We start from the raw sequence: 175,573 nt of genomic DNA on the forward strand, positions 1-175,573 counted from the left end.
GCACCCGCTGCTCGATATTGGCGATGACTGTCTTCAGCCCCTGACTGTGAAACTCGTTCAATGCCTGCTCGTCGAGGTAACTCTGCAACACCGATTCGGCAAACAGCCCCATGGGCTCCACCGCGTGCACCACATACAGGTCGGCGTTGAACGTTCGTGCCAGCGCCAGGGCATGCTGCATCACTAACGGTGCGTACAGACCGAGGTCAGTGGCATACAGCATCGAACGAATCATATGACCTCCTCGCAAGCCAACATGGCGGAGATTTGATTCAGCTTAGCAGTGCCTTGGCGAGTACGACGTGCGACGCAACGTCTTGAACCCAGAGGGCTTTAGATCTTGGGTTCGTTGCTGATGCCGTGGGGGACGTGGCCGGTGGCGACCACCTCGCGGGCCAGCTCGCAGTGACCGGCCTGGTCATCGAAGAACACGTCGGCGGCAAACGCTTCGAGAAACGCCGACTTGGTCAGGCCGCCGAGAAACAGCGACTCGTCGAGACGGATGTCCCATTCGCGCAAGGTGCGGATCACCCGCTCGTGAGCCGGTGCCGAACGCGCGGTGACCAGCGCGGTGCGGATCGGGCAGTCCGTGTCCGGGAACTCGCGCTGCAGCAGGTTGAGCGCCGCGAGGAAGCCCTTGAACGGACCGCCGCGCAAGGGCTCGCGCGCCGATTCGCGCTCCTTGGCCTGGAATGCCTCCAGGCCACCGGACTGGTAGACCCGTTCCGATTCGTCGGAAAACAGCACCGCATCACCGTCGAAGGCAATGCGCAACTCATCGCTGGCGGCGCGGCTGGCGCCACCGGACAGAATGGTCGCCGCAGCGAAACCGGCATCCAGCGCGGCGCGCACATCTTCAGCGTGGGTGGACAGAAACAGGTCGCAGCCAAACGCCTTCAGATACGGATACGGACTGCGTCCGCCGACAAACGCCGCGCGGGAAATCGCCAGGCCGTAATGGCCGATCGAGTTGAACACGCGCAGGCCGGTGTCGGCGCTGTTGCGCGATACCAGGATCACTTCGACCCGGGCGCGGCCGAGGCGACTGTTGAGGTTGAGCAGTTTTTCCACCAGCGGAAAGGCATCGCCCGGGGCGAGGATTTCGTCCTCGTGCTCGATCTGGTACTGCCGATAGGCTTCGACACCTTGCGCCAGATAGACCTTGTGGCTCTCGCTCAGGTCGAACAGCGCGCGCGACGAAATCGCCAGCACCAGTTTGTCATCGATGTTCTTCGCCATTCTTTCCCCCACCTGGCAGAAACCGCTTCAAGTGTTGCGTCGATCAATGAACGCCAGGCTGCGGTGCAGCGCTTCGATTCGCGGCAACTCGCAGCCCGCGGCCCTGGCTGCCGCCAGCGGTCGAGCATAGATCGCTTCCAGTTCCAGCGGTCGCTTGTGCAGGAAGTCGTGGTACATGCTCGGCCAGTAGTCGGGCATTTTCTCGGTCATCATGAACAGGTATTCGGCGTACCCGGGCGGGATGTCGTGACCGCAGGCCTTGGCGCCCTGCACCACCTCGGCCATCAGCGCCTGGATCAGCGCGCGGCTGTCGGCATCGGCCATCAGCGGTGTCGTGCTGGCACCCAGCAGTACCGAAAGACCGTTATAGGGAATGTTCCACACCAGTTTCTGCCAGCGCGCCTGATGCAGATTGGGCATCGCCTGGGAGTCGATGCCCGCGGCGCGGAACAGTCCGGCGCCCTCCTCGACGATCGCCATGCGCGCCGCTTCGGCGCTGGCCGGGCCGCTGTGGTAGCCGATATTCACCGCGCCGAGGGCCTGGTGAGTGATCTGCCCGGGCGCGTCGCGATGAACGCAGATCAGGCACAACCCGCCCAACAGATGCAGCGATTCGGGCAACAGCGCACGCAGACCGTCCTCGACATCCAGCCCATTCTGCAGCACCAGCACCTTCGCTCCGGGCTTCGCTGCCTGGATGATCGACGGTGCCAGCCCGGCATTGCTGGTGGTCTTGGCGCCGACCAGCAGCCAGTCGCAGGGCGGCATGTCCTGCGCCGACGAGTAGGCCTGCACCGGGTTCAGCGTCAGCTGGCCGTGCACCGCGCTGTCGACGTGCAAGCCGTGCTCGGCGACGGCGCTGAACTCACTGCGCAAGAGAAAATGCACATCACACCCGGCCCGCGCCAACATCAGGCCGTAGAAACCTCCGATCGCCCCGGTGCCGATAATCCCCACCACCGGTTGCTTGACTGCCGCCATCATGGCAACTCCTCTGCAATTCGTTGCAGCGCCCGGGCCACGCCGGCATTCAGCTCGTCGCAGCTCAGGCGCGCGTGCACCGCACCAAAGAACTCACCGTCGCGTACGACAAACAGCGCCGGTAAATGAAAGACCTGATAACGCTCCACCAGCCCACCGTTGTCGCCGGCGTCGATCCAGCACAGGCGATCGATCGCCAGCTGCATTGCCGGCAGCGCCTCGCGGGCGAACCGGCAGCTGGCGCAGCCGACACTGGTGAAAATCACCAGCGACACGCCGCGCATCGCCAGCAGCCGCTGGTCGGCGTCGAAATCGGTCAGTTGCGATTCGACCACTATACTGGGGGAAACAATGTCAAATGGCCGACACAGGGAGTCTGTGCTCATGGGACGGTTTATTCCTCATCCGGACGATGTGCCCGTCGAATTAACGTTGCTCAAACCTGAGTGTATTTCGCGACATCAGCTGCACACTATCAGCCTCGGCGGGATCGCTTGCAATTACCACCGCGCGTGGCGCCACGGTACGGCGTTGCAAGTGCGGATGCCGACGCTCAACGCCGACATCTGTTATCCGGGCTATGTGGCGTGGTGCCTGCGCCGCAAGAAAGGCTATCTGGTGGGCATCGCCTTCACCGACGAGCAGACGCTGTTCAGCGCGCGAATGGGTGAGCAAGTGTGTCAGATCGAGCGCTATTGCCGCCTCAACGATGCCCACGACGATCTTCAGGATATCCAGGCCCTCGCCCTGCAATGGGTCGAGCAGCACGCCGACGAGTTTTCCCACGACAGCGTGCGCAAGGCTTTCGCCCAGCCCGTGCTGGAATAGCGCGGATTTCGCCCTGGGTTCGCCCGCGACGTGCAAACCAGGGCAAACACCCGGCAAACCGTTACTTGCCCATTGTCGAGCAGGCGCCTAACGCGCTAAGGTTCCGCTCCCCGACGCGCTTAAATCTGCTGTGCTCCGCCGCGCGGGGATCGCTGGCGGCCGGCACCCGTGACCTGACGAGTAAACGATGGCTGATTTACCGATCAACGACTTGAACGTCGCCTCCAACGAGACCCTGATCACTCCCGATCAGCTCAAGCGTGATATTCCGCTGAGCGACGCTGCCCTGCGCACCGTCACCAAAGGTCGCGAAGTAATCCGCAATATTCTCGATGGCACCGACCATCGTCTGTTCGTGGTGATCGGGCCCTGCTCGATCCACGACATCAAGGCGGCCCACGAGTACGCCGATCGCCTCAAGGTGCTGGCGGCGGAAGTCTCCGACACGCTGTACCTGGTCATGCGCGTGTATTTCGAAAAACCGCGCACCACCGTCGGCTGGAAAGGCCTGATCAACGACCCGTACCTGGACGACTCGTTCAAGATCCAGGACGGTCTGCACATCGGTCGCCAACTGCTGCTGGACCTGGCGGAAAAAGGCCTGCCGACCGCGACCGAAGCCCTCGACCCGATCTCCCCGCAGTACCTGCAGGACCTGATCAGCTGGTCGGCCATCGGCGCACGCACCACCGAATCCCAGACTCACCGCGAGATGGCCTCCGGCCTGTCTTCGGCAGTCGGTTTCAAGAACGGCACCGACGGCGGCCTGACCGTCGCCATCAACGCCCTGCAGTCGGTTTCCAGCCCGCACCGCTTCCTCGGGATCAACCAGGAAGGTGGCGTGTCCATCGTCACCACCAAGGGCAACGCCTACGGTCACGTGGTGCTGCGTGGCGGTAACGGCAAGCCGAACTACGACTCGGTCAGCGTCGCCCTGTGCGAACAGGCGCTGAACAAGGCGAAGATCAAGCCGAACATCATGGTCGATTGCAGCCACGCCAACTCCAACAAGGACCCGGCCCTGCAACCGCTGGTGATGGAGAACGTGGCCAACCAGATCCTCGAAGGCAACCAGTCGATCATCGGCCTGATGGTCGAGAGCCACCTCAACTGGGGCTGCCAGGCGATCCCGAAAGACCTCGCCGACCTGCAATACGGCGTGTCGATCACCGATGCCTGCATCGACTGGTCCGCCACCGAGAACACCTTGCGCAGCATGCACGCCAAGCTCAAGGATGTCCTGCCGAAACGTCAGCGCAGCTGACCGCGGTTTCGCAGGCATAAAAAAACGCCGGGCTCAGCCCGGCGTTTTTGTGTGCGATGGTTTTTTCAGATCTTGGCGGTGCGCCGCTGGTGGCGCTCCATGTAGCGCTCCACGTAGGAGCACGACGGAATCACGGTGTAGCCCATTTCATCGGCATATTGCAGCGCCCGCTCGGTCAGGGCCGCCGCGATGCCACGGCCACGCAGGGCGTTGGGCACGAAGGTGCGGTAGATATCCAGGGTCTGTTTTCCCAGATCCATATAGGTCAGATAGGCACGATGACCGTCCACATTGGTCTCGAACTGATGACCAGCCTGGTCATGGTGGATGGACAACGCCTCGCTCATCACTACTCCTCGCGGGTCTTTAATGCGACCCCTACCTTACCGATGTTTTCCCGGCGAAGGAACATCTACGCCACCCCGTGCCTGATGGACACCGAAAACAGCTGCACCGATCTTGCGCAACAGAGCACGTAACAAATATTAGGCACCATTGGCGCAAATGCTCAAGGTGCCCTCGTCATCATGCTCACGGCTGCAGCGACTGCGGTGGACGCAGGGTCGATCCGGGCGTGAATCCGCCCCAAAAGCCTGAACATTGCCGGATGTTGAGACTTAAGACGTGCGGCCTTTTTTAAAGTCACCTCAAGATGGACAAAGATAGGTGAGGCATCTCACAGAATCGCAATGAAAGTGTGGACGAATTGATATAGACAGACTTTAGCCAGATCGCGCAAAACAGCACCCGACAACGGGAACTTTTTCTCATTAACTCGCTCAGCGCGGGGCTTGCAGCTGGATATTTTTTATACAGCGCAGTTAAAAGTTGCTCGAAAAAGAATCAACGCCTACAATTTTTTTTGCTTCTTGCGCTACGTCAGTTTACTTACTACAAGTAATGGGTAGTATGTACGCCGGCTATTTCCTCAATCGGAGGAGACAGCCACTTAATTGAAAGTCCTTGAAGGGGAACACGATGAACAACGTTCTGAAATTCTCTGCTCTGGCTCTGGCCGCAGTTCTGGCTACCGGTTGCAGCAGCGCATCGAAAGAAACCGAAGCACGTCTGACCGCTACTGAAGACGCAGCTGCTCGCGCCCAAGCTCGTGCAGACGAAGCTTACCGTAAAGCTGATGAAGCTCTGGCTGCTGCTCAAAAAGCACAACAGACTGCTGACGAAGCTAACGAGCGCGCTCTGCGCATGCTGGACAAAGCTAGCCGCAAGTAATAATCCCTCGGGATTGTTATCAAGCCGACCCATTTCCTGGGTCGGCTTTTTTGTGCCCGCACCTTTCTGCACGGCACAAAAAAACCCGCCGATGCAGGCATCGGCGGGTTGGTCTTGCACAGCTTATTGCAGGTCGATCGGCGCGCTCGAGACGATCGGCGCCGACGTGTTCGGCGTGCCGATCTCGGTTGGCAGGCCATCTTCGGCCGCCACCACATCCCGCACCACATCCCAGTTCATGCGCAGGTTGTTGGTGATGTCTTCACGCTTGAGCATCGCGTTGATCACGGCGGTGTGCTTGTCGACCACCGACGGGTTGCCCTTGTCGTCGATCGGTGTGTGCGCTTCCAGGTAAACCTTGCCGCCACTGCGACCGAACTTGTAGGCATCGTTGATGATGCGCACCGAAGTACCGACCGGCACCATGCTGGCCATCTCCAGCACGTTGTTGTTGAACATGCGGAAGCAACCGTGGCTGGTGCGCATGCCGATGCCGAACTTCTTGTTCGAACCGTGGATCAGGTAACCCGGCGTACCGAGGCTGAACTTGAACGGACCCAGCGGGTTGTCGGGACCGGCCGGCACCACGTTGGGCAGCGGGTCACCGTCGGCGGCGTGCTCAGCCTTGATCGAGGCTGGCGGCGTCCAGGTCGGGTTCGGCGTCTTGGCGGTGATCGTGGTGTGCGCAATCGGCGAACCCCAGCCCTCGCGGCCGATGCCCAACGGGAAGGTGTACACCACGTTGCGGCCTTTCGGGAAATAGTAGAGGCGGTATTCGGCGAGGTTGATCACGATGCCTTCACGCGGCCCGGGCGGGAGGATGAAACGGGTCGGCAGGACGATCTCGGTGCCAGCGCCCGGCAACCAGGCATCGACGCCCGGGTTGGCCGCGACCATCTCCGAATAGCCCAGGTCATAGGCGGTGCCCAGGTCGGCGAAGGTGTCTTCGTACTTGGCCTTGATCACCTGCACCTGGCCGATGATGTCCTCACCGGGCGGTGGCAGGGGAAACTCCAATGCAGCAACGGGACCGGCCATACACAGGGCGGCAAGTGACAGGCAGCGGGTGACGGCAGGAAAGCGCGGCAACATCCGGAACATCCTTCGCATGATCAACAGGGTATAAGAACGCGATTGTACACCGCGCCTCGGGAATTCGGGGAGATGCGCCGATGGGCAGGCCGAACTCTTCATGGAGAGGCACGCGCCGGTCAGGCCGCGCGTGGATGCCCTTCGATCCTAGAGTTCGAAACGCAGCTCAGGCCAGATCGGCGAAGTGCCGCGCTTCTGGGATTCGAGGATCGCCCGGCACAGTGAACACAGGCGCTGATCCTGGAACACCCGCCGGTCCACGCTCGACCAGCGCGGTTGCGCCGGCAGCAGACTGCCGCACAGGGTGCGATCCGCCGAGCCACCGAGTTCGAGTTGACGGGTCACCAGATGCACCCGCACTTCCTGGCAGGCGAACAGATCCAGCTGCTCGTCAGGCTCGATCAGTTGGTAGGCGAACAGGGACCAGGCGGAACGCGGCATCGGGGGCTCCAAATAAGGGGGCGCCACATTAGCCGAAAGCCTGCCGCTAGAAAAGCCTCATAGCAGCGGTTTTAGCGTCGGCCAGACATTTTCCAGCAACTTGCCCTGGGCCCCGGCTGCCGGGTGCAGACCGTCAGCCTGCATCAGGTCCGGATGACCGCCCACCCCATCGAGGAAAAACGGCACCAGCGGGATGTTTTTCTCGGTGGCGAGTTTGCCGTAGACCTCGGCGAAGGCATCGGTGTAGCGCTTGCCGTAATTGGGCGGCAACTGCATGCCGAGTAATAGCACCTTGGCGCCACTGGTTCGCGAGCTGTCGATCATCGCCGCAAGGTTTTGTTGCAATTGCGTTGGCGGCATTCCGCGCAAGCCGTCATTGCCACCCAGTTCGAGGATCACCAGTTGCGGCTTATGCTCTGCAAGCAGCGCCGGCAGCCGCGCCTGGCCTCCGGCACTGGTGTCGCCACTGATGGAGGCATTGACCACTTTGTCGTCAAAACCTTCGGCCTTGAGCCGTTGTTCGAGCAACGACACCCACCCCAGGCGGGTATCCAGCCCGAAACCGGCGCTGATACTATCGCCAACGATCAGGACTGTACCCGCCGCTGCGTTCTGGGCCATGCACATCAAGGCCAGGCCAGCACTCAAAAACCACACACGCATCGGATTCTCCATGGGCGCAAGCATTCTCACCGCGAAGAACCTTAGCAAAGTGGTTCCCAGCGCGGAAGGTGAACTGACCATCCTGCACGAACTCAGCCTGGAACTGAACAAGGGCGACAGCCTGGCCATCGTCGGCGCGTCCGGTTCCGGCAAATCCACCCTGCTCGGCCTGCTCGCCGGGCTCGACCTGCCGAGCGGTGGCGAAGTGGTTCTGGCCGGCCAGGCCCTGAGCAACCTCGATGAAGACCAGCGCGCGCGCATCCGCGCCGAGCACGTCGGTTTCGTCTTCCAGTCGTTCCAGCTGCTCGACAGCCTCAACGCCCTGGAAAACGTCATGCTGCCGCTGGAGCTCGATGGCCGCAAAGACGCCCGCAGCCGCGCCACCGAACTGCTGCAACGGGTCGGCCTCGGCCAGCGCCTGACCCACTCGCCGCGCCAGCTCTCCGGCGGCGAACAGCAGCGGGTGGCGATTGCCCGCGCCTTCGCCGCCGAACCGGACGTGCTGTTCGCCGACGAGCCCACCGGCAACCTCGACAGTCACACCGGCGAGCGCATCAGCGACTTGCTGTTCGAATTGAACAAGGAACGCGGCACCACCCTGGTGCTGGTGACCCACGACGAACGCCTGGCCCATCGCTGCCGGCGCCTGATCCGACTTGAAGCCGGCCTGTTGGTCGCCCCTCTGGAGCCTTGATGGCACGTCTGCCGCTGTTGCGTCTGTTCAGTCTCGCCCTGCGCCAACTCCTGCGCGATGCCCGCGCCGGCGAATTGCGTGTGTTGTTCTTTGCCCTGATCGTGGCAGTGGCGGCGAGCACGGCCATCGGTTACTTCGGCGCGCGCCTGAACGGCGCGATGATGTTGCGTGCCACCGAGTTTCTCGGCGCCGACCTGGTGCTCGAAGGCAGCTCGCCGGCACGCGAGGAACAGATCCGCAGCGGCACTGAGTTGCGCCTCAATCATGCGCAAGTGGTGGAGTTCTCCAGCGTCATCGCCACCGACAACGGCATTCAGTTGTCGAGCATCAAGGCGGTCGATCGCGCCTACCCGTTGCGAGGCGAACTGAAGAGTGCCGCGGCCCCCTTCGCCACCGAGGAACCCGGCGGTGAACCGCAGCCCGGCGAAGCCTGGGTCGAAGCACGTCTGCTGACCGCCCTGGATCTGAAGATCGGCGACAGTATCGACGTCGGCATGAAGACCCTCAAGCTGACCCGTGTGCTGACCTACGAGCCGGATCGCGCCGGCAATTTCTACAGCCTCACGCCGCGGGTGCTGATCAACCTCGACGACCTCGCCGCCACCGGCGTGGTGCAGCCCGGCAGCCGGGTGAGCTACCGCGAACTCTGGCGCGGCGAACCGCAGGCGCTGGAAACCTATCGGCAACTGATCAAACCCGGCCTGGCGGCCAACCAGCGCATCCAGGACGCGCGCGACGGCAACCGGCAGATCGGCGGCGCACTGGGCAAGGCCGAGCGCTATCTGAACATGGCCAGCCTGGTCGCGGTGTTGCTGGCGGGCGTCGCCGTGGCACTGTCGGCCAACCGTTTCGCCAGTCGCCGCTTCGATGCCAGCGCCTTGCTCAGGTGCCTCGGTCTGTCGCGCCGGGAAACCATGTTGCTGTTCAGCCTGCAGTTGAGCGTGCTCGGGCTGCTTGCCAGCGTGAGCGGCGCCCTGCTCGGCTGGCTCGCGCAACTGGGACTGTTTGCGCTGTTGCATGATTTGTTGCCGAGTGACGTACCACCTGGCGGCCTGTTTCCAGCCATGGCCGGGATCGGCACTGGCCTGGTGGCGCTGGCCGGTTTCGCCCTGCCGCCGCTCGCCGCATTGGGGCGCGTGCCGCCATTGCGGGTGTTGCGCCGCGACATGCTGCCGATTCCTTCAAGCACCTGGATGGTCTACGGCGCGGCACTGGGTGCGCTCGGCCTGATCATGTGGCGCCTGAGCCTCGACCTGCTGCTGACCTTTGCCTTGCTCGGCGGTGGCGTGGTCGCCGCGCTGGTGCTGGGCGGCTTGCTGCTGTTGCTGCTCAACAGCCTGCGCCGCCTGCTCGCCCGCGCCTCGCTGCCGTGGCGCCTGGGGCTCAGGCAACTGCTGCGCCATCCGCTGGCGGCGGCCGGCCAGTCGCTGGCCTTCGGCCTGATCCTGTTGTCCATGGCGCTGATCGCCTTGCTGCGGGGCGAACTGCTCGATACCTGGCAGAACCAGTTGCCGAAAAACGCGCCGAACTACTTCGCCCTGAACATCCTGCCGGCCGACAAACAAGCGTTCAGCGAGCACCTGGTCAACGTCTCGGCGCAAGCCGCGCCGCTGTACCCGGTGGTGCCGGGGCGCCTGATCAGCATCAACGGCGAACCGGTGCAGCAGATCGTCAGCAAGGATTCGGCCGGCGACCGCGCAATCCAGCGCGACCTCAGCCTGACCTGGGCTGCCGACCTGCCGGCGGGCAACACACTCACCGCCGGTGCGTGGTGGGCCGAGCAGCCCGCGGACGACGTGCCCGGCGTATCGGTGGAAGGCAAAGTCGCCGAAAGCCTCAAGCTGAAACTCGGCGACCACCTGGTGTTCAGCGTCGGCGGGGTCAATCGCGAAGCGAAGGTCAGCAGCCTGCGCGAGATCAACTGGGACAACTTCCAGCCTAATTTCTTCATGATCTTCCAGCCCGGCACTCTCAAGGATCTACCGGCGACCTACCTGACCAGTTTCTATCTGGCCCCCGGCCACGACCAGCAGATTGTCGAGTTGTCGCGAGCGTTCCCGGCGGTGACGATTCTCCAGGTCGAAGCCTTGCTCGAGCAGCTGCGCAGTATCCTCGCCCAGGTCACCCTGGCCGTTGAATACGTGTTGCTGTTTGTCCTGGCGGCGGGCATGGCGGTGCTGTTCTCCGGGTTGCAGGCGACCCTCGATGAACGCATCCGTCAGGGCGCGTTGTTGCGGGCACTGGGGGCCGAGCGGCAGTTGCTGGTCAAGGCGCGGCGGATCGAGTTCGGCCTGCTGGGCGCGGTCAGCGGCTTGCTCGCCGCGATCGGTTCGGAAGTGGTGAGTCTGGTGCTGTATCGCTACGCGTTCGACCTGCCGTGGCATCCGCATCCGTGGCTGCTGGTGCTGCCGTTGCTGGGTGCGGCGCTGATCGGTGGCGCCGGGGTGTTCGGCACGCGCCGGGCGCTCAACGCGAGCCCGCTGACAGTGTTGCGCGAGGGTTGATAGACTCCAGCCGTCTCCCTCACAAGAAGTTGCCATGAGCCGTTATCGCCCTCCCCGCACCGCCGGCACCGCGCTGATCACCCCTGAAGGTGAAGCGCGGATGCGCGCTGAATTCCATGAGCTGTGGCATGTGCGCCGCCCGCAGGTGACGCAGGCGGTCAGCGAGGCAGCGGCGCAGGGTGATCGTTCGGAAAATGCCGAGTACACCTACGGCAAAAAGATGCTGCGCGAGATCGACAGTCGCGTGCGCTTTCTGACCAAGCGCCTCGAAGCGCTGAAAGTGGTCAGCGAGAAACCCAGCGACCCGAACAAGGTTTATTTCGGCGCCTGGGTGACCATCGAGGATGAGGACGGCAAGCAATCACGCTATCGCATCGTCGGACCGGACGAACTGGATTTGAAGCTGGGCCTGATCAGCATCGATTCGCCCCTGGCCCGCGCCCTGATCGGCAAGGCGCTGGACGCCGAAGTGCGGGTCCAGACGCCAACCGGCGAGCAATTCGTCTACATCGTGGCGATCGATTACCCCTGAGCGCTTCAGCGGCGGGTGATCAGGCCCTGCCGCGCAACGCGTGTCAGTTGTTTGATCATGTCCGGGGCGTCTTCGCGGCTTGGTGCCTGAATCACCGCCAGGTCGAAACTGTCATCGGCAAAACGCGCCAGCGACTCGCCGTCTTCGACAAACTGGATGAGGAACGCGGCCGGTCCGCCGCTGCGACGTGGCCAGCCATCCAGATAACGCAACAGCGTCGGCTGGTGTTTGCCGCCAAGGAGAATTTTTGGGTTGCGCTGAGTGGCGTGTGCCGTGATCGGCGCGGGACGTGCTGGAGGGCGTAGTGCATTCATCGTGTCGTGTCTCTGCCTCAAAAGTCTGCATGGCAGGTGAGAGGCAACACCGAACCAGCGCTTTAGCGGTATTTCGAAGCCCTGTTCCGGCTTCTGACGGCGACTGGATGAGTCACCTGGCGCCCCGCAAGTAGCTGTTTAAATCGGCGCATGAGCGGCATCCTAGAGAACGTGACTGGCCAGTGTCAAGAATCAGCCGCAACAAAAAAAGGCCCGCACAATGCGGGCCTTTTGCCTGAGCCAGAGCGGTCAGCCGGCGATGGCGCGATCCACCGAGAGCTTGCCCGCACCTTCGATCAGTACCGCGAGGCTGCCACCGAGCAGCGCCAGGGCGAACTCGTAGCCGTTGTTGGCCATGAACAGCCCGTTGCTGATGTGCACGGTGAAGATGGCCACCAGCGACAGGAAGGTCAGGCCCAATGCTGCCGGACGCACCAGCAAGCCAATGATCAGGGCCAGGCCGGCGAAGAACTCGGTACCGCCGGCGAGCGTCGCCATCAGGTAACCCGGGGTCAGGCCGATGCTTTCCATGTATTGCGCAGTGCCGGCCAGACCGTAGCCGCCGAACAGACCAAAAAGCTTCTGCGAGCCGTGCGCGGCGAAGATCACGCCGACGGCGATGCGCAGAATGGTCAGGCCATAGCCGGCGCGGGTGAACAGGACCTTGTTGATCAGAGAGCTCATGTGTGTCGTTCCTTGTTGGGGGAAGTGTGTGTTGGTTGGCCGCTATATTAATCAGTAAATTTCATGTTAAAAGCGCAAATATTCCGCCTTAACAATCAGTTTATTAGATCATTTGCGTGAGGCAACTTTCTGGCCCCGGGGCTCCAACGACTCGCGCTCCCGGTCGAACGCCAAGTAATACTTGTTCACGCTATTAACATAGCTGACGGCCCCCATTCCGACCTGCTCCATGGCGATGCGCTCGACCTGGAAGAACCACTGGTTGGGGTTCAAGCCACGCCGCCGCGCTTCGGCGCGCATGCCCTGCACCCGCTCCGGGCCGATGTTGTAGGCCGCCAGCGTGAATGCCATGCGCTCACGCTCGTTGAGCTTGGGACTGTTGAAGAACTTGCGGCGGATCATCGCCAGGTATTTGGCCCCGGCCTGCACGTTCGCATCGAGCGTCTGGATATTGTTCACCCCGACCCGCTGGGCGGCGGACGGGGTGATCTGCATCAGCCCGGTCGGGCCGCCCCCGCTGCGCGCGCTGGGCTGCAGCGCCGACTCCTTGAAGGCCAGCGCCGCCAGGTTGAGCCAGTCCATGTTCTGTGCGTCGGCGTGCTTCTGCAGGGTCGGGCGGAGTTTTTCCAGGCGCTGGCGATCAGCCTTGGCCAACGGATAGTGCACCTGGTAGAGACGGCGGTAGATGCGCAAGAACGCGGCATCTTCATCCGCAGGCTTTTTGTAGCCGGAAAGGAAGCGATCGATACTCGCCCGCAGCATCGAGGCATCGCGGCGCACGAACCAGTATTCCTCGCCCGGTTCGCTGATCATCAACTGCCGGTCGAAACGCAACTTGGGCAGGATTTTGCCCCAACGCTCGGCAATCGGTTGCTCGACGATGGTCAGGTGGAAGATCCCGCCCTGGACCATTTCCAGCACGTCCTCGACCGCCAGCGTCGGATCGACCCACTCGACCTTGATCGGCGCCAGTTTGTGCAGCGCCAGTTTCTGGTTGAGCTGGCTGACCGCCTCCCCGGCCGCACTGCCGGTGGGTAAGGCCAGGGTCTTGCCGGCCAGTTGCTCGACCTTGGTGTAGCGCCGCTCACCCTTGATGCCGACCAGCACCAGCGGCACGTTGCTGGCGATCGGCTCGCTACTGGCGACCGCATGCCCGGGTTGCAACTCCAGCAGCTCACCCGGCGCCACCAGATCACCCTCGCCACGCTGCAACGCGCCAAGCAACTGATCCTTGGCTTTGGGAATGATCTTGAGGGAGATTTCCTGACCGTCGCGGGCGTGGCCGTTGAGGTATTGCTCGAAGGCGCGCAGGCGATGGTATTCGACACCGATGGCCTGGCCCTGGACTTCGCCGGAGCTGTTGCGGCTCTGGTTGACCAGCACGCGCAGCACGCGGCTGCTGCGGATCTCGCTGAGGTCGCGGACCTTGGCGGCCGGCACGGCCTGCAATGGCCCGGGCAAGCGCGCAACCGCCGTCATCGGCAGCAGCAGTGACCCGCACAACAGAAGCAGAACCGAGGGACGAACCATCCACTCTCCGGAAAGGATACGGGGTGTTTTCGCCGCTGAACGGTCAAAGACACCGACGAAAACAGAGCGCCAGGAGCGCCGGTAAAGTGCGAGAGACTGGCACAGTGATGGCATTTTCGCCAACCCAGGTTGTCCCGCGGCCTCAACAGACAGTCATAAGCCGTTGTAGTTCTTGGCTTTTCTTATAAATCTACAGCTCTGATATGCTTTCCGGCCTTCGGCCCGAGGTAGCACCATGCAACTCATCGATATCGGCGTCAACCTGACCAACCCCAGTTTCGCCGACAAACACCAGGCCGTGCTCGAGCGCGCGTACGCTGCCGGGGTCTGCCAACTGGTGCTCACTGGCACCAGCGTCGAGGGCAGCGAAGAGGCCCTGCAACTGTGCCGGCAACTGGACGACAGTGGCCAGCGCCTGTTCGCCACCGCGGGCATTCACCCGCATTCGGCCAGCGACTGGAACGCCGACAGCGCGCGACGCCTGCGCAATCTGCTGAAAGAAACGGGGATGGTCGCGGTGGGCGAATGCGGACTGGATTTCAACCGCGATTTCTCGCCGCGCGCGCAGCAGGAAAAAGTCCTCGAGGAACACCTGGCCCTGGCCGTGGAGCTGCAATTGCCGGTGTTCCTTCACGAGCGTGATGCCAGCGCGCGCCTGCTGGACATTCTCAAAGACTTTCGCGATCAGTTGCCCGCCGCCGTGGTGCACTGCTTCACCGGCGAACAGAAAGCGCTGTTCAGCTACCTCGATCTCGACCTGCACATCGGCATGACCGGGTGGATCTGCGACGAGCGCCGTGGCACCCACCTGCACCCGCTGGTCAAGAACATCCCGCGGGGCCGGCTGATGCTGGAAAGCGATGCCCCGTACCTGCTGCCACGCAGTCTGCGGCCGAAGCCGAAAAACGGCCGCAACGAGCCGGCCTACCTGAGCGAAGTGCTGCGCGAAGTGGCGCTGCATCGGGGGGAAACCGAGGCCGACCTGGCGGCACACACCACCGCCTGCGCCCGGGCGTTTTTCCGTTTGCCGGCAGTGGTCTGAGCCGCAAGAGATCGCAGCCTGCCGAGTGTTCGTCATCTCGGCGCAAGCGTTGGCGAAGGCGGTGATCTCTGCATCTGTTGACCCACATCAAGCCCGACTTCCGCCGTAGCGGCACAATAATGGCACCTTGCCAAAACTGTTTCCGCTATCAGAGAAGACCTCCATGGGTGCCTGGCTTAGCAATATCTCGCTGAAATACAAATTCTGGGCGGTCAACGCGGTCGCCTTCGTCACCACCCTGCTGTTGGTGCTGTACGCCGTGCAACTCGAGCAGCAGGCGCGCAGCCACGCCGCGCAGGCCTCGGCTCAGGCGCAGGCGCAATTGCTCAAGGCCTGGCCGGCCGGACAGGCGTTGCCCAAGGCCGATCAGATGCTGACATTCAAACGCGGTGAAGCGCCGCGACTCAACGAGCAACCGTTGCTGGAAATCAGCGACAACCTCGGCTGGGTGGAAATCAGCCACCTGCCGCTGTTCGGCGATAACCCGTTGCTCGGCGCCGAAGTGTTCAGCCGCGCCGACGGCCAGCAAGTCGCGGTGATTGCCTACGGCCCGAGTCTGAGCCAGGTGTTCGGCGAGCGCTTCGCCAATTACGCGGTGGCGGTGTTCATTCTGATGCTGGCGATGCTCGGCGCTTCGCAATTGCTCATCCGCTTTCTCCTCAGCCAGCTCAACACGTTGAAAGACGTGATGCTGCATGTGGAGAAAAGCGGCGATCTGTCGGCGCGGGTGCCGCTGGCCTGCAAGGACGAAGTCGGGCAGATGGCCAATGCGTTCAACGCGATGCAGGCCGGATATCAGCGCGTGGTCACCACCGTGGCCAACACCGCGCGCCAGCTCGACGTAGGCGCCGCGCGGCTGGCCTCGAGCATGAACGAGGTGCGTCACGGCATGCTCGGCCAGCAGAGCGAAACCGATCAGGCCGCCACGGCGATCAACGAAATGACCGCCACCGTTTACCACATCGCCCAACACGCCGGCGCCACCCGCGATCTGTCGCAGACCGCCGACGGCCTGGCCGGCAGCGGCCAGCAAGTGGTGAGCCGGGTCCAGCACTCGATCGCCGGGCTGTCCAGCGGCGTGCAGCAGACTGCGCAGATGATCCAGCGCCTGGCCGAAGACAGCCAGAAGATCAACGGCGTGGTCAGCGTCATCCACAGTATTGCCGAACAGACCAACCTGCTGGCCCTCAACGCCGCCATCGAAGCGGCTCGCGCCGGGGAGATGGGCCGCGGTTTTGCCGTCGTCGCCGATGAGGTGCGCAACCTGGCCAAACGGGTGCAGACCTCGACCGATGAAATCACCACCATGGTCTCGGCATTGCAGGCCGGCACCCGTGACGCAGTGGACTTCATGCAGGAGAGCTCCTACAAGGCTGACGACTGTGTGCAGCAGGCACAGGAGGCCGGTGAAGCGCTGGCGGAAATCACCGGCGCGGTGGCGCAGATGCGCGAAAGCAACACGCAGATTGCCGTGGCTGCCGAGCAGCAGAGCCAGGTCGCCGAGGAGATGAACCGGGCGGTGGTGAGTATTCGTGATGTGACCGAAAACACCGTGCAGCAGACCGTGGATTCGGCGACCACCAGTAATGAGCTGGCGACGTTGGCGGGGGAGTTGAGCAGGGCCATAGGTCAGCTCAAGCTCTGACCCACCCAGGATCGCCGTCTGCAGCGGCGGCCGCAAGCGGCGATCCTTTCCCTCCATCACGCCTATCGTGCCCATAGCCAAGCTTGATTCGCCGCCCTTCCCGCCCGGGCCTATTCTTCAGGCATGTGTCCAACATGGAATGAGGAGTCGCAACATGGGCAAACGTCACCCCAACCTTCCCGCGTGGCAATGGCGCGCGTACCCGCACAACCACCAGCACCCGACAAACCTGGTCTTGCACCTGATTGCCGTGCCGCTGTTCATCGTGGCGTTTCTGCTGATCGTCTCCGGGGTGTTCAGCCTGAGCCTGGCAAGCGTGGCAATTGGCGTGATCGGGATCGTCGCGGCGCTGGGTCTGCAGCGCCACGGCCACAGCCTGGAGGCGCAAGCCTCCGAGCCGTTCAGTGATCGCAAGGACGCCGTTTCGCGGCTGCTGGTCGAACAGTTCCTGACCTTTCCGCGGTTCTTTCTCAGCGGCGGCTGGTACCGCGCCTGGCGTGAGCGCCACCGCCGGCATTGACTCAGGCGAAAATCGTCACGGTCTGCCGGCTCATGGCAATCAGCTCGCCCTCGGCGCTCCACAAATGCGCGGCGACGTGACCGTAACCGTCGGCGGCATACTCGATGTCCGCCAGGTATTGGCACCAGTCCAGGGTGCTCAACTCGCGTAACGGCTGCACAAATTCGATGGTCCAGGTCAAGGTACTGCCCGGTGCCGGTTTCTTCAGGTACGGCAACAGCGCGGGCGGCCAGGCATCGACCAGCGCCAGCAGATGCGCCTCGCTGACCGGTTCCTCCTTCACATCCCCACGCAAGCGCACCCAGCCGCCCATCTGCCGCGACGGGTTGCCGGTGAACGGCATGCCGCCGACGCTCCAGCGCATCGCCAGATGCCGCATGAATTCCGGCGTCACGCCTTTGATGTAAGGCAGCTCCTGACACTCGTCCCAATGCTTCGTCGCTGGCGCCGGATACGCCGCCACCGCCACTTCCGACGGTCGCGACGCCCCGAAGCTGCCCTGCACCAGGGTCACGACCTGGCCGTTCTGCATCGCGCGTCCGAGTAGCTGGCTGACGGCCTTGCCTTCACGCAGCACCTCGACCTCGAAACTCACCGGCACCTCAGGTTCGACCGGGCCGACGAAGGTGATCGCCAGCGACCGCACCGGGCGCTCAGTCGGCACCCGGGCCCGCATGGCCTCGTATTGCAACGCCGCCACCAGCCCGCCAAAACTGGCCCGCCCCTGCCCCCATTCGGCCGGAATGGTGACCTGCGGTTGACGGCGGACAGCATCGAGCAGATCGCAAAAGCGCATGGAAACCTCGGACACGAAAAAGAGAATGAGCGGATCTTAACCAGCGAGGCAGAGCGGCGCAGCACTCATTCCGGCCAAAAGCACTGACAGAAAAGCCGCCGGCCAACGCGGCAGTAGCAGCTATGCGCAGATCGCATTCGCCACAGCATGTGCGCACCGTCACCTTCGCGTGCCAACACGCTCACCCGGTTTTCGCAGAGATTTCAGGATTTCTTGAAGCAACTGGCGCTGAGTTTTTCCAGCACCCGGTCGGCCTTGGTTTCCGCCGCGAGCATGGTTGCCTGCCAGGTCGCGACACACGGTTGCAGATCGGCTTCGTGCTCGGCCTTGGCCAGCCATTGCCAGCAATCGTGCCAGCCGCCCAGGGCACCTTGCGCGGATTTCAGGCGCGCCAGCGCGGCGGCGGGCAGGCGATCGAGTTCCGGATAGGCTTCGATGCCGTAGCGCACACGCTTGATCAGCAGGCGCAGACGATGGCGGTCGTGGGCCGGGTCGTGCAGCGCCTTGTCGAGATTCTTCCACTGTTTGCCCAGGCGCTTTTCGATGCGCTTGTCCAGGCCCTTGAGCAGCCCCTGACGCTGGGCGGCGCGCAGGAATCGCGGAAAGGCGTCGAGCATCATCAGCAGCGACGCCAGCTCGGCACTCGCCGCCAGCGCCGGGTAGGCCTCGGCCATCTGCGCCATGCGCCGCTGCGCGGCCTCGGGCTGGTGATGCTCGAGCAGGTAGGCCGCCAGCACCTCGCGATCGCGCCACGGGGTGGTCAGTTGCCCGACCGCGGCCGCCGCGCCTTCCAGTTGCTCGACCCCGGGCAGGCCGCGCAACGGTCGCAACAGGCTGCGCAAGCGGCGCACGGTGGTGCGCAGATCATGCAGCGCCTCGGGATCGGTTCGCGCCGTCAAGCGCGCCTGACAGGCCAGCAGCCGTACTTCCAGGCTCAGGACATGAGCCACCAACCGGTCAACCAACGCAGACATCGCTTGCTCCTGATTCCAATGGCGTTACGCGAGTGTGGGCGAACAAGGCTCCCTGCCCTTGCGCCACCTCAGCAGCTTAGCGGCCGGCGCGGGATTCGCGAATGTAGAAGCGCGCTTTTTCGGCCTTGGCGCTGCAGCCTTCGAAGCCTTCGAACTGCTGCTGGGTCTTGGCCGCCGTCAGCAGCGACAGGGCCTTGGAGTAACTGACGGTACCGGCGAAGCCTTCCGCCTTGGCCAGGTCCAGCTCACGCCACGCGGCGTCGAGCTGGCTGCCGCAGCTGTCGCGATACGCGGTCTTGCCGGCGCAACCGGCCAGTGCCAGGGCCATCAACGGTACACAGATCCAGGCTTTCATCACTCACACCTCAAAGTAGGTCAACAGTCGTGCAGGTAAGACGGTTCGCCGGCGAAAAAGTGCCTTGTGCCAGGCGCAATCCGCCGCCACCGAAAAGATAGCGCCGCGGCGTGACAAAGTATCGAGAAAACGACGCCAGCGGCGTTGCCGGCGACCCGGCGATTGTCGCCCGCCCCCCGATGGGTGCATTGTGGCGTCTTGTCGGGAGGAAGTTTGATGAAAAAACGTGTCGCACTGGTGCTGGGCTCCGGTGGCGCCCGGGGTTATGCCCATATCGGCGTCATTGAAGAGATCGAACGACGCGGTTATGACATCGCCTGTATTGCCGGGTGTTCGATGGGCGCAGTGGTCGGCGGCATCTATGCCGCCGGCAAGCTCGACGAGTACCGCAACTGGATCGAAAGCCTGGATTACCTCGATGTGCTGCGTCTGGTCGATGTCAGTTTCCGCCTCGGCGCGATCCGCGGCGAAAAGGTCTTCGGCCAGATCCGCAAGATCGTCGGCGAAATCAATATCGAAGACTTGCGCATCCCCTACACGGCGGTCGCCGCCGACCTCACCAACCAACAGGAAATCTGGTTCCAGGAAGGTTGCCTGCATCAGGCGATGCGCGCATCGGCGGCGATCCCCAGCCTGTTCACCCCGGTGATGCAAGGCAACCGCATGCTGGTCGATGGCGGCATTCTCAACCCGCTGCCGATCGTGCCGGTGGTGTCCAGCCATTGCGACCTGATCATCGCGGTCAACCTCAACTCGACCAACCAGCGCCATTACAAGCTGCCTGTGATTCAGCGCCCGCCCGCCTTCCGCAGCCGCTTCGACAGCCTGATCAGTTCGCTCGGATCGAAGATGCCGTTCCGCCGCACCCAGGCCGAGCAATTGCTGCGCCTGGAGCAGGAGGCGCTGCGCGCCGAAGCGGCCGAGATCAATCCGTGGGTCGAGGGCGCCGAGCCGGAAACCCAGCAACCGGCTGCCGCCCCGGAGCGCGACGGCGCGCCGAAATCCGCCACCGGTTCATTCATCATCGACAACGTCGGGCCGGCGTCGCTGCTGGATCTGATCAACCAGAGTTTCGAGGTCATGCAGACCTCGCTGGCGCAATACAAGATTGCCGGCTATCCGCCGGACATCCTGATCAACGTGCCCAAGCGTGTCTGCCGTTTTTTCGAGTTCTACAAGGCGCCGGAGCTGATCGCCTTGGGGCGCGAGATTGCCCGGGACACGCTGGATCGGTATGAGAACGAGCAGAGTAGAGAGTCCTGAAGTTCTCGGCTGGCTGTCAGCGTCTCTTCGCGAGCAAGCCCGCTCCCACAGGGATCCAGGGCGTTACTGAGATTTGTGTATCACACCGACCATTGTGGGAGCGGGCTTGCTCGCGAAGGCGTCAGCTCAGCCAACCCAAAGCCTACAGACTGTTGTCACTCAACAGCCGATACCCGACGCCCGCCTCGGTCACGATAAACCGTGGCCGCGTCGGATCGTCGGCCAGTTTCTGCCGCAGATGGCCGACGACGATGCGCAGGTAATGGCTGTCCTCGGTGTGGGTGGGGCCCCAGATATCCTTGAGCAACTGCTGCTGGGTGATCACCCGCCCCGGATGCCGCGCCAGTTGCGCCAGCACCGCGTACTCCTTGCGGGTCAGGGCCACTTCGGCGCCGTCGAGCAGCACCCGCCGATAGGCCAGGTCCACGGTCAGCGGGCCGAAACTCAACGCGGCCTGCTGCGCTTCACCGACAGGGGCCTGGCGCAGCAATGCCCGCACCCGGGCGAGAAATTCCTGTATGCCGAACGGCTTGGTCACATAGTCATTGGCGCCGCCATCCAGGGCCTGGACTTTCTGCCCTTCGCTGGCACGCACCGACAGCACCAGCACCGGTGCGGTGGCCCATTCGCGAAACTCGCGCAGCACCTGCTGGCCGTCCATGTCCGGCAGGCCGAGGTCGAGTACCAGCAGATCCGGTTTGTTCAGCGCCGCCTGCGCCAGGCCCTCGGCGCCGGTGCCGGCCTCGAGCACTTTGTAGCCCTGCGAAGCGAGGCTGATGCGCAGGAATTTACGGATCTGCGGTTCATCGTCGATGACCAAAATGGTCGCGGTCTGGCTCATGAATTCATATCAACGCAAAAGATTGGCAAGAGAGTAGCGCAGCCGGGCTCAGGCTTCATTGTCCATCCCCGGTTGCGATTGCAGCGGCAGGTGCAGGGTGATGCAGGTACCGCGACCGTCGATGCCGTCGCCGACGCTGATCCGCCCACCGTGGGCACCGACCATGCCCTGACAGATCGCCAGGCCCAGGCCGGTGCCCTGCCCGCCACGATCGCCGCGGGCGGCGGTGTAGAACATGTCGAAAATCTTCGCTCGCTCATCGAGCGGAATCCCGGGCCCTTCATCGCTGACCGCGAAAAACACCTCGTTGTCATCCGCTCCGGCGCGCAGTTGCAGGCGGCCATGGCTCGGCGAGAACCGCGCGGCGTTTTCCAGCACGTTGACCAGCGCCTGTTCGATCAGCGCCGCGTGCACGTACAGCAGCGGCAGCTCGTTCGGCACTTCGGTGCTGACCTGCAACGAGGACAGCACCGCACGCAGGCGATTGAGCGCACTGCCGACGATGTCCGCCGGCGCCACCCAGTCCCGCGCCAGCTTCAAGGCACCGTGGCCGAGGCGGGTCATGTCCAGCAGGTTCTGGATGTAGCGGTCGAGACGCTCGGCCTCATCGCGGGTGCCTTCGAGCAGTTCACGGCGGTCCTCCAGCGGGATCGCCTCGCCGAGGGCCAGCAGGCTGTCGATGCTGCCACGCATGGCGGTCAGCGGCGTGCGCAGATCGTGCGACACCGACGCCAGCAAGGCGCTGCGCAGCTGTTCGGTTTCACCGTGCAGGCGCGCCGCTTCGAGGTCATCGGCCAGTTGCGCCCGGGCCAGGGCCTGGGCCAGCGGCTGACTGAGAGCAGTGAGCAACCGTCGGCGCTGACCGCTGAGGGTCTGGCCTTCCCGGGCGCAGACGCCGAGCAGGGCCAGCGGCCCGTCCTCCACCGACAGCGGCCACCACCACCAGCGCCCGAACGGCAACGTGCCGGTGCCCATGCCGGCCGGCTGGTCGTGCTGCCAGGCCCAGTCGGCGGCGGCGCGTTCCGACTCGCTGAATTGCAGCGGCCCGCCGGTCTCGACCTTCCAGCCGCCCTGGCCGTCGCGGTTGAGCAGGCACAGTTGCAGGTCGCTCCAGCCGTTGAGGTGCTGCGCGGCGGCGCTGATCACAGCCTGACGGTCCGTGGCGGCGGTGAGTTTGCGTGACAGGTCGAGCAGCTCGGTGGTCTCTTCCTGGGTGTCGCGCAGGGCCTGCAACTGACGGCGTTGGCGCGCCGCCAGGTTGCCGGTGAGCGCGGCCATCAGCAGGAAGAACAGCAAGGTCAGGACGTCTTCTTCGCGCTGGATGCTGAAGGAAAAATTCGGTGGGATGAACAGAAAATCGTAGGTCAGGAACGACAGCGCGGCACAGGCCAGCGCCGGGCCGAGACTGCTGCGCACCGCCACCAGCAGCACCGCCGCGAGGAACACCAGCGAGATGTTCGGCAGCGGCAGCACACTCGACACCGCCCATGCCAGCGCACTGGCCAGAATCGTCGCCACCAGCGCCAGCACATAGTCGAACCAGACCAGGGTCGGTGCGCTGCGCGGACGCGGCTGCGGATGCTCGTGATCGTTGTCGAGGACGTTGATTTCCAGGCCGTGGGCCTGGCGCAACAGGCGCGCCGCCAGGCCTCCGCCGAACAGGCGGCGGCGCAGGCTCGGCCGCGACTGGCCGACCAGCACCAGGCTTGCGCGGCGTTCAGCCGCATGCTGGATCAGGGTTTTCGCCACTTCGCCGGCGCGCAGCAACACCACTTCGCCGCCGAGGCGCTCGGCCAGTTGCTGGGCGCTTTGCAGGCGCAGGCGCGATTGCTCGTCACGCACGCTGCCGTTGTCGACGTGCACCAGACTCCACGGCAGATGCCGGCGCTGGGCAACCCGACTGGCGTGACGCACCAGCCGCTCGGCCTGGGCATCGCCGTCGACGCCGACCAGCAGACGCCCGCGCACCGCCGGGGCAGCCTGGCCGAGCTGGCGATAACCCTGGGCCAGATCGTTATCGACCTGGGCGGCCGCGGTCTGCATCGCCAGCTCACGCAATGCGGTGAGGTTGGTCTGGGTGAAAAACGCATCGATGGCCGCCCGCGCCTGCTCGGGCACGTAGACCTTGCCTTCACGCAGGCGCTCGAGCAATTCCCGGGGCGGCAGGTCGATCAGCAGCAGTTCGTAGGCCTCTTGCAGGACCCAGTCCGGCAGGGTTTCGCGCACCTGTACGCCGGTGATGCCGCGCACCTGATCGTTGAGGCTTTCCAGGTGCTGGACGTTGACCGTGGTGAACACGTCGATGCCGGCGGCGAGCAGTTCCTGAATGTCCTGCCAGCGTTTCGCGTGGCGGCTGCCGGGGGCGTTGCTGTGCGCCAGTTCGTCGACCAGCACCAGTTTCGGTCTGGCCGCGAGCAGGCCGTCGAGGTCCATTTCTTCCAGCGTCACGCCACGGTATTCCGAGCGCACCAGCGGCAGTTGCGGCAAGCCGCTGAGCAGCGCTTCGGTTTCCGCGCGACCGTGGGTTTCGACCACCCCGGCGATGACTTTCACGCCCTGGCGCAACTGGCTGTGAGCCGCCTGCAGCATGGCGTACGTTTTGCCAACGCCCGGCGCGGCGCCGAGAAAGACCTTGAGCCGGCCACGGCCGTCGCGGGGCAGGTCGGCTAACAGCGCGTCGGCGCGGCCGGAATCACTCATGCTTGAAGCTCTCTTCCTGATGTTTGTGTATTGCCGGGACTGCCGTCATCGCTGGCAAGCCAGCTCCCACAGGGGGAATGCGTGCTCCTGTGGGAGCTGGTTTGCCAGCGATTGGCCGCGCCACCGATTCAGAGCTTTTCCAGCGCCAGGTTCAGCTCCAGCACATTCACCACCGGCGGGCCCACCAGCGGCTGTTCGATGTGCGCGTCGAGCAGTTGCTGCACGGTCGCAACCGGCAGGTTGCGCGCGGCGGCGACACGCGCCAGTTGATAGGCAATCGCTGCCGGTGGCAAGTGCGGATCGAGGCCGCTGCCGGAGGTGGTCAGCAAGGCCAGCGGCACCGGGCCCTGGCCGGGCACCTGCAACTTGCCGGCGTCGTCGATGACTCGGGTCGCCAGTGCGGGATTGCTCGGCGACAGGTTGCTCGCGCTGCTCGACACCGTGGCAAAGGCACCGGCCGAAGGACGCGGATGGAACCAGGCATCGCCGGCGAAATCCTGGGCGATCAGCGCCGAACCGCGCACCTTGCCCTCGGCATCGCGCACCAGGCTGCCGTTGGCCTGCGCCGGGAACGCGACTTGCGCGACACCGGTGACCACCAGTGGATAGGCAACGCCGGTGACCAGGGTCATCAGCACCAGCAGGCTCAGGGCCGGACGTAACATTGTGGACATTTCGCAATCCTCGAATTCATTGGGCAAACGTTGGCGGGGGGCCAGCAATATCCATCCCCCTCACCCCAACCCTCTCCCCCAAGCTGGGCGAGGGGGAAAGGGCGCCGATCTCTGTACTGTTCAAGTCCCGAGTTCGGCTCGATATCTCAGGTCGGTGTCACTCGCCAGAACACCACGGCCAGTCCCCTCACCCGCCGCAGAGGGTCAAGGTGAGGGGCTCTTCTCGGCCTCAGACCAGATGCAGCGCCGTGAGCAGCATGTCGATCGCCTTGATCCCCACGAACGGCACCAGGATCCCGCCCAGGCCATAGATCAGCAGGTTGCGGCGCAGCAACGCCGCCGCACTCGCTGCCTGCACACGCACGCCACGCAGCGCCAGCGGAATCAGCACGACGATGATCAGCGCGTTGAAGACGATGGCCGAGAGGATCGCGCTCTGCGGACTGGCCAGGTGCATGATGTTCAGCACGCCCAGTTGCGGGTAGATCGCGGCGAACAGCGCCGGCAGGATCGCGAAATACTTGGCCACGTCGTTGGCGATGGAAAAGGTCGTCAGCGCGCCTCGGGTCACCAGCAATTCCTTGCCGATCTGTACGACGTCCAGCAGCTTGGTCGGGTCGCTGTCGAGGTCGACCATGTTGGCCGCTTCGCGCGCCGCTTGCGTACCGTCATTCATCGCCATGCCGACGTCGGCCTGGGCCAGTGCCGGCGCATCGTTGGCACCGTCGCCGCACATGGCGACCAGACGACCGTCGTTCTGCTCGTGACGAATGCGGGCGAGTTTTTTCTCCGGCGTCGCCTCGGCAAGCACGTCATCGACCCCGGCTTCGGCCGCGATGGCCGCAGCGGTCAGCGGGTTGTCGCCGGTGACCATCACGGTGCGGATCCCCAGTTTGCGCAGCTCGGCGAAACGCTCGCGAATGCCTGGCTTGACCACGTCCTTGAGATGGATCGCGCCGAGCAGCTTGCCGTCGGCGCAGACCAGCAACGGCGTGCCGCCGCTCTGGGCAATCTTGTCGATTTCCCGCGACAGCGCCGGGGCCAGGTCGGCGCGTTGCTGACCGAGGAAGGCCAGCAGCGAATCCACCGCGCCCTTGCGGAACACGCGCCCCTGATAATCAACCCCGGACAAACGGGTTTCCGCACTGAACGGCACCGCCGTCAGGGTTTCTGCCGCCGGCTCGGGCTGCGGATGCAGACCGCGCAGGTATTCGACGATGGATTTGCCTTCGGCGGTTTCATCCGCCAGCGAAGCGAACAGCGCGCCCTCGGCCAGCTCGCGAGCACTCACGCCCGGTGCGGCATATACCGCGCTGCAACGACGGTTACCGAAAGTGATGGTGCCGGTCTTGTCCAGCAACAGCACGTGCACGTCGCCTGCGGCTTCCACCGCGCGGCCGGACTTGGCGATCACGTTCAGGCGCACCAGGCGATCCATGCCGGCAATGCCGATGGCCGACAGCAGGCCACCGATGGTGGTCGGAATCAGCGTCACCAGCAGCGCCACCAGAAACACCAGCGGCAGGCTGCCATTGGCAAAGTGAGCGAACGGCTGCAGCGTCACCACCACCAGCAGGAAGATCAGGGTCAGGCCGATCAGCAGGATGTCCAGCGCCACTTCGTTCGGGGTCTTCTGGCGCTTGGCGCCTTCGACCAGCGCGATCATCCGGTCGAGGGTCGACTCGCCAGGGTTGGCGGTGATCTTCACCAGCAGCCAGTCGGACACCAGGCGGGTGTTGCCGGTGACCGCGGAACGGTCGCCGCCGGACTCGCGGATCACCGGCGCCGATTCACCGGTGATCGCCGCTTCGTTGACCGCCGCGATGCCTTCGATGACCTCACCGTCGCCAGGGATCATCTCGCCGGCTTCGACACGCACCACATCGCCTTTGCGCAGACTAACGGCGGGCACCACCTGGAAGCTGCCGTTGGCCAGTTTGCGCCGGGCGCTGAGGCCTTCGCTGCCAGCCTTGAGGCTGTCGGCGCGAGCCTTGCCGCGACCTTCGGCAAGCGCCTCGGCGAAGTTGGCAAACAGCACGGTGAACCACAGCCACAACGCGATCTGCGCAGCGACGAACGTCGGCACACTGCTGTCGGGAATGAAGCACAGCACGGTGGTCAGGATCGCAGTCAGTTCGACCACCAGCATCACCGGCGAGCGCTGCAATTGCCGCGGGTCGAGCTTGACGAAGGCTTGCACCAGCGCCGGCCGCCACAGGGCCGAGATCGCGGTTTTCGCTTGTTCCGGCGCCTTGGCGGCGACGGGCTTGATTGCAGGCATATTCATGATGGATTCCTTAGAAGCCCATACTCAAATGTTCGGCGATTGGGCCGAGCGCCAGGGTCGGCAAGAAGGTCAGGCCGCCCACCAGCAGAATGGTCACGGTCAACAGGGTCACGAACAGCGGGCCGTGGGTCGGGAAGCTGTTCTGGCCGATCGGCGCGGTTTTCTTCATCGCCAGGCTGCCGGCCAGGGCCAGTACCGGGAGGATGTAACCGAAGCGGCCGATCAACATGCCGAGGCCGAGCATCAGGTTGTGGAACGCGGTGTTCGCCGTCAGCCCGCCGAATGCCGAGCCGTTGTTGGCACTGGCCGAGGTGTAGGCGTACAGCAACTGGCTGAAACCGTGCGGGCCGGGGTTGCTGATGGTCGCCGCCGGGCCTGGCAAGCTCGCGGCAATCGCGCCCAGCACCAGCACGCCGACCGGCATCACCAGCAGGGTCACCACCAGCAACTGCACTTCTCTGGCCTGCAGCTTTTTACCCAGGTATTCCGGCGTGCGCCCGATCATCAGGCCGGCGAGGAATACTGCGATCAGCACGTTCAGCAGCATGCCGTAGAGCCCGGCACCGACGCCGCCGAAGATCACTTCGCCGACCATCATGTTGACCAGCGCGACCATGCCGCTGAGCGGGTTGAGGCTGTCGTGCATGCCATTGACCGAGCCGTTCGACGCGGCGGTCGTGGTCACCGACCAGAGCACGGTGGCGGTGGTGCCGAAGCGCGCTTCCTTGCCTTCCAGCGGCGCGGTCTGCTCGACGGCGGCGTTGTTCAGCGCCGGGTTCGGCTGGTACTCGGCCCACAGCGAAGTGGCGCCGCCGATGATGAACAGCGCGAGCATGCAGCCGATGATCGCGCGGCTCTGGCGCAGATCCTTGACGTAGTGGCCAAAAGTGAACACCAGCGCCACCGGGATCAGGATGATCGAAGCGACTTCGAACAGGTTGCTCCACGCGGTCGGGTTCTCGAACGGATGCGCCGAGTTGACCCCGAAGAAACCACCGCCGTTGGTGCCCAGTTGCTTGATCGCAATCTGGCTGGCCGCCGGGCCGAGCGGAATCACCTGATCGACGCCCTGCAGGGTGACCGCATTGACGTATTGCGCGAAGGTCTGTGGCACGCCCTGCCATACCAGGTACAACGCCAGCAGCAGGCACAGCGGCAGCAGGCCGTAGAGCGTAGCGCGGGTCATGTCGACCCAGAAGTTGCCGAGGGTCTTGGTCGATTTGCGGCCGATGCCACGGCACAGCGCGACGAGAACGGCCAGGCCGGTCGCGGCGCTGACGAAGTTCTGCACGGTGAGACCGACCATCTGGCTCAGGTAGCTCAGCGAGGCTTCACCGCTGTAGGCCTGCCAGTTGGTGTTGGTCATGAAACTGACGGCGGTGTTGAACGCCAGCGTCCACTCCTGGCCCGGCAGGTTCTGCGGGTTGAGTGGCAGGTGATCCTGGAACAGCAGGATCGCGAACAGCAGCAGGAAACCGGCGAGGTTGAACGCCAGCAGCGCCAGCGTGTACTTCTGCCAGCTCTGTTCGGCCTGCGGATCGACGCCGGCGATGCGGTAGCAACCGCGCTCGACCGGGCCGAGGATCGGCGTCAGCCAGGTGCGCTGGCCTTCCATCACTTTGTAGTAGAAGCGCCCGAGGAACGGCGCCGGCAGCAAGACCACCGCGAAGAACGCGAGGATCAGCCAATAGTCATAACTGTGCATAGCCGCTCCTAGTTCCGATCCGCGCGCAACAGCGCAACCAACAGATAAATGAACAGCCCCACTGCCAACAGCAGTGACACCCCGTCCAGAACGCTCATGGAAGATCTCCGTGTTACGGCGTATTGCCGCTTGTGCAGGCATTGTCGGAAAGGAGCGTGTAAAGGAACGAGAGCGAGGGGTGCGCCAGCGCATAAAGAAAGCGTAAAGAGTGGGTTTATGCTGGCGTTACAGCGCGGCTTTGCGGCGTGCGGGCGGGCTTCTTCGCGGGCAAGCCCGCTCCCACTGGGGTAAGCGTTGTCTGGACGAGCGCATTTCAAAATGTGCGAGCGGGCTTGCCCGCGAAGACGGCAGCACAGACAACATCGCACCCAACTGGCGCACAACAATGCAGCCATCGAGCCGCGAACATCCCCGATACGACAGCTTTAAGCTCATTACGACCCGCCAATACAAAATGGCACGCGCACTGCACACGCCCTCCCCTGAGCTTTCCAATCCGTTCAGGGAGCAAACGCATGAACACACAACTCAAACCGACGCTGGGCACGCTGCACCTGTGGGGCATCGCGGTCGGCCTGGTGATTTCCGGGGAGTATTTCGGCTGGAGCTACGGCTGGGGGGTGGCCGGGACGCTGGGGTTCCTGGTGACCTCGTTCATGGTCGCGACCATGTACACCTGCTTCATCTTCAGTTTCACCGAGCTGACCACGGCGATTCCCCATGCCGGCGGACCCTTTGCCTACAGCCGCCGCGCCTTCGGCGAGAAAGGCGGATTGATCGCAGGGCTGGCGACGCTGATCGAATTCGTCTTCGCCCCACCGGCGATTGCCCTGGCCATCGGCGCCTACCTCAACGTGCAGTTCCCGGCACTCGATCCGAAGCACGCGGCAGTCGGCGCCTACATCGTCTTCATGACCCTGAACATCCTCGGCGTTAAGCTGGCCGCGACCTTCGAACTGGTGGTGTGCGTGCTGGCCGTCGCCGAACTGCTGGTGTTCATGGGCGTGGTGGCGCCGGCGTTCAGCTTCAGCCACTTCGCCCTCAATGGCTGGGCCGGCGCGGATGTTTTCGGCGCACCGGCGATTGCCGGGATGTTCGCCGCGATCCCCTTCGCGATCTGGTTCTTCCTCGCCATCGAAGGCGCGGCGATGGCGGCCGAAGAAGCCAAGGATCCCAAGCGGACGATTCCCAAGGCCTACATCAGCGGGATCCTGACCCTGGTGCTGCTGGCAATGGGTGTGATGTTCTTTGCCGGCGGCGTCGGCGACTGGCGCACCCTGGCCAACATCAACGACCCGTTGCCACAGGCGATGAAAGCGGTGGTCGGCGATAACTCGGGCTGGCTGCACATGCTGGTGTGGATCGGCCTGTTCGGCCTGGTGGCGAGTTTCCACGGGATCATCCTCGGCTATTCGCGGCAGTTCTTCGCCCTCGCCCGCGCGGGTTACCTGCCGGCGTCGCTGGCGAAACTGTCGCGCTTCCAGACCCCGCACCGGGCGATCATCGCCGGTGGCATCATCGGCATCGCCGCCATCTACAGCGACGGCCTGATCAACCTCGGCGGCATGACCCTCACGGCCGCGATGATCACCATGGCGGTGTTCGGCGCGATCGTCATGTACATCATGAGCATGCTCAGCCTGTTCAAGCTGCGTAAGAGCGAGCCGAACCTGGAACGCACCTTCCGTGCGCCGTGCTACCCGCTGGTGCCGTTGATTGCCTTGCTGCTGGCCGTGGTGTGCCTGGTGGCGATGGCCTGGTTCAATGCGCTGATCGGGGTGATTTTCCTCGGCTTCATGGCGGTCGGCTTCGCCTACTTCCTGCTCACCGGGCAACTGCGCGCCAACGCGCCGGCCGATGCCATGCTCACCGGCCTCTGAGCCACGGCGCCGGCACGGGTCGGTTGCGATCTTTTGCCCCTGGTTGTGTTGACCAGGCGCAAAAACATCGCAGCCTTCGTGACGCTTGCGGCGTGCATACGGCATAAGCGGCCTAGAATGGAACCACTGCGAATGCACTTTGCTCAAAGTGGTATGCAGCGTCGCACGGCGAAATCCTCGCCCGCCGAACTGCCATTAAGGAGAGCCGTTATGCCCTGGTATGCCTGGTTGATTCTGGTCGTTGCAATCGGCTCGATCGTTGGCGGATTGATGATGCTGCGCGACACCGCCAACAAGGTCGAACTGACCGATGAACAGCGGCGCCGCGTCGCTGAACGCAATGCCGAAGCGGATGCCCAGGACGGGCAGGACCGCTGAACGACAAACCCCGCCTGCCCGGCGGGGTTTTGTTTTGCACAGCTACTGTTCCCAATCGGCCTTGGCCACGTGCAGGCCGTGCAGACCCTTGTAGGCGGCACGCTCCGGCTGGCTCCAGCCATCGAGCAGAGCGTCCTCCAGGCGATAGATCTCCACACCCAGCGGCCGGCACACGCTCAGCGGATCCTGCGCGTCCGGCCCCCACATCGGCAGCGACAGGTCGCCGCCGGGGCAGGTCGACAAGGCGCACAGCAAGTCGATTTCGGCGAAAAACTCCAGGTAGTCGCCCTTCTGCGCCGGACAGGCCTTCATGAAGTACAGGTCGTCGTGATTGAGGCCGGTGCACTGGAAGATATTCAACACGTCATGCACATCGAACTCGGTCAGGCCATGGGGCAGCACGGCGCGGGTCAGGTTGGAATGGCAGTGGTGGTGGAAGTCTTCGCCGGTGAGCATTTTGTTCACATACGGGTCACAACGGGTGCCGAGCAAGTCGTGCAGACGCCCGCCGTGCTCGTCGATGCCGTAGGCGGCGAGGCTGTCATCGGTGATGGTCACCAGCGGCCGCAGGAACGGCAAGTTCGACCACAAGCGATCGTGGGTGCTGACGTGCGCGCCCTGTAACTGGCGGGTACGCGCCGCCCACAGGCGCTCGCGCGGATCGTGGGCATTCCACACATTGAAGTCGCCCACCTGCGGCCCCACCGGTGTGGTGACACGAAACACATGCCCGGCCGGCACGTGCCAGGCGCGGCCGGTGCGGATCGGCACCTCGAACTGCTCGATCAGCGTGCGCGCGCTCTTCTCATCGCGAATCCGCTCGTAGAACGCGCTGTCGACCTGCAATGCCGAGCCTTTGCTGACTTGATAGGCCGCCGGATAGTCTTTGTACATGGGGCGCTTCCTCGCTGGTGGGTGGGAAACGAGCAACCACTATCCATGCCAACTTTTCTCGGCGTTACGACCCAGTTGGACGCATCTGCATGCTTTTTAGAAGTAGAAGTACAGTCACCATCTCATTTGCATTGGGTAAGATGGCAGCCTTGTTGCGGAGAGTTTCCAATGCGTTATTCGCAGGATCATAAAGCCCAGACCCATCAGCGCATCATCAAGGAAGCCTCCGAGCGATTCCGCAAGGACGGCATCGGTGCGACCGGCCTGCAGCCGCTGATGAAAGCGCTCGGCCTGACCCATGGCGGTTTCTATTCGCACTTCAAGTCCAAGGACGAACTGGTGGAAAAGGCCCTGCAGGCCGCCGGCGAGCAAGTGGATGGGCTGTGCACGGAAATCTTCGCCCAGGAAAAACCGCTCGAGGCATTCGTCGATACCTACCTGTCCGAATGGCACCAGGCCTCTCCGCACGAAGGCTGCCCGCTGCCAACCCTCTCGGCGGAGCTGGGCTTGCGTGGCCAGCCGAGCCCGACCAGCGATGCCGTGCTCAACGCGCGCCTGGCGCAGATCGCCGGCACCCTCGAAGGCGAAAACAGCGCCGAACGCAGCATCGTCATCATGTCGACCCTGGTCGGCGCCCTCCTGTTGTCACGCAGCGTGGCGGACCGCGAATTGGCTCAGCGCATCCTCGACGTTACCCGCGATCACGTGAAGCGCTCGCAGGACTAAGCCTGCCAGCGCTTGAACAACACGCTGGCATTGACCCCACCAAAACCGAAGCCGTTGGACAACGCGTACTCGATAGGCAGCGCACGCGCCTGGCCGTGCACGATGTCGACGCCTGCGCTCGCCGGGTCCGGATTGTCCAGATTGAGCGTCGGCGGCACGAACTGATCGCGAATCGCCAACAAGGTGAAGATCGCTTCGAGCCCGCCGGCTGCGCCGAGCAGATGTCCGGTGGCGGATTTGGTCGAGGTCACGGCGATTGCGTTCTGCGTGCCGAACAGCGACTTGATCGCCGCCAGCTCGCCAAGATCGCCGACCGGGGTCGAGGTGGCGTGGGCATTGAGGTGCTGCACCTGGTCTGCCGTGATGCCGGCCTGCGCCAATGCCAGTGCCATCGCCCGCCGCGCACCGCTGCCGTCTTCCGGCCCGGCAGTGAGGTGATAGGCATCGGCGCTGGTGCCATAGCCGACCAGCTCGGCCAGCGGTTGCGCACCCCGCGCCAGTGCGTGCTCGAGGGATTCGATAACCAGCAGGCCGGCGCCCTCGCCCATGACAAATCCGTCGCGGGCACTGTCGAAGGGCCGCGAGGCACGCTCGGGCGTATCGTTGAAGCCGCTGGACAGCGCCCGGGCTGCGGCGAATCCGGCAAGGCTGACGCGATCGATGCACGCCTCCGCCCCGCCACAGATGGCGATATCCGCTTCACCGGCGCGGATCAGGCGTGCCGCATCACCGATAGCCTGCACCCCGGCGGCACAGGCGGTCACCGGAGCACCCAACGGGCCTTTGAGGCCGTGCTGAATCGACACATGACCGGCGGCCAGATTGACCAGAAACGAAGGAATGGTGAACGGCGACAGGCGGCGCGGGCCGCGGCTGTCGGTGGTGCGCACGGCCTCGGCAATCGCGCCGAAGCCACCGACGCCGGAGCCGATGATGGTCGCCGTGCGCTCCTGATCACCCGCTGCGGACGGCCGCCAGGCAGCCTGTTCCAGCGCCTGCCGGGCCGCCTCCAGGGCGAACAGAATGAAGCGATCCATCTTCTTCTGCTCCTTCGGCGGCGTGGCGCGATCCGGATCGAAACCGCCTTCGGCGTCCTCCTCCAGCGTCGGCACCACACCACCGACCCGCGTCGGCAGATCGGCAATCACCGCGTCCGGCAAATTGCGCAGCCCGGAACGTCCGGCCAGCAAGCGCTGCCAGACCACTTCGACGCCACTTCCCAATGGAGACACCAGGCCCATGCCGGTGACGACTATTCGACGCTGATCCATACCGCAGTTACCCCTGATCAATTCTTGTAACGTTGTGCCGCCGAACTGCGCGACAGGTTCGGTGCCATCACCTGCCGCGCGGCAACGAATGAATGCCACTCCCCGGCATCGGGCAGCGAGGGAATCGTGATCAACTCACCCTGATCCAGCCCCGCCAGTGCCGCATCGACCATCTCCCCCGCTTCCATGACCATTTCCGCCGGAATGCCACTGGCGTCGATGCCGGAGCGCTCCCAGATCTCCGTACGCGTCACCCCCGGCAACACCGCTTGCACCTTGACCCCGGTGCCGTCGAGTTCGGCATTCAGCGACTGCGTCAGGCTCAACACGTAGGCCTTGCTGGCGCTGTAGACGGCATTGAAACGCTCAGGGAACAGCGCCACCACCGAGGCGATATTGATGATCGTGCCACGCCCGGCCTTGGCGAAACCCGCGGCGGCGGCCGACGCCAGGCGGGTGACCGCCGTGATGTTGAGCTGGATCAGACGCTCCAGCTGCTCCATGTCGGCATTGGCCAACAGCCCCTCAGTGGCGACCCCGGCGTTGTTCACCAGCAGGCTGATGGCCGAATCGCTGCGCAGGCGCTGCTCGACCTTGAGTACGTCGTCTTTATGGGTGAGATCCGCCTTGAGCACTTCGACCTGTACGCCATGCTCCGCGCGCAGTTTGCTGGCGGCAGCTTCCAGCCGCTGTTCATCACGCGCGACCAACAGCAAATCGTAGCCGCGCGAGGCCAGACGCTCGGCGTAAATCGCACCGATGCCGGAGGAAGCTCCGGTGATAAGGGCCGAGCCCTGAGACTGGACAGCGTTCATAAGTGTGCTCCCGGGAGACATTGGTAATGACGTGAGCCTTTGAGTATAGCGATGCTTCTGGAAAATATTACACACGTAATCTTACAGAATGCAAACGATGAGAAGAGTGTCATTGCGTGACTCACCGGTCGCTCAGTTTGGCTTCACGAGGAGCCATCGTTGACCTCGAAAGCCCGAGAACAGAGCCTTCAGACGAATATGACAGTTTTACCGTCAATAGCTTGTGGACAGATTTTAGATACGCGAGAATGCAAAATATTGCTAAATATTTTTTCAGCAGCGTTCAGCGCGGCTTCCGACAGTACCTAATTTTTCAACGCGAGCGTTTAATGAATCTCCCCGCAAAAATACGTTCTGAGAATGAGCATCACGAGATCGATATTCCCGCACTCCTTCGGGAGATTTGGAAGCAAAGAGGCATAATTCTGCTGTTTACCGGGCTGTCCACAGCTATTGCAGTTACTTATGCATTAACAGCAAAACCGCAATACAAAGTCCAGAACTACATTACGCCTGTAGCTTCCGCAGAGTTGGATACGCTGAACGAGTCCGGGCTCTACAACATTAAGCCGGAAGAAGCGCTAAGACGCGTTGGTTCGTCGCTTGAGTCCTATTATGTACGCCTGCAATTTTTCCAGGCGAATCCCGAATTACTGTCCCCGGTACAACCCGAAGGGATGTCCACAAAAGATGCGCTCGACCGTTTCAACGCGAATGCATTTAGCGTTGAACAAATTGACTCTAAAAAAGCCGCCAGTCTTTCCGACGCGATCCAATTTGGCGCGGAGTATCCGTCGGGGATGGATGGCGTCTCTATCGTCAACAACTTCACCGACTTTGTAATCAAGCGCGAAAAAGAAAAAGTCGAAACAGACCTGAATAAAATCATTGCCAACCGCATCGCTCAGACCGAGAGAAAGCTCGTTTCAAAAAAAGCTGCATATGAAGCTGAAACCGACTCAAAAATTGCAGAACTTCTGGAGAAGGACCAACTCAAGAAGGAAAACCTCCAGGACGAGCTGAAGGCTCTGCGTCAGCAGCTGCAAACTCGCCGGCAGAATCGGATCAAGCAATTGGACGAAGCAATATCCATTGCCAAGAAACTGGGAATTGTTTCACCGACTACACCTTCTGCTCTCGGAGACGCGTCGCAGGTGAGACAGGGCAACATGATTCGGACCGAGGTCAGCAACCAGACGATACCTCTTTACTTCATGGGCCAATCAGCACTGGAAGCAGAACGAGCGACGCTGGTTTCGCGAAACTCTGATGACTTTACCGAACCTCGTGTTGACGAAATCCAAAAAGAGCTGAGTCTGCTGGCTACCAACCGCCAGGTAGCATTACTTAAACAACGCAGAAACGAAGAGCTATTCTTGAAAGGCTTGAGCGAAATTCGCGAGGAACTGGCGCATCTGAAAAACCTGCACATCGATTTCAACCAAGTCAATCTGGTTAATATCGACAGATCGGCGTCACCTCCACAATCGCCCATAAAACCTAAGAAAACGCTGATCGTAGGCTTAGGCTTTGTATTCGGATGCATGCTCGGCATTGCCGTAGCGCTAGCACGGATAGTTATGTTTCCGAGAAAAAAGATTGAGCTCTGACTTGTACTTAGCTCACAACTATCTAACAACTCATTAATAAAAAAGGGCCGATCAATGATCGGCCCTTTTTTATATCTTCATTAATTCACTTCCAACTTATCACGATTCCTTTCTAGGATTGCCTTGCCAATCCCTTTGACTTCAAGCAGCTCATCCACCGATGCAAATGGGCCGTTATTGTCACGGTACGCAACAATCGCCTTGGCCTTTGCCTCACCAATACCACTCAGTTCGCGCTGGAGTGTGGACGCGTCAGCAGCATTGAGGTCAACCTTATCGATAGTCGCTTTAGCGACTGAGTCCATCACTACGGAAGACTCGACGGGCGCGGTTTTAGCCTCCGGAGCCGCGATGGCAGCAATCGATGCACCGCTCAGAAGGGCAAACACCAGCGAGTAGAAGTAGCTTGTACGCATAAGATGACGCTCCATGACATTGATTGGGAAGCAGCTTTTCCTAAGCTGCTTCCCAAATCTAGGCGATATGCTGGAGCTGTCAAAAACGCCTACGTTACCGAATGTGAAACAATCAAGGCTCCAATCGGCGCTGCTGGTAGATCCAATCGACAATGTCGCCATCGGGCGCGTAACCGCTGACGGTTTCACGAAGAAGCTGACGAACACGAACGTAGTCATCCTGCTCGACCGAGTTGAGCAATTCAGTCAGCTTGATTTTAAGCGCGTCCCAGGGCAAATGATCCTCGTTGGCAGTCATGATCATCGGATGCTGGGTGGCCGCCACGTTATCGCCGATCAGCAGCTCTTCGTAGAGCTTTTCGCCAGGCCGCAAACCGGTGAACTCTATGGAAATATCGCCATGCAGATTCTTTTCCGAGCGAACGCTCAAGCCCGAAAGATGGATCATTTTTTCAGCCAGCTCGACAATTCTTACCGGCTCCCCCATATCCAATACAAACACATCGCCGCCCTGCCCCATCGAACCGGCCTGGATAACGAGCTGAGCGGCTTCAGGAATGGTCATGAAGTAGCGTGTGATCTTTGGATGAGTGACCGTCAAAGGCCCACCAGACTTGATCTGCTTATAGAACAACGGTATGACTGAACCCGATGAGCCCAACACATTACCGAATCGCACCATAGTAAAGCGTGTCTTGTTAACCCTGGAAACATTGGTCACGTCGCCGAAGAGAACCGGTGCGAGCTCCCTACTGAGAGCTTGCAATGTCATCTCGGCTAGACGTTTTGTACTACCCATTACATTTGTCGGCCGCACAGCTTTATCTGTGGAGATCAAAACAAAATTGGCAACACCCGCCATCAAAGCGGCCTGCGCAGTATTGAGCGTGCCGATTACGTTATTAAGCACACCTTCAGCTATATTGTGCTCAACCATTGGAACATGCTTGTAAGCCGCCGCGTGATATACCGTATCCACGCGCCAAGTTTTCATGACATCCAGTAACTTATCCTGATTTCGTACTGATCCTAAAATCGGTAGAAGACGGACGGAAAGGGATTCTCTAGCGACTCGCTGTTCGAGCTCGGAGAGGATGCTGTAGAGATTGAACTCGCTATGCTCAAAGAGCAGAAGTACCTTCGGACGTAAAGCCAGAATCTGCCGGCAAAGCTCCGAGCCGATCGATCCTCCGGCGCCCGTGACCAATACCGATAGACCCGTAACGCAGTGTTCCAACAGATCGCCCTGCGCCGGAACGGCATCACGTCCTAACAGGTCGGCAATGTCGACCTCTTGAATATCATCAACTTTGACTCTGCCACTGGCCAGGTCCATAAATCCTGGAATACTTCGAACATGCAGGGGAAAGCCTTCGAGGAAGCCAAGGATTTCACGACGCCGGCCCCGACTCGCAGAAGGAATCGCTAAAAGAATTTCCTGAGCGCCTGTGTCATCGATCATTTGTTGGATGTGTTTCGGCTTGTATACCTGAAGCCCGGATATAACTCGGTCAGCAATGCTCTTGTCGTCGTCTATGAACGCGACCGGACGCATGATACGTCCCATGCGAAGCGCAGCAACTAACTGGTTACCCGCGGCGCCAGCCCCGAAAATAGCGACTCTTGGCAAGCCGTCGTCCCTGCTCGTAAAAGGCACGTGCTGCGCGGCAGCGAACCAATCACCCAGGAAGTATTGACGCATGGCCAATCTCAAACCACCGATCATGATCAGGCTCAACCACCAATAGTTGAAAATGATCGAGCGCGGCACCAGGGTCTGATGATTGCTGTACCAGAACACAATTACGCCGAGTATCAATGACGACAAACTGACAGCCTTGATAATCGCTATAAGTGCGTCGTTGCCAAAATATCTCATGACGGCACGATACATGCCGAAACGAATAAATAACGGTATACCCACTACCGGGGCGATCAAAAACAGCCAGGTGTGGGCTATCAACGGGTTAACCATATCGTCGATACCGAGCCGCACCAGAAAAGCCAACCACAGCGCAGCCCACACCAGGACGACATCCGCCGAGACCTGGATGAGGCGCTTTTGCCGGCGTGGCAACCCTAGCAACAGTGTGCGTAACTTATCCATAACTCCGTCGTACACCTCGTACCGCCCCCTGTTGAACGCTTGCGACGAGCCAGACGCACTCGACACTTAAAAAACTCGGAATCTCTTACTGAGGGCCCGATTTTATCTCGAGCTCACCTGCACGGTACTTCACAGCCAGAATAACCAAAGGAACATAGGCAATTATCAGACCTAATGCGCCATCCAGATTGAGGTAGGAAACACACAGAGCGATAGGTAGCAACCACCCTAGGTTGATCGCTGCGACCGCTATTGTCACAGGCAGGTGCTTGCGATATTGGCGTGACGCAAATTGGTAGGCATGACTACGATGGGCTTCGTAAACCTTGTCTCCACGCAGAAGGCGTCGTATCAAGGTGAAAGTGGCATCAACGATGAATACGCCTAGCAAAATCAACCAGGTCCAAAGCAAATGCGGCGCTATCCAGGCAGCCTGTATAGAGATGACGCCAAGAACTATGCCCAGAAATCCGCTACCAGCATCTCCCATGAAGATACGCGCTGGGGGAAAATTCCAAAATAAAAATCCTGTCACCGCCAGAGCCAACATACTCGGGATCCAGATATGGGCTTCGAATCCATTCAACCAGTAAATCAGGCAAGCTCCTAGACAGGCCGAGATGGCCTCGACACTGGCGATCCCATCAATGCCGTCCATGAAGTTATAGAGATTGAGCATCCACACTAGATAGACAGCTGCCAAAAAATGACCGAGCCAACTCAAATTCACGCTCAATCCGAACAAACTAACAGCAGGAAGGCCTCCCAGCCAGAATAAAGCCCAAGCAGCTGCAAAAAAATGTCCAAGCAAGCGCCAACGGGCAGCAATATGGCCGTGATCGTCCATGAAGCCGATTATTGCGACCATTGCCCCCGCCCCACCAATCCCAACCAGCATTGGTAGCGCAACCAAATGCGCCCACGCGAGAACTGGCAATACCAGTAAAAAAGCTATAACTATCGCCACCCCACCACCGCGCGGGGTGGGCATCGAGTGAGAACTTCGGGAGTTTGGAACATCGAGAATGCTGCGAGCCAGAGCATAACGTCGCAAAACCGCTGTCAGAATCAACGACACTAAGACCACTGTCGGAATCAACCACCAATAGATCATTTTATTCTACTTTCTCGAAAATGTTGTGCAGTGACTTTTAGTGCTTCGCTCACAGAAACTGGAGGGGACCAACCCAGTAGTGCACGTGTCTTCGTGATATCTACCCGCAATGATCCACACAAACGATTGGATATATCCTTTCTACCCAGTACTGCTGCGCCGAACTTGAATATCCACGCCGGTACCGGTAAGAGACGGGGCGGGCGGTCGAGAGCGAGCGCCATTTTTTTCAGCAACTGCGTGGTTGACAGGTCTTCGCCATCACTCACTAAAAAAATTTGATTAGCGGCAGCCGGATGACGGATACAGACAAAGATCAAGTCCACTAGATTATCAACAGCGACGAGACTACGACTGTTGTGAATTGCTCCAAAAGGCAGAGGCACACCTTTATCAAGCCATTGCATCATATTTCGGAAATTAGCTTTCACGCCGGGGCCATAAACCAATACCGGCCGAATGATGACAACATCCATGCCAGTTTCGACTGCCAGCGCTTGAAGACCTTCTTCAGCTTCCTTTTTCGAGATCCCATAAGGATCCACTGGAGCTGATACGGCATCCGGTGAATAAGCAGTATCCCTTGAAGTTCCTTCGCCGTTGACTTTGATTGAGCTGATGAAGATAAACCGGCGGACACCTGCTGCTGCAGCCTGCCTAGCGAGATTCAACGTGCCTTCTACATTTATTTGGCGAAATGCAGCTAAAGGATCAACCGCTGTGTCGTTCATTACATGAACACGGGCCGCCGAATGTATTACTACATCTACATCGGCAAAACTTCCTTGCCAATCAGTGGAACCATCGATAGCATCAATATTGATTTTTTTAATACAGTCGGCGGGTATATCCGATCCTTTACGCAAAGGAGTAATAACCGCGTAATTTTCACGGACTAGACGACTAAGAATTGCCTTACCAACAAATCCAGTAGCGCCGGTTAAAAAAATAGACCTCGACATTATTTGACATCCTTTCGTAACGTCCCCGAGTAGAACAAATCCTCCAGACGTTTTAATAGCGTTTTTTTAGAAAAATGACTTAAGTAATAAGAGCGGCCCAGCCGCCCCATTTCTTCGCGTTGCGCCGTATCAGTCATTGCCATTTTCAACGTAATGTCGGCAAGTCCTTGTGCATCCCCTGACGCACAAGCGTATCCACATCCGGACTCTTCGATAATCTTGGCGGCCTCACCATTAATCATGCCTAAGACAGGTTTGCTAGACGCTAAATATGCCTGAACTTTCCCAGGTACTGTTTTTTCAAAAACGTCGTTTGTCTTCAACGACACAAGTAACGCATCGGCACAGGCAAAAATCTCCGGCATAGCGCTCACAGGGTGGCGCCCTAACAACACCACATTTCGCAGGTCTCTTGCTTCAACTTGCTCAGCAAGCCAACTACTCATGCGCCCGTCGCCAACAATAACCCAACGGATGGCTGCCCTACCCTTTAATGACTCAACAGCTTCCAACACCGCAGGCAGATCTTGTGCATCACCCAAGTTACCGGCAAAAACAACAGTAAAGTTAAAGTCATCTCGCTTTAACAATACCGATGTTTTTGCAGAGGCGCCTGAAAATTCATCTTCAGCCCAACTGGGGAAGTAGACCAGTCGTTCTGCATCAATATTTTTAGTACAGTATTTTATTACATTACTTGAGAAGCCGTTCGACTGTAACAGCAGGTAATCGGCGCGATTATAAATCCATGAAACAACTTTACCCACTAAAGCCAAAAGTGTTGGACTGCGCAATACGCCCACAGCTCGAAGGGTCTCCGGCCAAAGGTCAAGCACCCATATATATACCGGAGCCCTTTTTAATCGGCCGATCAAAATAGCAGGAATTGCCGCCATGATTGGCGAGACAGCATACACAAAAACTGAATCAAACTTTTCATCGCGTAATTTAACTGAACCAAATGCAGAAGCGCTGAGAAAAAAAGAAAGGTAATTTAGCACCAGGCGAATACTGCTTTTGCCACGAGCGATAAGTGGAACGCGAACTACACGCGCACCGAAATAACTCTTGAACCCCTCGGGGTCGCTTTTGTACTCAGGGAACACCGCACCCTCAGGATAGTTGGGCCACCCGGTCAATACGGTTACCTCGTGACCTCTATCAGAAAAGTCGCGCACCAAATCATTGATGCGCATATTTTCAGGCCAGAAATACTGAGTAACTACTAAAATCCTTAATTTATTATCAGACATTCCTGCGGCTCAGTTTAGTATTTTTTCCAAACGACACGATTTACATAGTCAACGTAGCTGTGAACTATTCGAACTACTTTATCGGCTACGTTTGGCATACTATAGTCCGCTACAAGTCTCAGGCTGCGCACTTCCCCTCGGCTTTGACCATCAAGCACTTGTAAGGCCTGCAATACCCGGTCCGATTCAAGACCAACCATCATCACTGCGCCCTCTTCCATACCTTCTGGACGCTCGTGTGCTTCACGGATATTCAACGCAGGGAAATTAAGAATCGAAGATTCTTCATTAATAGTACCGCTGTCAGAAAGTACCGCCTTGGACTCGAGTTGCAACTTGTTGTAATCTTTGAACCCAAGTGGCTTCAATAGACGAATATTTTTGTGGAATTTCGCACCCATTGCGTCAACACGCTTTTGCGTCCGAGGATGAGTTGACACAATAATTGGATAATCATATTGAGCGGCAACAGTGTTGAGAACGTCTACCAGCTTCCCAAAATTAGTATCGGAATCAATATTCTCTTCGCGGTGCGCGCTTACAACAAAGTATTTCCCTGATTCAAGACCAAGTCGCTCGATGACATCCGACGACTCAATACCTTCTCGATAATGATTGAGCACTTCAAACATTGGGCTGCCAGTTTTAATCACTCTATCTGGAGGTAGACCCTCACTTAGCAGATAGTCGCGCGCAATAGTGCTATAGGTCAGATTGATATCTGCCGTGTGATCGACTATGCGCCGGTTAATTTCCTCGGGTACACGCATATCGAAGCACCGATTGCCTGCTTCCATGTGAAACGTTGGAATTTTCCGTCGCTTAGCGGGAATTACTGCCATGCAGCTATTCGTGTCGCCCAATACGAGAAGAGCCTCGGGTTTAACCTCTGCTAGTACACGATCAACAGCAATAATCACGTTGCCAATCGTTTCTGCGCCCGTAGCACCTGCTGCATTCAGAAAATGGTCAGGCTTTCGAATTCCGAGATCCTGAAAAAAAATCTCGTTCAATTCATAATCATAGTTTTGCCCGGTGTGCACCAAGATATGATCGCAGTCTCTGTCCAGAGCAGACATCACCCGCGACAAACGAATAATTTCTGGGCGAGTACCCACAACGGTAACGATTCTCAATTTTTTCATTTTTAAACGTCACATTTTAATAAGTGATAAAAACGATCGACAATTCTAATCTCCAACCGTCATGAACGCCATCCATTGGCAAGCAAGAAGTCCAACTGGGACCATTACTTGACGAGTGGACACCATTCTTAGCAGCTAATTGGTCGGATTGAGGCTCGAGAGCCACGCTCAGACCTATATTGATTCAACTCAATGAATCTGGAAAAAGCACGTCATATCGCAATCAATCGAAAAAAACGATATCAACAAAATATTCAATAGCGAAACACTATCAGATCGTAATACGCTAATTAGAAGAATAAAATGTCAAAAATAAGTAACCAGACTACACCCCTTAACGGGTATGGAGCGGCGTGAATGCGACGCCGTCCTGCCTGATTAAGAAACAGAACGGCGCTTAAACAGATCTAAGCCTGAGTACCAACTGGATAGGTATAGGTATCAGGAGCTTCGCGATCGAAAATTTCATTCGCCCAAAGCATCACGATCATCTCCTCAGTTCCCATATTGGTAATGTCATGACTCCAACCAGGAACTGTTTCCACGATCTCAGGCTTGTCTCCTGTGGTCACCAACTCGTAGAACTCACCTGACACAATATGGCGGAAACGGAAGCATGCCGTGCCCTTAATGACGAGAAACTTCTCGGTCTTAGAGTGATGATAATGCCCTCCACGCGTGATCCCAGGGTGCGCAGTAAAGTACGAAAACTGTCCGGCGTCTTTGGTTTTTAGCATCTCTACAAAGACGCCACGCGGATCACCGTGCTTGGGAACTTCGTAAGTAAAATCTTCTGGCGGCAAATAACTCAGGTAAGTTGAATACAACGCCCTGACAAACCCAGTACCTACCGACTCGGTAATCAGCGATTTTCGACTTTCACGAAAGGACGTCAATTGCTCAGCGATTTCGCCGACCGAAACATTATATTGCGGTTCCACTGCAACAAACGGCGCACCTGATTTCTTACCTTCCATTACATCAACAAAACATGAAATCACGTCATCGATGTAAACTAAATTAACGCGCGCAGCCGGATCATTAATCGTAATTGGCAGATCACGAGCAATATTATTACAAAACGTCGCAACTGCCGAGTTATAATTCGGACGGGCCCACTTTCCAAACACGTTAGGCAAGCGGAATACGTGAACATCCGAACCATACTCTGAGCTAAGATCAAGTAAAACCTGCTCTGCACCCAGCTTGCTTTGCCCGTATGCATTATCCAGTTCAGCTTGGGTGGATGACGTATACAAAACAGGGATTTTTCGGCCACTGAGTCGAATAGACTTACAAAGCTCCCGGGTCAGATCGGTGTTGCCGGCATAGAACTCTTGCGGGTTCTGTGGACGATTGACACCAGCCAAATGGAAAACAAAATCAACTTGAGCCACTAGCTCTGGCAAACTTTGAAGCGCGTCTTCACGGGTAAAACGAAGCACTTCAACATCTGACTTCTCGCTCAGATGCGAAATAAGATTCTGGCCGACAAAACCATTGGCACCTGTAATCAGAACCTTCATCTCTTATTCCTCGGGTGTCGCGTGCTCGCCACGCTGAATAGCGCGCATAAAATTCAACTTGAGAAGCAACTTTTGCATTCCTTCCACATCGAGCCGCTCAGTGTTGTGCGAGTTATAATCTTCTGTGCGGGAAATTTTAGTTTCCCCTTGTTCGACAAACTTGGCATAGTTTAGATCGCGCAAATCTGGTGGAACGCGGAAATAGTCGCCTCGGTCCTCAGCACAAGCCATTTCTTCACGGCTGAGCAACGCCTCAAAAAGCTTCTCACCATGACGAGTACCAATCACTTGAATAGGATGATCCGGTACGTTAAGCATATTGACCAATGCTTTTGCCAATACGTCCACGGTAGCCGCAGGAGCTTTTTGGACAAACATATCGCCATTTGTGCCATGTTCGAAAGCGTACAACACCAGGTCGACCGCATCCGCCAGAGTCATCATAAACCGCGTCATGTTTGGATCAGTCAAGCTTAGGGGAGTACCCGAACGAATCTGATCTACAAACAATGGAATCACAGAACCACGAGATGCCATTACGTTACCGTAACGTGTACCGCAAATAACCGTATTATTATCGTTGCGCGATTTTGCAACCATCACCTTTTCCATCATTGCTTTGGAGATACCCATTGCATTGATTGGATAAACAGCTTTATCAGTACTCAAGCAAACAACGCGCTTGACGTTATTCTGAATCGCCGCCTCTAGCACATTATCAGTACCCAGGACGTTGGTTTTGACAGCTTCCATTGGGTGAAATTCGCATGAAGGAACCTGTTTCAACGCAGCAGCGTGAAAAATATAGTCAACCCCGCGAGTAGCATTGAGAACACTTTGAAAATCTCTTACATCACCAATATAGAATTTCAATTTAGTGTTTGCGTATTTTTTACGCATATCATCTTGCTTTTTCTCATCGCGACTGAATACGCGAATTTCTTTGATATCTGTATCAAGAAAACGCTTTAGTACAGCATTGCCAAAGGAGCCAGTACCGCCAGTGATTAGAAGCGTCGAATTATTGAAAGAAATAGCCATGAGAAGACCCTACTTATAGTGATGAAATGATAATACTTCTTGCGTTCTCAACGCTCAAGTATTTTTCGTAATACTGCCGACCATTGGCTCCTAGCGCCTTGCACAGTTCAGCATCATTAATCAACAAATCCAATTTGTCCTTTAGTTTGGTAAGATCTCCTGCAACGACTGCAAAACCGGCGCATATTTTATTTTCAAGAATATCTCCAAAATCCGTGACCGGGTCCAAGGACGCAAGCACAGGGAGAGAAACCTTGAAATAATCCAATGATTTAGAAGGAAAGCTTGGCACAGTCAATTTTTTCGAAAGCGAAATCAAGCCGACATCACAGGCCTGTACCACATGCTGATACTCATCGCGGGGAACGTAATCGATAAATCTTATATTCTGCAAACCGCGATTTACTGCTGATGCCCCTAGCCTTTCTTTCTCAGTCCCTCTTCCAATGAAGAGAAACGTTACGTCACTGCCAGAATAAAGCTCGGCCAAGTCGAGAATATTATCCAACTCCTGAACAATAGACATTGCCCCACCATAAACAGCAATAAAGCCTGTGGAAGGCAGATCGTACTTCGCTCGAATCGCAGACCTGTCCACAGGATCAACCTGTTTAATTTTGGCCCAGAGTGGCAATATTTCCACACGCTTGGGATCGACCGCAGGGAAGTTGTCAAACAGAAACTGCGCATTACCATCCGTCATACAACCAATACGATCGAAACTTTTATACATCAACTGTTCGAGATAACGAAAAAAACCGAAGAATAGCTTATTTCGTATAGCACCAAGATCTTTGAGATAATACGGAAAAAAGTCCCAAAGTACCAAATAGGTTTTGGAACTATATTTCTTCCGAAAATAACGCGACATTCCCAAAATAGTTACACAGGGCGTATTGGCGATTAATAAATCACATTCCCGTACATGCTTCTTAACTTCATGACGAGCGAAGAAAGGAAACAGAAAAACCTTAAGCGCAGTGCCGACAACCCCAGTATTATAAAAAAATGCTGGAAGCTTGACTCTAATAACATTTACACCATCAATCATCTTGGCGAATGATAAAGGTTCATTTTTCAACCAAGAGAAGACGACAACCGAAACCTTATTTCCCTCTTCAAGCAAAGAATAGGCCAGCTCATTTGTCAGCCATGCGTCCTTCTTGTCATCTGCATACTTGGTTGTAAGCAAAACGATATCTTTACTCTTCTTCATTATTTGGACCACAGTACGTCTAATTGGTTAAGCAAATCGTTAGTCCGATCCTGCCCAGTTGAATTTGTATGATCGTAAAACATCTGGCTTTGATAGGGTATATAGACTATCGAAAGCGGACTTGAGAGAAATCTATAGAACGGCAGATATGCAATTATTGCGATGAGGAACACCATAACAAAGCGACTTGCATATGTTAATTTTTGCAAAGCCTCCAACGCGCCCCCAACGAGAAAAATTGCAAAAAAGAATTGATAGCGAGTAGATAACGTAGGAAATCCAAATATAATCAGAGGCACCAGGAGCCCTAAAAACGCCAACTTATAAGTGAGCACGCTTGTTCTTTCATATCGTTGTTCACCAGCAAAAGAATCACGCTTCAGCCAAGCCGTGTAAATACAGACAAAAAACACTAAAGAAACAAGTGCAAATGCCCCGCGATAAGCAAGGGAAGCATTAAACACATCTCGATCAAGATAAATCATATATTTCGGATTTACGTAAACAATTAAAACTTCAACAATGCCGCGTATAATATCAAATGAAGAAATATATAGCATTACCGAGATCAAGAAAACCAGCAAGAATGTCACCCGACTCAAAGGGACGGTGCTGACCAAGATAAGCAGCAATACTCCACCTGCGACTGAATAATGGAACGAGCAGGCTATCGCAAAGAGAACAAAACCAATGATCTTATTACCCGAAAAAAACTTATAAACCCCTATCAAAAAAATGCTTACTGCAAGACCTTGTCGAAGCAAAGAAAACGTCGGTATTAAATAAAAATCTGGAACAGAATACATTACCGCCATAACCACCAAGCAGTACCCAGGAAAAAAACGTCTGACAGCAAAAGCAATAAATAAAACCTCTACTATGCTAATGAATGCGGAAAATTGCTCGAACGTCAATCCCATACTCGTTGCAATTTGAACAAGCCATCCGTAACCGAATTCAAACTCAAGGTAAAACGCTTCACCATTGGCAACTGCTGCGTAATGAGCTTCATAAATAGGCCAGTCGTAGCCGGTCTGAAACTTAAAGCCTACAAAAAATGCGAGCAGCATTACCTGCAAAAGATAAAGATAGACTGAAGGCTGGCTATTTTTTCTTAGCGAAAGAATAGCTAACAACCAAACCAAACCATATACAATATTATACTGGGTCATACTTGTCTTTCTTATCTGATTGCGAAGTTTTGTATTTACCAGCCAAAAACCATATCAGCACTGCAAGGAGCGAAATACTTCCCTGCACTACATACCCAAAAGCCATATTCTCGAAACCATAAAGGCGAAAAAATATCACACAAAAAGCCAGATACAACAACGCACTGAATACCTCATAAGCGAGATAGAACTTTACATGCTGTTTGGCTAGCATTATATAAAGAAACACCCAACTCAGACACTTAAGAGCATCACCAATTACATATATTTTTATAACTCCGGCCGCCATAGTAAAAGCGTCACCGTAAACAAGAAATACAGCAAAATCCGCAAACAAGGCAACTGAGCCAATCATCAACAAGACGAATCCAAAAGCCGCGCCACCAACCTTCAGTACCAGTCGAGCCAGGTCGCTATTTTCTTGTGAACTGTACTTGGGCAGCAAAAGTGTAGAAAATAGAACGCTACATATACCCATGTAGATGTCAGACAGTCGGGTAGCCGCATACCATACCCCCGCCTCCGCCATTGAACCGCTAATCGATATATAGTCCCGCAGAGCGATTTGCACTCCATAGACAATAATTACCGACCCTAAGGCCATAAATGAATATGACAGCAATACTTTTATAGTTTTTATATCTAAGTTTATTAGATTTAGCTTTGGAAGCCGAAATCTTGCTGGCAAAATCAGAACACAAAGCCCAGCAACGACTGGCGCTAACGCAATAGAATAAATCGCCCCAGACTTTCCAAATGAAAATGCCAGAGCACACGTCGCCAGTGTCGTAAGTAGCGCAGTTATAACGGAAAACCAAAAATATTCATTGTATTTTTGACAACCATTAAAGTAAGAGACAAATAAATTATTCAAACCTAAAAAAAACGCACCCAATGGCAAAAGCAGTAAAGCTCGACTCCACTCGCCTTGCAAGAAAAAGTCCGATATAACATTATTAGTAAACAGTAGAACAAGAAAAAAAGAAAAGCTAAAGGCTGTCAGTAATACCAACGAAGATTGCAGAGCTCGCTCTTTGGGGATTTTATTTTCAGCTATCAGCTTAACTACACCGGTGGTAGTCACCGATGAGGCACCAGCGCTAAGAATTTGAAGGAAAGCTTGTATCTGACCGACCACTGCCATTCCGCTAGGTCCGACATAAAAAGCAACCACCTTCAGAGACGCGATAGCAAACATTAACTTGAAGATTGCCTGACAACCAATATTGATGATTGGCTTAATCATTCCTCTCTGCATCCCTGTCCGACAACCATATCTTTCCGCCTATCACATCTTACAAAAAAAAACAACATAATACAGCCCATTTACTGCATTAATTTAATTTGGGACACTCCCCCAAAACATCTCAGTAGAACGGCGCTACGCCAGCCATTATCTCTCAGATGTAACAATAGCGTTACCAGATTTTTTATATGCATCAGCCCACTCTAAGCGCAGAGCAGCATATATCATCACTCGAAGGGAACGAACCCAAAACCTCGAAAAGCGCCAACCAACACTGGGCGCCTTGAGAAAATCCGCGTTTTTACTCAAGAAAATTTAGCCACGCCCAGCTCCAACGGTATGGGAGCGAATCGCGCTAAAGCAGCTGAGGTACTCGACGTGACGACTCGAATACCCCATCAGAGGAGGAAAATATCAATTTCTGGAGCGCAGCAAGAGTGAAAAATGCCTACAGAAAACCACCAACACAGCCAAGAAAATCCCAAGCGCCGCCCCTAGCATCAAAATCGACAACTTATTCGGCTTGATAGGACTATCAGGGTCGTCAACCAATCCATCCTGGCGAAACACAGCCACACTGGAAGGATCGATCTTCAGATTTTTCAGAAAAGAATACTTAACTTGAAGAATCCGAAGATTCTGAATAAATGGATCATCGGATTCACGGCTTTCCAATCCTTCGATTTCAGCCTGGAGAGCATCACTTCCGCGCATATACAAGGTTGGACTGTCCACACCTAAAGATAATTCCGCCGGATTTTTTCCACTTATAATCACCGGTTTAGTTAGTCCTATCGATTTCGCAATAGTGAGAGCCTCTCCCAAAACTTTTATTCTATCCTGTCGCTCACGACGCGCACTTTCACGAAGACCATCAATCTGCTGTTCCAAGTTTCTCGCTCTAACCTCAGCTTCTCGGACAACGTTTTTGATCATTTCATTTTTTGCAGCATCACCGGCCTTATTAACATAAGATCTCGCCCACTGGCCTGCCTCAGCGGGATCATAACTTTGTACAACGACTGAATAATGGTCGGGATTCTCTTTACTTCCGGCAGCAACAACCAATTGCTTAGAGAAACTTTGGTAAAGGCGATCACGAGATCCCTTACGAGCAGCTTCACTTAATGAGGGTAAATAAACTTCTTCAAAGAAAGACTGGCGCAAAGACTCGCTAAAAATGTTACGTGTAAAAACGTCGAAAATATCTTTTACAGAGAATGGGGGTAAATCAGAATTCAACGTCCTACCGTAGTTGAAATCAGCAATGTCATTCTGGGTAGGAGGTGACACATAAACTCTAGCTTCGTACAGAGGTTTCGCGGTAAAGGCATAAGCTGCCGCGCCCATTAACACCAGCATTGTGATGCCGACGACCAGGAATTTTTGAGCCCAAAGCACCTTGATTAACAAAAAAATATCGATTTCATCACTGTTTTTTGAGACGGCTGAGATCTGTGACATGGAAAACAGTATCCTTATTTGTTAATTAAAAGCCAGCCACTCAAACAAAGCCTTCAGCATTGAAAAGCTACCTTTACTCATCCCTAAGAAATTTTCAGCTGACAACGTCGCAGGCGCTAGCCTCGGGGCTTTTTGGAACGAAAGCACCAGCTTAACAACGGCCCAACAGCCAATCCAAACAATAATGGCAACAATATATAAAGTGAAACGGGGAGCCTAGGCATTAGCCACCCGAGAAATTGCACCTCAACTGTCTCCTGGTTTTCGAGTACGAATGCAATTACCGAAACCGCCAATAAGACTAGAAACAGAAATGATAGAAAACGAAAAGCTGCATTGCTCCGCCGCTCGCGAATCACAACATCTCCCCCTCATCTTCATTCACACGATCCCTGAGCTCTTTGCCCGGCTTGAAATGCGGGACAAACTTGCCATCAAGACTCACAGACTGGCCGGTCTTGGGATTGCGCCCCACGCGCGGTGCGCGGTAGTGCAGGGAAAAGCTGCCGAAACCACGGATCTCGATACGGTCGCCGGTGGCCAGGCATTGGGACATTTGCTCAAGCATAGTCTTGATGGCCAACTCCACATCCTTTGATGAGAGTAGCCCTTGATGGGTGACAATTCGTTCGATCAACTCCGACTTCGTCATATTTTTCCCTTCTTTTTCAAGCAGCTAGATCAGCGCTTGAAAGGTTTTAGCACGCCCGGAAGAATTTGAACAGCCCAGGGGTTGACATATCTTTTGCCTCGTCACAACGCCCATTTTCAGGGCACCCACTCACCAAACCGAGCAGCCTGTGCTCAGCGACAGATCACCAGCATGGTTCGGGTCACGAAGCCGGCCGGATTGAAGCCGAACGGAAATTCATCCTCCTCCTTGACGTCATCGGAACGCGTGACAACTCTGTAACCAGCGCCCTTGCACTCCTTCGCCGCGCGCTTCTGGCACCTTTCCCAGCCTGACCCCAAGCCCGAGCAATCAACTTCAATACCGCTGACCCCACGCACCGCATGAGTCTTGGCACTTGTAGTGCAGCCAGCCAAGGCGAGCGCACCCAGTACGACAATCAGCTTGTTCATTCACGTCCTTATGTCAGGCACATGGCCCGACTACTGCGATCTTCAACCTAAGCCTAGCTGCGAATAGGCAATTGGTCCTGTTAAAGAAACAGACCGCTCGGCAAGACCATTGGTTTCACGGGCCGACCGCGGCAGACGTGGATCTCACCAAATCGCAGACACAAAAAAGGGCGACTGAAGTCGCCCTTTTTCATGATCAGACAGAACTCAGTTCTGTTTGGCCATTGCTTGACGCAGCAGTGCCGCCATAGTGGTGTCAGCTGCTTCGCCTTCCGGAGCTGCTTTCAGGCTCTGGATAGCTTCTTTCTCTTCAGCATCGTCTTTCGATTTGATCGACAGCTGGATTACACGGCTCTTACGATCAACGCTGATGATCTTGGCTTCTACTTCCTGGCCTTCTTTCAGAACGTTGCGCGCGTCTTCAACGCGGTCACGGCTGATTTCGGAGGCTTTCAGAGTCGCTTCGATATCGTCGGCCAGAACGATGATGGCGCCTTTGGCGTCAACTTCTTTCACAGTGCCTTTAACGATTGCGCCTTTGTCGTTCTCTTGAACGTACTCGGAGAACGGATCGCTTTCCAGTTGCTTGATGCCCAGGGAGATGCGCTCGCGCTCTGGGTCAACCGACAGGATAACGGTGTCCAGCTCGTCGCCCTTCTTGAAACGACGTACGGCTTCTTCGCCCACTTCGTTCCAGGAGATGTCGGACAGGTGAACCAGACCGTCGATGCCGCCGTCCAGACCAATGAAGATACCGAAATCGGTGATCGACTTGATGGTGCCGGAGATCTTGTCGCCCTTGTTGAACTGGCCAGAGAAGTCTTCCCATGGGTTCGACTTGCACTGCTTGATGCCCAGGGAGATACGACGACGCTCTTCGTCGATGTCCAGAACCATGACTTCCACTTCGTCGCCGACTTGTACGACTTTCGAAGGGTGGATGTTCTTGTTGGTCCAGTCCATTTCCGAAACGTGTACCAGACCTTCAACGCCTTCTTCCAGCTCAGCGAAGCAGCCGTAGTCGGTCAGGTTGGTTACGCGAGCGGTAACGCGAGTGCCTTCTGGGTAACGGGCTTTGATAGCAACCCATGGATCTTCGCCCAGTTGCTTCAGGCCCAGGGAAACACGGTTGCGTTCGCGATCGTATTTCAGAACCTTGACGTCGATCTCGTCGCCAACATTGACGATCTCGGAAGGATGCTTGATGCGCTTCCAGGCCATGTCGGTGATGTGCAGCAGGCCGTCCACGCCACCCAGGTCGACGAATGCGCCGTAGTCGGTGAGGTTTTTGACGATACCTTTGACTTGCTGGCCTTCCTGCAGGGATTCCAGCAGAGCTTCACGCTCGGCGGAGTTCTCGGCTTCCAGGACGCTGCGACGGGAAACGACAACGTTGTTGCGCTTCTGGTCCAGCTTGATGACCTTGAATTCCAGCTCTTTGCCTTCCAGGTGCGTGGTGTCGCGCACTGGACGGACGTCAACCAGGGAACCTGGCAGGAACGCACGGATGCCGTTAACGTCGACAGTGAAGCCGCCTTTAACCTTACCGTTGATAACGCCCTTGACCACTTCCTCAGCTGCGAAGGCTGCTTCCAGAACGATCCAGCATTCAGCGCGCTTGGCTTTTTCACGGGACAGCTTGGTTTCACCGAAACCGTCTTCAACCGAATCCAGAGCAACGTGAACTTCGTCACCGACATTGATAGTCAGGTCACCAGCGTCGTTGTAGAACTGTTCCAGCGGGATGAGTGCTTCAGACTTCAGGCCAGCGTGAACGGTTACCCAGCGAGCTTGGTAATCGATATCAACGATAACACCGGTGATGATGGAGCCTGCCTGAAGGTTCAGGGTCTTTAGGCTTTCTTCAAAGAGTTCCGCAAAGCTTTCGCTCATTTTAATTCCTGTAGATGAGGGCGAAGGATACGCCCATCTCCACACCCCAGACGGTGTGGGTTAGTTTCAAATAAAAGAAGCGCCGCAGGACTATGACTGGTCCCCTGCGACCTTCTTGGTCACCCGGCGATATCGCGAATGGCGATCTCGCTCATGATGCGTTCAAGCACCTGATCGATGGACAACTCCGTGGAATCCAGCTGTATGGCGTCAGCCGCCGGCTTGAGCGGGGCTACCGCTCGCTGGGTGTCACGCTCGTCGCGTGCACGGATCTCATCTAGCAGACTCGACAGACTAACACCCTCGACTTTGCCCTTCAACTGCAAATATCGGCGGCGCGCCCGCTCCTCGGCACTGGCGGTCAGGAAAATCTTCAATGGCGCGCTCGGAAAAACCACCGTGCCCATGTCGCGACCATCGGCGACCAGACCCGGCGCTTCCTGAAACGCACGCTGGCGCTGCAGCAGCGCCTCGCGCACGGCCGGCAATGCCGCCACCTGCGAAGCGCCGGAACCGACGCTTTCAGTGCGAATGACATCGCTGACTTCATCACCTTCCAGAATGATGCGCTGCAACTGACCGTCGGTCGCTGCGATGAACTGCACATCCAGATGAGCGGCGAGCTTCTTCAGCAGCTCTTCATTGGTCAGGTCGACACCATGGTTGTGCGCGGCGAATGCCAGCAGGCGATACAGCGCACCGGAGTCCAGCAGGTTCCAGCCCAGGCGCTTGGCCAGGATCCCGGCAACGGTACCCTTGCCCGAACCGCTTGGCCCATCAATGGTGATGACCGGTGCAATGTTGTTCACGACTGAGCCTCTTGTGCCACACGAATGCCGACCTGGGCGCACAGCGCCAGGAAATTCGGGAACGACGTCGCGACGTTGGCGCAATCATGGATGCGGATCGGTGCAGTCGCGCGCAGCGAGGCCACGCTGAAGGCCATGGCGATCCGGTGATCGCCGTGACCGTGCACTTCACCGCCGCCGATCTGGCCGCCGTCGATGATGATGCCGTCCGGGGTCGGCTCGCACTTGACGCCCAGCGCCAGCAAGCCGTCCGCCATGACCTGGATACGGTCCGATTCCTTGACTCGCAGCTCTTCGGCGCCGGTCAGCACGGTGCGCCCTTCGGCACAGGCGGCGGCCACGAACAGCACCGGGAATTCGTCGATGGCCAGTGGCACCAGCGCTTGCGGAATCTCGATACCCTTGAGTTTAGCTGCTCGTACACGCAGGTCGGCAACCGGCTCGCCGCCGACTTCACGCTGGTTTTCCAGGGTGATGTCAGCGCCCATCAGACGCAGGATGTCGATCACGCCGGTACGGGTCGGGTTGATGCCGACGTGCTCGAGCACCAGCTCCGAACCTTCGGCGATCGACGCCGCGACCAGGAAGAACGCCGACGAGGAGATGTCGCCCGGCACTTCGATGTGGGTCGCGGTCAGCTTGCCGCCGGACTCGACCGACGCCGTCGCGCCGTCGACGCTCACCGGATAGCCGAAGCCGCGCAGCATGCGCTCGGTGTGGTCGCGGGTCGGTGCCGGCTCGGTCACGGTGGTCTTGCCTTCGGCATACAGACCGGCCAGCAGCAGGCAGGATTTCACCTGGGCACTGGCCATCGGCATGGTGTAGGTCAGGCCCTTGAGCTTGTGCCCGCCACGGATGACCATCGGCGGACGGCCGTCGGCAGCGGTTTCGATGACTGCGCCCATTTCCCGCAACGGGTTGGCCACGCGATTCATCGGACGCTTGGACAGCGAGGCATCACCGGTCAGGGTGCTGTCGAAGTCCTGCGCGGCCAGCAGACCGGACAGCAGGCGCATCGACGTACCGGAGTTGCCCAGGTAGATCGGCCCCGGCGCAGGTTTCAGGCCGTGCAGGCCGACACCGTGGATGGTCACGCGGCCGTGATGCGGGCCTTCGATGACCACGCCCATGTCGCGGAACGCCTGCAAGGTCGCCAGGGCGTCTTCGCCCTCGAGGAAGCCTTCGACTTCGGTAACGCCTTCAGCCAGGGAGCCGAGCATGATCGAACGGTGGGAAATCGATTTGTCACCCGGTACGCGAATCCGACCGGACAGGCGGCCACCAGGTTGAGCCAGGAAGATCAGATCGTTGGAATTCATAGCGTCCACATAGGCCCTGCGGGCCAGGATTTTACTGAAATGCTCGCGGGCAACCCGGGCGCGCGTGAAGACGCCCAACAATTGGTGCCCATCCCCTGCATCGACCGCGTCGCGCAAGGCGTCGAGGTCGCTGCGAAATGTATCGAGTGTGCGCAGGACAGCCTCGCGATTGGCGAGAAAGATGTCGTGCCACATCACCGGGTCGCTTCCGGCGATTCTTGTGAAATCGCGGAAACCGCCCGCAGCGTAACGGAAGATCTCCAGATTTTCATTGCGCTTGGCCAACGAATCGACCAGGCCGAACGCCAACAGGTGCGGCAGGTGACTGGTCGCCGCCAGCACTTCATCGTGACGCTCGACCTGCATGTGCTCGACATCGGCGCCCAGTTCGCGCCACAGCCGATCGACGACGGCCAGGGCTTGCGGGTCGGTTTGCGCGAGCGGCGTGAGAATGACCTTGTGACGGCGGAACAGCTCGGCGTTGGAGGCTTCCACCCCGCTCTGCTCAGAACCGGCGATCGGATGCCCCGGCACGAAACGCGCCGGCATGCCGCCGAACGCTTCGGTCGCCGCGCGCACCACATTGCCCTTGGCGCTGCCGACATCGGTCAGGATCGCCTGCCCCAGGTCCATGCCGGCCAGGCGGGCCAGCACTTTTTCCATGGCCAGGATCGGCACTGCCAGCTGAATCACATCGGCGCCCTGACAGGCCGCCAGCAGATCCTCTTCACAGCGATCCACCACCCCCAACTCCACCGCCAGCCTGCGCGATTGCGCATCGAGATCGACCCCGACCACTTCGCGGCAGATACCGCTTTCACGCAAGCCCTTGGCAAACGAACCACCGATCAACCCCAGACCGACCACCACCAGGCGCCCGATCATAGGTGCAGCAGATTGCAGCGCAGTGACATCACCCACGAGCCAGAACCTTGCGCAGCGCTTCGAGGAAGCGGCTGTTTTCCGCCGGCAGACCGATGGTCACCCGCAGATGGTTCGGCATGCCGTAGTTGGCCACCGGACGCACGATCACGCCTTCGCGCAGCAGGCCCTGGAACACCGGGGCCGCGACCTGGCCGAGATCGACACAGATGAAGTTGCCGCGCGATTCGATCCAGCTCAGGCCCAGCTCACGGAAACCGGCCTGCAACTGCTGCATGCCCGACTCGTTGAGCCGACGGCTTTGCGCCAGATAGTCTTCGTCCTTCAACGCCGCACAGGCCGCGGCCAGGGCCAGGCTGTTGACGTTGAACGGCTGGCGTACCCGGTTCAGCACGTCCGCCACGACCGCGGTGGACAGGCCATAACCCACGCGCAGCGCCGCCAGGCCATAGGCCTTGGAGAAGGTGCGCGATACCAGCAGGTTCGGGTAGGCGGCGAGGAAGTCGAGGCCGTCCGGCATGTCGCTGCCTTCGGCGTACTCGATGTAGGCCTCGTCCAGCACCACCAGCACATGTTCCGGTACGTCCTGGAGGAACTCGTCGAGCGCCTCGGCGCCGAACCAGGTGCCGGTCGGGTTATTCGGGTTGGCGATGAACACCACGCGGGTGTTGGCATCGATGGCCGCCAGCATGGCCGGCAGATCGTGCCCCCAATCCTTGGCCGGCACCACTTTGGCCTCGGCGCCGACCGCCTGGGTGGCGATCGGGTAGACCGCAAACGCGTGCTCGCTGAACACCGCGTTCAGGCCCGGCGCCAGGTAGGCGCGCGCTACCAGTTCGAGAATGTCGTTGGAGCCGTTGCCCAGGGTCACCTGGTTCAGCTCGACGCGGCACTGCTCGGCCAGCAGCGACTTCAGGGCGAAGCCGTTGCCGTCCGGATAGCGGGTCAGCTCGGCCAATTCGTCGCGGATCGCCGCCAGCGCTTTCGGACTCGCGCCCAGCGGGTTTTCATTGCTTGCCAGTTTGACGATGCTCGCCGGATCCAGGTCCAGCTCGCGCGCCAGTTCATCCACCGGTTTGCCCGGCACGTACGGCGAAAGTTGTTGCACGCCCGGCTGTGCCAGAGCGAGGAAATTGCCACTCATTGCTACCGCCCCTTACAAAACTGCTTTCGGGTAGGAACCCAGCACTTTGAGTGCCACTGCTTCCTGACTGATCTTCTCCAGCACACCCTTGACCAGCGGGTCGCGGTGATGGCCGACGAAGTCGATGAAGAACACGTAAGTCCACTTGCCGCTGCGCGACGGCCGGGTTTCGATGCGGGTCAGGTCGATGCCGTTGTCATGGAACGGCACCAGCAACTCATGCAGCGCGCCCGGCTTGTTGCTCATGGAGACGATGATCGACGTCTTGTCGTCGCCGGTCGGCGGCACTTCCTGGTTGCCGATCATCAGGAAGCGCGTGGAGTTGTCCGGGCGATCCTCGATTTTCTCGGCCAGGCGGGTCAGGCCGTACAGCCCGGCCGCCATGTCGCCGGCGATCGCCGCCGAGTTCCACTCGCCCTTGACCCGCTTGGCCGCTTCGGCGTTGCTGGACACCGCCACGCGCTCGACATTCGGGTAATGGGCGTCCAGCCACTTGCGGCACTGGGCCAGCGACTGGGCGTGGGAATAGATGCGGCTGATGCTGTCGGTCTTGGTGTTTTCCCCGACCAGCAAGTGGTGGTGGATGCGCAGCTCGACTTCGCCGCAGATCACCATGTCGTGCTCGAGGAAACTGTCGAGGGTGTGGTTGACCGCCCCTTCGGTGGAGTTTTCCACCGGCACCACGCCGAAGTTCACCGCACCGGCGGCCACTTCGCGGAACACTTCGTCGATGGCCGCCATCGGCTTGCTGATGACGGCGTGGCCGAAGTGCTTCATGGCCGCCGCCTGGGTGAACGTGCCTTCCGGGCCGAGGTAGGCCACTTTCAAAGGCTGCTCCAGCGCCAGGCACGAGGACATGATTTCGCGGAACAGCCGCGCCATCTCTTCGTTGCCGAGCGGGCCCTGGTTGCGTTCCATGACACGCTTGAGCACCTGAGCTTCACGCTCCGGGCGATAGAACACCGGCACTTCGCCTTCGGCCAGCGAGGCCATTTTGACTCGCGCGACTTCCTGGGCGCAGCGCGCACGCTCACTGATCAGCTCGAGGACTTTCTCGTCCAGGGCATCGATGCGCAGGCGCAGCGCCTTGAGTTCTTGCTCGGACATCAGCCGTGTTCCTTCTCGAATTCAGCCATGTACGCCACCAGCGCATTGACGGCGTTGATGTCGACGGCGTTGTAGATGGAAGCGCGCATGCCGCCCACGGAACGGTGCCCCTTGAGGTTCAGCAGGCCACGCGCGTCGGCGCCGGCCAGGAACGGCTTGTCGAGGCGGTCGTCGGCCAGGCGGAACGGCACGTTCATCCACGAGCGGTCCGACTTGTTGATCGGGTTGCTGTAGAGGCCGCTGGCGTCGATGAAGTCGTACAGCGTGCGCTGCTTGACTTCATTGAGTTTGGCGATCGCTTCGACGCCGCCCTGCTCCTTCAGCCACTGGAAGACCAGGCCGGACAGGTACCAGGCCAGGGTCGGCGGGGTGTTGTACATCGAGCCGTTGTCGGCCGCGACCTTGTAGTCGAGCATGGTCGGGCACAGCGCGCGCGCCTTGCCCAGCAGGTCTTCACGGATGATGTTGACGACGATGCCGCTCGGGCCGATGTTCTTCTGCGCGCCGGCGTAGATCATGCCGAAACGCGAGATGTCCACCGGACGCGAAAGAATGTCCGAAGACATGTCGGCCACCAGCGGTACATCACCGGTTTGCGGGATCCACTGGAATTCCAGGCCGCCGATGGTTTCGTTCGGCGCGTAGTGCACGTAGGAGGCGTCTTTCGACAGGCTCCACTCGTTCTGGCCCGGAATGGCGAAATAGTCGTAAGGCTTGGCGGTGGCGGCGACGTTGACATGGCCGTAGCGCGAGGCTTCTTCAATGGCTTTCTGCGACCAGATACCGGTGTCGATATAGTCGGCGCTGCCGCCCTCGGGCAACAGGTTCAGCGGGATCTGGGCGAACTGCTGGCTGGCGCCACCTTGCAGGAACAGCACCTTGTAGTTCGACGGGATATTCAGCAGGTCACGCAGATCCTGTTCGGCCTGAGTGGCAATGGACACGAACTCGTCGCTGCGATGGCTCATTTCCATGACCGACAAGCCCTTGCCGTGCCAATCCAGGAGTTCACCCTGGGCGCGCTGCAGGACAGCTTCGGGAAGCGCCGCGGGACCGGCACAGAAGTTATAGGCTCGCTTGCTCACATCCAATCTCGCTCTGATCTGGTGGTATCACAATTTCTGTACAGCGGCGGATCCAGGGACCCGTCAAACAATTCATGGCGGACAAATAACAAGGGGGCGAATTTTCATCCGCCCCCTGCTTGTCCGCTTATTCCTGCGGTTCTTCGTCGGCTGCGGCATCGAGCTGCTGGTCATCGGCAACGTCGTCGTTGATGACCTCGCCATCGAACACGGCACCCTCTTCGCCTTCTTCACCTTCGAGCTCTTCGCCCTCGATTTCCGACGGCTCCTGCACCCGCTCCAGACCGACCAGGGTTTCGTCCTTGGCCAGTTTGATCAGGGTCACGCCCTGGGTGTTGCGGCCCAGGCTCGACACTTCGTCGACACGGGTGCGCACCAGGGTGCCCTGGTCGGAAATCAGCATGATCTCCTCGCCGTCGAGTACCTGCACCGCACCGACCAGACGGCCGTTACGCTCGTTGCTGACCATGGCGATCACGCCCTGGCCGCCACGCTTGTACTCAGGGAACTCGGTGATCGCGGTGCGCTTGCCATAACCACGCTCGGAAGCGGTGAGGATCTGGCTGCCTTCTTCCGGGATCAGCATGGAAATCAGCTTCTGCCCTTCCGGCAGACGCATGCCGCGCACACCGCGGGCGGTACGGCCCATGGCACGCACGTCGGATTCCTTGAAGCGGGTGACCTTGCCGCCGTCGGAGAACAGCATCACTTCACGCTCGCCATCGGTGATGGCCGCGGAGATCAGCACGTCGCCTTCGTCCAGCTCCAGCGCGATCAGACCGACGCTGCGCTGACGGCTGAAGGATTCCAGCGGGGTCTTCTTCACGGTGCCGTTGGCGGTAGCCATGAAGATGTAGTGACCCTCGGTGTATTCCTCGACCGGCAGCATGGTGGTGATGTATTCACCGTCATCCAGCGGCAGCAGGTTGACCAGCGGACGACCACGGGCGGCGCGGGACGCCTCCGGAATCTCGTAGGTCTTGAGCCAGTAGACCTTGCCCTTGCTGGAGAACAGCAGCAGCGTGGTGTGGCTGTTGGCGACCAGCAGGTGCGCGATGTAGTCCTCATCCTTGACGCCGGTGGCCGACTTGCCTTTGCCGCCGCGGCGCTGAGCCTGGTAGGCAGCCAGCGGCTGGGTCTTGGCATAGCCGCCGTGGGAGATGGTCACGACGCGCTCTTCTTCCGGGATCATGTCGCCCAGGGTCAGGTCGAGACGCGCATCGAGGATCTCGGTGCGGCGCACGTCGCCGTACTCGGCACGGATCACTTCCAGCTCTTCGCGGATCACTTCCATCAGGCGCGTGGCGCTGTTGAGGATGCGGATCAGCTCGCCGATCTGGTTGAGGATCTCCTGGTACTCGGCCAGCAGCTTTTCGTGCTCCAGGCCGGTCAGGCGGTGCAGACGCAGTTCCAGGATGGCTTGCGCCTGTTCTGGCGACAGGAAGTACTTGCCGTCGCGCAGACCGTATTGCGGATCGAGGTTCTCCGGCCGGCACGAATCGGCCCCGGCGCGCTCGACCATGGCCACCACGGCAGTGGATTCCCACGGCGTGCTGACCAGGGCTTCCTTGGCTTCCGACGGCGTCGGCGACGCCTTGATCAGGGCGATCACCGGGTCGATGTTCGACAGGGCAACGGCCTGGCCTTCGAGGATGTGCCCACGCTCGCGCGCCTTGCGCAGCTCGAACACGGTACGGCGGGTCACCACTTCGCGGCGGTGACGCACGAAGGCTTCCAGCAGATCCTTGAGATTGAGGATCCGCGGACGGCCGTCGATCAGCGCGACGATGTTGATGCCGAACACGCTCTGCAGCTGGGTCTGTGCGTAGAGGTTGTTGAGGATCACCTCCGGCACTTCGCCACGACGCAATTCGATCACGACGCGCATGCCGTCCTTGTCGGACTCGTCACGCAGCTCGGTGATGCCTTCGAGTTTCTTCTCTTTCACCAGCTCGGCGATCTTCTCGATCAGACGCGCCTTGTTCAGCTGGTACGGGAGTTCAGTGATGACGATCTGCTGGCGACCACCGACCTTGTCGATGTCTTCGATGATCGAGCGGGCACGCATGTAGATGCGTCCGCGACCGGTGCGGTAGGCCTCGATGATGCCGGCGCGACCGTTGATGATCGCGGCCGTCGGGAAGTCCGGACCGGGGATGTATTGCATCAGCTCGTCGACAGTCAGCTCGGGATTGTCGATGAGCGCCAGGCAACCGTCGATGACTTCACCGAGGTTGTGCGGCGGAATGTTGGTCGCCATGCCCACGGCGATACCGCTGGAACCGTTGACCAGCAGGTTCGGTACGCGGGTCGGCATGACCGCCGGGATCAGTTCGGTGCCGTCGTAGTTCGGCACCCAGTCCACGGTTTCCTTGTGCAGGTCGGCCAGCAGCTCGTGCGCCAGCTTGGTCATGCGCACTTCGGTGTATCGCATGGCCGCGGCGTTGTCGCCGTCCACCGAACCGAAGTTGCCCTGACCGTCGACCAGCAGGTAGCGCAGGGAGAAAGGCTGCGCCATACGGACGATGGTGTCGTACACGGCAGTGTCACCGTGCGGGTGATACTTACCGATCACGTCACCGACGACACGGGCAGATTTCTTGTACGGCTTGTTGAAGTCGTTGCCCAGCTCGCTCATCGCGAACAGCACGCGACGGTGCACAGGCTTGAGGCCATCGCGCGCATCCGGCAGTGCACGGCCGACGATTACGCTCATCGCGTAGTCGAGATAGGACTGTTTCAGCTCGTCTTCGATATTGACCGGGAGGATTTCTTTGGCCAGTTCGCCCATGAGAAGCCTGATTCCTTTTTCTGGTGAAACTTCGCCCTGTCCATTCGGGATTGACGAAGCTCGTCGATGCAGACTGAGTGCCGTGCCTCGACTTACGACAAATCAACAAGTTGAACCCTGGATTTGCGCAGTGAAGACAACCCCGTGGGGCGGCTTCGGAAAACGCCGGATGTTATCACAAGAGCCGCCACGCACCTATCCCCCAGATGCGCATGGAGCATAGTTAGTTGACCGGTGACAGGCTGAAAGGGGACGAGAGAAGCTCAGAGGCGCTTTGAATGCAGAATTCGGGGTGAAATCCGACAGATTTGCTAGCGTTGACACGCTCAACGCCAGCAAAGCGACCGAGGCAGTTTGCGCAACAGCGCCAAAACCGCCGCGAGCCGCCTGGCCGACGATGGCGCCCGAGGAGGCGCCAGAGCCCGTCAATGCAGGCGTTTGCGGCACATCAGCTGGGCCATTTTCGCGGTATCCGGGCGCTCGACGATGCCCTTCTCGGTAACGATCGCATCGATCAGGTCCGCCGGGGTCACGTCGAACACCGGGTTGAACGCCTCGACATCGGCGCCGACGCGCTTGCCGCCGACTTCCAGCAACTCGGCACCGTCACGCTCCTCGATCGGAATGTCATCGCCGCTGGCCAGGTTCATGTCGATGGTCGAACTCGGCGCCACGACCATGAAGCGCACGCCGTGGTGCATGGCGTTGACCGCCAGCTGATAGGTGCCGATCTTGTTCGCCACGTCGCCGTTGGCGGTAATGCGGTCGGCGCCGACGATGACCCAGGTCACGCCTTTGGTCTTCATGATGTGCGCGGCAGCGGAGTCGGCATTGAGCGTCACCGGAATGCCCTCGTTGGCCAGTTCCCAGGCAGTCAGGCGCGAGCCCTGCAGCCACGGCCGGGTTTCGTCGGCGTAGACGCGCTCGACCATGCCCTCGATGAACGCGCCGCGGATCACCCCCAGCGCCGTACCGAAGCCGCCGGTGGCCAATGCGCCCGTATTGCAGTGGGTGAGAATCGCCTGGGCATTGCCCTGGTGCTTGCGGATCAGATCGACACCCAGTTGCGCCATGGTCAGGTTGGCTTCGCGATCGCTTTCGTGAATGGCGATGGCTTCCGCCTCGAGCACCGCCAGCGGATCAGCGTGCTCCTTGAGCCGCTCCAGACGTTCACGCATGCGCCCCAGTGCCCAGAACAGGTTCACAGCCGTCGGACGCGATTCGGCGAGCCGGGTGAAATCCTCTTCCAGCGCAGCCTGCCAGTCACCGCCCGCGGCAAACCGCGCACGCGCCGCCAGCACCACACCGTAGGCGGCACTGATGCCGATGGCCGGCGCCCCGCGCACCACCATCGAACGAATCGCCTCGGCCACGCCCGCGGCGCTGGTGTAGGCGATCCAGGTTTCCTCGAATGGCAAAACGCGCTGATCCAGCAGGTAGAGCGCGCCGTCACGCCAATCGATGGCCTTCACTTTCTCCGCAGCCAACAGTCGATCGCGCATCCCTCACCCCGCACTCATGAACAAAAGCCGCCGATTATAGCGATCCCCCCGCGAAGACGCTCGGGTATACTTCGCCATCCTTTACAAAAGCACTGGAACCGACCCTCGATGCCGAAACCTGCCATTGCGCTCGACCTTTTATTGCTGCCGACCTGGCTGGTACCCGTCGAACCCGCAGGCGTGGTGCTCAAGGAGCATGGCCTGGGCATCCGCGACGGCCGCATCGTGTTCATCGGCCCGCGCGCCGAAGCGTTGAAATGCAATGCCGCGCAAGTGCGCGAATTGCCCGACGTGCTGCTCGCGCCCGGTCTGATCAACGCGCACGGCCATGCGGCGATGACCCTGTTCCGTGGCCTGGCCGACGATCTGCCGCTGATGACCTGGCTGGAAAACCACATCTGGCCGGCCGAGGCCAAGTGGGTCGATGAAGATTTCGTCCGTGACGGCACCGACCTGGCGATTGCCGAGCAGATCAAAGGTGGCATCACCTGTTTCTCGGACATGTATTTCTTCCCCAAGGTCGCCAGCGAGCGCGTGCACAACAGCGGCATTCGTGCGCAGATCGCGATTCCGATCCTCGACTTCCCGATTCCGGGCGCCAGCAGCGCTGATGAAGCCATTCGTCAGGGTGTCGAGCTGTTCGGCGACCTCAAGCATCACGAGCGCATCAGGATCACCTTCGGCCCTCATGCACCCTACACCGTCGGCGACGAAAACCTGGAAAAAATCCGCGTGATCGCCGAGGAACTGGACGCCGCGATCCATATGCACGTGCATGAAACCGCCTTCGAAGTGCAGCAGGCCGTCGAACAGCGCGGCGAGCGCCCCCTGGCCCGCCTCGCGCGGCTGGGCCTGCTCGGCCCGCGTTTCCAGGCCGTGCACATGACCCAGATCAGCGAAGATGACCTGGCGTTGCTGGTAGAAAGCAACACCAGCGTGATTCACTGCCCCGAGTCGAACCTGAAACTGGCCAGCGGCTTCTGCCCGGTCGAGCGCCTGTGGCAGGCCGGGGTCAATGTCGCGGTCGGCACCGATGGCGCCGCGAGCAACAACGACCTCGACCTGCTCGGCGAAACCCGTACTGCCGCGTTGCTGGCCAAGGCTGTCGCCGGCTCGGCCACCGCGCTGGACGCCCATCGCGCGCTGCGCATGGCCACCCTCAACGGCGCACGGGCCCTGGGCATCGATGCCGAAGTCGGTTCGCTGGAGATCGGCAAGGCCGCAGACATCGTCGCCTTCGACCTCGGCGGCCTGGCCCAGCAGCCAGTGTACGACCCGGTTTCGCAACTTATTTATGCCACCGGTCGCGATTGCGTCAAACACCTGTGGGTCGCCGGCAAGCAGTTGCTCGACGACCGGCGCCTGACCCGCCTGGACGAACAACAGCTCGGCGCCACGGCCCGGGCCTGGGGCCAGCGCATCAGCGGCCACACCGAATCGTAAACGCCCCGCCACACGGCGGGGCTGCAACCCCTTTCAAGTTTTTCGAGGACCACAACATGAGCAACGTCGACCACGCCGAAATCGCCAAATTCGAAGCACTGGCCCATCGCTGGTGGGACCGTGAAAGCGAGTTCAAGCCGCTGCACGACATCAATCCGCTGCGGGTCAACTGGATTGACGAACGGGTCAACCTGGCCGGCAAGAAAGTCCTCGACGTCGGGTGCGGCGGCGGCATTCTCAGCGAGGCCATGGCCCAGCGCGGCGCCACCGTGACCGGGATCGACATGGGCGAAGCGCCACTGGCGGTCGCGCAACTGCATCAGCTGGAGTCCGGCGTCAGCGTCGAATACCGGCAGATCACCGCCGAAGCCCTGGCCGAAGAAATGCCCGAGCAGTTCGACGTGGTCACCTGCCTGGAGATGCTCGAGCACGTACCGGATCCGTCTTCGGTGATCCGCGCCTGCTTCCGCATGGTCAAGCCCGGCGGCCAGGTGTTCTTCTCGACGATCAACCGCAACCCGAAGGCGTACCTGTTCGCCATCATCGGCGCCGAATACATCATGAAACTGCTGCCGCGCGGCACCCACGACTTCAAGAAATTCATCCGCCCGTCCGAGCTGGGCGCCTGGAGCCGCATCGCCGGCCTGACCGTCAAGGACATCATCGGCCTGACCTACAACCCGCTGACCAAGCACTACAAGCTGTCGGCCGACGTTGACGTCAACTACATGATCCAGACCCTGCGCGAGGAGTAAGCCGATGGCCATCAGAGCAGTCCTTTTCGACATGGACGGCACCCTGCTCGACACCGCGCCGGACTTCATCGCCATCTGCCAGGCGATGCGCGCGGATCGCGGTTTGCCGCCGATCAATGACAAGCACATCCGCGACGAAATTTCCGGCGGCGCCCGCGCCATGGTCGCGGTGACCTTTTCCATGGATCCGGAATCGCCGGGGTTCGAAGAACTGCGCCTGGAATTCCTCGAGCGCTATCTGGCCGGTTGCGCGGTGCACAGCCGCCTCTTTGACGGCATGGGCGAGCTGCTGGCCGACATCGAGAAGGCCAACCTGGTCTGGGGCGTCGTCACCAACAAGCCGCTGCGCTTCGCCGAGCCGATCATGCAGCAACTGGGGCTGGCCGAGCGCTCGGCGCTGCTGATCTGCCCGGATCACGTGAAGAACAGCAAGCCGGACCCGGAGCCGCTGATCCTTGCCTGCAAGATGCTTGATCTGGATCCGGCGACGGTGCTGTTTGTCGGCGATGATCTGCGCGATATCGAGTCGGGCCGCGATGCCGGAACCAAGACCTGCGCCGTGACCTATGGCTACATCCATCCGGACGACAACCCGCGGCACTGGGGCGCGGACGTGGTGGTGGATCATCCGCTGGAATTGCGCAAGGTGCTCGACAACGCCCTGTGCAGTTGCTGAGCAAAGTCAGAGGATCGCAGCCCGCGACCGCGCCTGCAGGATTGCGATGATCTGCAGGAGCCGGCGAAGGCTGCGATCCTTCAGCGTTTAAATGGATTGTGAGGTTGTTATGTTTGATTACTCCGCTCGTCCCGAATTGCTCAAGGATCGGGTCATTCTGGTTACCGGTGCCGGTCGCGGCATCGGCGCGGCGGCCGCGAAAACCTATGCCGCCCATGGTGCCACCGTGCTGTTGCTGGGCAAGACCGAAGCCAACCTGAGCCAGGTCTACGACGAGATCGAGGCGGCCGGCCACCCGCAGCCGGCGGTGATTCCGTTCAATCTCGAGACCGCCCTGCCCCATCAGTACGATGAGCTGGCGGCGATGATCGAAAGCGAGTTCGGCCACCTCGACGGCCTGCTGCACAACGCCTCGATCATTGGTCCGCGCACGCCGATCGAGCAATTGTCCGGCGACAACTTCATGCGCGTCATGCAGGTCAACGTCAACGCCATGTTCATGCTGACCAGCACCCTGCTGCCGCTGCTCAAGCTGTCCCAGGATGCATCGGTGGTGTTCACCTCCAGCAGTGTCGGGCGCAAGGGCCGCGCGTACTGGGGCGCCTACGGGGTGTCGAAGTTCGCCACCGAAGGCCTGATGCAGACGCTGGCCGACGAAGTCGACGGCGTGGCACCGGTGCGCGCCAACAGCATCAACCCCGGCGGTACCCGCACCAGCATGCGTGCCCAGGCGTATCCGGGGGAAAACCCGCTGAACAATCCGACGCCGGAAGAGATCATGCCGGTCTATCTGTACCTGATGGGCCCGGACAGCACCGGCATCAACGGCCAGGCATTCAACGCCCAGTAATGCCATACGTCGCATTTGTTGCCGTGGCGGATTACCGTCGCGGCATACATTTGCCGCTTTCGGCGCCGGTAAATCAGTCAAATATCCAGCACCCTATATTCCCTCGAAGTCACAAGCCATTGATTTGTAACGTCTTTAATCAATATGAACCGAATGGCATGACTTTCGCTCTAAATTTCCTCAAAGCACGCCGTGTGAAGGCAGTGGGGCAAGGCCTGATTCGATAGCTGACTAATCGTCATCAGGCAGACTAAACTTACGCCAAATGTCCTACGGGACTGATGGATCAGTATGACGCGCAGCCCATAGCCGCTCTCACCCAGCCTGTAAGACAGACTTACTGCTTAGGGGCTCACGCCATATGAAATCACCCTCCCAGACCAATGCAATTGACTTCGACAGTGCCAAATTGCAACGCCTGGGCTTCGGTCAGCAGCCTCCGCTTCTGGAACGGCCGGTCAGCCTTGCGCAATTGCGCCAGCAGCTGAACCTGCAACTGCAGACCAGTCTCGAGCCGCAACGCATCCTCGGTCTCTTCTTCCGCGAAGTGCAGCGCCTGGTACCGCTTGACGCCCTGAGCTACGCGCATCCGGGCAGCGACCTGCGCCTGGAGTTCGGTGCCCGCGGCCATCATTCGGTCAGCTACAGCCTCAGCCATGAAGGCGAGCACATGGGCGAACTGACGTTTCGCCGCAATCAGCGCTTCACTGACCAGGAACAGGGCAACCTCGAGTCCCTGCTGTCGTCGCTGCTCTTTCCGATGCGCAACGCCCTGCTGTATCGCGCAGCCACGCAGAGCGCCCTGCGTGACCCGTTGACCGGCGCCGGCAACCGCATCGCCATGGAACAGACCCTGCAACGGGAAATCGAAATGTCGCGGCGGCACCTGCAACCGCTGTCACTGCTGATGCTCGATATCGACCACTTCAAACGGGTCAACGACAGCCATGGCCACAGCGCCGGCGACGATGTGCTCAGGGCGGTCGCCGCGTCGATCAAGGATCAGTTGCGCAACGTCGACATGGTGTTCCGCTACGGTGGCGAGGAGTTTCTGATCCTGCTGTCCAACACCAGTCGCGAAGCGGCGGCAATGGTCGGCGAGCGCCTGCGTTACGCCACACAGGCCCAGGACTATTACGCCGATGGCCAATTGATCGAGCTGACGGTCAGCCTCGGCTGCTCGACCCTGCTGCCCGGCGAATCGGCCGAAAGCCTGCTGCGTCGCGCCGACAGCGCGCTGTACGTGGCCAAGCGCGAGGGACGCAACCGCCTGGCCATGGCCGGCTGAGTTTTTGCCCCGCCGGACACAATGGGAGCGAGCCGGCCCGCGATGATCGACTGCCACTCAACATCCTGTTGAAGGCCAGATCGATATCGCGGGCCGGCTCGCTCCCACTTTTTTGCGTATAGGCGGCTAAATCAGCTTTCGACCAGCGCCCGGCGCTCGCGGCCGAGGGTCACCCGCTCCGCCAGTTCCAGTTGCATGCACCGCTCGAGGAACAGGTACATGTAGTCGTAGCTCTTGCAGATGGCCTGGCGCAGTTCCGCCTGCAAGGCCTTGCTCGGGTTCAGGCCGGCCAGGGTGCAGATGATTTCCAGCGCTTCCCACGGATGGGCATCGTCATACTGGGCGTGCATCTTCAACCACTTCATCGCCCGCTTGCGCTCCTCTTCAGGGAATGCCGCAGCGTACAAGCCCGTGGAGCAGACCAGCGCCGACCACTCCCCGGTCGCGCCTTCGATGGCATAGTTGGTCGCGGCGATGGCGACGATCAGAGAATCCGCCGAACTGGTGTGCCAGCACCAATGACTCAGCGCATGCAGTTCCGGCGGCACTTGCTGCGCCTGGAGATCTTCCAGACTCACGCCGTGCGCGCGGCTCCAGTGCAACCAGTAGTCGGCGTGGTTCAGCTCGACGCGAATGTTGCGCATCAGCCAACGACGCGCCATGTCTTCGCCAGGGTGGCGGGCAAACTTGGTCTTGGTAAGGTTTTGCGCCATGTATAACGCGAACTGCTCAACCACCGGCCAGCCCCCGATCAGGTACTGGCGCATGGTTCGGGCGCTGAGCTTGTTATCGCGCATGCGCAGGTAAAGTTCATGTTCGACAACCCGGCGCTTGCTCTCGCTGCAATCCTTGAGCAACTGCTGTGCCCAGGCAGGATAACTTGCAGCTTCCATGAGTGGTCCGGTTCGGTTGAATGTGTCGATCACTGTTCGGCTCCTTTTGATTTGTGATTGTAAGGATCGGCGAGAGACTTCAACGGAACGTGCCAGGCGCCTTGAACAACAATGGCTGCGGCCTGGCGGGCCGACTTTGCAAACTGTCACAGGTAAACAATTGCGGGCGTTCGATGACATAACCCTGAGCGTAATCGACACCAATTTCAAGCAATGCCTGCTCGATCTGCGTGGTTTCGACAAACTCGGCAATTGTCTGCTTACCCATGACATGGCCGATGTGGTTGATCACTTCGACCATTGCACGGTTAATCGGGTCGTCCAGCATATCCTTTACGAAACTCCCGTCGATCTTCAGGAAGTCTACAGGCAAATGTTTCAAATAAGCGAATGAGGACATTCCGGCGCAAAAGTCATCTAGTGAGAAGTAACAACCTAAGCCCTTGAGTTCATTAATAAAACGTATTGCACTGCCAAGATTTGCAATTGCACTGGTTTCTGTAATTTCAAAACAAATCATTTCAGGCGGTACTGCGTAGTTATCAAACTGTTCACGCAGAAAGTGCAAGAAGGCGTCATCTCCGATAGTAATGCCTGAAAGATTAATCGCACACATTGCCAACGGAGTTTCATGTTCTTCGGCAATACATTGAGCAATGACCTTGAATACGTTCTGCACCACCCAACGATCCAGCGAAGTCATCAGGCCATAGCGCTCGGCCGCCGGAATGAAACTGTCGGGCAGAATCATGCGGCCGGCTTCATCGTGCAGGCGTAGGAGAATTTCGATGTGCCCGCGGCCGCCAGCATGCCCCAGCGGAGCGATTTCCTGGGCGTACAGACAGAAGCGGTTCTCCTCCAGGGCCATGTGCAGACGCTGTACCCAGGCCATCTCGCCGAAACGCAGGGACAGTTCGGAATCATCGGCATGGTAGACCTGCACGCGGTTGCGGCCCTTCTCCTTGGCCATGTAGCAGGCCATGTCGGCAGCGCGCAGAGAAGCCTCGAGTGTCGCGGGCGTCTGGGTGACATGCACCAGGCCAATACTGACGGTGGTCAGGAACGGTCGGCCCTTCCAGACAAAGTGCAGGTTCTGCACGGTCTGGCGCAGACTTTCGGCGATCTTTTCCGCCGCGTCCGGCGCGCAATTCTCCAGGAGAATGCCGAATTCGTCGCCACCCAGCCGCGCCAGCGTGTCGCCCTCGCGCAGACCGGACTGCAACAGTGCGCAGATGTGCCGCAGCAGTTCATCGCCGGCGGCATGGCCACAGGTGTCATTGACCAGTTTGAACTGATCGAGGTCGAGGAACATCAGCGCATGCCGGCCCGACTGGCGCGTGAGGTTGTGCAGCGCCTGCTCCAGGCGATATTCGAACTCGCGGCGGTTGGCCAGTCCGGTCAGCGCATCGTGGGTCGCCTGCCAAGACAGGTTGGCGATGTACTGCCGCTCCTGAGTCATGTCGTGCAGCACCAGCACGGTACCGCTGACCTTGCCGGCATTGCGGATCGGCGCCCCGACCAGCGTCACCGACACCGTACTGCCGTCCAGGCGCTGGATCAGCTTCGAATGCTCGCTGCCGCCGCCGAGCTTGCCGCTGAGAATATGCTCGATCAGGGTCAGGCCTTCGGTCTGGGCGTTGTCGTCCAGCAGATTGAACAGGGCTGACAGCGGCAGCCCGGCGGCCTGCTCGGCCTTCCAGTGGGTCATGGCCTCGGCGGCGGGGTTCATGTAATCGATCGCCCCGCTGACGTCGGTGGTGATCACCCCGTCGCCAATCGATTGCAGGGTGATGTGCGCCCGGTCCTTTTCCAGCTGCAGTGCCTCGGCAAAGGCGTGCCGCTGCTTGAGCAGTTTGTGCGTACGCAGCAAGGCCAGCACGATCAAGCCGAGCGCAGTGGCCAGGTTGGTGAACAGCAGCAGGCGCAGGATCATTCGCGAGCCTTCGCCGAGGGCATCGCTGAATGCCTTGGCCGCCGGCGTGACGCCATCGTTGATGGCAAAAATCCGCTCTTTCCAGCGGCGGATATCGGCATCGCTGGCAGCGTTGGCGCTGATGGCCTGGTGCATCTCCCTGGCGACTTCATCGAGTTCGACCAGATAGGCATCGCCCACGGTCCAGCGTTCGATGGCGGTTTCCAGATAACTGAAATGACGGAAGTTGAGATACAGCCAGATCAGGCTGGAGACGTCGTCCGGGTGATTGCCGCCCTTGAGAATACCCGCGCGCGCCGCTTGCAGATCCGGCGGCTGGTGGTCGAGCGCCAGGCGCAGTTCATGTCCGCCCTGGGGGACGGCAATCGCTCGCTGGTATTTGACAAAGATCGTTTCGTCGCGGCTGTCGGCATAAAGATTGAGGTAGTAGATGGCGTCCTTCTGGCCTTTCGACCACAGGCTTTCACCCGCCACGTAGCCACGCACCGCCGACAGCACATACAGACTGACGCCACCCAGCAACGCCTGAAACAGCACGACGGCGATGAATGGCCAGACAATGCCCAACAACCGGGGCGTTCCGAGAGTCCGCTTTTGCTTCATGAGGTCCCTTGCGCAAGCACTGCCAGATGAACACCGGAAAATACCGCTCCTGACAGCTCAGCCTAGGCTAATTTTCGACAAGGCAAAGCGACAGCTCTGCCGTCTTCTGCGTCGATCATGCAACCAGGTCGCGCGCTGAGCCCTCGGGGGCGACTTTACTCAAAGCAATTCAAGTACTAAGCGCAGAAATGCGCACAAATCTCAAGGGCGCTGGATTTGTTGCAGGTGTCCATACAGCTTGGCGTAGAGGCCACCATCGGCGATCAACTGCTGGTGATCGCCGTCCTCGGCCACCTGCCCGCCGTCGAACACCAGGACCCGATCGGCCTGCTTAACCGCTGACAGGCGGTGGGCGATGATCAGCGTCGTGCGACCGTTGAGGAAGCGCGCCATGGCCTGATGCAGGTTGTATTCGGTGGCGGCGTCGAGCGCCGAGGTGGCCTCGTCGAGGATCACCACTTTCGGTTCGGCGAGAATCATCCGCGCGATGGCCAGGCGCTGGCGCTGGCCACCCGACAGGCGCACGCCGGAACGCCCGACAATGCTGTCCAGGCCTTGCGGCAAGGCACGGATGGTCGGTTCGAGCTGAGCGATTTCCAGCGCCTGCCAGCAGGCCTCGTCAGTGCGGGTGCGGCCCATGGTCAGGTTGGCGCGCACGCTGTCGTTGAACAGCGCCGGGTGCTGCAGCACCACCGCGACGTTTTCGCGCACGGTTTCCAGACCGATCTCTTCCTGGGTCGAACCGCCGAAACGAATCGTCCCGGCGAGCGGCGTGTACAGCCCCAGCAGCAATTGCACCAGGGTACTTTTACCGCCGCCGCTGGCGCCGACAATCGCCACTTTCTCGCCGGGGGCGATGGACAGGTCCATCTGGTCGAGCACCAGCTCATCGCCGTAGCCGAAGCTCAGGCCCTGGACCTGGATGCCGACGGTCTCGCGCCCCTTGAACGGATCGACGCCACCGGGGTACTGCGGCTCGTCGGCGCGGGCCAGCAACTCGTTGATGCGGGTCAGGGCCCCGCCGGCGGCGTAGTAGGCGTATTGCAGATTCAGCAACTGCTCGACCGGGCCGATCATGAACCACAGGTAACTGAACACCGCGAGCATCTGCCCGATCGACAGGTCGGAAAACAGCACCGTAAGCATCGCCGCCGCGCGAAAGATGTCGATGCCGAACTGGAACAGCAGACCGCTGGCACGGTTCGAGGCGTCGGTCTTCCACTGCGAATTGACCGCGTAATTGCGCACTTCCTGCGCACGCAGGCCGAGACGTCCGAGGAAATAGCCCTGACGGTTGCCGGCGCGTACTTCCTGGATCGCATCAAGGGTTTCGCTCAGCGCCTGGGTGAAACGCGAGGTGCTGTCGTTCTCCAGCTTCTTCAGGTGCTTGACCCGCTTGCCCAACTGCACCGTGGCGTAGATCACCAGCGGGTTGAACAGCAGAATCAGCAGCGCCAGTTTCCAGTGCATCCACATGAGAATGCTGGCGGTGCCGACCAGGGTCAGCATCGCCACCAGGAAGCGGCTGAGGGTTTCGCCGACAAACTTGTCGAGGGTATCGAGGTCGGTGACCAGGTGCGTGGTCACCGTGCCGCTGCCGAGGCTCTCGTATTCGCCGAGGGAGATTCTTTTCAGGCGCTCGATCAGGCGCACGCGGATGCGGTAGACGATGTCCTTGGCCAGTCGCGCAAACAGCCGCGCCTGCAACACGCCAAAGCACAGGGCGCTGCAACGCAGGGTCAGGGTCACCACCAGCATCAGGCCGATATAGCCCGCCGCCTGCTGCCACATGGACGGCAGCACATGGTTCATGACTTTCAGCGCGGCGTCGCCGTGGCCGAGCAGGACTTCGTCCACCAGCAGTGGCAGCAGCAACGGAATCGGCACGCTGCACAGCGTCGCCAGTACGGCCACGCCATTGGCGATCCACAGGGATTTCTTGTGCTGCAGTGCCAGGCGCCGGACTTCTGCCCAGCTCAGCCGGTCGACACGCTTTACGGCTGGCGTGTCATCGGCCAGGTCAGGCACAGGCTGCGCGCTCCAGCCAGCGACCGAGCAACGGTGCCAGCTCGCTCAGCGGCTGGTAGCCGTTGGTCAGCAGCGCCAGTTGGCCATTGCGCTCGGCGAGCAGGGTCGGGAATCCGGCAATGCCCAGATCCTGCACCCAGCTGAAATCGGCCTGCGTCGCTCGGTGCTGATCGGCATGATCGAACAACGCGGCAAATTCGATACGCGGCACGCCGGCCTGCTCGGCCAGTTCGACCAACACGCTGGCCTGGGTGACATCGCGGCCTTGGGCGTAGAACGCCTGCTGGATCAGGCCGACCAGTTTCCACGCGCAATCCGGTGCCAGGCTGCGCGCCGTGACGATGGCGCGGCAGGCCGGTTCGGTGTCGTAGACGAAACCGTCGGGCAGCGCCCCGTCGAACTTGAACGGCTGGCCGGTGGCCTCGGTGACCGCCTGCCAGTGTTCGAGAATGTAGCGCCGGGTGGTCGGCTCCAGTGCCGCGCCACTGCCGGTGCGCAACCCGCCGACCACCAGGTGCAGCTCGACCCCGGCTGCCTGCGCCTGCTCCACCAGTGCCTTGGCCACCGGAGCGAATCCCCAGCACCAGGAGCACATCGGATCCATCACATAGAGCAGGCGCGCAGACATGGTCAGACCTCGGTGGATGCTTGTTTATAGTTGTAGCCGATCGGGTGCGGCATGTTGCGGGCCTTGGCCAGTTCGATCTGCTTCTGACGGTCGATCGCACTGCGCCGGGTCTTCTCGCTCAGGGTGTTCCAGCAGTGCGGGCAGCTGATACCGGCCACGTAATGCTCGGAAGCACGATCCTCGACGCTGACCGGTGTGCGGCAGGCATGACATTGATCGTAGTCGCCTTCGCTGAGGTCGTGACGCACGGTCACGCGGTTGTCGAACACGAAGCAGTCGCCCTGCCATTTGGTCTCTTCCTGCGGCACCTCTTCGAGGTACTTCAGGATGCCGCCCTTGAGGTGGTAAACCTCTTCGAAGCCCTCGCCGAGCATGTAGCTCGAGGCCTTCTCGCAGCGGATGCCACCGGTGCAGAACATCGCGACCTTCTTGTGCACGGCCGGGTCGAAGTGGGCTTTGATGTAGTCGGGAAACTCGCGAAAACTGGTGGTTTTCGGATCGATGGCACCCTCGAAGGTGCCGATCGACACTTCGTAATCGTTGCGCGTGTCGATCAGCAGCACTTCCGGGTCGCTGATCAGCGCGTTCCAGTCCTGCGGCTCGACGTAGGTGCCGACCTTCTTGTTGGGGTCGACGCCTTCGACACCGAGGGTCACGATCTCTTTCTTGAGCTTGACCTTGGTGCGATAGAACGGCTGCTCGTCGCAGTACGATTCCTTGTGGTCGATGTCGACCATGCGTGGATCGTTGCGCAGCCAGGCGAGCAGGCCGTCGATGCCTTCGCGGCTGCCGGACACGGTGCCGTTGATGCCTTCTTCGGCGATCAGCAGCGTGCCTTTGATGCCGTTGTCGACCATCGCTTGCAGCAGCGGCTCGCGCAGGTTGACGTAATCTTCGAGGGTGACGAACTTATACAGTGCCGCCACGACAATGGGTTGTGTCATGGGTATTTCTCCAGGTGGCTACCCTCGCAAAGGGTGAACCGGATGCGAAAAAAAACGCGCCGGGTCAGCGGCGCGTTGCGGATTCTAGCAAAAAAGCAGCTTCAAGCGGCGCGCTTCTAGCGGCGAGCCAGGAACACTCGCCTTCAACGTGCAGCCTGCCGCTCGAAGCTTATCGCTGCTCTCCGCCGGCGCAGGTCGGCGACGCCGGCGCGGCGCCGACTTCTGCCCATTCCTGCGGGGTGTAGGTGTGCAGCGCCAACGCATGGAACTCGCCCATCAGCTCGCCGAGCGTGCCGTAGACCTTCTGGTGGCGCTTGACCCGGTTCAGGCCTTCGAACTGCGCGCTGACCACCACTGCCTTGAAGTGGGTCTGCAACCCGCGACTGTGCATGTGGCTTTCGTCCAGCACCTGCAGGTGCTCAGGCTGAAGCAGGGCCAGCGTCGATTCGATGCGTTGTTGCATGGTCATCACGAACTCCGCTTACGGCTTTTTCTTGGCAGGAGCGGCGCCTTTAGGCTCCAGCTCGGCTGTCATGTCAGCCAGCAGTTTGTTGACCACCGGTACCGCGCTTTCCAGTTTGGCCTGGGTCATCTGCGCCGATTGCTGGGTCAGCTGTGGCATTTTCTCCAGGACTTTCTTGCCCAGTGGCGACTGGTAGAACGCGACCAGGTCCTTGAGCTCGGATTCGCTGAAGTTGCTGGTGTAGAGCTTGACCATGTCCGGCTTGAGCTTGTTCCAGCCGATGGCTTGGTCGAGCGCGGCATTGGCCTTGGCCTGATAGGTTTCCAGGACGGCTTTCTTGGACTCCGGGGCTTTGGTCTGTTCAAAGCGCTGGGCGAACATTTGCTGCACTTGCATGTACACCGGAGTGCCCAGTTTGTCAGCGTGCGCCAGGGTCAGGAAAGCTTCGGCACTGGCGTTGTGGCTGGCGGTATCGGCGAAGACCTGGCCGCTGGCGCAAACCAGGGCTACCGCGGTACAGATGGCACGAAGACGAGTCATCGAGTTTCCTTTTCTAGCAGGCGAGGTAAAACCCCAAGGGCGACCATTCTGCGCCTGAATAACGCCGCGGCTCAACCCCCGGGCCTTGCCGCGCTTGATTGGCCAGCCTCAGCGGTCAACAATCGACTCGATGGAACCACCTGGGCCGAACCCGGCCTAAACAGCGCAAACAGACCAACAGGAGTGTGCACGATGAGCCGTATCGAAACCGACAGCCTGGGCCAGATCGAAGTCCCGGACGACGCTTACTGGGGCGCTCAGACGCAACGCTCGCTGATCAATTTCGCCATCGGCCAGGAACGCATGCCGCTGCCGGTGCTGCATGCCCTGGCGCTGATCAAGAAAGCCGCGGCCCGGGTCAACGACCGCAACGGCGACCTGCCCGCCGACATCGCCCGCCTGATCGAACAGGCGGCCGATGAAGTGCTCGACGGCCAGCACGACGACCAGTTCCCGCTGGTGGTGTGGCAGACCGGCAGCGGCACCCAAAGCAACATGAACGTCAACGAAGTGATTGCCGGGCGCGCCAACGAACTGGCCGGCAACCCGCGCGGCGGCAAGTCGCCGGTGCACCCGAACGATCATGTCAACCGCTCGCAGAGTTCCAACGACTGCTTCCCCACCGCGATGAGCATCGCCACGGCGCGCGCCGTGCAGGAGCAACTGCTGCCGGCCATCGCCGAACTGTCCGGCGGCCTCGCCGAACTCTCGGCGCGGCACATGAAACTGGTGAAGACCGGCCGCACGCACATGATGGACGCCACGCCGATCACCTTCGGCCAGGAGCTGTCGGGGTTCATCGCGCAACTGGACTACGCCGAGCGGGCGATCCGCGCGGCATTGCCGGCAGTGTGCGAACTGGCCCAGGGCGGCACCGCCGTCGGCACCGGTCTGAATTCGCCCCACGGCTTCGGCGAGGCGATTGCCGCCGAATTGGCCGCGCTGTCCGGATTGCCGTTCGTCACCGCGCCGAACAAGTTCGCCGCGCTGGCCGGGCATGAACCGCTGACCAGCCTCTCCGGCGCACTGAAAACCCTCGCCGTGGCGCTGATGAAAATCGCCAACGACCTGCGCCTGCTCGGCTCGGGCCCGCGTGCAGGTTTTGCCGAAGTGAAGCTGCCGGCCAACGAACCGGGCAGCTCGATCATGCCGGGCAAGGTCAACCCGACCCAGTGCGAAGCGCTGTCGATGCTCGCCTGTCAGGTGCTGGGCAACGATGTGACCATCGGCATCGCCGCCAGTCAGGGCCACCTGCAGCTGAACGTGTTCAAACCGGTGATCATCCACAACCTGCTGCAATCGATCCGCCTGCTGGCCGATGGCTGCAGCAACTTCCAGCAGCACTGCATCGCCGGCCTGGAGCCGGACGCGCAAGTCATGGCCCAGCACCTGGAGCGTGGCTTGATGCTGGTGACGGCGTTGAACCCGCACATCGGCTACGACAAGTCGGCGGAAATCGCCAAGAAAGCCTACGGCGAAGGCACGACCTTGCGTGAGGCGGCGCTGCAGCTGGGCTATCTGACCGACGAAGAGTTCGATGCCTGGGTGCGGCCGGAGAACATGATCGAGGCTGGCGCCAAGGGCTGAGAGATTTTTAGCGGCTGAAAGTCCGTCTTCGCGAGCAGGCTCGCTCCCACAGTGGACCGCATTGTCATGCTGGCAAAGCGTTCAAATGTGGCAGCGAGCCTGCGCGCGAATGGAAGCAGCGCCGGCTAACCGGCTGCAATGCGCATGCGCCGCGCCTTCAGCCCGGCAATCAACGACGGCCCCAGCGCGACCAGTGCCGACCCCAGCACCACCAGCACCGCGCCGCCATAACCCAGCGCATTGATCTGCTCGGCTTGCACATACTCGGGCCAGATCCCGGCCGCCACGGCCACCGCACCGAACGTCACCAGCGGCGTGATCGCCAGCGTGGCACTGACCCGCGACGCTTCCCAATGCGCCAGCGCCTCGGCGAACGCACCGTAGGCAATCAGGGTGTTCATGCAGCAGGCCAGCAGCAACCAGCCCTGCAGCGGACTCAGCTCGAGCGCTTCGAGCGGATGCACCCACGGCGTCAGCAGCAAGGCGCAGAACAGGTAGATCACCATCATCACCTGCAACGAATTCCACACGGTCAGCAATTGCTTCTGCCCCAGCGCGTAGAACGTCCATACCGTCGAGGCCAGCAGCACCAGCAGCACGCCGGCGGTGTAGTCCGACAGCGAGGTCAGCAGCTCTGCCAGTCGCTGGTTGAAAAACAGCGTGAAGCCGATCAACAGCACGGCCAGGCCAATGCCCTGACCGATACTGAAGCGCTCCTTGAACACAAACAGGCTGGCGATCAGCAACATGATCGGCCCCATCTGCACTACCAGTTGCGCGGTGCCGGGGCTGAGCAGGTTGAGGCCCATCAGGTACAGCACATAGTTGCCAACCAGGCCGAGCACCGCCATCAGCACCAGCCAGCCCCCCCGGGGGCCGAGCTGTCTGCGGCTAGGCAGCCGCCGGGTTGCCGCCAAGTAAAGGAACAGGCAGCCACCGGACACCAACAGACGAAACCAGGTCACCGTGACCGGATCCATCACCAGCAACACCTGTTTGAGCTTGATCGGCAGGATGCCCCACAGAAACGCGGTCAGCAGCGCGAGGAACATGCCGTACACCCAACGACCCGATGAAATGTGCATGCGAACCCCGATGCCTGCTGACGAGTGCGCTCATTCTAGGCGCCGAACCCGGCCCGAACACAGGGACAGTTGCGCTCAGGCCGCTAATGAAACTGTGCAGGTCGCAGCAGAAAATTGACGAACCGCCGTTGATCGCCTGGCAGAGCGCGCCAAGTGCTTCAGGCATAAGCTCATTGCATCCGGCCCGACCTATCACTCAACAGGGAGACCCACCATGTACGGCATGCGCGCCCAGGACACCGCCCCCGCCACGCACTTTCGCAGCGACCGGGTATGCCGGGTCAATGGCGAACTGTTTTTCAGCACGCGCGAGAACACCCTCGAAGGGCCGTTCGACAGCAATGAAAACGCGGAGAAAGCAATCCGCGCCTATATCGCGCGGATGCAGCTCGTGGATTCCAGCCGGTTATCAGGATGATCCCATCGCTGGCAAGCCAGCTCCCACCGTGTTCCAGGGTGTTCACAAATACAGGCAACACCTTCAGAACCTGTGGGAGCTGGCTTGCCAGCGATGACGGCTTGAATGCCGCCAATTATCTCCAGGCTTACCGAACAGCCTCGAACAACCCCGTCGCCCCCATCCCGCCGCCGACGCACATGGTGACGATGCCGTAGCGCAGGTTGCGCCGCTGCAACTCGCGCACCAGATGCCCGACCTGACGCGATCCGGTCATGCCGAACGGGTGACCGATGGAGATCGAGCCACCGTTGACGTTGTACTTGTCGTTATCGATTTCCAGGCGATCGCGGCTGTACAGGCACTGCGAGGCAAACGCTTCGTTGAGCTCCCACAGGTCGATGTCCGCCACCTGCAACCCCTTGGCCTTGAGCAGTTTCGGCACCGAGAACACCGGGCCGATGCCCATCTCGTCGGGTTCACAACCGGCCACGGTAAAACCACGGAAAAACGCTTTCGGCCTGAGCCCCAGTTGCAGGGCTTTTTCCAGGCTCATCACCAGGGTCATCGAGGCACCGTCAGACAGTTGCGACGAGTTGCCCGCAGTCACCGAACCGTCCTCGGCGAACACCGGTTTCAAGCCGGCAAGGCTTTCATAAGTGGTGTCCGGGCGGTTGCAATCGTCACGATCGACGATGCCGTCGAGGATCTGCACCGCGCCGCTGTTCTTGTCTTCGACCTGGTATTTCACCGCCATCGGCACGATTTCATCGTTGAACAGCCCCGCCGCCTGGGCCTGCGCCGTGCGCAGCTGACTTTGCAGGGCATAGCGATCCTGGGCTTCACGGCTGACGCCGTAACGACGCGCCACCACTTCGGCGGTCTGCCCCATCGTGTAATAGATGCCCGGGGTCTGCTGCTTGAGCAACGGGTTGATCAGGTGATCGGTGTTGACGCTTTTCAGGGTCAGGCTGATCGACTCGACACCGCCGGCAACGATGATGTCGCTGCAGCCCGAGGCGATCTGGTTGGCGGCAATCGCAATCGCCTGCAGGCCCGACGAACAGAAACGGTTGAGGGTCATGCCGGCCGTGCCGGTGCCCAGCCGCGACAGCACCGCCACATTGCGGCCGATGTTGTAGCCCTGGGCGCCTTCGTTGGAGCCGGCGCCGACGATGCAGTCCTCGACGCTGGCCGGGTCGACGTCATTGCGCGACAGCAGCGCGTTGACGCAATGGGCCGCCATGTCATCAGGGCGGGTCTGGTTGAACTTGCCGCGAAAGGATTTGGCCAGGCCAGTCCGTACGCTGTCGACGATCACCACTTCACGCATGGCATACCTCATTGTTGTTATCGGTTGGAGTGGACCGAGGATAAGTCCACCCGATTACCGACCGCGACAATCATTCACCCCGCGTATGCGCGCCCATCGACTCAGTCCTTGTGTTTCCTGTTCTTCTTGTCGGACTTGTCGAACGCCTCTTCCAGCGCGCGGTTGATCGTGCGCAACACCTTGACCCGCGCCCAGCGCTTGTCATTGGCTTCGACCAGGGTCCACGGCGAGATTTCGGTACTGGTGCGATCGACCATGTCGCCCACCGCCGCACGGTAATCATCCCACTTGTCGCGGTTGCGCCAATCGTCCTCGGTGATCTTGAAGCGCTTGAACGGGATCTCCTCGCGCGCCTGGAAACGCTCCATCTGCGTGTCCTTGTCGATGGCCAGCCAGAACTTCACCACAATGACCCCGGCATCGGCGATCTGTTCTTCGAAGTCGTTGATTTCGCCGTACGCGCGCATCCAGTCGGCGGTGCTGCAAAAGCCTTCGACCCGTTCCACCAGCACCCGCCCGTACCACGAGCGGTCGAACACGGTGAATTTGCCCCGCGCCGGAATATGCCGCCAGAACCGCCACAGATAAGGCTGCGCCCGCTCCTCTTCGGTCGGCGCGGCAATCGGCACAATGTTGTACTGGCGCGGATCGAGCGCTGCCGCGACCCGGCGGATCGCCCCGCCCTTGCCCGCAGCATCGTTGCCTTCGAACACCGCGACCAGCGCATGGCGGCGCATGCGCTTGTCGCGCATCAGCCCGGACAGCCGCGCCTGCTCGGTGATCAGTTGTTCTTCGTAGTCCTTCTTCTCCAGGCGCTGTTCGAGGTTGAGGCTGTCGAGCAGGTTCATCTGATCCACCGGTGTGCCCAGCGGTGCGGCGCTGACATCGTGCGGATGGACATCCGGCCGCTTCAACGCGTTCTGCAGGCCTTCGAGAAGAATCTTGCCCACCGCCAGGCTGCGGTAGTGCGCGTCCATGCCTTCGATGACATGCCACGGCGCATAGTCGCGGCTGGTGCGGCGCAGCACGCGCTCACCGTACTTGACGAACTTGTCGTAGGTCTGCGACTGCTGCCAGTCCAGCGGACTGATGCGCCAGCTGTGCAGCGGATCGTCGGCGAGCGCCTTGAGCCGTGCCTTCATCTGTTTCTTGGACAGGTGGAACCAGAACTTGAAGATCAGCGCACCTTCATCGCAGAGCATTTTTTCCAGGCGCTCGGCGGCGTTGATCGCCTGGTCCAGGCGCGGGTCCTTGAACAGCCCGTGCACCCGTCCCTGCAGCATCTGGCTGTACCAGTTGCCGAAGAAAATGCCCATGCGCCCCTTGGCCGGCAGCATTCGCCAGTAACGCCAGGCCGGTGGTCGCGCCAGCTCTTCGTCGGTCTGCTGGTCGAAGGTGCGCACTTCGATCAGGCGCGGGTCCATCCATTCGTTGAGCAACTTCACCGTCTCGCCCTTGCCGGCGCCCTCGATGCCGTTGATCAGGACGATCACCGGAAAACGTTTCTGCTGTTGCAACTCGAACTGCGCCTCCAGCAGCGCTTCGCGCAGCGCAGGTACGGCGGCTTCGTAGGTGTCTTTGTCGATGGCGTGACCGATTTCAGCGGATTCGAACATGGGCGGCTCCCTTCCAGAATTCAGCAAGACTAGCGGATGGATCTCTGCCATGGGGAAGAAATCCTGATCGATCCTTTTGCCGCGCGGCATTTTCCGCCAGCGCTCGCGCGCAGGACTTGCCATGGATCAAGCGCCCCTCGCGTGATCGGCTAGAATGGCCGCCTTGTCGTTGCCGAGCCTGCCATGAATCCTGTACTGCCCCACGCCCAACTCGACTGGGATGACCAGGGACGCCCGCGTTCGCGAGTGTTCGACGATGTGTATTTTTCCGATCAGTCGGGCCTGGATGAAACCCGCTACGTGTTCCTCGAGCAGAACCGTCTGGCCGAACGCTTCGCCGCGCTGCCGGCAAGCGGGCGACTGGTGATCGGGGAAACCGGCTTCGGCACCGGGCTGAATTTTCTCTGCGCCTGGCAGCTGTTTGAACACCACGCGGTGGCCGGTGCGCGGCTGCATTTCGTCAGCGTCGAAAAATACCCGCTGAGCCCTGCCGACCTGCATCGCGCGCTGGCGCTGTGGCCCGAACTGCAGCCACTGGCCGCGCAACTGCTCAAGCACTACGTGGCGATCCATCAGGGCTTCCAGCGCATCGTCCTGGACAATGGCCGGGTGACGCTGACGCTGCTGATCGGGGATGCGCTGGAACAACTGCCGCAACTGGATGCGCAGATCGACGCGTGGTTTCTCGACGGTTTCGCCCCGGCGAAAAATCCCGAGATGTGGACCGCCGAACTGTTCGCCGAACTGGCACGACTGGCAGCGCCGGGCTCGACCATCAGCACCTTCACCAGCACCGGTTGGGTACGCCGCCTGCTCAACGCCGCCGGGTTCAAGATGAAGCGTACTCCGGGCATCGGCCACAAGTGGGAAATCCTGCGCGGCGAATTTCTCGGCTGGCCTGCCGATGTGCCGGCGCCAGCGCCGGAAAAGCCCTGGTTCGCCCGCCCCGCCCCGCTGACCGGCGAGCGCCATGCGCTGGTGATCGGCGCCGGGCTCGCCGGTTGCGCCAGCGCTGCCAGCCTGGCCGCACGCGGCTGGCAGGTCAGCCTGCTGGAGCGCCACGCCGCGGTGGCACAGGAGGCCTCGGGCAATCCGCAGGGCGTGCTGTACCTGAAGCTCTCGGCCCACGGCACAGCGTTGTCGCAGTTGATCGTCAGCGGCTTCGGCTACACCCGCCGGCTGCTCGAGACACTGCAGCGCGGCAAGGACTGGGATGACTGCGGCGTCCTGCAACTGGCGTTCAATGCCAAGGAAGCCGAGCGCCACGCGCAACTGGCGGCCGCGTTCCCCGAAGATCTGCTGCACTGGCTCGATCAGCCGCACGCCCAGGCCCGCGCCGGGATCGGGCTGGCCCACGGCGGGCTGTTCTATCCCGAGGGCGGCTGGGTGCATCCGCCCGCGTTGTGCCAGGCCCAGGCGCGGCAGCCGAACATTCGCCTGTTCAGCCACCAGCAGGCGCTGGAACTGCGCAAGGTCGGCAGCCTCTGGCAAGCCTTCGACGGCGAGCGCTTGCTCGCCAGCGCCCCGCTTGTCGTGCTGGCCGGTGCCGCCGACATCCAGCGCTTCGCGCAAAGCGCCGAACTGCCGCTCAAGCGCATCCGCGGGCAGATCACCCGGCTGGCGCAAACCGCGCAGAGCCAGGCACTGGCGACGGTGGTCTGCGCCGAAGGCTACGTCGCCCCGGCCCGCCTCGGCGAGCACACCCTGGGCGCCAGTTTCGCCTTCAACAGCGACGACCTGACCCCGACCACCGCCGAGCACCTGGGCAACCTGGCGATGCTCGAAGAAATCTCCACTGACCTGATGGCGCGCTTGCGCATCGATGAACAGGACCCCGAGCAGCTGCAGGGCCGCGCCGCATTTCGCTGCACCAGCCCCGACTACCTGCCGATCGTCGGCCCCCTCGCCGACCACGCAGCATTCACCCAGGCCTACGCCGCGCTGAGCAAGGATGCCCGCCAGGTACCGGACATTCCCTGCCCGTGGCTCGACGGCCTGTACGTCAACAGCGGCCACGGCTCGCGCGGCCTGATCACCGCGCCGCTGTCCGGCGAACTGCTCGCCGCCTGGCTGGACAACGAACCGTTGCCGCTGCCCAGGAGCGTCGCCGAGGCTTGCCATCCCAATCGCTTTGCCCTGCGCCGACTGATCCGCGGCAAATAACCCGCCGCTAGCCATGATCGGGCAGCACGCACAAACCGAGATCCACCAGGCGCTGCACCTGCCCGGTCATCTTCTCGACCACGCCGTGCTCGGCTTGCGCCTGTTCGGCGGCGTAGGCGTTCATGCGGCGCAGGTATTCGGCGGAGCTGTAGTCATCGGCCTGCTCGAACAACGTCTGGATCAGTGCCTGGTAGCGTCCGCGGGCGACAGCGAATTCCTGCGGGAACTGCCGGCGCAAGTGCTCTTTCCAGAATGGCTGGTCGACCAGGAACCTGTGCCACGCCGACGACAATTCGGCGGCCTTGACCCGATGGGTCGCGACTTCCAGATCCGCCGGCGTGACCCCGCCCAGGGCGGCATAACGCATGTGCCGAGGCTGCCCCGGCAGCTCAAGGGGCTCGGCCAGACCGGTGCGATAGGCCAGGCTCACCTCCAGCGGATCCAGTGTCGGATGTCTGGCTGCGTGCTCGGCGGCGATCCGGTCCAGTTGTTCGAGGCGGAACAAGCCGCGCCCCAGGTCGAGCAGCGTTTGCGTCGAAGCGGATTGCGCCTCGGTCACCTGGTGGATCAACACCGCCAGCTCGACATGACTGAAATTCAGTGCCGCCGAATCCGTGCAGTTCATCGGGTTGGCCGCCAGATCGAACACCTGCTCGCGCAAGGGCGTGTCGACCTCGGTGTGCTCCAGCACCGCCCAGACACGCCGGGTCAGCTCTTCGCGCACGCGCTCGGAATCGGCGGTATTGCCCAGCTCCGCCAGTAGATGAAACAGGCCCTCCGAACGCGGGTCATCCTTGAGCGCCGTCCAGATGCCCAGCCGTCGCTCGCCGACTTGCCCGCCGGTTTCGGTCAGCCACAGCGAGCGCGCCACGCCCTCGTCCAGGCGAGCGCTGTCGTTTTCGACGAAGCCCATGCCGACCCCGACCCGGTCGCGGTAATCCTCCAGCCGGGTGCTGCTGGCAGTGGACAACGGGTTGCCACGCAGGTTGAGGGTCTCGCTGAAACGGCGCTCCATGCGGAACAGCCACTGCGGCAGTTCCTGTATATCGTTGCCGCGCATGTCCACCAGATCCAGGTCGGGCAAGCGCTCGATGCCCTTGGGCAGTTCGGTGGCGCGGGTATTGCGCAAGGCGAGATGAACCAGCTCGCCCATCTTGCTGACATCCGGCGTCGCGCCCAAATGGTTGTCGCTCAGATTCAGGACGTGCAACGTTCGCAGGTTCGCCAGTTTGACCAGCGTCTGCTCGGTCAGCTTGAGGCGATTGCCGGCCAGGCTCAGCTGCCTGAGGCCGGGCATGTGCGAGATCACTTCGGGCAACAGGGTCAGTTGATTGCGATCCAGTTCCAGGGTCTCGATCTGCCTGAAGGCCTTGAGGAAATAGGCGACGTCGTTGCCCTGCTGCATGTTCTTCAGCGACAGTCGCTGGATATGATCGAAGCTGACACCGACCGGCAGCGTTGGCAGTTTGCCGACCCGCATGCCGTCCAGATTCAGCGCGTACACCGGCCGACGCCATTGATCGGGCACGACCAGCATCCGGCGAAAGCTGTCCTCGATCAGAAAGGCCGTCGTCTGCCGGCTCTCGCGTACGTCACTCAACACCCCGCCGACAGCCTTGATGCCCGCCTCGTCAGCGGCCCAGTCCTGCAGCGCCGCCCTCAGACGTTGCAGATCGAACTGCAACTGTTTGATCCGGGTCGCCCGGCTCAGCGCGTCAGTGCCCAGGCCATCGAGAAACCCGGCGGCGTCCGCTGCGGAGAAGCCCGGATAGAGTTTGCGCACCTTGGCCAGCAAACCGCGCGAATGCTTCGCCTGCGCGTCGGGCGGATCAGCCTGCAGGCACGGCACATCTCGTACGGGTGCATCCAGCGCGCCGCCGGCCAGCACCCTGGCGCAGCCCTCGCGCTCGTCCAGCGCGCAATTGAGCAACCTCTGACGCAGGCGCCAGCTTTCATCCGCCTGCGCGTCGAAACCGAGCGCCTCACGCTGTGGCGCCGGCAGGACTTTGAGCAGGGCTTTGTAGAGGCTGTCGGGCCCCGCCTCGACCCGCCCCACTGACTGGCCGTCGCTGCCGTACGCCGCGTGCCCGCTCTTGAGCCTGACGATCGTGCAGGGCTTCGCCGAAGGCACACCAATGGACTCAAGCAGCGTGCCCTTGAGCGACTGCTCGCGCATCTGCAGATGCCATTTCGAGTCCCAGCCAGGCAGGCGCGGCAGCAAGCGGATCGCCAGTCTTTCGCTATCGGCATTGGCGATAGCGCCCAGGTACAGGCCACTCAGCGCCCGATCCAGGCGCACGGCGGCGCCGGCTTCGCGGGCCCGTTGCGCCAGGGCCAGGGGCACGCGAGCGGTGGCGCGCAGTTGCAGGCGTTCGACGCTCGGCGCCTGCCGCAGCAGTTCATGGGCATAGCGTGCCGGCAGTTGTGGATCAACCGCGCGGACCTTGCGCACCTCCTCGAGGGCGCTCTGGTCGTACCGCTGATACAAGTGCTCGAACAATGCACGTCGATCGACCTTGAGCGTCGCGGCGATGGTCTTGGCCAACAATGCCGCTTCGTCCTTGGGGGCCGCATCCACGCCGAGCAGCGTATTGACCTCGCGCGGATGGAGGCCGTCGATGACCGCCTGCAACAACTCGCCGCGGTCCAGTTGCGCCTGCCGGATGATGACGCTGAGGGTGTCATCGTCGATGGTCGTCGGCGGGTAGGTGGCACTCATGCGGCCCTGCGCATCGAGTACCTTGATGTAGCGGTCCTGCGGCCAGCGCGGCAGGTTCGGCAACGTATGCAGCAGTTCCTCGACAGACCCGCGGCTGTCGAATTCGTCCTGGGCCAGGCCACTGACCAGGTCGCGCAATCGCCGCTCGATACGCAAGCGCCCGAGTGCATCGAGCAGGCGCGGGGTCAGCGGCCGGTTGTCATCGCTCAAGCGGTGCAGCTGGTCAAAACGCGTGTCGGTCAGGCGGCGGACCATCTCCAGGCGGCTCTCGTCGAGATCGGCCAGGCGCGGATCGATCCGCTTCAGGGTGTAGGCTCCCGTCCATTGCTCGCTGGGCTCGGCGTGATGCCGCCAGCCGCCCTGGCCGTTGTGTTCCAGCGGCGGCGCGTAGGCTTGCGCGCGCGATGGATGCTGGATGTGCCAGCGCCTGGTCACCGGATCCAGCGTCACCGCATACAGGCGATCGTCGATACGCACCCAGGTCTTGCCCTCCAGGTGATACAAGCCGGCAGCATCCGGCGTCACCGCCACTCCCGGTGGAAACTGCTGCGCATAGGCCTCGAGTTCCGGCTTCCACAGGCGCTCCTGCCCCTGGCGATTGAGCACGGCGGTGAACGGCCGGAAAAACTCCGGGTGTTGGCGTACGGTCTTCAGCGCCAGCGATTTCAGGACGTTTTGCCCGACCCCCGTGGCGGCCATCAAGGCGATGTTTTCCGCCACGCTGAGCAAGTGCGTCAGCGCCTCCTGCCGATCGCCGCGCTGCCAGTCCTCGACGCCCTCATAGACTTCACCAAGCAGTTGGCCGACGGCCACGCCCATCATCAATTCACCGAGCACCGGGACAAAAAGCCCGGCGACATTGGCCACGGTCATGCCGATCTGCAGATAGTTCAGCAGACGTTGCTTGCGCACCTCTTCATCGACATCGGCGGTGGGCACCGCGAGCGCACGGGCATCGAGCTGGCATTTGCCGACATGGCTCTTGAGCATGAAGTCGAACAACGGTGCACTGATCGACAACGGTTTGACCTGCCCCAGGTTCGGCTGGCGAGCAAGGGCCTCGAGGAAATCCGCCTTGTCGCTCTCGTCGATGCAATGAATGAAGTAGCGGCGATAGCTGACCAGCCCCAGCTTGAAGCTCAGGTACTTCACGAAGGCGCTGAACCCCGGGTACTCATAGAGCGGCTGGTCGGGCTCGCCGGCCATGTACACCAGGCACGGTTCGTCGGGGTACTGCTCGACCGAGCGTGCGCAGAACACCACCGCACCCCACACGCAACTGTCGAGCACTTCGATCCCCTGCATGATCCATGGCTGTCCCTGGTAATGCAGGGTCGTGCGACTGACAATGCCCCTGGCATCGATCAGTCGTTGCACGGTCTGGAACCCTGCCGGGGTGACGTGCCCCTTGACCAGGGCCAGGTGCAGATCCAGTTGCAGCAGTTGCCGCTTCATCGTCGCGATGTCCGCAGTCATGGCGCTGCTGGTCACGACCGTGCCAGCGGCATCGCGCAAGCCGAACACCTGGAGAAAATGCGTCTGGTAACGCTGCCCCAGATCCAGCTCCCGGCACAACCGGGCGAACGCGGGCGGCGTCAGCCCAGGCACCCCGGACGGCGTGCTGGCGACTCGGATCACGCTGCCTGCGGGGAATCCGTCGAGCGTGGTTTCGTCGGCGCTGAAATTCTGCATCGCCGCCTCGAGCAAGGTAAGTGTGGCCGGCGCGACGCTCGGTGCGGCGCCTTTCGCCGGGGTGCCGGGCGTACAGCCACAGTCGGCCCCCGGCAATTCCAGGTGATCGTGCTCGACATCGAATTGCGCAGGCCACCGGGCGCGCAGCGCACGGCTCAATTCGTCGATGCAGAAGGTCTTCAGCGGCCTCAGGCGCTGCAGGTCACTGGCCACTTTGGCCTGGCTGGCATGCAGCTCCCGAGCGCTAGTGTCGAGCGCCGCCAGTGTGCTCGAGGACGCTTTCAGCAGCCCTGCCGGCAGGCGCTGTTGCAGGATCCGCGCGGCATCCAGGTCGCCGGTGATTTCCAGCAGCGCGCGCAGCGTCTGCTCCGGAGTCAATGCGGCGGGTGCGGCGACCGCCTTCGGAATCGACATGGGCAATATTCCTTTATTGCAGGTTGAAGCCCTCTACCCTAGCGAGCTTCGTCGGCGAAGAAAAACAGGAAAAGCTGCGGCGTTCGCCGGGGAAACCAGCAGGAATTTGCTTGAATGAAGTAAATATCTACCACCGGCAGCAGCGCTTTCCGCGCTATGCCTCCGCCGGTCAGACAACCGCACTTATAACTTATCGTTCTAAAACTCCGACATCCGGGTCAGGTCAGTTTCTGAGTACCGGGCATTTCGCCGCGGTACGGCAACACCCTCCCCAACGGAAAAACCGGTAAGGACTTTATGTGCGGATTAGCTGGCGAGTTACGTTTTGATCAACAACCTGCAGACCTTGCAGCCATCGAGCGAATCACCCATCACCTGGCGCCTCGCGGCCCCGATGCGTGGGGTTTTCATGCCCAAGGGCCGATTGCCCTGGGCCATCGTCGCCTGAAAATCATGGACCTGTCGGACGGCTCGGCGCAGCCGATGATCGACAGCCAGCTGGGCCTGTCCCTGGCCTTCAACGGCGCGATCTATAACTTCCCGGAGTTGCGCGCCGAACTTGAAGCGCTGGGCTACGCGTTCTACTCCGGCGGCGATACCGAAGTGCTGCTCAAGGGCTACCACGCCTGGGGTGAAGCGCTGCTGCCGAAACTCAACGGCATGTTCGCCTTCGCCATCTGGGAGCGCGATGCCCAGCGCCTGTTCATCGCCCGTGACCGTCTCGGCGTCAAGCCGCTGTACCTGTCGCGCACCGGTCAGCGCCTGCGCTTTGCCTCGGCCCTGCCGGCACTGCTCAAGGGTGGCGATATCAACCCGATCCTCGATCCGGTGGCGCTCAATCACTACCTGAATTTCCACGCCGTGGTCCCCGCGCCGCGCACCCTGCTGGCCGGCATCGAGAAACTGCCGCCGGCGACCTGGATGCGCGTCGCGGCAGACGGCAGCACCGAGCAGCAAACCTGGTGGACGTTGCCCTACGGCCCGCATGACGACGAGAAAAACCTCACCCTCGAAGACTGGCGCGACCGCGTGCTCGACAGCACCCGCGAAGCGGTGGCGATTCGTCAGCGCGCTGCCGTGGACGTCGGTGTGCTGCTGTCCGGCGGTGTCGATTCGAGCATGCTGGTGGGCCTGTTGCGCGAAGTCGGCGTGGACAACCTCTCGACGTTTTCCATCGGCTTCCAGGATGCCGGCGGCGAGCGTGGCGACGAGTTCCAGTATTCGGACCTGATCGCCAGGCATTACGGCACGCAGCACCATCAGTTGCGTATCGACGAAAAAGAAATCATCGAACAGTTGCCCGCCGCGTTTCGCGCGATGAGCGAGCCGATGGTCAGCCACGATTGCATCGCCTTCTATCTGCTGTCGCGCGAAGTCGCCAAGCATTGCAAAGTGGTGCAGAGCGGCCAGGGCGCCGACGAACTGTTTGCCGGTTATCACTGGTATCCGCAGGTGGACGGCGCGGCCGATCCGTACGCGGCGTATCGCCAGGCATTCTTCGACCGCAGCTACGACGATTACGCCGCCACCGTGCAGCCGAAATGGCTGACCGGCAACGACGCCGCCGGCGACTTCGTCAAGGAACATTTCGCACAGCCCGGGGCTGACGCGGCGGTGGACAAGGCGTTGCGCCTCGACAGCACGGTGATGCTGGTGGACGACCCGGTCAAACGCGTCGACAACATGACCATGGCCTGGGGCCTGGAAGCACGCACGCCGTTTCTCGACTATCGCCTGGTCGAACTGTCGGCGCGGATCCCCGGCCAGTTCAAGCTGCCCGACGGTGGCAAGCAAGTGCTCAAGGAAGCCGCGCGGCAGGTGATTCCCAGCGAAGTCATCGACCGCAAGAAAGGCTATTTCCCGGTGCCCGGCCTCAAGCACCTGCAGGGCGACACCCTCAACTGGGTGCGTGAACTGCTGCTCGATCCCAGCCAGGATCGCGGCCTGTTCAAACCGGCGATGCTCGACAAATTGCTGACCGACCCGCAAGGCCAGCTGACCCCGCTGCGCGGCTCCAAGCTGTGGCAACTGGCGGCCCTGAACCTGTGGCTCAGCGAACAAGGAATCTGATTGATGAAACCCCACGCCACGGCTTACAGCCAACGCCTGCTGCGCGGCCAGACGCCGTCCTACGAGCGCTTGCAGGCGCGCCTGGCCGAAGATGGCAGCGAACCGGCCAGCGCCCCGATTGCCGTGCACTGCGGCTGGGGCCGCTTGCTGATCGGCCATACCTTCCCGGATCCGGCGAGCCTCGCCGAAGAACTGCTCAACGAACAACCGGGCGAGCGCGACATTGCGTTGTACGTCGCCGCGCCGCAGCAGATCCTCGGCCTCGAACCGACGCAGCTGTTTCTCGACCCGTCCGACACCCTGCGCCTGTGGTTCAGCGACTATCGCCAGGCCACCCGGGTGTTTCGTGGCTTTCGCATTCGCCGCGCGCAGAGCGAAGCGGACTGGCAGGCGATCAACCATTTGTACCAGGCGCGCGGCATGCTGCCGATCGATGCCAGCCTGCTCACCCCGCATCATCAGGGCGGCCCGGTGTACTGGCTGGCCGAGGACGAAGACAGCGGCGCGGTGATCGGCAGCGTCATGGGCCTCAACCATCAGAAAGCCTTCAACGATCCCGAGCACGGCAGCAGCCTCTGGTGCCTGGCGGTCGATCCGCAATGTTCGCGTCCCGGCGTCGGCGAGGTATTGGTGCGCCATCTGGTCGAGCACTTCATGAGTCGCGGCCTGAGCTACCTCGACCTGTCGGTGCTGCACAACAATCGCCAGGCCAAGAACCTCTACGCCAAACTGGGTTTTCGCAATCTCTCGACCTTCGCCATCAAGCGCAAGAACGGCATCAACCAGACGCTGTTCCTCGGCCCGGGGCCGGAAGCCCAGTTCAATCCCTATGCGCGGATCATCGTCGAGGAAGCCCATCGGCGCGGCATCGATGTGCAAGTGGACGATGCCGAGGCCGGCCTGTTCACCCTCAGCCACGGCGGCCGCCGGGTCCGTTGCCGCGAATCACTGAGCGACCTCACCAGCGCCATCAGCATGAGCCTGTGCCAGGACAAAAGCCTGACCCACAAGGTGCTCAAAGCCGCCGGGTTGCAACTGCCCTCGCAACAACTGGCCGGCAATGCCGACGACAACCTGGCGTTTCTCGACGAGCACCAGCGCATCGTGGTCAAGCCGCTGGACGGCGAACAAGGCCAGGGCGTGGCCGTGGATCTGCAGAGCATCGAAGAGGTGCAACAGGCCATCGAAGCGGCAAAAGCCTTCGACAGCCGGGTACTGCTGGAAAGCTTCCACGAAGGTCTCGACCTGCGGATTCTGGTGATCGGCTTCGAGGTCGTGGCAGCGGCCATCCGCCGTCCGGCAGAAGTGGTCGGTGACGGCCAGCACTCGATCGGCGCGCTGATCGAAGCCCAGAGCCGTCGCCGGCAAGCGGCGACCGGCGGCGAAAGCAAGATTCCCCTGGATCACGAGACCCAGCGCACCCTGCATGCGGCCGGTTACGACTACAGCAGCATTCTGCCGGCCGGCGAGCACCTGTTCGTGCGCCGCACCGCCAACCTGCACACCGGCGGCACGCTGGAAGATGTCACGGCGATCCTCCATCCGACGTTGGTCGATGCCGCCGTGCGGGCGGCGCGGGCACTGGACATTCCGATGGTCGGACTCGACCTGATGGTGCCGGCGGCGGATCAGCCCGAGTACGTCTTCATCGAGGCCAACGAACGCGCAGGGCTGGCCAACCATGAACCGCAACCGACAGCGGAACGCTTTGTCGATCTGCTGTTTCCACACAGTCAACCGGCCGTCTGAGCCTTTCCTGATCGTTCCCGCGTGCTGCGCGGGAACGCCTCACCGGACGCTTGCGTCCCCGGCTGCCGGACCGCGCCGCGCGTGGAGTCGACCAGCCGCTCAACCCGTCAGGAGCTTCCATGACCAACCGAATTCCCGAACCGGATTTGAATTACCTGCAGAAAGTCCTGCTGGAAATGCTCGCCATTCCCAGCCCCACCGGGTTCACCGACACCATCGTGCGCTACGTCGCCGAGCGGCTGGAAGAACTCGGCATTCCGTTTGAAATGACCCGCCGCGGCACGATCCGCGCCACGCTCAAGGGCAAGAAGAACAGCCCGGACCGCGCCGTGTCGGCGCACCTCGACACCATCGGCGCCGCCGTACGCGCGGTGAAGGACAACGGGCGCCTGACCCTCGCGCCGGTCGGTTGCTGGTCAAGCCGCTTTGCCGAAGGCAGCCGGGTCAGCCTGTTCACCGACAACGGCGTGATCCGTGGCAGCGTGCTGCCCTTGATGGCGTCCGGACACGCGTTCAACACCGCCGTGGACGAGATGCCGATCAGTTGGGATCACGTCGAACTGCGTCTGGACGCCTACTGCGCGACCAAGGCCGATTGCGACTCGCTGGGCATCAGCGTCGGCGACGTGGTGGCGTTCGATCCGCTGCCGGAGTTCACCGACAGCGGCCATATCAGCGCCCGTCACCTCGACGACAAGGCCGGCGTCGCGGCGTTGCTGGCCTCGCTCAAGGCCATCGTCGACAGCGGCGAAGAACTGATGATCGACTGCCATCCGCTGTTCACCATCACCGAGGAAACCGGCAGCGGCGCGGCAGCCGCCTTGCCGTGGGACGTCAGCGAGTTCGTCGGCATCGACATCGCGCCGGTCGCACCCGGCCAGCACTCCAGCGAACACGCGGTCAGCGTGGCCATGCAGGATTCCGGCGGGCCGTACGACTATCACCTGTCGCGGCATCTGCTGCGCCTGGCCGCCGAGAACGAATTGCCGGTGCGCCGCGACCTGTTCCGCTACTACTTCAGCGATGCGCATTCGGCGGTGACCGCCGGCCACGACATCCGCACCGCCCTGCTCGCCTTCGGTTGCGACGCCACCCATGGTTACGAACGTACGCACATCGACAGCCTGGCAGCGTTGAGCCGCCTGCTCGGCGCCTACATTCTGAGTCCGCCGGTGTTCGCCAGCGACGCACAGCCGGCGAATGCCTCGCTGGATCGCTTCAGTCACCAGATCGAGCATGAGACGCAGATGGAAAGCGATACCCGCGTACCGTCCGTGGACAGCCTGGTGGGGCAACGATCGGACAGTTGAGGCGGAGTCCGGCTCGCCGTCGACGCCGGCAACCCGGTTCGTGCAGATGAATGGATTTGCAGGAACCGGGTGGCCGGCGCTGGCGGTCCGGCCAGCGCCAGACAAATCCCGGACTGGCCGCGATCCCGCATTCGCCGTAGCATCGCGCCATTGATTTAGCCGAGGTGCCCCATGCTCATTCCCCACGACCAACTTGAAGTCGATACCCTGACCCGCCTGATCGAGGATTTCGTCACCCGCGACGGCACTGACAACGGTGACGACACGCCGCTGGAAACCCGCGTACTGCGCGTGCGTCAAGCGCTGACCAAGGGCCAGGCGCTGATCGTTTTCGACCCGGAGAGCGAGCAGTGCCAGTTGATGCTCAAGCACGACGTGCCCAAGCACCTGTTCGACTGAAACCCGTCAGCGGGTCTTGGCGCTGGCCTGTTTGCGCTGGATCCGCTCGTAGACTTCGGCGCGATGCACATGGACCTGCTCGGGCGCCTCGATGCCGAACCGCACACTGGAGCCATTGACCGCCAGGACGCGCAGGGAAATATTGTCGCCGATGGAAATCAGTTCACCGACGACACGGCTCAGTACAAGCATGGGGGGTTGTCCTTCAAGGTTTGCGAGCCTCGAAGATGCGCGGCTTGCGCACGCGGCACAATGCGCTGCAGGCAAATCAGTCTTGCCCTACAGCGAGCGCAGTGCAGGCCTTCAGACTTTTCCTGCAAATGCAGGAAAGCTCCGATGATTCAGGCCGCGGAGAACTTCGGCCCGAACAGAATCACACTGGCACCGATCACGCACAACGCTACGCCGATCCAGTCCGAACCCAGCGGGCGAATGCGCTCAACCACCGCCAGCCAGCCGATCGACGCGACGATGTAGATGCCGCCATACGCCGCGTAGGCGCGCCCGGCGTAAGTCGCTTCGACGCGCGTCAGAAGCAATGCGAACAGGGTCAAGCTGAGCAATGCCGGGATCACCCACAAGGCGCTCTTGCCCTGGCGCAACCACATCCAGAAAGCGAAGCAGCCGGCGATTTCGAACAGCGCGGCGAGGAAAAACCACAGGTAATTGAGCATGCACAGATCTCGTCAGGGTAACCGTTGCGGCCACCCTAACGACGCATCCCCGACGCGGCAAGCTCAGGCGTTGCCTTGCCTGGCCTTGGCGCGCATTTTCTCCGCCATCGAAGTCATTTCGTTGTACAGCAGTTGCGGGTTCTTCTGCTTGATCGCCCAGGCCATGCGCCCTTGTTCGTGCGGCAGGATCATGAACTCGCCAGCCGCCACTTGCTGGAAGATGTAGTCGGCGATGTCCGCGGCGGTGATCGGCGAACTTTCCAGCAACTTGCCGACCTGGGCTTTCATCGCCGGTGTCGGGCCACGGAACGAATCCAGCAGGTTGGTCTGGAAGAACGACGGGCAAACCACATGCACGCCGACTTCCTGCTGCGCCAGTTCGATCAGCAGGCTTTCGGACAGCGCCACCACTCCGGCCTTGGCCACGTTGTAGTTGCTCATCGCCGGGCCCTGCATCAGCGCGGCCATGGAAGCGATGTTGATGATCTTGCCCTTGCTCTGTTCCAGCAACGGCAGGAACGCCTTGCAGCCCTTGACCACCCCCATCAGGTTGATCGCAATCTGCCAGTCCCAGTCTTCCAGCGACAGTTCGCTGAAGAACCCGCCGGAAGCGACCCCGGCGTTGTTGACGATGATGTCGATACCGGCAAATTTCTCTTCACAGGCCTGGGCGAACGCGGTGAGCTGGCTGTAATCGCGCACGTCGCAGCGCTGGATGAAACCGTCGCCGCCCGCCTCACGGACCTGTTTGAGGGTTTCCTGCAAACCGGGCTCGCTGACATCGGACAAGGCCAACCGCCAGCCTTCACGCGCCCAGCGCAGCGCGATTTCGCGACCCAGGCCGGAGCCCGCGCCAGTGATCATCATGCGATTCTGCATAGCAAACAGCCTTGTCGTTCCGGGGAAGATGCGCGGAGTGTAGCGAAGGATCCGTGGCGACCCACGCTCCATCAGATTGCTGAATGGTGGACGCAAACCGTGGCATCAAGCACGAACGTTGGCCGCCATCACTGACGTCCGTCGCGCACTTTCGTCAACGCTGGCGAGTCAAATGAAGCGGCAGGCTTCTGCCGGTAAAAGGAAATAAACCTGCGATCCAAATACATTAAAAAAACATTGAATTTTCTTTCACGGACAGCAGTCGGAACTTGTAAGCCGTCTGGAATTAGTTCAGTACCAGCCGCCCGGAACATCAGACTTTTCAGAACACTTTCAACAAGGAAATAGACATGGGCACAATTCTTATCATCATCCTGATCCTGTTGCTGATCGGTGGTCTGCCGGTCTTCCCGCACTCCAGAAGTTGGGGTTATGGCCCGTCCGGCATTATCGGTGTGGTACTGGTGGTACTGTTGGTGTTGTTGTTACTCGGTCGGATATAACGTTTTTCCGAACAAAAAAAGAGGCCCTCGCAGGGCCTCTTTTTTATTCTGCCGGAATCAATCCGGCTTGCCGTTGACCACACCCGCGGTGTTGTCCATCAGGCTCTTGGTCGCCGTTTGCAGGAACGCTTCAAGCTTGAGTTTCAATTCGGCGGTACGCGGTGCGTCCGCAATGATCTCGGCAGAAGGGTTCGCGCCCAGTTGGTACTGGTAGATCTTCGGCGCCATTTCCTTCTCTTTCGGCAGCACGAGGATCTGGTCGGCGGTGACGATGGCTGTGGTCTGCTCGCTGCCCGACGGCTTGATCACACCGAAACCGGTGTCGCCTGCCGGCAGGTTGAGCAAGTCGCGGCCCCAGCATTGATGACGCACTTCGCCACCCAGGCGGCCCATGATGGTCGGCACGATGTCGATCTGGGTGCCAACGGTATGGTCGCGGGTACCGAACTTCTCCTGGATGCCCGGTGCGATCATCAGCATCGGCACGTTGAAACGTCCCAGGTCCATTTCGGTGATCTGCCGCTCGTTGCCGAAGCCGTGGTCGCCGACGATGACGAACAGGGTTTCCTTGAAGTACGGCTCCTTGCGCGCCTTCTCGAAGAACTGGCCCAGTGCCCAGTCGGCGTAACGCATGGCTGTCAGGTGTTCATTGAGCGTCCCGCGATCGGTCACGCGCTCGACCGGCAAAGGCGTCGGCAGCGCATACGGCGTGTGGTTGGACAGGGTCTGCAGCAACGCATAGAACGGCTTGCCGTTTTCGCGCGCCTTGAGCTCCACCAGGCCACGGTCGAACATGTCCTGGTCGGACACGCCCCAGGTCGGATCGGAGAACACCGGGTTGACGAAGTCGTTACGGCCGACGAAGTTGGTCATGCCCTGGTTGCTGAAGAAACCCGACTGGTTGTCCCAGGCGAAATCGCCGTTGTAGACATACACATCGTCGTAGTTGCGGGCACTGAGCAGTTGCGGCAGGCCGGACAGCTTGTGGCTGCCTTCCGGGGTCTGCATCAGGTATTCGAAGCCTGGCAGGTTCGGGAAGCAGGCCATCGTGGCGAACATGCCCTGGTGGGTATGGGTGCCGTTGGAGAAGAAGCGGTCGAACAACAGGCCTTCCTTCGACAGTTTGTCGAGGTACGGCGTGATGTTGCCCGGTGCGCCCAGAGCGCCCACCGAGTGACCGGCCATGCTTTCCATCAGGATCACGACGACGTTCTTGATCGGCAGGGTCTTGTCGGCCGGCGGCGTGTAGTCACGACGCACGGCAGCGATGTCGGTATCGACCAGTTTGTCGTCCGGCATCACCAGCATGTCGCGCACGACCTTCTGCGCCTGCTCCTGCGGCAAGGTGGCTTTCCAGATGTTGTCGCGATCTTCGCCCATGCGGTCCTTGGCGGCGGCGATCAGCGACAGCGTGCCGTTGAGGCCGAGCTGGTTGGCGAAGTTCGATTCGGTGGTGTAGACGTCACCCCAGCGCAGCGGCGGGCCCTGGCGCAGGGTGCCACGGGCGGCAACCACGCAGACCACCAGGCACAGCACGAACACGGCCAGGCGCGCATACCACGGCGCCACTTGCCGGGTGCCGACATTGCCGCCACTGAACGGACCGCGCGGGCGGGTGGCCCGGTCGGCGCCCTTGAATGCCAGGGTCAGGATCAGCGTGCCCACGGCCCAGGCCAGCAGGTAGCGCACCACCGGGAAACCGTACCAGAGCATGCTCATCACGGTTTTCGGATCTTCCTTCACGTACTGGAACACCAGGCCGTTGAGGCGCTGGTGGAACTCGCGGTAGAAGTCCATCTCCATCAGGCCGAGGAACAGCGCGATGCTCGAAGCGACGGTCAGCCACAGACGGAAGAAGCCCCGCGCCGCCATCGCACGGGCGCTGAACAACGCCAGCACCAGAGGCACGCAGAGGTACACCACCAGGCGCAGGTCGAAACGCAGGCCATTGGCGAAGGCTTCGAGGAAGGTCGAGGCCGGGGTATCGAGGATCATCTCGCGGTTGTAGACCAGCAGCGCGAGGCGCAGCACGGAAAACATCACCATCATGACCAGCGCGCACAGCAGCGTGTAGGCCAGATGCGATTTGACGGTCGGTTGCAGCAGGCGACTGGAAGATCGCTGCTGATTCAGGGCGTCCGGGTTTGCCATGTCGTTTTAGGACCCATTGGAAGTTGAAATTGCAGAAAATACAGCGGCGCCCTGCCCTCTGTTGGCCATTCCAGGCCCCGGGGCTTGCGCGGTGCGCAAATGTTGCACGATCACCGGCGGCATTGCCATTGATTACTGTTCTGCTGCCCGAGACTTTCATCCAGCGCCGGGCACCCGGACAGCTTGCAGACAGCGCGGGCGAATTGTCGGGAAGCGTTTGTGAAAATTTCGTCCAACGCATATCCGGAAACACAATAAAGCCGCAAGCAAAAACGCCCCGAATCAATCGGGGCGTTCTGGCTTGAGCCTGCAGGTTACTTTTCAGCGCGCTCTTTAAGGGCCTTGAGCGTATTGAACGGTGCATCGACGACGAACTTGTTGGCCACCATCGCCGGGACGCTGCCACCTGGCTCGGTGTGCACCTGATAGGTCACTTCGACCTGATCGCCCTTGGGCACGAACTTCCAGAAGCCCTTGACCTGGGCCACGCGGACGAAACCTTTCTCTTCGGGAATGTACTTCGGCACGCCGTCGAGATTGCGGGTCAGGCTGCCATCGGCGCCTTCGACGGTGGTGATATGCAGCACCGAGTCACGCGGCGTGACTGGCCATGGCGTATTGAACTGGGTGTAGGTCCAGCTCTGGTCACCCTCGTGCTTGAGCAGTTTCTGGCTCTTGCACTCATGGATCCAGGCGCAGGCACCGGAGACGTCTTCCTGCAGGGCGCGCAATTTGGCGATGGTGGTCTTCATCAGGGTCACGCCCTGGTACGACTTGTAGTCCGAACCTGGCACTTCGCTGAGGGACACCTTGATGCCGTCCTCGTTCTTGGCGACTTTCCAGTCTTCTGCCTGGGCGGCCGTGGTGGCCAGCACAGCGGTCAAACCACACAACACAGCGATACGATGCAGCGAACCCATAGTCTTATTCCTTATTGTTGAAGTTCCGTTCGTTTGACACATCACGCCGCCGTCATCTGCTCCCACCAGCCGATCAGCCTGATCGCTTCTTCCTGGCTGGAGCCGCAGACCTCGACGTCGGCCTTGAACCCTGAACAGACAGCAGGCCGTTCCGCTCGACCGAAAATGCTGCACAGGTTTTCGACCGAGAGTTGCACGCAACGTTCGCCGGCGGGTTTGCCATCAGGCATGCCGGGAATCGGCGAACTGATGGAAGGGGCAATACAACAGGCGCCACAGCCTTCACGGCATTTCATGACGACGAGTTCCTCGCAACGGGCAATGTGTTAAAGGGACGCGGAACAGAGTAACCGCTAAAACGCTTGTTTCAAATTCCCTGAACCGGGGTTTTTCCGCAGAAAGCAAAGTGACTGACCAGTCGGCGACAAAGCGTCTGGTCCGCGGGTCACGGCAGGCGCGGATTTATTGCTTGAATTCGAAATCGAGGGCCGCGCCTTCGACGTCGCGGCGTTCTTCGTTTCGCAACTGCAGCTGCATTTCGTTGCTCAGCAGACGGCCGTTGAGCTGGAACCCGCTGTTTTTCTCACCGAAAAACTGCGGCAGGATCGGCTCATGCTTGGGCAGCGGCACGGTGCCGACCGGCTTCAACTCCTGCACCATGTCCTTGGGCAGGCTGAGGTCGAGTTTGGCCGGCGGGAGTTTGGTTTTCACCACTTCGCTGGCCGGTTTCGACTTGGCGGCGATCGGCGCGCGCTTCTTCACCGGAGCGGCTTTCTTCTGCGCGGATTTATTCGCCGTGGCCGCTTTCTTCGCGCCCTGCGGTGGGTTGCCAGAGGCGGTGGCAGGCGGCTTTTCCTGAACGGCGGCTGCCATGACACCGGGCACAGGACCCATCATCAGTAAGCCAAACACAATCCATGCAGTAGGAAAAATCGCTTTCATGACCCCAACGACACTAACGGCAGAGGGCCATATGCTCGCCTGTTGAGCGCGGCATGACAAGCTCGGCGCTGCACCTGTTCAGAAACCGCCTGCCGTTTCCTGACACAGTTGGGTCGCCAGCAGCCCCAATGTCATCAACGCCCGCTCGGCTTCGCGATTCCACGGAATGCCGCAATTGAGGCGGATACAGTGGTTGAATTGCTCGGTATTACTGAAGATCAGCCCCGGGGCAATGCTGATGCCCTGCTGCAATGCCCGCACGTGCAATTCCTGGGTATTGACCCGTCCGGGCAGGCTGACCCAGAGGATGAAACCGCCGGTGGGACGAGTCATCTGGGTACCTTCCGGGAAGTACTGCTGCACCGCCAGTTGGAAGGCACTGAGATTTTTCCGATATTCCTGGCGGATGTAACGCAAATGCCGGTCGTAGCCGCCGTTTTCCAGGTACGCGGCGATTGCCATTTGCGTGACGCTGCAGGCCGAATGGGTGGTGAAGGTCTGCAGGCGCTGGATCTCTTGCTGATACTTGCCGGCAATCATCCAGCCGATGCGTACACCCGGCGAGAGGGTTTTGGAAAAGCTCGAGCAATAGATCACCCGGTCCAGTCGATCGTAGGCTTTCAGGGCCTTGGTCCGGCCCTGCTCGAACATCAGCTCGCCATAGATGTCGTCCTCGACGATCTGGATATCGAAATCCGACGCCAGGCGCAGCAGTTGTTTCTGCCGCTCTTCGGGCATGGTGCCGCCGAGCGGATTGCTCAGGCGGGTGGTCAATACCAGAGCCTTGATCGACCATTGGTTGGCCGCCAGTTGCAGCGCCTCCAGGCTCATGCCAGTGGCCGGGTCGCTGGGGATCTCGATGACTTTCAGGCCGAGCAGATCGGCCAGTTGCAGCAGACCGTAATAGGTTGGCGATTCGGCGGCGATCAGATCACCGGGGCGGGTCAGCACGCGCAGGGACATCTGCAGGGCGTCGACGCACCCATGGCTGATCACCACTTCCGAGGGATCGACCACCACTCCGGCATCGCGCATGCGGATCGCCACCTGGCGGCGCAACGGTTCGAAACCGGGGCTGAACATGTAACTGAAAGCGCGCGGACTGTGAAAGCGGGTGACCTTTGCCAGCTGCTGATGCAGCGCGCGCACCGGCAGGTAATCGACACTGGGTACGGCCGCGCCCAGCGGGAACACCCCTTCACGACGCGATTCGACCAGCACCTGCTGGATGATGCTGCTGCGGGTGACCAGCCCCGGACGCTCGACGCGGGCGATGTCCGGCGTTGGCGCGGTCAGGGCCGGCGTCTGGTGCACATAGTAGCCGGATTGCGGCCGCGCCCGGATCAGCCCCTGATCCTCGAGGTTGGCGTACGCCTGCAACACCGTCGCATGGCTGACGTTGAGCTGCGAACTCATCTTGCGCACCGAAGGCACGCGCTCCCCCGGTTGGTAGACACCACGGCGAATGTCTTCGGCCAGTTGCTGAGCAATACGTTGGTAGAGCAAGAGATTGGTCATGACGCAGCACTCGATTTCACGGGCGTTTTATTCTTGTGTGAAACAATACCGGAACAGTTTAGAAGTGTACTGGGACAGTTGCCAGATTACTCGACCATACAGTGCAGTGTCAGCCACCACTGTAGGGTTTTGCGCACCAATCGACAGACGTAAAAAAGCCCGGTGCTGCAGGGCAGCCCGGGCTATTGCAGGCGCAGGCGATCTTAGCGGGCAGCGCCGAGCTGGCCCTTTTCGTCGGAGAAGACGATTTCCACTCGACGGTTCTGCGCCCGCCCACGCTCGGAAGCGTTGGCGTCCACCGGGTATTCGTCGCCGTAACCTTCCACCTGGATACGTTTGTCGTCGATACCGAGGTCCATCAGCACGTCGGCCACCGCCTGGGCGCGATCGCGGGACAGCTTGAGGTTTTCCTGCTTGCCGCCGGTGCTGTCGGTGTAGCCCTCGATGCGCACGACACGCTTGGGGTTCAGTTGCAGGAACTGGACGATCTTCAGCACGACGCGGTTGGCCGAATTCTTCAGCTCCGCCTCGCCGGTGTCGAACAGCACGTCGCCGAGGGTCATCACCAGGCCGCGATCGGTCTGGGTAGTGGCCAGGGCGACAATCTGTTCCTCGAGCCATTTGCCCTGCTGCTGCACGCTCAGCAGTTTCGATTCGCGCAGCGCCAGTTGCAGGCGCTGACGTTCCAGTTCGAGTTTCGCCGCGCGCTCTTCGTTGAGCACCTGGTTGGTGTGCTCGCGGGCGATTTCGCTGTAGCGCTGGCTGAGGTAGGCGTAATGCACCACGTCCGAGCCGCTGCCCCAGTAGGTGGACAGGCGATCGGCGCGGGCCAGGGATTCGCCGGCACGGATCACGTCCTTGGGCGCGATGCGCAAGACGTTGGAGTCTTCCTTGACCTTCTGGAAGTCGCTGCCGGCCTGTTGCAGCGCGGCTTCGCTGTGCTGGCCGGCGCAACCGTAGAGGCCGGCGCAAGCGGCGATCAGCAAAGCACCGAGGGCGTTGGACTTGAGGCTCATTGGGCATCTCCCAGTTGCTTGCGCAGACGGACGATGCGGGTGTTGAGGACGTTGAGCTGCTCCTCGCTCTTTTGCGTCAGCACCTTGGCCTCCGCCAGGCGCGCGTCGAGTTCGGCCTGCTCGGCACGCATGCGCGCATTCTTGAAGGACTGGTCAGCCATGTTGCCTTTGGCGCGGTTGAACTTGTCTTCGGCCAGTTTCATTTCCGGCACGTCATCGGCGCTGGCGCCCACGGCCTTGGCTTGCTCGAGGGCCTGCTCGGTCAGGCGCATTTGTTCAGTCGGTGCCGGATCGCTGGCGCAACCGGCCAGGGCCAGAACGGCCATGGCCGCGAAAAGAGGTCGAATACTCACTAAGAATCCCTACTGTTTTGGGGCACTGACAGGTTGTTGCGGCTGTTGCTGCTGCGCCTTCCAGCGCTCGATGTTGCGTTGCAGCACGGCTTCCGTCAGTCCGGACGCGGGCAATTCTGTCATCTTTTTAGCAAGCTGTCCGCGCAACCACGGATCGTTGCAGGCCGAGTTGTGCGAAACCGCGAGGAACAGGCCGGGCCGGTCGATCGGTTGCTCGAAGGCCAGCAAGTCGTTGGCCATGCCCAGCGCCTGCGCGGCGGCCATGCCCGAGTAGCGCCCGGCGAGGACATATTCCACTTCGCCCAGGAGAAGTTTCTGAAAGGCCTGGGTCAGGTTTGCCGTACGGACCAGGGTCAATTGCTGCTCGGCGAAAGTGCCGAATGCCTGGGTCATTCGAGACTTTTCCGGCAAGCCGCCGGTATGGCCGTGCAGGTCCCGAGCCTCGCTGTAGACCAGGGCCGAGCCCTTGCGCGTCCACACCAGATAATCGTTTTCCAGCAGCGGCGGATGGATGTAATCGAGATTTTCCAGCTCATTGAGGGTCAGCGGCGCGTCGGCCAGCATGTCCATGCGCCCGCTGCGCACTTCGTCGAGGGCCTGGGCGCGCTTGCCGGCATACAACAACTCGACCTTGATCCCCAGGTCCTTGGCCACTTGCTGCAACAGCTCGGCACTGGCGCCAATCAGTTGCTTGGGATTCTGCGGGTCCTGCCACAGGTACGGCGGCGCGTCCGGGCTGCCGGTGACGACGAGGCGCTCGCATTTACCGGCGGCCACGGACAGTCCCGGCAACAGGGCCAGACCCAACAGCATCGAGCAGCGCAACCGGCGCAGATCCATGGCGAAACGCTCCCACTCAAATCCGAGACAAAAAAAAGCCCGACCAACAGGCCGGGCTCTTTATAAGTGAAGCTGCCGGATTAGACCAGCTTCTCCAGCTCAGGGACTGCTTCGAACAGATCCGCCACCAGGCCGTAATCGGCCACCTGGAAGATCGGCGCTTCTTCGTCCTTGTTGATCGCAACGATCACTTTGGAGTCTTTCATGCCGGCCAGGTGCTGGATCGCGCCGGAGATACCGACGGCGATGTACAGCTGTGGCGCAACGATCTTGCCGGTCTGACCGACCTGCATGTCGTTCGGCACGAAACCTGCGTCGACCGCGGCGCGCGAGGCACCGACGGCAGCGCCGAGCTTGTCGGCCAGGGCGTACAGGTGTTTGAAGTTGTCGCCGTTCTGCATGCCGCGGCCGCCGGATACGACGATCTTGGCAGCGGTCAGCTCAGGACGATCGGACTTGGCCAGTTCTTCGCTGACGAAGCTGGAAGTGCCGGCGTCGTGCGCAGCAGCAACCGCTTCAACGGCAGCCGAACCACCTTCAGCAGCAACCGGGTCGAAACCGGTGGCACGCACGGTGATCACCTTGATCGCGGCGGTCGACTGCACGGTAGCGATGGCGTTACCGGCGTAGATCGGACGCTTGAAGGTGTCGGCGCTTTCGACCGAGATGATCTCGGAGATCTGGTCGACGTCCAGCGCAGCGGCTACGCGCGGCAGGATGTTTTTGCCGTTGGACGTGGCGGCAGCCAGGATGTGGCTGTAGCCCTTGCCCAGCTCGGCAACCAGCGGCGCAACGTTTTCCGGCAGCTGATGCGCGTAAGCGGCATTGTCAGCGTTGAGGACTTTGCTCACGCCTGCGATTTTCGCTGCGGCTTCAGCCACGGCGCCAGCGCCCTGACCTGCAACCAGAACGTGGATGTCGCCGCCGATTTTGGCCGCAGCAGCCACGGTGTTCAGCGTGGCCGGGGCCAGCACTTTGTTGTCGTGTTCAGCAATAACCAAGATAGTCATTTAGATTACCTTCGCTTCGTTTTTCAGTTTCTCGACCAGTTCAGCCACCGACTTGACCTTGATGCCCGCGCTGCGTGCAGCCGGCGCTTCGACTTTCAGGGTCTTGTTGGTGGAGGCGGTGGAAACGCCCAAAGCGTCCGGAGTCAGCACTTCGAGAGGCTTCTTCTTGGCTTTCATGATGTTTGGCAGGGACGCGTAGCGCGGCTCGTTCAAACGCAGGTCGGTGGTGACGATGGCCGGCAGTTTCAGCGAAACGGTCTGCGCGCCGCCGTCGATTTCGCGAGTCACGGCAACGCTGTCGCCGGAGACTTCGACTTTCGAGGCGAAAGTGCCCTGACCGTAGCCGCTCAGTGCCGCGAGCATCTGGCCGGTCTGGTTGTTGTCGCTGTCGATGGCCTGTTTGCCCAGGATCACCAGTTGTGGCTGTTCCTTGTCGACCACGGCCTTGAGCAGCTTGGCCACGGCCAGGGAGGTCAGGTCTTCGGCGGATTCGACGAGGATGGCGCGGTCGGCACCCAGAGCCAGTGCGGTACGCAGCTGTTCCTGAGCGGTGGACGGGCCGATGGAGACGACGACGATTTCAGTCGCAACACCTTTCTCTTTCAGGCGTACGGCTTCTTCCACTGCGATTTCGCAGAACGGGTTCATCGACATCTTGACGTTGGCGAGGTCTACGCCGGAATTGTCCGCCTTGACGCGAACCTTGACGTTGTAATCCACAACGCGTTTGACAGCTACAAGAACCTTCATGGATTCCTCGTTACTCTCCGGTGAAAAGAAAGTCGCCTAGGCGAACCTGGCGGTTGATGCTCATCGGGCACAAGGGCACCTCTAAAAACGCCGGCCTGTGTACGGGTAACTCCACGTTGCGAAGGGGCTGACCGTTCGTCAGTGGTGACCGACGGGTCATTCAACTTCGCGGTGTGTAAACTGCGCGCCGAACCTGCGCTGCGCATCACCGTGTACCGCCTACGCCCTGTCTTTAGAGGTGCTCTTGAAACCACCATTCAGCCTACGGCGAGCGCAAAACCGCCCGTATCTTGACCGGAACGCCCATTCTGGTCAATACGCCAAAATGCCCCGTCATAAGCCGCGCTTCTTTGATTTCTCTGGGCTTGAGGCGATTCAAACAAACGTTTGTATTGGACGCTAGGAGTGGTGTAGATATAATGCGCCGCCTAGAGAGAAAGGTGGTTTGCCCATTATTACCCTTGACGTTAACGTAAAGGCAATAACGGATGCGACACCGAACCTCCAAATTAGAAAAAAAACTGTTGAGCCTTGAGTAGGAGATAGCCTGTGGAACGCGAATACATGGAATTCGACGTGGTCATCGTCGGTGCCGGCCCCGCTGGCCTGTCCGCCGCCTGCCGTCTGAAGCAGAAGGCCGCCGAAGCCGGTAAGGAAATCAGCGTCTGCGTGGTCGAAAAAGGCTCCGAAGTCGGCGCACACATCCTCTCCGGCGCGGTATTCGAACCACGCGCTCTGAACGAACTGTTCCCGGACTGGAAGGAACTCGGCGCCCCGCTGAACACCCCGGTCACCCGCGATGACATTTTCGTGCTGAAAAACGCCGACAGCGCGCAGAAAATCCCCGACTTCTTTGTGCCCAAGACCATGCACAACGAAGGCAACTACATTATTTCCCTGGGCAACCTGTGCCGCTGGCTGGCCCAGCAGGCCGAGAACCTGGGCGTGGAAATCTACCCGGGCTTCGCCGCCCAGGAAGCGCTGTTCGACGAGAACGGCATCGTTCGCGGGATCATCACCGGTGATCTGGGCGTCGACCGCGAAGGCAATCCGAAGGAAGGCCTGTACACCCCGGGCATGGAACTGCGTGGCAAATACACGCTGTTCGCCGAAGGTTGCCGCGGCCACATCGGCAAGCAGCTGATCAAGCGCTTCAACCTCGACAGCGACGCCGATGCCCAGCACTACGGCATCGGCCTCAAGGAAATCTGGGAAATCGACCCGGCCAAGCACCAGCCGGGCCTGGTGGTCCACACCGCCGGCTGGCCGCTGGACATCATGGGCACCGAGAACACCGGCGGCTCGTTCCTCTATCACCTGGAAAACAACCAGGTGGTCGTCGGCCTGATCGTCGACCTGTCCTACAGCAACACCTACCTGTCGCCGTTCGACGAATTCCAGCGCCTCAAGCATCACCCGGTGCTCAAGCAGTACCTGGAAGGCGGCAAGCGCATCAGCTACGGCGCGCGTGCAATCTGCAAGGGTGGCCTCAACTCGCTGCCGAAAATGGTCTTCAAGGGCGGCGCGCTGATCGGTTGCGACCTCGGCACCCTGAACTTCGCCAAGATCAAAGGCAGCCACACGGCGATGAAGTCGGGCATGCTCGCCGCTGAATCCGTGGCCGATGCGCTGTTCGCTGAAAAGGACGGCACCGAAGAGCTGACCAGCTACGTCGACGCCTTCAAGAACAGCTGGCTGCACGAAGAACTGTTCGCCAGCCGCAACTTCGGCCCGGCCATCCACAAGTTCGGCGCCATCGTCGGCGGCGGTTTCAACTGGCTGGACCAGAACATCTTCGGCGGCAAACTGCCGTTCACCCTGCACGACACCAAGCCGGACTACGCCTGCCTCAAGCTCGCGGCCGACTGCAAGAAGATCGACTACCCGAAACCGGACGGCAAACTCAGCTTCGACAAACTCAGCTCGGTGTTCATCTCCGGTACCAACCACGAAGAAGAACAGCCGTGCCACCTGAAGCTGACCGACCCGAGCATCCCGCTGGCCAAGAACCTGCCGCTGTACGATGAACCGGCGCAACGCTACTGCCCGGCCGGCGTGTATGAAGTGATCACCAAGGAAGACGGCGAGAAGCGCTTCCAGATCAACGCCCAGAACTGCGTGCACTGCAAGACCTGCGACATCAAGGACCCTTCGCAGAACATCACCTGGGTCACCCCGGAAGGCGCCGGCGGCCCGACGTACCCGAACATGTAAGTCGAACAGCTGAACATCAAGGCTCCCGAAACGGGGGCCTTTTTGTTGCCCACAAATTAGTGCATCACATCACCCCCTGTGGGAGCTGGCTTGCCAGCGATGGGGTCGTGCCAGTCAAGATGGGGCGCGGCCTGGACCACCGCCTTCGCTGGCAAGCCAGCTCCCACAGGGTGACGCAAACCCTCAGGCCGCGCGCTCATCCCCCGGACTGCGCTCGAAGTAGCGCTTGTACTCGCGACTGAACTGCGACGTGCTCTGATACCCGACGCGATGCGCCACCTGCGCCACACCCAGCCCTTCGGCGACCAGCAAGGTCTGCGCCTTGAGCAGGCGCAGACGCTTGAGGTACTGCACCGGCGACAACAGCGTGCTGCGCTTGAAATGCTCGTGGAACGTGGAAACGCTCATGTTTGCGCAGCCGGCCAGCGTTTCGACATTCAGCGGCTCGGTGTAATGCGCATGCAGATGGCTGATCGACGCCGCCACGCGGGCAAACTGGCCCTGCTGTTCGACCAGCGCGCGCAGCACATCGGCCTGCGGACCGCGCAACGCGGTAAACAACAGTTCGCGCACCCGTGCCGGTCCGAGAATCTGGCATTCCAGCGGATCGTGCAGGCAACGCAACAGCCGTTCGACACAGCCACGCATGTCATCGTCAAGCACCACCGAGGTCATCGACTCCGGCGTCTGCGCCGGAATGTGCCGCCCCGGCGCCAGCCCCATGGCCAGCACCAGTTCACCGAGCAGCACCCGGTCGATGGCCACCGACACGCCCAGCAATGGCGCATCCGGCAAGGCGAAGGTCTCGCACTCGAACGGCACCGGCAGCGCCTGAATCAGGTAGTGCCCGGCGCCGTATTCCAGGGTGCGCGGGCCGAGGAACGCCAGTTTGCTGCCCTGGGCGATGATCATCAGGCTCGGCTCATAAATGTGCGGGCCACGCGCCACGTCGCAACTGGCGCGCAGGACCTGCACGCCGGGCACCCCGGTCTGGCTGTAGCCGTCGCGGAGCGCCAGCGGCTCGATCAACGAAACCAGCGTGGCATTGGCATCAAGGTGACGGGTCAACTGCATCGGAGGGGTCTTCAGAAAATTCACGGAAAAAGGCAGGCAAGCATCATCGCAGATCCTTTTGCCAATGCGCTTGCCCAGACCTGCATGCCGGAGGATTAGGCATGACACCCGGAGAAATCGCCATGGCCGGACAAGCGGCCGGCGCCCAGAATGCGCCGCCTCACTTGTCACTGCTTTTGCGAGGTTTCCTCATGTACACCGCCATCGGCTACGCCGCCCAATCGGCCACCACGCCCCTCGCCCCGATGAAATTCGAACGCCGCAGCCCGCGCCCCGACGACGTGGCGATCGACATCCTGTATTGCGGCGTCTGTCACTCCGACATCCACCAGGCACGCAACGAATGGGGCATCGCCGTTTACCCGCTGATGCCGGGCCACGAGATTGTCGGAAAAGTCACCGCTGTCGGTGCGAATGTCACTAAGCACAAAGTAGGCGACCTGGTCGGCGTCGGCTGCATGGTCGACTCGTGCCGCAGTTGCGAAGCCTGCCAGGCCAACCTCGAGCAATACTGCCTCGAAGGCCCGACCATGACCTACGCCACCCCGGATCGGGTCGACGGCAGCAACACCATGGGCGGTTATTCCGACAGCATCGTGGTCAGCGAACACTTCGTCGTACGCATTCCGGAAAAACTCGCCCTGGCCAGCGCCGCGCCGATCCTCTGCGCCGGCATCACCACCTACTCGCCGCTCAAGCACTACGGCGTCAAGGCCGGGGACAAGGTCGGCATTCTCGGCATGGGCGGCCTCGGTCACATGGGCATCAAGTTCGCCAAGGCCATGGGCGCCGAAGTGACGCTGTTCACCCGTTCGGCGAGCAAGGCCGAGGAAGGTCGTCGTCAGGGCGCCGACCATGTGATCGTCTCCACCGACGCCGAGCAGATGCAGGCGGCGGCGGGTTACTTCGATTTCCTGCTCGACACCATTCCGGTGCAGCACGACCTCAACCCGTACCTCGACACCCTGCGCTTCGACGGCGTGCACATTCTGGTCGGCCTGATCGAACCGGTGAATCCACCGGTCCACGCCGGCAAACTGGTGATGAGCCGCCGGGTGCTGGCCGGCTCCCTGATCGGTGGCGTCGCCGAAACCCAGGAAGTGCTGGATTTCTGCGCCGAGCACAACATCACCTGTGACATCGAAATGCTCGACATCCGCCAGATCAACGAGGCCTACGCGCGGATGATCGCCGGTGACGTCAAGTACCGTTTCGTGATCGACATGGCGACGCTGAAAGTCTGATCCCTCAGACCTTCAGTCCCAGTTCCGCCGAGAGCCGGGCTGTGACCCCTTTGATCAGGGGAATCAGCTCGGCCATTTTTTCCAGCGGCATGTACGGCACGGTGCTGGCGATGCTGATCGCCGCGACGATGCGTTTGCTCGCATCGCGGATCGGCGCCGCCACGCAGCGGATCGACGGTTCGTTGTCTTCCAGATCGAACGCGTAGCCACCGGCCACGTACTCGGTCATGCGCTGCTCGAGCTGTGGCCACGACTGTTGCGGGTGCTGCGGCCAGAACTGACTTTTCCCACCCGCCGGCAGGCTGATGTCGTACAGCCGTTGCCAGTCTTGCGGCGAGTCGTCGAGCATCAGCGCCTTGCCGATCCCGGTGCGCGCCAGCGGCATGCGATGGCCAACCCGCGAACGCATTTCCGGGCCGTTGCGCCCAGGATTCTTCAACAGGTACAGCACCTCGTCGCCCTCGCGGATGCCCAGGTGCACGGTGTCGCCGGTCAGCGCCGACAACTCGTCCAGATACGGCCCGGCCAGGCTCACCAGCGGCAATTCCTCGCGCGCCTGAAACCCCAGTTCGATCAGCTTCGGCCCCAGCAGATAACCGATTTGCGGCACCACACGCAGATAGCGCTCATCCACCAGGCAACTGGCCAGGCGATGGGTGGTGCTGCGCGTGGTGCCGATCAGCCGGGCGATTTCCTTTAGATCGCGGGCGCCGCTGGCCACAGCCTGCACCACACCGAGGCCACGCAGCAGGGTCTGGGTGCCAGTGGGCGCGGCGTCCTTGGCGGTTTTTGGGGCATCTTCCTGCATATCCAGCCTTTACCGTTGAGCGAGGGAACGGGCGGCATTATGGTCGCCCGACACGGACGACTACAACTCGATGCGCTCGACCTTGCCGACCAGCAGCACGTAGGACAATGCACCGATCAGCGCCAGCACGGCGATGTAGGTGATCGCCGGAGCGAACGAATCACCGCTGGCGAGGAAACCGATGACAATCGGCGTGGCAATCGCCGACAGATTGCCGATGAAGTTGAACACCCCACCGGTCAGCCCCAGCAGACGCGCCGGCGCCAGTGTCGAGACCAGCGACCAGGTGATCGATGCCAGCCCGTTGCCGAAAAACGCCAGGGCCAGGAAGGCAATCACCAGCGGCGTCGACTCGACTAAGTTGGCGCCAATGATCGAGGTGGAAATCAGCAGGCCGGCGATGATCGGCAACTTGCGCGCAAACCCCACCGTGCAACCGCGCCGGATCAGCCAGTCGGAGAAGAACCCGGAACACAGCACGCCAATGAACGCGGCGAGAAACGGCAGCGACGCCAGCAGCCCGGACTTGATGAAGTCCATGCCGCGGTATTTCACCAGGTAGGTCGGGAACCAGGTGAGGAAAAACCACAGCGTCGAATTCAGACAGAACTGACCGAGGTAGATCCCCCACAACTTGCGCCTGGTCAGGACGATGCCCAGATCGGTCCAGCTGAACCTGGCTTTGACCTGGGTCGTTTCGGCCTGGATGTCGACCAGCCCGCCGCCCTCGCGGATCAGCTCGATCTCGGCGTCGTTGGCACCACGGAAATCCCGTGGCTCGCGATACACCGCATACCAGATCGCGGCCCACAGGATGCCCACCGCACCGGTGACGACAAACACCATGTGCCAGCCGAACTCGTGTTGCAGCCAGGCGAGAACCGGCGTGAGAAACGCCAGGCCAACGAATTGCCCGGAGGTGTAGAAACCGATGGCCGTGGCGCGCTCTCGCTCCGGGAACCAGGTTGTGACCACCCGGCTGTTGATCGGATAGGCCGGCGCCTCCAGTGCGCCAACGGCCATGCGCAACACGAACAGCGCGATGAAGCTGGCGGCGAAACCGAGCATCACCGTGGCCAGCGACCACAGCAACAGCGCCACGCTGTAGAGAATGCGCGGCGGCACCCGATCCACCAGCCAGCCGCCGGGGATCTGCATGGCGGCGTAGGTCCAGCCGAACGCGGAGAAAATCAGCCCGACATGCACCGGATCGATACCCAGTTCGCTGGTCAGCGCCGGGGCGGCAATCGACAGGTTGCTGCGGTCGAGGTAGTTGATGACCACGGTGATGAACAACAGCACCATGATGAAGAATCGCTTGCGGCTGGGCGTGACTAAAGACGCCTGCCCGGTGAGGGTTTGCGGTTGCATGGGGAGCGCCTCTTCTTATGTTTATTGAGGTCGGGGGTATGCAGATCTCCGCTCCATGGAGATCAACCTGTGGGAGCGAGCTATCGGGCGACACCGGTTTCGAATGTGCCGCCCTCTTCGCGAGCAAGCTCGCTCCCACAGTGTCAGGGGTGGGTCAGGAAAGACTCACCACTCGGCGAAGCTGCCGTCGGCATGCCGCCAGATCGGGTTGCGCCAGCGGTGGCCGACGGCCGCGCGTTCGATCACGTACTCCTCGTTGATCTCGATACCCAGGCCCGGGCCATTGGGGATCCTGACGAAGCCCTGGTCGTAGTCGAACACCCGCGGATCCTTTACGTAGTCGAGCAAATCGTTGCTCTCGTTGTAATGGATGCCCAGGCTCTGCTCCTGGATGAACGCGTTGTAGCAGGCCGCGTCGAGTTGCAGGCACGCCGCCAGCGCAATCGGCCCCAGCGGACAATGCAGCGCCAGCGCCACGTCGTAGGCTTCGGCCATGTTGGCGATCTTGCGGGTTTCGGTAATGCCGCCGGCGTGGGAGGCGTCCGGCTGGATGATGTCGACGTAACCTTCGCTGAGCACGCGCTTGAAATCCCAGCGCGAGAACAGCCGTTCACCCAGAGCAATCGGCGTGCTGGTCAGCGGCGCCAATTCCTTCAGCGCTTCGTAGTTTTCGCTGAGCACCGGCTCTTCGATGAACATCAACTTGTACGGATCGAGTTCCTTCATCAGCACCTTGGCCATCGGCTTGTGCACGCGGCCGTGGAAGTCGACGCCGATGCCGACGTTCGGCCCGACCGCATCGCGCACCGCGGCGACGTTGGCCAGTGCCAGGTCGACTTTCTCGAAGGAGTCGAGGAATTGCAGTTCCTCGGTGCCATTCATCTTCACCGCGGTGAACCCCCGGCTCACCGCCTCTTTCGCGGCACGCGCGGTGTCGGCCGGACGGTCGCCACCGATCCACGAATAGACGCGGATCTTGTCGCGCACCTGGCCGCCAAGCAGATCGCTGACCGACACCCCGAGCGCCTTGCCCTTGATGTCCCACAGCGCCTGGTCGATGCCGGCCAGGGCGCTCATGTGGATCGCGCCGCCCCGGTAGAAGCCGCCGCGATAGAGCACGGTCCAGATGTCTTCGATGTTGCGCGGGTCTTTGCCGATCAGGTAGTCGGACAATTCCTCGACCGCAGCGGCCACGGTGTGCGCGCGACCTTCGACCACAGGCTCGCCCCAGCCGGTGACACCCTCGTCGGTCTCGACCTTGAGGAAGCACCAGCGCGGCGGCACGATGAACGTGGTGAGTTTGGTGATTTTCATCTTCTTGTCTCTCTTGTAGATGCAGCGCTCGCAGCGCCGGAAAGTCTTAGCGCAGGGCCTTCCACGCGGCCACGTAGGCCTTGGCGTTGGCCGCCACTTGCTCGGTGGTCATGCCCGGCTTGAACAGCCCGGAACCGAGGCCGAAACCTTTCACCCCCGCATCGAGGAACGCCTGCATGTTGTCCGGGGTGATGCCACCGACCGGCGCCAGCACGGTTCCCGACGGCAGGACCGCGAGCCACGCCTTGACGACCGCCGGGCCCATCTGCTCGGCCGGGAACAGCTTGAGAATGTCCGCGCCCTCCTCCAGCGCCGCGAAGGCTTCGGTCGGCGTCGCGACGCCCGGCGACAGGTACAGCCCCGCCGCTTTCGCCGCGCGCAATACCTTGGCATCGCTGTGCGGCATGACGATCACCTGGCCGCCGGCCGCCTTGACCTGCTCCACCTGCTCCGGGGTCAGCACGGTGCCGGCACCGATCAGGCAATCGGCGGGCAAGGCATTGCGCAGGATGCGAATACTTTCGTACGGCGCAGGGGAATTGAGGGGTACTTCGATGACGCGAAATCCGGCCGCGTACAGGACTTCTCCGACAGCGGCGGCTTCCTGCGGGTGCAGGCCGCGCAGAATCGCGATCAGACCGTTTTGCGCCAGTGCTTGCTTGAGCATGTCAGGCCTCCAGTCAGGGGTTAACGGGATGAGGAATCGAGCAGGCCGGCGGCCAGCGCCAGTTGCCACAGGCCGCGCTCGGTCGCCTGTTCGGCCAGGGTCACGCGGGTGAAGCCGCAGGCGTCGAGGGCCCGGCTGTAGCGGGCGCACAGCTGGCTGTTGCCGATGAGGATGACCGACGGCAGCCGCCCGCTGTTGCGTCGACGACGCTGCACGGCGGCCAGCGCTGACAGCTCATGGCCGATCAGCAGGCCGGACAGGTAGTCCGCTTGCGCCGTGGGGCTCAGTGCACCGGTCAGGCCCAAGGTTCGGGCGCTGAACAAGGTCGACAGCACGCCAATCTCGCCGTCCGCCGACAACGCCACGCGGACGCCGCGATCGAATGCCGGACCGTCGAATTGCGCACCCTGTTGCTGGGTGCGGCCGAGGATGCTGTGTTCGCTGAGCACGGCGAACACTTCGCCGGTCATGAAGGTGTCGAAATGAGTGATGCAGCCGGCGGCCACTTCCACCCACTTCGAATGGCTGCCGGGCAGGCCGATCAGCAACTCGTTGCTGACATCGACCGCCAGGTTCTGCAGGGCGCCGAGGACCTGGGTTTCCTCGCCACGCATCACGTTCGGCAGCGCCGAGCGCTGGATCACGCCCGGCACGATGTGCACCAGGGTGCCACGCAGGCTGCGTACGGTTTGCAGGGAATTACCCAGATTGGCGACGTCCGCCGGGGTGTCGCAGTAGGCCGCTTCGCGCCAGCCCTGGGCGCTGCCGACCATGCCGCAAGCGATGACCGGAAGATCCGGCTGGGCATCGAGCCAGTCGCCACAGGCCTGGTCAAAGGCCAGCTCGAAGCCGTCGGCACATTCGCGACCGTTGATGACTCGCGGCGTCTTCGGCAACTGCATGATGCCGCACGATAGCGACCGCAGCTCCAGCACCTGGCCACCCGCCGCGAGTTTGTAAGCACGTAATGAGGTCGTCCCCCAATCGAGCGCGATCAATTGCGCCTGCATCGCTTCACCTGTTTTGTTTTTGGCAGTGAGTGCGAGGGACTATAAACCTTGGCGCAGGAAAATCTCAATATATAAATATCATTCCCATATTGTGGGATTTATAGGCTGATCCATTTCTGCCAAATCTTTAAACCATTGGTGCGTCCAGGCGATGACTGTTCTCGAAGCTATGCGCATGACGGCACCGCAGTGCATCTGCGCGTTGATAGCATTCGGATTATTCATCCGCTTACAGGATGGCGAGTTCAACGCAATTGCGTACCCGCCCTGTCACGCCTCGACGCTGCAGCGCAGTCCGACTCGGCGTGTGGGCGAAACCTCAAGATTTGCGGATTTCAGTCAGGGGGGACAGGTACTGGAAAGCGGCCTTCGATGTGCACCAATTTGCCTGCGAAAAGCGCTGGATGGATGGCTCGGTGGCAATTGGAGGGCCGCTGCAGAATGGGGATGGGTTTAGGCAATCATCAGGGATGCTCAATGATCCGAGCGTTTTATGGTGTATCAATCGCCTGCACGAGGTCAGCGGTCGGGACAAGCATCGGGTTAGACAAATACGTTCTGTTGCCGGTCGTGTTGACTCTGAAAGCGCACGTCATGGACGCTCTCTTGATCAACACATCGCGCAACGCCTTGCCACTCAAAAGCGTTTCCTCCCCTGGAGATTGTCCTGCCTCGCGGAAGATCAGCTTTGATTGGTAATGCCCGCCTGTCGTGTCATCGACAAATCGAACGCTACCGCGCCCAGACCGCTTCAGATAATGCCCGACCGAAAAATCATGATCATCTTCCAGCGCGCAGACCATGCCCTCTCCGATCGCAGGACCGAATAAGCTCAGAATATCGGTATCGCTGGTAAAACTGATGAGAAACCCGATACCGCTCGGGGTCATTTCAACGCGGTCATACACCAGCGTGGCAATGGGTCGTCCATGATCCGTCGAACATGAGGCCGTAAACACCAGCGTGAATACGATGAGAAAAAGACGCTTCATTCATTGTTCTCTGAAAAAACTGAGTATCGAATCTGCCATTAACTGGCGCGCTGACTTTCCGCCATTGTCAAAGGGGTCGAACAGTGCGTGGCAGTGCTCACGGCTGTCGGGGGATGTGGCAGTCTGCAGATGTCGCCAGGCTTCGTCGGTTTGCCAGGCCAGTTCGGCCGGCGAGGCGTCGTCGAGCTCGTTGAGCCAGGCGTTGTAATTGCGCAGGTGATTACGCTCGTAGGTCGTTTGCAGCAGATCGGCCATCTGCACGCCGAGGTCCGGCAGTCCACTGGCCGATCTCGCAATAGACGTACCAGCCCATCGTTATCAACGCGCCGTCCTTGAGCAACGAATGGCTCGCGGGGGCGACGAAACCGCAACAGATGTGCAGCGTCAGCCAGCCCTGCTGCGCTTCGATAAACGCGTTCGGTTCAAATTGGCGTAACGCGATCACACGGTATTCATCCAGGCCGGCGTTGCGTGCCATGAGTTCGGCGTCTAGCCGCGACACAAACGCGCGAATGGCTTTGCCGCCCGTGCGATTGAAGATACACAGGATGTCTACCGATTGACGCTGAGGGTTGTCAGAGCAGCCTGCGTTTTTCACCAGGCCATACAGACGCATTGACGCCCGCAGTCCGCTCATCGCCAGTCACTCATTGACCTAGCGAAGGCTCCACGGGCGTGGAGAAGTTTTGCCAGAAGCATTGCCGGTGTCGTCCATGAGCGCGCAAAAATGGCGCGTAGAATGCCGGACTAGAGCGGTGACGGCAATCAATTCAATATTGGATTGCCATCACACCCTCAGCCCTCGGCAAATTCGCGCAACACCTTGCCGTCCATGCGATAGCGCACCCACTCTTCCTGCGGCTGCGCGCCGAGGGATTTGTAGAAGTCGATGGCCGGGGTGTTCCAGTCCAGCACACTCCACTCGAAGCGTCCGCAGTCGTTGGCGCAGGCGATTTTCGCCAGGTGGCGCAACAGGGTCTTGCCGGCACCGCCGCCGCGTTGCTCGGGGGTGATGTAGAGGTCTTCGAGGTACAGGCAGTTGCTGCCCAGCCAGGTCGAATAGCTGAAGAAAAACACGGCGAAGCCAATTGGCAGGCCATCGCGCAGGCAGATCAGGCCGTGGGCGGTGGCACCTTCGCTGAACAGGCTGCGTTCGATATCGGCGACGCTGGCGATGACTTCGTGACGGGCCTTTTCGAAGTCCGCCAGTTCAGTGATGAAGGCGAGGATTTGCGGTGCATCGCTGGGGGTCGCCGGGCGGATCTCGATCGTCATGGACGGGCCTTGTCGGAAAAAGGAAAACGCCATACTAAGGCGGCGCGCGCCGCGCGTCACATGGCAAAACACACACGTGCCCCGTCGACCGTGGGGATTATTGCGGCGTGCGACGCGCCTCGGCGAGCCAGTCAGCCCCGCCCGCCCACCCGCGACGGACCGGACGAGCCAGACCGTTCGTCGCTCATCAGGCACCAATGCAGCGCGAGGGCAGACCAACAAAAGGTAAGGATTCCCATCACTGGAGACACCCTATGATCTCGTCAAGGTTGACTGCCCTCGTATTCGCTACCCTGCTCAGCCCGGCGGTTTTCGCCGCCTCCACCACCGCTGCCGGCACCGGCCCGACCGACCCGGTCACCCCGCCGCGAGCCCCCGTCATCAACAGCGCCCCCGGGATGAACACCGACGGCTCCGGCGTGCCGCTGATCAATCAGCCACCGGCCACCGGCACCGACCCGCGCACTCAGGGCGCCGATCCCGGACGCCAGGGCGGCATGAACACACCTGATGCCCCTGCTACACCGGACAACGCCGGACCCGGCGTCGGCTCGAAAACCACCACTGGTGGTTCCGGCTCGGAAGGTTCCGGCCAGTAATCAGTGATTCGCCCACGCGAATGCCTTATCCACATCCATGAAGAGGTCAGCATGAACGTAGATAAAAACCTGGAAAAAGAAGTCCTCACCCGCCTGCTGCACGCCCATCCGAGCGGACTCGGCAAAGAGGTGCTGGATAACTATCGCGGCGAGAAAGTCGTGGCCAGCGCCCTCGCCGCCCTGCAGGATCGCGGGCTGATTCACCATGGTCATGTGACCTGCAACGAGGCCGGCGAACACTCGTTGAACCTGCCGATCAAGCTCAGTGCGGCCGGCGTCGAAGCGGCGCGCAAGCTTGATGTCTAGAAGCCGTGATCGTGTGAACGCATGATCGTGCAGGAACTGCCGCAGGCTGCGGCAGTTCCTGCCGGTGTAATCCATCTACCGATGCAAGGAGAAATCCCATGCCTCGTGGAAGCAAAGACAAATACACCGCCGAGCAGAAGCGCAAGGCCGAACACATCGAAGACAGCTATGAGCAAAAAGGCCTGTCCAAGGCCGAAGCCGAAGCGCGGGCCTGGGCCACGGTCAACAAGCAGTCTGGCGGCGGTGAGAAACCGGGCGGTTCCGGGCGCAGGAAGCCCGCGAGCGACAAGTCCGCCGATCGCCAGGAATCATCGCGGCGCGCGGTGGCCAGTCGTGACGGGCATGCGCGTGACAGCAAGGCGTCGCGAGAGGCGCAGACCGTGGACAGCCTGAGGAAAGAGGCCCGGGCGAAGCACATTCCGGGGCGTTCCTCGATGCGCAAGGATGAGTTGATCGCGGCGTTGCGCAAGGCCGGTTGATTTTGTTGTGAGGCTGATGGCCTCATCGCTGGCAAGCCAGCTCCCACAGTGATTCCTGGATACACACAGTTTGCGTTTCACTGCGAAACCCGTGGGAGCTGGCTTGCCAGCGAAAGCGTCAGATCAGTCGCCGCAAGACTGGCGGATAAACGCATCCACTTCAGCAGCCCCCGGCGAAGTCGCCGGCCCCCACCGCGTCACCGCCAACGCCGCTGCTGCGTTGGCCCTTTGCGCCGCCTCAGGCGCGTTCAAACCCTGCGCCAACCCAGCGACAAATACCCCGGCATGCGCATCGCCGGCGCCGTTGCTGTCCACGGCTTTCACGGCAAATCCCGGCACATGCCGACGCTCGCCACGCTGATGAATCCAGCACCCCTGCGGCCCGTCGCGCACCACCATCAGCACATCCCTGGGCAAGTGCTCCGCCAACCGGTCCAGCGCTTGAGCAATGTCACTCGCCCCAGTAAAACGCAACGCCTCGACACTGTTGCTGGTCCACACATCGATGCGCGGCAGCAGGGACTGCATCAATGACGAGTCGGGCGACTCGACCAGCGGGCCCGGATCGAACACCACGCTGACCGCCTGCGGCAACGCCAGCGTCCAGTCCAGCAGCGCCTGCGCCTTGCCTTCGTGAAGCAGGCTGTAACCGCTCACATAAACGTAATCGCCCGCCTCGGCAGCCACGCTGTTCAAGTCTGCCTCGGTTACCTCACCTTCCGCGCCGATGTAGGAAATGAAGCTGCGCTCGGCCGACGCATCGGTCAGCGCCACGCAAATCCCGGTGTCGCGCGGCGCCGGCGTCTTGATGCCGATGTGAATGCCTTCAGCGTGCATCGCCTGGCGCGCCAGATCGCCGAAGCGCCCGCTGCCGTGGCGACCGAGATAAACCACGGGCAAACCATTGCGCACGGCAGCAGCCATCACGTTGAAACCGCCGCCGGCTTCGAAACCGGCGGACTGCGCCAACACATCACCGCCAATCTGCGGCAAGCGGTCCACGGCCATGACCAGGTCGATGATGACCTGGCCGGTGTGCAACATCTTAGGCATGAGCATTCTCGATTTGCGCGGCGCGACGATCCTTCGCCCCGCCGAGTACCCAGTAAAGGCCACCCGCGACCACGAAGGTCACGATCCAGCCGAGGCCGTTGTGGCCCAGCCACGAGTCCGCCAGGAAGCCCTTGAACCAGACGTTTTCCGCAGTGGTGCCGATGGTGGTGAAGCTGAAGCCGAGCACGATGGCGATTGCCCACGCGCCGAATGCGCGCCACTCGATGCCGCCGTGGTACCAGTAGGCGCTGCTCGGGCTGACGTCGAGCAAGTCTTGCGGGCTGTAGTAGTGGCGGTGAATCAGGTCAACCACGAAGATCCCCACCCACGCAGTGATCGGCACCGCCAGCAGGGAAATGAAGGTGATGAACGGGCCGTAGAAGCTGTCGGCGATCAGCATGAAGTAGATCGAACCGGCGAAGATCGCCACGATGTCGACCACCACCGCATACACCCGCTTGACCTTGAGGCCGAGGGTCAGCGTGGTCAGCCCGGCGGAATACACCGAGAGGTTGTTCGACAGCAGCAGGCCGCCGAACGCGGTGATCAGGTACGGCACGGCCATCCAGGTCGGCAGCATGTCGCGGATCGCCACAATCGGGTCTGTCGCCGACGCCAGGTCATTGTTGCCCACCGACAGCAGGCCGCCGAGGGTAATCAGCAGCACCAGCGGAATCCCCGCGCCGAATGCCGCCGAGGCCACCAGGCGCACAGCCTTGACGCTGCGGTGTTGATAGCGCGACATGTCGGCGCCGGCGTTGGCCCAGCCGATCCCGGTGCCGGCGGCCATAGTGCCGATGCCGATGATCATCGCGCTCAGCGGCGCCGGGGTGGCGTTGAACACCGCGCTCCAGTCGATGGTGGCGCAGAGGAAGCCACCCACCAGAATGTTCAGCGCGCCGAACACATACGTCGCCCACTTCTGGATCACCAGCAGCGTGGCGTGGCCGAGGCCGGAGACAGACAGCGTCAGCAGGACGAAGATCGCGATGAAGATCAGCGTCAGCAGCGGTGCACTCTTCGCTTCCACCGGCGAGCCGAACAGAATCGAACACAGCGACAGCAGCACGAAGGCGGCGGTGGTGGTGTTGACGGTTTCCCAGCCCAGACGCGACATCAGCGAGACCAGGGTCGGGCCGATGTTGCCGCGCACGCCGAAGATCGCGCGCGACAGGGTCAGGCTCGGCGCGCGGCCACGACGACCGGCAATCGAGATGATCCCCACCACCGCGAACGAACCGGCCGCGCCGAGGATGGCGACGATGACGGCCTGCCAGATCGCCAGGCCGCGAAACGCGACCAGCGTGGCGCCCAGCGGCAGACCGAGAATGGAGATGTTGGCGGCGAACCAGACCCAGAAAAGCTGCAGCGGATGACCGTTGCACTCGCTCTCGGGCACCGGCTCGATACCCCGGGTTTCCAGTTGCCCGACGCTTTGCCCGGCGTTTGTTGAACTCATGAACAGTGCTCCTGTTTGCCTTTATTGTGGTTGTGGCAATGACGCAAAACGACAAGACATCCCGGCCTTCCTGGGCCTGTCCGTGCGATCCATTGCGGGTGAGTATTGAAGATTTACAGTGCGGCCTTCGCGAGCAGGCTCGCTCCCACAGGGGATATGTGAACGCCATGAATCCAATGTGGGAGCGAGCCTGCTCGCGAAGGCGTCCGCCTGATCAACGCAAGGCCAACAGCCCCTGCACCAACGGTTCAAGCTCCAGATGATTGACCGCTTTGACCGTGGCAATCATCGGCGCCGGCCAGCTCTGCAGGCCCAGGCAGGCCCCGAGCATGGCACCGAGAATCGCCGCGATGGTGTCGGTATCGCCGCCCAGGCTGGCGGCCATGCACAACGCATCGAACGCGCTCATCTCGCCGACGGCCACCTGCTGCGCCAGCGCGAACGCCACCACCACCGATTCCTGCGACGCCACCGAGGTGCCGATCACGTCGTACAGCAGGTCGGCGAGCAGCGCCTTGTCGCTGTCGACACTGATGCTGCGCGCCCAACTGATGCGCGAAGCGATGCGGCCACCGGCCACCCAGTGCCCGTGTTCCTGTGCCTGTTGCGCGATCTGCTGACCGAGGTTCAACGCCTCGCCCAGGTCCATGCCGTTGATCCCGGCCGAGACCACTGCCGCGACCGCCGCAGCGCTGGAAATCCCCAGCGTGGTGTTGTGGGTGACCTGACACGCCTGCACCACGGCCGCGATGAACCGCTCGGAATCGGCGACATCGGCGGCAATGCCCACCGGGGTAATGCGCATGGCCGCACCGTTGGTGGTGCCGTAGCGCCCGGCCTCCTCCGGCGAGTGGCCGGCCAGGATCATTTCAATGGCGCGTTTGGTCGACGGCCCGAGCAGGTCCTGCGAACCCTTGGCCTGCATGCGCGCTTCCCATTCGATCAGCCGTTGCGCGAGGACTGCCGGCTCGATCCGGCCCTGGCCTTCGACCAGCAACTCGCCGACCAGAATCGCCTGTTCGGTGTCATCGGTAATCGAGCCCTTGGGCATGTTGGCGGCGATCGGTTGCAGCGGGCCGGCGTCCTGCAGATCGATAATGCGGCCGAAGCGGGCCTTGATCGTTTCGCGGTCCAGCGATTGCGTCGGCATGCCCAGCGCATCACCGAGGGCCAGGCCATAAAACGCGCCCAGGGCACGGTCGAGCGCGGTCATTGCGAGTCTCCAAATTGCAGGTGCAGACGGAAATGCACCGGGTCGAGCAGGCTTTCGACCTGCTCCATGAAACGGTTCTGTCGGTCGTAGGTGGTGCGCAGGGCCTTGAGGAACACCGTGCCCGGCGCTCGGCCGAGCAGCTCGGCGTCCACGGCATTCAGCGGTTCGGCGCCGATCCACTGATCGCCGCGCTCGCCGATGTAGCCGTAGGCGGCCAGGGTGATGGTCAGGGAGTTGTCGATCAGACCGACCCGCGGCAGGCTTTCCAGGCCGCCACTGGCCGGCATCAGGGAACGTTCGAGGGACACCAGCGTGCCGTCGTTGGAGCGCCGACGACGCTCCAGGGTAATGAATTGCTCGGTGCCCAAGCGCGCCAGCAGATCGGGCCGGGTCACGGCCTCGAGGCGCAGCACCTCGGTGTTGATCAACGCCCCGCTGTCGGCCAGGGCCTGGGCCCAGCCGCTGCGCTGGTCGAGGACCATACCGTCGAAGGTGACGATGGAGCCGACCCCGCTTTGCGTGGCGATGTACTTGCGCCGTTTCAGTTCGGCCAGCGCTTCGCGCAACGTGCCACGGCTGACGTTGAATTCCTGAGCCAACTGATGCTCGCCGGGCAACAGAAAGCCGTCCTCCATGAGGCCGCTTTCGATGCGCCGGACGAGTTCGTCGACCACCCGTTGTTTCTTGTCAAATCGTACCTGTCTAATCATGTACAAAGTGATACCCGAAATGGGCGCAGACGGGCAAGGAGAATTTAGGAGATCAGACAGAAGGCGGGGACAGTCGCGGTCCATTGTGGGAGCGAGCCTGCTCGCGAAGGCGTCGGGTCAGTCAATATTTTCGGCGACTGATTCGGCGCTTTCGCGAGCAGGCTCGCTCCCACAGGGATGAGGGGGGTTACCGTTGTTTGAGGCGGTCGATGACGACGGCCAGCAACAGAATCGAACCGCGAATCACGTACTGGTAGAACGTGTCGATATTCTTCAGGTTCATCGCATTCTCGATAATCGCCAGAATCAAAACCCCGGCAATCACGTGGCGGATCATGCCGATCCCGCCACTCAGCGACACCCCGCCCAGCACGCAAGCCGAGATCACCGTCAGCTCGAAACCCTGGCCAATCATCGGCTGCCCGGAGGTCATGCGCGACGCCAGGATCACCCCGGCCAGCGCACCGATCACACCGTGCACGGCAAAGATGATGATCTTGGTCCGGTCAACGTTCACGCCGGCGAGCAGCGCTGCTTCCTGGTTGCCACCGATGGCCATGGTGTTGCGCCCATAGGTGGTGTAGTTGAGCAGCCAGCCGAAAAACAGGAAGCAGACGATGGTGATCAGAATCGGCACCGGCACGCCGAACAGCTGGCCATTGCCGAAGACGAAGAACGATTCCTGCGACACGCCCACCGCTTTGCCATTGGCAAAGATGTAGGCCAGGCCACGGACGATCTGCATGGTTGCCAGCGTGGTGATCAAGGCGTTGACGCGCAACTTGGCGATCACGATGCCGTTGATCAGGCCGACGATCAGGCCCATCACCAGCGCCGCGCTGACCCCGAGAAAGACGCTGTTGGTGTCACGCATCACCACCGCCGCGACGACACCGGCACAGGCGATCACCGAGCCCACCGACAGGTCGAAGTGCCCCGACGCCAGGCAATACAGCATGGTGCAGGCGGCAATCCCGGTGGTGGAAATCGCCAGGCCCAGACCGCGCATGTTCAGCGGCGAAAGGAAGTTGTCGATCAGCAGCGTGCAGGCGACGAAGATGCCGATCGCCGCCAGCAGCATGACCCAGTCATCGAGGAAACGCCGCAGGTCGAGGGGTTTGCGTGCGGTCGGCAGGGTTTCGTTTTGGGTTGTCATCATAGTCACCTCTCAGTTCGCCACGCCGTCAGCGCGTTGGCGCGGCAAAGCCAGTTGCAGCAAGTTGGATTCATTGGCCTGGTCACGGCTGACTTCGCCGCGCAGGGCGCCTTCGCACAGCACCAGGATGCGATCGGAAATGCCCATGACTTCCATCAGGTCGCTGGACACCACGATCACCGAGATTCCGTCGGCGGCCAGGTTATGGATGATCTGGTAGATCTCGGCCTTGGCGCCGATGTCGATGCCACGGGTCGGTTCGTCGAGCAGCAGGACCTTCATCGGCATCGACAGCCAGCGGCCAAGAATGGCCTTCTGCTGGTTGCCGCCGGAAAGGAACTTGATCTGCTGCCCGGCATGCGGGGTTTTCACCTTCAACGCCTTGATCTGTTTGTCGGCGTTGCCCTTCTCCCACATACCGCGCAGCAGGCAACCGAGGCCGGAGTGCGCACCGCGGGCGCTGATGTTGATGTTCTCGGCGACGCTGGCCAGCGGGATGATGCCCTCCTTCTTGCGGTCCTCCGGGCACAGCAGGATCCCGGCGGCGATCGCATCGCGTGGCGAGCGCAGCTTCAGTTCATGGCCGCGCAATTCCAGGCGCCCGGCCGTGTGCCGCTCCAGACCGCTGAGCAGGCGGAACAACTCGGTGCGCCCGGCCCCGACCAGACCGAACAGGCCAAGGATCTCGCCCTTGTGCGCCTCGAAACTGATTGGCGAACGCAGCCCAGGGCCAAGCAATCCGTCGACCTTGAGCGCCACCGCGCCGCGCGGGCGGCTGCGGTAGTCGTAGATGTCCTGGATGTCACGACCGACCATGCAGGTCACCAGTTGATCGTGGCTCAACTGGCTCATGTCGTCGAAGGTGCGCACGTAACGCCCATCCTTGAACACCGTCACCGCGTCGCAGATGCGGAACACTTCTTCCATACGATGGGACACGTAGAGCACCACTTTGCCCTCATCGCGCAGGCGACCGATGATCGCCATCAAGCGGTCGATTTCCCGCGCCGAGAGGCTGCTGGTCGGCTCATCGAAGGCGATCACATGCGCGCCCCGCGACAGCGCCTTGGCGATTTCCACCAGTTGCCGCTGGCCGAGGGACAGGCGCCCGACCTTGGTCTGCGGGTCGATTTCATCGGCCAGGCCCTTGAGGCAGGCCAACGCGTTCTGGCGTAGCGCGCCTCGGTTGATCAGACCGAAGCTGGCCGGCAGGTGACCGAGAAACAGGTTCTCGGCGACGCTCATTTCCGGCACCAGGTGCAGCTCCTGGTGAATCACCGCCACGCCGCTGGCAATGCTGTCCGCGGTGGATTTGAACGCCATCGTCTGCTCGCCGATCTGCAGCTCGCCGCTGCTCGGGATATAGGCGCCGCCGAGGATTTTCAGCAGGGTCGACTTGCCGGCACCGTTCTCGCCCATCAGCGCGTGAACCTGGCCGGGATGGGCGACGAAGCTGATGCCGTCGAGGGCCTTCACCCCGGGAAAAGTCTTGCCGATCCCGCTGAAACGCAGACTGCCGCGGGCGTTGTGTTCTTGTGTCTGTACTTGCGCGTGCATTTAAGCCACCTCTTCACACCGATCAAACGGCCCGGGGTGCCCGGGCCGTCGCTGCCGTCAGTTCCACAAGCCGATCTTTTCCAGTTCCTGCTTGAAGTTGTCGCGGGTGATCAGGGTGACGTCGTCCATGGCGGTGTATTTCGGCGGCTCTTTGCCGGTGGTGACCCACTCGTACATCATCTCGGCAGTCTTGTAGCCTTCGATGTGCGGGCTTGGCAGCATCGAACCGAAGAAGCCGCTGTTGGGCTTTTTCAGCTCGCCGATGGCATCGGTACCGTTGATGCCGATACCGATCACGTTGGCGGCGGCAAACCCGGCCGCTTCGGTGGCGCGCACGCCGCCGAGCACGGTGTTGTCGTTCATGCCGCCGATGATCAGGTTCTTCGCGGCGCCCGGGAGTTTCACCAGCGCCGAGTTGGTGGCGTCCATGCTGCCCGGCACATCGAGGGTCTTCAGCGCGGCAAAGAGGATGTGATCCTTCGGCATGCCGGCATCCTCGAGGGACTTGACCGAACCGTCGGTGCGCTTCTTGCCCGTGTCGAGTTCGTTGTAGGTGTTGACCACCGCGTAGGTGTCCTTCCAGTCCCAGTTACGCTTTTTCGCTTCGGCGACCATCGCGGCGCCCTGCTTCTGGCCGACTTCGAAGGCCGCCATGCCGAGGTACGGCACGTCTTCCATGAACTTGCCGCTGGCATCGACGAAACGGTCATCGACGGCAATCACTTTCAGGTCATTGAGCTTGGCCTTGGCCATGATCGCCGGGCCGAGAGACACGTCCGGCGGGCAGATGACGAAGCCCTTGGCGCCGTTGGCCGCCAGGCTGTCGATCGCCGACAGGGTTTTCTCGCCGTCCGGCACGGCAATCTTGATCAGTTCGAAGCCCTTGTCCTTGGCGGCTTTTTCCGCGAAGGCCCACTCGGTCTGGAACCACGGTTCTTCCGCCTGCTTGACCAGGAAACCGATCTTCACCGGATCGGCGGCCAGCAGCGCACTGCTCAGGCTGAACGCAGTGACCGCCAGCGCGGCACTGCACAGGGTACGAATCCCGAAACGACGTTTCATAAGCAGACTCCTTGTTATTTTTTTTGAGCATTTGTTGGTAAGCGGTAGAGCGGTTGCAACGTGTGCTTGCTGATCATCGTGACAATAGTCATATCGTATGATGATTGGATTTCAGACGGACTTCGCCGCCTGCCATCCACTGTGTTCAGTCGTGGTACATCACCGAGCGACCACCATCGATGGTGATGCACGAGGCATTGATAAACGGTGCTTCATCACTGGCCAGGAACACGGCGGTCATCGCCACCTCGAGCGGCTGGCCGATGCGTTTTGGCGGATGCAGATCGAACGCGCGCTGCCGTTCGGCCTGCGGGTCGGCAAAACCGTTCCAGTAATCGATGTTGAGCTGGGTTTCGATGTAGCCAGGGGCAATCGCGTTGACCCGGATGCCCTTCGCCGCGTATTCGATGCCCAGCGCGCGGGTCAACCCGAGCAGGCCATGCTTGGCCACCGGGTACGGGAAGCAACCGGGAATGATGTGCGAGGAATGCGTCGAGGCAATGTTGATGATGCTGCCGCCGCCCTGTTCGATCATCTGCGGCAACACGGCCTTGCAGCCGCACCAGGCGCCGTCGAGGTCGATGGCGAAACAGCGGCGCCAGTCTTCTTCGCTCATTTGCAGCGGATCGCGGAACACATTGACCCCGGCGCAGTTGACCAGCACATCGATGCGCCCATGCAGCTCGACGGCGTGTCTGGCCAGGGCGTGCAGATCCTCCTGGCGCGACACATCGGCCCTGAGCGCCTGCACGTCGGCGCCCTGCTCGCGCCAGTGGGCGGCGACGGCCTCGACTTTCTCCGCCTGAATGTCGCTGATCACCAGCCTTGCCTGCTGCGCAGCGCACGCCGCGACAATCGCTTCGCCGATGCCTTGGGCGGCACCGGTCAGCAGCACGACCTTGTTGTCCAGGCGCTTGCCCTGCGGCGGCGCGGGCACCGGTGGCAAGGACAGAGGTTCAGCCATGGCTCAGGACTCCCGTTCGCAGCACGAAAAAGACCAGGCATCTGCCGATGTCCGGTCTGGAAGGCTTGGGGAACAGGACAGGCAGGCGCCGCTGACGGCATCGGGCCGTTGCGAGACGCTGACTCCGCTGGGGAGTGCGATAGACATTCGCTGCATCACTTCACCTGTTTTGTTCTTTTTAAGTGTGAGTGCGTGTTACTGCTGGAGCCGACTATAAACCCGACCGCCGAATAATCTCAATATATAATTTTGCATCCCATATTTTGGGATTTAGCCAGCAAATCGCGTACAGAGCTTTCCGGCGACATCCACTCGCATGGCCAGCACGGCACCGTCCAGCGGATGGTTGAGCGGACTTTTAGCGCTGGTGATGTACAGGGTTTTCAGATCGGGGCCGCCGAATACGCAACTGGTCGGGCGGCTGATCGGCAGATCGATTCTGCGCTCGATCACGCCCTCAGGGCTCAGGCGCAGCAGGCAGCTGCCGTCCCAGCGGGCGTTCCACACGTAACCCTCGGCGTCCAGCGCCGAACCATCCGGGCCGCCAGGCTGATCGGAGGCGAACCAGCTATGGCCAGCGTCGAGATTGCCGTCGGTATGAATGAAGTATTGGTACAGCGTGTTGTCGAGGCTGTCGCCGAACAGCACGGTGGTGCCGTCGTCGCTCCACAGCAGCGTGTTGGGAATTCCCAGGCCGCGCAGCAATGGCGTGACGCGCTGATCCGGATCAATACGGAACAGCCCGCCGGAGCGACGCACGATCGGCAGGTCCTCGCCCTGCTCGCCGATGTTGTTCTGCATGGTGCCGAGCCACAATCGCCCCTGGCCATCGCAACGTGCCTCGTTGGCGCGGTTGCCTGGCTGCGGATCGGCGACGCAGAACAGGCTCAGGCGCGGCTCGAGCCCCGGCGAATCGAGGTCGAGCCGATAGACACCGCTGCTCAACGTCACCAGTGCATCGCCACTGGCGCAGGGAATGAACGCCGACACATGTTCCGGCATCTGCCAGATCTGCACGTTCTGGCCAATCAGGCGCAGGGCCTGTTTGTCGGCGATGTCCACCCAGTACAGCGCCTGGGTCGGCGCGTCCCAGAACGGGCCTTCGCCGAGTTGCGCGCGGTGTTGGGTTACGGCGGTCGACGTCATGGCAGCTCCTTGGTCGTTGTTGTTCTTGGTCAGGAAAACGGCGGTTTCAACTGGCCTTTCTATCGGCGATCACCTGCGGGTAAAAACGCTTGATCGCCAGGTCGGCGTTGTCGATCAGGGTCATGCAGGCCCACACCCCGCGCGCGGCATCCCGGGCGGCGATGGCGTCGGCCATGTCCTTGTGGATCGGCAACGTGCGGCGCAGTTCATCCGGGTCGGCGGCGGAGACTTCGAAAGACACTGCCAGCAGCGCGCCGAGGGCCGGGACCATTTGTTCGATGAACTGGTTGTGGCTGGCGGCGAGAATGCATTCATGAAAGAACTGGTCGGCGCGGTTGTAATCGATGCCGCTGTCCACTGCCCGCTCCAGCGCGTGATAGGCCAGTTGCACAGCCTGCACCTGGTCGACGGTGGCGCGCTCGCAGGCCCAGCGCACGGCCATCGGTTCGATGGTGCGACGCAGGTCGAGCAGATCGTCGACGAAGTTTTCCGGCAAACCGTTGCGCGACAGCCAGCCGACCACTTGTGGATCGAACAGGTTCCAGCGCCGCACCGGCAACACCCGGGTGCCGACTTTCGGCCCGACTTCAAGCATGCCCTTGGCGACAAGCGTCTTGATCGCTTCACGGATGACCGTGCGGCTGACGCCAAGCTGTTCGCCCAGATCCGCCTCGACCTTGATCGTCTGCCCCGGCTTCACCTGGCCGGCAGCGATCCAGCTGCCCAGCCAGTCAACCGTGGATGCGTGGAAACTGCTGGACATGCACACCTCGAAACGGATGATTCCGGGGGCTCACGCTAATCATCATACGATTGGCTGTCAAATAATAAAAAAGACCGCCGTCTGTGCCAGTGCCTGCAGGGAATTCTCCCAGGGACTGGCGCAGACAGCGATCTTTCTAGGGCTCCAGGCCGATGCGGAAGAACTCGCCGCCGCTCCACACGCCGAGCCAGCGCTGGCCGTCGATTTGCCGACTCACCGCCAGCTCGACCAATTGGTAGAACACGTTGCGGTGGATCAGCGCTTCGAGGTTGCTGCGCACATGCACGTACGGCGCTGGCTCCTCGGTCGCCGGATCGATTTCGACGCGGATCGGATGCTCGGTACCGGCCTCGGTGGTTTCATCGACGTTGGTGGTAAAGCGCAGCACCTGCGCTTCCCCCTCGCCCACGACCTCCACGGCAATGGCCACGAACGGCGCGTCGTCGACCTTGATCCCGACCTTCTCGACCGGGGTGATGAGGAAATAGTCATCGCCGTCGCGGCGGATGATGGTCGAGAACAGTTTGACCATCGGCTTGCGCCCGATCGGCGTGCCCAGGTAATACCAGGTGCCGTCGCGGGCGATGCGCATGTCGATGTCACCGCAGAAGTCCGGGTTCCACAAATGCACCGGCGGCAGGCCTTTGGTCTTGGGGATCTGTCCCAACAGGTCATTGGCTTTTTGCGGGCCACTCATGGCGTTCTCCTTGGCTTATTGGTCGCCGACTCCCAGCAGGCTGCGCGCGTATTGTTCCAGCGGCGGGCCGATGAGGTCTTCCGGCTTGTTGTCGTGGAACGTCAGTAAACCGCCACGACTCTTGATCCGTGCAGTATCAATCAAATACTGCGTGCTGGTCTCGATCAACATGATCTGGATCACACCGCCATCGATGCCGAGGCGGTCGACCGCTTCCTGGTCGAGCCACTCGTCGGAGTTGCCGATACGGTCGTCAGCCTTGGCGAAACGGGTATACAGCAGGTAATGCGCGCCGGCATCGCGCGCCTCGCCCATCGCCTGGTCGAGGCCTTCCGGGGCTCGCGCGCGGCGGACCATCGGGAAGTATTCGACAAAGCCCTTGAAGGCTTCTTCGGCGACCACGTTGGGCCGTGGATAGGCGCCACCCGGCGGCGCAAACGAACCCTGGGCGATGTAGATGAACGAGTCCGGCTGGATGCGGAAGTTGTTCACGCGGCGGCTGTCACTGTGATCCAGCAAACCGGCGTCGCTCATGTGATAGCGAGTGCCTTCGGCCATATCGCTGACATTCATGCAGCCGCCAAGTGCCAAAACGGCCAGCAGCAAAACCAGGCTACGCATCCTCATCCTCCAGAAGCCGGTGACGGAAAACCGGCGAATGGCCGTTGGATGCAGCTTTTGCGCCAGCTCAGGATCTTTGCCGGATGATCAATTGCTTTCGCCAGCAGGCTCGCTCCCACAGGATTGTGAAAAAGCCTGTAAGAGCGAGCCTGCTGGCGAAAAAGAGCGGTCAGCCGCCGATGATCTTCATGACGGTCGCGCCACCGGAGAACGCCACTTCCTGCTTGTCGCCGAGCGCCTTGACCAGCAGCCGCTGCAACGCCGGCAGCGCCTGGTGACGCGGTTTATCGAGCAGGTCGCCGACGTAGTGCCGGTTGCTCGACGACAGGCAGCCATGCAGCCACCCAGTGGACGACAGCCGCAGGCGCGAGCAGGTCCGGCAGAACGGCACGCTTTCATTGGCGATCACGCCGAAGGTACCCAGCCCGGGAATCGCATAGCGCACGGCCGTGGCATCCACCGGCGCATCGGTCTGCGCGTATTCGTAGCGCTCGCCGATCAGCGCCAGCAGTTGTTGCAGGCTGACGAACTGTTGCAGGAAGGCGTTGGAGTCCTTGGCCAGGTGCCCCATGCGCATCAGCTCGATGAAGCGCAGCTCGTAGCCGCGTTCAAGGCAGTAATCGAGCAGCGGCATGACCTGGTCGAGGTTCTGCCCGCGCAACGGCACCATGTTGACCTTGATCTTCAGCCCCGCCGCTTTGGCTTGATCCATGCCGTCGAGCACGGTTGCCAGGTCACCGCCACGGGCGATGCTGCGAAATGCCCCGGCATCGAGGGTATCGAGGGACACGTTGATTCGCCGCAAGCCGGCGTCGACCAGCAATGGCAGCTTTTTCGCCAGCAACTGGCCGTTGGTGGTCAGGCTGATGTCGTCCAGGCCCATCTGGCCAACGGCAGTCATGAACGATTCGAGCTTGGGGCTGACCAGCGGCTCGCCGCCGGTGATGCGCAAGCGTTCGATGCCGGCCGCCTCGATCAGGTAGGCCACGCCGCGAGCCATGGCTTCGGCCGACAGTTCATCCTGCGCAGCCACCAGCCGCTTGCCGTTGGGCACGCAGTAGGTACAGGCGTAATTGCAGGCTGAAGTCAGGCTGATGCGCAAATTGCGAAAACGCCTGCCTTGACGGTCAACGATCATGATCACTCCGGCGATGGGAAATCGGGCGGCTAAAACTTGACTTACAAATCAAGTTTTAGCAAGCCCTATGCCTGAGTATATTCCTGCGGTACTGCGCCATGTAGCGAAAACATGGCGCATAAGGCAACTGAATGGTTCAGGTGCTTGGCGTTTCAGGGTCACGCTTGCGCTTGTTGCCCATACGCACGCCGATGTCCATCAGGAACTGGAAGAAACCTTCCTGATCTTCCAGCACGTTGCTCCAGAACGGCGAGTGGTACAGCGCCACCGCGCCGTGCACCAGCGCCCAGGACGCGCAGTAGTGGAAGTACGGCGGCACGTCTTCCAGCTTGCCTTCGCTGATGCGGCCCTTGATCAGCAGGGTCAGGCGTTCGAAGTTCGAGGCACGGATCTTGTGCAGCTCCTCGACCATTTCCGGTACCTGATTGCCCTTGACCACCTTTTCTTCGAGGCGATCGAACAGGCGGTAGCGCTGCGGGTCACGCATGCGGAATTCGAAGTAGGCACGGGACAGCGCTTCCTTGTCCTTGTCGACGTCGGCCGAATGCAGCAGCTCGTTCAAATCGCGCTCGTAATCGAGCATCAGCCGCAGATAGATCTCGGCCTTGGACTTGAAGTGCTTGTAGATCGTGCCTTTGCCGATACCCACGGCATCAGCAATCATCTCGACGGTGACACTGTCTTCACCTTGTTCGAGGAACAGCTTGAGCGCGGTATCGAGAATTTCTTGCTCGCGGCGACGAAACTCACGGACCTTACGGGGTTCTTTGTGCATAAGAAAAGGTCTGTAGGGGTCAAAATTCGAAGCCGCGTATTATGCCTAACTTGCGCAAAAATGCACGGATCATCCGACCATATCTGTGTTTCTTGTTCATTTTGCGAACGCTGGGGGGCGAATGAGAACTCAACTGAAGCGCACGTATTCCAAATTTGTTTAAAAACCCTGACCGGCTAACTGGACTGGACGCCAGACTGATCAATACTTGAACTGTCGGGCGGCATCTCCCCCAAGTGCCGCGCCGGTAAAGGTACCAAGGGACCGCGTGCCTTTGTTTTACTCCTAATGGTCTTAACCCGGATTCACCCCCCAGAACCCGGGTTTTTTTTGCCTGCGATTTACTGATCGCTCATCTGCAGGAGCTGCCGCTGGCGGCGACCGCATGATCTGGCTTTTTTAACAGCACAAATCGCAAGCCTTCGGCAGCGCCTACAGGGCAGATTTAACACTCGCCAGCGGAAACAGTCGCTTGAAGTTCTCGGTGGTCTGCTCGGCGAAACGCTCGTAGTTTTCCCCACGCAGCATCGCCAGGAACTCTGCCACTTCGCGTACGTATTGCGGCAGGTTGGGCTTGCCGCGATAGGGAATCGGCGCCAGGTAGGGCGAGTCGGTTTCCACCAGCAGGCGATCGGCCGGGACCTTGCTCGCCACATCGCGCAAGGCATCGGCGTTGCGGAACGTGACGATCCCCGACAGGGAAATGTAATAGCCCATGTCCAGCGCAGCCTTGGCCATGTCCCAATCTTCGGTGAAGCAGTGCAGCACACCGGCCTGGGGCAGCGCGGCGTCGCGCAACAGTTCGAGGGTATCGGCACGGGCGCCGCGGGTGTGGATGATCACCGGTTTGCCAGTCTGCTGCGCCGCTTGCAGGTGCAGGCGGAACGACGCCTGCTGCAATTCGGCGGCTTCCGGCTCGTAGTGATAATCCAGGCCGGTTTCACCGATCGCCACGACCTTCGGATGATCGAGTTCATGCAGCAGCCAGTCGAGCGCCGGCGCCGCACCGGGCTGCACGTCCAGCGGGTGCACGCCGACCGAACAATCGACATCGTCGTAACGTTCGGCCAGGGCTTTGACGTCGGCGGCGTTGTCGGCACTCACGCCGATGCACAGGAAGTGCCCGACGCCGCGCCCGCGCGCCGCGTCGAGCGCGGCATCCAGGGAGCCGTCATGGGCGGCAAGGTCGAGGCGATCAAGGTGACAATGGGAATCTACGAGCATAAAAGACTGCAACTTACATCGTATGAGTGGGACGGTCGGACTTCAGCGCTCCGGCCAGATGAGTTTCAATGCGACTGCGCGCGGTGTTGTCGCCATCGTTGAATTGCACCCCGACACCGGCCGCGCGGTTGCCCTGGGCGCCCTTGGGCGTGATCCAGGCCACTTTGCCGGCCACCGGGATCTTCTCGACCTCCTCCATCAGGTTCAGCAGCATGAACACCTCATCGCCCAACTTGTAGCTCTTGTTGGTCGGGATGAACAGACCGCCATTCTTGATGAACGGCATGTAGGCGGCGTAAAGCACCGACTTGTCCTTGATGGTCAGGGATAGGATGCCGTTGCGCGGCCCCGGGCTGACAGGTTCATTCATGTTGACCTCCACTGCTGATCTTCAGAGTCTAGGCGCACACAATCGTTCTTGCGGCGATCACCGCTGTCCAGGCAACCCCGCCCACTGCACCAGCAACGCTTCGAGCAACAGCGCCGGATTGAGATTGGCCTTGCTCAGGACTTTCTGTCGCTGGGCGAGAATCCAGTCCTGGATATCCAGGACTTTACCCTGCGCGCTCTTTTGCGCCAGGTATTGCACGACCTTGCGCATGTCGGCGAGGCCCAGGCCTGCTTCATCCTGAGTCAACTGGTAGCGCAGGATCAGACTCGACCAATCGCAGAACCAGTCGAACAAGCGCAGCATCGGAATGTTTTTCCATTCCTCGGCCAGTTGCGTCGGCGATTGCTGCTGCTTGAGCAACTTCTTCACGCCTTCAACCACCTGCGCGCGCTGTTCACGTACGCCCTGCGCTTGCAGGTTGACCGCTGCCAGCGGCGAACCGGCGGCCAGGGTCAACAGTTCGACACGCTCGTCGGCGGAACATTCCGGCAACGCCCGCGCCAGCCATTCCAGGCTCATGGCCTCGCCCGGCAGCGGACAGGCCTGCTGCACACAACGGCTCTTGATGGTCGGCAGCAAGCGGCTCGGCTGATGACTGACCAGCAGCAGCACGGTATCGCCGGACGGCTCTTCGAGGCTTTTCAGCAAGGCGTTGGCGGCATTGATGTTCATCGACTCCACCGGTTCGATCAGCACCACCTTGCGCCCGCCCAGTTGCGCGGTCTGCACCACAAAACTGACCAGATCGCGCACCTGGTCGACCTTGATCGCCTTGTCCGCTTCCTCCGGCTCGAGGATGTAATTGTCCGGATGGCTGCCAGCCTTGAGCAGCAGGCAGGATTTGCACTCGCCGCACGCCTCTGGCGTCGGCCGCTGGCACAGCAGGCTGGCCATCAGACGCTCGGCGAGCGCGCGTTTGCCAATGCCGGCCGGGCCATGCAGCAGATACGCGTGGGCGTGCTGGCTACGGCCGGCCAGTTGCTGCCAGAGGCTGTCCTGCCATGGATAGGCCTCAGCCACGAATCAGCTCCAGCAAGTTCGGAATCAAGGTGTCCAGCGATTGCTGCACCTTGACCAATGGCTGACCGGCATCGATGCGCACATAGCGCGCCGGATCGGCTTCGGCGCGCTGCAGAAACGCATTGCGTACCGCTTCGAAAAACGCGCGACCTTCCAGTTCGAAACGATCCAGACGACCACGGGCACTGGCGCGGGCCAGGCCGATTTCCACCGGCAGATCGAAAATCAGCGTCAGGTCCGGACGCAGCTCGCCCTGGACGAACGTTTCCAGCGCAGCAATGCGTTCCAGCGACAGACCGCGACCGCCGCCCTGATAGGCGTACGTCGAGTCAGTAAAACGATCGCACAGTACAACCGCGCCGCGCGCCAGCGCCGGGCGGATCACTTCGGCCAGATGCTGGGCGCGTGCGGCAAACACCAGCAACAGCTCGGTGTCGGGATTCATGACTTCATCGACCGGCGCCAAGAGCACTTCGCGAATCCGCTCGGCCAGCGGCGTACCGCCAGGTTCGCGGGTCAGCACCACTTCGATACCGGCGGTGCGCAGGCGCTCGGCGAGGTACTCGCGGTTGGTGCTCTTGCCCGCGCCTTCCGGGCCTTCCAGAGTAATAAACAAGCCAGTCACAGGCAGTCCTTCATCAAAGTCATTGCGCGTTTTGCGGTGCGCCAGCGTCGGGCGCCGGCGACGATTGCTCAACCGGAACCGGCGGCAATGCCTGCGGCGCGGTATCCGGCGACGCGGCGGGAATGGTCGGCTCGGCTGCCGGCGCAGCGTCGGGCGTGGTCGCCGGCGCGGGGCTGGAGCGGTAGTCCGCACGGCGCTTGAGCTGGAACTCGCGCACGGCGTTGTTGTGCGCGTCCAGGTCGTCGGAGAACACATGGCTGCCATCGCCACGGGCAACGAAGTACAGGCTGTTGCCCTCCACCGGATTGAGTGCCGCGTGAATCGCTTCGCGGCCGACCATGGCAATCGGCGTCGGCGGCAGCCCGGGAATGACGTAGGTGTTATACGGCGTCGGTTCCTTGAGATGCGCACGGGTCAACTTGCCGGTGTAGCGGTCGCCGAGACCGTAGATCACGGTCGGATCGGTCTGCAACTGCATGCCCAGCGCCATGCGCCGTACGAACACGCCGGCAATCTGCCCGCGCTCCTGGGGAACGCCGGTTTCCTTCTCTACCAGCGAAGCCATGATCAACGCCTGATACGGTTCGGTATACGGCGCATCGGCGGAGCGTTTCTCCCACTCCTTGGCCAACACTTCGTCGAGACGATCAAATGCCTTTTTCAGCAGTTCGGTATCAGACATACCGCGCACGAAACGGTACGTATCGGGGAAGAAACGGCCTTCGGGGAACAGCCCCTTGTGACCAATCCTGGCCATCACATCGCTGTCACTCAAGCCATTCAGGGTCTGTTCGAGCTTGTCATCCTTGGCCAGTGCGGCGCGCACCTGATGGAAGGTCCAGCCTTCGACCAGGGTCAGGCTGTATTGCACCACCTCGCCACGCTTCCACAGGTCGATCAGACCGTTGACGGTCATGCCCGGCTGCATGCGGTATTCGCCACTGTGGATCGGCGTGCCGGCGAGGTTGAAGCGCCAGTAGATCCGCAGCCAGAAAGCGTCCTTGATCACGCCATCGGCTTCGAGTCCGAGAAAAGTGCGGGTCGGGGTCGACCCCTTTGGCACATCCAGCAGCTCTTCCTGCGTGATGTTCAGCGGCTGTTCCAGCGCCGAATGGATCTTCCAGGCGCTGGCGCCCAACAGCAGCCCTGCCAGAACCAGTACGGTTTCCAGCAGCAGCAAAAGTTTACGTCTCACGAATCAAGCATCCAGTAGCGTGCGGGCAATGGTTTGCAGTTTACGGGTGAGCGGGCCAACCGGCCAGCTCAGAGCAGCGCAGGCGCGTACCGGCCAGATGCCGTAGACGCTGTTGCAGACAAAGACCTCATCGGCCCATTGCAGCTGTTCGAGGCTGATGTCGGTGATTTGGCTGGGGATGCCCGATGACTCGGCCTGAAACAATATTTCGCCACGCATTACCCCGGCGACACCGCAGCGCTTCAGATCCGCCGTGACCAGTACCCCATCGCGTACCAGAAACAGGTTGCTGAACACCCCTTCGATGACCCGGCCGGCCTGATCGAGCATCAGGCCTTCGGCATGCTCGCTGTCCTGCCATTCGGCACGGGCGAGGACTTGTTCAAGACGATTCAAGTGCTTGAGACCGGCCAGCAACGGCTGCACCGACAACCGCGTGACACAGGGAAACAGGCGGATGCCCTGCTCGCCATGGGCGGCGGGATAAGCCGCGGGAGGATTGCCTTGCAGAATGCGCCGGCCGGGTGCCGCAGGATCCGGCGCATAACCGCGCAGACCGTCGCCACGGGTGAGGATGAGCTTGAGCACGCCCTCGCCCAGCGCGGCGGCGTAGGCCAGCAGCTCGCTTCGAATCAGTTCGATGTCGGCGGCAATCGCCAGACGCTTGCAGCCGTCTGCCAGGCGCGCCAGATGCCGCTCCAGCAGCACCGGGCGGCCGCCATGCACGGCAATGGTCTCGAACAGACCATCGCCGTAGGCCAGGCCGCGATCTTTCAGCGACAGCGCGTCAGCCGGTTGACCGTCGACCCAGCAGTCCATCAGCCGGCGAACCGACGGAACGCCAGCGTGCCGTTGGTGCCACCAAACCCGAAGGAGTTGGAGAGCACGACATCGATGTCCATGTTGCGCGCGGTGTGCGGCACGAAATCGAGGTCGCAGCCTTCATCCGGCTCGTCGAGGTTGATGGTCGGCGGTGCAACCTGGCTGTTGATCGCCAGTACGCTGAAGATGGCCTCGACCGCGCCCGCTGCACCCAGCAGGTGACCGGTCATGGACTTGGTCGAACTGACCGCCAGCTTGTAGGCGTGATCGCCGAACACGGTCTTGATCGCCTGGGCTTCGGCCAAATCGCCGGCCGGCGTCGAGGTGCCGTGCGCGTTGATGTACTGCACTTGATCGATGTTGATCTTGGCATCGCGCAGGGCATTGGTGATGCAGCGTGCCGCACCGGCGCCGTCGGCAGGCGGCGAGGTCATGTGGAACGCATCGCCACTGGTGCCGAACCCGATCAGCTCGGCGTAGATGGTCGCGCCGCGAGCCTTGGCGTGCTCGAGTTCTTCGAGCACCAGCGCACCAGCGCCGTCGGAAAGGACGAAGCCATCACGGCCCTTGTCCCATGGACGGCTGGCACGGGTCGGCTCGTCGTTGCGGGTCGACAGCGCACGGGACGCGCCGAAGCCGCCCATGCCGAGACCGCAGGCCGCCATTTCGGCACCGCCGGCAATCATCACGTCGGCTTCGTCGTACATGATGTTGCGCGCCGCCATGCCGATGCAGTGCGTACCGGTGGTACACGCCGTGGCGATGGCGTAGTTGGGTCCCTGTGCGCCCAGATGGATCGACAGGAAGCCGGAAATCATATTGATGATCGAGCCAGGCACGAAGAACGGTGAAATCCGTCGCGGGCCGGTTTCATGCAGGGTACGGCTGGTTTCTTCGATGTTGGTCAGACCGCCGATACCCGAACCCATGGCGACGCCGATGCGTTCACGGTTGGCGTCGGTGACTTCGAGACCTGCGTTGCGAACGGCCTGAAAACCCGCAGCCAGACCGTACTGAATGAACAGGTCGAGCTTGCGTGCTTCCTTGACCGACAGGTATTCCTCGACATTGAAGCCCTTTACCGAGCCGCCAAAGCGGGTGGAATGGGCAGAAAGGTCGGTGTGTTCGATCAGACCAATGCCACTGCGGCCAGCCAGAATGCCCTGCCAACTGCTCGGCACATCCGTGCCCAGTGGCGACAACATACCCATACCGGTGACTACGACGCGTCTACGCGACACAGCACTCTCCTTTTTCAAATGACGACTTTGCATCAGGCCTAAAGAAAAAACCGCACGCCATGATGGCAGTGCGGTTTTTCCATGACAGCGAGCAACGATTACAAACTATTACGCCTGGTGGCTAGTAACGTAGTCGATTGCAGCTTGTACAGTAGTGATCTTCTCAGCTTCTTCGTCAGGGATTTCGGTCTCGAATTCCTCTTCCAGAGCCATCACCAGCTCAACGGTGTCAAGGGAGTCGGCACCCAGGTCTTCAACGAAGGAAGCGGTGTTGACCACTTCTTCTTCTTTAACACCCAGTTGCTCGGCAACGATTTTCTTGACGCGCTCTTCGATGGTGCTCATACCTTGTTTTCACTCCTAATGGACAAATTCAGGCAGCTGGCCAGTGGGTAAGTGTATAGAAAGGCTTTTCAGCTTTTCAACTGAAAGCTTCACTCCTCAAACCCTGCGGCCCTCTGCCTATAAATAGATTGCAGCTTTATAACGGATTTTAGACAGCTCGTATGACATTTTTTTGAAGCAATCCGTCACATTTAACTTACATGTACATCCCGCCGTTTACCGGGATTGTAGCCCCGGTCACGTATGCCGCACCGTCGGATGCAAGAAAAGCGACCACGGACGCGATCTCTTGAGCTTGTCCCAGACGGCCCAGCGGAATCTGCGTCTGCAAGGCTTCACGCTGTGCTTCCGGCAGTTCGCGGGTCATATCGGTGTCGATGAACCCTGGGGTCACCGAGTTGACCGTAATCGAACGCGAACCGACTTCACGCGCCATCGCCCGGCTGAAACCTTCCAGACCGGCCTTGGCGGCTGCATAGTTTACTTGGCCTGCGTTGCCCATGGCACCCACCACCGAGCCAATACTGATAATTCGGCCCCAGCGCGCCTTGGTCATGCCGCGCAGAACGCCCTTGGACAGGCGATACAGACTGTTCAGGTTGGTATCGATGACGTCATACCATTCGTCATCTTTCATGCGCATCATCAGGTTATCGCGGGTGATACCGGCGTTATTGACCAGGATCGCCGGCGCACCGAACTGCTCCTGAATCGTTGCCAGCACCGCGCTGACGGATTCGTCGCTGGTGACGTTGAGTTCCAGACCGGTGCCCTGGATGCCATGCTCCTTGAGCGTGGCGGCAATCGCCTCGGCACCCTTGGCGGAGGTCGCGGTACCCACGACGGTGGCGCCCTGACGGCCCAGCTCCAGCGCGATAGCCTGGCCGATACCGCGGCTCGCACCGGTGACCAGTGCAACTTTACCTTGCAGACTCATGCAAGCTTCTCCTGATTCAGGCGATCGCTGCACGGGCGGCAGCGAAAGCGTCTGGGGTATTGAGGTTGGAAGTCGCCACGCCTTCGGCGCAGCGTTTGTTCAGACCGGCCAGCACTTTGCCAGGACCGCACTCGACCAGACTGGTGGCGCCTTTGGCGGCCAGGGTCTGTACGGACTCGACCCAGCGCACTGGCTTGTACAGCTGTTCGAGCAGATCACGCTTGAGGGTGTCCAGATCGGCCGGCACTTGCGCGCTGACGTTCTGTACCACCGGAATCTGCGGCGCCTGCCAGTCGATGGCGGCGATGGATTCGGCAAAACGCTCGGCCGCCGGACGCATCAGCTCGCAGTGCGACGGCACGCTGACCGGCAGCGGCATCGCACGCTTGGCGCCACGCGCCTTGCAGCCTTCGATGGCGCGATCAACGGCAGCCTTGGCACCGGCAATCACCACCTGGCCTGGGGAGTTGAAGTTGACCGCGCTGACGACTTCGCCCTGCGCCGCTTCGGCACAGGCAGCCAGCACGTCAGCGTCTTCCAGGCCGAGGATCGCGGCCATGCCGCCCTGCCCCGCCGGAACCGCTTCCTGCATCAACTGGCCACGACGCTCGACGAGCTTCACCGCGTCAGCCAGGCTCAGGCTGCCCGCTGCGACCAGCGCGCTGTACTCACCCAGGCTGTGACCGGCAACGAATGCCGGACGCGCGCCACCTTCAGCCAGCCACAGGCGCCACAGGGCGATCGAGGCGGTCAGAATGGCCGGTTGGGTTTTGTCGGTTTGATTGAGCAGCTCTTCCGGACCCTGCTGGGTCAACGCCCACAGGTCATAGCCCAGCGCGGCGGAGGCTTCTTTGAAGGTTTCGAGGATCAACGGATGTTCCGCGCCCAGCTCGGCCAGCATGCCGAGGGACTGCGAACCCTGTCCTGGAAAGACGAATGCGAGGGAAGCAGACATGTAACAAGCCCCTAATGATCTTGTCGTCGGAGAATTGGCGCCCCGCCTTTGGGGACGCAAGAAACTGACAGTTAGATGGCCCTTTGAACCGGGCGGTCACATTTAAGCATTGTCCGACGAAAACGCCTAAGACAACAAATCCTCCAGACGGCCGTGAAGGCGCTCGGGCAGATTCTCCTGGATCTCGATCAGCGCCCGCTGAATCGCACTCTGAAAGCCCTGGACGCCGGCAGAACCGTGACTTTTCACGACAATTCCCTGCAAACCGAGGAAGCTTGCGCCGTTGTGTCGCGCCGGTGCCAGGTCGGCCTGCAGACGCTTCATCAGCGGCAGTGCCAGGGCACCGATGGCGCGGGAGGCAAGATTGCGCTTGAACAGCGCCTCGATGCGCGCGGCGATCATGGTCGCCAGGCCTTCGCTGGACTTGAGTAGGATATTGCCGACAAAACCGTCGCAAACCACCACATCCGCCTCGCCGCGATACAGCCCGTCACCCTCGACGAAACCGATGTAGTTGATGCCGCGGGCGCCCTGCAACAGGGTCGCAGCGAGCTTGACCTGCTGATTGCCCTTGATGTCTTCGGTGCCGATGTTCAGCAGCGCCACGCGTGGCCGGGCGATCCCGAGCGTCTGCGCCGCCACCGAGCCCATCACCGCAAACTGCAACAGATGCTCGGCGCTGCAATCGACGTTGGCGCCGAGGTCGAGCAACTGGCAGTAACCTGTCTGTGTCGGGATCGCCGCCACCATCGCCGGCCGATCGATGCCCGGCAATGTCTTCAGCACGAATCGCGACAGCGCCATCAACGCACCGGTATTACCGGCACTGACACAGGCCTGAGCCTTGCCGTCGCGCACCAGCTCAAGGGCAATGCGCATCGACGAATCCGGCTTGCCACGCAGGGCCTGGGTCGGCTTCTCGTCCATGGTGATGACTTCGGAGGCCGGGACAATCGTCAGGCGCGCGCGATCGGCAGCCGACTGGCCGTTGATCAGTTCTTCAAGAAGGGAGGGTTGACCGACGAGGGTCAGGTGCAGCGAGGGCGTAGCAGAAAGGCAAGCAAGGCTGGCCTGAACAATGCTGCGGGGACCGAAGTCCCCGCCCATTGCGTCAATCGCGATGACTTGAGCGGACAAGTGATTACTCGTCAGCGCCCTTGTCGATCACTTTACGGCCACGGTATACGCCTTCTGGCGATACGTGGTGACGCAGGTGAACTTCACCGGTGGTTTTTTCTACAGACAGGGTGCTAGCCTCGAGAGCGTCGTGCGAACGGCGCATGTCACGGGCAGAGCGGGATTTTTTGTTCTGCTGAACAGCCATAATTGATTAACTCCTAAACGTTTGGGTCACGCTTTAACTGCGCCAATACACTGAACGGGTTGGACCGCGTTACCTCGTCCTCGCTCGATACGGGTTCATCTGCTCCCGCCGGCTGCTGGCATTCTTCCGGATGATGAGCAGGCACAATGGGCAAGGCGAGCAGAAGCTCCTCCTCGATCAGTGACTGCAGATCCAATGGATCTTCGCCCAGTTCCAGCACGTCATAACCTTTCGGTAACGACTGGGTATTCGCACCCTCCTTCACCACGGCGTAACTGCATTCGCTGTGGATCGGCAGGGTGACCAGCTCAAGACAACGCTGGCAAACCATTTTGACTTCGGTGTCGATAACGCTGTGGATCACCACAGATTTACGTTCATCTCGTTCAAAAACGAATTTGGCCTGCACCGTACCGACATCGTCGGAAAGCGGGTCGCAGAGTCTCTTCAAATCGGCCAGCAGCAGTTCACCTTGAAGGGTGGTGCCACGGTCAGCCAATTTGCGCGGGTCAACGTGAGGTGGAATCGGGTCATTCAACATAGGCGCAGCATTATAGGGATGCACCCACCCATGTCAAAGGAAATTGTGCCCTGTCCGTCACTTGCACGCCTCCGCTAGAATTCACACCTGCCTCTGGAGACGCGAATGCTGCCTTTATTACTCGCTTCAAGCTCGACCTATCGTCGGGAATTGCTCAGCCGCCTGCGCCTGCCGTTCGTCTGCAGCTCGCCGGACATCGACGAAAGCCATCGTCCGGGCGAGTCCGCCATCGAACTGGTCAAACGTCTCGCCGAACAGAAAGCCCGGGCACTGGCCACCAGCCATCCCGACCACCTGATCATCGGCTCGGACCAGGTCGCTGCCCTCGGCGAGCGGATCATCGGCAAGCCGCACACCTTCGACAAGGCCCGCGAGCAGCTGATGGCCGCCAGCGGCGCCAGCGTCAGCTTTCTCACCGGCCTGGCCCTGCTCAACAGCCGGACCGGCCGGATCCAGGTCGACTGCGTGCCCTTCACCGTGCACATGCGCCACCTCGACGCAACGCGCATCGAACGCTACCTGCACGCCGAACAGCCGTACGACTGCGCTGGCAGCTTCAAGGCCGAAGGCCTCGGCGTGAGCCTGTTCCAGGCCACCGAAGGGCCGGACGCCACCAGCCTGATCGGCCTGCCGCTGATTCGCCTGATCGACATGCTGCTCGCCGAAGGCGTGCAAATCCCCTAAAGCAAAAGATCGCAGCCTTCGCCAGCCCCCTGCATCAATCCCTGCAGGAGCCGCCGAAGACTGCGACCTTCTGATCCTTGCAACGAATCAGCGCAACGAAGGCCCGTGGAAACCCATCCACATCGCCAACTGCTCAGCGACACTGGCACCGAGCTTTTTCGAAAAGCGATCGAACGGCGACTCCTGGACGGTGAAGTCCACCAATTCCTTTTCGCCAATCACATCACGTGCTACCGAACTGGCATTGCCCAGGCCATCGATCAGCCCCAGCGGCAGCGCCTGCTCGCCGGACCAGACCAGGCCGGAGAACAACTCCGGATGCTCCTTGTCCTTCAAGCGATCGCCACGACCCTGCTTGACGCTGTTGATGAACTGCTTGTGCGTGGTATCCAGCACCGTTTGCCAGAACGCCGTCTCGTCCGGCTTCTGCGGCTGGAACGGATCAAGGAACGCCTTGTGCTCGCCCGAGGTGTAGGTGCGCCGCTCGACTCCCAGCTTGTCCATGGTGCCGACGAAGCCGTAACCCGCCGCGGTGACACCGATGGAACCGACCAGGCTCGCCTTGTCGGCGTAGATCTGATCCGCCGCACTGGCGATGTAATAGGCACCAGACGCGCCAAGATCGGAAATGACCGCATACAGCTTGGTATCCGGGTGCAGGCCGCGCAGCCGCTTGATCTCGTCATACACGTAGCCGGACTGCACCGGACTGCCGCCCGGGCTGTTGATGCGCAGGATCACGCCCTTGACCTTTTTGTCCTCGAAGGCCGCCCGCAGGCTGCCGACGATGTTATCGGCACTGGCCGGCTCCTTGTCGGCAATCATGCCGGTGACGTCGATCAGCGCGGTGTAGTTCGGGCCACGCGTGGCGCTTTTTTCCATGTCCATCAACGGCGTGAACAGGATCAGCGCGACAAACAGGTAGACGAACGTCAGCAGCTTGAAGAAGATCCCCCACCGCCGCGAACGACGCTGCTCCTGCACACCCGCCAGAAGGGTCTTTTCCAGCAGCTTCCAGCTTTTCTCGTCACCGTCGTCGGCACTCGCCTTGGCCGGTGCTTTCCATTCGTCGGTCATGCCATCTACCCCAGCAAAATCGTATTAGGCCTGCTCTGCCAGCCAGGCGTGCAATTCGGAAAAACGGTCGATCGACAGACGCGGCTCGTAGGCCTGCAACGCCTCGATCGATTGCGCGCCATAACTGACCGCCACCGAAGCCATCCCGGCGTTGCGCGCCATTTGCAGGTCGAAGGACGAGTCGCCGACCATCAGCGCCTGCTCCGCGCTTACGCCGCAATGGGCGAGGATCTGTTCCAGCATCAGAGGGTGCGGCTTGCTGGCAGTTTCATCGGCGGCACGCGTGATATCGAAATAATCTTCCCAGCCGTGGGCCTTGAGCACCCGATCCAGCCCGCGACGATTCTTGCCGGTCGCGACCGCCAGGTGATAGCCCTGCTCGCGAAACGACGCCATCGACTCGACAACACCTTCGAACAACGGCGAAGGTACGGCTTCTGCGGCGATGTAGTGATCGGCGTAATACTCGCGAAACGCGAGCATTTCGGCGTCGCTGATTTCCGGGTACAAGGTACGGATCGCCTCAGGCAAGCCGAGACCGATGATGCCCTTGACGGCAAAATCGTCGCGCAACTCGAAGCCGGAACGCCCGGACGCGGAATGCATGGCCTCCACAATCCGGCCAATGGAATCGGCGAGGGTGCCGTCCCAATCGAAAATCAGCAGTTTGTAGTCAGATGGGCGCACTCAATCGCTCCACGGTCTTGGCCCACATTTCATCGACCGGTGCCTGCAACTTGAGCTCACCGCCATCGGGCAGCGGCACGGTCAGCATGTAGGCGTGCAGGAACAGGCGCTTGCCGCCCAGGTCACGGATTTCCTTGCTGAACGCGTCATCGCCATACTTGGTGTCACCCGCAATGCAGTGCCCGGCGTGCAACGTGTGGACGCGGATCTGATGCGTGCGACCGGTGATCGGCTTGGCTTCGATCAGCGTGGCAAAGTCGCCGAAGCGGCGCAGGACCTTGAACACGGTCACCGACTCCTTGCCCTCCTCCTCGTCGACTTCGACCATGCGCTCGCCGGAGCGCAGATTGCTCTTGCCGAGCGCCGCGCGCACCTGCTTGATCGAGGTCGCCCAGTTGCCGCGAACCAGCGCCATATAGCGCTTGTCGACACCATCACCGCGCAATGCGGCGTGCAGGTGGCGCAACATGCTGCGTTTCTTGGCGATCATCAGCAGGCCGGAGGTATCACGGTCGAGACGGTGAACCAGCTCCAGCTCCTTGGCATCGGGGCGCAACTGACGAAAGGCTTCGATCACGCCGTAATTCAGGCCGCTGCCGCCGTGAACCGCAATGCCGGCGGGCTTGTTGATCACGATCAGGGCTTTGTCTTCGTAGATGATCGAGGCTTCCAGGCGCTGCAACAGGCCTTGGGCCAGAGGCACCGGTTCGTCGCGCTCAGGCACGCGAACCGGCGGCACGCGCACGATATCGCCGGCCTGCAGCTTGTATTCGGGCTTGATCCGACCCTTGTTCACTCGCACTTCGCCTTTGCGCAAAATGCGGTAAATCAAAGTCTTGGGCACGCCTTTGAGCCGGGCGAGAAGAAAATTGTCGATGCGTTGGCCGGCATATTCCGGCGAGACCTCAAGCAATTGAACGCCTGGAGTCGAAGGGGCAGTAGTCGTCATGGCGGCGATGATAACAATTTTTTATGGAATTGAAGCACTTAATCATTGCTGCTATAGTCGCGAACGCCGCCAAAAGCGGCCTGGACAGCGGAACCACGGTCAAAAACCGGCCCTGACCAACGCAATTCACCAGGACGCGAGGCCGTCCTACGGGGCTTTCGCTACGTAACGGTGGAGTTTGCAGCTGTAACAAGCGCAGGTGACATGAGGCCTGAATCACGCCGCAAAGCAGAGTTTTCACTCGCTGCGCGCGCTCATATTCACGGCCAGTTCACAAAGTGCAGTCAGCGGCGAATGACCCCGAGCGAAGGCTTCGGAAACACCGCCTAAATTAGCCATGATGCGTGACCTCCCCTTTCGGAGCTCACGGTAAATGCCAACCCGCTGCGGATTCTGCGCGCGGCAGCACCCGAATTATCAGGGATACGTGTAGGGTGGAGATGCACAACCGCTGGACTGTGTAGCAATAGGCTTTATCAAGACGCTTCATCTCGTCCACAGCCGCCGGTTGATTCCTCCTCCTGACTGAGTGCTTAAGTAGCCACAGCAAGCAGGACGCGTACGTCGCGATATCGGCCCAATTGGCCTGGCATCGCTGGACACGGGAATGGCCAACCACTCCCGACGCACCTGACACCGACCATGAGAAGTCGTGTGTGCCGAACGCCGTTTCCGGCAGCCCGGAAACCGACGGTACTACATGAAAAGAATGCTGATTAACGCAACTCAACCCGAAGAGTTGCGTGTTGCACTGGTAGATGGCCAGCGCCTCTACGACCTGGACATCGAATCCGGTGCACGCGAGCAGAAAAAGGCCAACATCTATAAAGGCCGTATCACTCGCATCGAACCAAGCCTTGAGGCTGCCTTTGTCGATTTCGGCTCCGAGCGCCACGGCTTCCTGCCCCTCAAAGAAATCTCCCGCGAATACTTCAAGAAAGCCCCTGAAGGCCGCGTCAACATCAAGGACGTCCTGAGCGAAGGCCAGGAAGTCATCGTCCAGGTCGAAAAAGAAGAACGCGGCAACAAGGGCGCAGCCCTGACCACGTTCATCAGCCTCGCCGGCCGTTACCTGGTACTGATGCCGAACAACCCGCGTGCCGGTGGCATCTCCCGCCGCATCGAAGGCGAAGAGCGCAACGAACTGCGCGAAGCACTGAACGGCCTGGTGGCACCTGCCGACATGGGCCTGATCGTGCGCACTGCCGGCCTGGGCCGCAGCAGCGAAGAAATGCAGTGGGACCTCGACTACCTGCTGCAACTGTGGACTTCCATCAAGGAAGCCTCGCTGGATCGTTCCGCGCCATTCCTGATCTACCAGGAAAGCAACGTCATCATCCGCGCCGTGCGTGACTACCTGCGCCAGGACATCGGCGAAGTGCTGATCGACAGCGTCGAAGCCCAGGACGAAGCCCTGACCTTCATCCGCCAGGTGATGCCGCAGTACGCCAGCAAGATCAAGCTGTACGAAGACAGCGTTCCGCTGTTCAACCGTTTCCAGATCGAAAGCCAGATCGAGACCGCCTTCCAGCGCGTCGTCGAACTGCCGTCCGGCGGCTCCATCGTTATCGATCCGACCGAAGCCCTGGTGTCCATCGACATCAACTCGGCGCGCGCCACCAAAGGCAGCGACATCGAAGAAACCGCCCTGCAGACCAACCTTGAAGCTGCCGAAGAAATCGCCCGTCAGTTACGCCTGCGCGACATCGGCGGCCTGATCGTCATCGACTTCATCGACATGACCCCGGCCAAGAACCAGCGCGCCGTGGAAGAAAAAGTCCGCGAATGCCTGGAAGCCGACCGCGCCCGCGTGCAGATCGGCCGCATCTCGCGCTTCGGCCTGCTGGAAATGTCCCGTCAGCGCCTGCGTCCGTCCCTGGGCGAAAGCAGCGGCATCGTCTGCCCACGCTGCAGCGGCACCGGCATCATCCGTGACGTCGAATCGCTGTCGCTGGCGATCCTGCGCCTGATCGAAGAAGAAGCCCTGAAAGATCGCACTGCCGAAGTGCGTGCCCAGGTGCCGATCCCGGTCGCCGCGTTCCTGCTCAACGAAAAACGCAACTCGATCACCAAGATCGAACTGCGCACCCGCGCCCGCATCGTCATCCTGCCGAACGACCACCTCGAAACCCCGCATTTCGAAGTTCAGCGCCTGCGTGACGACAGCCCGGAAGCCGCGACCAACCAGTCCAGCTACGAAATCGCTGCTGCCGCTGCCGAAGTCGAAGAAGTCCAGCCAGCCGCCGCGACCCGCACCCTGGTTCGCCAGGAAGCCGCAGTCAAGACTGCACCGGCCCGTGCCAACGCGCCGGTTCCGACCGAAGTCGCCGCGCCTGCGCCAGTGGCCGCCCCGGCCACCGCGCCGGAACCAAGCCTGTTCAAGGGCCTGGTGAAGTCGTTGGTCAGCCTGTTCGCCAGCAAGGAAGAGCCAGTTGCACCGGTCGTGGTCGAGAAACCTGCCACCGAGCGCCCGGCACGCAACGAAGAACGTCGCAACGGTCGCCAGCAGAGCCGCAACCGTAACGGTCGCCGCGATGAAGAGCGCAAGCCGCGCGAAGAACGTGCCCCGCGTGAAGAGCGCGCCCCACGCGAGCCGCGTGAAGAGCGTCAGCCACGTGAAGCCCGTGAAGCGCGCGAGCCACGTGAGGCCCGTGACGAAGCACCGGTAGCCCGCGAGGAACGCGCACCACGCGCGCCACGTGAAGAACGTGCACCGCGCGCCCCGCGTGAAGAGCGCAAGCCACGTGGCGAGCGTGAAGAACGCGTACGTGAACTGCGCGAGCCACTGGATGCCGCTCCGGCAGCCGCTGCCGTTGCCGCCACTGCCGAAGAGCGTCCGGCTCGTCAGCCACGCGAAGAGCGTGCGCCACGTCCACCGCGCGAAGAGCGTCAACCGCGTGCCGAACAGGCCGCTGCTGCCGTCGCCGAAGAAGAAGTCACCAGCAACGAAGAGCAACTGCCGGAAGACGGTCAGGACAACGCCGAAGGCGATCGTCCACGTCGTCGCTCCCGTGGTCAGCGTCGTCGCAGCAACCGTCGCGAGCGTCAGCGTGATGCCAACGGCAACGTGATCGAAGGTTCGGAAGAGTCCGAGTCCGGCGAAAACGCTGCTGCAGCCAGCTCTGCCGACCTGGCTGCCGGCCTGGCGGTCACCGCCGCTGTTGCCAGCAGCGTGATCAGCGCCCCGGCCGAAGCACAGGCTCACGAGCAAGCCGAACGCGCCACCGCCGCCACCCTGGAAAGCGCTCCAGTGGAAGCACCGGTCGTCGAAGCGACCTCGCCAGTGGAAGTGACTGCTGCACCGGAAGTCGAAGTGGCACCGGCTCGCGAAGAACAGCCTCAGGCTGAAGTCGCGGCCGAACCAGCCGTGGTTGCCGAAACGCCGGTGGTGGTGGAAGAAGCCGCTGTCGAAACCGTGGCTGAAACCGTGACCGAGACGGTGCGTGAAGTTCGTGAAGAACAGACCGCCTTCAACTGGGTGGCCGAGCCTGCCGTCGCTGAGACCCCGGCGCCAGTGGTCGAAGCCCCGGTGGTTGAAGAAGCCAAGGCTGCCGAACCCGTGGTTGAAGCCGCGGCACCTGCACCAGCGCCGGTCGTTGAAGCACCAGTGGTTGAAGCACCGGTAGTGGCCGAAGCACCTGCTGAAACCGCTCCGGTCAGCGCGTTGACCCCTAACGGTCGTGCGCCGAACGATCCGCGTGAAGTGCGTCGTCGCAAGCGTGAAGCCGAGCGCCTGCAGAAGGAAGCCGAACTGGCTGCCGCTGCCGCTCCGGCTGTTGCCGAACCCGCCGCCGCTGAAGTGATCGAGGCAGCTCCTGCCCCGCTCACTGAAGAAGCTGCTGTCGAGTCGGTGATCGCTGAAGCACCACGTTCCGTTCAGGACGCGGTCGAGCACCACGCCCAGGCCGAGGAAAAAGAACACGAGCCTAAACCACTCGTCTGATTCCAAGCGCCATTAAAAAGCCCCCGCCTGAGCAATCAGGCGGGGGCTTTTTTATGCGTTCAAGACCGATCGAAGCTTCATCGGCTGCGATCTTTCAACCCGTGGTGAACACCAGCGCCGACGGTACATCGATATCCCACAGCACGCCGGGATCATCCACCACCACTTCAATAACCCGCCCCTGCTTGAACAACGGTCGGGCCCCGCGATCGCCGGACAATGCCTGCAACTGAGGGCCGAACGAACGCCCGAAGCCAACCGGATGGCCATATTCCCCCGCCTGAACCGGCACACTGACTGCATCGTCAGCCATTGCCGCCGCCACCCGCTCGATACTCGACGGCAGAATAAACGGCATATCTCCCAGCACAATCAGCCAGCCATCGAGGTCGGCACACGCCGCCACACCGGCGGCGATGCTGTCGCCCATGCCGCTGGACTCGATCGAGACAATGTCACAGCCATAGGCCTGCGCCATGCGCATCGCCTGCGGCCGCGCCTGCGTGGTGACCAGCACACGCTTGTCGAGACTCGCCGGCAGACTCAGCAACACCTGCTCGATCACCGACCGCACCGCGCCGTCGCGCCCGGTGCAATCAGCCAGCAACTTGTCCTTGTCGGCACCTGCCACGTCGCGAAAGCGCCTGCCCTCGCCCGCCGCCAGCACGATGACACCGATGGATCGACTCATACGCTCTCCACTGCCTTCTTCTGTTTCAGCTCGACGCCGTTCTTGATCGCAACGATCTCCGCCAGCAGCGACAGGGCTATTTCTGCCGGCGTGTGGCTGCCGATGTGCAGACCGATCGGCCCGTGCAAACGGGCAATGGCCTCTTCTGACAAGCCTAGCTCAGCCAGATTGGCACGGCGTTTCTGGCTGTTGACCCGCGAACCCAACGCTCCGACGTAGAAGGCCCTGGAGTCGAGCGCCGTGAGCAGCGCCATGTCATCCAGGCGCGGATCATGGGTCAACGCGACAATCGCCGTGCGCTCGTCGGTCTGAATGTTCAGCACGGCTTCGTCCGGCATGCCGGCAACGAACCGCCCATGCTGGTCTTCCCAGCCATAGACGAACTCGCTGCGCGGATCGCAGATCAGCACCTCGAAATCCAGCAACCGCGCCATCTCGGCCACATAGCGCGACAACTGCCCGGCGCCGATCAGCAGCAAGCGCCAGCGCGGGCCGTAGATAGCCCGCAGCGTCTTGCCATCGAACGTCAGCGCATCCTGTTTGCTCGCCGCCGACAGCTGCACTTCGCCGCTGTCGAGGTTCAATTCGCGGGCAACGATTTCGTGGGCCTCGCAGCGCGCCAGCAATTCGGCGACCCAGGCCGGATCGCCGACGCGCTCCTCGGTCAGGCGCAAGGTGCCGCCACAGGGCAGCCCGAACCGCGCCGCCTCTTCGCGGGTCACGCCATAGGTGATCAATTGCACCGGTGGCCCGTCGGCGGCAATCCGCCCGTCGTGCAGCCGCGCGATCAGGTCATCCTCGACGCAACCTCCGGACACCGAGCCAATCACCACGCCATCCTCGCGCAGCGCCAACATCGCACCAGGTGCCCGAGGCGCAGTGCCCCAGGTCTGCACCACGCTGAACAGCACCACGCGCTGCCCGGCGCGGCGCCACTCCAGCACGCTGCGCAGAACGTTGAGATCGACGCTGTCCATCACGCCTGCGCCTTTTGCCAGCCTTGCAACTGATAACGCACCGGCAGGCTGCGAATGCGCTGGCCAGTGGCGGCGAAGATGGCATTGCACAGCGCCGGCGCAATCGGTGGCACGCCCGGTTCGCCGACGCCGCCCAATGGCACCTCGCCCGGCGGCGTCACCAGATGCACCGCGACCTCCTTCGGCGCCAGCGACATGCGCGCCACTTCATACATGTGGAAGTTGTCCTGCTGCACCTTGCCATCCTTGAAGCTGATCTCGCCCCACACGGCGTTGCCCAGCCCCATCACACACGCCCCCTCGAACTGCGAACGGATGCGCTCGGGGTTGATCTGCGGCCCGCAATCCACGGCGATATCGGCCTTGTGCACGATCAGCGTGCCGTCGTCCTTGACCTCGACTTCGATCACCGCCGCCACATAGGTGACGAAGCTGTAGTGCACCGCCAGCCCGAGGCCGCGCCCCTTGGGCAGTTGCCGGCCCCAACCGGCAGCCTTGGCCGCCGTTTCCAGCACGGTGCGCATGCGCGCCGTATCGATCGGATAGCGCTCGGGGGACTCGCCGTAGTTCCACTCTTCGCTGAGCGTGCGCGGATCGATCTGCCGATCCGGGCCGAGCAGCTTGATCTGGTATTTGAGCGGGTCTTCGCCGGCCTTGTGCGCCAGCTCATCGACAAAACTCTGGATCGCAAAACCGTGGGGAATGTTCGACACCGAGCGATACCAGCCGACCCGCGTGTGCACCGTGGCCTCGGGGTTCTCCAGGCGCACATTGGGGATCGCGTAAGCCATGTTGGTGAAGCCCATGCCCAGCTCGAATGCCGCTTCGTGATTCATGCCAGGGGCGAACAGCGCAGTGATGCTCGGCGCCACCGTGCGGTGCAGCCACGCGGCCGGCAGGCCATCCTTGCCGACGCCAGCCTTGAGGTATTCGGCGGACACGGTATGGAAATACGAATTGTGGATGTCATCTTCCCGGGTCCATTGCACCCGCACCGCCTTGCCGGGGAATTCCTTGGCGAGGATGGCCGCTTCGATGACGAAATCCGGTTTCGACTTGCGGCCGAAACCGCCGCCGAGCAGCGTGACGTGGAACGTCACGTTATCGAACGGCAGGCCAAGGCGTTCGCTGATTCGCTCGCGGGTGACCTGCGGCGCCTGACTCGGCGCCCACGCTTCGCAGAGACCGTCCTTGTAGCGGGCGATGGCGACCATAGGCTCCATCGGTGCCTGCGCCAGGTGCGGCAGGTAATAGGACGCCTCCAGGGTGCTGGCAGCGCTGCTGATCGCCTTGTCGATATCGCCGGTGTTACGCACCACCTTGCCCGGTTTCAGCGACGCGGCTTCCAGCTCCTTGCGATAGGCAATCGAGTCGTAACTGGCGTTGGGGCCGTCGTCCCATTCGATGTTCAGCGCCTCGCGGCCCTTGAGCGCGGCCCAGGTGTTGCTGGCGATCACGGCGACGCCGCCCAATGGCTGAAACTCGGAGGGCAGCGGACGCCCTTCGATCTGCAGCACCTTGAGCACGCCCGGGACTTTCAATGCAGCGCTGTCATCCAGGCGCTTGACCTTGCCACCGTACACCGCCGGACGGGCGATGACGGCGTAGAGCATGCCGTCGAAATGCACGTCGGCACCGTAGACCGCGCGACCCTTGACGATGTCCTCACCGTCGATGGCACGGGTGCCTTCCTTGCCGATATAGCGAAACTCCGACGCCGGTTTGAGGCGCAGACTGTCACGGGCCGGTACCGGCAACGCACTGGCTGCGGCGGCAAGTTCGCCGTAACCCAGTTCACGCCCGGAGGGTTTATGCAGCACTTTGTGCAGCTGCGCCTGGCATTCGCCGAGCGGTACCTGCCATTGTGCGGCGGCGGCCTGCTCGAGCATGGTCCGGGCCGCGGCGCCACAACGGCGCATCGGTTCGTACCAGTGGCGCATGCTGCGCGAGCCGTCGGTGTCCTGGTTGCCGTAGCGCACTTCATCGCCCGGCGCCTGCTGCACTTTGACCCTGGCCCAATCGGCTTCCAGTTCGTCTGCCACCACCATGCTCAGGCTGGTGCGTACGCCCTGGCCCATTTCCGAGCGGTTGCAGACCACGGTCACCGTGCCGTCGGCGGCAATGCTGACGTAAACCTTGGGATCGTCGATCCAGCCGTTGGGCATGCCGTCGGCACCGAACTTTTTCGGCTTGTCTTCGGCCAGCGCATTCTGCCAGCCCCAACTGGCGGCCAGCACCAGCGCACCGGTGGCCCCGACTCCCTTGAGGAAGCCGCGCCGGCTGAGGTTGCTGAGGGCGAAATCGTTCGGCAACTGGCTCATGCCTGGGCCTCCTTCAGGTGCGTGGAGGCCTGGCGGATCGCCGTCTTGATCCGGTTGTAGGTGCCGCAACGGCAGATGTTGCCGACCATCGCTTCTTCGATCTGCGCGTCACTCGGATCGGGGTTGGTCTTGAGCAGCGCAGTCGCGGACATGATCTGCCCGCCCTGACAGAAACCGCATTGCGCCACCGCGGTATCGAGCCAGGCCTGCTGGACGATCTGGCCGATCGGATCGGCGTGCAGGTTATCGATGGTCGAGACGTTCTGCCCGGCTACCGAGCCGATCGGCGTGATGCAACTGCGCGCCGGCGAGCCATCGATATGAATGGTGCACGCGCCGCACAGGCCCATGCCGCAACCGAACTTGGTGCCGTTGTAACCGGCGACATCGCGAATGGCCCAGAGCAGCGGCATGTCTTCGCTGACATCGAGTTGATGGTCCTGGCCATTGAGTTTCAGGGTAATCATGGGCACGCCCGCATATTCTTGGTGGTTATGGGGTCGAGCAATCTGCCGCCGGAATCAGCGGGTGGTTCGCGCAGATCGACTCAGGCTAATCGGCTCTCTTGCGCGGACGGGAAGGTCTGCACCGGGCCTTTGGTGAAGCAAATGACTTGCATCGTTAGGTGGCTAAGTTAACCCAGCATTAACTAAAAAGCCCTGCTCGGACAGGGCTTTTCAGTTGCAGGTTGCCAGCTACCAGCCGCCAGTCAGGCTCACAATGAAGAAATTGTAGCTTGGCGCTCGAAGCGTGCGGCGCGCAGCGGCTTCAATAGCGGTTGGGCTCCATTTCCAGCTCGACATGGAAACGTTCGGCAATGTCCTTCTGGATACGTTGAGCCAGCTCCAGCAGTTGCAGGCCGGTCGCCGCACCGTAGTTGACCAGCACCAGCGCCTGCAACGCATGCACGCCGGCATCGGCCTCGCGGAAGCCCTTCCACCCGGCGCGCTCGATCAGCCAGCCAGCGGCCAGCTTCATCTGCCCGTCCGGTTGCGCGTACGCCACCAGATCCGGGTGTTGTTGCTTGATCTGCGCCACCAGCGCGGCTGGCACCAGGGGGTTCTTGAAGAAGCTGCCGGCATTGCCGAGCACGGCCGGGTCCGGTAGTTTCTCGCTGCGAATGCTGCAAATCGCGCGACTGACGTCGGCAGGCGTCGGTTGCTCGATGCCCTGCTCAGTCAGGCGCTGGCGCACCGGGCCGTATTCCAGGTGCAGGTGGGCAACGCGGTGCAGCGTAAAGCGCACCCGCAGGATCAGCCAGCGCCCCGGTTGCTGTTTGAACAGGCTGTCGCGGTAGGCGAAGTTGCACTCTTCCAGGCTGAAATCGCGCAGTTCGCCGGTCTGGCGATCCAGCGCGGTCAGGCCGGCGAACACATCCTTGATCTCGACGCCATAGGCACCGATGTTCTGCATCGGCGCGGCACCGACGGTGCCGGGGATCAGGCTGAGGTTTTCCAGGCCCGCCAGACCTTCGGCGAGGGTGTGCTGGACGAACGGATGCCACGGTTCCCCCGCCTCCGCTTCGAGCACCACGCGGTCGCCGTCATCGCTGATCACGCGGATGCCGCGACTGGCCATGCGCAGCACCAGCGCCTGGATATCGGCGGTGAGCAGCAGATTGCTGCCGCCGCCAATCACCAGCAACGGCACATCATGGGCCGCCGCGTACGCCACGGCTTCGCGCACATCGGCGTCGCTGTGGGCTTCGGCAAACAGTTGCGCGCGGACATCGACGCCAAAGCTGTTGAACGGTTTCAGGGAAACCTGCGCTTGTACCTGCAGACTCATAAGCGCCCCTTCACTTCGATCAGCAATTGATCGCAGGCCTGCTCGATCAGGTCCAGCACCTGTTCGAAGCCCTGGTCGCCGTCGTAATACGGGTCCGGCACTTCATCGACCGCGCCGGCATAACGACGCAGGAACAGATCCAGCTCGGCCTTGGCGGTGGACGGTTGCAGCGCCTTGAGATTGCGCAGGTTGCTGTGGTCCATTGCCAGGATCAGGTCGTAACTGGCGAAATCGGCACGGCTGACCTGCTGCGCGCGTTGCGCTGACAGGTCATAACCACGCAGCCTGGCCGCTGCCTGACTGCGTTTGTCGGGTGGATTGCCGACGTGCCAGTCGCCGGTACCGGCGGAGGCCACTTCGACCTGATCGGTCAGCCCCGCTTCGCGCAACTTGTGGCGCAACACGCCTTCGGCGGTGGGCGACCGGCAGATGTTGCCCAGGCACACGAACAGAACGCGCATCAGGCCTCCAGCAGGCGACGAACGCGCTCGAGGTCTTCGGCCGTGTCGACGCCGGTCGGCGGGGCGATCAACGCATCGGCGACGTGGATGCGCACGCCGTGCCACAGGGCACGCAGCTGCTCCAGCGACTCAGTGTTTTCCAGCCAGCACGGGCCCCAGCTGACGAAATCCTGGAGGAAACCGGCGCGGTAGGCGTAGATGCCGATATGGCGGCGATATGGCACGCCTTGCGGCAACTGCTCGCGGCTCTTGGCGAAGGCATCGCGGGCCCAGGGCAGGGTCGCGCGGCTGAACGTCAGCGCCAGACCGTTGAGATCGCTGACGACCTTGACCACGTTCGGATTGAACAGCGTTTCCACGTCCTCGATCGGCTCGGCCAGGGTGGCCATGCGCGCTTCGGTGTGGGCCGCGAGGTTGGCGGCGACCTGATCGATCACGCTCGGCGGAATCAGCGGTTCATCGCCCTGCACGTTGACCACGATGGCGTCGGGTTCCAGGCCCAGCTTGGCCGCGACCTCCGCCAGCCGATCGGTGCCGGAATTGTGGTCTTCACGGGTCAACACCACTTCGGCGCCGAACGCCTGGCAGGCCTCGACGATACGCGCATCGTCAGTCGCAACGACCACGCGGCTCGCGCTGCTTTTGCTCGCCTGTTCCCAGACGTGCTGGATCATCGGCTTGCCGGCGATCGCCAGCAACGGTTTGCCCGGCAAGCGGGTGGAGGCGTAGCGCGACGGGATGACAACGGTGAAGGCGGTGGTCATTTATCCAGACGCTCGTCGGTGGTCAGGGTGCGGGCCTCGCTTTCGAGCATCACCGGAATGCCGTCGCGGATCGGGTAGGCCAGGCCGGCGCCCTTGCTGATCAGTTCGGTCTTGTCGGCGCTGAGCTTGAGCGGGCCTTTGCAGACCGGGCAGGCGAGGATGTCGAGCAATTTGGTGTCCATGAACATTCCCTGGATAAAAACGAATTAAGGCAAAAGCCGATCGGGCAGCAGGCGCATCAACTGCGTGTCGAACCAGGCCACGAAGGCCGGCGACGGCAGCGCATCGACCGCCAGGTACCACCAGTCGGCGGCAGCGAAGGCGCGGCACTTCACCGCGTCCTTTTCAGTCATCACCAGCGGCAATGACGGCGTGAAACTCAAGGCCTGCACGCTGTATTCGGCGTGGTCGGCAAACGCGTGGGGCACTGGCCGCCAGTCTAGCGCTTCGAGGGTCTTGAAGAAACGTTGCGGATTGCCGATCCCGGCCACTGCGTGCAGGGCCTGGCCGGGCGGAAAATGCGTCACCGGGCGACGTTCGCCGCTGCGCAGATTGACCAGCGCGGCAGGTTGCAGGTGGAAGGCGAAACCGCCGTCGCGATCCGCCGTGGCGCCGTTGAACAGCACGCCGTCGACGCTTTGCAGACGCTCGACCGGTTCGCGCAACGGGCCGGCCGGCAGGCAGCGCTGGTTGCCCAGGCCTCGCGCGGCATCGATCAGCACCAGCTCCAGATCCCGCGCCAGGCGGTAATGCTGCATGCCGTCGTCGGAAAGGATCAGGTCCAGCGGTTCGCTGGCCAGCAAGGCTCTGACCGCGGCGCTGCGATCCGGATCGATCATCAGCGGCACGCCGGTGCGCTGGACGATCAGCAGCGGTTCATCGCCGGCGATATCCGCCGTCTGATCGGCTTCGACACGCCACGGCAGCTGCGCCGGTTTGGCGCCATAGCCACGACTGACCACACCGACGCGCAGGCCACGGCGCCGGCAGTGTTCGATCAGCCAGAGAATCATCGGCGTCTTGCCGGTGCCACCGACGGTGATGTTACCGACCACGATCACGGGCACCGGCGACTGGTAGATCGTCCCTTCGCCATTGAGAAAGCGCTGGCGCTTGCCATCGACCACGCGGCGATACAACCACTCCAGCGGCCGCAGCAACGTCAGGGCCGGATGCCCCTGGTACCACGCGGCGAGCAGACGATCAGACATGGCCATCAGGATTTGGGCGCCGCCTCGACCGTGGTCATGCGCAAATGGCTGAAACCGAGCTTGCCGGCCGCGTCCATGGCAGTGATCACCGATTGGTGCTGGGTCTTGCCGTCGGCACTGATCGACAACGGCATGTTGGTGTCGCCATTGGCTTCTTTCTGCATGGCGTCCATCAGGGTTGCCAGGTCATTCTTCGGCAGAATCTTGTTGTTCACCGAGAAAACGCCCTCTGCACTGATGGCCACGTCCAATTGCTTGACCTGCTGATCCTCGGCCGGCGAACCGCTGACCGCTTCCGGCAGATCGACGCGCAACTGGGTCTCGCGGGTGAAGGTGGTGGTCACGACGAAGAACAACAGCAGGATGAACACCACGTCGATCAGCGATGCGAGGTTGATATCCACCGTTTCCCGCGGTTTGCGACGGAATTTCACACTTTGCCCCCGGCCAGATCGACGTCACGGTCGCCCTGCACCACCTCGACCAGTTTGATCGCTTCCTGCTCCATGCCGACCACCAGTTCATCGATGCGTCGTTGCAGGAAACGGTGGAAGAACACCGACGGAATACCGACCATCAAGCCGGCTGCCGTGGTGATCAGGGCCTTGGAGATACCCCCGGCCAGCACCGAGGCATTGGTGGTCATGCCCGAACCGGTGAACGCACTGAAAATATCGATCATGCCCAGCACCGTGCCCAGCAGACCGAGCAACGGCGCCATGGCAGCGATGGTCCCCAGCGCATTGACGTAGCGCTCGAGCTCATGGATGACCCGGGCCGCGGCCTCTTCGATGCATTCCTTCATGATCTCGCGACCATGCTTGGAGTTGGCCAGGCCCGCGGCGAGGATTTCCCCCAGCGGCGAGTTGGCGCGCAATTCCTTGAGTTTTTCCTTGTTGAGCTGCTTGTCCTTGATCCACACCCAGACCTGGCCGAGCAGGTGCTCCGGGGTCACGCGGCTGGCGCGCAGGGTCCACAGGCGCTCGGCGACGATCGCCATGGCGGCGATGGAACTCAGAATGATCGGCAACATCATCCAGCCGCCGGATTTGACCAATTCCCACACAGTGACAGCCCCCTCGAAAAAGTGCGCCACTTTACCATACCGGTTACCGATAAAGACCCGCCGCCCCGACGACCGTGATGTCACCCGCGCAGCGCCCGTGTTCAACCGTCTTCAAGGCCCCGCCGGCGGTGGTTCGCGCCAGAACCGACGCTGTTGGCGCAGCGTTCGCGCCGGTTGAAAACGCCCCAGTTGCAGATGAATGGCGCCCTGCTCGGCGCTGTCGAGAATGTGCACGCCGTGCTTGCGGTAGCGGGCGATGACCAGCGGGTGCGGATGGCCGAACGCGTTGCCCTGGCCGCGCGAGATCAGCACGGCGCGCGGGCGCAGGGCCTTGAGCAGCGCCATCGACGAGGAGCTGCGACTGCCGTGGTGCGGCGCCTGCAGCCATTGCGTCGGCACTGCCAGCGAACTCTTCAGCAACGCCTCTTCGGCGGCGCTGTCGATGTCGCCGGTCAGCAGCAGACGCTCGCCGTTGGCCTCGATCTGCAGCACGCAGGAGCGCTGATTGCTGTCGCCGGCCTGCGCCCATTGCCAGAGCGCGAAACTGACCCCGTCCCATTGCCAGCGTCGCCCGCTGGCGCAAATGTCGGCCTGCAGTTCGGCGGGAAGTGCGGGAGGATCACCGCTGATCACCCGCTCGACCACCACACTGCGTGCCACCGCCTGGGCGCCGCCGGCGTGATCGGCATCGGCGTGGCTGAGCAACATCAGGTCGAGGTGCGCGATGCCGAGTTTGTGCAAGGCCGGCGCCACCACCCGCTCGCCGACATCGGCATCGCCCAAGCGCGGCCCGGCGTCGTACAGCAACGCATGCTCGCGGGTGCGGACCACAATCGCCAGACCCTGGCCGACGTCCAGTTGCCAGATCTCGGCCATGCCCGGCGCCGGACGCTCGCGGGGTGGCAACGCCAGGATCAGCAGCAGTGGCCAGCCCAGCGGGCGCAGGGGCACGCCGCGCGGCAACAATAGAAGAAACGTACCGAGGCCACCCAGCATCCACACCCACCACGGGACCGTCATCGCTATCCAGGCCGGCCAGCGCCCGGCAATCTGCCCCAGCACGATGAACAGCCAGTCAATCAGCCCGCCGGCCAGCCACAGCAACCCTTCACCGATGTACGGCAGCGGCAGCAACAGACAACCGAGCAACGCCGTCGGCAAGACCAGCAGACTGACCCACGGCACGGCGAACAGGTTGGCGAACGGCCCGCTGAGGCTGATCGGCAGACTCAACGCCAGCAGCACCGGGCACAGGCCGAGCGCGATCAGCCACTGCGCGCGTGTCCATGTCTGCCACCAGCGCCACGGGCCGAGCCGTCCGCCGAAGGTAAAAATCAGGATTGCCACCGCGGCGAAGGACAACCACAGCCCCGGACGCAGACTGGCCAGCGGCTCCAGCAGCAACACGCCGTTGAACGCCAGCAATAACGGCCACCAGGCGCCGAGGTGGCGAAAACGCAGACGCCACAACAGCACCAGCGCGACCATCACGCAGGCCCGCTGCACGGGTACATCGAACCCGGCCAGCAAGCCGTAGCCGAGGGCGGCGGCGAATGCCAGGCCGCAGGCCCAGGGCAGCCACGGCCAGCGCGGCGGCCAGCAACCGAAGCGCGCCAGCCCCGCCACCAGCCCGTACAGCACCGCTGCCAGCAGCGCGATGTGCTGACCGGAAATCACCAGCAGGTGCACGGTGCCGGTGTCCTGCAGGATCTGCCAATCCGCGCGACTGAGCCCAGAGCCATCGCCGAGCACCAGTGCCGCCAGCGCCGCACCGCGCCCCTGCGCATCAACGGCGAGCAAGCGCTGGCGCAGGCTGTCACGCCAGGCCCCGCGCGCGGCGGCTAGGCGCTGGCCGTCCTTGACCGTGCCGCTGGCCCCGATGCGCTGCGCCAGCATCCAGGCTTCGTGGTCGAACGCATCGGGGTTGAGCAGGCCGCCGGGGCGCCTGAGTTTTACCGCCAGGCGCCAGCGCTCGCCGCTGTTGAGCGGCGGTCCCGCGTACCAGGCCAGGCGCAGCAACTTCGGCAGCCGGGTGCGCCGCGCCTGGGCGTCGGCCAGTTCGAAGCGCACCACGCCATCGCCATGCTGCGGCAAACCGACCACCCGCCCCTCGACCCAGCGCGTCTCGCCGTCCAGCGCCAGCGGCAGGCGATCAATCAACGCCCACTGCGCGCTGATGCTCGTCCAGCTGAAGCCGAACAGCAGAAACGCCAGCGGATAGCTGCGAAACGGCAGCAGCATCACCGCCACCAGCGGCAGTACCAACATCAGCCCGACCGGCGGCAGGGCCGGCAAAAAAACCGGGGCCAGCAGACCGACTGCCAGCGCCATCATCCCTGTGCGCATACGCCCGTCCTTGAGAGTCCCGTCTCTAGGCATAGCGGTTGCGGCGCACGGCTGTCGTCAACAATTGTCACAAAGTCTGAATGGGCACTCTCTAGAATCCAGACATACTTGCCGCCTTGACCGACCGAGAAGCCTTATGCCCCGGCGCTTATTCAAACGATACATGCCCGACCCGACGAGCATCAGGGAACACAAATCCTTACGCTTTCTCGGCAAGTTGCTGCATGACCCGAACCTCTGGCACCTCAATCGCCATTCGGTGGCCCGGGCCATGGCGGTCGGCCTGTTCGCCGCGTTCCTGCCGATTCCCGCACAAATGCTGGTGGCCGCCGTACTGGCGATCATGGTGCGCGGCAACATGCCGATTGCCGTCAGCCTGGTCTGGCTGACCAATCCGATCACCATGCCCGCGGTCTTCTTCTGCACCTACCAGGCCGGCGCCTGGCTGATGAATGTCCCGGCGCGTACCTTGCCGGATTCGCTGACCTGGGAATGGATCAGCGGCGAACTCGCAACGTTGTGGCAACCGTTCCTGCTGGGCTCGGTGGTGGTCGGGCTGGTGCTCGGCGCCCTCGCCTACTGCGTGGTGATGATGTACTGGCGCTGGTGGGTAGCCCGGCAATGGGCGCGGCGCAAGAAAAACCGCCTGTCCTGAACGCAAAACGGCCTCCACTGTGGAGGCCGTTTTCATTGGCAGCTTGCGTCGGATCAGGTGCGCATCCCGCGGCCGCTGACCAGCAGCCGCGCGCACCCGACATACAGCACCACGGTGGCCACCAGCATGAAGGTGATCGCGATACCGATGCGGATGTCCGACACGCCGAGGATGCCGTAGCGGAAGGCGTTGACCATGTGCAGCACCGGGTTGGCCAACGACACGGTCTGCCAGAACGGCGGCAGCAGGGTGATCGAGTAGAACACGCCACCGAGGTAGGTCAGTGGGGTCAGCACGAACGTCGGAATGATCGAAATGTCATCGAAGTTGCGCGCAAACACCGCATTGATGAAGCCCAGCAGCGAGAAAATCGTCGCCGTCAGCACCACCACCAGGATGGTCACGCCCAGATGATGCACCTGCAAATGGGTGAAGAACAGCGACAGCAGGGTGACGATGATGCCGACCATCAGCCCGCGCAGCACGCCGCCGAGGGTGTAGCCGATCAGGATGGTGTGCGGCGAGACCGGCGAGACCATCAGCTCCTCGATCGAGCGCTGGAACTTGCTGCCGAAGAAACTCGAGACCACGTTGCCGTAGGAGTTGGTGATCACCGACATCATGATCAACCCCGGCACGATGTACTCCATGTAGGTGAAGCCACCCATGTCGCCGATCTGCCGGCCGATCAGGTTGCCGAAGATCACGAAGTACAGAACCATGGTGATCGCCGGCGGCAGCAGGGTCTGCGGCCAGATCCGGGTGAAGCGCCGCACCTCGCGGTAAACGATGGTGTTCAGGGCGACGAGGTTGGGGCGGAACTCGGAACTCATACCGCCACCTTCGACAGATTTTTCTCCACCAGGGACACGAACAGCTCCTCGAGGCGATTGGTTTTGTTACGCAGGCTCAGCACTTCGATGTTCTGCTGCGCAAGTTGGGTGAACAGCGCGGTGATGCCCATGGATTTGTCGACCTGGACTTCCAGGGTATGGCTGTCGAGCAACCGCGCCGGATAGCCGAGCAGCTGCGGCGCGACGTTCAGGTCGTTTTTCAGGTCGAGCAGGAAGGTTTCGACGTGCAGCTGGCCCAGCAGTTGTTTCATGCTGGTGTTCTCGACGATGGTGCCGTGGTCGATGATGCCGATGTTGCGGCACAGCTGCTCGGCCTCTTCCAGGTAATGCGTGGTGAGGATGATGGTGATGCCTTTCTGGTTCAGTTCGGTGAGGAATGTCCACATCGACCGACGCAGCTCGATGTCGACCCCGGCGGTCGGTTCGTCGAGGATCAGCAGGCGCGGTTCATGCACCAGAGCGCGGGCAATCATCAGCCGTCGCTTCATGCCGCCGGACAGCGAGCGCGACGGCACATCGCGCTTGTCCCACAGGCCGAGCTGGGTCAGGTACTGCTCGGCGCGTTCCTTGGCGACTTTCGCCGGAATGCCGTAGTAACCGGCCTGGGTCACGACGATGTCGAAGGTCTTTTCGAACTGGTTGAAGTTGAATTCCTGGGGCACCACGCCGATCGAGCGCTTGAGCGCCGCGGGGTTCCTGTCCAGGTCATGGCCAAAGATATTCACCGTACCGCTGGTCTTGTTGACCAGGGTCGAGAGAATGCCGATGGTCGTGGATTTGCCGGCACCGTTGGGGCCGAGCAAGGCGAAAAAGTCACCTTCGGCGACGTCCAGATCGATACCACTCAAGGCCTGGAACCCGTTGCCGTAGGTTTTGGTTAGCTGCCGGATGGACAGAGCGGAACTCATATCTGATTTACGCACCAAGAAGGGAAGAAAAGGAAAGATTGGGCCGGGCGGCGAACAAAACAACCACGGCGCATGAACGCAATGGTGCTTGCCGCCGCCACACAAGTACAGTCAAGTGTGTCGATAGTTATTATCAAGTCAACGCGGTCATGACCGCTTTGCGATAGGCCGGACGCTGCTGCAGACGTGCGTACCAGGCCTCCAGATGCGGCTGCGCGGCTCGCTCGATCGGCATCTCGAACCAGGCATAAATGAAACTGCCGAGGGGAATGTCGCCCATGCCGATTTCGTTTCCGGACAGATATGGCTGGCTGGCAAGGGCCTGGTCGGCCATGGCCAGCAGCGCCGTGCATTCCTCGATCGCCGCGTTGATTGCAGGCCAGTCCTGCTTGTCCGCCGGCGTGCGCACGACGCCCCAGAACACGGTGCGAAAGGGTCCGGCAAAACTCGAGGTGGTCCAGTCCATCCACTTGTCGGCGATGGCCCGGGACTGCAGGTCGGGCGAGTACCACGAGGTCCCGCTCGCGTGTTTGGCCAGCAGGTAACGCACGATGGCATTGGATTCCCACAGCACGAACCCGTCGTCTTCAATGACCGGTACGCGGCCGTTCGGGTTCATCGCCCGGTACTCGGGTGTGTCGACTACGCCGAACGCGCCACCGGCATCAATCGCTTCGTACGCCAGCCCGAGTTCTTCGGCAGCCCACAACGGTTTCCTGACATTCGACGAATTCTTGCGACCCCAGATCTTCAGCATGACCGCCTCTTTTCCAATGAAGTGGGCCAGCAGCATACGCCGGATCAGGCGCGGCTGACATCACGCGGCAGCTCACTGTGCATGTCACCCAGCAACACGGGCTGTTGATCGCCGAACAGGTGCGGATAGCATTTTTCCAGGTGCTCGAAAAAGAACGCCTGCGGGACATCGGCGAACTGACCGTGATCGATCAGGTACTCCATCAGTTGCGCGCCGTCGCGATTGAACGGGTGGAAAACGCTGTCATCGATGCCGTCGAACTCCAGTGGCGCGACGTTGAACAGCTCGCACAACTGCTGGTTGAACGCCGGCGTTGCCTTGACCCATCTGCCGTCGAGAAACAGCTCGGTGTAGCCGTGCATGGCGAACACGTCGCTTCTGAGCAACGCCAGCAGGCGCGGGGTCGACAGGTGATTGCGCACGTCCGCCAGACCGATGCGCGCGGCAATCCCGCAATGCCGCGCACACCCCGCGAGCAGCGTGGCCTTGGGCACGCAGTAGCTTTCCCCGGTCGCCAGGGCATAACTGCCGCACAAGGTATTCGGGTCCCGGCTGAAGGTGTACGGGTTGTAGCGCACCGCCTCGCGCACCGCGTAATAGAGGCTGATCGCCTGCGCGCGCGGATCGCGACTGGCGCCGCGGTGCTGCTCGGCGAACTCCACCACGGCCGGGTGGTCACTATCGATGAAGCGGCCGGGACTCAAATACTCGCGCATGACGGCTTTCTCCTGGATGAATATCGAGTCTAGCGAGCGCCTGAGCACAGAGATAACGACGTTTCGGCCAAACATGGACGCAAAGCCGCGTAATGAACGAACGATTTCCCACGCGTGTTGCCCACCGAAACTACAAAAGCCGTCCAAGGTTTCCCACGTTTTCAATCACCTTGCTCTGACCACCCTGTTTTGCAGATGCCGTCTAAGCTCTGGAGGGTCGTTCGCCCTGGTTCACGGAGGATTAAATATGCTGTTGTTGTGGATACTGGTTCTGGTCGTCGGCGTGGCCTATCTGGCCCACCGGCGCATTGCCCCGCTGCCTGCGCTGGGCATCGTCGCCGCCTACCTGCTGGCCATGGGCATTTTCAGCCGGGCGCCGGGTTGGCTGCTGCTGGTGTTCTGGGTGCTGCTGGCGGTGGTCGCCGTGCCACTGCTGTTGCCTGACCTGCGGCGCAAACACTTCAGCGCGCCGCTGTTCAACTGGTTCCAGAAAACCCTGCCGCCGATGTCACAGACCGAGCGCGATGCGATCGATGCCGGCACTGTCTGGTGGGATGGCGAACTGTTCAGCGGTCGTCCGGACTGGGACAAACTGCTGGCCTACCCCAAGGTGCAATTGAGCGAAGAGGAACAGGCCTTCATCGATGGTCCGACCGAAGAACTCTGCGCGATGGTCAGCGACTGGCAAATCGGCCAGGAAATGGACCTGCCCGCCGCAGCCTGGACACACATCAAGGAACACGGCTTCTTCGCCTTGATCATCCCCAAGGAATTTGGCGGCAAGGGCTTCTCCGCCTATGCCCACTCGCAGGTGGCGATGAAACTGGCGACCCGCAGCGGCGACCTCGCCTCCACCGTGATGGTGCCCAACTCCCTCGGCCCGGCCGAGCTGCTGCTGCATTACGGCACTGACGAACAACGCAACCATTACCTGCCACGCCTGGCCCGTGGCGACGACATTCCATGCTTCGCCCTCACCGGCCCGCTGGCCGGCTCGGACGCCGGGGCGATGCCTGACACCGGGATCATCTGCAAAGGCCAATGGCAAGGTCAGAAAACCCTCGGCCTGCGCCTGAACTGGGAAAAGCGCTACATCACCCTCGGCCCGGTCGCGACCCTGCTCGGCCTGGCCTTCAAGGCCTATGACCCGGATCACCTGCTCGGCGACAAGGAAGACCTGGGCATCAGCCTGGCTTTGATCCCGACCGATACCCCCGGTGTCGAAATCGGCCGTCGGCACCTGCCGCTGGGCGCTGCGTTCATGAACGGGCCGAACTCGGGCAAGGACGTGTTCATCCCGCTGGACTACCTCATCGGCGGTCAGGACATGCTCGGCAAAGGCTGGATGATGCTGATGAACTGCCTGTCGGTCGGGCGGTCGATTTCGCTGCCGGCGGTGGGCACCGGGGCGGCCAAGTTCACCAGCCTGGTAACCGGTCAATACGCGCAGATCCGCGAACAGTTCAACGTGCCGCTGTCGGCGTTCGAGGGCATTCAGGAAGCCATGGCGCGCATCGGCGGCAACGCTTGGATGATGGACGCCGCGCGCATGCTCACGGCCAACGCCGTGGACCTCGGCGAGAAACCCTCGGTACTGTCGGCGATCCTCAAGTATCACCTCACCGAACGCGGTCGCGAATGCATCAGCCACGCCATGGACGTGCACGGCGGCAAGGCGATCATCATGGGCCCGAACAACTATCTGGGCCGCAGCTGGAACGGCGCACCGATCTTCATCACCGTGGAAGGCGCGAACATCCTCTCGCGCAACCTGATGATCTTCGGCCAGGGCGCGATCCGCTGCCATCCATTCGTGCTCAAGGAAATGGCCCTCGCCGGCCGCGAGGACAAGGAACAGGCGCTCAAGGAGTTCGACGGCCTGCTGCTCAAGCACATCGGTTTCGCGGTGAGCAACGCCGCCAGCACCCTGGTGCTGAACCTCGGCTTCGGCCATTTCGAACGCGCTCCCGGCGACAAGCTCAGCCAGGGCTACTTCCGCGCCCTCAATCGGCAGGCTGCGGCCTTCGCCATGCTCGCCGACCTGAGCATGATGCTGCTCGGCGGTGAACTGAAACGCCGCGAGCGTCTGTCGGCCCGTCTGGGTGACGTACTGAGCAACCTGTATCTGGCGTCGGCAGCGCTCAAGCGTTACCACGACCTCGACTCCCCGGCGTACATGGAACCGCTGTTCACTTGGGCCATGGAAGAAAGCCTCGGCCAGTCGGAAAAGGCTCTGGACGAATTGCTGAGCAACTTCCCCAACCGCCTCTTCGGCTGCCTGTTGCGGGTGATCGTGTTTCCATTCGGTCGCCGGCACAAAGGCCCATCGGACCGCCTCGACGCCGAGGTGGCCGCGGTGATCGGTCGAGCCAAGGGCGATCCGGCCCTGGAGCAATTGCTTGCCGGTTGCTACCGCCCGCAATCGGCGGACGACGCGGTCGGCGCCCTGCAACACGCCAGCGACCAGCTGACGGCCGCCCAACCGCTGCACAAGAAGCTGCACAGCGCGCTGAAAAGCGGCCAGGTCAAACCGGCCGCCGGCGAGCACGCCATCGATGCGGCGCTGGAAGCCGGGGTGCTGCAGGCCGGGGAAGCGCAGACCCTGCGCGACGCCGAAGCAGCGCGGCGCAAAGTGATCGACGTCGATGATTTCGACAAGGAAGAACTGATGCAGGCGGCGGGCAAGGTCCGCTGATCCCCGGCATCGTATAAAAACGGGCGCAGGGGCTTTATACTTCTGCGCCCGTTTTGCTCTTGAGGACTTATCTCGTGTCCAACGTCGTTGCCGATCATCTGGTTTTGCTCGACCATCTGCGCAGTATCCTGGTCGCCGTAGGTGAGGCCGATCAGGTTCCCGAAGAAAGCCATGCTTTGTTCCTGGAGCGCTTTGATGAATTGCTGGCCTCCCTGCCGATCGAGCCGATCGAAAGCCAGTATCTGGGCCAGGACATCCTGACCCAAGTGATCTCCCGCTACCCGCAAATTGCCCACCTGATCCCGCGTGATCTGCTGTGGTTTTTCGCCGGCGACTGCCTGCATTACCTGTCCGACGAAGAAATCGACATGTATCAGGCCCTGGAAGAACGTCGCTACGAAGCCGAACAGAACGACGAGCCGTTCGACTGGAACCAGGAAAAGCAATTGCTGGCGATGTCGGATCAGGACAGCAGACACTGATCCTGCACCGCCCATGAAAAAAGGCCCGCCTGGTGATCCAGGCGGGCCTTTTTTTCTATTGAAGGTCAGAGCAGGCCGTCGCTTTCCGGCAATTCATACTCCATCGACACCCGCGCCGCACCGGTGGCTTTTCCCGGTTTGCTCAGGGTCGGCTCCTTCTCCAGGCACTCGACCAGATAATCGATGAACACGCGCAGTTTCGGCGGCAGATAGCGCGTCGGCGAGTGCAGCAGCCACAGACCGCCATGGTAGGAGGCGAGGAACGTCCAGTCCGGCAGAACCTGCTCGATCAACCCTTGCTCCAGGGCATAGCGAGCAGTGAAGTACGGCAGGCTGCCGATGCCGATATGTTGCAGCACCGCCCCCAGACGCACGCCGGTGTGATTGGCGGCGTAGCGGCCGCGCACGCCGACGGTCACCGCTTTGCTGCCTTTCTTGAATTTCCAGCGCGCATCGCTCGGGGTTTCGCCAAGGTAGATGCAGCTGTGGTTGAGCAGATCGTGCGGGTGTGTCGGCGTGCCATGTTCGGCCAGGTACTGCGGCGTCGCACAGAGCAGATGGTCGATGGTCAGCAACTGGCGACCGACCAGCCCGGCGGGCGGGCGATCGGTGATGCGAATCGCCAGGTCGACATGATCGTCGATCAGATCGACCTGGCGGTCTTCCAGCAACAACTCGACGTCGACCTTGGGATAGCGCCGGAGAAACTCCGGCATGTGCGGATGAATCACGAACCGCCCCACTGCTTTCGGCACGCTGACCCGCACCAGACCTTCCGCTTCATGGGTGAACTGGCCACTGATCTCCATCACCGACCTGGCTGCGCTGACCATCTCCTGACAACGCTTGAACACCTCTTCGCCGCCGTCGCTCAGGCGCAGTTTGCGCGTGGTGCGTTGCAACAGCCGTGTGGCCAGCGCCTTCTCCAGACGGGAAATGCTGCGACTGACCGCCGACGGCGACGAGCCCAGTTGCCGGGCTGCCTCGGAGAAGCTGCCGGTCTCCACGACCTTGACGAAAATCGCCATTTCACCGAGCAGCGGCAGCGGGAGATTTATGCTCACAGCGCAACAGTCCTTTGATGTTTGAACGGATTATCACGTTATTACACGATTCATATAATAAAAATAGAAACTTTAATAAGGGCATGGAATATGACGCTTCGCCTCTTTTTCCATAGTGATGACCTCAAGGCCAATGTGGAAGTCCTCGACTGTTCGCCCCACGAAAACGAATTCGCCGTGGTGCTGCGCGCCACGCTGTTTCATCCGCAAGGTGGCGGCCAACCGTGCGATACCGGCTGGATTGGCGAGAGCCAGGTGCTGCGAGTGGTGCAGGACGGTGACCGGATCATTCATTACGTCGACCGTGCGCTGCCGCTCGGCATGACGCCGATCCGCGTCGACCAAGAGCGCCGTTGCTTCAATACCCGCATGCATTCGGCCGGTCACCTGATCGGCCATTTCGTGCAGGCCCTGGGCTGGATGCCGATCAAGGCCCACCATTGGCCGGACGAAGGCCGGGTGCAGTTCAAGCCGGGCGAAACCGCGCAGGACGTCGATCCGCAAACCGTTCAGTACGGCATCGGCCAATGGATCGAGCACGACCTGCCGCGCCTCACCTCGCTGCGCGAGGGCGCACGGGAAATCGGATTCGGCGAACTGCCGGCCTATGGCTGCGGTGGCACCCATGTACGAAGCCTGAAGGATCTGGGCACAGTCACGATCGCGTCACTTTCGCAGAAGAAAGGCACGCTATCGATCCACTACAGCGTGGATTGAAGATTTCGGACGATGCCCTGCGCATCGTCCGGCGCCGGGGGAGCCGCACTCGCCGGCTCCGTTGACTATTCGATAGATGGACCTACCCACATGATGCTTGACGTCGAGCGTCTCGATGAGACGTGCATAAAAAAACTGGCCAACGAAGAAGTCCTCGCTGTGCGCGTCAAAGGCTTCCTGCCCGAAGCGCTGGCGATCCAGATTGGCGACAAGATTCTCGCTCCCGGTTTCGAGGGTTATATCAATGCGCCGAGTATCGGTCGCATCGGCATGGCGTTCTACGAGGCGGAAAACCAGCCGTTGCTGATCGAGGATTACTTCGCTCGCGCCACCCGCAACATCGCCGAACTGCGCACTCGCTGCGCGCCGTACTCCTCGCCGGTCGACACCCTGCGCTGCATGCTCGACGAGTCGTGGCCGGCCGGCGCGCACCTGGAAAACCTCTACGGACGCAAGATGTACGTCGGCCTGTCTCGGGTGGTCAAACCCGGGGTGTGCTTCCTTGCCCACCACGACATTTTCGCCAAGGACGCCCCGGACAGTTTCCAGGCCCGCAGCCTGGAGGCGCAGTTCGCCTGCAACGTGTACCTGAACATGCCGACCGAGGGTGGCGCGCTGCAGATGTGGAATGACGATGTCACTCCGGATCAGTTCGACGAAATGCGCGGCGACAGCTACGGCATCGACCCGGCACTGCTCGGCCCGCCGGCGCTGGAGGTGCGTCCCGAGCCCGGCGACTTCATCATGTTCAACTCGCGACGCATGCACTCGGTGACCCCGGGCGTGGCGGATCCGCGCCTGAGCCTGTCTTTCTTTGTCGGCTACCGCGGCAATGCTTCCCCCCTGACTTTCTGGAGCTGAGATGTTATCGAACTACCTGGGCGAGTTTCTGGCGCTGGCTACCATCCACTTTCTGGCCGTGGTCGCGCCCGGCCCGGACTTCGCCGTGACCATTCGCCAGAGTGTGCGTTTCGGCCGCCTGGTCGGTATCTGCACGGCGCTGGGCATCGGCGCGGGGATTTCCGTGCATGTGCTGTACACCCTGCTCGGTGTCGGCGCGCTGATGCACACCACCCCCTGGTTACTGACCGTGGCCAAAGTGATCGGCGGCGCCTACATCCTGTACCTCGGCGTCAGCCTCTTGCGCAGCAAACCGAAGTCGGCGCTCGAAGGCGAAAAGACCGGCGATGAGCCATTGGTCGAACAAACCCTGTTCAAGGCCTTCAGCACCGGTTTTCTGACCAATGCGACCAATCCCAAGGCGACATTGTTTTTCCTGGCGATCTTCACCACGATCATCAGCGCCAGCACGCCACTGCAAATTCAGGCGCTGTATGGCTTGTGGATGTGCTTCGTGAACGCGGCGTGGTTTGTGATCGTTGCGCTGTTTTTTTCCAGCAGCCGGGTGCGCTTGCTGTTTCTGCGCATGGGGCATTGGTTCGAGCGCACCATGGGCGTCGTGCTGATTCTGTTTGCCGGGCGGTTGATGCTGTCCTGGTAAATCCGCCTGAAATGCAAAGAGGCCCGCCGAATCGCTTCGGCGGGCCTCTTTTTTTGCCTGGCTGATGATCCAGCGCCGGCTATTACAAAAAATGCGCATACAAAAACGCCGCTCGATTGAGCGGCGTTTTTGTGAAATTGGAGCGGGAAACGAGACTCGAACTCGCGACCCCGACCTTGGCAAGGTCGT

At 61.2% G+C, this 175,573-nt stretch carries 167 protein-coding genes (1 of these 167 running past the window's edge); 40 read left to right on the forward strand and 127 right to left on the reverse strand.

What is annotated here, in order from left to right; all coding sequences use genetic code 11:
• The 4 genes from QRN70_RS25395 to QRN70_RS25410 all read right to left on the reverse strand — a co-directional run.
• On the reverse strand, positions 1 to 235 hold the start of the coding sequence (locus QRN70_RS25395; RefSeq protein ID WP_285420613.1) for a universal stress protein. 269 nt of this gene lie to the left of the window's left edge; 235 of the gene's 504 nt are visible here — the first part of the coding sequence; its start codon is at positions 233 to 235; its stop codon lies beyond the left edge, outside the window.
• A gap of 98 nt (positions 236 to 333) precedes the next feature.
• Positions 334 to 1,239, reverse strand: a complete 906-nt coding sequence (locus tag QRN70_RS25400) for a 5'-nucleotidase (RefSeq protein WP_285420614.1) — start codon at positions 1,237 to 1,239, stop codon at positions 334 to 336.
• A gap of 27 nt (positions 1,240 to 1,266) precedes the next feature.
• The gene (locus QRN70_RS25405; protein ID WP_285420615.1) at positions 1,267 to 2,223 is read right to left on the reverse strand and encodes a putative 2-dehydropantoate 2-reductase; all 957 of its coding nucleotides are present in this window, start codon (positions 2,221 to 2,223) and stop codon (positions 1,267 to 1,269) included.
• Positions 2,220 to 2,606 (reverse strand): YbbN family protein, encoded by a 387-nt coding sequence (locus tag QRN70_RS25410; protein ID WP_285420616.1) that lies wholly within the window; start codon positions 2,604 to 2,606, stop codon positions 2,220 to 2,222. Before QRN70_RS25410 ends, QRN70_RS25405 begins: the two co-directional genes overlap by 4 nt.
• Here QRN70_RS25410 and QRN70_RS25415 point away from each other — a divergent pair.
• Positions 2,605 to 3,048, forward strand: coding sequence for a PilZ domain-containing protein (locus QRN70_RS25415; protein ID WP_285420617.1), 444 nt, complete (start codon positions 2,605 to 2,607; stop codon positions 3,046 to 3,048). The genes QRN70_RS25410 and QRN70_RS25415 overlap by 2 nt on opposite strands.
• 187 nt (positions 3,049 to 3,235) lie before the next feature.
• Positions 3,236 to 4,312 carry a 3-deoxy-7-phosphoheptulonate synthase gene (locus QRN70_RS25420; RefSeq protein WP_007908583.1) on the forward strand — a complete coding sequence of 359 codons (1,077 nt, stop codon included), beginning with the start codon at positions 3,236 to 3,238 and terminating at the stop codon, positions 4,310 to 4,312.
• 65 nt (positions 4,313 to 4,377) lie between these two features.
• On the opposite strand, the gene QRN70_RS25425 is transcribed toward QRN70_RS25420, so the two are convergent.
• Complete coding sequence (locus QRN70_RS25425; protein ID WP_007955658.1) at positions 4,378 to 4,659, reverse strand: GNAT family N-acetyltransferase; 282 nt, start codon at positions 4,657 to 4,659, stop codon at positions 4,378 to 4,380.
• A gap of 631 nt (positions 4,660 to 5,290) precedes the next feature.
• Here QRN70_RS25425 and oprI point away from each other — a divergent pair.
• Positions 5,291 to 5,542, forward strand: a complete 252-nt coding sequence (gene oprI / locus QRN70_RS25430) for an outer membrane lipoprotei OprI (protein WP_025113130.1) — start codon at positions 5,291 to 5,293, stop codon at positions 5,540 to 5,542.
• 123 nt (positions 5,543 to 5,665) lie between these two features.
• Here oprI and QRN70_RS25435 read toward each other — a convergent pair whose 3' ends face one another.
• From QRN70_RS25435 to QRN70_RS25445, 3 genes are all read right to left on the reverse strand, one after another.
• Positions 5,666 to 6,634, reverse strand: coding sequence for a L,D-transpeptidase family protein (locus tag QRN70_RS25435; protein WP_285420618.1), 969 nt, complete (start codon positions 6,632 to 6,634; stop codon positions 5,666 to 5,668).
• Positions 6,635 to 6,781: 147 nt separating this feature from the next.
• On the reverse strand, positions 6,782 to 7,075 hold the full coding sequence (locus QRN70_RS25440; protein ID WP_007955656.1) for a hypothetical protein: 294 nt from the start codon (positions 7,073 to 7,075) through the stop codon (positions 6,782 to 6,784).
• A 57-nt stretch (positions 7,076 to 7,132) separates the two neighbouring features.
• Positions 7,133 to 7,738, reverse strand: coding sequence for an arylesterase (locus QRN70_RS25445; protein WP_285420619.1), 606 nt, complete (start codon positions 7,736 to 7,738; stop codon positions 7,133 to 7,135).
• Between the two features lie 10 nt (positions 7,739 to 7,748).
• Here QRN70_RS25445 and QRN70_RS25450 point away from each other — a divergent pair, with 10 nt between their 5' ends.
• The 3 genes from QRN70_RS25450 to greB are packed head-to-tail and all read left to right on the forward strand — an operon-like array spanning position 7,749 to position 11,468.
• A complete protein-coding gene (locus QRN70_RS25450; RefSeq protein ID WP_285420620.1) occupies positions 7,749 to 8,432 on the forward strand; it encodes an ABC transporter ATP-binding protein in 684 nt (227 codons plus the stop codon).
• The gene (locus tag QRN70_RS25455; protein ID WP_285420621.1) at positions 8,432 to 10,936 is read left to right on the forward strand and encodes an ABC transporter permease; all 2,505 of its coding nucleotides are present in this window, start codon (positions 8,432 to 8,434) and stop codon (positions 10,934 to 10,936) included. The genes QRN70_RS25450 and QRN70_RS25455 overlap by 1 nt, the downstream gene beginning before the upstream one ends.
• Positions 10,937 to 10,970: 34 nt before the next feature.
• Entirely contained in the window at positions 10,971 to 11,468 is a 498-nt protein-coding gene (gene greB, locus QRN70_RS25460; RefSeq protein WP_007964774.1) for a transcription elongation factor GreB, read from the forward strand.
• Positions 11,469 to 11,473: 5 nt separating this feature from the next.
• Here the strand turns inward: greB and QRN70_RS25465 are convergent, their stop codons facing one another.
• The 3 genes from QRN70_RS25465 to QRN70_RS25475 form a co-directional block, all read right to left on the reverse strand.
• Positions 11,474 to 11,782, reverse strand: coding sequence for a class I SAM-dependent methyltransferase (locus QRN70_RS25465; RefSeq protein ID WP_285420622.1), 309 nt, complete (start codon positions 11,780 to 11,782; stop codon positions 11,474 to 11,476).
• Between the two features lie 249 nt (positions 11,783 to 12,031).
• Positions 12,032 to 12,466: a DoxX family protein gene (locus tag QRN70_RS25470; protein ID WP_007950955.1), complete on the reverse strand. Its 435-nt coding sequence runs from the start codon at positions 12,464 to 12,466 to the stop codon at positions 12,032 to 12,034.
• A gap of 108 nt (positions 12,467 to 12,574) precedes the next feature.
• Entirely contained in the window at positions 12,575 to 13,996 is a 1,422-nt protein-coding gene (locus tag QRN70_RS25475; RefSeq protein ID WP_285420623.1) for an MltF family protein, read from the reverse strand.
• Between the two features lie 235 nt (positions 13,997 to 14,231).
• Here QRN70_RS25475 and QRN70_RS25480 point away from each other — a divergent pair, with 235 nt between their 5' ends.
• The 3 genes from QRN70_RS25480 (at position 14,232) to QRN70_RS25490 (ending at position 17,203) form a co-directional block, all read left to right on the forward strand.
• Positions 14,232 to 15,038 (forward strand): TatD family hydrolase, encoded by an 807-nt coding sequence (locus tag QRN70_RS25480; RefSeq protein WP_285420624.1) that lies wholly within the window; start codon positions 14,232 to 14,234, stop codon positions 15,036 to 15,038.
• Positions 15,039 to 15,201: 163 nt separating this feature from the next.
• Positions 15,202 to 16,683 carry a methyl-accepting chemotaxis protein gene (locus QRN70_RS25485; RefSeq protein ID WP_285420625.1) on the forward strand — a complete coding sequence of 494 codons (1,482 nt, stop codon included), beginning with the start codon at positions 15,202 to 15,204 and terminating at the stop codon, positions 16,681 to 16,683.
• 154 nt (positions 16,684 to 16,837) lie between these two features.
• Positions 16,838 to 17,203 (forward strand): DUF962 domain-containing protein, encoded by a 366-nt coding sequence (locus tag QRN70_RS25490; RefSeq protein WP_285420626.1) that lies wholly within the window; start codon positions 16,838 to 16,840, stop codon positions 17,201 to 17,203.
• Position 17,204: 1 nt separating this feature from the next.
• On the opposite strand, the gene QRN70_RS25495 is transcribed toward QRN70_RS25490, so the two are convergent.
• From QRN70_RS25495 to QRN70_RS25505, 3 genes are all read right to left on the reverse strand, one after another.
• Positions 17,205 to 17,999, reverse strand: coding sequence for an acyl-CoA thioesterase (locus QRN70_RS25495; RefSeq protein WP_285420627.1), 795 nt, complete (start codon positions 17,997 to 17,999; stop codon positions 17,205 to 17,207).
• 203 nt (positions 18,000 to 18,202) lie between these two features.
• Complete coding sequence (locus tag QRN70_RS25500) at positions 18,203 to 18,973, reverse strand: CHAD domain-containing protein (RefSeq protein WP_285420628.1); 771 nt, start codon at positions 18,971 to 18,973, stop codon at positions 18,203 to 18,205.
• 76 nt (positions 18,974 to 19,049) lie between these two features.
• A complete protein-coding gene (locus tag QRN70_RS25505) occupies positions 19,050 to 19,328 on the reverse strand; it encodes a hypothetical protein (RefSeq protein WP_285420629.1) in 279 nt (92 codons plus the stop codon).
• 216 nt (positions 19,329 to 19,544) lie between these two features.
• Here QRN70_RS25505 and QRN70_RS25510 point away from each other — a divergent pair, with 216 nt between their 5' ends.
• A complete protein-coding gene (locus QRN70_RS25510; protein WP_285420630.1) occupies positions 19,545 to 20,591 on the forward strand; it encodes a patatin-like phospholipase family protein in 1,047 nt (348 codons plus the stop codon).
• A gap of 142 nt (positions 20,592 to 20,733) precedes the next feature.
• Here QRN70_RS25510 and QRN70_RS25515 read toward each other — a convergent pair whose 3' ends face one another.
• The 6 genes from QRN70_RS25515 to kdpF form a co-directional block, all read right to left on the reverse strand.
• On the reverse strand, positions 20,734 to 21,432 hold the full coding sequence (locus QRN70_RS25515; RefSeq protein ID WP_285420631.1) for a response regulator: 699 nt from the start codon (positions 21,430 to 21,432) through the stop codon (positions 20,734 to 20,736).
• 48 nt (positions 21,433 to 21,480) lie between these two features.
• Positions 21,481 to 24,132, reverse strand: coding sequence for a DUF4118 domain-containing protein (locus QRN70_RS25520; RefSeq protein WP_285420632.1), 2,652 nt, complete (start codon positions 24,130 to 24,132; stop codon positions 21,481 to 21,483).
• Between the two features lie 128 nt (positions 24,133 to 24,260).
• A complete protein-coding gene (gene kdpC / locus QRN70_RS25525) occupies positions 24,261 to 24,806 on the reverse strand; it encodes a potassium-transporting ATPase subunit KdpC (protein WP_285420633.1) in 546 nt (181 codons plus the stop codon).
• Positions 24,807 to 25,035: 229 nt separating this feature from the next.
• Positions 25,036 to 27,093 carry a potassium-transporting ATPase subunit KdpB gene (gene kdpB, locus QRN70_RS25530; RefSeq protein WP_285420634.1) on the reverse strand — a complete coding sequence of 686 codons (2,058 nt, stop codon included), beginning with the start codon at positions 27,091 to 27,093 and terminating at the stop codon, positions 25,036 to 25,038.
• A gap of 10 nt (positions 27,094 to 27,103) precedes the next feature.
• On the reverse strand, positions 27,104 to 28,798 hold the full coding sequence (gene kdpA / locus QRN70_RS25535) for a potassium-transporting ATPase subunit KdpA (protein WP_285420635.1): 1,695 nt from the start codon (positions 28,796 to 28,798) through the stop codon (positions 27,104 to 27,106).
• An 8-nt stretch (positions 28,799 to 28,806) separates the two neighbouring features.
• Positions 28,807 to 28,896 (reverse strand): K(+)-transporting ATPase subunit F, encoded by a 90-nt coding sequence (gene kdpF / locus QRN70_RS25540; RefSeq protein WP_007899818.1) that lies wholly within the window; start codon positions 28,894 to 28,896, stop codon positions 28,807 to 28,809.
• A 417-nt stretch (positions 28,897 to 29,313) separates the two neighbouring features.
• Here kdpF and eat point away from each other — a divergent pair, with 417 nt between their 5' ends.
• Positions 29,314 to 30,678 carry an ethanolamine permease gene (eat, locus tag QRN70_RS25545; RefSeq protein WP_285420636.1) on the forward strand — a complete coding sequence of 455 codons (1,365 nt, stop codon included), beginning with the start codon at positions 29,314 to 29,316 and terminating at the stop codon, positions 30,676 to 30,678.
• Between the two features lie 210 nt (positions 30,679 to 30,888).
• Complete coding sequence (locus QRN70_RS25550; protein ID WP_285420637.1) at positions 30,889 to 31,056, forward strand: DUF2897 family protein; 168 nt, start codon at positions 30,889 to 30,891, stop codon at positions 31,054 to 31,056.
• Between the two features lie 42 nt (positions 31,057 to 31,098).
• Here QRN70_RS25550 and QRN70_RS25555 read toward each other — a convergent pair whose 3' ends face one another.
• Positions 31,099 to 31,950, reverse strand: coding sequence for an urea carboxylase-associated family protein (locus QRN70_RS25555; protein ID WP_285420638.1), 852 nt, complete (start codon positions 31,948 to 31,950; stop codon positions 31,099 to 31,101).
• Positions 31,951 to 32,118: 168 nt separating this feature from the next.
• On the opposite strand from QRN70_RS25555, the gene QRN70_RS25560 reads away from it, so the two are divergent.
• Positions 32,119 to 32,676: a TetR/AcrR family transcriptional regulator gene (locus QRN70_RS25560; RefSeq protein ID WP_285420639.1), complete on the forward strand. Its 558-nt coding sequence runs from the start codon at positions 32,119 to 32,121 to the stop codon at positions 32,674 to 32,676.
• On the opposite strand, the gene fabF (QRN70_RS25565) is transcribed toward QRN70_RS25560, so the two are convergent.
• Both fabF (QRN70_RS25565) and QRN70_RS25570 read right to left on the reverse strand, forming a co-directional pair.
• On the reverse strand, positions 32,673 to 33,947 hold the full coding sequence (gene fabF, locus QRN70_RS25565; protein ID WP_285420640.1) for a beta-ketoacyl-ACP synthase II: 1,275 nt from the start codon (positions 33,945 to 33,947) through the stop codon (positions 32,673 to 32,675). The two genes, QRN70_RS25560 and fabF (QRN70_RS25565), sit on opposite strands and share 4 nt — an antisense overlap.
• A gap of 17 nt (positions 33,948 to 33,964) precedes the next feature.
• Entirely contained in the window at positions 33,965 to 34,762 is a 798-nt protein-coding gene (locus QRN70_RS25570) for an SDR family NAD(P)-dependent oxidoreductase (RefSeq protein WP_285420641.1), read from the reverse strand.
• A 248-nt stretch (positions 34,763 to 35,010) separates the two neighbouring features.
• Here QRN70_RS25570 and QRN70_RS25575 point away from each other — a divergent pair, with 248 nt between their 5' ends.
• Entirely contained in the window at positions 35,011 to 36,372 is a 1,362-nt protein-coding gene (locus QRN70_RS25575) for a Wzz/FepE/Etk N-terminal domain-containing protein (protein WP_285420642.1), read from the forward strand.
• Between the two features lie 80 nt (positions 36,373 to 36,452).
• Here the strand turns inward: QRN70_RS25575 and QRN70_RS25580 are convergent, their stop codons facing one another.
• The 23 genes from QRN70_RS25580 to mtnA form a co-directional block, all read right to left on the reverse strand.
• Positions 36,453 to 36,788 carry a ComEA family DNA-binding protein gene (locus QRN70_RS25580; protein WP_285420643.1) on the reverse strand — a complete coding sequence of 112 codons (336 nt, stop codon included), beginning with the start codon at positions 36,786 to 36,788 and terminating at the stop codon, positions 36,453 to 36,455.
• Positions 36,789 to 36,900: 112 nt separating this feature from the next.
• Complete coding sequence (locus QRN70_RS25585) at positions 36,901 to 38,895, reverse strand: polysaccharide biosynthesis protein (protein WP_285420644.1); 1,995 nt, start codon at positions 38,893 to 38,895, stop codon at positions 36,901 to 36,903.
• Positions 38,896 to 38,980: 85 nt separating this feature from the next.
• Positions 38,981 to 40,009 carry an MraY family glycosyltransferase gene (locus QRN70_RS25590; protein ID WP_285420645.1) on the reverse strand — a complete coding sequence of 343 codons (1,029 nt, stop codon included), beginning with the start codon at positions 40,007 to 40,009 and terminating at the stop codon, positions 38,981 to 38,983.
• Complete coding sequence (locus QRN70_RS25595) at positions 40,006 to 40,971, reverse strand: UDP-glucose 4-epimerase family protein (RefSeq protein ID WP_285420646.1); 966 nt, start codon at positions 40,969 to 40,971, stop codon at positions 40,006 to 40,008. Before QRN70_RS25595 ends, QRN70_RS25590 begins: the two co-directional genes overlap by 4 nt.
• Positions 40,971 to 42,224: a glycosyltransferase family 4 protein gene (locus QRN70_RS25600; protein WP_285420647.1), complete on the reverse strand. Its 1,254-nt coding sequence runs from the start codon at positions 42,222 to 42,224 to the stop codon at positions 40,971 to 40,973. Before QRN70_RS25600 ends, QRN70_RS25595 begins: the two co-directional genes overlap by 1 nt.
• Before the next feature lie 14 nt (positions 42,225 to 42,238).
• Entirely contained in the window at positions 42,239 to 43,369 is a 1,131-nt protein-coding gene (wecB, locus tag QRN70_RS25605; RefSeq protein WP_285420648.1) for a non-hydrolyzing UDP-N-acetylglucosamine 2-epimerase, read from the reverse strand.
• A gap of 407 nt (positions 43,370 to 43,776) precedes the next feature.
• Positions 43,777 to 44,895 (reverse strand): UDP-2-acetamido-2,6-beta-L-arabino-hexul-4-ose reductase, encoded by a 1,119-nt coding sequence (wbjC, locus tag QRN70_RS25610; RefSeq protein WP_285420649.1) that lies wholly within the window; start codon positions 44,893 to 44,895, stop codon positions 43,777 to 43,779.
• 3 nt (positions 44,896 to 44,898) lie between these two features.
• A complete protein-coding gene (locus tag QRN70_RS25615) occupies positions 44,899 to 45,936 on the reverse strand; it encodes a polysaccharide biosynthesis protein (RefSeq protein ID WP_285420650.1) in 1,038 nt (345 codons plus the stop codon).
• A gap of 13 nt (positions 45,937 to 45,949) precedes the next feature.
• Positions 45,950 to 47,152 (reverse strand): glycosyltransferase family 4 protein, encoded by a 1,203-nt coding sequence (locus tag QRN70_RS25620; protein ID WP_285420651.1) that lies wholly within the window; start codon positions 47,150 to 47,152, stop codon positions 45,950 to 45,952.
• A complete protein-coding gene (locus QRN70_RS25625) occupies positions 47,152 to 48,324 on the reverse strand; it encodes an EpsG family protein (protein WP_285420652.1) in 1,173 nt (390 codons plus the stop codon). The genes QRN70_RS25620 and QRN70_RS25625 overlap by 1 nt, the downstream gene beginning before the upstream one ends.
• On the reverse strand, positions 48,311 to 49,570 hold the full coding sequence (locus QRN70_RS25630; RefSeq protein ID WP_285420653.1) for an oligosaccharide flippase family protein: 1,260 nt from the start codon (positions 49,568 to 49,570) through the stop codon (positions 48,311 to 48,313). The genes QRN70_RS25625 and QRN70_RS25630 overlap by 14 nt, the downstream gene beginning before the upstream one ends.
• A 414-nt stretch (positions 49,571 to 49,984) precedes the next feature.
• Entirely contained in the window at positions 49,985 to 51,034 is a 1,050-nt protein-coding gene (locus QRN70_RS25635) for an LPS O-antigen chain length determinant protein WzzB (RefSeq protein WP_285420654.1), read from the reverse strand.
• 116 nt (positions 51,035 to 51,150) lie between these two features.
• A complete protein-coding gene (locus QRN70_RS25640) occupies positions 51,151 to 51,393 on the reverse strand; it encodes a lipopolysaccharide assembly protein LapA domain-containing protein (RefSeq protein ID WP_285420655.1) in 243 nt (80 codons plus the stop codon).
• Positions 51,390 to 51,686 carry an integration host factor subunit beta gene (gene ihfB / locus QRN70_RS25645; protein ID WP_285420656.1) on the reverse strand — a complete coding sequence of 99 codons (297 nt, stop codon included), beginning with the start codon at positions 51,684 to 51,686 and terminating at the stop codon, positions 51,390 to 51,392. Before ihfB ends, QRN70_RS25640 begins: the two co-directional genes overlap by 4 nt.
• A 152-nt stretch (positions 51,687 to 51,838) precedes the next feature.
• Positions 51,839 to 52,117, reverse strand: coding sequence for a hypothetical protein (locus QRN70_RS25650; RefSeq protein ID WP_285420657.1), 279 nt, complete (start codon positions 52,115 to 52,117; stop codon positions 51,839 to 51,841).
• Positions 52,118 to 52,324: 207 nt separating this feature from the next.
• Positions 52,325 to 54,010: a 30S ribosomal protein S1 gene (rpsA, locus tag QRN70_RS25655; RefSeq protein WP_285420658.1), complete on the reverse strand. Its 1,686-nt coding sequence runs from the start codon at positions 54,008 to 54,010 to the stop codon at positions 52,325 to 52,327.
• A 119-nt stretch (positions 54,011 to 54,129) separates the two neighbouring features.
• Positions 54,130 to 54,819, reverse strand: a complete 690-nt coding sequence (gene cmk / locus QRN70_RS25660) for a (d)CMP kinase (protein ID WP_159811537.1) — start codon at positions 54,817 to 54,819, stop codon at positions 54,130 to 54,132.
• Positions 54,816 to 57,023 (reverse strand): bifunctional prephenate dehydrogenase/3-phosphoshikimate 1-carboxyvinyltransferase, encoded by a 2,208-nt coding sequence (locus tag QRN70_RS25665; RefSeq protein WP_285420764.1) that lies wholly within the window; start codon positions 57,021 to 57,023, stop codon positions 54,816 to 54,818. Before QRN70_RS25665 ends, cmk begins: the two co-directional genes overlap by 4 nt.
• A 28-nt stretch (positions 57,024 to 57,051) precedes the next feature.
• Positions 57,052 to 58,164: a histidinol-phosphate transaminase gene (hisC, locus tag QRN70_RS25670; RefSeq protein WP_285420659.1), complete on the reverse strand. Its 1,113-nt coding sequence runs from the start codon at positions 58,162 to 58,164 to the stop codon at positions 57,052 to 57,054.
• Positions 58,165 to 58,176: 12 nt separating this feature from the next.
• On the reverse strand, positions 58,177 to 59,271 hold the full coding sequence (pheA, locus tag QRN70_RS25675; protein WP_007939916.1) for a prephenate dehydratase: 1,095 nt from the start codon (positions 59,269 to 59,271) through the stop codon (positions 58,177 to 58,179).
• Positions 59,271 to 60,356, reverse strand: coding sequence for a 3-phosphoserine/phosphohydroxythreonine transaminase (gene serC / locus QRN70_RS25680; protein WP_285420660.1), 1,086 nt, complete (start codon positions 60,354 to 60,356; stop codon positions 59,271 to 59,273). The genes pheA and serC overlap by 1 nt, the downstream gene beginning before the upstream one ends.
• Before the next feature lie 127 nt (positions 60,357 to 60,483).
• The gene (gene gyrA, locus QRN70_RS25685; protein ID WP_285420661.1) at positions 60,484 to 63,147 is read right to left on the reverse strand and encodes a DNA gyrase subunit A; all 2,664 of its coding nucleotides are present in this window, start codon (positions 63,145 to 63,147) and stop codon (positions 60,484 to 60,486) included.
• A 425-nt stretch (positions 63,148 to 63,572) separates the two neighbouring features.
• A complete protein-coding gene (mtnA, locus tag QRN70_RS25690; RefSeq protein ID WP_285420662.1) occupies positions 63,573 to 64,649 on the reverse strand; it encodes an S-methyl-5-thioribose-1-phosphate isomerase in 1,077 nt (358 codons plus the stop codon).
• Between the two features lie 108 nt (positions 64,650 to 64,757).
• Here mtnA and QRN70_RS25695 point away from each other — a divergent pair, with 108 nt between their 5' ends.
• The 5 genes from QRN70_RS25695 to QRN70_RS25715 all read left to right on the forward strand — a co-directional run bounded on the left by QRN70_RS25695 (position 64,758) and on the right by QRN70_RS25715 (position 69,661).
• A complete protein-coding gene (locus tag QRN70_RS25695) occupies positions 64,758 to 66,092 on the forward strand; it encodes a TRZ/ATZ family hydrolase (RefSeq protein ID WP_285420663.1) in 1,335 nt (444 codons plus the stop codon).
• Between the two features lie 56 nt (positions 66,093 to 66,148).
• Positions 66,149 to 66,847, forward strand: coding sequence for a bifunctional 2-polyprenyl-6-hydroxyphenol methylase/3-demethylubiquinol 3-O-methyltransferase UbiG (ubiG, locus tag QRN70_RS25700; protein WP_285420664.1), 699 nt, complete (start codon positions 66,149 to 66,151; stop codon positions 66,845 to 66,847).
• Between the two features lie 4 nt (positions 66,848 to 66,851).
• Positions 66,852 to 67,523 (forward strand): N-acetylmuramic acid 6-phosphate phosphatase MupP, encoded by a 672-nt coding sequence (gene mupP / locus QRN70_RS25705; protein ID WP_285420665.1) that lies wholly within the window; start codon positions 66,852 to 66,854, stop codon positions 67,521 to 67,523.
• 109 nt (positions 67,524 to 67,632) lie between these two features.
• On the forward strand, positions 67,633 to 68,373 hold the full coding sequence (locus QRN70_RS25710) for a YciK family oxidoreductase (RefSeq protein ID WP_285420666.1): 741 nt from the start codon (positions 67,633 to 67,635) through the stop codon (positions 68,371 to 68,373).
• Positions 68,374 to 68,734: 361 nt separating this feature from the next.
• Positions 68,735 to 69,661 (forward strand): GGDEF domain-containing protein, encoded by a 927-nt coding sequence (locus QRN70_RS25715; protein ID WP_285420667.1) that lies wholly within the window; start codon positions 68,735 to 68,737, stop codon positions 69,659 to 69,661.
• A 131-nt stretch (positions 69,662 to 69,792) separates the two neighbouring features.
• Here QRN70_RS25715 and QRN70_RS25720 read toward each other — a convergent pair whose 3' ends face one another.
• From QRN70_RS25720 to QRN70_RS25750, 7 genes are all read right to left on the reverse strand, one after another.
• A complete protein-coding gene (locus tag QRN70_RS25720; RefSeq protein WP_502941678.1) occupies positions 69,793 to 70,554 on the reverse strand; it encodes an iron-containing redox enzyme family protein in 762 nt (253 codons plus the stop codon).
• A gap of 79 nt (positions 70,555 to 70,633) precedes the next feature.
• Positions 70,634 to 73,090 carry an EAL domain-containing protein gene (locus QRN70_RS25725; protein WP_285420669.1) on the reverse strand — a complete coding sequence of 819 codons (2,457 nt, stop codon included), beginning with the start codon at positions 73,088 to 73,090 and terminating at the stop codon, positions 70,634 to 70,636.
• 201 nt (positions 73,091 to 73,291) lie between these two features.
• A complete protein-coding gene (locus QRN70_RS25730) occupies positions 73,292 to 75,118 on the reverse strand; it encodes an ABC transporter ATP-binding protein (protein WP_285420670.1) in 1,827 nt (608 codons plus the stop codon).
• Positions 75,111 to 75,713 (reverse strand): DsbA family protein, encoded by a 603-nt coding sequence (locus QRN70_RS25735; RefSeq protein WP_285420765.1) that lies wholly within the window; start codon positions 75,711 to 75,713, stop codon positions 75,111 to 75,113. The genes QRN70_RS25730 and QRN70_RS25735 overlap by 8 nt, the downstream gene beginning before the upstream one ends.
• A gap of 35 nt (positions 75,714 to 75,748) precedes the next feature.
• On the reverse strand, positions 75,749 to 76,690 hold the full coding sequence (gene trhO / locus QRN70_RS25740; RefSeq protein ID WP_285420671.1) for an oxygen-dependent tRNA uridine(34) hydroxylase TrhO: 942 nt from the start codon (positions 76,688 to 76,690) through the stop codon (positions 75,749 to 75,751).
• A gap of 169 nt (positions 76,691 to 76,859) precedes the next feature.
• Positions 76,860 to 77,159: a BolA family protein gene (locus tag QRN70_RS25745; RefSeq protein WP_285420672.1), complete on the reverse strand. Its 300-nt coding sequence runs from the start codon at positions 77,157 to 77,159 to the stop codon at positions 76,860 to 76,862.
• A 12-nt stretch (positions 77,160 to 77,171) separates the two neighbouring features.
• Entirely contained in the window at positions 77,172 to 77,693 is a 522-nt protein-coding gene (locus QRN70_RS25750) for a DUF2059 domain-containing protein (protein WP_285420673.1), read from the reverse strand.
• Positions 77,694 to 77,885: 192 nt separating this feature from the next.
• Between QRN70_RS25750 and QRN70_RS25755 the strand changes: the two genes are divergently transcribed.
• A complete protein-coding gene (locus QRN70_RS25755; RefSeq protein WP_285420674.1) occupies positions 77,886 to 79,280 on the forward strand; it encodes a class II fumarate hydratase in 1,395 nt (464 codons plus the stop codon).
• A 125-nt stretch (positions 79,281 to 79,405) separates the two neighbouring features.
• Here QRN70_RS25755 and QRN70_RS25760 read toward each other — a convergent pair whose 3' ends face one another.
• The gene (locus QRN70_RS25760) at positions 79,406 to 80,365 is read right to left on the reverse strand and encodes a DMT family transporter (RefSeq protein WP_285420675.1); all 960 of its coding nucleotides are present in this window, start codon (positions 80,363 to 80,365) and stop codon (positions 79,406 to 79,408) included.
• Between the two features lie 214 nt (positions 80,366 to 80,579).
• On the opposite strand from QRN70_RS25760, the gene QRN70_RS25765 reads away from it, so the two are divergent.
• Positions 80,580 to 80,783 carry a DUF6316 family protein gene (locus tag QRN70_RS25765; RefSeq protein ID WP_285420676.1) on the forward strand — a complete coding sequence of 68 codons (204 nt, stop codon included), beginning with the start codon at positions 80,580 to 80,582 and terminating at the stop codon, positions 80,781 to 80,783.
• 127 nt (positions 80,784 to 80,910) lie between these two features.
• Here the strand turns inward: QRN70_RS25765 and QRN70_RS25770 are convergent, their stop codons facing one another.
• Together QRN70_RS25770 and pap are read right to left on the reverse strand one after the other, a co-directional pair.
• A complete protein-coding gene (locus QRN70_RS25770; RefSeq protein WP_285420677.1) occupies positions 80,911 to 82,095 on the reverse strand; it encodes a thiolase family protein in 1,185 nt (394 codons plus the stop codon).
• Between the two features lie 101 nt (positions 82,096 to 82,196).
• Positions 82,197 to 83,711 (reverse strand): polyphosphate:AMP phosphotransferase, encoded by a 1,515-nt coding sequence (gene pap / locus QRN70_RS25775; RefSeq protein WP_285420678.1) that lies wholly within the window; start codon positions 83,709 to 83,711, stop codon positions 82,197 to 82,199.
• A 183-nt stretch (positions 83,712 to 83,894) separates the two neighbouring features.
• Here pap and mnmC point away from each other — a divergent pair, with 183 nt between their 5' ends.
• Positions 83,895 to 85,874 carry a bifunctional tRNA (5-methylaminomethyl-2-thiouridine)(34)-methyltransferase MnmC2/FAD-dependent 5-carboxymethylaminomethyl-2-thiouridine(34) oxidoreductase MnmC1 gene (mnmC, locus tag QRN70_RS25780; protein ID WP_285420679.1) on the forward strand — a complete coding sequence of 660 codons (1,980 nt, stop codon included), beginning with the start codon at positions 83,895 to 83,897 and terminating at the stop codon, positions 85,872 to 85,874.
• A 7-nt stretch (positions 85,875 to 85,881) separates the two neighbouring features.
• Here the strand turns inward: mnmC and QRN70_RS25785 are convergent, their stop codons facing one another.
• A complete protein-coding gene (locus QRN70_RS25785; RefSeq protein ID WP_285420680.1) occupies positions 85,882 to 90,699 on the reverse strand; it encodes an NEL-type E3 ubiquitin ligase domain-containing protein in 4,818 nt (1,605 codons plus the stop codon).
• Positions 90,700 to 90,996: 297 nt separating this feature from the next.
• Here QRN70_RS25785 and QRN70_RS25790 point away from each other — a divergent pair, with 297 nt between their 5' ends.
• From QRN70_RS25790 to QRN70_RS25805, 4 genes are all read left to right on the forward strand, one after another.
• Complete coding sequence (locus tag QRN70_RS25790; RefSeq protein WP_285420681.1) at positions 90,997 to 92,769, forward strand: N-acetylglutaminylglutamine amidotransferase; 1,773 nt, start codon at positions 90,997 to 90,999, stop codon at positions 92,767 to 92,769.
• 3 nt (positions 92,770 to 92,772) lie between these two features.
• A complete protein-coding gene (gene ngg / locus QRN70_RS25795) occupies positions 92,773 to 94,518 on the forward strand; it encodes an N-acetylglutaminylglutamine synthetase (protein WP_285420682.1) in 1,746 nt (581 codons plus the stop codon).
• Between the two features lie 119 nt (positions 94,519 to 94,637).
• Positions 94,638 to 95,828 (forward strand): osmoprotectant NAGGN system M42 family peptidase, encoded by a 1,191-nt coding sequence (locus QRN70_RS25800; protein ID WP_285420683.1) that lies wholly within the window; start codon positions 94,638 to 94,640, stop codon positions 95,826 to 95,828.
• Positions 95,829 to 95,999: 171 nt separating this feature from the next.
• Positions 96,000 to 96,227: a YheU family protein gene (locus tag QRN70_RS25805; protein ID WP_003199186.1), complete on the forward strand. Its 228-nt coding sequence runs from the start codon at positions 96,000 to 96,002 to the stop codon at positions 96,225 to 96,227.
• 6 nt (positions 96,228 to 96,233) lie between these two features.
• Here the strand turns inward: QRN70_RS25805 and csrA are convergent, their stop codons facing one another.
• The 3 genes from csrA to QRN70_RS25820 form a co-directional block, all read right to left on the reverse strand.
• Positions 96,234 to 96,419, reverse strand: coding sequence for a carbon storage regulator CsrA (gene csrA, locus QRN70_RS25810; RefSeq protein WP_285420684.1), 186 nt, complete (start codon positions 96,417 to 96,419; stop codon positions 96,234 to 96,236).
• 149 nt (positions 96,420 to 96,568) lie between these two features.
• Complete coding sequence (locus QRN70_RS25815; protein WP_285420685.1) at positions 96,569 to 96,901, reverse strand: YnfA family protein; 333 nt, start codon at positions 96,899 to 96,901, stop codon at positions 96,569 to 96,571.
• Positions 96,902 to 96,964: 63 nt separating this feature from the next.
• Positions 96,965 to 97,780: an SDR family oxidoreductase gene (locus QRN70_RS25820; protein ID WP_285420686.1), complete on the reverse strand. Its 816-nt coding sequence runs from the start codon at positions 97,778 to 97,780 to the stop codon at positions 96,965 to 96,967.
• Positions 97,781 to 98,124: 344 nt separating this feature from the next.
• On the opposite strand from QRN70_RS25820, the gene QRN70_RS25825 reads away from it, so the two are divergent.
• Positions 98,125 to 98,283, forward strand: a complete 159-nt coding sequence (locus tag QRN70_RS25825) for a DUF3309 family protein (RefSeq protein ID WP_169432680.1) — start codon at positions 98,125 to 98,127, stop codon at positions 98,281 to 98,283.
• A 57-nt stretch (positions 98,284 to 98,340) separates the two neighbouring features.
• Here QRN70_RS25825 and QRN70_RS25830 read toward each other — a convergent pair whose 3' ends face one another.
• The 10 genes from QRN70_RS25830 to QRN70_RS25875 form a co-directional block, all read right to left on the reverse strand.
• The gene (locus tag QRN70_RS25830) at positions 98,341 to 100,434 is read right to left on the reverse strand and encodes an LTA synthase family protein (protein WP_285420687.1); all 2,094 of its coding nucleotides are present in this window, start codon (positions 100,432 to 100,434) and stop codon (positions 98,341 to 98,343) included.
• A 314-nt stretch (positions 100,435 to 100,748) separates the two neighbouring features.
• Entirely contained in the window at positions 100,749 to 101,354 is a 606-nt protein-coding gene (locus tag QRN70_RS25835; RefSeq protein ID WP_285420688.1) for an START domain-containing protein, read from the reverse strand.
• A gap of 41 nt (positions 101,355 to 101,395) precedes the next feature.
• Positions 101,396 to 101,650, reverse strand: coding sequence for a YkgJ family cysteine cluster protein (locus QRN70_RS25840; RefSeq protein ID WP_285420689.1), 255 nt, complete (start codon positions 101,648 to 101,650; stop codon positions 101,396 to 101,398).
• A gap of 166 nt (positions 101,651 to 101,816) precedes the next feature.
• Entirely contained in the window at positions 101,817 to 102,296 is a 480-nt protein-coding gene (locus tag QRN70_RS25845) for a translation initiation factor 2 (RefSeq protein WP_285420690.1), read from the reverse strand.
• A gap of 78 nt (positions 102,297 to 102,374) precedes the next feature.
• A complete protein-coding gene (locus QRN70_RS25850) occupies positions 102,375 to 103,814 on the reverse strand; it encodes an aminotransferase-like domain-containing protein (protein ID WP_285420691.1) in 1,440 nt (479 codons plus the stop codon).
• 203 nt (positions 103,815 to 104,017) lie between these two features.
• The gene (locus QRN70_RS25855) at positions 104,018 to 104,830 is read right to left on the reverse strand and encodes an OmpA family protein (RefSeq protein ID WP_285420692.1); all 813 of its coding nucleotides are present in this window, start codon (positions 104,828 to 104,830) and stop codon (positions 104,018 to 104,020) included.
• The gene (locus tag QRN70_RS25860) at positions 104,827 to 105,183 is read right to left on the reverse strand and encodes a DUF4398 domain-containing protein (protein ID WP_285420693.1); all 357 of its coding nucleotides are present in this window, start codon (positions 105,181 to 105,183) and stop codon (positions 104,827 to 104,829) included. Before QRN70_RS25860 ends, QRN70_RS25855 begins: the two co-directional genes overlap by 4 nt.
• A gap of 9 nt (positions 105,184 to 105,192) precedes the next feature.
• Entirely contained in the window at positions 105,193 to 106,023 is an 831-nt protein-coding gene (locus QRN70_RS25865) for a substrate-binding periplasmic protein (protein WP_285420694.1), read from the reverse strand.
• A gap of 80 nt (positions 106,024 to 106,103) precedes the next feature.
• Entirely contained in the window at positions 106,104 to 107,033 is a 930-nt protein-coding gene (locus QRN70_RS25870; protein ID WP_007961977.1) for an electron transfer flavoprotein subunit alpha/FixB family protein, read from the reverse strand.
• Positions 107,034 to 107,783 (reverse strand): electron transfer flavoprotein subunit beta/FixA family protein, encoded by a 750-nt coding sequence (locus tag QRN70_RS25875; protein WP_003226982.1) that lies wholly within the window; start codon positions 107,781 to 107,783, stop codon positions 107,034 to 107,036. It abuts the gene before it with no gap.
• 549 nt (positions 107,784 to 108,332) lie between these two features.
• Here QRN70_RS25875 and QRN70_RS25880 point away from each other — a divergent pair.
• Positions 108,333 to 109,997 (forward strand): electron transfer flavoprotein-ubiquinone oxidoreductase, encoded by a 1,665-nt coding sequence (locus tag QRN70_RS25880; protein WP_285420695.1) that lies wholly within the window; start codon positions 108,333 to 108,335, stop codon positions 109,995 to 109,997.
• A gap of 183 nt (positions 109,998 to 110,180) precedes the next feature.
• Here QRN70_RS25880 and QRN70_RS25885 read toward each other — a convergent pair whose 3' ends face one another.
• Entirely contained in the window at positions 110,181 to 111,071 is an 891-nt protein-coding gene (locus tag QRN70_RS25885) for an AraC family transcriptional regulator (protein WP_285420696.1), read from the reverse strand.
• Between the two features lie 191 nt (positions 111,072 to 111,262).
• Between QRN70_RS25885 and QRN70_RS25890 the strand changes: the two genes are divergently transcribed.
• The gene (locus QRN70_RS25890) at positions 111,263 to 112,315 is read left to right on the forward strand and encodes an NAD(P)-dependent alcohol dehydrogenase (RefSeq protein ID WP_285420697.1); all 1,053 of its coding nucleotides are present in this window, start codon (positions 111,263 to 111,265) and stop codon (positions 112,313 to 112,315) included.
• A gap of 4 nt (positions 112,316 to 112,319) precedes the next feature.
• Here QRN70_RS25890 and QRN70_RS25895 read toward each other — a convergent pair whose 3' ends face one another.
• The 9 genes from QRN70_RS25895 to QRN70_RS25935 form a co-directional block, all read right to left on the reverse strand.
• Positions 112,320 to 113,123: an IclR family transcriptional regulator gene (locus QRN70_RS25895; RefSeq protein ID WP_285420698.1), complete on the reverse strand. Its 804-nt coding sequence runs from the start codon at positions 113,121 to 113,123 to the stop codon at positions 112,320 to 112,322.
• 60 nt (positions 113,124 to 113,183) lie between these two features.
• A complete protein-coding gene (locus tag QRN70_RS25900) occupies positions 113,184 to 114,494 on the reverse strand; it encodes an MFS transporter (RefSeq protein WP_285420699.1) in 1,311 nt (436 codons plus the stop codon).
• A 165-nt stretch (positions 114,495 to 114,659) separates the two neighbouring features.
• Positions 114,660 to 115,808 carry a galactonate dehydratase gene (dgoD, locus tag QRN70_RS25905; RefSeq protein ID WP_285420700.1) on the reverse strand — a complete coding sequence of 383 codons (1,149 nt, stop codon included), beginning with the start codon at positions 115,806 to 115,808 and terminating at the stop codon, positions 114,660 to 114,662.
• Positions 115,809 to 115,854: 46 nt separating this feature from the next.
• Positions 115,855 to 116,475 (reverse strand): 2-dehydro-3-deoxy-6-phosphogalactonate aldolase, encoded by a 621-nt coding sequence (locus QRN70_RS25910; RefSeq protein ID WP_285420701.1) that lies wholly within the window; start codon positions 116,473 to 116,475, stop codon positions 115,855 to 115,857.
• Between the two features lie 20 nt (positions 116,476 to 116,495).
• On the reverse strand, positions 116,496 to 117,485 hold the full coding sequence (locus tag QRN70_RS25915; protein WP_285420702.1) for a 2-dehydro-3-deoxygalactonokinase: 990 nt from the start codon (positions 117,483 to 117,485) through the stop codon (positions 116,496 to 116,498).
• A 491-nt stretch (positions 117,486 to 117,976) separates the two neighbouring features.
• Positions 117,977 to 118,477 (reverse strand): hypothetical protein, encoded by a 501-nt coding sequence (locus QRN70_RS25920; protein WP_285420703.1) that lies wholly within the window; start codon positions 118,475 to 118,477, stop codon positions 117,977 to 117,979.
• Entirely contained in the window at positions 118,478 to 118,732 is a 255-nt protein-coding gene (locus QRN70_RS25925; protein WP_285420704.1) for a hypothetical protein, read from the reverse strand. It abuts the gene before it with no gap.
• The gene (locus QRN70_RS25930) at positions 118,698 to 119,114 is read right to left on the reverse strand and encodes a hypothetical protein (protein WP_285420705.1); all 417 of its coding nucleotides are present in this window, start codon (positions 119,112 to 119,114) and stop codon (positions 118,698 to 118,700) included. Before QRN70_RS25930 ends, QRN70_RS25925 begins: the two co-directional genes overlap by 35 nt.
• 158 nt (positions 119,115 to 119,272) lie before the next feature.
• On the reverse strand, positions 119,273 to 119,752 hold the full coding sequence (locus QRN70_RS25935) for a GNAT family N-acetyltransferase (RefSeq protein WP_008085506.1): 480 nt from the start codon (positions 119,750 to 119,752) through the stop codon (positions 119,273 to 119,275).
• Positions 119,753 to 120,006: 254 nt separating this feature from the next.
• On the opposite strand from QRN70_RS25935, the gene QRN70_RS25940 reads away from it, so the two are divergent.
• The 3 genes from QRN70_RS25940 (at position 120,007) to QRN70_RS25950 (ending at position 121,136) form a co-directional block, all read left to right on the forward strand.
• Positions 120,007 to 120,351: a hypothetical protein gene (locus QRN70_RS25940; protein ID WP_285420706.1), complete on the forward strand. Its 345-nt coding sequence runs from the start codon at positions 120,007 to 120,009 to the stop codon at positions 120,349 to 120,351.
• A gap of 51 nt (positions 120,352 to 120,402) precedes the next feature.
• Positions 120,403 to 120,657, forward strand: coding sequence for a hypothetical protein (locus QRN70_RS25945; RefSeq protein ID WP_007961959.1), 255 nt, complete (start codon positions 120,403 to 120,405; stop codon positions 120,655 to 120,657).
• 98 nt (positions 120,658 to 120,755) lie between these two features.
• Positions 120,756 to 121,136: a Rho termination factor N-terminal domain-containing protein gene (locus QRN70_RS25950; protein WP_285420707.1), complete on the forward strand. Its 381-nt coding sequence runs from the start codon at positions 120,756 to 120,758 to the stop codon at positions 121,134 to 121,136.
• 123 nt (positions 121,137 to 121,259) lie between these two features.
• On the opposite strand, the gene QRN70_RS25955 is transcribed toward QRN70_RS25950, so the two are convergent.
• The 27 genes from QRN70_RS25955 to QRN70_RS26085 form a co-directional block, all read right to left on the reverse strand.
• The gene (locus QRN70_RS25955; RefSeq protein ID WP_285420708.1) at positions 121,260 to 122,189 is read right to left on the reverse strand and encodes a PfkB family carbohydrate kinase; all 930 of its coding nucleotides are present in this window, start codon (positions 122,187 to 122,189) and stop codon (positions 121,260 to 121,262) included.
• Entirely contained in the window at positions 122,182 to 123,648 is a 1,467-nt protein-coding gene (locus tag QRN70_RS25960) for a purine-cytosine permease family protein (RefSeq protein ID WP_285420709.1), read from the reverse strand. Before QRN70_RS25960 ends, QRN70_RS25955 begins: the two co-directional genes overlap by 8 nt.
• 214 nt (positions 123,649 to 123,862) lie before the next feature.
• On the reverse strand, positions 123,863 to 124,861 hold the full coding sequence (locus tag QRN70_RS25965; protein ID WP_285420710.1) for an ADP-ribosylglycohydrolase family protein: 999 nt from the start codon (positions 124,859 to 124,861) through the stop codon (positions 123,863 to 123,865).
• The gene (locus QRN70_RS25970) at positions 124,858 to 125,571 is read right to left on the reverse strand and encodes a GntR family transcriptional regulator (RefSeq protein ID WP_285420711.1); all 714 of its coding nucleotides are present in this window, start codon (positions 125,569 to 125,571) and stop codon (positions 124,858 to 124,860) included. Before QRN70_RS25970 ends, QRN70_RS25965 begins: the two co-directional genes overlap by 4 nt.
• A 187-nt stretch (positions 125,572 to 125,758) precedes the next feature.
• Positions 125,759 to 126,727, reverse strand: coding sequence for an L-arabinose ABC transporter permease AraH (gene araH, locus QRN70_RS25975; protein WP_285420712.1), 969 nt, complete (start codon positions 126,725 to 126,727; stop codon positions 125,759 to 125,761).
• 12 nt (positions 126,728 to 126,739) lie between these two features.
• Positions 126,740 to 128,284 carry an L-arabinose ABC transporter ATP-binding protein AraG gene (araG, locus tag QRN70_RS25980; RefSeq protein ID WP_285420713.1) on the reverse strand — a complete coding sequence of 515 codons (1,545 nt, stop codon included), beginning with the start codon at positions 128,282 to 128,284 and terminating at the stop codon, positions 126,740 to 126,742.
• Between the two features lie 57 nt (positions 128,285 to 128,341).
• Positions 128,342 to 129,346, reverse strand: a complete 1,005-nt coding sequence (locus tag QRN70_RS25985) for a substrate-binding domain-containing protein (protein WP_285420714.1) — start codon at positions 129,344 to 129,346, stop codon at positions 128,342 to 128,344.
• Between the two features lie 145 nt (positions 129,347 to 129,491).
• Positions 129,492 to 130,310, reverse strand: a complete 819-nt coding sequence (locus tag QRN70_RS25990) for an SDR family oxidoreductase (protein WP_285420715.1) — start codon at positions 130,308 to 130,310, stop codon at positions 129,492 to 129,494.
• A gap of 270 nt (positions 130,311 to 130,580) precedes the next feature.
• Entirely contained in the window at positions 130,581 to 131,456 is an 876-nt protein-coding gene (locus QRN70_RS25995; protein ID WP_285420716.1) for an SMP-30/gluconolactonase/LRE family protein, read from the reverse strand.
• Between the two features lie 46 nt (positions 131,457 to 131,502).
• The gene (locus QRN70_RS26000) at positions 131,503 to 132,219 is read right to left on the reverse strand and encodes a FadR/GntR family transcriptional regulator (protein ID WP_285420717.1); all 717 of its coding nucleotides are present in this window, start codon (positions 132,217 to 132,219) and stop codon (positions 131,503 to 131,505) included.
• Positions 132,220 to 132,355: 136 nt separating this feature from the next.
• Positions 132,356 to 132,916: a DUF1285 domain-containing protein gene (locus tag QRN70_RS26005; protein WP_285420718.1), complete on the reverse strand. Its 561-nt coding sequence runs from the start codon at positions 132,914 to 132,916 to the stop codon at positions 132,356 to 132,358.
• A 15-nt stretch (positions 132,917 to 132,931) separates the two neighbouring features.
• On the reverse strand, positions 132,932 to 133,537 hold the full coding sequence (locus tag QRN70_RS26010; RefSeq protein ID WP_285420719.1) for a DUF4823 domain-containing protein: 606 nt from the start codon (positions 133,535 to 133,537) through the stop codon (positions 132,932 to 132,934).
• 169 nt (positions 133,538 to 133,706) lie between these two features.
• Complete coding sequence (locus tag QRN70_RS26015; RefSeq protein ID WP_285420720.1) at positions 133,707 to 134,675, reverse strand: GTP 3',8-cyclase MoaA; 969 nt, start codon at positions 134,673 to 134,675, stop codon at positions 133,707 to 133,709.
• 136 nt (positions 134,676 to 134,811) lie between these two features.
• Positions 134,812 to 135,450 carry a TetR/AcrR family transcriptional regulator gene (locus tag QRN70_RS26020; protein WP_186529565.1) on the reverse strand — a complete coding sequence of 213 codons (639 nt, stop codon included), beginning with the start codon at positions 135,448 to 135,450 and terminating at the stop codon, positions 134,812 to 134,814.
• A gap of 432 nt (positions 135,451 to 135,882) precedes the next feature.
• On the reverse strand, positions 135,883 to 136,674 hold the full coding sequence (locus tag QRN70_RS26025) for a TatD family hydrolase (protein ID WP_285420721.1): 792 nt from the start codon (positions 136,672 to 136,674) through the stop codon (positions 135,883 to 135,885).
• Between the two features lie 13 nt (positions 136,675 to 136,687).
• The gene (locus QRN70_RS26030; RefSeq protein ID WP_285420722.1) at positions 136,688 to 137,044 is read right to left on the reverse strand and encodes a PilZ domain-containing protein; all 357 of its coding nucleotides are present in this window, start codon (positions 137,042 to 137,044) and stop codon (positions 136,688 to 136,690) included.
• Between the two features lie 57 nt (positions 137,045 to 137,101).
• Positions 137,102 to 138,085 carry a DNA polymerase III subunit delta' gene (locus QRN70_RS26035; RefSeq protein ID WP_285420723.1) on the reverse strand — a complete coding sequence of 328 codons (984 nt, stop codon included), beginning with the start codon at positions 138,083 to 138,085 and terminating at the stop codon, positions 137,102 to 137,104.
• On the reverse strand, positions 138,078 to 138,710 hold the full coding sequence (tmk, locus tag QRN70_RS26040; protein WP_285420724.1) for a dTMP kinase: 633 nt from the start codon (positions 138,708 to 138,710) through the stop codon (positions 138,078 to 138,080). The genes QRN70_RS26035 and tmk overlap by 8 nt, the downstream gene beginning before the upstream one ends.
• Positions 138,711 to 138,729: 19 nt before the next feature.
• Positions 138,730 to 139,905, reverse strand: a complete 1,176-nt coding sequence (gene mltG / locus QRN70_RS26045) for an endolytic transglycosylase MltG (protein ID WP_285420725.1) — start codon at positions 139,903 to 139,905, stop codon at positions 138,730 to 138,732.
• A gap of 3 nt (positions 139,906 to 139,908) precedes the next feature.
• Complete coding sequence (gene pabC / locus QRN70_RS26050) at positions 139,909 to 140,724, reverse strand: aminodeoxychorismate lyase (RefSeq protein WP_285420726.1); 816 nt, start codon at positions 140,722 to 140,724, stop codon at positions 139,909 to 139,911.
• Positions 140,724 to 141,968 (reverse strand): beta-ketoacyl-ACP synthase II, encoded by a 1,245-nt coding sequence (gene fabF, locus QRN70_RS26055; protein ID WP_285420727.1) that lies wholly within the window; start codon positions 141,966 to 141,968, stop codon positions 140,724 to 140,726. Before fabF (QRN70_RS26055) ends, pabC begins: the two co-directional genes overlap by 1 nt.
• 108 nt (positions 141,969 to 142,076) lie before the next feature.
• Positions 142,077 to 142,313 (reverse strand): acyl carrier protein, encoded by a 237-nt coding sequence (gene acpP, locus QRN70_RS26060; protein ID WP_003175607.1) that lies wholly within the window; start codon positions 142,311 to 142,313, stop codon positions 142,077 to 142,079.
• Positions 142,314 to 142,509: 196 nt separating this feature from the next.
• Positions 142,510 to 143,250 carry a 3-oxoacyl-ACP reductase FabG gene (gene fabG, locus QRN70_RS26065; protein ID WP_285420728.1) on the reverse strand — a complete coding sequence of 247 codons (741 nt, stop codon included), beginning with the start codon at positions 143,248 to 143,250 and terminating at the stop codon, positions 142,510 to 142,512.
• Positions 143,251 to 143,266: 16 nt separating this feature from the next.
• Complete coding sequence (fabD, locus tag QRN70_RS26070) at positions 143,267 to 144,205, reverse strand: ACP S-malonyltransferase (protein ID WP_285420729.1); 939 nt, start codon at positions 144,203 to 144,205, stop codon at positions 143,267 to 143,269.
• A gap of 126 nt (positions 144,206 to 144,331) precedes the next feature.
• Positions 144,332 to 145,342 (reverse strand): phosphate acyltransferase PlsX, encoded by a 1,011-nt coding sequence (gene plsX, locus QRN70_RS26075; protein WP_285420730.1) that lies wholly within the window; start codon positions 145,340 to 145,342, stop codon positions 144,332 to 144,334.
• 4 nt (positions 145,343 to 145,346) lie between these two features.
• Positions 145,347 to 145,529, reverse strand: a complete 183-nt coding sequence (gene rpmF, locus QRN70_RS26080) for a 50S ribosomal protein L32 (protein ID WP_003179396.1) — start codon at positions 145,527 to 145,529, stop codon at positions 145,347 to 145,349.
• A 13-nt stretch (positions 145,530 to 145,542) separates the two neighbouring features.
• Positions 145,543 to 146,070, reverse strand: a complete 528-nt coding sequence (locus QRN70_RS26085) for a YceD family protein (protein WP_285420731.1) — start codon at positions 146,068 to 146,070, stop codon at positions 145,543 to 145,545.
• Positions 146,071 to 146,175: 105 nt separating this feature from the next.
• Here QRN70_RS26085 and QRN70_RS26090 point away from each other — a divergent pair, with 105 nt between their 5' ends.
• Entirely contained in the window at positions 146,176 to 146,754 is a 579-nt protein-coding gene (locus tag QRN70_RS26090) for a Maf family protein (protein WP_285420732.1), read from the forward strand.
• An 87-nt stretch (positions 146,755 to 146,841) separates the two neighbouring features.
• On the opposite strand, the gene QRN70_RS26095 is transcribed toward QRN70_RS26090, so the two are convergent.
• The 3 genes from QRN70_RS26095 to rluC are packed head-to-tail and all read right to left on the reverse strand — an operon-like array spanning position 146,842 to position 149,467.
• On the reverse strand, positions 146,842 to 147,831 hold the full coding sequence (locus QRN70_RS26095; RefSeq protein WP_285420733.1) for a S49 family peptidase: 990 nt from the start codon (positions 147,829 to 147,831) through the stop codon (positions 146,842 to 146,844).
• A 24-nt stretch (positions 147,832 to 147,855) separates the two neighbouring features.
• Positions 147,856 to 148,518 (reverse strand): HAD-IIIA family hydrolase, encoded by a 663-nt coding sequence (locus QRN70_RS26100; protein WP_285420734.1) that lies wholly within the window; start codon positions 148,516 to 148,518, stop codon positions 147,856 to 147,858.
• The gene (gene rluC / locus QRN70_RS26105) at positions 148,505 to 149,467 is read right to left on the reverse strand and encodes a 23S rRNA pseudouridine(955/2504/2580) synthase RluC (protein WP_285420735.1); all 963 of its coding nucleotides are present in this window, start codon (positions 149,465 to 149,467) and stop codon (positions 148,505 to 148,507) included. Before rluC ends, QRN70_RS26100 begins: the two co-directional genes overlap by 14 nt.
• Before the next feature lie 700 nt (positions 149,468 to 150,167).
• Between rluC and rne the strand changes: the two genes are divergently transcribed.
• A complete protein-coding gene (rne, locus tag QRN70_RS26110; RefSeq protein ID WP_285420736.1) occupies positions 150,168 to 153,410 on the forward strand; it encodes a ribonuclease E in 3,243 nt (1,080 codons plus the stop codon).
• Positions 153,411 to 153,504: 94 nt separating this feature from the next.
• On the opposite strand, the gene QRN70_RS26115 is transcribed toward rne, so the two are convergent.
• From QRN70_RS26115 to QRN70_RS26170, 12 genes are all read right to left on the reverse strand, one after another.
• Positions 153,505 to 154,101, reverse strand: a complete 597-nt coding sequence (locus QRN70_RS26115; protein WP_285420737.1) for a nucleotidyltransferase family protein — start codon at positions 154,099 to 154,101, stop codon at positions 153,505 to 153,507.
• Positions 154,098 to 155,078 carry an XdhC family protein gene (locus QRN70_RS26120; RefSeq protein ID WP_285420738.1) on the reverse strand — a complete coding sequence of 327 codons (981 nt, stop codon included), beginning with the start codon at positions 155,076 to 155,078 and terminating at the stop codon, positions 154,098 to 154,100. The genes QRN70_RS26115 and QRN70_RS26120 overlap by 4 nt, the downstream gene beginning before the upstream one ends.
• Complete coding sequence (locus QRN70_RS26125; RefSeq protein WP_285420739.1) at positions 155,078 to 157,399, reverse strand: xanthine dehydrogenase family protein molybdopterin-binding subunit; 2,322 nt, start codon at positions 157,397 to 157,399, stop codon at positions 155,078 to 155,080. The genes QRN70_RS26120 and QRN70_RS26125 overlap by 1 nt, the downstream gene beginning before the upstream one ends.
• On the reverse strand, positions 157,396 to 157,866 hold the full coding sequence (locus QRN70_RS26130; RefSeq protein WP_285420740.1) for a (2Fe-2S)-binding protein: 471 nt from the start codon (positions 157,864 to 157,866) through the stop codon (positions 157,396 to 157,398). The genes QRN70_RS26125 and QRN70_RS26130 overlap by 4 nt, the downstream gene beginning before the upstream one ends.
• Positions 157,867 to 158,167: 301 nt before the next feature.
• Entirely contained in the window at positions 158,168 to 159,187 is a 1,020-nt protein-coding gene (murB, locus tag QRN70_RS26135) for a UDP-N-acetylmuramate dehydrogenase (protein WP_285420741.1), read from the reverse strand.
• A complete protein-coding gene (locus QRN70_RS26140) occupies positions 159,184 to 159,648 on the reverse strand; it encodes a low molecular weight protein-tyrosine-phosphatase (protein ID WP_285420742.1) in 465 nt (154 codons plus the stop codon). The genes murB and QRN70_RS26140 overlap by 4 nt, the downstream gene beginning before the upstream one ends.
• The gene (gene kdsB / locus QRN70_RS26145) at positions 159,648 to 160,412 is read right to left on the reverse strand and encodes a 3-deoxy-manno-octulosonate cytidylyltransferase (protein WP_285420743.1); all 765 of its coding nucleotides are present in this window, start codon (positions 160,410 to 160,412) and stop codon (positions 159,648 to 159,650) included. Before kdsB ends, QRN70_RS26140 begins: the two co-directional genes overlap by 1 nt.
• Positions 160,409 to 160,594, reverse strand: a complete 186-nt coding sequence (locus QRN70_RS26150) for a Trm112 family protein (protein ID WP_003179363.1) — start codon at positions 160,592 to 160,594, stop codon at positions 160,409 to 160,411. The genes kdsB and QRN70_RS26150 overlap by 4 nt, the downstream gene beginning before the upstream one ends.
• Before the next feature lie 24 nt (positions 160,595 to 160,618).
• Positions 160,619 to 161,629, reverse strand: a complete 1,011-nt coding sequence (gene lpxK, locus QRN70_RS26155; protein ID WP_285420744.1) for a tetraacyldisaccharide 4'-kinase — start codon at positions 161,627 to 161,629, stop codon at positions 160,619 to 160,621.
• Entirely contained in the window at positions 161,629 to 162,057 is a 429-nt protein-coding gene (gene pocB / locus QRN70_RS26160) for a flagellar polar localization protein PocB (protein ID WP_285420745.1), read from the reverse strand. Before pocB ends, lpxK begins: the two co-directional genes overlap by 1 nt.
• Positions 162,054 to 162,689 (reverse strand): flagellar polar localization protein PocA, encoded by a 636-nt coding sequence (gene pocA / locus QRN70_RS26165; protein ID WP_285420746.1) that lies wholly within the window; start codon positions 162,687 to 162,689, stop codon positions 162,054 to 162,056. The genes pocB and pocA overlap by 4 nt, the downstream gene beginning before the upstream one ends.
• 111 nt (positions 162,690 to 162,800) lie before the next feature.
• Positions 162,801 to 165,035 carry a DNA internalization-related competence protein ComEC/Rec2 gene (locus tag QRN70_RS26170; RefSeq protein WP_285420747.1) on the reverse strand — a complete coding sequence of 745 codons (2,235 nt, stop codon included), beginning with the start codon at positions 165,033 to 165,035 and terminating at the stop codon, positions 162,801 to 162,803.
• A 136-nt stretch (positions 165,036 to 165,171) separates the two neighbouring features.
• Here QRN70_RS26170 and QRN70_RS26175 point away from each other — a divergent pair, with 136 nt between their 5' ends.
• Positions 165,172 to 165,690, forward strand: a complete 519-nt coding sequence (locus tag QRN70_RS26175) for a DUF2062 domain-containing protein (protein WP_285420748.1) — start codon at positions 165,172 to 165,174, stop codon at positions 165,688 to 165,690.
• A 53-nt stretch (positions 165,691 to 165,743) separates the two neighbouring features.
• On the opposite strand, the gene QRN70_RS26180 is transcribed toward QRN70_RS26175, so the two are convergent.
• The 4 genes from QRN70_RS26180 to QRN70_RS26195 form a co-directional block, all read right to left on the reverse strand.
• Positions 165,744 to 166,523 (reverse strand): ABC transporter permease, encoded by a 780-nt coding sequence (locus tag QRN70_RS26180; RefSeq protein ID WP_285420749.1) that lies wholly within the window; start codon positions 166,521 to 166,523, stop codon positions 165,744 to 165,746.
• Complete coding sequence (locus QRN70_RS26185; protein WP_285420750.1) at positions 166,520 to 167,452, reverse strand: ABC transporter ATP-binding protein; 933 nt, start codon at positions 167,450 to 167,452, stop codon at positions 166,520 to 166,522. The genes QRN70_RS26180 and QRN70_RS26185 overlap by 4 nt, the downstream gene beginning before the upstream one ends.
• Before the next feature lie 133 nt (positions 167,453 to 167,585).
• Positions 167,586 to 168,209, reverse strand: a complete 624-nt coding sequence (locus QRN70_RS26190; protein WP_285420751.1) for a glutathione S-transferase family protein — start codon at positions 168,207 to 168,209, stop codon at positions 167,586 to 167,588.
• A gap of 44 nt (positions 168,210 to 168,253) precedes the next feature.
• Complete coding sequence (locus tag QRN70_RS26195) at positions 168,254 to 168,925, reverse strand: transglutaminase-like domain-containing protein (protein ID WP_285420752.1); 672 nt, start codon at positions 168,923 to 168,925, stop codon at positions 168,254 to 168,256.
• A gap of 247 nt (positions 168,926 to 169,172) precedes the next feature.
• Between QRN70_RS26195 and QRN70_RS26200 the strand changes: the two genes are divergently transcribed.
• A complete protein-coding gene (locus tag QRN70_RS26200; protein ID WP_285420753.1) occupies positions 169,173 to 171,620 on the forward strand; it encodes an acyl-CoA dehydrogenase in 2,448 nt (815 codons plus the stop codon).
• 74 nt (positions 171,621 to 171,694) lie between these two features.
• A complete protein-coding gene (locus QRN70_RS26205; protein ID WP_285420754.1) occupies positions 171,695 to 172,102 on the forward strand; it encodes a PA2817 family protein in 408 nt (135 codons plus the stop codon).
• Between the two features lie 65 nt (positions 172,103 to 172,167).
• Here QRN70_RS26205 and QRN70_RS26210 read toward each other — a convergent pair whose 3' ends face one another.
• Positions 172,168 to 173,166 (reverse strand): LysR family transcriptional regulator, encoded by a 999-nt coding sequence (locus QRN70_RS26210; RefSeq protein ID WP_285420755.1) that lies wholly within the window; start codon positions 173,164 to 173,166, stop codon positions 172,168 to 172,170.
• Between the two features lie 90 nt (positions 173,167 to 173,256).
• On the opposite strand from QRN70_RS26210, the gene QRN70_RS26215 reads away from it, so the two are divergent.
• The 3 genes from QRN70_RS26215 to QRN70_RS26225 all read left to right on the forward strand — a co-directional run bounded on the left by QRN70_RS26215 (position 173,257) and on the right by QRN70_RS26225 (position 175,384).
• Positions 173,257 to 173,883: an alanyl-tRNA editing protein gene (locus QRN70_RS26215; RefSeq protein ID WP_285420756.1), complete on the forward strand. Its 627-nt coding sequence runs from the start codon at positions 173,257 to 173,259 to the stop codon at positions 173,881 to 173,883.
• A gap of 90 nt (positions 173,884 to 173,973) precedes the next feature.
• A complete protein-coding gene (locus QRN70_RS26220) occupies positions 173,974 to 174,744 on the forward strand; it encodes a 2OG-Fe(II) oxygenase (RefSeq protein ID WP_285420757.1) in 771 nt (256 codons plus the stop codon).
• A 1-nt stretch (position 174,745) separates the two neighbouring features.
• On the forward strand, positions 174,746 to 175,384 hold the full coding sequence (locus QRN70_RS26225; RefSeq protein ID WP_285420758.1) for a LysE family translocator: 639 nt from the start codon (positions 174,746 to 174,748) through the stop codon (positions 175,382 to 175,384).
• Positions 175,385 to 175,573: the final 189 nt, after the last annotated feature.

Source organism: Pseudomonas sp. efr-133-TYG-5, assembly GCF_030209175.1.
Taxonomy (GTDB): domain Bacteria; phylum Pseudomonadota; class Gammaproteobacteria; order Pseudomonadales; family Pseudomonadaceae; genus Aquipseudomonas.

Excerpts from the sequence above, each read along its gene's own strand:
- kdpC (WP_285420633.1), bottom strand. The coding sequence starts at position 24,806 with ATGTCCACAATGTTACGTCCGGCCCTGAGCCTGCTGGTGCTGATGACC.
- mtnA (WP_285420662.1), bottom strand. The coding sequence starts at position 64,649 with ATGCGCGATCGACTGTTGGCTGCGGAGAAAGTGAAGGCCATCGATTGG.
- QRN70_RS25590 (WP_285420645.1), bottom strand. The coding sequence starts at position 40,009 with ATGATCTATTGGTGGTTGATTCCGACAGTGGTCTTAGTGTCGTTGATT.
- rne (WP_285420736.1), top strand. The coding sequence starts at position 150,168 with ATGAAAAGAATGCTGATTAACGCAACTCAACCCGAAGAGTTGCGTGTT.
- QRN70_RS25815 (WP_285420685.1), bottom strand. The coding sequence starts at position 96,901 with ATGCTCAATTACCTGTGGTTTTTCCTCGCCGCGCTGTTCGAAATCGCC.
- QRN70_RS25580 (WP_285420643.1), bottom strand. The coding sequence starts at position 36,788 with ATGCGTACAAGCTACTTCTACTCGCTGGTGTTTGCCCTTCTGAGCGGT.
- QRN70_RS25790 (WP_285420681.1), top strand. The coding sequence starts at position 90,997 with ATGTGCGGATTAGCTGGCGAGTTACGTTTTGATCAACAACCTGCAGAC.
- QRN70_RS25650 (WP_285420657.1), bottom strand. The coding sequence starts at position 52,117 with ATGAACAAGCTGATTGTCGTACTGGGTGCGCTCGCCTTGGCTGGCTGC.
- trhO (WP_285420671.1), bottom strand. The coding sequence starts at position 76,690 with ATGACACAACCCATTGTCGTGGCGGCACTGTATAAGTTCGTCACCCTC.
- mupP (WP_285420665.1), top strand. The coding sequence starts at position 66,852 with ATGGCCATCAGAGCAGTCCTTTTCGACATGGACGGCACCCTGCTCGAC.
- mnmC (WP_285420679.1), top strand. The coding sequence starts at position 83,895 with ATGAATCCTGTACTGCCCCACGCCCAACTCGACTGGGATGACCAGGGA.
- QRN70_RS25570 (WP_285420641.1), bottom strand. The coding sequence starts at position 34,762 with ATGAACGCTGTCCAGTCTCAGGGCTCGGCCCTTATCACCGGAGCTTCC.
- QRN70_RS25630 (WP_285420653.1), bottom strand. The coding sequence starts at position 49,570 with ATGATTAAGCCAATCATCAATATTGGTTGTCAGGCAATCTTCAAGTTA.
- QRN70_RS25870 (WP_007961977.1), bottom strand. The coding sequence starts at position 107,033 with ATGACTATCTTGGTTATTGCTGAACACGACAACAAAGTGCTGGCCCCG.
- QRN70_RS26220 (WP_285420757.1), top strand. The coding sequence starts at position 173,974 with ATGATGCTTGACGTCGAGCGTCTCGATGAGACGTGCATAAAAAAACTG.
- QRN70_RS25945 (WP_007961959.1), top strand. The coding sequence starts at position 120,403 with ATGAACGTAGATAAAAACCTGGAAAAAGAAGTCCTCACCCGCCTGCTG.
- QRN70_RS26215 (WP_285420756.1), top strand. The coding sequence starts at position 173,257 with ATGACGCTTCGCCTCTTTTTCCATAGTGATGACCTCAAGGCCAATGTG.
- QRN70_RS25425 (WP_007955658.1), bottom strand. The coding sequence starts at position 4,659 with ATGAGCGAGGCGTTGTCCATCCACCATGACCAGGCTGGTCATCAGTTC.
- QRN70_RS25760 (WP_285420675.1), bottom strand. The coding sequence starts at position 80,365 with ATGCACATTTCATCGGGTCGTTGGGTGTACGGCATGTTCCTCGCGCTG.
- rpsA (WP_285420658.1), bottom strand. The coding sequence starts at position 54,010 with ATGAGCGAAAGCTTTGCGGAACTCTTTGAAGAAAGCCTAAAGACCCTG.
- QRN70_RS26095 (WP_285420733.1), bottom strand. The coding sequence starts at position 147,831 with ATGACCGACGAATGGAAAGCACCGGCCAAGGCGAGTGCCGACGACGGT.
- QRN70_RS25820 (WP_285420686.1), bottom strand. The coding sequence starts at position 97,780 with ATGCAGAATCGCATGATGATCACTGGCGCGGGCTCCGGCCTGGGTCGC.
- QRN70_RS25940 (WP_285420706.1), top strand. The coding sequence starts at position 120,007 with ATGATCTCGTCAAGGTTGACTGCCCTCGTATTCGCTACCCTGCTCAGC.
- dgoD (WP_285420700.1), bottom strand. The coding sequence starts at position 115,808 with ATGAAAATCACCAAACTCACCACGTTCATCGTGCCGCCGCGCTGGTGC.
- QRN70_RS26200 (WP_285420753.1), top strand. The coding sequence starts at position 169,173 with ATGCTGTTGTTGTGGATACTGGTTCTGGTCGTCGGCGTGGCCTATCTG.
- QRN70_RS25830 (WP_285420687.1), bottom strand. The coding sequence starts at position 100,434 with ATGGCAAACCCGGACGCCCTGAATCAGCAGCGATCTTCCAGTCGCCTG.
- QRN70_RS26130 (WP_285420740.1), bottom strand. The coding sequence starts at position 157,866 with ATGATTACCCTGAAACTCAATGGCCAGGACCATCAACTCGATGTCAGC.
- greB (WP_007964774.1), top strand. The coding sequence starts at position 10,971 with ATGAGCCGTTATCGCCCTCCCCGCACCGCCGGCACCGCGCTGATCACC.
- QRN70_RS25865 (WP_285420694.1), bottom strand. The coding sequence starts at position 106,023 with ATGGATCTGCGCCGGTTGCGCTGCTCGATGCTGTTGGGTCTGGCCCTG.
- QRN70_RS25435 (WP_285420618.1), bottom strand. The coding sequence starts at position 6,634 with ATGTTGCCGCGCTTTCCTGCCGTCACCCGCTGCCTGTCACTTGCCGCC.
- QRN70_RS25475 (WP_285420623.1), bottom strand. The coding sequence starts at position 13,996 with ATGGTTCGTCCCTCGGTTCTGCTTCTGTTGTGCGGGTCACTGCTGCTG.
- QRN70_RS25885 (WP_285420696.1), bottom strand. The coding sequence starts at position 111,071 with ATGCAGTTGACCCGTCACCTTGATGCCAATGCCACGCTGGTTTCGTTG.
- QRN70_RS25575 (WP_285420642.1), top strand. The coding sequence starts at position 35,011 with ATGCAAAATATTGCTAAATATTTTTTCAGCAGCGTTCAGCGCGGCTTC.
- QRN70_RS25785 (WP_285420680.1), bottom strand. The coding sequence starts at position 90,699 with ATGTCGATTCCGAAGGCGGTCGCCGCACCCGCCGCATTGACTCCGGAG.
- pap (WP_285420678.1), bottom strand. The coding sequence starts at position 83,711 with ATGTTCGAATCCGCTGAAATCGGTCACGCCATCGACAAAGACACCTAC.
- QRN70_RS25875 (WP_003226982.1), bottom strand. The coding sequence starts at position 107,783 with ATGAAGGTTCTTGTAGCTGTCAAACGCGTTGTGGATTACAACGTCAAG.
- QRN70_RS25505 (WP_285420629.1), bottom strand. The coding sequence starts at position 19,328 with ATGAAAGCCTGGATCTGTGTACCGTTGATGGCCCTGGCACTGGCCGGT.
- lpxK (WP_285420744.1), bottom strand. The coding sequence starts at position 161,629 with ATGGCCATGTCTGATCGTCTGCTCGCCGCGTGGTACCAGGGGCATCCG.
- QRN70_RS25755 (WP_285420674.1), top strand. The coding sequence starts at position 77,886 with ATGAGCCGTATCGAAACCGACAGCCTGGGCCAGATCGAAGTCCCGGAC.
- QRN70_RS26125 (WP_285420739.1), bottom strand. The coding sequence starts at position 157,399 with ATGAGCCAGTTGCCGAACGATTTCGCCCTCAGCAACCTCAGCCGGCGC.
- QRN70_RS25720 (WP_502941678.1), bottom strand. The coding sequence starts at position 70,554 with ATGGAAGCTGCAAGTTATCCTGCCTGGGCACAGCAGTTGCTCAAGGAT.
- QRN70_RS25615 (WP_285420650.1), bottom strand. The coding sequence starts at position 45,936 with ATGGCTATTTCTTTCAATAATTCGACGCTTCTAATCACTGGCGGTACT.
- QRN70_RS25520 (WP_285420632.1), bottom strand. The coding sequence starts at position 24,132 with ATGAGTGATTCCGGCCGCGCCGACGCGCTGTTAGCCGACCTGCCCCGC.
- kdsB (WP_285420743.1), bottom strand. The coding sequence starts at position 160,412 with ATGACCACCGCCTTCACCGTTGTCATCCCGTCGCGCTACGCCTCCACC.
- QRN70_RS25710 (WP_285420666.1), top strand. The coding sequence starts at position 67,633 with ATGTTTGATTACTCCGCTCGTCCCGAATTGCTCAAGGATCGGGTCATT.
- QRN70_RS25470 (WP_007950955.1), bottom strand. The coding sequence starts at position 12,466 with ATGAGCTCTCTGATCAACAAGGTCCTGTTCACCCGCGCCGGCTATGGC.
- QRN70_RS25515 (WP_285420631.1), bottom strand. The coding sequence starts at position 21,432 with ATGAGCCAGACCGCGACCATTTTGGTCATCGACGATGAACCGCAGATC.
- QRN70_RS25835 (WP_285420688.1), bottom strand. The coding sequence starts at position 101,354 with ATGGGTTCGCTGCATCGTATCGCTGTGTTGTGTGGTTTGACCGCTGTG.
- QRN70_RS26020 (WP_186529565.1), bottom strand. The coding sequence starts at position 135,450 with ATGCACAAAGAACCCCGTAAGGTCCGTGAGTTTCGTCGCCGCGAGCAA.
- pabC (WP_285420726.1), bottom strand. The coding sequence starts at position 140,724 with ATGGACTGCTGGGTCGACGGTCAACCGGCTGACGCGCTGTCGCTGAAA.
- QRN70_RS25625 (WP_285420652.1), bottom strand. The coding sequence starts at position 48,324 with ATGACCCAGTATAATATTGTATATGGTTTGGTTTGGTTGTTAGCTATT.
- QRN70_RS25595 (WP_285420646.1), bottom strand. The coding sequence starts at position 40,971 with ATGTCGAGGTCTATTTTTTTAACCGGCGCTACTGGATTTGTTGGTAAG.
- QRN70_RS26120 (WP_285420738.1), bottom strand. The coding sequence starts at position 155,078 with ATGGACAGCGTCGATCTCAACGTTCTGCGCAGCGTGCTGGAGTGGCGC.
- QRN70_RS25510 (WP_285420630.1), top strand. The coding sequence starts at position 19,545 with ATGAAAAAACGTGTCGCACTGGTGCTGGGCTCCGGTGGCGCCCGGGGT.
- QRN70_RS25400 (WP_285420614.1), bottom strand. The coding sequence starts at position 1,239 with ATGGCGAAGAACATCGATGACAAACTGGTGCTGGCGATTTCGTCGCGC.
- QRN70_RS25725 (WP_285420669.1), bottom strand. The coding sequence starts at position 73,090 with ATGAAGCAAAAGCGGACTCTCGGAACGCCCCGGTTGTTGGGCATTGTC.
- QRN70_RS25560 (WP_285420639.1), top strand. The coding sequence starts at position 32,119 with ATGCGTTATTCGCAGGATCATAAAGCCCAGACCCATCAGCGCATCATC.
- QRN70_RS25990 (WP_285420715.1), bottom strand. The coding sequence starts at position 130,310 with ATGGCTGAACCTCTGTCCTTGCCACCGGTGCCCGCGCCGCCGCAGGGC.
- QRN70_RS26090 (WP_285420732.1), top strand. The coding sequence starts at position 146,176 with ATGCTGCCTTTATTACTCGCTTCAAGCTCGACCTATCGTCGGGAATTG.
- QRN70_RS25420 (WP_007908583.1), top strand. The coding sequence starts at position 3,236 with ATGGCTGATTTACCGATCAACGACTTGAACGTCGCCTCCAACGAGACC.
- QRN70_RS26180 (WP_285420749.1), bottom strand. The coding sequence starts at position 166,523 with ATGAGTTCCGAGTTCCGCCCCAACCTCGTCGCCCTGAACACCATCGTT.
- QRN70_RS26030 (WP_285420722.1), bottom strand. The coding sequence starts at position 137,044 with ATGAATGAACCTGTCAGCCCGGGGCCGCGCAACGGCATCCTATCCCTG.
- QRN70_RS25930 (WP_285420705.1), bottom strand. The coding sequence starts at position 119,114 with ATGAGCGGACTGCGGGCGTCAATGCGTCTGTATGGCCTGGTGAAAAAC.
- QRN70_RS25765 (WP_285420676.1), top strand. The coding sequence starts at position 80,580 with ATGTACGGCATGCGCGCCCAGGACACCGCCCCCGCCACGCACTTTCGC.
- QRN70_RS26190 (WP_285420751.1), bottom strand. The coding sequence starts at position 168,209 with ATGCTGAAGATCTGGGGTCGCAAGAATTCGTCGAATGTCAGGAAACCG.
- QRN70_RS25770 (WP_285420677.1), bottom strand. The coding sequence starts at position 82,095 with ATGCGTGAAGTGGTGATCGTCGACAGCGTACGGACTGGCCTGGCCAAA.
- QRN70_RS25445 (WP_285420619.1), bottom strand. The coding sequence starts at position 7,738 with ATGCGTGTGTGGTTTTTGAGTGCTGGCCTGGCCTTGATGTGCATGGCC.
- QRN70_RS25805 (WP_003199186.1), top strand. The coding sequence starts at position 96,000 with ATGCTCATTCCCCACGACCAACTTGAAGTCGATACCCTGACCCGCCTG.
- QRN70_RS26150 (WP_003179363.1), bottom strand. The coding sequence starts at position 160,594 with ATGGACACCAAATTGCTCGACATCCTCGCCTGCCCGGTCTGCAAAGGC.
- QRN70_RS26185 (WP_285420750.1), bottom strand. The coding sequence starts at position 167,452 with ATGAGTTCCGCTCTGTCCATCCGGCAGCTAACCAAAACCTACGGCAAC.
- QRN70_RS26170 (WP_285420747.1), bottom strand. The coding sequence starts at position 165,035 with ATGCGCACAGGGATGATGGCGCTGGCAGTCGGTCTGCTGGCCCCGGTT.
- pheA (WP_007939916.1), bottom strand. The coding sequence starts at position 59,271 with ATGTCCGAGCAAGAACTCAAGGCGCTGCGCCTGCGCATCGATGCCCTG.
- QRN70_RS25745 (WP_285420672.1), bottom strand. The coding sequence starts at position 77,159 with ATGACCATGCAACAACGCATCGAATCGACGCTGGCCCTGCTTCAGCCT.
- eat (WP_285420636.1), top strand. The coding sequence starts at position 29,314 with ATGAACACACAACTCAAACCGACGCTGGGCACGCTGCACCTGTGGGGC.
- QRN70_RS25960 (WP_285420709.1), bottom strand. The coding sequence starts at position 123,648 with ATGAGTTCAACAAACGCCGGGCAAAGCGTCGGGCAACTGGAAACCCGG.
- QRN70_RS25840 (WP_285420689.1), bottom strand. The coding sequence starts at position 101,650 with ATGAAATGCCGTGAAGGCTGTGGCGCCTGTTGTATTGCCCCTTCCATC.
- QRN70_RS25695 (WP_285420663.1), top strand. The coding sequence starts at position 64,758 with ATGCCGAAACCTGCCATTGCGCTCGACCTTTTATTGCTGCCGACCTGG.
- hisC (WP_285420659.1), bottom strand. The coding sequence starts at position 58,164 with ATGAGTGGCAATTTCCTCGCTCTGGCACAGCCGGGCGTGCAACAACTT.
- QRN70_RS25480 (WP_285420624.1), top strand. The coding sequence starts at position 14,232 with ATGCAACTCATCGATATCGGCGTCAACCTGACCAACCCCAGTTTCGCC.
- rpmF (WP_003179396.1), bottom strand. The coding sequence starts at position 145,529 with ATGGCTGTTCAGCAGAACAAAAAATCCCGCTCTGCCCGTGACATGCGC.
- acpP (WP_003175607.1), bottom strand. The coding sequence starts at position 142,313 with ATGAGCACCATCGAAGAGCGCGTCAAGAAAATCGTTGCCGAGCAACTG.
- QRN70_RS25900 (WP_285420699.1), bottom strand. The coding sequence starts at position 114,494 with ATGCAACCGCAAACCCTCACCGGGCAGGCGTCTTTAGTCACGCCCAGC.
- QRN70_RS26225 (WP_285420758.1), top strand. The coding sequence starts at position 174,746 with ATGTTATCGAACTACCTGGGCGAGTTTCTGGCGCTGGCTACCATCCAC.
- QRN70_RS25845 (WP_285420690.1), bottom strand. The coding sequence starts at position 102,296 with ATGAAAGCGATTTTTCCTACTGCATGGATTGTGTTTGGCTTACTGATG.
- QRN70_RS26005 (WP_285420718.1), bottom strand. The coding sequence starts at position 132,916 with ATGAGTGGCCCGCAAAAAGCCAATGACCTGTTGGGACAGATCCCCAAG.
- QRN70_RS25500 (WP_285420628.1), bottom strand. The coding sequence starts at position 18,973 with ATGTCTGCGTTGGTTGACCGGTTGGTGGCTCATGTCCTGAGCCTGGAA.
- QRN70_RS25440 (WP_007955656.1), bottom strand. The coding sequence starts at position 7,075 with ATGCCGCGTTCCGCCTGGTCCCTGTTCGCCTACCAACTGATCGAGCCT.
- QRN70_RS25665 (WP_285420764.1), bottom strand. The coding sequence starts at position 57,023 with ATGATCGGGCGCCTGGTGGTGGTCGGTCTGGGGTTGATCGGTGGTTCG.
- QRN70_RS25750 (WP_285420673.1), bottom strand. The coding sequence starts at position 77,693 with ATGACTCGTCTTCGTGCCATCTGTACCGCGGTAGCCCTGGTTTGCGCC.
- kdpA (WP_285420635.1), bottom strand. The coding sequence starts at position 28,798 with ATGCACAGTTATGACTATTGGCTGATCCTCGCGTTCTTCGCGGTGGTC.
- QRN70_RS25455 (WP_285420621.1), top strand. The coding sequence starts at position 8,432 with ATGGCACGTCTGCCGCTGTTGCGTCTGTTCAGTCTCGCCCTGCGCCAA.
- QRN70_RS25985 (WP_285420714.1), bottom strand. The coding sequence starts at position 129,346 with ATGAAACGTCGTTTCGGGATTCGTACCCTGTGCAGTGCCGCGCTGGCG.
- QRN70_RS25890 (WP_285420697.1), top strand. The coding sequence starts at position 111,263 with ATGTACACCGCCATCGGCTACGCCGCCCAATCGGCCACCACGCCCCTC.
- QRN70_RS25910 (WP_285420701.1), bottom strand. The coding sequence starts at position 116,475 with ATGCTCAAGCAAGCACTGGCGCAAAACGGTCTGATCGCGATTCTGCGC.
- QRN70_RS25950 (WP_285420707.1), top strand. The coding sequence starts at position 120,756 with ATGCCTCGTGGAAGCAAAGACAAATACACCGCCGAGCAGAAGCGCAAG.
- ngg (WP_285420682.1), top strand. The coding sequence starts at position 92,773 with ATGAAACCCCACGCCACGGCTTACAGCCAACGCCTGCTGCGCGGCCAG.
- kdpF (WP_007899818.1), bottom strand. The coding sequence starts at position 28,896 with ATGAGCGTTCTGGACGGGGTGTCACTGCTGTTGGCAGTGGGGCTGTTC.
- QRN70_RS26140 (WP_285420742.1), bottom strand. The coding sequence starts at position 159,648 with ATGCGCGTTCTGTTCGTGTGCCTGGGCAACATCTGCCGGTCGCCCACC.
- rluC (WP_285420735.1), bottom strand. The coding sequence starts at position 149,467 with ATGACGACTACTGCCCCTTCGACTCCAGGCGTTCAATTGCTTGAGGTC.
- QRN70_RS26025 (WP_285420721.1), bottom strand. The coding sequence starts at position 136,674 with ATGCTCGTAGATTCCCATTGTCACCTTGATCGCCTCGACCTTGCCGCC.
- QRN70_RS25550 (WP_285420637.1), top strand. The coding sequence starts at position 30,889 with ATGCCCTGGTATGCCTGGTTGATTCTGGTCGTTGCAATCGGCTCGATC.
- QRN70_RS25600 (WP_285420647.1), bottom strand. The coding sequence starts at position 42,224 with ATGTCTGATAATAAATTAAGGATTTTAGTAGTTACTCAGTATTTCTGG.
- QRN70_RS26000 (WP_285420717.1), bottom strand. The coding sequence starts at position 132,219 with ATGTCCAGCAGTTTCCACGCATCCACGGTTGACTGGCTGGGCAGCTGG.
- QRN70_RS25715 (WP_285420667.1), top strand. The coding sequence starts at position 68,735 with ATGAAATCACCCTCCCAGACCAATGCAATTGACTTCGACAGTGCCAAA.
- wecB (WP_285420648.1), bottom strand. The coding sequence starts at position 43,369 with ATGAAAAAATTGAGAATCGTTACCGTTGTGGGTACTCGCCCAGAAATT.
- csrA (WP_285420684.1), bottom strand. The coding sequence starts at position 96,419 with ATGCTTGTACTGAGCCGTGTCGTCGGTGAACTGATTTCCATCGGCGAC.
- QRN70_RS26010 (WP_285420719.1), bottom strand. The coding sequence starts at position 133,537 with ATGCGTAGCCTGGTTTTGCTGCTGGCCGTTTTGGCACTTGGCGGCTGC.
- QRN70_RS25995 (WP_285420716.1), bottom strand. The coding sequence starts at position 131,456 with ATGACGTCGACCGCCGTAACCCAACACCGCGCGCAACTCGGCGAAGGC.
- QRN70_RS25485 (WP_285420625.1), top strand. The coding sequence starts at position 15,202 with ATGGGTGCCTGGCTTAGCAATATCTCGCTGAAATACAAATTCTGGGCG.
- QRN70_RS25935 (WP_008085506.1), bottom strand. The coding sequence starts at position 119,752 with ATGACGATCGAGATCCGCCCGGCGACCCCCAGCGATGCACCGCAAATC.
- QRN70_RS26115 (WP_285420737.1), bottom strand. The coding sequence starts at position 154,101 with ATGAGTCGATCCATCGGTGTCATCGTGCTGGCGGCGGGCGAGGGCAGG.
- QRN70_RS25955 (WP_285420708.1), bottom strand. The coding sequence starts at position 122,189 with ATGCCTAAGATGTTGCACACCGGCCAGGTCATCATCGACCTGGTCATG.
- QRN70_RS25735 (WP_285420765.1), bottom strand. The coding sequence starts at position 75,713 with ATGTGCTCCTGGTGCTGGGGATTCGCTCCGGTGGCCAAGGCACTGGTG.
- QRN70_RS25450 (WP_285420620.1), top strand. The coding sequence starts at position 7,749 with ATGGGCGCAAGCATTCTCACCGCGAAGAACCTTAGCAAAGTGGTTCCC.
- oprI (WP_025113130.1), top strand. The coding sequence starts at position 5,291 with ATGAACAACGTTCTGAAATTCTCTGCTCTGGCTCTGGCCGCAGTTCTG.
- QRN70_RS26175 (WP_285420748.1), top strand. The coding sequence starts at position 165,172 with ATGCCCCGGCGCTTATTCAAACGATACATGCCCGACCCGACGAGCATC.
- fabD (WP_285420729.1), bottom strand. The coding sequence starts at position 144,205 with ATGTCTGCTTCCCTCGCATTCGTCTTTCCAGGACAGGGTTCGCAGTCC.
- wbjC (WP_285420649.1), bottom strand. The coding sequence starts at position 44,895 with ATGAAGGTTCTGATTACAGGTGCCAATGGTTTTGTCGGCCAGAATCTT.
- QRN70_RS25585 (WP_285420644.1), bottom strand. The coding sequence starts at position 38,895 with ATGGATAAGTTACGCACACTGTTGCTAGGGTTGCCACGCCGGCAAAAG.
- QRN70_RS25415 (WP_285420617.1), top strand. The coding sequence starts at position 2,605 with ATGGGACGGTTTATTCCTCATCCGGACGATGTGCCCGTCGAATTAACG.
- QRN70_RS26195 (WP_285420752.1), bottom strand. The coding sequence starts at position 168,925 with ATGCGCGAGTATTTGAGTCCCGGCCGCTTCATCGATAGTGACCACCCG.
- kdpB (WP_285420634.1), bottom strand. The coding sequence starts at position 27,093 with ATGAATATGCCTGCAATCAAGCCCGTCGCCGCCAAGGCGCCGGAACAA.
- fabF (WP_285420640.1), bottom strand. The coding sequence starts at position 33,947 with ATGGATCAGCGTCGAATAGTCGTCACCGGCATGGGCCTGGTGTCTCCA.
- ihfB (WP_285420656.1), bottom strand. The coding sequence starts at position 51,686 with ATGACGAAGTCGGAGTTGATCGAACGAATTGTCACCCATCAAGGGCTA.
- QRN70_RS25465 (WP_285420622.1), bottom strand. The coding sequence starts at position 11,782 with ATGAATGCACTACGCCCTCCAGCACGTCCCGCGCCGATCACGGCACAC.
- QRN70_RS25970 (WP_285420711.1), bottom strand. The coding sequence starts at position 125,571 with ATGATTAGACAGGTACGATTTGACAAGAAACAACGGGTGGTCGACGAA.
- QRN70_RS25495 (WP_285420627.1), bottom strand. The coding sequence starts at position 17,999 with ATGCGCTTTTGCGATCTGCTCGATGCTGTCCGCCGTCAACCGCAGGTC.
- gyrA (WP_285420661.1), bottom strand. The coding sequence starts at position 63,147 with ATGGGCGAACTGGCCAAAGAAATCCTCCCGGTCAATATCGAAGACGAG.
- QRN70_RS25555 (WP_285420638.1), bottom strand. The coding sequence starts at position 31,950 with ATGTACAAAGACTATCCGGCGGCCTATCAAGTCAGCAAAGGCTCGGCA.
- ubiG (WP_285420664.1), top strand. The coding sequence starts at position 66,149 with ATGAGCAACGTCGACCACGCCGAAATCGCCAAATTCGAAGCACTGGCC.
- QRN70_RS25895 (WP_285420698.1), bottom strand. The coding sequence starts at position 113,123 with ATGCAGGAAGATGCCCCAAAAACCGCCAAGGACGCCGCGCCCACTGGC.
- QRN70_RS26085 (WP_285420731.1), bottom strand. The coding sequence starts at position 146,070 with ATGTTGAATGACCCGATTCCACCTCACGTTGACCCGCGCAAATTGGCT.
- QRN70_RS25925 (WP_285420704.1), bottom strand. The coding sequence starts at position 118,732 with ATGGCCGATCTGCTGCAAACGACCTACGAGCGTAATCACCTGCGCAAT.
- QRN70_RS26015 (WP_285420720.1), bottom strand. The coding sequence starts at position 134,675 with ATGATCGTTGACCGTCAAGGCAGGCGTTTTCGCAATTTGCGCATCAGC.
- fabG (WP_285420728.1), bottom strand. The coding sequence starts at position 143,250 with ATGAGTCTGCAAGGTAAAGTTGCACTGGTCACCGGTGCGAGCCGCGGT.
- QRN70_RS25855 (WP_285420692.1), bottom strand. The coding sequence starts at position 104,830 with ATGAGCCTCAAGTCCAACGCCCTCGGTGCTTTGCTGATCGCCGCTTGC.
- QRN70_RS25965 (WP_285420710.1), bottom strand. The coding sequence starts at position 124,861 with ATGACCGCGCTCGACCGTGCCCTGGGCGCGTTTTATGGCCTGGCCCTC.
- araG (WP_285420713.1), bottom strand. The coding sequence starts at position 128,284 with ATGCACGCGCAAGTACAGACACAAGAACACAACGCCCGCGGCAGTCTG.
- QRN70_RS25405 (WP_285420615.1), bottom strand. The coding sequence starts at position 2,223 with ATGATGGCGGCAGTCAAGCAACCGGTGGTGGGGATTATCGGCACCGGG.
- QRN70_RS25850 (WP_285420691.1), bottom strand. The coding sequence starts at position 103,814 with ATGACCAATCTCTTGCTCTACCAACGTATTGCTCAGCAACTGGCCGAA.
- QRN70_RS25920 (WP_285420703.1), bottom strand. The coding sequence starts at position 118,477 with ATGAAGCGTCTTTTTCTCATCGTATTCACGCTGGTGTTTACGGCCTCA.
- QRN70_RS25915 (WP_285420702.1), bottom strand. The coding sequence starts at position 117,485 with ATGCAGGCGCAATTGATCGCGCTCGATTGGGGGACGACCTCATTACGT.
- QRN70_RS25635 (WP_285420654.1), bottom strand. The coding sequence starts at position 51,034 with ATGTCACAGATCTCAGCCGTCTCAAAAAACAGTGATGAAATCGATATT.
- araH (WP_285420712.1), bottom strand. The coding sequence starts at position 126,727 with ATGACAACCCAAAACGAAACCCTGCCGACCGCACGCAAACCCCTCGAC.
- QRN70_RS25410 (WP_285420616.1), bottom strand. The coding sequence starts at position 2,606 with ATGAGCACAGACTCCCTGTGTCGGCCATTTGACATTGTTTCCCCCAGT.
- murB (WP_285420741.1), bottom strand. The coding sequence starts at position 159,187 with ATGAGTCTGCAGGTACAAGCGCAGGTTTCCCTGAAACCGTTCAACAGC.
- QRN70_RS25490 (WP_285420626.1), top strand. The coding sequence starts at position 16,838 with ATGGGCAAACGTCACCCCAACCTTCCCGCGTGGCAATGGCGCGCGTAC.
- QRN70_RS25800 (WP_285420683.1), top strand. The coding sequence starts at position 94,638 with ATGACCAACCGAATTCCCGAACCGGATTTGAATTACCTGCAGAAAGTC.
- QRN70_RS25620 (WP_285420651.1), bottom strand. The coding sequence starts at position 47,152 with ATGAAGAAGAGTAAAGATATCGTTTTGCTTACAACCAAGTATGCAGAT.